Genomic DNA, 198,592 nt, shown 5'->3' with positions numbered 1-198,592 from the left:
AAAAACTTTATGAATCGTCGGTTGACACTCTTAACGAGTGCCCACACAGATTGTCTTGTTATAAATTGTTAAAGAACATTTTGCTTCGTTTCTCCCCGAAGCGGGACGCGCATTCTACGCGCTTGGTTTTCGTTGTCAACACCTTTTTGAAACTTAATTTCGAAGGTCTTGGAAAACCGCTTTTCATGTCGGCTTGCGCCTGTCTGATAAAGCCCTTCGACTGTCCTGCCTGTTGGCCTGTCCCGTCGAAGTGGTGCGCATTCTAGAGATCTGAGCCGCGCCGTCAACACTTAATTTCAAAAAACTGTCATATTGCGTTTGTTTGCTTATTTTTAGTTCAATTTCCAGTATCCGAGGCGTTTTCTAAGCTTAAACTTGCGCAGTAAGTTCATCGGTTTGGCTTTTAGCCTGCCCTTATAGTTAGTAATGAAGTCATCTACTGCCTCCAAAATCCTTTCACAATTATTACCGTCTCTGTGCGCTTCATGCTTTTCGGCAAAGTGTTTCACCTTATTCATTAAGGCATCAGGTCTTGTCATGGCTGTTTCAAGTGCGCTTCGTATTTCATCAGGTGAATCGACATTTATAAGGTGCGAACCAGGCGTGGTATTCCTTAATGTTACTACTGGCTTGTCCATCAGCATGAATTCAAGAATGATGGATGAGCTATCGCTTAACATGACATCAGCATTTTGAAAATCTTTGAGTCTTACATTATCAACAAACTTAACATTCTCATGCTCCTGAGCCAGAGCCCTATATTTGTTTAATAATGACTGGTCTTTAATTTTTGGATGGAAAGTGAGAATCCAGTTCCAGTCCTTTTCCTCAACTAATGCTCCTATCGTATCAACAAGTACAGGAGCAGATGAAATACCTTTGGTGAAGGTCGTTCCATACAATACGGTCGGCTTGTGGTTCTTCTCAAGTTCGTAGTGTTCGAAGTAAGGATCTACTTTGCTCCAGCCTGTTTCATAAACTTTAAAGAAACCATGTTTTTTTGACAGTTCCTTAAAGTACTCAGTACTGCTAGAGCCTTGGGTACAATACATATCAAACCATCCCCTAACAGCAAAGTGATCATCGGTTGACCTGCTCTTCTCTCCACGTTTACTTATAGGGTAACCATGAAATAGCTGAACATGAATTCCCGGAAACCAGGGATATATAACATTACCGGGCGTAAAGGTTGCACATGCATCAAATTCAGCAACCTGTTCAAATGTCGTAAGCCTGAGTTCGTCTTCCGTCAATAAGTCGGGACATCCGGGTTCCAGATACCATGCAACATTATCGCCCCGCTTTCTAATCTCCTCCTGAAGAGGTCTCATTATTGAATATCCATATGACAACGAAGCAAAGAGAAGATAATTTTTTGTCATTACGTTATTTTAGCCTTATAGAAAGCGCGCGAAGATGTACCGATTATATGGCAGTTGTTGTTATTTTTAATACCCGTCGATGTTATCACTATTGTCGTCGGCTTATAGAGAGGATCTTATGTCACAGATATTAAGCGCATTTAAAGGAATTACCCCTGTTGTAGATGCTAGCAGTTACATTGCAGATTCTGTTCGTCTTGTCGGAGACATCGCCATCGGAAAAGACAGTAGCGTCTGGCATATGGTTGCCGGACGCGGTGATGTAAATTACATTCGAATTGGTGAGCGCACCAATATACAGGATGGGACCATTTTGCATGTAACCCGCCGCTCGTCAAACCTTCCTGAGGGCTTACCACTTATTATTGGCGATGATGTCACCGTCGGTCATAAATGTATGCTGCACGGTTGTACACTGGGAAACCGTATTTTAGTCGGGATGGGTGCAATCATAATGGATGGCGCGGTGGTAGAAGATGATGTCTTTATTGGTGCAGGTACACTCGTCCCCCCCAACAAGACGCTTGAAAGCGGCTATTTATATGTTGGCAATCCGATGCAAAAGAAGCGACCGCTTAAAGAAGAAGAAATTGCGTTTCTTAAGCGGTCAGCCATTAATTACGTTGAACTGAAGAACGATTATCTGGCTGAGTAGCTCAGCGCTTTCTTAATGATTCGATAACCGGTCTGGTTTGGGGCAGTTTTCCTGTCCATATAGTGAAAGCCGCGGCAGCCTGCTCCACCAGCATGCCCAATCCATCGGCGCTTTGTGTAGCGCCCTGTTTCTTAGCATGTTGCATAAATAGTGTCGGATCTTTGCTATATGCCATATCGTACGCCAGTTCACAGTGAATAAAGGAAATATGTTGTAAGTCAGGCAATTGATTGTGCAGACTGGCTGATGTTGAATTGATAATGATATCTGCGTCAAAAGACATTAATCCTGGTTTATCCAGCGCAATGCAGTGAGAAACATTCACCTCGTCACAAATTTGACTGGCGCGCGCCATTGTTCGGTTGGTGATAGCCAGTGTTTCAACACCGGCCTCCAGAAGCGGATGTATGGCCCCTCGCGCGGCGCCACCGGCACCAATGATTAACACCTTTTTGTCAGCCAGTTCAACGCCCTGATTCTGAATATCAGCCACCAACCCGATACCGTCAGTATTAAACCCCTGAAGTTGGCTGTCCTTTTTGTATAAGGTATTTACCGCGCCGGCCAGTTCAGCCGCTTTATTTAATGTGTCGGCCTGCTGCAGCGCCCTGCCCTTAAACGGCGCGGTAACATTACAGCCCACCGCATCAGCGTCATTAAAAAAAGTCGCGAAGGCATTTTCAAAGTCATTATCATCAGGCCCGATTTTTTCATAACTGATAGACAAGTTATGTTGTTCGGCAAACATCTGGTGGATGGTTGGTGATAAACTGTGTGCTATTGGATTTCCAAATACGGCAAATTTATTCATGGGGTTATTCAGCTTTTTGAAAAAAGATAAGCAGCCGGCAGCTGCATCAAACAGTGTTTATGAGGCTATCGGAGGAGAGCCCACTGTCAAGGCTATTGCGAATACTTTCTACGATATTATGGAAACGGACCCGATGGCGTCAGAATTACTGGCGATACATCCGCAACCGCTGAACCGAATCCGGCACGTATTTTTTCTGTATCTGCAAATGTGGATGGGCGGCCCGAATGATTTTGAAAAGCAATTCGGACATCCTCGTCTGCGAGCCCGCCATCTGCCTTTTACGGTTACCCCTTCGCTAAAGGCACAGTGGATGTATTGCATGCGAAAATCAATGATGACTCACGTATCTGACTTAACCCTGGCTAATCGTTTACTGGAGGCATTAGATAGCCTGGCAGAGCATATGATAAATCAACCCGATGATGCTAAAAAAGCGCCCTGAAGATTCAGAGCGCAAACTGGCGATGCCAGGACAAGCAAAGCGTCAGAATGTGTAGCCAATCGCAATCGTATATACCCAGGGATCGATTTCGATATCATTTACGTGGCCGCTTGCACCACTCACGTTAAAGGATGCTTCAGTATCAATATCAATCCATCTGACCGAGGTATTGATATGCCAGTTGTTGGCCAGCATGACATCTAACCCAAGTTGGGCAGAAAGCCCTACGCTGTCATCCAGTGACAAATCAGACAAACCTGCCTGACGATTAGCGCCCGTAAACTCTTCATCGTAAATAAAGGTGTAGTTTACGCCCGCCCCCACATATGGCTGCAGGACAGAGGCACTGTCATTGAAGTAATAATTCACTGTAAGTGTGGGCGGTAAATGCGTGACTTCTCCCAACTGGTTGCCAGTCCCCAGCGGATCTGCGATGTCAAAATCTACATCATGTTTGAAAGGCGTGGCTGCCAACAACTCAAGATTAAGATGGTCGGTAAAAAAGTACGCAATATTAAGGCCCAACTGCGTATTGCTGTCGATAGTCAGGCCTACGCCCAAATCAGTATCACCTGCAATGATCGTGGAGGAAGACTCGTCCGGCGCGACGGTGGTTGCGCCACCGCGAATGACGATATCGCCTTGCTCATAAGCAGCGGCGAAGCCAGAAGCAACGACGGAGAGGGCGAACAATGATGAAAGTAGTGCAAATTTCATGATGATTCTCTTGTTTAGAAGTCTGAGAACACCCTAAAAAATTTGCTGGTTGAGCGTGTTGATCTGGAACAAGTTTCAACAGATCCAACGGGTATGGCAGGAAAATTCATTGATATAGATCAACCTGCCACTTCCATTACCAGTCGGCAGGTTTGAGCCAGTCAGTGAGTTTTGCCTCCGGGCTTCCTGCCGCCGGCTGATAGCAGTATTCCCAGCGCGCAAGCGGTGGCATAGACATCAGGATAGATTCTGTGCGCCCTCCGGTTTGCAAACCGAACAATGTCCCTCTATCCCAAACCAAATTAAATTCAACATACCGGCCGCGCCGGTATAACTGAAATTCGCGTTCGCGCTGACCATATGCTGTAGACTTTCGACGCTCCACGATGGGCACGTAGGCATCCAGAAACGCGTTACCAATAGCCTGCATAAAGCCAAAACAGGAATCAAACTGCCAGTCATTCAGATCATCGAAGAATAATCCGCCCACCCCACGGGTTTCACCGCGATGTTTAAGATAGAAATATTCGTCGCACCATTTCTTGTAAGTAGGATAGACTTCTTCACCATAAGGAGCACACGCTTTTTTAGCAACATTGTGCCAGTGCTGAACATCCTCTTTGAACGGGTAGAAGGGTGTTAAATCAAATCCACCACCAAACCACCAGATAGGTTCTTCATCAGGCTTTTCGGCAATAAAAAATCGCACATTGGCATGAGAGGTAGGCACATAAGGATTATGCGGATGAATCACCAGCGAAACGCCCATTGCCTGAAAACTACGCCCCGCCAATTCAGGCCGTGACGCGGTCGCCGAGGCCGGGAGTTGCTCACCATTTACATGAGAAAAGTTGACGCCGCCCTGCTCTATTACAGCACCGTTTTTGAGCACCCGTGAGCGACCGCCGCCGCCCTCTTCCCGTTGCCAGGTATCTTCTTCGAAGTGGCCTTTGCCATCCACCAGCTCCAGGGTCTGGCAAATATTATCCTGCAGGGCTAACAGGTAAGCCTTTACCTGTTCAACCTGTTCTGATGTTACATCACTGGTCATATTAATCTCTGATTACGTGTCCGGTCTGTCCATCCCGAATAGTACTAGGGCGATTATGTCCACCAACACTACCCTCAACATAAGTAACATTGTTACCGAAATACTGCCTGGCTTGCGCTATATCCTTCGCTGGCGCTTCGCCTGACGGATTGGCACTTGTGGATACCAGCGGCTTGCCCAGTTTTTCGCAGAGCTCCCTGACCACAGGATGGTCAGTTACCCGAACCGCAATAGTGTCATGCTCACCGGTAATCCAAGCCGGGGCACTGCTTGACTTAGGCAGAAGCCATGTCACGGGACCTGGCCAACTGGAAAATATCTCCGTACGCTTATCCAGCCTGACGGCATTGTCGTTGACGTAGGGCAATAGCCGCGAATACGTATCGGCAATGAGTATCATGCCTTTTTCTGCAGGCCGGTTTTTAAGCGCCAGCAGCGCGTCTACCGCTGCTTTATTATCAGGATCACAACCAATTCCCATCACAGCTTCGGTGGGATAGACAAGTAATTTGCCAGCAGCAAATGCGGCAACAATGGGATCTTCGCTGGTCGACTCACTTTGCATCGATATTTCTCTGTTTCACTATTCAGCTTGTTTGTAATCACATAATGGCTGCGGACAGCACACCTGGCCTTTCTTTTTGATCAGCAGTTGCCAGCCGCAGTCTGGGCACGAGCCCGCCACCGGCGCGAAATTTACCACATATCGGCAGGTAGGATAATTATCACAGGCAAAAAAACGCTTTCCATATTTGTTTGTACGCTCGATGATGTGCCCTTTCTGGCACTTCGGACAGGAAAGCTGAGTATCTTCCTGCGTTTTAATCGGCTCTATATGATGACATTCCGGAAAGTTAGTACAGCCGATAAACATACCGTAACGACCATTTTTAATTGCCATGACTGCACCACAATCCGGACAAGCAGTTTGAGGAATTTCTTTTAAAACTGACGTCGGGTTATCATGTAATGGCTTACTAAAGGTGCAGGTTGGATAGGCTGAGCAGCCTAGGAAAGGACCGGTTTTACCGTTTCGAATATGAAGTGGATTTTCACATTCTGGGCATGTCCCAAAGTCATGCGCCGGTCCGTCAAACAGGGAATGATCAATTTTTGACATTACGTGGTCAGAAGACCCTCCGCATTAGTGCAGTACGCCGTCTGATTCTTCAAATAACAAATCTTCCATCTGAGCGTACGCGTTTTCTTTACCGGGTACGTTAAACAATACCATCAGCACAACCCATTTCAGATCTTCGAGACAGAATTCTGCTGAGTCGATTTCCATCACCCGATCGATAACCATTTCGCGGGTGCTGGCATCAATGACACCAACCTGCTCAAGGAATAGCAAAAATCCGCGGCACTCAACATCCAGACGCATCTGTTCTTCATGCGTGTAGATACGGCTCAGGCTAGAAGAGATCCCTTTGCAAAAATAGGGCTTTATATCCGTTTCCTGTAACGCAGCAAGCTTTTCAAGCCACGCTAACGCTTTATAGATTTCATCGTGATGAAAACCCGCACGCACAAGTTCATCGGTGAGTTCGTCCTGATCGACCCGAATTTCCGTTTCACTGTGAATGAAGTTTTCAAAAAGATACATGAGGATGTCGAACATGTTATTTCCCCCTCAACTTAACGTAGCCACCAGGAACAGTGGTTACCAGGCCACGCAGCTCGTATTGTAATAATGTTGCCAGCACTTGTGATACCGGCAGGTTGCTGCGCTCACAGATGATGTCCACACTCGTGACATCATGATTCACACTAGCTAATATTTTATCGGTTGCCAAGCTTTCCCCATGAGTTTTTTGTTCGCTCATCATTGTAACACCTTCCTCTGGCAGCACTTTTTGTACAGGAAAGTCGAGTTCCATCAGAATATCCTGAACATTTGTGACCAGTATAGCACCTTGTTTGAGCAAGTGATGACAGCCCTGTGTAAGCGGGTTATCAATGCTTCCGGGGATTGCAAAAACATCACGCCCTAGATTTGCGGCCATATTTGCAGTTATCAAGGTGCCGCTCTTAATCGTTGCCTCAACCACCAGCGTTCCGTGACTCATGGCAGCAATGATGCGATTACGTCTGGGAAAGTGCTGTGCCCGTGGCGGCGTACCGGGCCAGAACTCTGAAACAATGGCACCGTTACTCTGCAATATCTGTTCGTACAAATGCTGATTGCGGCGAGGATAAACGCTATCAGGCCCCGTCCCCACTACCGCTACTGTTACCCCTTCACCGTTTAACGCGCCGCGATGCGCAGCGGCATCAATACCGGCAGCCAGTCCGCTGATTATACCAACGCCTGCCTGACTGAGCTGACGTGCCATTCTGTCAGCCAGCGCCAGGCCATGGGGGGAAGCTCTGCGACTGCCCACAATGGCAAGGTAATGATTCAGCAATGCATTTATGTTCCCGCTAATGAATAAGACAAGCGGCGGCGAGCTAAGTTGCCTGAGCATTGCCGGAAACCACTCACTGTCATAGCTGATAATGTGATGTGCCGGGCTTTGTTGTTGCCACGCCATGGCGCTTTCAATTTTGCGATGGTCGATATTATCCAATAACGTGTTGAGCGTTGAGCGAAGTGATTCATCAATGTCCCCGAAGTTACGGGCAACAAGGTCATCTGCGCTGATTTTCAGCGTATTAAGAATGTTAAGCCAACGGGCAGGAGACATTTTTGGCACTGAGGCCAAAGCAAGATAGCTGTAAAGTTGCGAGGATGAATCAGACGTAAGCATCGTATCTCATATCGGCAAGATACGATGCTTAGCCCGGTATTACCTTCATAGATTCAGAAGGTATCAGTGGGTGTTAAGGGTTAGCCACGATATCGCCGTTTTTAACCATCTCCCTGGCACGGGTAATAATGCCGTAACTTGCTTTTTCAAAGGTTTTGAAAATAACCAGTTCTCCGACTTTGAGAGCTGGCTGTATAACGGTAGAGCCATCATTAAATGTACTTTTCACCGCATTTGACTCACTGGCATAGCGCGGCTCATCACCATCAATGATGTCAGGGCCCTGCGCATAAATGCCCATCACCGTACCTGGCTGAATCTCTTCCTGGCCCAGGTCGACCACAACGACATCATTTTTGCCCAGTAACTCATGTTGATGCAGGTTGCCCACAACATGCGCCCGATGCGAGGTCGCCGGCTGCAGGATCATATCCTGAGGTTCTGGCGTTTTACCTGAGAAAAGGCGATCGCCGCGACGCGCTTCCAGGTTTGAGTTATCGACTTTTACCAGCCATTGGCTTGGAATGTTGCTCTCTACCATTTTGGCATTGGCAATGTGGTGTATCTGAATGCCTAATACATTGCCGTCCATGTCTTCGATAGTAGACTGCTTTCTTACCACACGATACTGATCCTCAGGACGGCCATAACTGCGGCTTAGTACCAAATCATCACTGGTAAAACGAATGCCGCCACGCTGGTTACCCAGCAAATGCGGCAGTATTTCGTATTTATCTTTAGCGATAATTTCATTCTGGTTCACATAAGGGGCAATCGCAGACCAGGGTAAGGTGTTGATAGGCGCTGGCTTGGTTTGCTTCTGGGTGCTGGGGGTCAGTGTCAGACGTTTTTTCTCACGGGCAACTTCCAGGACCGGCTGTCCATCCACCATACGAATTCGTAATACATCGCCCGGATAAATCAAATGCGGGTTAACAATCTGCGTATTGGTTCGCCACAACTGAGGCCATAACCAGGGCTTGTCTAAAAACAGGTTAGCAATATCCCAAAGAGTATCGTCTTTTTTCACCGTATAGGTCTTGGGCGCATCGTCTTTGAGCGTTACCGCGGCCTGTACGACTGAGAGGGGCAATAGCACCAACGCCACCAGCCAGTGACGCCATGCGCGTTTCCCTTTTACGTTTTGCGGGCGACCAGTCATGCTTGTTTACCTTTCCTATTGTTGATTTTTCACGCAGCGCCTCTATATCGGCTATATAATGAGATAATTCAGTTGCCGGATAAAAAACTGCACGTATAGCTGTTATACGGTAGAATAGTACTCATTATTCCGGTGTAAATAATGCTGGCAGTTGGATCGTATATTAATTCATAAGCGAGAGTGTAATAACGACAGATGGCGATATTAGACGTATTACGTTTCCCCGACGAGCGGTTGCGCAATGTTGCAAAACCGGTTGAAACGGTAAACGATGAAATAAAACAGTTAGTCTCAGACATGTTCGAAACCATGCGCGATGAAAAAGGCATTGGTCTTGCGGCAACGCAGGTCGATCGGCATGTGCAGGTAGTCGTGATGGATGTGTCTGAAAATCAGGATGAGCCACGGGTCTTTATTAACCCGGAGATTACTGAAAAGCAAGGCAGCACTATCAGCGAGGAAGGCTGTCTTTCTGTACCCGGTAACTACGCTAAGGTAGAGCGTGCTGAGGCTGTTAAGATAACCGCGCTGAATGAACACGGCGAGTCTTTCGAGCTTGAGGCAGATGGCTTACTGGCAATCTGTATTCAACACGAACTGGACCATTTGAAAGGTAAGCTTTTTGTCGACTATCTGTCGCCACTAAAGCGCCAGCGTATTCGTAAAAAGCTTGAGAAAGAAGCCCGTCTGGCAGCGAAAGCATAAGGAGTTCTGTGGCAAATTCTCTTCGCATTATTTTTGCCGGCACCCCGGATTTTGCCGCTGATCATCTGCGGGCGTTGCTGGATACAGAGCACCAGGTTTTAGCGGTATACACACAACCTGACCGCCCTGCAGGCAGAGGCAAAAAACTCACCGCCAGTCCGGTAAAGCAATTAGCGACTTCCCGCGATATCCCTGTCTATCAGCCGTCATCGTTGAAAAACGAACAGGCGCAGTCTGAGCTTCAAAATATCCAGGCAGATATTATGGTGGTGGTGGCCTATGGTCTGATTCTTCCCAAAGCGGTGCTCACTACACCGCCGCTGGGCTGTATCAATGTTCACGGCTCTATTTTGCCCAAATGGCGTGGTGCAGCACCAATACAACGTGCTCTGTGGGCCGGTGATACGCAAACCGGTGTCACCATCATGCAGATGGATGAAGGGCTGGATACCGGTGACATGCTGCATATTGATACCCTGCCAATAACATCCGATGACACCAGTGCAACCCTTTATGACAAGCTGGCGGTTCTTGGTCCCGAAGCACTCGTTCATGTACTGAATAGTCTTGACGCTTTGACCCCGGAAAAACAGGATGAAGCACAAGCCACCTATGCCAAAAAGCTGTCTAAAGAAGAAGCTAAAATTGACTGGACGCAACCTGCTGTGCAGTTAGAACGGAATATTCGGGCGTTTAACCCCTGGCCTGTCGCCTGGGCAGATATTGCCGGAAACAAGGTAAAGATCTGGGCGGCAGATGTAGAGCCTACTTCTGTGAACCTGCCCCCGGGTACCATTTCGCATGCAGATAAACACGGTATTGTCGTGGCATGTGGTGAACAACAACTGAAGATCACCAGCCTGCAAATTCCCGGTAAAAAACCACTGAATGCAGCCGAAGTACTCAACGCCAGAAAAGAGTGGTTTACAGTAAACCAGATAATAGGTGGAAAAACTCAGGCATGAACGCCCCACTACCTCGTAAGAAAAACCTGCGCGGCGACGCCGCCTGGGTTATTTTTCAGATCTTAGAAAACGGCAAATCGTCCCGGGATTGTCTGGCTAAAGTTCAGCAGCGCCACAGTAGCAAAGATAGCGCCTGGTTGCAGGAAATGACCATGGGCACCATGCGTCAGCTTCCTCAGTTACAAATTTGGTTACGCCACTTGCTGGATAAACCGTTAAAAGGCAACAAAAAAATCCTTGAGCATTTGATGATGCTGGGATTTTATCAACTGGCATTTTCCCGCGTATCACCTCACGCCGCCGTCGCTGAAACAGTAAACGCGGCGCCAGCACTGGGCGGTGATAGCCTCAAAGGACTGGTAAATGCGGTGTTACGCAATTTTCAGCGTCAGGAAATGCACACACAGTTAAGTGACGATCCGATTGTAAAAAGCGGCTTGCCTAAATGGCTCTATCAGGCGCTATCCAAGCAGTATGGAGATAATGCTGATGGATTGCGGGCACAGGCTAATGCTATTGCCCCCCTCTGGTTGCGCATTAATGCGCGAAAGATTTCACGTCAGGCGTATTCGGATATGCTCACAGAGGCTGGGGTTGAGCATTCGTTGAGCGGTGATCACCCCCAGGCCATTATCGTACAAAGTCGCACTGATGTTGTCAGCTTGCCTGGCTTCACTGACGGCCTGTTCGCGGTTCAGGATGGTGCAGCGCAACTGGCAGCATATTATCTTGGCGCACAGGACGGCGACCGAATACTGGACTGCTGCGCAGCCCCGGGCGGTAAAACCGGCCATATTATTGAAACAACAACGCATTTGCAGTCGATAATTGCGCTAGATTCTGACGGTAAGCGCCTAACCAGAGTTAAAGAGAACATGCGCCGGCTGGGGCACACTGCCACCATTGTAGAAGGTGATGCAGCCAAGCCTGCTGACTGGTGGGATGGCAAACACTTTGACCGAATTCTGCTGGATGCTCCCTGCTCTGCTACCGGTGTGATACGCCGACATCCGGATATCCGCTGGTTAAGAAAAAAGAGCGACATTGACGCTCTGATAGATTTGCAGGCATCCATTCTTGATGCACTGTGGCCTCTTGTAAAACCAAGCGGCACATTGCTCTATGCGACCTGCTCAGTGTTACAGGTTGAAAACAGCGAGCAGATGAGGCGCTTCTTAGCACGCTATGAAGATGCATCATTACAGCCTTTAACAGCAACAGACACCATGGAAATGCCAGGCAGACAAATTCTACCCGGCGAGCAACAAATGGATGGTTTCTATTATTGCAGACTGTTAAAGTCTTCCAATTAAATCAATCAGTAGAGCGATAACAGAGTCTAATGAAAATTATCATCCTTGGAGCCGGACAGGTTGGCGGTACACTGGCGGAAAACCTGGTTGGTGAAAAAAATGAAATTACTGTTATCGACTCAGATCCCAACCGACTTCGCTCACTGCAGGATCGCCTGGATTTACAGGTCGTCGTGGGCGTTGGTTCGCACCCTGATATTTTAAAAAAGGCCGGCGCCGAAGACGCTGATATGCTTATTGCTGTGACCAACAGCGATGAAAGTAATATGCTGGCATGTCAGGTCGCCTATAGCTTATTCAAAACACCGACCAAAATCGCCCGGGTGCGTTCTGAGCAATACATTATCTATCAGGAACAGCTATATAAGCAGCAGGATATCCCTGTTGATCACATCATCGCACCTGAACAACTGGTGACAAAGGCTATTAAGCGTCTTATCGATTACCCGGGTGCGCTGCAAGTTGTAGAGTTTGCTGAAGGCAAAGCCAGTCTCGTAGCCGTTAAAGCCTATTATGGCGGTCTGCTGGTGGGCCATGCGTTATCAGCATTAAAAGAACACATGCCCAATGTTGAAACCCGCGTAGCCGCCATTTATCGTCGTGGCCGCCCTATCCGTCCCCTGGGCACCACGGTCATAGAAGCCGATGATGAAGTCTTTTTCATCGCCGCAACCAAGCATATCCGCGCAGTAATGAGTGAGCTGCAAAAGCTGGAGTCCAGCTACAAGCGTATTATGATCGCCGGCGGGGGATTGATTGGTGCCGGGCTGGCAAAGCGGCTTGAGCATAATCACAACGTTAAACTTATCGAGTTTGATCGCGAGCGCGCTCAGTATCTTTCAGCGCATCTGGACAAGACCATTGTGTTTTGCGGTGATGCCTCAGATCCGGAACTGCTTACCGAAGAAAGTATTGAAGATGTGGATGCGTTCATCGCGGTGACCAATGACGATGAAGCGAACATTATGTCTGCGATGCTGGCCAAACGTATGGGCGCCCAAAAAGCGATGGTGCTGATTCAACGCAGTGCTTATGTTGATCTGGTGCAGGGCGGTGAAATTGATATTGCGTTTTCACCTCAACAGGCAACCATCTCAGCATTGCTGACACATATTCGTCGCGGCGATATAGTTAATGTGTACTCACTTCGCCGCGGTGCCGCGGAAGCTATAGAAGCCATTGCGCATGGCGATGAAAATACCTCGCGTGTAGTTGGCCGCGAGATTGGCGATATTAAGCTTCCACCTGGTACCACCATCGGTGCGGTCGTGCGCGATGATCAGGTGATTATTGCTCACAGTGATACCGTCATTGAAGCCAATGACCATGTGATCCTGTTTCTGGTAGATAAGAAATACATTAATGATGTGGAAAAAATCTTCCAGCCCAGCGCGTTTTTCTTTGGTTAAAAAGCCAGGGTGGCGCAGCGGGATTTAGCTGCGCCAGAATGTGGGCGAGAATAGCACCAGAAGCGAAAATACTTCCAGCCGCCCGAATAACATCGCACTGACCAGAATCCACTTCCCTGAATCTGATACTTCAGAATAGTTTGCCGCCACACTGCCCAGTCCGGGGCCCAGGTTATTAAGCGTCGCCGCGGTTGCTGTAAAAGCAGAGATATTGTCCAGCCCGCTGGCTATCATCCCCAGCATGATGATGACAAATACGATGGCATAAGCTGAGAAGAACCCCCATACCGCTTCCACCACTCTGTCTGGCATGGCCCGCTCGCCCAGCTTTACGGAGTACACTGCTTTAGGATGGATAAGACGGTCTATTTCGCGCTTGCCCTGAAGATAAAGCAGAAACACACGAATCACTTTTAACCCGCCACCGGTTGAACCGGCACACCCACCAATAAAGCTGGCAAAGATAAGCAGGATGGGCAGAAATGTCGGCCAGGAAGCAAAATCTGTGGTGGCAAAGCCAGCGGTGGTCCCAATTGAGACCGCCTGAATCATCGCCTGATCCAGCGCTTCTTCTGCTGAAGTGTAATAGCCTGTCAGTACCAGTGTTAAAAAGCAGACCAGAATCAGCGTCGCCTGAATAGTGAAAAACGCCTTAAACTCTGGGTCCTGAAAGTAGTTTTTGAAGGAACGCGCGGTTGCCGCGGTGTAATGCAGTGAAAAGTTTAGTGCAGCAATCAGCAGAAATACCGAACAAATGACGTTGATCGTCGGGCTTTGAAAGTAGCCCAGGCTGGCATCGTGGGTGGAAAACCCGCCGATGGCAACGGTCGAAAATGCATGGCATATAGCATCAAACCAGCTCATGCCGGCCAGCCAGTACGACACCGTACAGGCGATAGTCAGTGACAGATAGATATACCAAAGATGCTTAGCAGTATCTGCGATACGCGGCGTCATTTTAGAATCTTTCACCGGGCCAGGCATCTCGGCACGGTATAACTGCATTCCCCCCACACCCAGAATCGGCAGAATAGCGACGGCCAATACGATGATACCCATCCCGCCGAACCATTGAAGCTGTTGGCGATAAAACTGGATAGAGTGTGGGAGAAACTCTATGCCCTGAATCACCGTGGCACCGGTGGTGGTTAGTCCTGAAAACGATTCAAAAAATGCATCCGTCACCGTCATGCTTGGTTGTTCAAGCAATATGAAAGGAATGGCACCAAAGCTTGCCAGTACCGCCCAGAATAAAGCGACAATTAAAAAGCCTTCTTTGGCACGCAGATCCTGACGGTGTTCGCGGTTGGGATACCACATGGCCGTGCCAGTGAGCACACACAAAATAAACGCCATAATAAAAGGCACACCGCTGCCATCCTGATAAAGCAGCGACACCAGGGCGGGCGGTATCATGGTGACACTAAACAGTGCGACCAACAGTCCAAGTATGCGTACAATCGCACGATAGTGCATGTTTTCTCAAAAGCCTTGTTATTATTAGTAAAAAATCACCATCTTGTGTTTTTTAAAGACAGCGGTTTTTATTATGCGAAGAACCGGGCGAAAGGAAAAGCGTATTTCGCCCAGAAAAAGGCTTTATTGCATCGACAGAACGGTTTCAACCATCTTGTTCAGGCCTGCTTCTGCCTCTAAAATGTCCTCTGCGAGCATATACGCCGGTGTCGTTACCAGCTTTCGGTCCGAGTCTACCACGATCTCATCAACAGCACACTCGACATGCTGCGCCCCCAATTCCTCAATTGTCTGCGCTGTCGATGTATCATTGCCGATGGTTAATTTTACCTTATTACCATAGACAGAAGCTGCCAGAGCAGGCGCAATACAGGCATAGCCGGCAGGCTTACCGCTTTGCGCGAAGGCTTTGCATACTTTAAGTACGTCCTCATCTGGCTGACTGTCCGCGCCATCTACGGCAAACGTACACAGGTTTTTAGCGGCACCAAAACCACCGGGAATAATTAGCGCATCAAAGGCTTCAGGATCACACTCGGTGACTGGCTTGATTTCACCGCGTGCAAGTCGTGCTGACTCAACCAGAACGTTTCGTTTCTCGCCCTCTGCCACCTCACCGCTCAGGTGATTAATAACATGAAGCTGCTCTTTGTCCGGTGCAAAACATTGATATTGTGCGCCAGCCCGGCGAATGGCGAGTAACGAAATGACCGTTTCATACAATTCAGAGCCATCAAAAACACCACTTCCGCTTAATATGACTGCTACATTTTTCATTATTGCCTCCTAGCCGTTTGTACCGTTGCCTTATACCGTTTCAGTAAAAAAAACGAACAAAGCGGTTAAAAAAAGATCTTAGATATCGCTTAGCCTGACAAAATCAGTATGCTACATTACTTCACCGTTTCGGCAACTTACGAAACCTGAGAATAAGAATAATCACTAAGTTATCCACATTTTAAAGGAATAAATTTTACGCAGGGCAGCGGATCACAAAATCCTCTACAAACCAAGAGATTTCTGATCTTCCCTTCTTTACCACTTGCCTGAATCAAGGCTTGTGTGGATCGCGCTTGTCTGTTAGATCACAAACTTATCCACAGGCGATCATAAGTTATTCATGCTCTTTGTAGCGATCCCACACCGCCTATGGCATGCTTGCGTCTATTCTCGTCCCTATAACGAAGGCTTATGGCAACTATTCAAAGACCTCCATTTATTCTGGTGGACGGATCGTCCTATCTGTTCAGAGCATTTCATGGGTTACCGCCCCTGACGAATTCTAAAGGTCAGGATACGGGTGCGATCTATGGTGTGATCAATATGCTTCGCAGTCTGATAAAGCAGTACAATCCTTCTAATATCGCTGTCGTTTTTGATGCTAAAGGTAAAACCTTTCGCGATGATATTTATAAAGAGTATAAAGCTAATCGCCCTCCTATGCCGGAGGAGCTTGGTTCTCAGATCAAACCTTTGCACGAAATAATTCGCGCCATGGGGCTGCCGATTATTGTTGAGGAAGGTGTTGAAGCCGATGATGTCATTGGTACCCTCGCCCGGATCGCCACAGAAAAAGGCATTGATACGGTGATCAGTACCGGCGATAAAGATATGGCGCAGCTGGTGAACAAACACATTACCCTGATCAACACGATGACCAACCAGGTGATGGATGTTGATGGCGTTAAAGAAAAGTTTGGTATTCCTCCTGAACTGGTTATCGATTTTCTGGCACTCAAGGGAGATAAAGTCGACAACATTCCAGGGGTTCCCGGTGTAGGCGATAAGAGTGCTCAGGCGCTTCTAAATGGTATTGGCGGAATTGATGAGATTTATAAGAATCTGGATAAAATTGCCGAGCTGAACTTTCGGGGCAGCAAATCCATGGCGGCCAAAATGCAGGAGCACGAGGAACAAGCCCGCCTGTCCTATGAGTTAGCGACGATAAAGTGCGATGTCGAGATGGAGTTCTGCCCGGAAACACTCATTCCCACCGAGCAGGACAATCACAAGCTGGAAATCTTATTCACTGAATATGAGTTTAAACGCTGGTTGAATGAAGTGTCTTCTGAGGCTGCGGCAGAAGCGTCCGAAGAAACGACGACGAGCACGCCCGCACAAAAAATTGATAACAGTGAATACGAAACCATTTTTGACAAAGACACACTTTCAACGTGGATTGAAACACTGAAAAAAGCACCGCTTTTTGCCTTTGATACAGAAACCACCAGCCTTAATTATATGGAAGCAGAACTGGTCGGTATCAGTGTCTGCGCCGAGCCGGGCAAAGCGGCGTATATCCCGGTTGCACACGATTATCCCGGCGCGCCGGATCAACTGGACAGGGACTGGGTGTTGGAACAATTCAAGCCCCTGCTGGAGGATCCGGACATTAAGAAAGTCGGACAGCACATCAAATATGATAAAAATGTGCTGGCCAATTACGATATTAATCTACAGGGCATCGCATTTGATACGATGCTTGAGTCGTATGTGCTCAACAGCACAGCAAGTCGTCATGATATGGATACACTGGCGCTCGCTCACCTTGACCATAAAACGATTCATTTTGAAGATATTGCCGGTAAAGGCGCTAAGCAACTTACCTTTAATCAGATTGATTTAGAGCAGGCTGCGCCGTATGCCGCCGAAGATGCTGATATTACGCTTCGTCTTCATCAGGTTTTGTGGGAAAAACTGAGCAAAGAAGACAAGCTTAAAGCGATTTTGCTGGATGTTGAGGTACCACTTGCCAGTGTGCTGTCCCGAATGGAACAGCTTGGTGTTTATATTGACAGCCAGCAGCTTGGTCAGCACAGCCAGGATCTCGCCAAGCGCATTGATGAACTTGAAAAGACTGTCCATGAAGAAGCTGGCGAACCGTTTAACCTTGGTTCAACCAAACAGCTGCAACAGATTTTGTTTGAGAAGCTGGAGCTACCGGTTATCAAGAAAACCCCAAAAGGTGCCCCGTCTACATCTGAAGAAGTACTGCAGGAACTGGCACTGGAATACCCTATTCCTAAGATGATCATGGAATATCGGGGTTTAACGAAATTGAAGAACACCTACACCGATAAGCTTCCCAAGATGATTTGTCATCGTACCGGTCGTGTTCATACCTCTTATCATCAGGCCGTTACAGCTACCGGGCGGTTGTCCTCTACAGAGCCCAACCTTCAGAACATTCCCATTCGTAATGAAGAAGGACGGCGTGTTCGTCAGGCATTCGTTCCGCGGGAGGGCTACAAGATTGTGGCGGCGGACTATTCACAGATAGAACTACGCATTATGGCGCATTTATCCCAGGATAAAGGATTACTGGATGCCTTTTCTCAGGGCAAAGATATTCACCGGGCGACGGCAGCTGAGGTATTTGCTCAAAAGCTTGATGATGTCACCGCTGAGCAGCGTCGAAGTGCTAAGGCAATTAATTTTGGGTTAATTTACGGCATGTCGGCATTTGGGCTGTCGAAACAACTGAATATTCCGCGTAATGAAGCGCAAGAATATATGGACCTTTATTTTGAACGCTATCCGGGCGTATTGAAATACATGGACGATACCCGCGCGCTGGCCAAAGAGAAAGGCTATGTAGAGACCGTATTTGGTCGCAGACTGTATCTGCCGGATATCAAGGCCAGTAACGGTGCAAGACGCAAGGGCGCAGAGCGTGCCGCCATTAATGCGCCAATGCAGGGAACGGCAGCGGATATCATCAAGATGGCCATGATTAAAGTGGATGAGTGGATCCAGTCAAACAATACCGATGATATCTACATGATGATGCAGGTGCATGATGAACTGGTATTTGAAATCAAAGATGACCAGGTAGACGCAGCATCTGAGAAAATTGTCTCTTTGATGGAGAATGCTGCCACCCTTTCTGTACCGCTAGAGGTCGAGGCAGGTCAAGGTAAAAACTGGGACGAAGCGCATTAAATGGTAATAATATTACACATTTAACGTTTCACGTGGAACAAGCCGTACCTTTTTGGTAATAAAATTACACAAAATCCTTGCGTTTTAGAGTGTGTATTGTAACCTTATTACCGTAGGGTACAGAGGTGAGAAAGCTGTTTTCAAACCTTTGCTTTAACCCCGGCCTATGTTGCCGGGGTTTTTTTATGCCTGAAGAAAAGTAACGACCTAACTCTATGATTTATCAATCATTTAAAAATTTTTATCACTTTTCTTCATTTTTATGGAACTAATTGCCAGACACGCCACTCTTACTTGTGGTTTTTATGTGTTTTCTCTCATTATTTTGGCCCCATCTTTTGATGGGGCTTTCTTTTATCCACAACACGTTATTCGCTTTTATCCAGTGAAAACCACTTCATTATCATACGCTCAAGTTCTGGCAGCCCCTGCTTGGACAGGGCAGAAAATGTTTGAACGGTGACATCACCCATAAATGCCAACGCGGCCTCTTCTGCCATCATTAACTGTTCTTTGCGTTTGCCCGACTTCAACTTGTCAGATTTGGTCAATACGGCCAGTACCGGAATGCCCGCATCAACAGCCCAATAGATAAGATCCTGGTCTAAATCTTTAAACGGGTGACGGATATCCATCAATACCACCAAACCTTTAAGGCTTTTGCGCTTTTGCAGATATTCACCTAAAGACTGCTGCCATTTTTTCTTCATCGCCAAAGGGACCTGAGCAAACCCATACCCTGGCAAGTCAATCAGGCGCCGCTCTTCATCCAGTTCAAACACATTTATCATTTGTGTACGTCCTGGCGTTTTACTGGTCCTGGCCAGGTTTTTCTGGCGTGTTAAGGCATTAAGCGCACTGGATTTACCCGCATTTGAGCGGCCTGCAAACGCAACTTCGACACCTTCATCATGTTTTAGATGACGAATGTCAGGCGCGCTGGTAGAAAAAGTGGCTTTGGTAAAATACGTCATCGTTGTCTCCAACCGGACTACTTAAATTATTTGTTAATTTTGTCACCAGAATTGTACATTTTTGCACCTACCCTTTAGTATGGAAAAGGTTTTTCTGGCATAGTAAATGTGCTAAATAACTATAATACCACGTATATCCGCTGAACCGCTGGATCCTTTACGGAAGATTACTTATGAAAAAACTGTGTTTGTTAGCGTGTTTAACTTTTAGTCTGACAACAGAAGCACAAACGCCTGGTGATGCTGAAGCAGGAAAGCAAAAGGCTACCACGTGCGCGGCCTGTCACGGGCCTGATGGTAACAGTGCAATTCCGATGAATCCAAAGCTGGCAGGTCAGCACGCCAACTATCTGGTTAAGCAGCTAAAAGAGTTCAAGCTGGCTTCACAAACCGGTGGTGAAGAAGGCAGAAATAATGCTGTTATGAATGGCATGGCAGCCCCCCTTTCTGAACAGGACATGCAGGATATTGCAGCTTATTATTCTGAACAGACCTTAAAAGAAGGGACTACCCCAGAAGACGTTATCGAACCGGGTGAGGCTCTTTATCGGGGTGGAGATTTGGAGCGTGGTATTACCGCGTGCATGGCCTGTCACGGACCACGGGGTAATGGTATGCAATTAGCCGGTTTCCCGGACATCAGCGGACAGCATACTGATTATCTGGCCGCTCAGCTTAAAGCCTTCAGAAATGGCACCCGCCATAATGATATGAATGGCATGATGCGTGATATTGCGATGAAGTTATCCGACAAAGATATCGATATTCTGTCGAAATATCTGGCTGGATTACATTAAAAAAACCTTTTACAACAGCAACATGTTAATTATCTGTTAACGCAGGTGTTGTAATCGCTCGCAGATCGTGTAAGCTATTTTGCGAGTTTTGAGGGATTCACACAGTGTTGACCGCAAAATGAATAATAATAAGAAATCCATGGATGAACGGAAAAAGCGTCAGGAAGGCCCTAAACAACAAATGCCGCTCTGTAAAAAAGAATAAAAAGGGGAGCACTTCTAGCATTGGAAGCAACAAAAAGCACATGAGGTGCAAACGGGAGAAGTGTCATCTGACACTAAAATATAGAGGTGATGGCCGTTGGTCATCACCTTTTTTCTTATCTGAAATTTGATATGTCATTAAACTGCCCTCTTTGTCTTCACCACGAACCCGTTTTTTACCATCAGGATAAACAGCGCGATTATTATCAGTGCACGGTATGCTCGCTGGTATTTGTTCCTCCTGCGCACCACCCTTCGCAAAAGCGTGAACTTAGTGAATATCAGTTACATGAAAATGATAACGATGACCCGGGTTATCGGCGGTTCTTATCAAAAGCGGCGTTACCTTTACTGCAGCGAGTAACCTCGCTGTCCCGCGGACTGGACTTCGGGTGCGGACCGGCGCCGGTGCTGGCACAGATGCTCTTAGAAGAGGGACATACCATGTCAGTCTATGATCCTTTTTTTCATCCGGATGACAGTGTCCTTGCACCTTCCTATGATTTCATAACCTGTACAGAGGCGATCGAGCACTTTCACACGCCGTATCAGGAACTGATGCTACTCGATTCGTTGCTCAAGCAGGGAGGCTGGTTATGCATTATGACCAAGCGGGTACTAGACAAAACCCGGTTTGCCAGCTGGCATTATAAAAATGATCCCACCCACGTAAGCTTCTTTAGTGATGAAACCTTTCGTTATCTGGGCGAAAAGTATCATTATACTGTGCACCTGGTGGCATCGGATGTCGTATTAATGCACAAGCAAAGTTATAATAGCCATTCTTAATTTCACCAAACAGACAGAGGAATTATGCCTCGCAGCAAAAAATCCAGAAAAGTCGGGCAGATAGGCGTTCGTAAAGATCCAGATTGGAAGCCTGCACGCCCTAGTGTTCCCACAGGTAAAAAGCCAGGTAAAGGTAAACAGCCCGGTAACCGGAATGCTGTAGAACAAGCCAAATCAAAAGGCGGTGGCAGCAAAGCAAAACGGGACCCGCGGTTAGGCAGCAAACGCCCTGTCCCATTGGTCAAGTCTCAGGCAAAAAAATACGCCACGCCAGCCGAGGAACTTGCTGCGTTAGAGGCAGACAACAAACTGGCATTGTTACTGGATAAGCTGGATAACGGTGACACGATTTCTGCGCAAGAACAGCAATATGTCGATGAGCGGCTGGACCGTCATGCTGTGCTTTGTGACCTGATGGGTATTGATCTGAACGCTGATGATGATGAAGAGTCAGACGATGACGATCCGCTTGATAAGCTCGATGCTATCAATCCTGACGATTTCAAAAAATAAGGAACAACGATATGGTATGGGCGATTGCTGCAGCAGTAGGCGTGTTGATAATACTGGCATTGGGGATTTATGCCGGTCGCCTGTTGTTTATGGTAAAACAGCAGAACACCCGTCAGGCCGCTGCACGGGAAAAGCGCACGGTAACCATCACCGATAGCATTATCCTGATAGCAAAAGCCATGGAGCAGCAGCAGTGTGAGTTATCCGAAGGCGCCATCCGTATCTGTAATCTTCTGGAAGCCCTGCCGCTCAGTTCCCCCCCGGAATTTAAAACAAAATTTCCTCACATTTACGCACTGTTCATTGATGTCAGCGGTTTTGCCATTTTGGAAGAGCGCCAGAAACTTTCACCTAAGGAAAAAATGAAACAGGATAAAGCGCGAGAACAAATTGAGTCTGAACATGAGACCAAGGTTCTTGCCGAACTTCCCCATATTCGCCAATATTGTGAAACGCTGACAGTTTAATTAGCGGATCGCCTGTTCACAGGCTGCTTCATAGCAGTGGCAGCCTGTTTCATGATCGTTCACCATACCTACCGCCTGCATAAATGCATAACATATTGTTTCACCCACAAACGTAAACCCATGCTTTTTCAATGCTTTGGTCATCGCTTTTGATTCAGGTGTACTAACAGGTACTTGTGATTGATCTGTCCATGCGTTTACGATGGTTTTTCCGTCCGTAAATTGCCAGATAAATTCACTGAACGGCTGTGACTTTTCTATCTCCAGAAACCCTCTTGCATTTTTTACCACGGACTGGATTTTCAGCTTATTACGAATAATTCCTTTATCCTGCTGCAGTGCTGTCAGCTCCTGTTCTGACATACTTACGATTTTCTCTGGGTCAAACTGATGAAATGCCTGTTCGTAATTGGCTTGTTTTTTTAAAATTGTGAGCCACGAAAGCCCCGCCTGCTGGCCATCCAGGCACAGTTTTTCAAAGAGACGCTGGCTGTCTTCTTCAGGCCTACCCCACACCGTATCGTGATAATCCAGATAAACAGGGTCATCGGTAACCCAGCCACAGCGCGTTTGGTGCGATTTCATGTGTATTCTCCTCCACAGAGGCTTAATTAATAAGCTTTTAGCCTCTTAGCCCTACATACAGTGCCTGACAAATTGTATACTATGCCACCTTTAAATCATGAATAACAAAGCAGCGACTGTATGCACAATTACGATATTAAAACCTTTCAGGGGTTAATCCTGGCGCTACAGGAATATTGGGCCCGTCAGGGTTGCGTCATCATCCAGCCTTTGGATATGGAAGTCGGCGCAGGCACCTTCCACCCGATGACATTCCTACGCTCGTTAGGCCCGGAGCCGATTAACAGCGCCTATGTTCAGCCCTGCCGACGACCCACTGACGGCCGTTACGGTGAAAACCCTAACCGTCTGCAGCACTATTATCAGTTTCAGGTCATGATGAAACCTTCTCCTGACAATATCCAGGAGCTTTATCTGGGCTCATTACAGGAGCTGGGGTTTGATCCGCTGGTGCATGATATTCGCTTTGTTGAAGATAACTGGGAATCACCCACACTTGGTGCATGGGGCCTGGGTTGGGAAGTCTGGTTAAACGGGATGGAAGTCACACAGTTCACCTATTTTCAGCAGGTCGGCGGACTTGAGTGTAAGCCGGTGACCGGAGAAATCACCTATGGCCTGGAGCGTCTGGCCATGTATATTCAGGGTGTAGACAGCATTTATGATTTGGTATGGACAGATGGCCCGATGGGTAAAGTCACCTACCGTGATGTCTTTCATCAAAACGAAGTCGAGCAGTCGAAATATAATTTCGAACATGCCAACGTGGACTTTTTGTTCAAAACCTTTGATGAGTGTGAAGCCACCTCACAGAAACTGATAGACAACAACCTGCCCCTGCCTGCCTATGAGCAGGTCATGAAAGCCTCGCACGCGTTTAATATGCTGGACGCGCGCCATGCAATATCGGTGACTGAACGCCAGCGTTATATATTGCGGGTGAGAGCCCTGGCCAAGGGGTGTGCGCAAACGTATTACGAGTCGCGCGAAGAATTAGGCTTCCCACTTTGTCAGAAGGAGCAGTAAGGTGCGCACTGAGAATTTACTTATAGAACTGGGAACCGAAGAGCTCCCGCCAAAAGCACTAAAGCAACTAGCTGAGAGCTTTGCCGCTAATTTTCGCCTGGCGCTTGAAGGCGCTGAACTGCAGTTTGATTCGGTAAGCTGGTTTGCAGCACCGCGCCGTCTGGCAGTTTATGTCAGTGCACTGGCAGAGTCACAACATGATAAGGTCGTTGAGAAGCGCGGCCCTGCAGTCAGCGCGGCTTTTGATGCCGACGGAAATCCTACCAAAGCGGCGTTAGGCTGGGCTCGGGGCAATGGCATCGACGTCAGCGACGCTGAGCGCATGGTTACCGATAAGGGAGAATGGCTGCTTCATAAAGCTAATACACCTGGCCAGCCGGTAGGCACCCTGCTTGAGAATCTTCTGAATCAGACTATCAGCAAACTGCCGATTCCAAAGCCAATGCGCTGGGGAAATTACTCTACACAATTTATTCGTCCGGTTCACACGCTGACTGTTCTGTATGGCTCTGAAGTGCTTCCGGTGTCCGTGTTGGGACTCACCAGTGACCGCGTCGTTCAGGGTCACCGTTTTCACGGTGAGAAGCGCTTTGATCTGGCCCATGCTGACTCCTACGCACAAGCGCTAAAAGAGCAATATGTTATTGCCGATTTCAACGAGCGCGCAGATGCGATTCGTGACGGTCTTGAGCAAACCGCTCAGCAACTGTCACTGACTCCGGATTACGATACCGCCTTGCTAGAAGAGATCGCGGCGTTAGTAGAATGGCCGGTTGTACTTACTGCATCATTTGATGCGGCGTTTCTTGATGTCCCCAAAGAAGCGTTGATTTATACCATGAAGGATGACCAGAAGTATGTGCCTTTGCTACACGCAGACGGCTCTCTGGCCAATACTTTCCTGTTCGTGACCAATATCGAAAGCCGTGATGAAACGGCCATCATTTCAGGCAACGAGAAGGTGATCCGCCCTCGCCTTGCCGACGCTGAGTTTTTCTTCGAGACAGATAAGAAAACGACACTGGAAAGTCGTTTAGACAGCTTAGCATCCGTCTTATTTCAAAAGCAGCTGGGCACACTGAAAGACAAGTCTGATCGAATTTCTGAGCTTTCCGGTTTTATCGCCGGACAAATTGGCGCAGATGCAAAGCAGGCATCGCGCGCCGGTCTGCTCAGTAAGACAGATTTAATGTCTGAAATGGTCATGGAGTTCCCTGAAGTTCAAGGTGTCATGGGTAAATACTATGCCCTGAACGATGGTGAAGATGCGGCCGTGGCTGAGGCGCTTCACGAACAATATATGCCACGCTTTGCTGGTGATATTCTGCCAGCATCGGATGTCAGCGCCGCAGTGTCGCTTGCCGATAAACTGGACACGCTGGTGGGTATTTTTGGTATCGGTCAGCTGCCTAAAGGTGATAAAGATCCGTTTGCGTTGCGTCGTGCCGCCATCGGGGTACTGCGGATCATCTCAGAAAAAGGCCTCGACCTTGATCTGGAAGAATTAGTCAGTAAAGCCGTGGATGTTTATGGTAGCAAGCTGACAAATGCTGAAACGCAAACTCAGGTTGTTGATTTTGTACTGGGACGTTTTGTTTCTTTGTTCCAGGAACAGGGTATTTCCATGGACGTCATACAGGCAGTGTCTGCACGCCGTCCCACCCGACCTGCTGATTATGCCGCCCGGGTTTCAGCGGTAGCTGAATTTAAGCAACGCGAAGAAGCTGAGGCACTCGCAGCCGCTAATAAGCGTGTGGCTAATATTCTGACTAAGCAAGGTGTCAGCGGCGAACTCCCTGTTGATGAGTCATTGCTGCATGACGAGGCGGAAAAAGCTCTGTACAGCTCGCTACGCGCCGTAAGTGATGAAGTCGAGCAATCTGCTCGCTCACAGGAATACAGCGCTGTATTGTCTACTCTGGCCACATTAAGAAATGACATTGATGACTTTTTTGATAATGTTATGGTGATGGCAGATGATGAGGGTGTTCGTCAAAATCGACTGGCTATTTTGCTAATGTTGCGCAGTATGTTTCTTAAAACAGCTGATATCTCTCTGTTAGCAAAATCCTGATAGCAATAAACGCTGTAATAAGTATTAACTATGCCCAGCAGTTCGTTGGGCATTTTTTTATAAGGTGAGTGTGTTGAAAAAAGCGCTTGTAGTATTCGCCGTCGCATTACTGAGTGGCTGTTCAAGTAACAGCATCGTGAATAGTTTGCCCGGCACGAATATGTCATCCGACATTTCTTTTGATGAAATGTACTTACGAGGGGTTTTTAATTGGTGGGAGGCAACGCCAGCCTATCAACTTAAGGAAGGTCGTGCTGACTGGTATGTCGATGTTGAGCTTATTGCAGATGGCCAGCCTTACGATTTTAAATTGGCCGATAAAGTCTGGACAGCGTCGCAAACCTGCGGTGGAAAATATAAAGGCCAGCCGGCAATAACAAATAAAACAACTTATCTGGTATGTGGAAGCGACGCGGAAAATATTCAGTTTGTTCCCTCATCCACAGGTACCTATCGGTTTTCATTTGCGCGCGCCAGCGGTGACGAGATTAGGCTGGAGATTACGCCGGTTTCCTGAGCTCTTCCCTGCCATAGCTGCCCGGTTTTCTCGTCTTTTAATTACTGAACACTCGCAGAGTCTGACTGTGTTAATTTTGAAATATACTCACTAACACAGTCCGATTTCCTGGAGAAGTCATATACCGACACTTTGCTCAGGCTCTCGCTTTCGCCAATTTGAGAGGCAAAGTTCGCATATAGAATAGCAACTGATATATCGAATTCTCTTTGTGCTATTTTTGGTATATGAGAGTTACCAACAGGCTCAAGATGTATTTGAAGTCTCTCTGCGTTGATATAATCGATGAGATGATTTTTCCTGTCGGTGATGTTTGCGCTACTTATCTCATCAAGCGCTTCATCAGGGTTAAAATCGCGGTTCAGGTTTTTTGGTTGGGTGCCAATGACATAGGCGCGTAGTGCGGATGCATCGAGCCTTTCTATTCCATAACTGACATAAGCCAGACTATTCAACAGGTGTGATTTCACCGCGTCACTAACAGTGCCCTCTTTGGCAAATTCATATTTCGCCAGATACAGCTCTTTCATCACTAAATGACTAAGCGCCAGTGATGTATTGCCGAGAACCATCAGTCGGTGCGCTGACCGGTCTTTAGCCTTTTTCGGCGCATCTTTGCGTTGGAGCAATGTCAGCAGCGCAAATTCATCATCGTTTTGTGCATGTCTGATTACTTTATCAAGTTGCATACCCACATATGGAGCAATTAAATTGCTATTCTTGGACTCAAATGCCGAGCGGTAATCCGGTATGAGGATGTTTCCTCTGCTAGCGTCCCACTCAAGCGCAGCCTTCCGATGAGTAATGCGTTGCTGCTCTGTAAGGTTACGCTCCGCCTTGCACCATTGCTTGCTGTTCACAGTGTCATTAAGAGACACTGTATTATTATTTTGTTCCGCAAGGTTCAGCGGGTTTATTGTGATGACCGTATCATTTGCAGCAGTTGCCGCCTGCACTTTTGTGGCCGCCCTACTTAGCCTTTCAGGAGCATCTTTTGGTTCGGCCAGAAAGAAATGGCCAGTCAGCAGCGCCGCTACGATAGTTGTTAATATCTGAACCGCTTTCTTATTTGTCACATCCGTGTCCTTAGATTAGCTGAACTATATTCCTTTAGCAGATGTAGTGGCTTGAATCACCACGTACATGGTTGAGTATACATTGGCTATATGCAGGATAACGTATTGCGTTATTATTTAATAACGAACACCTTGTAACGTTAATCAGAGTAATAAAAGCAATTGAAAGGACCCCCTCCTTTCACGAGCAAAAAAAACCACGCAGTAGAAGCGTGGCTTTTTGGCTTAATTAATTATTAAGTGACTACACGTCTAGGTTTTCAACCTTCAGGGCATTGGCCTCAATAAATTCACGGCGAGGTTCAACCTGATCGCCCATCAAAGTTGTAAACAGCTGATCGCAACCGATTGCATCTTCAATGGTCACCTGCAGCATCCGGCGGCTTTCCGGATCCATCGTCGTTTCCCACAACTGATCCGGGTTCATCTCACCCAGTCCTTTATAGCGCTGAATGTACTGACCTTTTTTCGCTTCGTTCATTAGCCATTCTATAGCTGATTTAAACGAGTCGATGGGCTGTTTGCGTTCGCCACGTTGGATGTATGCTGTATCACCCATCATGCCGTTGATAGACTCGTTCAGGGCTTTGATGCGACCGTACTCGCTGGACTCGATAAAGTCATGACCAATCTTATACTCGTAATCAATACCGTGCATTCGCATGATTATCGCGATATAAAATTCGCTTAACTCTTCGTCACGTCTGATTTCATAGCGATACGTTGCACCATCGTTCTCTTTATCATTCATACTTTGAATGAATTTATCTGCAACGCTGTTGAGCGTAGACTCGTTTTTCAGGTCTTCCAGATTCAAAGTCGGCGAGTAAATCAGACGGTAAAGAATGGCCGGAGGCATCAGGCGATACAGTCGCTCAATCATTTTCTCGACGCCCTGATACTGCTTCACCAGCGCTTCAAGTCCCGCACCACTGATTCCTGGCGCATCTTCGCTGGTATGCAGCGACGTACCGGTTAATGCGATGTTGGTCAAATAGCTTACCAATGCATCGTCGTCCTTAAGGTACTGCTCCTGCTTACCCTTTTTCACCTTATAAAGTGGAGGCTGAGCAATGTAAACGTACCCACGCTCAATAATCTCTGGCATTTGACGGTAGAAGAATGTCAGTAGCAGTGTACGGATATGTGAGCCATCAACATCCGCATCGGTCATGATGATAATGCTGTGATAACGCAATTTGTCCGGATTGTACTCATCTCTTCCGATACCGCATCCTAACGCTGTGATAAGCGTTGCGACTTCCTGAGACGACAGCATTTTATCAAACCGCGCCTTTTCAACGTTCAGGATTTTACCTTTCAATGGAAGAATTGCCTGATTTTTACGGTTGCGCCCCTGCTTAGCAGAACCACCCGCCGAGTCACCCTCCACGATATATAGTTCGCTTAGCGCAGGATCTTTTTCCTGGCAGTCGGCCAACTTGCCCGGCAAACCAGCCAGGTCCAGTGCGCCTTTACGGCGGGTCATGTCGCGCGCTTTACGCGCTGCTTCACGCGCTCGCGCAGCGTCAAGAATCTTACCAGCGATGATTTTACTTTCGGTGGGGTTTTCTAACAGGAAGTCGGCCAGCTTTTCATTCATCGATGACTCTACCGCAGGACGCACTTCTGAAGACACTAACTTATCTTTTGTCTGAGAAGAGAACTTAGGATCCGGAACCTTCACAGAGACGACTGCCGTTAACCCTTCACGGGCGTCATCACCTGTCGCATTCATTTTGGCTTTTTTGTTCAGCCCTTCCTGCTCCATGTAGTTGTTCAGCGTACGAGTGAGCGCGCCGCGAAATCCTGCCAAGTGGGTACCGCCGTCGCGCTGAGGAATATTGTTAGTAAAACAGAATATGTTTTCCTGAAAACTATCATTCCACTGCATGGCAACTTCAACAGAAATGCCATCGTCGCGCTCTGTAGAAAAGTGAAACACTTTGTCGTGCATTGGTGTCTTTTTCTGATTCAGATATTCAACGAACGCCCGAATACCACCCTCATATTTGAAGTGGTCCTCTTTTCCGTCACGCTCATCAGTCAGCCGGATAGAGACACCGGAGTTAAGGAACGATAGTTCCCGAAGTCGTTTAGCCAGAATATCGTAGTGAAATTCCAGATTAGTGAACGTCTGATCACTGGGCCAGAAACGTACTGCTGTTCCTGACTTATCCGTTTCGCCCTTTGCTTCTAGCGGCGCTTGCGGCACACCATGCTGATATTCTTGTTCGTAGGTTTTTCCACCACGTCTTATACGTAGCTTTAATTTACTGGAAAGTGCGTTAACTACCGAGACACCAACACCGTGAAGACCACCGGATACTTTGTAGGAGTTATCATCAAATTTACCGCCAGCATGAAGAACGGTCATAATGACTTCGGCGGCAGATACGCCCTCTTCCGGGTGTAATTCTGTAGGAATTCCGCGCCCGTCATCTGATACTGATACTGAGCCATCAACATGAATTTGAACATTGATTTCTGAACAGTGTCCTGCCAGGGCCTCATCGATGGAGTTATCAACCACCTCAAAAACCATGTGGTGTAAGCCGGTGCCGTCATCAGTGTCACCGATATACATTCCGGGACGTTTTCTCACAGCATCAAGTCCTTTTAGCACTTTGATGCTGGATGAATCGTAATTGTTCTGCTCTGACATAATTAGCTTCTACTCCTCTTTCACGTGACCATGTTCCACGTGAAACATCTTTTTATCATTGTATTTATCTACAAATTCAAGTTGCTGCTTTTCTATCGCGGTCACAAATATCTGCGTATCCATAGTTAGCAGCCCATCAATAAATCGCTCTCGCTTATCGAGGTCCAGTTCAGCACCCACATCATCCAGTAAGAAAATGCTTTTACGCGATGTCTGTTCGGAAAAAAGTGCGGTTTGTGACAGTTGCAACGCAGCAACAGCCATCCTCAATTGTCCGCGGGATAGAATTTCCTGAGCGTTTATTCCATTAACTTTAAATCTTACATCCGCTTTATGGGGACCAACGGAGGTATGACCGACCTTGCTGTCATAATCTAATTTTTTATCCAGAGACTCAGATAATGAAGCCTCTTTTTCCCACCCCTTATAATACGAGATTTCTAAGGAAAACTCAGGTAAAAAATCACTACAAATGCGATTAAATATCGGTTTTAACGCGCTTATATAGCCCTCTCGCATTAAATTTAGCTTATCCCCAGTAGCTACTAAGTGTTGCTGCCAATATGCGTGCTCTGGCGCGTTGAGATTTGAATTCTGTTTTAGCAGTGCATTGCGTTGCTTAAGCAATTTTGTATAGGTTTGAAAGAGTGAATTAAAGGAATGTTCCACGTGAAACAATCCCCAATCACAAAACCTGCGACGTTCAGAAGGAGACCCCAGGATCAAATCTGTACTTTGAGGCGTAAACAACTGAACGGGCAGCAAACTCACCAAATCAGACAACCGATGAGAATGTTCACCATTCACTGAACATCTAAAATTATCTTCGCGGCTACGTTCTAATCCAAGTTTAAAGATATTCCCCTGCTCATCCTCGCCGGACGCAAAGACATTAAATGACGAGGCCTCATGCTGTATAACGGAATGATGTTTCTTGGTTCTGAACGAACGGCCGAACCCGAGATAATATATCGCTTCCAAGAGAGAGGATTTGCCACTCCCGTTTTTACCAGTAACAACGGTAAGCTGATGCGAGGGAGAAATATGAGCAGCATCAATATTGCGAAACTGTGTGAGCTGCAAATTGCTCAGCTTCATAAATAGATAAACTCTGTAAATAGAAGGAAGTGGCGGGGAGACGAGCAAACCAACATTTCATTGGTCTGCTCAACATCATAACTATAGACGCATCGGCATGATGACATACAGTGCAGCATCGTCCTCCGAATCTTCAATGAGCGCACTTGAATTAGAATCAGACAATGTAATTTTAACTTTATCTCTTGGAAGCGCGTTAAGCACATCGATGAGATAAGCAACATTAAAACCGATTTCCAGGTCATCGCCTTGATAATCTACATCGACGATCTCTTCAGCTTCTTCCTGCTCTGGATTGTTCGCCGTGATTTTCAGCTCACCACTTGAAAGATTCAGGCGTACGCCACGAAATTTTTCATTAGATAAAATCGCGGCGCGAGAGAATGCTTCTTTAAGCGTGCTTTTCTCCGCGATGATAGTTTTGTCCCCATCTCGGGGTAACACGCGTCGATAATCAGGAAAACGCCCATCGACTAACTTACTGGTAAAGATAAATGCGCTGGCATGCAGACGAATATGATTTGCACCAATTTGCACTTTGATTAGACTTTCATCGTCGCCGATAAGACGGGAAATTTCCATAACGCCTTTGCGAGGAATAATGACCTGACGCGCTGATAACGAAGCATTATCATAAGACTGACGACAAAGCGCTAACCGGTGACCGTCGGTGGCAACCGTTCTTACCAGATTTTCTTCGGTTTCCAGTGACATACCATTGAGGTAATAGCGTACATCCTGCTGTGCCATAGAAAAGCTCGTGCTATCAATCAAACGCTTTATATCTAAGCACGATAAATCCAGCTCGACCTCTGATTCCCAATCTTCAAGATTCGGATAGTCGTTAGCCGATAAGGTAGACAGGGTGTATCGCCCTCTTCCGGCTCGAATCAAAGCTTTGTTTTCATCAACCGAAAAATGAATTTGTGTACCGTCACTCAGCCCTCGAATAATATCGAAAAGCTTTTTTGCTGGCACAGTGATTTCACCTTCGGTGTAGTCACCTTCCAGTGCAGCACTGGAGACCAGCTCTACTTCCAGGTCTGTGCCGGTTAACCACACTGCTCCATCCCTTACTTTAATAAGTACATTGGAAAGAATGGGAAGCGTATGACGGCGCTCTACTGCTCCAGATACCATTTGTAATGGCTGTAGAAAGTTTTCTCGGCTGATAGTAAATTTCATCGATTTATTCTTCTCGCGTCGTGATGCTGTCCGGTTAAGAAGACAATGTCCGTATTAGATTTTTATAGTCTTCCTTTATATCATGACTTTCTTCTCTAAGCTGCTCTATTTTTCGACAGGCATGAAGAACGGTTGTATGGTCTCGTCCGCCAAAAGCATTACCCAATTCAGGTAAGCTGTGGTTCGTTAACTCTTTGGCCAATGCCATCGCAACCTGACGAGGACGAGCAACACTTCGGCTTCTGCGCTTTGATAAAATATCAGACACTTTTATCTTGTAATAGTCAGCGACTGTTTTTTGAATATTATCTACCGTAACCAGTTTTTCCTGCAGGGCCAATAGGTCCCTTAGCGCTTCACGGACAAAATCAATGGTAATAGGTCTGCCAGTAAAATTCGCATTTGCGATAACGCGATTTAAGGCTCCTTCCAACTCACGAACATTTGAGCGTAAACGTTTAGCTATGAAAAACGCCACTTCGTTGGGCAGGTGAATACGATTCTCTGCTGCTTTACGCATTAAAATGGCAACCCGTGTTTCAAGCTCAGGGGGTTCGATAGCAATTGTCAGGCCCCAGCCGAAGCGGGACTTCAATCTGTCTTCTACCCCGTCAATTTCTTTTGGGTAGCGGTCAGACGTCAGGATGATCTGCTGATTGCCCTCAAGCAATGCGTTGAAAGTGTGGAAAAATTCTTCCTGAGAGCGCTCTTTATTCGCAAAAAACTGAATATCATCAATCAGCAACGCATCAACTGAGCGGTAAAACTTCTTAAAATCTTCGATGGCATTATTCTGCAACGCCTTGACCATGTCCTGCACAAACCGCTCTGAATGCATATATACAATTTTGGCGTTTTCACGGTTTGCAACAATGCCATTTCCCACTGCGTGAAGCAGGTGCGTTTTACCTAAGCCAGTGCCACCATAAATAAACAGTGGGTTATAAGACCCCCCGGGATTATTTGCAACCTGAGTCGCTGCAGCGCGTGCCAACTGGTTAGATTTACCCTCAACAAAATTATCAAACTGATAATTAGGATTAATATTACTTTTATGCTTCATTCCCTCTGGTATAGGAATGACATTAGGTGAACGCGATGGCGCCGGACGTGACGTCGTCTGCGAGGCAGGTGTCTCATCGTGCGGTGGAACATCCTGTCTTACCGATCGTGCTTCATAATTTCCAGATGGACTCTGTTGCGCATACGTATGCGGATTGGATGAGTAAGCAGGCTGCGGTGGTGCTACAGACTCGCGGAATTCAGCAGGCTGGCTTTGCGATGCCGGTTGTGACGGCGCTCTCTCAACGCTGTCAGCGCGTTGTGTTTGCGGCGGCCGCACATCTCTGGAAACGACTTCAAGACGCAACTGCGGCGCTTCAGGCCCACAAAATTCAGCAAAGAGTTCGGTGATTTTATCGCGGTATTTATCTCGTACCCAATCGAGCACGAACCGGTTCGGCGCATAAAGTGTTACAGCTTCTACCTCTTCATGGGCGCTAAGTGGCCTTATCCACATGCTGAATTGCTGCGTCGGCAATTCCTGACGCAAACGGTCAAGACAATGATTCCATAAGGACATGTATAAATAGCTCCGATAGTCGCTACGACACCAACAATGCTATATATGTCACAGAAAAAAGCCCGGGGAAGACGTGCAGGCGAGAATCGACATAATCATTAGATGATGAGCAGGAAAATTTATTATTTGATCTTATCGCTGTGGATTATCTGATCTTACTAACAGAAAGTAAACGATCATCAGTAAGGATCTTTTTGATCAAAAGCTCAAGCCACTGAAAAGTAATATCTATTTTATTTATCTATACGAATGGCGATCTCAATAAAACAAACCCCTGTACAGGCGATCAGCAGCGATCAAAGCGTCAATATCACAATGTTTTACCCGTGTTTATAACAGGCAACTGTGGATAAAACTCAGTGAAAAATTGTTTTATTCACAGAAATTAGAGGCTGAAATGCACCGCTGAGCAGGTTTTGAAAAAAACTGAACAAAAAATAGCTAAAACTAAGTGGGCATTCGTGCATTATGCATTGACAGGAGGCCGCGAGATCTCTAGAATTCGGCATCCTTTTGGGTAGGCAGTGTTCGTTACCTAACAGCATCAATAGAAAGTTGGTCTTTAAACTTTTGAGAATGCGTTATTTCAATACCGCCTGTGTTTAACTAGATAAGTGAGACTTTGGTCATGAAAAGAACATTTCAACCGAGCAACTTAAAGCGCAAGCGTTCACACGGTTTTCGTGCTCGTATGGCGACTAAAAATGGTCGTAAAGTACTAGCAGCTCGCCGTGCTAAAGGTCGCGCTCGCCTTTCTGCTTAATTAAAGTAGTAATCTCCAAAGTGGGTGAAAATCAATTTTCCAGGGAGTTACGCCTGTTAACTCCCTCCCACTTTACCTATGTGTTTAACGACGCTACACCAGCTGTATCTCCTGCCTTTACACTTTTAGCACGCCATAATGAGTTAGGCCATCCGCGCCTGGGTATCACGTTGGCTAAAAAACGTATTCGTAAAGCCCATGACCGAAACCGGTTAAAAAGACTTATTCGCGAAAGTTTTCGTCATCGTGCTGGCACGCTTCCGGACATTGATATTGTCATTGTGGGAAAGTCAGGCGCTGATAAGCTGACAAATGATGAAGTGTTTGCCATGTTAGACAAGCAATGGAAAAAATTAGTAAAGCGCTGCGCAAAGTAAGTATTTTGCTTCCCCTGCTACTGATAAAGTTTTATCAGTGGTGTATCTCACCGATGTTGGGACAACGCTGTCGATTTCATCCTACTTGTTCGTTTTATGCCATAGAAGCATTAAAAACGCATGGTTTAGTAATTGGTGGTTGGTTATCGATTAAACGCATTATAAAATGCCACCCTTTGCATCCGGGTGGATACGATCCAGTACCCAGTAAACACGATACTAAACACTCAAAATAAAGAGACCTATATGGAATCGCAACGTAGTTTTCTGTTAATTGGCTTGGCTTTGGTCAGTTTTCTGCTGTGGCAACAATGGCAGGAAGAGTATGGTCCAAAGCCCGTGGAGCCAGTTCAGTCTGAACAATCCTCGCAAATGCAGGATGATGGTGTGCCTTCGGCGCAAAATGCACAACTTGACGATATGCCTTCAAGTGATGCCGATGTACCTGGCGCCGTAGCGCAGGATAATACCAATAACGAACGTGTTATACGGGTACGTACCGACGCTCTGGATGTAAAAATCGATCTGCGCGGTGGTGATGTCATCTCCGCAGACCTTCCGGATTTTCCGGTAAAACAGGGCTCAGACGAACCCTATAGTTTGCTGCGCGCTTCTAACGGTCTTTATATCGCACAAAGTGGCCTGGTCGGTCGCAATGGTCCGGATAGCAGCCGTGATGGCCGCCCCCGCTATTCTGCGCCACAGTCTGACTATGTGATGGAAGCTGACACGCTCGAAATTCCGTTAACATGGCAAAGCAAAGACGGTGTAACCATCACCAAAACCTTTGTTTTTACCCAGGATTCGCATACTGTTGATATTAACTACACCATCAACAACCAATCAGATAATGCGGTTAGTCTGCAACAATTTGCGCAGCTTAAACAAACTACGCAAGCCCCTGAAGGTGGCAACATGTTTATGCCTACCTATCGCGGCGCGGCTTACGGCTCTGAAGAAGATCGCTACGAAAAATACGACTTTGATGATATTGAAGATGAAAATCTGAATCTAACCAGCAAAGGCGGTTGGGTCGGCATGCTGGAACACTATTTTGTGTCAGCCTGGGTTCCTCAGCAAGACGATAATATTGCGCTCTATTCAAAGCTCTCTGCTAACCAATATGCCATTATTGGTTTTAAAGGCCAGCCTGTATCGGTCAATGCCGGTGATAGTGCTACCATCAGTGCAAAGCTTTATATGGGCCCTAAAGATCAGGAAACACTGCTGGATTTGGCGAAAGGGCTGGATCTGACCGTCGACTACGGCTTTTTATGGTGGATATCACAGCCGTTATTCGGCCTGCTTAACCTGCTACACAGCCTGGTCGGGAACTGGGGTGTCGCCATCATTCTGATTACTGTCATTGTTAAGGGGATTATGTACCCGCTGACGAAGAAACAGTATGAATCCATGGCTCGCCTGCGTAATCTGGCGCCTAAAATGCAGCAGTTAAAAGACCGTTATGGTGAAGACAGACAGAAAATGTCTCAGGCCATGATGGAGCTGTATAAGAAAGAAAAGGTCAATCCAATGGGTGGCTGTCTGCCGCTGTTATTGCAAATGCCTATCTTCCTTGCGCTGTACTGGGTACTACTGGAAAGTGTTGAGTTGCGTCATGCTGACTTCTTCCTGTGGATCACTGATTTGTCAGTTAAAGACCCGTACTTCGTACTGCCTATTCTTACTGGTGCCAGCATGTGGCTACTGCAAAAACTGCAACCCACTACGGTCACAGACCCTATGCAGCAGAAGATTATGCAGTTTATGCCGGTGGCAATGAGTGTGTTCTTCCTCTGGTTCCCGGCCGGTCTGGTACTGTACTGGTTTATCAGTAACGTAATCACACTTATCCAGGCCAAGCTAATTTACGCTTCAATGGAAAAAAGAGGCATCAAAACCCGTTAAATATTCTATCAGCCCGCCTTATGCGGGCTGATTTGTCATTAAGGAGATTTTACTGTGCCATCATTTGATGTTGTTTCAGAAATCAATATGGAAGAGGTGCGTAATGCCACCGAAAATGCCAATCGGGAACTATCTACCCGTTTTGATTTTCGTGGTGTTGAGGCCAGCTTCGAATACAAAGATGAAACCGTTCTGATGGTCGCTCAGGCCGAGTTTCAGCTCCAGCAGATGGAGTCGATGTTTCGTGGGTCCTGTGCCAAACGTAATATCGATACCTCGGCGATGGATGTTAAGCCCATGGACCAGCATGGCAAAACCTGCCGTCAGACCATTGCCTTTAAACAGGGCATAGAGCAGCCAGTGGCAAAGAAAATTGTCAAGGTCATCAAAGATTCTAAAATTAAAGTACAGGCGGCCATTCAGGGAGACCAGTTGCGTGTCACAGGTAAAAAACGTGATGATCTGCAGCAGGCGATGGCATTGATAAAAGCCGAAGATTTCGGGCAACCTTTTCAGTTTAATAATTTTCGCGATTAATTATGCAATCAGCACACAGTCCATCCAATACTGAAACTATCGTTGCCCAGGCCACAGCGGCCGGCCGTGGCGGTGTGGGCATTGTCCGCGTTTCTGGCCCAAAAGCAGAAGATGTGGCTAAACTGATGGTGCCTACAGCCCTTACGCCACGCACAGCCACTTACACCACATTTAACGATGAAAAGGGTGAGGTTATTGATCAGGGTATTGCAATCCTGTTTCGCGGGCCAAACTCATTTACCGGTGAAGATGTGCTGGAGTTGCAGGGCCATGGTGGTCAGGTTGTGATGGATATGCTGATAGACGCAGTGCTTAAAGTAGAGGGCACCCGACTGGCGCGTCCCGGCGAGTTCAGTGAACAGGCATTTATGAATGATAAGCTGGACTTAGCCCAGGCTGAGGCAATTGCCGATTTGATTGATGCCAGTTCCAAACAAGCTGCCCGTGGAGCACTGCGCTCGTTGCAGGGCGAATTTTCTGCCGCGATTACACAACTGTCAGATCAGATTATTCATCTGCGTATGTACGTCGAGGCCGCGATAGACTTTCCCGATGAAGAAATCGACTTTCTGTCAGATGGCAAAGTCGCCGGTGATCTATCAGCCATTATTGCTTCACTGGCCAGGGTAAAAGCGGACGCCCGTCAGGGTTCATTGCTTCGTGAAGGCATGCAGGTGGTTATTGCAGGTCGCCCCAATGCCGGTAAGTCCAGTTTGCTTAATTCACTGGCTGGTCGCGACAGCGCGATTGTCACCGATGTTGCCGGCACAACCCGGGATATTCTTAAAGAGCATATTCATATTGATGGTATGCCGGTGCACATTATCGACACTGCCGGTTTAAGAGAAAGTACCGATAAGGTTGAGCAAATTGGAATAGACCGGGCATGGCAAGCTATTGAGCAGGCTGATCGGGTGCTTTTTGTTGTTGATAGCACCCGTACCGCTGTGATTGATCCCTACGAAATCTGGCCGGATTTTATGGCGCGGCTGCCAGCGGGTATTCCTACCACAGTGGTTCGCAATAAAGCTGACTTATCCGACGAACAGATTGCGACCAAAACTGTCAAAACGGCGCATGGCGATATCACCGTGATCGGCTTATCCGCGCAAACCGGCGAAGGCATCACACTGCTGCGTGAACATCTGGCCCAGACGATGGGGCTGGACACCACCACAGAAGGGCAGTTTATCGCGCGTCGTCGTCACCTGGATGCCTTGAATAAGGCACAGCAGCATGTTGATAATGGTCAGTACCAGTTAGAAGAGAACATGGCCGGTGAGCTTCTGGCCGAAGAGCTTCGTCTTGCCCATCAGGCCTTAACTGAGATAACCGGTGAATTCACATCAGATGACCTTCTGGGCCGGATATTTTCATCATTTTGTATCGGCAAGTAGCCTGCTCGCCGCGCGTCGTTTTACCAGTGATTCGCTTTTGCAGGAACCAGGGGTCGTGATATTTTATAATCTGAGCAATCGTGAATAAACGCTCGCTATCAGCCCCTTTCTAATTTATATGAGTAAATTCGTGTATGTCTAAACACCTTTCAATTATCGTTGGCTCCATGCTGGGTGCGGCGGAATATGTCGCAGATGCACTTGATGAAGTCGCCAAACGCGCCGGGTACACGACCAGCATCCATCTTGAGCCGAATTTGAACGATATTTCAGTCGATAGCACCTGGCTGGTCTGCACTTCAACTCATGGTGCCGGCGATCTTCCTGATAACATCCAGCCGTTTGCCAAACAGTTGAAAGAGACCGAGCTTGATCAGGTGAAAACTTATATTATCGGTCTGGGTGACAGCAGCTATGACACCTATTGCTACGGCGCAATAGAAATGGAAAAAATTCTTTTGCAATCCGGTGCATCGCTAATCCATCCACCACTGCACATTGATGTTCTCAACCACCCTATTCCTGAGGATAAGGCGGTAGAATGGTTTGAAGACGTTCTGGCGGACCAGTAATTCATGTTCACACAGGCAGAGTATCATGCACTTTGCAACGGGCTGAGTAATGATGCCCGCGTGCTGTATTGTCTGGGTGTAAGGCCGACCGCTAATCTGGCGACAACTACCAGTGATCCTCTTAATTACAAGTTCTTACTAGCATTGCTAAATGCTGATCAGCACGACGATAAACCTTTTACCCGGGGCAGACAGATAAACAGTTTATTGCGTCAGCTTGAGCAGGCCGGGCTCATTGCCCTGCCCCAGCATTTAAGTTTTGACCAGACCCTGAATGGCCAGACCGTGGTGTTACCCCTGTGTAACGAAGCACAGGACGACTTCGCGCATCTTCATCGACAGCACCAGCCTATGAAACCGTCGTGGCAACCCGATAAGGCGCTGTTTGAGCAAATGGCAAGTTTGTTAGGACTGATTGATAAGTCCTTTGATGCTGATGATGTCGGTGAGTTTATTGCCTATTGGCTGGGCCGCCCGTCCGCTGTGTTCAGTCATTTTCAGTGGACGCAAAAGTTTGCTTATGCGATGCGCTACAAGCGACTGGCTGCTGGTGGTACACCAAAAAGTCGCGTCGGTAATCAACAGGTGCCGGTTGCAGCGGGCATTGAAGCAGACGATAATGCCCGTAAATTGGTTGAAAAATATCACGCCCACAAGAAGTCCTGAATATGGAATCGATAAAAGATCGTATTAACAATCTCGCCCGCGCTATGGGTAAGCCCAATGTGCAGGAAAATGAGTATGTGGATTACAAAACACTGCGTAAGCAGTATGAACAGCAGGCCAATGATGAGATCAGACAGCTTCAGATGCGATCGAAAAAAGATCGGATTGCTGCTATCCACGGTCGCTCTGATCTGAATCCTAACTGGACATTCGCAAACCTGGTGGAAGATAGTGATGATGTGATCGAGGCCGTCAGCATTGCCCAGTCGTTTATTGCTGCGCATGATGATCCCTCATGGCGTGAGTCAGGTTCACACATGATGTTGTTTTACGGTGATTACGGCCGTGGTAAATCACACATTGCCGGCGCAATGGCCCATCAGCTTATTGAACAATATGAGATAAGCGTGCTCTACCGACAATTATCAACGCTCCTGGAAATGCGCTATTTTTCTTACGATTACAGCGCCAAAGATAATATCGGACAAAAATTTCGTGAGGCTCACCAGGAACTGCTGGATGTTGATTTGCTGATTCTCGATGAAGTGTGTGTCAACGAGACCGTTTTGAAAAAAAATACACAAAGCTGGTTGGGCAATCTGCTTCGACAACGACTGGTTAATAAGAAAAACTGCATTCTAATCACTAATCACAATCTGGCTGAGCTGGAGCACGCTATCGGACGTTATTGCTTTGAAAGTATCCGTGAATATGACACTTACCGGGTCCGGTTTTCAGGCCCAAGCCGACGTAAAGGCTTAGCTGCCGAAGAAGCTGAGCCATCAAGTGCTTCGACGGCGCGCTATCAACCTAATCAGGTACGATAAATTTTTTAAACCTTTTCGTTTGTTTTTGCGACATAGTGTTTATCCCCCCAAAAACCGGAAAAACACTATGTTAAAACGCTTATCTTTCTGTACTGCTCTGGGACTTTCTTTACTTAGCACACAGGTCCTGGCTGAAAAAATCACAAAATCTTTCACCGTTTCACCAGACGGCACCCTCACCTTGCGCACTGACGCAGGTGCAATTGAAATAACCACGCATTCAGCAAATACCATTGACGTTGATGTCGATATTGACCAGCGAAACGACGGTGATTTTACCGTTGAGTTCGAACAGGACGATGATGGTGTAACCATTGACGGCGAGCGCGAAGGACAGTGGTATGGTGGCTCTCTGCGGGTACGTTATGCCATTACCTTACCCGAGCAGTACAACATTGATGTGGATACAGCGGGTGGCGCAATATCGGTTGAGGCGCTTACCGGTGACGTTGAAGCCCGTACCTCTGGCGGACGCATCACGATTAGTGACGTAACAGGCGACATCGATATCAAAACCTCAGGTGGTGCGTTAGATATCACCAATGTAAAAGGCAATATTGATGGCCACACCTCGGGAGGCGGGATTGATCTTAAGCTGACAGAGCAACCTGAAGAGGATGTGAGTCTGCATACTTCTGGCGGATCAATTAACGCAATGTTTCCCGAAACCGTAAAAATTGATCTTGAAGCAAATACCAGCGGAGGTCGGGTCAAGAGTGAATGGCCGGTCCAGGGCTCAGTGTCTAAGCGAGAAATAGAAGGAAAAATTAACGGCGGCGGTCCGCAGGTCGATCTGAAAACATCAGGCGGTTCGATCCATGTGGAAAAGATCTAAGGAAATAGCGTGATCACTCTGTAGCCCGTTAATAGCGGGCTTTTTTTGATCATTATCCCGATCTATTCGACAACTTATCCCCACCTCGATCACAATTTGATCACGGCTGTGGATATGATCCCCCAGACCTCTGTGTATAAGCTTTGATCACAGTAGGAATAAAAATTTCAAAGATTGGCTATGTGGATAACTAGGGGGTTTATACACAAGATCAGACCCCGGTTATGATCGATCCCATACAACACTTATTCATCGCGTAAGATCCTGTGATCTAAAGAGAATGATCGCTTATCAACAGATCAGGGCGATCCTAATAATAGTAAAAATAAATAAGATCTTAAAAGATCATATAATATATAAGCCTCGTCCTTTCTGACTTTACACGTATTCGTGTGGAAAATTTAACCGTTTTCATTAGGCGTTAAGTCAGCTAAAATACGCGCCCTTTTTCTGAAAGGCCAAGATCATTCGAATCTTCTGCATCTGTGAGGTTTATCATGTTTTATCAGCAAGAATTTGACGTCATTGTGGTAGGTGGCGGTCACGCAGGCACTGAAGCTGCAATGGCCTCAGCCCGCATGGGAGCCAATACGCTATTGCTGACTCACAATATTGAAACCATCGGACAAATGTCCTGTAACCCTGCGATCGGTGGTATCGGCAAGGGGCACCTGGTTAAAGAGATCGATGCATTAGGCGGTGCCATGGGCCTTGCCACTGATCAGGCTGGTATTCAGTTCAGAACCTTAAATTCCAGCAAAGGCCCGGCTGTACGCGCAACGCGGGCGCAGGCCGATCGCACCCTGTATCGTCAGGCGATCAGAAAAATGGTTGAAGCGCAGCCTAACCTGACATTATTTCAGCAAAGCTGTGATGATCTGATTGTTGAAAATGATCAGGTAACCGGTGTGGTTACCCAGATGGGTCTTAAGTTTCGGGCCAAGTCTGTCGTGTTGACGGTAGGCACGTTCCTGGGCGGCACCATCCACATTGGCCTTGAGAACTATCGTGGCGGAAGAGCGGGCGATCCCCCTTCTGTGGCACTGGCTGAACGACTTCGTGCGTTACCATTTAGAGTCGATCGGTTAAAAACCGGTACGCCAGCCCGTCTTGATGCACGCAGTCTGGATTTTTCCAAAATGCAGGCGCAGCCCGGCGATGATCCGGTGCCAGTGGTTTCGTTTATGGGCAGCCGGGATATGCATCCTCAACAGATCCCTTGCTATATCACGCATACAAACGAGCGTACGCATGAGATTATCCGGGGCGGCCTGGACCGTTCACCGATGTTCACCGGTGTTATCGAGGGCGTAGGTCCGCGTTACTGCCCCAGTATTGAAGACAAGATCACCCGCTTTGCAGACAAAACGTCTCATCAGATCTTCGTTGAGCCTGAGGGGCTTAACAGCATGGAAGTGTATCCTAACGGTATCTCTACCAGTTTACCCTTCGATGTCCAGATGGCGCTGGTTCGATCAATTAACGGGTTTGAAAATGCCCACATTGTCAGACCGGGCTACGCCATTGAATATGACTTTTTTGATCCGCGCGATTTGAAACAAACGCTGGAAACAAAATATATCAGGGGTCTGTTTTTTGCCGGCCAGATCAATGGGACGACCGGTTACGAAGAGGCTGGTGCACAAGGCCTGGTAGCCGGTGCCAATGCTGCATTGCAGGTGCAGCAGAAAGATCCGATGGTCCTGCGTCGCGATCAGGCGTACATGGGTGTATTGATCGATGATCTTGCGACGATGGGCACCAAAGAGCCCTACCGTATGTTTACAAGCCGTGCGGAATACCGGTTGTTGCTGCGTGAAGATAATGCGGATATGCGTCTGACTGCACTGGGACGGGAAATTGGCTTAGTCGATGATGCACGCTGGGCATCGTTCAATCGGAAAATGGAAGCGGTGGAGACAGAACAACAGCGTCTACGTGGCCAGTGGATCCACCCAGAGCACAGCGCAGCCGCATCGCTTAATGAAATTCTGAAAAATCCGGTGAGTCGCGAGCACTCGCTGGAAGAGCTGATCCGTCGTCCTGAGATGACTTACCGTAAGCTTATGGAAATTGAAGCATTCGGTCCGGGCATTGACGATCCGATTGCCGCTGAGCAAGTGGAAATACAGATCAAGTATGCCGGATACATTGCCCGTCAGATGGATGAAATAGCCAAAGCACAGCGTCACGAAAATACGTTGTTGCCAGATGACTTCGATTACAGCAAAATCTCCGGCCTTTCTAATGAGGTTGTGGCCAAGCTGACCGAAGCACGGCCCGAAACCATTGGTAAAGCCTCCAGAATTTCGGGGATTACCCCTGCGGCAATTTCGTTATTGCTGGTTTACCTGAAAAAACATGGGTTATTACGTAAGCAGGAGCGTATCAGCGCGTGAGCAGTCAAGTAGATACAGGCAAATTGGCAGACATACTGTCAGCTGGCATTCAGTCCATGGGGATGATGGTCACGCAACAGCAGCAGCAAAAACTGATTGCGTACGTGGCATTGATGCACAAATGGAATAAAGCCTACAACCTGACATCAGTTCGCGATCCTGAGCAAATGGTGATCAAGCATCTGCTTGACTCACTCAGTGTGATGCCGCATATCTCTGCGCGCAATGTTATTGATGTGGGTACCGGCCCGGGATTACCCGGCATGCCACTGGCTATTGTTTTGCCTGAAACCCGTTTTACCCTGCTTGACAGTTTGGGTAAACGGGTACGGTTTATGAAACAGTGCGTGCACGAGCTGAAACTTGATAATGTTGAATGCATTCACGATCGGGTAGAAGCGCACACAGAGAAAGCGCCTTATGATATTGTATTAAGCCGCGCGTTTGCCTCATTAAAAGATATGTTGCACTGGTGCGAACATCTGGTAGATTCAAATGGCAAATACCTTGCGCTGAAAGGTCAGTTCCCACAAAGCGAGATTGATGAAGTAAGTAATCACTTTTGTGTTGAGTCTGTACTGACACTAGAAGTGCCGGATCTTGTCGGCGAGCGCCATTTGGTGACAATTCATAAAGCATAACAGGATTAAGTGTGGCTAAGGTTATCGCAATTGCGAATCAGAAAGGCGGCGTGGGTAAAACAACCACCGCTGTAAATGTGGCGGCCTCTATGGCAGCGACTAAGCGAAAGGTGCTGCTTATTGATTTGGATCCGCAAGGTAACGCCACAATGGGTAGTGGCCTGGACAAATATGACGTCCCTGCAACGTGCTTTGAGCTGCTGATTGAAGAACGGCCGATTGAAGAGGTCGTGGTAAAAGACACCTCGGGCAAATATGACATTATTCCCGCCAATGGCGATGTGACCGCTGCAGAAATTAAGCTGATGGAAATGTTTGCCCGCGAGGTCCGTCTGCGCAATTCTCTCAAACCGGTCATGGATTATTACGATTTCATTTTTATTGATTGCCCGCCATCTCTTAACCAGTTGACGGTGAACGCATTAGCGGCGGCTGATTCTGTGCTGGTGCCTATGCAATGCGAATATTATGCTTTGGAAGGCTTAACGGCATTAATGGACACCATTTCCAAGCTGGCATCGGTGGTCAATCCGGACCTTAAAATCGAGGGCGTACTGCGCACGATGTATGATCCGCGTAATCGGCTGGCTAATGATGTCTCTGAGCAATTGAAACGGCATTTTGGAGAGCAGGTTTACCGCACCGTTATTCCCCGGAATGTTCGCCTTGCAGAAGCGCCAAGCTTTGGCACACCAGCGATGTATTACGACAAGTCATCGACGGGCGCAAAGGCGTACCTGGCATTAGCCGGAGAAATCTTGCGCAGACGCGATAAAGCTGGCATGCAGGCAGCAAAAGCCAGTTGATTTACCGTTGCTAAGCAACACGCCGTATTTTGTGAGTTATTGAGGAAACTATGTCAGCGAAAAAAAGAGGACTTGGGCGAGGACTGGATGCCCTGTTGGCGACGAGTCAGTCTTCGGCACAAAAACAACAGCAACACGCATCATCAGACCTGACACCTGTTGAATCTGAATTAAGCAAATTACCTATTGAATATCTCAAGCCCGGAAAATATCAGCCGCGTAAGGATATGTCGCCCGATGCGCTGGAAGAGCTGGCCTCCTCAATCCGCTCTCAGGGTGTTATTCAGCCAATTGTTGTTCGCCAGACTGATAAGAACAGCTACGAAATTATCGCCGGTGAGCGAAGATGGCGTGCCGCGCAAATGGCACAGCTGGATAACGTGCCATGTCTGATAAAAGACGTACCCGATGAAGCCGCTGTTGCAATCGCACTGATTGAGAATATTCAACGTGAAGATCTCAATGCAATGGAAGAGGCGCAGGCGCTTAACCGGCTGATGAAAGAATTTGAACTGACCCATGCCGAGGTGGCTGAAGCTGTCGGTAAATCGCGTACATCGGTAACCAACCTGCTACGCCTGAATAATCTTAACGATGATGTAAAACTGCTCCTTGAGCATGGTGACATTGAAATGGGCCATGCCCGTGCGTTACTGGCGCTTGAGGGGGAACAGCAAACCGAGGCAGCTCAGGTTGTTTCGGGTAAAGCGCTAACTGTCCGTGATACCGAAAAGCTGGTACGCAAATACCTTGAACCCGCCACACCGAAGCCAGAAAAGAAAGTTGACCCGGATGTACAGAATCTGATGAACCGACTTTCTGAAAACCTGGGCACCGCGGTCAATATTGACCACAACGCAAAAGGTAAAGGGAAAATTACAATAAGTTTCAGTGACCTGGAGCAATTGGACGGAATATTGTCAAAAATCCACTAGTCACAGATGACGAAGAATGTTTAATTATCTGTTCGGAAAATGTACAGAAACGTTTGTGACCGAAAAGTCCCGTAACGAAATACAGACAGAAAATTTTCATTATCACTTACAAAACGCGATGTGCTGTTGAAAAATATCGTTAAAACAGTATACTTCTGACGCTTTTTGGTTGAGCAGAAGTAAAAGAGAAACGCCGTGCGAAGCGACCTGGCCCGAGAGGGCAAAAACCTGGCCAGAAAAGCGTTTACTGCACAGCTTCTGGTATCAACAGTTTCGGTGATTGTGGTCTGGCTGATGAATGATTTACATCAGGCTGTCTCAGTGGCGATGGGGTCACTAATAAGCATTCTCCCAAACAGCATATTCGCCGTATTTGCGTTTAGATACGCCGGGGCCCGGCAAAATCAGCTGGTAGCCCGGAGTTTTAGCCAGGGTGCAAAGATCAAACTGGCGATGAGTTTTATTTTATTTGTTATTGCATTTAAAGGGCTGCACGTTGACCCACTCGCTCTAATCGGCGGATTTGCAATAGCAACGGTCAGCTACTGGCTGGCTTTGCTTCAGCAGCATAAACAATAAATAAAAAGTTGCCGGCCCGACGACAGAGGCCATGAAGCGTTAAAAACAGATTTTACACTTTCAACTTTGGGTTAAAACATGGCATCTGAGCAAACAACACAAGAGTATATTCTCCACCACTTGACCAATGCCACCATGTGTATGACAGACGATGGTCTGCAGACAAACTATGGTAAGGGACTGGAAGAGGCGTCAGCGGCGTGTCAGGAAGCGGGGTTTTGGGTATGGAATATTGATACCCTGGCCTGGTCTATTCTGTTAGGCGTGCTGTTTTTATGGCTATTTCGTCGGGTAGCAAAAACCGCGACCACAGGCGTACCTGGCAAAACACAGGCATTCGTCGAAATGGTTGTGGAATTTGTTAATGACAACGTGCGTGATTCATTTCATGGTAAAAATAATCTGATTGCACCGCTGGGTCTGACTATTTTCGTCTGGGTGTTCCTGATGAACCTGATGGACCTTGTCCCTGTTGACTTACTGCCGTGGGCAGCAGGACAAATCGGCGCTGCAGCGACCGGTGTTGATCCTCACCATGTTTACATGAAAGTGGTACCAACAACTGACCTGAACCTGCCTCTGGCACTGGGTCTGGGTGTATTTGTACTGATTCTGTTCTATTCCATTAAGGTGAAAGGTTTCGCTGGCTTCGCTAAAGAGTTGACCATGCAGCCATTCAATCACTGGTCGATGATTCCGGTTAACTTCATACTGGAAAGCGTTACCCTGCTGGCGCGCCCATTTTCACTGGCGCTGCGGTTATTCGGTAACTTATATGCTGGTGAGCTTATCTTTATTCTTATCGCGACCCTGGGCTTATGGCAGCTGCCATTGCACTTCCCATGGGCGGTGTTCCATATTCTGGTAATCGTTCTTCAGGCCTTTATTTTCATGATGCTGACTATTGTGTATCTGAGCCTGGCGCACGAAGACCACTAACGAAGTACCGGTGCCTGCAGACAAATATCTGTGGGCACCATCAAGTTTAACTTTCAACTTTAAAATTAACTTAAATCGGAGACGTAAATGTTATACATCGCTGTTGCACTATTAATCGGTCTGGGTGCCCTGGGTACTGCTATTGGTTTCGGTCTGCTAGGTGGTAAATTCCTTGAATCTGCTGCTCGTCAACCTGAACTGGCTCCTCAACTGCAAGTTAAGATGTTCATCGTAGCGGGTCTAATCGACGCCATCGCGATGATCGGTGTTGGTATCGCTCTTTACCTTCTGTTCGCTGTTGGTGCTTAATTTTTTAAACTTACAGTCTATTAGCGAACATTATGAGGAGGAGCGGTTGTGAATATTAACGCCACTCTAATAGGTCAATTAATCGCGTTCATCGTCTTTGTGTGGTTCTGCATGAAGTACGTTTGGCCACCGTTGCTAAACGCGATTGAAGAACGTCAGAAGAAGATTGCCGATGGTCTTGAAGCTTCTGATCGTGCTGAGAAAGACCTTGAACTTGCTCAGGAAAAAGCCACCGAGCAATTGAAAGAGGCGAAAGCGCAAGCAGCTGAAATTATCGAACAGGCCAAGAAGCGTGCTAATCAACTTGTTGATGAAGAAACGCAGAAAGGCCAGGCCGAACGCGAAAAAATTATCGCTTCCGGTTATGCCGAAATTGAAGCTGAACGCAATCGTGCCAAAGAAGAATTACGCAAGCAGGTTGCTGCCCTGGCAGTTATCGGTGCTGAGCGCATTCTTCAACGCGAAATTGATGCACAAGCACATAACGACATTGTTGAAAAACTTGTCGCTGAGCTTTAACGAGGGAGATGAGCCATGTCTGAATTGACAACCGTTGCTCGTCCTTATGCTAAAGCTGCTTTCGATTTTGCGGTCGAGCACAACGCCGTGCCTAAATGGCACGAGATGTTGAGTTTTGCCGGCCAGGTCGCTAACAACGCTGAAATGCACCAGTATCTGACTGGCGCGGTGGCAGCGGAGACCCTGGCTGACATGTTTATCAACATCTGTGGTGAACAACTCGATGAACACGGTCAGAACTTTGTAAAGGTTCTGGCAGAAAATGAACGTTTGCTTGCCTTACCAGAAATCAGTGAACTGTTTACTGCATTTAAAGCGGAATATGACAAAGAGGTGGAAGTAGAACTGACTTCTGCCACTGAGTTAGACGCTCAGCAGCAGTCTAAGATTAAGGCAACATTAGAAGAACGTTTGGCACGTAAAGTGAAGCTTAATTGTAATGTGAATCCAGCCCTGCTCGCCGGTTTTGTAGTCCAAGCCGGTGATACAGTTATCGACGGCTCAGTGAAAGCAAAACTGGAACGTCTGGCGGACACGTTGCAAGCATAACGGGGATAAGAGCATGCAACTTAATTCCACTGAAATTGCAGAACTGATCAAAAAAAGAATTGAACAGTTCAATGTAACCAGTGAAGCACGCAACGAAGGTACAATCGTTGCTGTAACAGACGGTATTATCCGTATCCATGGCCTTGCAGATGTCATGCAAGGTGAAATGATTGAGCTTCCTGGTAGTCGTTACGCGATTGCACTAAACCTTGAGCGAGACTCTGTTGGTGCGGTTGTTATGGGTCCTTATGCGGACCTGACAGAAGGCACAAAAGTACAATCATCTGGTCGTATTCTTGAAGTACCGGTTGGTAATGGTCTGCTGGGTCGTGTTGTAAACACGCTGGGTGAGCCTATCGACGGTAAAGGCGCAATTGATGCAGCAGGCTTCGAGCCAGTTGAAAAGATTGCACCAGGTGTAATTGATCGTCAGTCAGTAGACCAGCCTGTACAAACAGGTTACAAGTCTGTCGATTCAATGATTCCGGTTGGTCGTGGTCAGCGTGAGCTTATCATCGGCGACCGTCAGACTGGTAAAACAGCGATGGCTGTTGATGCCATTATCAATCAGAAAGGCACAGGCATTAAGTGTGTGTATGTTGCAGTTGGTCAGAAAGCATCGACCATCTCAAACGTTGTACGCAAACTTGAAGAGCACGGCGCAATGGAACACACCATTGTAGTAGCGGCCTCTGCGTCAGAATCTGCAGCATTGCAGTATTTGGCACCTTACTCTGGTTGTACCATGGGTGAATACTTCCGTGATCGTGGTGAAGACGCACTAATCGTATATGATGATTTGTCAAAGCAGGCTGTAGCCTACCGTCAAATTTCATTGCTACTTAAGCGTCCTCCTGGTCGTGAAGCTTACCCGGGTGACGTTTTCTATCTTCACTCTCGCCTGCTAGAACGTGCAGCACGTGTAAATGAGCACTATGTTGAGCGTTTCACAAACGGTGAAGTGAAAGGCAAAACCGGTTCTTTGACCGCATTGCCTATCATTGAAACCCAGGCTGGTGACGTTTCTGCGTTCGTACCAACTAACGTAATCTCAATTACTGATGGTCAGATTTTCTTAGAAACTGACTTGTTTAACGCGGGTATCCGTCCTGCTGTTAACGCCGGTATTTCAGTATCGCGGGTTGGTGGTTCAGCGCAAACGAAAATCATCAAGAAGCTGGGTGGCGGTATTCGTCTTGCCCTTGCACAGTATCGTGAACTGGCGGCGTTCTCTCAGTTTGCCTCAGACCTCGACGATGCAACACGTGAGCAGCTTGAACACGGCGAGCGCGTTACTGAGCTGATGAAACAGAAGCAATACTCTCCACTGTCGATTGCTGACATGGGTGTTTCATTGTTTGCTGTTGAAAAGGGCTTCCTGAAGGGCGTTGAGCAAAACAAGATTCTGGACTTCGAAGCATCACTGCATTCTTACATGAACAGTGAGCACGCTGACCTGATGAAGACTATCAATGAATCTGGTAACTACAACGACGAGATTGCTGCCAAGTTAGATGAAGCTTTGAAGAAATTCAAAGAGACACAAACGTGGTAATCACGGGTGCTGACCGTATGGTTGGCACATTGTTGGGTTAACGGGAGATAGTCATGGCTAGCGGTAAAGAGATAAAAGGTAAGATTGGGAGTATCAAGAATACTCAAAAGATTACCAGTGCTATGGAAATGGTTGCGGCGTCTAAAATGAAAAAGGCGCAGGAACGTATGGCTACCGGCCGTCCATATGCACACAACATGCTTAAAGTGATTGGTCATATCGCAAATGGTAACCTGGAATACCGCCATCCTTACCTTGAGGAGCGCGAAGTAAAACGGGTTGGTTATATTGTGATCTCCACAGACCGCGGACTATGTGGTGGCTTAAACTCAAATGAATTTAAGCGTGTTACCCAGGACGTCAAAGAATGGCGTGAAAAAGGGGTAGAGGTGGATTTTGCAGCCTTAGGCTCTAAGGCGTGTGCCTTTTTCAATCGGTTTGGGGGTAAGTTACTTGCTGCTGAATCCGGATTGGGCGACAAACCATCTGTGAGCGATGTTGTTGGTGTTGTTCGTGTCATGCTTAAAGCATTTGACGAAGGAAAACTGGATAAGGTTTATCTGGTTTTCAATGACTTCGTTAATACGATGACACAAACACCAGTGGTCAATCAGCTACTGCCTTTGCCAAAGTCGGAAGACAAAGAATATAAGCACCGTTGGGATTACATTTACGAGCCGGATCCAAAAGAAATATTGGAATCACTGATGGTTCGCTATGTTGAGTCTCAGGTATATCAGGGCGTTGTAGAAAACGCTGCGTCAGAACAAGCTGCCCGAATGGTAGCGATGAAAGCCGCCACAGATAATGCCGGCAATCTTATTGACGATCTGCAACTGGTATACAACAAAGCACGTCAGGCCGCAATCACACAAGAAATCAGTGAGATTGTAAGCGGCGCGGCAGCGGTGTAGGCAAAGGTTTATAAGAGATAACGAGGACAAATTATGAGTCAAGGTAAGGTCGTCCAAATCATCGGTGCCGTTGTGGATATTGAATTTCCACAAGATGCGGTTCCTGGTGTATACGACGCACTACGAGTTACCGAAGGTGACTTATCCGGGCTGACCCTGGAAGTGCAACAGCAATTAGGTGGTGGCATTGTTCGAGCAATCGCAATGGGTACTACTGATGGTCTTAAGCGTGGTCTTGCGGTAGAGAATACCAATGGTCCAATCATGGTACCAGTAGGTACTAAAACGCTTGGCCGTATCATGGATGTTTTGGGTAATCCAATTGATGAAGCGGGCCCTATCGGTGAAGAAGAGCGTATGTCTATTCACCGCGCGGCGCCAAGCTACGAAGAGCAGTCTAACAGTCTGGAAATTCTTGAAACGGGTATCAAGGTAATCGATCTTGTTTGTCCGTTTGCCAAGGGTGGTAAAGTTGGTCTGTTCGGTGGTGCCGGTGTTGGTAAAACCGTAAACATGATGGAGCTTATCCGTAACATCGCTATCGAGCACAGTGGTTACTCTGTATTTGCTGGTGTTGGTGAGCGTACGCGTGAAGGTAACGATTTCTATCACGAAATGAACGATTCTAACGTACTGGATAAAGTATCTCTGGTATACGGTCAGATGAACGAGCCACCGGGTAACCGTCTGCGTGTTGCTCTGACAGGTCTGACGATGGCAGAGAAGTTCCGTGACGAAGGTCGTGACGTTCTGTTTTTCGTAGATAACATCTACCGTTACACACTGGCAGGTACTGAGGTATCAGCACTGTTGGGTCGTATGCCTTCAGCGGTAGGTTATCAGCCTACACTGGCTGAAGAGATGGGTGTTCTGCAGGAACGTATTACGTCTACTAAGACTGGTTCAATCACGTCTATCCAGGCGGTATATGTACCAGCCGATGACTTGACTGACCCGTCACCAGCAACAACGTTTGCTCACTTGGATGCAACGGTAGTATTGTCTCGTGATATCGCATCACTGGGTATTTACCCTGCGGTTGATCCACTGGATTCTACATCACGTCAGCTTGACCCTCTGGTTATTGGTCAGGACCATTATGATGTGGCACGTCGTGTTCAGACTGTATTGCAGCGTTATAAAGAGCTGAAAGACATTATCGCGATCCTGGGTATGGACGAGCTGTCTGAAGAAGATAAGCTGGTTGTTACTCGTGCACGTAAGATTCAGCGCTTCTTGTCGCAGCCATTCTTCGTAGCAGAAGTATTCACTGGCGCACCAGGTAAATATGTACCGCTTAAAGACACTATCAGTGGCTTTAAAGCTATCCTGGACGGTGAATATGACGATCTGCCAGAGCAAGCCTTCTACATGGTTGGCTCAATTGAAGAAGCTGCAGAGAAAGCCAAGAAAGCGTAATTTTACTGGCGGCTGCACGTAGCCGCCTGTTCGATTACGTTGACTACCGACTTTGGAGGTTTAAATGGCAGCTATGACAGTTCATCTGGATGTTGTAAGCGCAGAAGAGCAGATTTTTTCTGGTCGCGTAGAAACCATACAGGTGACCGGCAGCGAAGGTGAGCTGGGTATCCACCCGGGTCACGCGCCACTGATCACTGCAATTAAACCTGGTATGGTGCGTTTGGTTAAACAACACGGTGAAGAAGAAGTAATCTATGTTGCTGGTGGCGTACTTGAAGTACAGCCAGGTAACGTAACTGTGTTGGCAGACACGGCAGTTCGTGCAGAAGATCTGGATGAACAGGCCGCAGAAGAAGCAAAACGTCGTGCAGAAGAGCACATCGCCAATCCAGGCGCTGATTTTAACTACGCAGAGGCTGCGCAGGAACTGGCAGAAGCCATTGCGCAATTACGCTTAATTCAAAAGCTGCGTAAATAGTTTTCAGCATGTTTAGAGAGTAAAAACCCGGTATTGACCGGGTTTTTTTATGTCTGGTCATAAATAATTCATGGAAAAAGAATAATTTAGCTATCAGTAAAAGTGTTTACGACGTAAAATTACAATCGTTAGAATATAAAAATAATAAGCTATCTGCTGGATGACAGTTAGCAAGACAACAGTGTTAGGGACTTTATCGTAGTATGAAAAAAGCCCTTTATGAATATTACAATCTCTTACCCTCTGCCGTCTAAAAGTCGTATATGGCTTCCCCCTGCGTGCTATTTACTGAGCGCGTTAATCATTCAGATGTTGATAGTGGTATTTCATAACCAGATATTCAGAGATAGCAGCATGAATCTCGGCAGACTTCGCGATCCTGTTGTTATTGTGCTTGCGACAAGCCTTCTATGGATATCAATGCGCTTTATTCTGCGTAAACAACATCGATTTCTAATGCAACATCTCCTACAGCAAAATAAGCTGTGCGAGTTACGTTATTTCCAGCGAAAATCCGTAAACCGACTTCGCAATCAGCTTCTGCTATCAGCGCTTATAAGCGGTACTACGCTTTTCATAATCAGTGAAAATACGATGTTGGCGCCCTACCCTGACGAAACTATTTTCGGGATTATTCTGTTCGTTTTTCTTCTGGTAACAGGTGTGTTCATTTGCCAAAGTGCAGCCTTGCCGTACTTTCTTCTCAAACAGTTTTTACCAGTGAGGATAAGTACCACCGGCGAATTAACAACAAGTCGTGAGTTGCACCACATTAACCAGCTGGTCCTTTTACAGCTAACATTTTCATTGTCCCTCTGGCCTGTTATCAGTGCAGTATTCCCTGCACTCAGCGCGGTGACTGTATTTCTCAGCATACTGACATGTGTGATCATAGCCGCACTGTTGTATCAAACAGCGATTCAGACCAAGCGAGCACACTTTTATCGCGATGCGGCATTAAAAAGTATTAGTCGCAAGTTGCACTTTCTGCGCAATAAAGGGCAGTATCCTCAACAGCCGTTGCAATTGGCCATCAAGAAACTGCAACTGCACCGCAATGAAGTCAAAGCCAGCTCGTTTACGCTGGTAACAGAGCGAAACCTGTATCTCTTTTCAAGCGCTTTGCTGTCTTCAGTACTGATGTGGTCTTTATTTGGCTGAGTTTCAGCGTCTGTGATGCGCCGGTCCCTGCCAGCTGTTTTGTAAGGCTGATTGTAAGGCCAACAATGGCGCTGTATTAAAGGCATAGCCCGTTTTCAGTGTGTAAGCGACCGCTTCCAGTGTGGACAGGCTGTTCGGCTGTGTGGTGTGCCGGATAGTATAGTCACTTTCTGGTGCATGATTAAAACACCACTGTGGCAGTGCAGAAAGCCATGGCAGTTGTGAATATAAGGCATAAGCCTGACGCCATGAGCCGTCAAGAAATATCAGGGTCCGGGGCACGTGTGCAGTAAATGCGGCGCTTTCAATTGACCGGCTTTTGTCGCCCGGATAAATCAACGCGCTGGTTTTTAAATCAATTTCACTCGCAATTTGCGAGAAATCTTCCGCGGTTCTGCCAGAGACCAAGATCGTATTACGCAGTCCCAGTGAAACCAAACGGGCAGTATTTTTTGCATGGCTGACTTCACGATGGTGCTGTAATATTACAATTTTTGCAGGTGCATCACTGGTAATTACATAAGGGCACAAGCACGTTGTTTTAGGATACCCACATGCACTGCAATAAATTCGCATTACTTATCGACCTGTTGAAGCTACAGTTACTTTAATTATGCCCCAGCGTTCTGGCCACCAGCAAATTTATCACGTTGTTTCGCTTATCCCATCTGGTTGTGTGGCGACCTATGGGCAGGTGGCCGACCTGGCAGGATTGCCCGGTCGTGCCAGACTAGTGGGCCGATTGCTAAGAACAGCGCCCTCGCATCTTAATTTACCATGGCATCGGGTGGTGAGGGCCAATGGTCAGATAGCCGTAGATGGTAACAGCGCTGTAACGCAGCAAAATAAGTTATTGGCAGAAGGTGTCGTGGTCACCGCAAAAAGGGTAAATATTAAACGTTTTTTGTGGCAGCCAACATTATATTTATTGCTCCATGAATTGTCGGGGTAATGAAGATAAGCTACCCTCAACTAACTTACTTTTTTAGTCTTAAGTAATCGATGAGTCAGTCAGTTGTAAAGAATATTTCCATCAACCAGCTTCGACCCGGCATGATAGTCAAAAAGATTATCGAGCAAAACGGGTCCGTTAAAGTGACCTCCAGTGGCCGGGTGTCTTCAGAAGATGTTATTCAGGCGCTCAAGAAAAAAGGTGTTAAAAAGCTTCAGGTTGAATTGCCCCGGCAAGACGGGCCTGCTTCTGCAAACGTGTCATCAAAAAAGCAAAGTACGGCCAAAACAACCTTTGCTGCGGAAATTGTTACCGCAGAAAAATTACATCGTAAAGGGAAGTATATTCAGAAAGTATTGCTGAATGCGGTGAGTAAGGGGTTAGCCTTTGACGAGCAAATTCCCCGGGAGTTTTCTCAGCAGCTAGTGGCATCGATGGATCGAAACCCTGATGCGTTGCTTTGTCTTACTAAGATAAAAGAAAAAGATGACTATCTGTTAGAACACTCATTAAATGTGGCCATTATTCTGGCTAATTTCGCACGGCATATTGGAATGGATAATGAAGCGATCCAGGAACTGGCTTACGCTGGATTTTTACATGATTTAGGAAAAATCCAGATTGACGATGCAATTTTGCATAAGCCGGGCCGGCTGACCGATGTTGAAATGGAAGAGATGAAAAAGCATGTCACATATGGTGTTGAGGCTCTGAAATCAGCGACTATCGCACCTCATCTTATTCGTGTTGTCAGCGAACATCATGAGCGTCTGGATGGGCGTGGCTATCCATTGGGTAAGCAAGCAGAAGATATCTCACAGGATGGTCGCATGCTGGCTATCGCTGATATGTTTGATGCACTAACGGCCGATCGTTGCTACAAGGCGGGCATGTCCTCGCAAAAGGCGATCAAAATTCTGCTCAGCGAGGCTCCTGAGCGCCTTGATAAGGCGCTATTGGACCAGTTTATCAAATGCATGGGCGTCTTTCCTGTAGGCAGTCTTGTAAAGCTCAGTAACCAAAAGCTCGCGATGGTGCTAAAGCAAAACGCATCCCTGGCTAAACCCGTAGTGAAAGTATTTTATTCTCTGGGCGGAAACCATTTTCTTGAACCCAAAGATATTGACCTTTCAACAGATGATCGCATCCACATTGAACAGGCAGTTGTTGCCAGCGATTACAATATTGATTTCAATACTTTTTTCCACCGGATGGTACAGGTGTAGCCATATTCCTACGCCACTTTTCGATAGAAAGTATTTTTCGTTCAAACTTCGTTCATCTTCGCATGGTATGGTTGGTGATACGCATGTTTGAGGGGTGGAACAGCTCTTGCAAACCGTAATCATTACAATGTATTACATTGTCAGTAATGTAACTAATATACCATGATTAACGAGGATGTTATGAAGAAAACACTTATTGCCGGCGTAGTCGCTGCTGCTGTTAGCCTGGCTGGATGTGCCAGTAATCCTTCAAATACTCAGAAAGGCGCAGCGATAGGTGCTGTGGCAGGCGCTCTGTTGGGTAAAGCAACGGGTGATAATGATAAAAGCCGATATGCCTGGGGGGCCGCTGTAGGCGCAATTGCTGGTGGTGCTATCGGTAACTACATGGATCGTCAAGAAGAAGAGCTTCGTAATGAGTTATCTGATACGGGCGTTCAGGTTGTGCGCGAAGGCGATAATTTAAACCTGATCATGCCGGGTGACATCACGTTTGCTACGGACAGTGCCGCAATCAATGGGCAGTTTAATCCTGTTCTTAGCGATGTTGCGAAAGTTATCAATGAGTACGAAAAAACGGTACTGATGATTAAAGGGCACACCGATGATACGGGGTCTGAGCAGTATAATCAGTCTTTATCAGAGCGTCGCGCAATGTCAGTTAAGAACCTGCTGACATCGTTTAATGTCAATCCAAAGCGGATTACCACGGTGGGTATGGGCGAATATCAGCCCAAAGTGGCCAATACCAGCGCATCCAATCGTCAGCAGAATCGGCGCGTCGAGCTGCAGATTCAGCCTCTCACGCAAAATAATACCTGATGAGACCAGGGCGCTATGGCGCCCTTTTAATTGTTCAATGACCAGGATTTTTTCATTATCACTCTTAACAGCGCTGTCAGTTTTCCATCGCTTTAATTTTTGATGTAACGTCCTTTGCGATAGCATTAGGAATTGGAATGGTCAGATGATACTGCGCGATTTTCCACCTGCCATCGGACTTCACTAATACACCTGTCCCTCGCGTTGTGCCATAAGTCTCACTGTGTAGCATTTCCACAAACCATGCGGTTTGTGCTGAGTCTGAGACTGTAATGTGTCGTTTAGCAGGCATGTACGTCCAACCCTTGCCTGATGAAAACACTGGCTCAGCGTAGGCTTTAAAAGCGTCTAGTGACCATATTTCAGAAGCATCGGTGCCAATAAATACCGCGTCATCAGCGTAAAGGGAAAAATAAGTATTCATATCGGCGTTAGCGGCACTGTCGTGCAATTCATTTAACACGTTATCAATCTGAGTTTTGTCATCGGCGTAGGCGTATCCAATCTGTAAAAGTAGCAAGACCATTGCGATTCGTTTTAGCACGTTTGTTTCCTTATGATCGTATTACAGGTAGCTTTCGTTATTCGTACCATAGCAGACAAATGCCATCGCCACCTGAACGGAGTACCTGAATGAAAAATTTTGTTGGAATGCTAAGTGTCTTTTTAATGCTGTCAGGTTGTGCGGCTATTAATGACTTATCAAGCTACAGCATCAGCGAGAATGAACTGAAATCGTCATTGAACGACCAGGTCTCAGAGCTCAAAAGGGAAGTTTCTCTGGCTGGTATTCCGCTGGAGCTGAATGTTTCTGAAATGGATATTCAGGTGGGGCCGGACAACAGACAAGTAGTGATGCTTCAAACCAAAGCAACGGCGACCGTTAAAGCATTCGGATTTACGTATCCTGCTGATGTGAATTTGCAGATAGAAGGACAGCCCTTTTACGATGCAGATAAAAAAGCCATTTTTGTACGCTCATTGCGATTACTGGACAGCACGATTGAGGCAAATGGATACCGGGGAAATCTGGCACCGGTAAGTGATAAATTTATGACGCTATTTAACGGATATCTGGCAACACATCCTGTTTATGAACTTGATACCCGAAGCACACTAATGAATATGGCCGCCAGTATGCCGCTGACGCTCGCAATCGAACCCGGCAGACTGGTTATCAGGCAGCAACAGTAAAAACGCAGCAGGCGGCTAATAAGCCTTATATGGCACTGAGTATATTAGGTAATCGGATATGCAGTTACTCAAGCAGCCATTAAAGGCGTGATTAAGCTTCGGCTAGACGTCTGGATTAGCGGTCGACCACCGGACGCCTCTGCCGAAATCGCGCCTCAGGCAATTTGCTGAATCGTATTTGCAGTCACGGCTAAAGTAATTAATGCAACGTTCAAAATGTGCGCATCAATCCCCTTTTTACTTTTATCATTCATCCGCTACAGTGATCTGAGTTAGCCCCATCACTAACATTTATCTACCTGAAAAACTGTCTAAAACAGACCTGGATTAATCCGTTATGTCTATTCTGGCCTTACCAACCGGCAGCACATATGGACAGCCTGAAAATAAGTCTGAGAAAGAGCGCACCTGTTGATTCACTTGATAACGATTATCATTTGCAAATGATAATCATTGCCAGTAGCATTATCTATAGCAAGAAATTGCCTCTGTCATTTTCTTGCTTGAAGACAGTTTAATTACTCGCAGTACTTTTATTCATCACTCTTTATTATGTTCATGGTGGAGCCGAACGTTTTATGCTTTTTAACCCCCCTTTGAAGCTTATTCTTACTGTATCGCTTATCATCGGCGCTACGCCGTTTTCTTTTGCCAGTGACACCAGCGATATTGAGCATGTCAGAGTAACCAGCGTTCGTCTGCCTTTTCGCGCAGATGTACCCTTAAAGTCGCAACCTCAGGCGGTCGACACAGTTTTATCTGAGCAGCTGGAAAACCTGGCAATAACCGATTTTTCTTCAGCGTTAACCCTCGCAGCATCGGTGAGCAAGCAAAACAATTTCGGTGGTATGTGGAATGCCTTTGCGATACGCGGTTTTACCGGAGATGAAAACGTTCCTTCCGGCTATCTGGTTAATGGCTTCAATGCGGGGCGCGGGTTTGGTGGCACCCGGGACATGACAAACGTTGAACGCATTGAAGTGCTAAAAGGGCCAGGTTCAGCATTATACGGTCGCTCCGAACCAGGAGGCACTATCAATATTATCACCAAGAAACCGCAGTTTGACCGGGCGGGCTACTTACAGGCATCGGTCGGACGCTGGGACCAGTATCGCCTCGAAGGCGACTACACGTCTGCACTGAGCGACAATGTTGCTGTACGAATGAACGGTGCTTATGAGGACAACGGCAGTTTCAGAGTGCCTGTGGATTCTAAAAAGATTGCACTGACGCCATCGTTGTTGTGGCTGGTAAATGCGAAAACACGGCTGCGTTACGAAGCTGAATATTTAGATCAACAAGTGCCTTTTGACAGAGGTATTGTTGCATTGGAAGGCAATCCTGAGTTACTACCGGCTGAACGGTTTCTGGGAGAGCCGTCGGATGGGCCCAACCAGGTAGATGTTCTGGGCCATCAGTTGACTCTTGAGCATGATTTAAATGACTGGAGCCTGCTGGCAGGACTAAGTTATCGTGATACGCAGCTAACGGGATTTTCCAGTGATGCTGAACTGGTAAAGGGGCGACAGCAACTATTTACTGATGGAGAGACCTTAAGTCGTCAGCACAGCTATCGAAACTTCGATACATCTGATTTTTCAGGTCGCCTTGAACTCAGCGGTAGTGTAGATACCGGCATTATCACTCATCATCTACTGATAGGTGCAGATTACTATCACTTCAATTTTGATAAGTACTGGACACGCTACCGTCCCGCTGCAGGGACTACCGACTATGCGATCAACATTTTTAATCCTGTTTACGGACAACAAGCGCCAGCAAGGTCATTACTGTATGACCAGAGCGAAAAACAGGAAAATTACGGTTTTTATGTGCAAAACCAGATAGATCTTTCTCAGAGAGTGAAGCTACAGGTCGGCGGCCGATTCGACGATTTTAAGCAAACCATTGAAAATCATAAAGCACAGACCGTTGTTAATCAGCAGCAAAGTGTTTTTAGTCCCCGTGCCGGTATTGTGTATCTATGGGACGAAGCTGTGAGTCTGTACGCAAGCTACTCTGAAGGTTTTCAGCCTAATACAGGAGCGAATGCGCAAGGTAATGCTTTCGTGCCGGAAGAAAGCGAATCCTTTGAAGTTGGCAGCAAGTTTGAATCGGCGATGTTTGAGGGCACAGTAGCGCTTTTTCGCGCAGAAAAAAGTAATATTCTTACAGCAGATCCACTCAATTCCGGTTTTTCCGCCGCACTCGGAAAAGCAGACAGTCAGGGTGTAGAAATTGATCTTAAGGCGTATTTTACTGAGAATATTCGGACCTCTTTGTCTTACGCCTATACTGATGCAAAAACTGCAAATCAGATTACAAACGCTGACTGGGGAGTGAATATCCCTAAAGGAAGTCGCTTAATAAACATTCCAAAGCATAACGCTACTCTGTCTCTGATTCACGATACGGTATTAATGGGAAAATCAACCTCATGGGGCGGCAACGTGCAATATGTGGGGAAACGATTAGGAGAAACCATCGATCCCAGCTACATTCTGCCTGATTACACGCTGGTAAATGTTTTTTCGCGATTTGAGATCACAGCCGATACGACACTGCAGTTAAACGTCACTAATCTATTTGACGAAAAATACTATCCAAGCTCCTATTCGGCAATCTGGACGATGCCCGGGGAGCCACGAAGCTACCGCGTAAGCGTCAATTATCGTTTCTGATAATATAGAAGTATCGCCAAGCATGCACTGGCTGCAAGATTATAAATGCAGCCAGTATCAAGAATTATCTAACGCCCAGACGAAAGCAAAATCTGACTAAAAGACGGTTTCAGTAGTGTGCCGCTATCGGTGTGATTACGCTACTCAATATTCTGGATCTGCTCGCGCATTTGCTCTATCAAAACTTTTAGCTCAACGGCTGATTGCGTGATCGCTGTGCTGATTGATTTGGAACCCAGTGTATTCGCTTCACGGTTGAACTCCTGCATCATGAAGTCCAGCCTGCGACCACACGCACCACCTTTTTTAAGAATGTTACGTGTTTCATTAACGTGTGAATTTAGACGATCAATTTCCTCGGCCACATCGACCTTCTGCGCGAGCATGATCATTTCCTGCTCAAAACGCCCTTCATCTAATTCTATTTTTGCCTCTTCAAAACGTGTCTGAATGCGTTCGCGCTGCCACTGCATGATTTCAGGCATTTTTTCTTTTACGGTAGCGACTTCGGTTTCAATACTATCCAGACGTTGCTCTATAAGCGATCTCAGTGTTTTACCTTCGGCTTCTCTTGCCTCAATAAACTGATCCAGTGCGGTATCAAAGCCACTCATTGTGTCGCTGTGAATGGTATCCATATCGGTTTCCTCAGCCGCAATGACGCCGGGCCAACGCAATACATCCATCGGATTCACGCCGGTGGACTGACCGTGAGATTGCACCCAGTCCGCGGCATGCAAAACCTGTTTTGCCAGGTCCTCGTTGAGTGTAAGTGTGGACTGCGCATTCTCTGAGGGTGCAAAGCGCAAACTGCATTCTACTTTGCCGCGATGCAAGCGTTTGCGAAAGCGCTCGCGGAGCATCGGTTCAAACGATCGAAATTGTTCAGGTAAACGAAAATAAGTTTCAAGAAAACGCTGGTTCACAGAGCGGATTTCCCACACTACCGAACCCCAGTCTTGTTTGATTTCGTTACGGGCGAATGCGGTCATACTGTAAATCATAGGAATAGCCTTTTTTGATCAGCGAATTAGATGCTATTGCTTGATGATACGTGAAGTCGATAGATAATGACTAGCAATCATTGTTTTTACTGCCATCCACGCGCTTTATTAAATTTGGTACAGGGGATATTGAATCGCAAATCACCTTTTCGTATGCTTTGCTCGATATATAATAATAAACTCGCAAAAAACATGCACACGGACGTCAACATGAAGTATCTACACCTGCTTATCATAATTTCACTTACTTTTTTTTCAGTTTCCAGTGAAGCAACATTTACCGTTAAGGATATAGCCAAAAACTATACCTATCAAAGTGCGAAGCTTTCCCCCGACGGTACCAAACTTGCCGTTAGCTTTGACGATAAAGGAGCCAGAAACCTTGCTGTGTTCAATCTTAAAGACTTTTCTGTTCTTGGAGGAGCTAGTCTGGGTACCCGCGGTGATGTCGGAAACTTCTATTGGGGAAATAACGAAAGAATTGTATTGGAGATATGGCGGCGTAAACCCTGGCAGACGGAATCGTCAAACTATGGAGAGCTGTACGCTGTTAACTACGATGGTACGCAAGGTGAGATGATTTACGGATTCACTGTGCAAGAGCGCATGGATACTAAAATTCGTCGTAAACAGGCAACCGAGGGCTGGGCTGAAATAATCAGTATTTTGCCAGATGATAAACGGCACATTCTTATCTCTTCCACCCCTATGTCGGAAGGTAATTATCGCTACGCATCAATTCACAAGTTGGATATTTATACAGGGCGTCTGCTCAAACCGGTGACTCTTGCGCCGGCTCAGCAAGCCAGTTTCTTTGCTGATAAGCAGGGTAATCTGAAAATGGCGATAGGTACCGACGAAAGTGGCGACAAGAAAATTTACCGTTTCATCGACGACGAGTGGCGTGAGGTCTCAGATAATTTTGGCGAAGCTTTTCAGCCAATAGCACTGAGTAATAATGCTAAAGATGCCATCTATCTGGATAACTTCGAACAGGACAAAGTTGGCTTGTTCAGAATGTCTCTGGAAACAGGTAAACGGGAAGAGATTTATACTGATAAAAAAGTCTCACTTTCACCTGGTAGTATTAACGTTACGGTTGATAATACTGACGCTTATGCAATCAGAGTTGACGACGGCCGTCCTGCTTACGTGATGTTTGAAGATGCGGGGGAAGAAGCCGCACTGTTTAAAGGGTTGCTTGGCGCTTTGCCGGGATATTCGCTTACGCTGACCAGCCGCTCCAGAGACGGTCAGTATTGGGTTTTATATGCTAGTAATGATATCGACGCGGGCACATTTTATCTGTTTGATAAGTCTTCCGGACAACTGACGCAACTGCTTGCTAATATGAATCATATCAGCATTGATGACTTTTCTGAGACCCAGCCTGTCACCTTTCCGGCGACTGATGGCACGCCTATTCATGGCTATCTGACTTATCCTGTAGGGATGGCGAAAGATGAAAAGGTGCCACTGGTAACCCTGGTACACGGAGGCCCGCACGGCGTTCGTGATTATTGGGGATTTGATCGCGATGTCCAGATGCTGGCCGGTCAGGGCTATGCGGTACTGCAGGTTAATTACCGCGGTTCGGGGAGCTATGGTGCTGATTATCAGCAAGCAGGCTACCACCACTGGGGTGACCTGGTACAACAGGATATTATTGATGGTACCCGCTGGGCTGCCGAGCAGGGTAAGATAGATAAATCAAATATCTGCATCATGGGCGCAAGTTTCGGCGGCTACTCCGCGCTGATGTCTGCCTCGATGGCACCTGAACTATTTAAATGCGCTATCTCAATGGCTGGCGTGTATGACCTGAACCTGATGTATGAAGAAGGCGATACACCCACTGAGCTTTGGGGCAAAAGCTTCTTAAAGCGGGTTATTGGTACTGACCAGAAGCAGCTGGCTGACTTTTCTCCGGTGAACCATGTTCAGTCATTGGATGGTCCTGTTCTTATCGCGCACGGAAAAAGAGATCGCCGCGTACCGTTTGAGCATGCTGAGCGATTGAAGAGTGCATTGGATGATGCACAGAAGCCCTATGAATGGTTTGTTCGGGATGAAGAAACCCATGGATTTTATGATGAGAATAATCGCGCCGAATTTTACGGTGAGGTGACAAAGTTTCTTCAAACAAACTTCAACTAGTTTCTTTCCGGCGGGCCATCCGGCCCGCTTGTATCACGCTATAAATCTTACATTCGGTGCTCAACTTGATTCGGCAAGTGCGTTATACTTAGCGCACTTAATTATTTTAAATAAAATGTGCCTAATCAGGAGAAACCTATGCGTCCAAGTGGCAGAACTGCCAGTCAAATCCGTCCGGTCACCATTACCCGTAACTTTACCTGCCATGCAGAAGGCTCTGTGCTGATTGAGTTTGGCAATACCAAAGTACTTTGTAATGCAACGGTGGAAGAAGGTGTGCCACGGTTCATGAAAGGACAGGGCAAAGGCTGGGTAACGGCTGAGTACAGCATGTTGCCGCGTTCAACCCATACCCGTAGCCAGCGTGAAGCGGCGCGCGGTAAACAAGGTGGTCGCACATTAGAAATTCAACGGTTGATTGCGCGTTCGTTGCGTGCGGCTATCGATTTGAAACTGCTGGGTGAAAATACCATCACTTTAGATTGCGATGTTATTCAGGCTGATGGCGGAACTCGCACAGCATCTATCACAGGGGCATGTGTAGCATTGGTTGATGCACTGACCTACATGCGAGCTAAAGGAATTATCAAGGCCAACCCGTTAAAACATATGATTGCTGCACTGTCGGTGGGAATTCATGACGGTGGTGCTATTGCTGATCTTGAATATACAGAAGATTCTACGGCTGAAACTGACATGAATATCGTCATGACAGAGACAGGTAAGCTGATCGAAGTTCAGGGGACTGCTGAAGGCGAGCCGTTCTCATTTGATGAAATGAATGAGATGCTGGAGATCGCAAAACACGGTCTGCGTGAATTATTCGATGCACAAAAAGCTGCGCTGGCATAAGGAGAAGGGCAATGAAACCGTTCCAGAAAGAATTTATTGAATTTGCGATTGCCCGTGGGGTACTGAAATTCGGTGAATTTACCTTAAAATCTGGTCGAACGAGCCCTTATTTTTTTAATGCCGGGCTGTTTAATCGTGGCGGTGATCTGGCCAAGCTTGGCCGGTTTTATGCCGCTGCAGTGATGGATGCCGGAATTAAGTTTGATGTCTTATTCGGGCCGGCTTATAAAGGCATCCCAATTGCTACAACCACGGCGGTAGCGTTAGCTGATCAGTATGATGTTGATACGCCTTATTGTTTCAACCGCAAAGAAGCAAAAACGCATGGCGAAGGCGGAAATCTGGTAGGGAGTCCACTGGAAGGTAAAGTGATGCTGGTGGACGATGTCATTACCGCCGGTACTGCGATTCGCGAATCTATGCAGCTTATTGAGCAGAATAATGCGTCGTTGGCGGGGGTCTTGATCGCTTTGGACCGTCAGGAACGTGGTCAAGGCGAATTATCCGCAATTCAGGAAGTCGAGCGTGATTTTAATACCCAGGTGGTGTCTATCGTCACATTGGCTGACGTGGTTACTTATCTGAGTGAGCAGCCTGCTCAACAGGATCGTATAAACACGATTAATGCTTATCGCGATGAATACGGAATCTGACAGTGAGTGACCTTATGGATTTTCATGACGCGGATTTTCAATTGGATGCCAAAGGACTTCGCTGTCCGGAACCCGTGATGATGATTCGGCTTAAAGTCAGGAAAATGGCAGAGGGGGAGACGGTTTATATTACGGCTGACGACCCGTCGACGGCCCGCGACGTGCCCAGCTTTTGTCGTTTCATGCAGCATGCTTTGCTCAGAGCGCAAACTGATGAGATACCGTACGAATACCTGATAAAAAAAGGGGGCTAAGCCCCCTTTTTTTCTACGTCAGTGCCTGAAGCGAAATGTATCAGTTAGCCTGATGTCTTGTGATAACGACTCTCAATCGCGCAGAAAATACCAAATAAGAAGATCCCAGCGCCCACGACCATCAGAGCATATTGTCCGTAACTTTGTTGAATAATCGTATCCAGCGCCTCTTTGAGCCCTCCAGCTTCCTCAGGGTTGGCTTTATACGCTGCCTGAATAAAGAAACCACCAACCAGAATATAGACGATTCCCCGGGCGAAGAAGCCCATGCGACCCACCACCTGGCTTATTTTTTTGATTTTGGCCGACATTCTGTGAACATCGAACTTATCCATGAAGTCTGCTTTAAAGGCATGCTTAAACTGTATAAAAGAAAATATAACGATGATGATGCCTACAGCAGCCACCAAATAGATGCCCCATTGCTGCTGCATTAAGGTTGATGACATCTCCTCGCTATTACTTTGGCCGCCACTGGAAGAGCCGCTTGACCCGTGAAAAACCTTAATCGCCAGATAAGTACCAAAGGCGTAAATAATGCCGGAAACGAAATAAAATACCCGTTTAACCACGTCTTTTGCCGAGCTCATATCCAGGTTATCAATGTTCATGCTCGCCTGAACGAAACGCCAAACCACATAACATGCCATTCCCACGATGACACAACCCAGCATAATTCTGCCAAACGGTTGCTCAATAATAGAAAGAAACACATTTTTTTGTGACGGAGAGTCTGATCCATACACACCAATCGCCATTTTCAGAATCAGCACGCCTAACAGACAATAAACAACTGTCTTAGCGGCATACCCACCAAAGACCAGCATGGACTTCCAGTTATCAGTCAAGATCTTGCTCCGTAAAAAAGATTATTATTTGCTTACGGCTTATGGACCTTTCATGATTACTTTATATTCAAGAAATATAAATTAAGACTGTAATGATTTAAGCAGAGCTTCATGGATTAGGGATTTGGTACGATCACTGTTACAGCTAAAATCGCTGACATGAAGTGCCTGCAGACGCAAAAGCCTTTGGATCGTGTCAAGGCGCAAGGTAATGTGCACCTTGGTGTCGGGATGAGAAGAGTGATTGGCTGATTTCATTGTGGCTTAATGAAGCATATGTCCGTCAGGACCGGTTTTGGGTGCCGGACGATCATCGCTCAGTGATTGAACAATGGCCTGTATGAGCTGTGCAACCTGCGGTTCACTGGCATAAAGTGGTGTTAGTGCCATGAGCTGCTGTTGCGCATCATGGATGATTTCCTGCGCCGCATCCTTTTCTCCGGCAGCTCGGTAATGATTAGCCAGATAAATTGCCAGTGCACCGTAAGCAATAAAATCCTGCGAGATGAGCGTAGTACCTTCCTCAGGACAACGTAGAGACTGAATAATCGCCTGGGCGATTTCCAGTGCCTGTGCGCTGCAGTGGATAGCGCTGGCCTCGTCACCCTCTTCTAAAAAACGGTTAGCCGTCTCCTGCATTTGCATGCGTTGAAGTCTTGCATCCTCAGGATTAGCCTGTAGCCACTGCTTATATTTGTTACTTAAGAAACTCGACCGCACCTGAATCTCCTTAAACATATTTAATGTAAATGAGAATTATTATCAATAATAAAGTGCTTTATTTCATTCGTCAATACGGTTGATGCGTGTAGTTAAAACAGCGTACTTAAATACCACAACAATAAAACGAGGAGTGTCAGCCCAACGACTGCACTGGCTTTGTACTGTCGAATTAACGCTTCAGCCTGATTGCCGGCAATCAACACCACGACGGCCAATCCAAAATAACGGATTGAGCGGGCAATGACGGTCGCCAGCACGAAGAAAAACAGTGAGTATTTGGCGGCGCCTGCCGCCAGCATCGCAATTTGAAAAGGAATGGGGGCAATGCCAAGTGTCAGAACAAACCAGAAGCCCTGGCGCTGCATTTGTTGCTTAACGCTATCGAACTGTGACTGACTTGAAAATGTGTCGATGACCCAATCACCTACAAGATCAAACAGGAAATAGCCAAGGCCATAGCCAATGATAGCACCGACCAGGCACCCTAGCGTTGCCATAAAAGCAATCATCCAGAGTTTATCGCGCCTGGCTTGCATTAAAGGCACGAGCACCGCTTCTAAAGGAATAGGTACAATGGTTGATTCGAGCATTGAAGCAATTGCAACACCCGAAAGCATGTTTTTGGAGTTTTTTAACCGTCGGGTTCTTTCCTTTACCTGTGCGCGTATGCCCATGGCGTCCTACTGTTGTTTGATGACCTTTCCATCCTTCATTACGAAGGTAACAGATTCCATTACGCTGATATCTTCGATCGGGTTCCCGTTTACAGCGATAATATCGGCAAATTTACCACTTTCTACGCTACCTAACTGATCATCCACTTTAAGCATTGCCGCTGCATGTTTTGTCGCACTGAGCAGTGCATCCGCTTCAGACATACCAGCCTCCACCATAAAGCCTAGCTCCTGCGCATTGTCACCGTGAGCTGACACCCCTGAATCTGTGCCAAAGGCGATATTCACACCTGCGTTGTGGGCTCTTTTAAACGTTTCCTGTATCAGCGGACCAATCTCTCTGGCCTTGGGGCGAACAAGATCCGGAAAATAACCGTCAATTTTGGCTTTTTCGGCAACAAATTTGCCAGCCATTATCGTAGGCACATAATAGGTATTGTGTTCTTTCATCAGATTCATGGCTTCTTCATCCATGTAGGTGCCATGTTCAATCGAGGTGACTCCTGCTTTAATAGCGCGCTTCATGCCTTCCTTGCCATGGGCATGGACTGCAACAGTCATATCGTAATCGTTGGCTGTGTCGACGATGGCCTGAAGTTCGTCATCCATAAATTGTGGGTTTTGCCCACTCTTTGCCACACTCAGTACGCCGCCGGTGGCGGTGATTTTAATAACGTCAGCACCGTCCTGATAGCGTTGTCTGACGGCCTCACGGGCTTCAGCAGTACCATTAACTACACCGCTCGCCGGTCCTGTGTCGGGTCGGATAACGCGGGCCATACCATTGCTGGGATCGGCATGGCCCCCTGTGGTAGCGATTGATTTAGCGGCTGTATAAATACGCGGCCCTTCCAGTAACCCTTTGTCGATGGCTTTTCTCAACGCGACCGTCTCATTGTAGCTATCACCAAGGTTTCGGACGGTGGTGAAGCCAGCGTGCAGGGTTTTCTTTGCATAATTGGCGGCGGTAAGCGCGTAATCGGCTTCATTCTTTGTATATCTTTCCAGATAGGCGCCAGGTCCGCTTTGAGAGGATAAGTGTACATGCATATCCATCAGGCCCGGAAGCACAGTGCTATCTTTCAAATCGATCACTTCATCATCGTTACCGGCTTTGGTGAAACCGTCTTTGACTTCCACAATTTTGTTGTCATCAATCACAATAGTGACATTGTTGCGCAGCGAAGAGCCGGTCCCGTCAAACAGTTTTCCTGCGTGAATCAGGGTATCAGCAGCAGCGCTGGCGGTCAGCAAGCCACCAAGGCACAGGCAAAGGCAAGACAGTTTATTATTCATAAAGCGGTTTTCCGTTTATTAGGTGGAAGGTAACAATAGGGCAGAGCGGACGGATATGTAAAGTGATTGTAAAGAATGGCCCGGGTGGGCCACTTCTGAAATTTATTCCGCAAGCTCACCAATAACAAAAGGTTCGTACTCGCTGGTTACATAAAGCTGCTGTCGGCCATTTTTATGCCGGCGCTGAGCGTGCTCAACCAGCTGATAGTATACATTTTGATTGATACGCGCCCAGAGGTTTGTTCTGACGCATACGTAGGGAATGGGCGTACTGTCCGGTGCGCCTAACGCTTTTGGGGGATTACGCAACTCTATAGGATGATTGGATGATAACGTAAACCGATCACCGACGTTGGTAGTAAACACGATACTGTCATCATCCTCTTCCCACTGCGTAACCAGAAACGGGACATCCTCAACAACAATACCAAGTTTTTCTACCGGCGTTACCAGAAAGTAGTTGTCATCCTCTTTTTTGATAACAGATGAAAACAACCGTACTAAAGATTGGCGACCCACAGGGCTGTCTTCATAATGCCAGCTACCATCAAGTTTGATCGTCATATTCATGTTGCCGCAAAATTCCGGATCCCATTTATCAACGGGAGGAATACTGCGGGTGGTATCTCCCGCAGCATCCGATATTTGCTGACTGAATCTATTGAGATCCATCTTGTTCCTCAAGCATGGCTTTTATTTCGCGTAACTTGGCTTTAATTCGACGCATGTTGTCAGGTCCTGTGCGCAATAACTGCTTTTGCGGTGCACTAAGATTTTCCAGTTGTGGATCTGCATATTTATACGCTACAGAATCACTATAAACTTCTACTGGTACCGGTACTTCCGGTGTATTCAGTAGTTCGTTGATGGCTTTAACAGCGACTGCATCAAACGATTCGTCGGGGTTGCCGATCTCAGCATACTTTTCCTGAATCTGAGGGCGATAGTTTTTATACAGATCTACCAGTTCCTCGTTATCCATCGACTCCATCATATCAACATAAGGGGTATACCGCTTATAGCTGGCGGCGTCGATCCATTCTTTGCCGGCCTGACTGTAAACGCGGAAAGTCTGCTCAGGTGTTTTAAGTGGCTGTTGATTAGCCATCTCTTCGTTGGCAACGTTTGTCACTGAAACAACGAAGCGTTGCAATAACCCTTCATCCACCAGGAATGTATTGGTATCTTGTTGTTCGCTCAATCCGGAAAGCGACTTCTTAATCCCTTCATCGCTGCTATCCAGCGGCTCTGGCTCGGGTTCTTCCTGTTCAGGCATCGGCTCAGGCTCAGTTTCAGGATCTATCTCTACCGGTTCAGGTTCCGGCGTTCCTTCGAATTCTTCTGTATCGCCCTGGTCGGAGGGTAGGTTGTCTTGAGGTTCAACCGTCGGCTCGGCTTCCTCTACCTGTTCAGACGAATCATCAGACGGCCAGAACACAACGGCCAAAATAATAATGATGATAATGGCTATTAGTACAATGTGCGGGGCTACCTTGCGTTTTTCTGACGGGTCACTCATAACATATCCACCATATAAAAATTAATCCTCAGAACAATGTCTTACAAGAATCATACTTGCTATGCGTTTATGACGAAAGGGCGTTGGACGCACAAACGCAAATTTCCATGATTGGTTCATTTTCCTACATTAAAAAGACAGAATTTGATCGTTTTAACGCCAAAAATCTTTATTGTCGTGACCATTCACACTCAATGTTTAATGACCTTATCAGAGAAATCTTTGCGAAGATTTAATGAACACCAGTGTGACAGAGTTAGTATAGTAGTAATTCAAACCTCTCGCGGGAATCCATGATGCATAAGTTTTTAATGAAAGATTTGATGCAACGAAATCCTGATATTGATTATCTGGAGGTTCAGTCATTTGAGATGAACGTCTATCTGGTGCAGATAACCATCGGGGAGAAGACCGGATTTGTCTACGATGAAAAGGACCGGCCTATGCGCTTTTTCAGTGCCGGACATATTCGAGAGGCATTCGAATCCTGCCAGGTTACCCAGGCCGTGATGATCCATGACACGCCATATGAAGAGATGATTGGCAATCCGCCCAAGTCAGATACGCAGACCGCACTGCCATTCACTATGCAATTGCCTTATTAGCGTGTCACACCACTTGTGAAGCGATTTGAATCATCATGCCGATAGCGCTGCCTGCGGCAAATCCTGCCCAGGTATTTTTAAGCAGGTATCTGAACAGCGCCGCGCCGAATAATCCGCACCACAACATGGTTGAATATAATGATAAGGTCGCGCCGCCGGTACCTGAATCAGGTAAGAAAAGCAGAACGATAAATGTAAGCGCCATCGCGCCGGAAAGGTAGACCCAGATAATATTCTTGCGGTTCGAAAAGCTCTCTGATGCGCTCATAAAAAATCAGCCCGTTAACCATCATCTGTTTATAATGGGTAAAGCGGGCTGATGTTGCAATGATGTGAATGTAAGACTTTAGTGGTGATGACCCTCAAACTCTACTTTGAGCAACGTGGCGTTACCTTCAAATCGTAGTGTTTTGATGTCACCTTTGCCTTCAACGTTAAGTGTGTTGACCTGTGATGGCCACAGGTCGCGCAATGCATCGTGCTTGATTTGAAGGCCTTCGAGCTTGGGCGGCTGATCGGTTTCCTGATAAACCCAGAAGAACTTACCTTCCGTTTCAAACCCTACTGTATTTAGAGTTAGCGTCTTGCCTTCAGCATTACGAACTGAAAAACGCTCTGTAACGTAATCGGCAAAAGCCTGCTGCGTTTTTTCATCGTCCAGTATGTCAGCATGTTTATCAAACAATCGCTTAACAGCGTGCTCGGCATCATGCAAATTGAAGCGATGCATAACCTCAATATTTTCAGTGCGCGGATTAAACAACACTGTCGTGATGGCGGCTTTAATCTGATGCGCCTGAGCCTGGGCGCACGACACCAACAGTAAGGCCATAAGGCCCCACTGCAAGGTGCGTTGCATCACATACTTAATCGTCATCACTGTCGCTGTCGTCATCGTCTGTCTTAAGCTCGGTCTTACTTTCCTGCATCAGGTCTTTGTAGACACGCTTGCTGCTTTTTTCTGACTTGTACGCCTCGATACGTGAAGGAATAATACGGCGTGGATAGTAGTTGTTTTCCACATCGACATCTGCCGTTTCCCAGCGAGGATCGACCGCGACGCTAACCAGCTCTTTATCCTTTTCCGTAACGATAAGCTTAGACACCGCTTTAGGAGTACGACGCCAGATTTCAGCCGGAATACGCTTCATTTCTTTAGTGCCGTCAGCAAACTCTAACTCCAGAATGATTGGCATGACCAGACCACCCTTGTTAGAGAATTCCATCACATAATAATTTTTATCTTCACGAACCGCGCGCTCAAATGCTTTACGTTCCCACGGCTCCAGATCTTTAAGGAAGTCGCGATACTTGTTGCGGTCTTTGTTATTCGGCGTGTATTGATCGTTATCGTCGTAGAAATCTTTGATATCGTCAAAACGCTCAACCCACAGCTGGCGACCTTCCTGTTCATTACGCTCGACCGTTAACGACATCGGTTTTTCCATTTCAGCTTCACGCTGGCGCTTCAAATCAATGTCCGGATCTTCAGTATCTAAGCGTAGTTTATACACACGGTCGATGGCGATATCGACATGATCAGTGCTGTAGAACCAGCCGCGCCAGAACCAATCCAGGTCTACCCCTGACGCTTCTTCCATAGTGCGGAAGAAATCAGCTGGTGTAGGGCGCTTGAACATCCAACGCTGAGCATATTCACGAAATGCAAAGTCAAACAACTCACGGCCCAGAATTGTTTCACGCAAAATGTTCAGCGCGACAGCTGGCTTGGTGTATGCGTTAGGGCCAAGGTGCAGTACCGAATCAGACTGAGTCATAATAGGCACCTGGGATGATGATTTCATATACCACACTACATCACGCGGCTCTACGCCCCATGGGATATTCGGATCCCACTCGCGCCCGGCAACGCCATCAAGAAAGCTGTTCAGGCCTTCATCCATCCAGGTCCACTGACGCTCGTCAGAGTTTACGATCATAGGGAAGTAGTTGTGGCCTACCTCGTGGATTACCACGCCAATCAGAAAGCGCTTTTCGGCCAGCGAATAGGTACGTGAACCATCATCCTGCAACTCAGTACGTGGGCCGTTAAAGGAAATCATCGGATATTCCATGCCACCTACCGGACCATTCACCGACTGTGCTGTTGGATATGGATAGTCAAAGGTAAAGCGGTTATAAACATCCAGTGTGTGGATCACTGATTCAGTGGAGTACTTCTTCCACAGGTCGCCGCCTTCTTTAGGATAAAAAGACATTGCCATAACCAGTGGATTGTCTTCATTTTCCTGCTTGAAGCCGCGTGCATCCCACATAAACTTACGTGATGACGCCCAGGCGAAGTCACGAATGTTCTTCGCTTTAAAGCGCCATGTCTTGGTTTTTGATGTGCCGGCTTTTTCGTTTTCCAAAGCTTCTTCTGCCGTCACGACAAAAACGGCCCGATCAGCATTTTCTGCTTTTTTCAGACGGTCACGCTGCGTTTTCGTCAGCACGTCTTTAGGGTTTTGCAATGTACCGGTAGACGACACGATATGGTCAGCAGGAACGGTAATATTCACATCGTAATCACCGAATTCCAGAGTGAACTCACCGCGACCAATAAATTCTTTATTTGTCCAGGCCTCATAGTCAGTATATGCCGCAAGGCGAGGGAACCACTGGGCCAGCAAAAAGATATCGTTGCCGCCTTCGCGCTCATCATCAGGGAAGTGCTCGTAACCTGCCCGGGCACTAACCGCATCCTCTTCTACAATATTGAAGGCAAAATCAATGTTAAGACTGGTCTGCTGACCCGCTTTGAGCGGCTTATCCAGATCAACACGCATTAATGTACCAACAATGACATGGTGCAGCTTTTTACCGTTACCGGTCGCTACTTTCTTAATGTCGTAACCTAGTTCCGTGTCTTCTACGAATTGCTGGCGACGCAACGCGCCCATGCTCAGCCGGGCCGGCGCGTCTGATGACGCAGACTGCGTTGCCGGTCCGCGATTGCCAATACCACCAAAGGTCGTCGTCAACGCCGACATGGAGTCTTCGCGGTATTTGTTCTGATCCAGCTGAATCCACAAATATTTCAGTGTGTCAGGCGAATTATTTTTGTAAGTGATTTGCTCAGAGGCTTCGATGCGACGCTTTTCTTCATTCAGCTTCACGTCGATCTTGTAATCTACTTCCTGCTGCCAGTACTGATGACCTGGTGCACCCGCTGCGTTGCGGTAGACATTTGGTGTGGGCAGGGTTTCTTCCAGCTGTCGGAATTTATCTTCAAAGTCGCCTTTTGTTTGTTTTATCGCTGAACTGGCGGCAACCGGTACATGCAGCATCACTGATACTGCAGACACCAGCCAGAACAGGCGGTTTTGTCGTTTACTCATGCAGATTCCTTGCTAGATATTGCTAAGTTAAGGGCATCGAAACTGTCATTCTATCGTTAGTTGACTCACTTTTGGAGGTCTTAGCCGCAATAAGTCAAAAATTCACCGCAAAGGCAGACTGTGAAAATTAATTAGAATAAGCACTTTTTCCGTTGCAGTATTCTGTCGTATGCTTAAATTTCTTCCCTTTTTAGGCATAACGTTTATGAACAGGCTGAGCTGGCAGCGTGCCGTGATCAAGGTGGGTAGCGCTCTGATTGCACCTGAAGGCAGAGGCTGTAATCCGAAGCTTTTACAACCTCTGGCGCAATTTGTTATGCGTTCACAACAGGCCGGTAAAGATGTGATTATCGTTTCATCAGGCAGCGTGGCGGCAGGCCGTCAGCAGGTACCCGTCACACATCGGCCTACCATTGCTGAAAAGCAGGCAATGGCTGCGATTGGTCAGACTCAGATGATGGCGTGCTGGCAGCAACTATTTGACCGCCCCTGTGCCCAGCTTCTGCTTACCGCGGGCGACCTGCACGACCGAACCCGGTATGTAAATATCAAAAATACAATTAATCAGCTGCTCAAACACGGCGCTGTCCCGATTATTAACGAGAATGACACTGTTGCGGTGGATGAACTGAAAGTCGGCGATAATGATAATCTGGCTGCCTACACTGCGCTTGTTGCTCAGGCTGATACACTGATAATCTGTTCGGATGTTGATGGTCTGTATACTGCCGATCCCCGCAAAAATCCTGCAGCCACCCGCCTTGATAAAATTTTCAGGATAGACGAAAAAATTATGCGCCTGGCTGGCGGTGCCGGTTCGGCGGTGGGAACAGGCGGCATGCTGACTAAGTTGCAGGCCGCTCAAACCTGTATGGGGAGCGGAATACAGACCTGCATCATCAACGGACATCACAAATCAGCCTTTGATGCCCTTATCAAAGGGAAGCTGGACGGGTCGCTGTTTTGTCCCTCGCAGGCGCCTGTTCATGCACGCAAATTGTGGTTGCAACATACCTTAAAATCCCGTGGTTCACTGGTTGTTGATGCTGGCGCGATGGCAGCAGTAAAGGGACGGGGCGCATCATTGCTGGCAAAAGGTATTGTCGGTGTTGAGGGCAAGTTTCGGGTCGGTGATGCAGTGACCATTGCCTGTGACAATACGTTCTTCGCTAAAGGATTGGTTAATTATAGTAGTGATGACTTACTTACCTTGAAAGGTTCGAAAAGCAGTGATTTTGAACAGCTTTTAGGGTTCACACGTGGACCGGAAATTGTTCATCGTGATGATTTGATTCTGCTTGCATCGCCATCAGACTAATCCGTTGAAAATGGCTCTCGGGGTGGGAATTCTGCATCAGGCAACGTATGCTGTTATTTTTGACAGAGCCTGACTATGACTGATTTTGCCCCTTCTCTGGCCGATTATCCCTACCATATTGAGCTCACCACCCGCGCGCAGGATTGCGAAGCCCTGGGTCACATCAGCAATGTTGTGTTCTACAGTTTTTTTGATTCAGTGGTAAATCAGTTTTTAAGTGAGCGCTGCGAGCTGAATGTCGCAACAAGTAAGATTGTGCCATTTGTCACCAGCTCTCAATGTCAGTACATGTCCAAAGTGAGCTATCCGGAACCGGTTGCCGTTGGACTACGTGTGATAAAGCTAGCCCGAAGCGCAGTAACATACGGCGTATCGGTCTACGCAGGAGAAACAGGGCGGCGCGCGGCCCATGGTCAGTTTATGCAGGTGTTTGTTGAGCGAGCGACAGATAAGGTCGTTCCTATACCCAGTCATATCAAATTGCAGCTTGATGCACTAAGTGAGGAGTTGGAATGAAAGGTGTAATACTCGATATGGCTTCGCTGAAGCCAGATGATCTTGATTTGACGTCACTGGAGGCCTTACCGGTCAGCTGGACCTATTTTGATAACACCCCGGCTGAGAAGGTAAACGCACGCATTGACGGGGCGCAGATCATCCTGACCAACAAAGTTGTGTTGAAAGCCGACAATCTTAAAGATAGTCAGTGTCGTTATATTGGTGTACTGGCCACGGGCATGAACAATGTAGATACCGATTACTGCCAAGATAACGGGATCAGTGTGGCTAATGTAGAAGGCTATGGGACGGGTTCTGTTGTTCAGCACGCGCTGATGCTATTGCTTAACCTGACCACCTCATTTTTGCGCTACAATCAGGCGGTAAAAGCATCGGACTGGCAACATGCTGAGCATTTTTGTCTGCTTGATTATCCGATTTCCGAGCTTCGCGATAAGCATCTGGTGATTGTTGGCAGCGGTCAGCTAGGTAGCGGCCTTGCGCGGGTATGTCAGGCGCTGGGGATGCGGGTAAGCTTTAGCGCGCGCCCTGGCAGCAATGACGATCCTCGCCCGCCGTTGAACGATCTGCTCAGTGACGCGGATGTGGTGAGTTTGCACTGCCCGGCGACCCCGGACACCGAAAATCTTATTGATAAAGCCGCACTGGACAAGATGAAATCCAGTGCGTTTCTTATCAATACTGCTCGTGGCACGCTGGTGGATGAACATGCATTAGCAGAAGCGCTGCGCAGCGGCAGTATCGCCGGTGCAGGGCTGGATGTGCTTAGCACAGAGCCGCCATCATCAGAGAATCCGCTACTGGCCGAGCCGTTGGATAATCTGATTATCACACCGCACTCAGCATGGGGCGCCACCGAATCCAGGCAACGGCTTTTAGATAAAGCGGTAACCAATATCAAGCAGTTTTTGCAGCACACCACATAGCGAAGTCTACAAACGATTGAGCTTCTGGTTAAGCTCAAAGGTGGTGTCAGTAACGATCGCCTCCAGCGTTTCTATTCTTTCTCTGAGAGCCTTGATTTCTTTATCTTTATCGGCGTGCTGCTGTTTTTCTGCAGAACGAGCGAAAGCATTCTTTCGTGGTTTAGAAACAAACGGGTTGTCCGTGGTGCCGTTCATCCAGGCAACAAACTGCCAGCCGTATCGGGCATCAAGATAATAAGCCAGCCCCAACAGGACAAAAATAAGTGTAAACGTGATTATTGCGGTCATGGTGTTGTTCCTTCTACTGGTTTGACTATACAGTCACCACTCTTCGCACTTTATTACGCTAAGCATGTAATATTTATTGATTCCGGTGGACTACATCAATAGCCAGACATTTCACACCAAAAGGGACTCGTTTTAAAAGTGGATTTTGAGCAGGTGTTTTCTCAATACGGGCCATTGCTAAGCCGGGTTGCTGCTTCATATGAAGCCCAGCCGGCTCTTCGTGATGAACTGGCGCAGGATATCAGCCTGGCGGTGTGGCAAAGTCTGCAACGTTATGAAGGACGAAGCAATATTAAAACGTATATTCTGAAAGTGGCACATAATCGTGCAGTCAGCCATGTCTCACGTCAGGTGAAACACCCCGCAACAGATACATTTGAAGATAACAATACAATGTTTTGTGAACAGAAACAGGGCGGACCGGGCGCGCATGCTGAACAGGCACAGGCACGACAACGATTGCTTGATGCCATTCGTTTACTGCCTATTCAGAGTCGTCAGGTGATCACCCTGTCGCTGGAAGGGCTGAGCTACGACGAGATTGCAGATGTGTGTGGCCTGCAGCGTACACATGTAGGGGTGCTACTCAATCGTGCCAAGACTGCGATACAAAGGCGTCTGAAAGATGAATGAATTCGATAAAGATTTAGGTGAACTGTGGCAGTCTCAGCCCGTTTCCGCCATTGATATCAAAAAGGTAAAGCAGCGTTGGCGGACATTTCAGCTCAGGCACAGGCTGTACCTGGCGCTGGATTGCTTTTGTCTGGTACCGCTCATCTATTTACTTTTCTGGTCGCCCATTAAGACAAATTCACCGCAATGGTATTTTCTGATTGCTATTGGTTTTGCGGCTGTTACTTATACTGGTTATCTGACCTGGCTGCGGCGCTTATCGTTATTCAGCGGAAAATCCACCCGCGACCATCTTGACCTTCTGCGCAGGCAGCTAGCGAACAATGTTCGGATAGCACAGGTATCCAAACACTCTGCGTGGGTGACACAACTTGCACTCACCGCGTTTTTTGCGACCCTATACCTCTCTGGAGGGCTGCCCGCGTCCAAACTGAGTTCGGTTTCTCTGGCAATCGGCGGAGCTGGCATTGCTAACCTGCTTTTCTACCTGTGGGCGGCCCGTCGTCAGCGTCGATTTGCCCGTGAATATGCGCAGCTCGTCACCCAGCTGGAAGCCAGCGAGCCGGCGCAATAAGTACTACCGGCTGCTAATCACCTTCTTCCTGTGCCGCCTGTGAACTGTTGGCATCATCGTCCTGTTTCTTGCCAATGCGGGATTCAGGCTCTTTGCCCAGAAAGAACTGATAGTAGAAGTCGATGGCAAACTCCGTTTGTTCCTCAATGGTAGTCTGTATCGCCTCTGCATAGAACTGGGGCAGCCAGCGATAACGTAGTGCCAGATCGGGCGGCGCAGAACGTCTGCGAACCGTTTCAGCCGTGCTATCACCGCTTCCCAGGCCAACATCAAAATTGTACTTAACGCTCAGCCTGTCATTAATGCGACCAGTCAGTGACAGCTTAGGATCGCCCGCTGACCCGGAAGTTGTGCCTATACTGAAATCTTCAATACCCAGCGCATTACCCAGTTGCCCCTGAATGCCTTCTGTATTTGAGAGTCCCAGACCCACCAGCAGGGCACCATAATTGGTTTCCCCGCCATCGCCACCCAGTTTGCCGCTGCCGGTCAGTAAATACAGTAACGATTGGCTTTGGTCCATTGAGGGAGTACTGAAAACGCTGATGTTTGGGCTATCGGCTAAGCCCTCAACCCGGATCCCGGCGATGACACCATCATCGGTTTTGGCCGGTGAGCGTATTGCCTCTACCAACAACTGCGGCTGATCAAGGGGCCCGTTAAATTGCACCTCTCCGGTACGAATAAGTAAGTCCTGCCCGTAAGCCTGAAATCTGCCATCCATTATCTGAAGCGCACCAAAGCCCACCAGCGCAGGTTGTGTTTTTACCTGTAAGTGACCCGTGAGATTGGCAGTAAGACCAAAGGCTTCCAGTTTTACCTCGCCGGTTTCGTCATCATCGATCAGCACATCGATATTCGCGTTTACAATGCTAAGCGGATCTTCTTTAGGTGGCTCGCCGCGCAAATAGACATCCTTTGAAGGTGCTACCGCGCTTTCCGGCAGTTCTTCAATTATCGCGCGCGCCCAGGGGATGTTGATCTCACCGCTCACCTCGACTGCCTCCGGCGATACTGTCGCTTTGAGATCAGGCGAGACACGCACCGTGATATCACGCTGCTGAACTTCCAGTCTATCGCCGGTAAGGGTGAATGACAGTTTAGGCATTTCCGGTGTGGACCAGTCAATATCGCCCTGTAACTGCCCCTGCCCCGGACCAAGTGAAAACTGGCCGTCAAATTCAGCGCTGGTGCCATTGAACCGAATATCCTGCGTCCAGTCACTTATCGCCGCAGGGGTATCTTCAATATCAATATTTCCGTTGGCCAGCTTTACCTCGCCGTTTAATTGAGGTGCGCCAAGCTGACCGCTGACTTTGATATCACCATTGATAGCCCCGGTAAGCTCGCGTATCGCGGGCGAAATCGGTTTAAGAGGCGCTACTTTAATATCGTCTACAGAAATATTGCCCTCGACGGTGGGATTATCTGAAAACGGTCGTGTTTTTACCTGCGCGTTGATATTGCCCAACTGCTCGCTTTCCAGCGAGGCTGAGGCCATCAGTTCATCTTCGGTCAACTCGCCACTGGCATTGACTGCATCGACATCAATAGCCACCTTGCCGTCTTTACCAAGTGCCCAGGTGGCCGGTGTCACGTTTAGTGTAAATGTACCCTGAGGACGCTCGCCTAATGGCATCTTTCCTTTGGTAGTGATCGATGCAGTTGCCTCTGGCGGCTCAGGAACAAGTTCACCTAAAAACTCACTGGCCCATAAACCCACCGGCAGACGGTTAGCGTCTATATTCCAGCGGGCGACATCGTTCTTATACAATAAGTCTCTCATGCACAGCTCGCCGTCGTTTCGTGAGTCCCAGCAATGTGCAGTAATTTTTGTGCTAAAAGGTGACGGTCGCACAGCGACGGTAAAGGGGGATTCAAGCTCCCAGCGGGTGGAAAAGACGCCTATCTGGCTATCGGTAATGGTGCCTTTCCAGCGCTCGCCCTGCCAAGAGCCATCCACAACCAGTGATAACAAGTGCTCGGGCATATTTATCCGGGTCTCAACATGATGATCAGACAGCTTTCCGCTAACCGATAAATCACCATTTACCGCCCCTTGCTGCGCCACAGACGGGTTGAGCGATGCCGGTACCTGCAAATCGGTAATTGTGACTGAACCTTCAGCAGCAGGATCTTTCCAGTCACCAGATACATCGATATCCGCCGTAACCGAGCCATCAAGTCCCGGATACAGTGCATCCAACTGGGTTAACTGCGCCTGCACGGTGCCTTTTAAAAGCCGGTTTTTTATAAGCTGTCCAGCCACCTCAGCCTGATTCTCCCCCTGCGTCAGCCGGATAGATGTCACTAACAATTCATTCGGCCCTGAATAAACAGCAGAGCCTTTAACGTTAAGGTCAAATCCACCCTGAATGCCGCTGATGTCCAAATCTGTCAGACTTGCCTGAATGCCTTTTTGGTCATACTGCATCAAACTGGTGAATTCGCCCGATACATCTGTCGGCCCACTACTGGCCAGCGGCAACGTTGAAATATTTTTCAGCCTGGTTTTACCTGACCAGCTTACAGACTCATTCAGATACAAGGTGCCGGTATTACTGACAGTGCCTTCCAGCAGCTCAGCGTTCAGACTGTTAACCGTTATGTTTTTATTGTTCAGCACGATGTCGAGGTCTACCGGCACCCTGCCTACCTGAGGAGCATCTGCGGCGGTGTTTCCCTTCACCTGATAGTTTCCCATCTGACCACGTGCGGTAAGCTGGCCTTTATATAGTTTGCTATCCGGCATGCCCGGCAGCGCCTGCTCAGGCCAGGTAATATTCAATTTAGCCGGAAGGTTATCGTTAAGAAGATCTGCCGTGGCCTGCACATTTGCCTGATACTGGCCGGCGGCTTGCACATTTAGCTCAAGCGCGCTCAGTGACCCGTCAATATTAAGTTTTACCTGTTGAGATTTGCCGTCAGGCAATGTGAATTTGGCGATAAGGTCGCTGTTTACCGGATAATTTTCGTTTAAGGTGCCAGCAAATGATAGATCTGCCTGCCCCATTTCATGTTCCACGTGTAACCCGTCGAGGTCCATGTCGTATTCAGAAAATGTATAAGTATCAAAAGATACAATAGCTATTTTTTGAGTTTGTTCGCCTGTAATAATCCGGGTATCTTTTAAGCTAAATGCAGTAATACTCAGCGGAACAGGTGTTTTTATTTCCGGCAACTGAGGCGCGGTATAACTGAGCGCGTAATTTACCGGCATATCACTAGCCTGAGGGGACGGTTCGGTAGTTTGCGGCAGGGTGACGCGCAGTCCTTCAAGCTCTACAGGATTCAGCGTTAGCGCATCCGCCATGCGGCCCTTTAAAAACAACGATGCCAGTTCAATTTTCTGACCGGCCATTTTAAATTGTGTGTCCGTCAGTTTAGCCTGATGAATGACGACGGTGATCGGCATTGAGAAAGGCTCTTCCGAAGCCGGCGGCTCTTCTTCGGGCGCTTCGCCAATTTGACTGACCGCAACGCCATCAGTAGTGACAAAGTCTATACAGACTTTATTGGAAAACAGGCATCCTAATACCAGGTTAATTGACGCGCTGTTCACCTCAACCTGCCACTGTTCATTTTTCCATGATACGCCCTCTACAGAAAACGTACCCAGGGGTGATCCTGAGACCTCTTCAATTTCGAGGTTGGGCACGACAGCAGAAGCCAGCGGACCCAGCAGCGGACTACCCAGTGGGCTTATCAAAATTCCGATAAGTAGAATAAGCAGTAAAATGGGTGATACAACCCACAGAGCCACCTTACGTTTTTTCATAACTCAGGCCCTAACATAAAGTGGATTCGCCAGGTGTTTTCTTTTTCTGAAAACCCGCGGGCAATGTAAAAGCGTACCGGGCCGATAGGCGATAACCAGTGTACACCGGGGCCTATACCAAACGCCGGATCTTCTTCAAACTCATTAGTGGCGGTACCCACATCTAAAAAGGCGGCAGCGCGCCAGTTTTCCGCTACTTGATAGGCGTATTCAGTGCCGACGGTAGCAAGGTATTTTGCTCCGGCTGACTCCTGCACCGCACCCAGTACAGGATTAAAGATTTCACCTTCAGGCGAAATATCCCGGTACCCGAATCCGCGAACGCTCTGGTCACCACCAGCATAAAAGCGCACCGATGCCGGCACCTCGGCAAAACTGTTGGTTTCTATTGCGCCGATTTCTGAGCGCACCATAAACCGGTGTTTTCCGATGGTGCGGATAACCCTGGCCTCGGCCGTGCCTTTGACAATATCAATATCTGATCCGATACCTTCACGACCTACCTGAATACCGGTTCTGAAATAGGTGCCATGGGTGATATTGAGGGTGTCGTCTTTGACCAGATACTGCAGGGCGTAGCCAGGCATCAGCAACTGAGTCGTCTGACTGGGATCGTCATCGACTTTATATTTTTCACGTAGAAAGGTAACCGAGTAATCATTTTGCCACGGCGACTCAATCTCTTGTGTAACACGGTGAACAGACAAGGAGAGGGTCTCACTTTCTGTGTTGGTGTTGTCGTAATCTAAAAACTGGTATCCCGCTTCGTATTTCAGATAATCATTTTTCAGATCGCCCATCGGTACCAGATAATCAGCTGTAATTGATTGTTCCGGTGCAGAGATAAACAGTTCAGCATTAGCCGAGTGGCCTTTATCATTGACCCACGGCCGCTCCCACTTCAACCGTAGGCGGGGGCCGGTATCGGTAGCAACACCGATGCCCACATTAAAGTTATCTCTGGGTTTATGGGCCAGCGTGATTTCAATCGGCACACGTGTTCCCTGCGCCTGGCTGACCACCGGACGGGCAATTACACGGGAAAAATAACCGGTTGCGTTGAGCCGGCGGTTAAACTCAGCAAGCTGATCGGCGGTATAGGGTTCGCCCAGTGTGAAAGGCTGAAGCCGGCGAACAATATCCTCTGCTTTGTCCTCCCCATTGATTGTCACCTTGCCAAATTCATAGCGCGGTCCGCTCTGCGCAATTAACAAAATATTGGCTGCACGTTCCTCGCGAACTAAATCTAACCGTGTTGCCTGCCAGTGAAAATCAAAGTACCCATGATTCAGAGCATAGTTGAACATCCTGGATTTGAAACGTTCGTATTCCTGCTGAAGCAGAACGTCGCCTTTTTCTAACGGGAAGCTATTAAACGTGGTGCGAAATTTTTTATCAGCACGCCCTGCACCAATAATTTCGCGGGTTACATTAGTAACCTTTAATGGCGAGTCCAGGGATACATCAAGGACTACCTCGCCTTCCTCATCGGTATTGATAAGCGTGGTGCTGTTGTAATACCCGAATGGCTGCACCGCAGTGGCTACCGTCTTGCTGACTTCTTCCTGCCAGAATGGATCGCTAAGTGCGTCCTGACCGATATCCAGACTTTTCAGGTGCAAGCGAATGTTGTCTTCAAGCGTATCATCGTCAACCCCCTGAATCGTAAACTCCAACTCAGCCAGCGCCTGCATTGGTAAGAAAACCAATAGCATTAAAAGACAGCGCTTTTTCAAAAAAATAACGATTGGCATGGATTTACTTATTTGTCCTTTTAAAAAGGTGAGATACGTTGATGCCGAACCAGAAGCGTAGCTTGCATGAATCAACTGCGATGGGCAGCGGCATGTCAGAAAACCGGCTACAATACGATGTTTATCTGCTCGACTCTAGTATATTATCGCTTTACGCAGTGCGAAGATCAGCTGCGACAGGTTGTAACTTATTTAAGATATATCCGTCCTACCTAGTATTAAAAGGATAAGTACGTGAAAGGATTCAGTTTAGCCGGAACTATCGGCGTTATTCTTACACTTTTTATAAGTTTTAGCGTAACCGCTGAAAACACCGGGCAGCTACCCGTAAGCGCCTACAGTCAGCTTCCGAAAATTCAGAAAGTTCGTCTCTCTCCTGATGGGGGACGCATTGCTTATACCCACAATCTGACCATGGATGGCGAAGATCTATCCATCCTGCAGGTTTACGACTTTGAAAAAGGATCGACTGCTTATTTGTTACGTTCAGATAATGAAAAAGTAAAAATCAGCTGGTATCGCTGGGTCAATAACAAACAGTTGGCTGTTAGTGCACTATATGAAGTCAAACAGAGGCATGTCAGGTTTCATAAGACCCGAATGTATATTATGAATTACACAAAGCCTGACGAGAAACTCAGAACAATCGTTGACGTCGATCGGTTGAGAGAAGCCAGCCGATTAAAAGTCGACCCTCAATATTTGGACAGTGTTGTTGACTGGCTGGATCATGACCCAGAGCATATTTTGATGCAAGTCGATACCAATACTGTAGCAATGCCTTCAGTCTTCAAGATTAATGTAAACACGTTTCATCGTACTCGTATTGAGCGTGCCAAGCGTAAAGTCCGCGACTGGATGACTGACCAGCAATCTGCTTTGCGACTTGGCATCGCCAGAGATTACGACAACGGCGAAACAGAAGTCATTGTGCGTAAAAACGAAGAGGCAGAATGGGAAACACTTTTTGCCTATAACGCCATGAATGAAAAAGGCATATATCCTAAAGGATTTGGGCTGGACCCCAATATTCTGTATTACACCGCGTACAAGGGAAACTTTCTGGCGCTGTATAAAATGACGCTGGATGACCGCAAAAGTGAACTAGTCTACGCGGATGACAATTATGATGTTGATGGCAGCCTGATTTACTCACCAAAAACCGGCGAGGCGATTGGTGTTAATCATCCTCAGGCTGAAAATGGAGAATATTATTGGAAGCCGCGCTGGGCCAAGCTACAGGCCATGCTGGATAAGGCATTACCGGAGTTCAGTAATACGATTTTAAGTTTTAATGCTGACGAAACGTACTACATTCTGCATTCAGAAATGGACGGCACGCCCCCTTATATAAGCCTGGGTAATACCAAGACCAATAAAATAGACGGGCTGTTTAATCTCTACCCGCAGCTGGCCGAACAGACTATTCCCGCCAATGAGAAAGTCATTTATAAAGCGCGTGACGGTCTGGAAATCGAAGCTTATCTTACTCTGCCTGCTATCGGCGAACCGCCGTACCCTACGGTCATTCATCCTCATGGCGGACCGGGCGCCCGGGATTTTGATGGTTTTAACTATTGGATTGCTTATTTCACCAGCCGCGGATATGCCGTGCTTCGTCCGAATTTCAGGGGCTCAACAGGGTATGGCTATGAATTTGCTAATGCGCAGATGAAAAGCTGGGGACTGCAGATGCAGGATGATATTACGGATGCTACGCACTGGATGATAGAAAAAGGTCATGCAGATAAGGAAAAAATTTGTATTGTCGGTGGCAGTTATGGTGGATATGCCGCATTGATGGCGACAGTGAAAACGCCCGATTTGTTTGCATGTGCTATCAGCGTTAACGGTGTCAGCGACCTGAAATATCTGGAGCGAAATGCCCGGAATTTTGTTAATCATGAATTTGTAAAAAACCAGATAGGTGATGACAGTGATGATTTAGAGGCCCGTTCGCCGCTGTATCATGCTAAGAAAATTACCACGCCTATTTTACTGGTACACGGTGAAGAAGATCGCAGTGTGTCGGTCAGGCACAGCAGAACCATGGCTGAAGAGTTAGAGGATCATGATCATCCCGCCTTCAAATATGTAGAGCTTGAAGCCGGCGATCATTACTTATCCATTCAACGAAACCGCCATCGATTCTTCGCAGAAATGGATGCATTTTTGAATCAGTATCTGCATTAATGATCATAGCCGGCCTTGATGCCGGCTTTTTTTACGGTCTAATCGCATCAATACGGCTACGCATAGCAAACCGCTATGTTTACAGCCGTTTTACTGTACACTGACGCCTTTACAGTTTACCAGCCTGCCTGCGTCTGCATTATAAGGATCTGCTCTGCGTGAAACCCGCCACCAATACTAAAGCAAAGCCTACTCTGGCGTTACAGGAATTTGTTGCCCTTATGGCGTTGATGACATCGCTGGTGGCGCTGAGTATTGATGCGATGCTACCCGCGCTTTCTCAAATTGGTGAAGCGCTTAATGCTAAAGACGAGCACGATGCGCATTTGATCGTGTCGGTGTTTTTCGGTGGTATGGCATTCGGGCAACTTTTCTTTGGCCCATACTCGGATAGCCGCGGTCGGCGTGAAACCATTTTGCTTGGTTTATGTATTTTTGCAGTAGGGTCGCTGGTCTGTATGCAAGCCGATGATATGAATACGATGCTCGCCGGACGACTGATTCAGGCATTTGGTGTCTCCGGACCTCGTATCGCGGCAATGGCCATTATTCGTGACCTGTACGTCGGCGACGGTATGGCGCGGGTTATGTCGTTTATCATGATGGTATTTATTATCGTTCCGATGCTGGCCCCTATGGTCGGGCAGGCCGTGCTGCTTTTTTTCACCTGGCGTCATATTTTCAGTCTGTTTCTGATTTTTGCGGTGATTGCCGGTAGCTGGTATTTTTGGCGTCAGCCCGAAACCCTGGTTAAGGCGCGGCGCCAACCTTTTTCATGGAATCAGTTTGGTCGCTCATCTTCATTTATCCTGACGCACATGTCAGTAATGGGCTATACGCTGGCCATGGGATGTATCTTCGGGTCTTTTCTGGCTTACCTGAGCGCTTCCCAGACTATTTTTCAGGAATTTTACGATACCGGTGAGATGTTTCCCTACATCTTTGCCACACTGGCGTTCTCAATTGGTCTGGCATCGTTTTTTAACGGCACTATGGTAATGCGCTTTGGCATGAGTAAGCTGGTACGCATTGCGCTTGTGGGCGTTATTGTTTTTGCCTGTTTGCTAAACGTTATCTTATTGAGCTTCGATGGCCTACCACCACTGGTCGTCACCATTACAACACTGTTCTGTGGCTTTTTCTTTGTAGGGATCTTATTCGGGAATCTGAATGCCATGGCGATGCAGCCATTAGGCGATATGGCTGGCTTAGGCGCAGCCATTATTGGCTCCCTGTCGAGTCTGATTGCAGTGCCGGTGGCATTGGCTATAGACAGCTTTCTGACAACCAATCTGTATCCCATCGGTTTGGGGTTTCTGGCCTTTTTCGTATTAGCAGCGTTATCGGTATATTTTGCCGAGCGTGAACGGCATGAAATTCTGGCTGAGGAATAAAGACAAACGCCGCAGCCATTCATTCAGGCTGCGGCACACTTGGTTTAGTGGTTTAGTTGCCCTGAGGCATTAACTGGCCACGAATAGCGCCACCAGGATAATCCGGATTATGCACATTGATATAATAGTCTTCCGGATGCTCAAGAATTTCCTGAACCACCGGGCCCATTGGAAACTTCTCTGATTCCACGCCCTCGGTCAGACAGTCTGCCGCGTTCCCATCTTCAGGACCGGCCAAGGCTGCAACGACAGGGCCGTTAGTACCCGCTGCACCCTTATGGATATGTGCGGCCATCCCTTCACCTACAGGCACCAGTTGTATTTTATCGACAGTTAACACATAGCATAGTGTATTCGGATCGCCGTCGATGCCAAACACATAGGCTTCACCCCGCCCGTTTGGGTCGCCGGAAATACGCTTATTACCTGAACTATTCACTTCCTGACGCCCATCCAGTGACGCTTCCAGAACATTATTTGTATGACCTGCATATACCTGACCGGAAGCACCGATAAGCGCAATCGACATCGCAATTTTCTTCAACATAGTCTTGTCTCCGTGATTGATTGGATATTGATATTTCCTGGACAGGAATCCACCATCAATACTGACCAAACGCGCAGGACCCGTTATCAGATGTGAAAATTTATAGTTCATCTGAAAATTAAGTGAAAACGCACCTTCTCTAAGACTGGTTTTTCATCGCCAGTCCACGTCGCACCAGCGATGTACGTCATGAGCGAACAAAACACGGCGTATATTAATTTAAGTTAATGTTTCACGGGTGCCAGATTGTATTCAAGTCAGAAGGCTTAATCGGATAAGTAAAAACCTGAACGCAGAGACGCTGATAAGTCCGTAGCAGCGGACCCTTTTATCAATCGATGAAAAATTTTTGTAAGGGGAAGGTGTTAATGACAATTCGGCCAAAGGTAACACATCGGTTTATCGTTGCGGTCTCTTTGAAATGCACATAAAAAAGCCCGGCCAAACTGGCCGGGCAAGAGGGCTTCTTTAAGCACCTAACGACAGAAATTGTTACTCAAAAACGGTGGCTTTCATGTCTTTCATATAACCACGAAGTACGTCTCCAACCTGTTCTACACCGTGTTGACGAATCGCGCGATTTACTTCCACCAGCTGGCGGTTATCCACCTGATTACTTTCCTGACTCAGTCCTTTGCCGATGATTTCAGTGGTTACTGAAGGCATGAAGCTTTCTTTGAGCAAAGGAATTGCAGCATTGGCAAACAGATAGTTGCCGTATTCTGCGGTATCAGAAATCACCACGTTCATCTCATAAAGACGTTTGCGCGCGATAGTATTGGAGATCAGCGGTGTTTCATGCAATGACTCATAGTACGCTGACTCAGGCAAAATACCGGCTTCAACCATCACATCAAAGGCCAGCTCTACCCCTGCTTTGATCATAGCAACCAGCAGAATGCCTTTATCAAAGTAAGTCTGTTCTGCAATTTTGCCTTCATAAACCGGCGCATTTTCAAAGGCGGACTGACCGGTTTCTTCGCGCCATTTGTGCAGGTTCGCATCGCCGTTAGCCCAATCCTGCATCATGGTTTTAGAAAATTCACCGCTGATAATATCATCCTGGTGTTTTTCAAATAGCGGACGCAGGGTGGTTTTTAGTGTTTCAGACAACTGATGGGCTTTGAGCTTGGCCGGATTCGACAGGCGGTCCATCATGTTAGTGACACCACCGATTTTCAGCGCTTCAGTAATCGTTTCCAAACCCTGCTGAATAAGTTCACCGGCGTAGGCTTCATCAATGCCTTCTTCCACCATTTTCTCATAGCACAGAATAGCCGCGACCTGCTGCATACCACACAGAATTGTTTGCTCGCCCATCAAATCAGATTTCACTTCTGCAACAAAGGACGATTCCAGCACACCGGCCCGATCACCCCCAGTGGCACTGGCCAGCGCTTTAGCGATGTCCCAGCCTTCCTTTTGAGGATCATTTTCAGGATGCACTGCAATGAGTGTGGGAACACCGAACCCGCGCTTGTATTCTTCACGCACTTCTGTGCCCGGACATTTGGGCGCGCACATAACTACGGTAATATCTTTGCGGATCTGCTGACCCTCTTCAACAATATTAAACCCGTGGGAATATCCCAGCGCCGCGCCTTCTTTCATTAACGGCATAACAGCTTCAACCACGCTGGCATGCTGTTTATCCGGCGTCAGGTTGTAAACCAGATCTGCTTCCGGAATAAGTTGTTGATAGGTACCCACAGTAAAGCCATTATCTGTGGCACGCTGGTATGAATCACGCTTTTCATCGATTGCAGCCTGACGCAATGCATACGCTACATCCAATCCCGAATCACGCATATTCAGGCCTTGATTAAGTCCCTGCGCGCCGCAGCCGACAATAACAATGCGTTTACCTTTTAAATACTGGCAACCGTCAGCGAATTCGCTACGGTTCATAAAGCGGCAGCGACCCAGTTGGTCCAGCTGCTGTCGTAACGATAATGTATTGAAATAATTAGCCATAAGATTTCCGAACATCTTTTTTATTTCATCAATCCCGGTTGTTGCCGCTACCGGAGACCTCGTCTGTGACGACTTGTAATGAAGACTAGCCTATCGCTTTTGTTTTGCAAAATGATATATTTGCAAGACAGTATTTCATTTTTTGCAACGTTATGGATATTAAAAGCCTGCAGCTGTTTAATCATCTGGCAGACAGTCTGCATTTCGGGGCGACTGCCAGAGCGATGTTTGTATCGGCATCGACCCTGAGCCGGATTGTGCAGCGTTTAGAGGAAGAGTGCGGTGCACCGTTATTTGAACGGGACAACCGACAGGTCTCGCTGACCCCGGCGGGACAAAAATTACTGGTTTTCAGCCGGCAGGTGGTCAGGGATTGGCGCGAACTGCAGGCACAGTTGCATCAGGACGGGCAGACTTTGCAGGGGCAACTCAGTATCTTCTGTTCAGTTACTGCCAGCCAGAGCCACCTGCCAGGCCTGTTGCGCGCCTTTCGAAATCTTCACCCGGCCGTGGATATCCGCCTTGTTACCGGCGATCCGGCACTGGCCATCGAACGGGTGAAGCAAAAAAGCTGTGATGTCAGCATTGCTATTCACACACCGGATTTTCCCAAAGATTTGAACTTCGCGCCGCTGGATAATATTCCCCTTGATTTGATTGTGCCCAAAAGCTGGGGCATAACACAGTTGTCACAAATAGACTGGCGTCACCATCAGGTGGTTATGCCGGAACATGGGCCGACTCGCCGAATTGTCTACCACTGGTTTGCTGAGGCGGGGATTCGGCCTAATGTTTATGCATCTGTCGGGGGCAATGAGGCTATCGTCAGCATGGTGGCGTTTGAATGCGGTATGGGATTTGTGCCCCAGGTAGTGCTGGATCATTCCAGTATGGCTGCAAAAGTCACCCGCATTAAAGTGGATAATATCGAGCCTTATCAATTGGGCCTTTGCTGTTTGAACAGTCGTCGTAGCGAGCCGCTTATTGATGCGTTGTTTCAGTTAGAGCTTAGCTGAGAAATGATGGTATCCAGTGCGCGATAGCCCAGGGCCTCGCTGATATGATGTTGCTTAACGCTGTCGCTCGACTCAAGATCAGCGATGGTTCGGGCCACTTTAAGGGTTCGGTGAAAAACACGCATCGATAATTTAAGCTGTCGGGCGGCCTGCTGCAAAAATGCCAAATCTTTTGCACACAGTCTGCACGCTTCAGTCAGCTCTGCACTGTGCAGTGCACTGTTAAGCTTACCCTGCCGGTCACGTTGACGCTCCCGGGCGACAGTAACTTGCGCTTTAGCGCGCTGAGCAGAGTCTGTTTGGCCAGCGCCTGGTTGGCTTAGGGTGTACTCGTCAAGACGCGGTACATTCACCTGTAAGTCGATACGGTCCAGGAACGGACCGGAAATACGGTTGATATAGCGCAGGATGTTGTCCGGTGAGGTACGTCCGTCGTGGATGTCGCCGGTTGGGCTGGGATTCATGGCAGCGACCAGTTGAAACCGTGCCGGATAAACCGCCTGGGCTTGCGCCCGACTGATACAGATATCGCCGGTTTCAAGGGGCTCTCGCAACACGTCCAACGCCCGACGGCCAAATTCAGGCAATTCATCTAAAAACAACACACCCAGATGCGCCAGTGAGATTTCACCGGGCATGGGATGCGTGCCACCGCCGGTCAGTGCAATGGCTGAACTGGTATGGTGCGGCGCGCGAAATGGCCGGCTAAACAGTGATGTGGCATCAATTCCCATGCCCTTGACAGATGCAATAGAGGCGACCTGTAGTGCCTGTTCAATATCCAGCGGCGGCAATAATGAGAGCAGGCGATTGGCCAGCAAACTTTTACCCGTTCCCGGCGGACCTACAAACAAAATATGGTGCTCGGCCGCTGCTGCAATAACCAGTGCCCGCTTAGCCTGACTCTGACCGATGATATCATCCCACTCGGGGGCGGCAGTATCCGGTGCGCCTGACAAGGCATCAGTAATAGCGGGTAGCGATGCAGTGTTATTCAGGTGATTGAAAACGCCGGTAAGGTCAGGTGCTGCGCGGCGTATTATGCCGCTTACAAGTGCTGCTTCATGCCGGTTTTCGGCAGGAAAAATAATCTGCGCGGCGCTCTGCCGGGCTGCTAAAAGCGCGGGTATTAGTCCTCTCACCGCCTTAATTTTTCCATTTAGCCCTAATTCGCCGATAAACTCATAGTTATCGGCGCAGGTCGCAGGAAGAATGCCAGCCGCAATGAGAATTCCAACCGCGATGGGCAGGTCGTAGCGCCCGCCATGTTTGGGAATTGTGGCAGGGGCAAGATTTACCGTGATACGTTTGGCAGGAAACTCAAAACCGCTGTTGATTAACGCGCTTCTGACTCTGTCGCGCGCTTCTTTGACGCAGGTTTCAGCCATACCGACCAGATGGAAGGCGGGTAACCCGTTTGCCAGATGCACTTCTACCTGCACGGAGGGAGCGCCGATTCCCTCACCGGCGCGGGTGTTTACCACTGCATAGCCCATAGTATCGTCCTGACGAAAAGGGCTCAGTGTATGGCATGTTGAAAGGGTAACGTACTGGCCGCCAGTGCAGATTTACTCTGTTCTGAACACGGGCAACTCCCAATGCCAGCGCATTGCGCCCAGACGTAAACATACGGTAGTTACCAGTGCTGCTACAACACACCAGATATCAGGCAGTTGCAGTGTATAAAACAATGCGTAGGCGCCACCCCCGACAATACAGGTGATGGCGTATAACTCGCCGGATAAGACCAGCGGCACCTCACGGCAGATAACATCTCGCAGTAACCCACCAAACACGCCGGTGATAGTACCCATGGCAATGGCTACAGCCATACCCGCACCAGTACCTAAGGCTTTTTCTATTCCTACCACATTAAATAACGCCAGGCCGAAGGCATCAGCAACCAGAAGATAATGGTAGGGGAACAAAGATGTCAGTCTTAACCAGATAATGGTGATAAGCGCTGCAATACAGGTAACGTACAGGTAATCGGTATCTTCAATCCAGAATACGGGTAAGTCGAGCATCATGTCGCGAAGTGTGCCACCGCCTACTGCGGTTGCCGAAGCCAGGACCACCACGCCGAATCCATCCATTCTTTTCTGAAACGCCATCAACGTTCCTGATATTGCGCACACCGCAACACCAGCGAGGTTAAGCACATGGATCCAGCTTTCTATCATCAACGTTACCTTTGAACTGAGGAATACCAAAGACAAATAGTCTGGCTAAATTGGTTGAAAAAGACCACCGTTTCATGCTAATTCTTTGTCTTAGGCATTTCACAACGGGTCAGCCAGCCGGTTGTGAAGGTTAAAAAGTGCCGATAATTCTTTTTTCCGAACATCTTTGTCCTGCTGTTATATAGCAGGTCTCATCAATTTTCTCCCTGTATTTTCAGGGGGCCACGCCTTGTTTGCGTCTTAAAAGTCAGTCAGATGTAAAAAATGCTGTCCATTCAGGTGGCTTAAAACGGTCTGTCATTGGGCGTTTTGAATCTCCTGCTGTATGATTTGCGCTGAACTTTTAATTTTCTGCTTTTGGGCAGTACCCGGGCCACATGCCCCGTAAATAAGGAATAAACATGGCTAAGCAACCTGCTGAATATATTTGGTTTAACGGCGAGATCAAACCTTGGAAAGACGCCACCGTTCACGTAATGACCCATGCTATTCATTACGGCTCTTCAGTATTTGAAGGGATCCGCGCATATAAAACGCCGGATAAAGGCACCTGTGTTTTCCGTTTGCAGGAGCATAACCGTCGTCTTTTTGATTCAGCAAAAGTTTACCGTATGACCATTCCTTACACGTTGGATCAGGTTAACGAAGCAACGCTGGATATTATCCGCAAAAACGATTTGCAGTCTGCTTATATCCGCCCCATCGCATTTTATGGTGATATCGGGATGGGTCTGCAGGTGCCTTTTGGTCAGGAAACGGAACTGACCATTGCCGCGTTTGAATGGGGCGCCTACCTGGGTGAAGAGGCAATTAAAAATGGTGTCGACGCCGGTATTTCTTCCTGGAATCGTCTGGCAGCGAACACCATGCCTACTGGTGCAAAAGCGGGAGGTAATTACCTGTCGTCGCAGCTGATTTCAATGGAAGCCCGTCGTCATGGCTACGGTGAAGGTATCGCACTTGACCGTAATGGCTATATCAGTGAAGGCGCGGGCGAAAACATTTTTGTTATCCGCGATGGTGTTGTGACCACCACGCCTAAAACGGCAGCAATTCTGCCGGGTATTACCCGCGACACAGTAATGACATTGCTTCGCGATATGGGCTATGAAGTTCGTGAGGAAAATATTGCCCGTGAAGCGATGTATCTGGCGGATGAAATCTTAATGTGCGGGACTGCCGCCGAAGTCACACCGGTGCGCAGTGTCGATGGTATTGCTGTGGGTAATGGTGGCCGTGGCCCGATTACCGAAGCGGTACAGGAAAAATTCTTTGGCCTGTTTAACGGTACAACAGAAGATAAGTGGAACTGGCTGACGCCCGTTTATGAATAAACCCTAACTTTCAGGAGCAATTATGCCCAAACTACGATCTGCAACGACAACGCAGGGACGAAACATGGCAGGGGCACGCGCACTGTGGCGTGCCACCGGTATGAAAGATACCGACTTTGGAAAGCCGATTATTGCCATCGCCAACTCCTTTACGCAGTTCGTACCCGGGCATGTGCACCTCAAAGATATGGGGCAGCTGGTCGCCCGCAGCGTAGAAGCCGCGGGTGGCGTTGCCAAAGAATTTAATACCATCGCAGTGGACGATGGTATCGCGATGGGCCATAGCGGCATGCTTTACAGCCTGCCGTCCCGGGAAATTATCGCCGACTCGGTAGAATATATGGCCAATGCGCACTGTGCTGATGCGCTGGTCTGTATTTCCAACTGCGACAAGATCACTCCGGGCATGCTGATGGCAGCCATGCGCCTGAACATTCCCGTTGTATTTGTATCCGGCGGGCCAATGGAAGCGGGCAAAACACAATTGTCTGATCAGCTCATCAAGCTGGATTTGGTCGATGCGATGGTCGCAGCTGCGGATGACAGTGTCAGTGATAAAGACAGCGGTGAGATTGAGCGCTCTGCCTGTCCGACCTGCGGCTCTTGCTCGGGCATGTTTACCGCCAACTCAATGAACTGTCTGACAGAAGCCCTTGGTCTGGCGCTACCCGGCAATGGTTCTATGCTGGCCACCCATGCAGACCGCGAGGGATTGTTTCAACGTGCCGGTGAGCTGATTGTAGAGCTTTGCCAGCGCTGGTATGGCAATGATGATACCTCTGCGTTACCCCGTAATATCGCTAATTTCGAGGCATTTGAAAATGCGATGAGTCTTGATATTGCGATGGGCGGATCGACCAATACCATATTGCACTTGCTGGCGGCAGCCATGGAAGGAGAGATTCCTTTCAGCATGGCAGATATCGATCGGCTTTCTCGTAAAGTCCCCCATTTGTGTAAGGTCGCGCCAGCGACTCCGAAATACCATATGGAAGACGTGCATCGGGCCGGTGGCGTGCTGGGCATCTTGTCAGAACTGAATAAAGCCGGTTTATTGCATCCTGATTCGCATCATGTACTGGGCGGCACCATCAGCGATGTCATCAGTCAGTGGGATATTACTGACTCTCAGAACGAAATAGCTGATAAATTTTATCGTGCCGGTCCGGCGGGAATACGGACGACAAAAGCATTCAGCCAGTCGTGCCGCTGGGATGAGGCAGACAGAGACCGGGAATCAGGCTGTATCCGTGCGCTTGAGCACGCCTACAGTCAGGAAGGTGGTCTGGCAGTGTTATACGGTAATCTGGCTAAAAATGGCTGTATTGTCAAAACCGCCGGTGTGGATGAATCGATACTTACCTTTACCGGTACAGCAAAAATTTACGAAAGTCAGGAAGACGCGGTTGCGGGGATCCTTAATGATGAGGTCAAAGCCGGCGACGCCGTTATTATTCGCTACGAAGGCCCCCGTGGCGGACCGGGTATGCAGGAAATGCTGTATCCCACCTCTTACCTGAAATCAAAAGGCCTGGGCAAATCCTGTGCGCTGATCACCGATGGTCGCTTTTCTGGTGGCACCAGTGGGTTGTCAATCGGACACTGTTCGCCGGAGGCAGCCAGCGGTGGTGGTATCGCGCTGGTGGAAGACGGCGATACCATTGTTATTGATATTCCTAACCGCACCATCAACGTGGATGTCACCGATGCCGAGCTGGCGCATCGGCGCGAGGCAATGCAACAACGGCCTCGTCCGTTCAAGCCGCTTAATCGCGAGCGTGTGGTTTCTGCGTCGCTTAAAAACTTTGCCATGCTGGCAACCAGTGCAGATAAGGGCGCCGTGCGCGACGCGGCTAAGTTGGAAGACATATGACTATCAGCAGCCACGAGTATTTAAAAAAAATACTGTTAGCGCCGGTTTACGATGTCGCGGTAGCCAGTGATTTGGTCATGATGGCTGGTCTGTCACACCAGATTGGTAACTCGGTCTTTTTAAAGCGCGAAGATCAGCAGCCGGTAAAGTCGTTTAAGTTGCGCGGTGCCTATAATCGTATTTGCACGCTGACAAAGGCACAACAGCAGGCCGGAGTGATTGCCGCTTCGGCCGGAAATCATGCGCAGGGTCTGGCATACGGTGCGCACGTAAAGGGTATTAAGGCCACGATTGTCATGCCAGAGACAACGCCCGATATCAAAGTGGATGCGGTGCGGCGCTTTGGTGGTCAGCAGGTCACGGTTATTCAGCATGGGACCAGTTTCGACCAGGCCAGTGCCCATGCAAAGCTTCTGGCAGAGCAGCATGGCTATACCTTCGTGCCTCCGTTTGATGACCCTGATGTTATTGCTGGTCAGGGCACAGTGGCCCGTGAGTTACTGGAACAAAATCCTAACCTGGACATGATTTTCGTGGCCGTTGGGGGAGGCGGTCTGGCGGCGGGAATATCGGTTTACCTTAAACAGTTGAAACCGGACATCAGAATTATTGCTGTTGAATCTGAAGAGTCAGCCTGTTTTGCCGCCGCCCGTAAAGCCGGAGAGCCGGTGGCTTTACCATCAGTAGGCATATTTGCTGATGGTGTGGCTGTTAAAACCATGGGCCAGGAGACGTTTCGGCTCTGTAATGAATACGTTGATGAAATAGTTACCGTTTCAAATGATGAGATTTGCGGTGCTATCAAGGATATTTTCGATGACACCCGGGTAATAGCGGAGCCGGCTGGTGCGTTATCCGTTGCGGCCATTCGCAAATACGCCAAAACGCATAATCTTACCGGCAAAAACATCGGCGGCATTCTGTGCGGTGCGAACATCAACTTTCATACACTTCGCTATGTGTCAGAACGCTGCGAATTAGCCGAGCAGAAAGAAGCCGTTTTTGCTGCCAAATTAGCCGAACGTCCGGGCGCATTTAAACAATTTTGTGAGGCGTTGGGCGGTAAAAATATCACCGAATTCAACTACCGCTACGGCAGCGATGCCGAAGCTCATGTATTTGTAGGCGTAAAGCTGAAAGGCGGGCAGCCAGAGTTCTCATTATTGCAGGAAAGCCTGACTGATAAAGGCTTCGCGTGTTTTGATCTCAGTAGCAATGAGCTGGCAAAACTGCACGTCAGGCACATGGTTGGAGGCCGGCCCCCGGCAATTCTGAATGAGACCGTATTTGCCTTTGAATTTCCTGAGTACCCCGGTGCCTTACTGAAATTTTTGAATACGCTGGGCGAGCGCTGGAATATCACGCTATTTCATTATCGCAATCACGGTGCTGCAAAGGGACTGGTGCTGGCCGGGTTTGATATACCGCCGGAAAGCCGGGCTGCATTTGATGAGCACTTACAGGATCTGAATTATAGCTTTACCGATGTGACGGATGATCCGGCGTATCAGTTTTTTCTGTCCGGTGCTGCACAGTAAATAGTTGAAAATAGCGGCCTACTGGGCCGCTTTTTCCAGCTGTGCCTCGTCAAATACCTGGATGGCATCCAATACTTTAACGGCTGGCTCAAGCCCGCCAATCACGTAAACCTTATCATTGATGGTGGTTGCCTGATTATGGCGACTGGCAGCGACCGGCAAGTCTGCCTCCTGCCATTGCTGTGTCTTAAAATCATAAACCAGTGTCGCGGTCAGGTTGGTATAGTGACCGAACGTGAAAAGCTTATCGTGCCATACCGTAGCAGAATGTGCGCTCAGTGGATGTGGCAAGTCAGGCAGACTGGTCCAGGTATTAGTTTGTGGGTCGTATTGCTCGAACGATGTTACCGCCTTATCGCCATCATAGCCGCCCACTACATAAATCTTGTCATCGTATGTTACCGCTGTGGTTTCCTTTGCCGATGGCATCGGGGGAGCCAAAGACCAGGCATTGGCAGCAATATCGTAAACAGCCATTAATGAAGAACGCTTCATCTGTTTGGTCTTCCAGTCGCGATGTCCGCCACCAATAACGTAGATTTTACCGTTCAGATATGCCGCAGCGTTAATGCGGGTGGGATAAGGTAAAGGCGCCACCTCAGAAATAGTTCGGCTACGGGTATCAAACACCTCGACACGGCTCTCATAAGCATAATCATCACCCTCATGTGAGATCCCACCAATTAGATAAATGTGATGGTTACCGTCATAAACTGCGGAAAAATACCGCCGCGGCAGTATATGATCATGTAGCACCTGGATATTTTCTGTCTGCGGGTCAATGATTTCTACATCGCCCAGCCACTCGTCTTCACTGGAACCGCCAAACACATAGATAGCATCACCGTCATTAGCGACGCCTGCGCCAAAACGAGCAGTGTCGAGCTTGAAGGGCATATCGGCCGTGTAGTCAGTGGGTTGTGGCGCGGTTTCTGGTGTCTGGGTATCTGCACAGGCACCTAGAAAAAGTGTGGCAGCCAGAATAAGACTGGTTAATGCGTGTTTGACCATGGGTGTCCTGTATTCTTCTAATTTCCGTTTTTATTATTCAAGGTGGTGTAAATGCACCACCTGCCTTATACGCACTAATGTAACTCTACGTTTTCAAGGTGTTGAATAATTTCCGGCCATACCAGCACCATTACGTCCTTACGCAGAGCGGCGCTCTCTTCAGAGTACTTCAGGCTGCCATCTGATGTTGAATCCAGCCAGTGGTTTTCGCGCAATGCATTAATAAAACTGGAGAGAACGTTTTTATCGTAAAACTCAGGTGAGCTCATGCCATATAGGGTTGATAACCGTTCTGCTACCTTCCGGCTGGTTCGCTCCAGCTCGCTGCGGGAAATCACACGCTCTTTTTCAATAATGGTTAGTACAACCGCATAGCGCTGAAAGGTTTCCTGCATGCAGCGGCTCAGTAGCCATGCAGAGTGATAATCTTTTTTATTGGGCTCAGGAGGATTCAGGCAGTTATCCGTTTGCCGCAATAGCCCTTGCTCAAGCATCTGGGTGATGAGTTTGTCCGTATAGGCCAGCGCCTGATCCTGACTCATGTGGATAAACAGCTCCCGTTGCAGCAACGGGTATAGCGCTGCCACCAGCTGTAATATGTCATCGCGACGGCAAGCTCGATGGGTGAATACTGCTGACATAATAACGCCAGGCAGCGCGAACAAATGCAGAATATTATTGCGGTAATAGGTCAGCAGTACAGCAGAATCAGGTTTGGGCTGTATAAGTTTGCCATAACCATCGTTACTGATTGAAAAGCGGTTCAGTCGGAGGACGTGAGAGAGTATTTGCTCATCGGACTCCTCAGGCACTGTGGCATCTTTTGAAAACGGTGCTTCGCGCAACATTGTCATGAACGCGCTCAAAGAGTGTCTGAGCTCTTCCTGACTCATGGTTTTATTCTTGGAAGACAGTAAACACAGTGCTGACAATGCCATCCCATTAATCGCCGCAGCGCGGTTTATACGCAACATCACCTCGTTGGCAAGATCATTAACCATGGGCGTCAGCCAGCCCGGCTTTTTATCCGGATCCGTCGGCAGCTTTTCACGCCAGTCTGGCATCTGTTTTTCAAGAAAGTGATTCAGTTGCAACGGCTCGCCAAAGTTAACGTAGCCATACCCGTAATTTTTGAGTTTTCTGAGTGCTGAGAATACCTGCCAGTTAGACTCTTTTTTCTTGCCACTGCCTTTGAGCTCTTTCAGATAACTTTTTACTTCCATGACGTTTTCATAACCGATATAGACCGGCACTATACTCACCGGCCGGTTGACGCCTTTCAGAATCGCCTGCAATGTCATGGCTAACATACCCGTTTTCGGTGGGATCAGGCGGCCGGTCCGACTCCGTCCGCCCTCTGGGTAATATTTAACCGAATAACCTTTGTTGAACAACAACTCAAGATATTCGCGGAAAACGGCAGTGTAGAGTTTATTGCCGGCAAAGCTGCGCCGCAGAAAAAAGGCACCACCGCGGCGAAAAATCTTTCCGACTGGCCAGAAATTCAGATTAATGCCAGCTGCAATATGCGGTGTGACCATACCTTCGTGGTAAATAACGTATGTCAGGAGCAGGTAATCCATGTGGCTGCGATGACAGGGAACATAAATGATTTCGTGACCATTTCTGGCCAACTCGCGAACCCGTTCACTGTGCGCTACCCCGATTCCGTTGTAGATTTTATTCCAGATACGGGTGAGCAACCGGTCGCCAAAGCGGATGAGGCCTTCTCGATAATCGGCGGCGATTTCATCAATATAGTCACGAGCGTTCTGACGCGCTTTTTCAGGTGAACTCTTCTTGCTCTGGCCTTCTTCAGCAATGGCACGCTTTACAGATTCCGAGCCTAACACGGCGTTATACAGCTCCTCACGCACCAGTAAAGTGGGGCCCGTCATGTTTTGCCGTTTACGATAAAAGTGAGTACTTGCTACCCTTACCAGCTTATGAGCTATCTGTGCATCACTGCCATGTAACGATGACATTGCGTTGGCCGAAACCGCTTTGCTGAAGCTGATGAAATTATCGCGACCTAAGAAACAGACGATGAAGAACTTTCGCAACCAACTCGGCGTCGCAACATCAGCAATCAGATCACTGAAACCCGGCTTACCTTTACCCGGCGCCCGGCCCCATGAAATGAAAACAGGGAGAACCTGAACATCCAGCTCGGGATTATCGCGATGTAAATGGAAAAGGTCGGTAAACACCGCTTCGATATCAGTCGGGTTGCTACCACCTGTGAGTACTGGCTGCGTGCGTCGCAAAAATAAAGAGGTAGGGTAAGTGTGACCCGCCAGCGTGACCTCTTCTGTCGGGCTGGGCAACCCCATCTTCCTGGTCGCCTGACGTAACGCTAACTGGTCAGTCATTGAATTACTGGGAAGCAAATAGATAATTGGCTTATTACTGTCTATGCCCAGTTCTGATTCCAGATTGGTGGGGATAGTGTGTGGCTTGACCAACCATTTAACGGGATAATGAAACACTGACAGAAGCGTTTTGCGTATCCACGACATGAAAAGTGTCCTGTATAGAAAAATCCGGCGCAGTGTACCATAAGTTTTAAATAATACTTAAAAGGACACTTGCGCCAGTCTGATGAGCAAAAAGCTATATGCGTAAGCGAGCCACGGCACTGCCTGTTGCGGCCAGAATGCAGGTTGCTACAGAACCCCATAGCCAGTCGATTAATGTCATATTGAGCGGCCAGTCAGCGACAATTGAATACGCTGTAAGGTTGTATGTACCGTAAGCCGTTGCACCCAGAATGAAGCCGTTTATTGCCGCCGCGCCAACCGATTTGTGCAGTGCTGGTTTTACCGCCAGGATCACTACCGACAGGCAATACAGCAGATAGAACACTATCCAAGGCCAGCTTATAAACTGGTCACGCAAAATTCCGTCAAAGTGCTCAACGTACATGGGCATGGCAATAACGCCCAGCCAAATACCATCAAGCACACCAAATGCAATGAGCACGGCCAGATAAGCCAATGCAAGTGTTGAAAATTTAGTCTTCATAAGAGTTAAGAACGCAGAGAGCCGGCGTTTGGTTCAGAAGAGGCGCGATCTGTAAGCCTATCAGCGTCTTTAAAGACGTTGGTATCAGCAGACTGAAACAATGATTGATTGCGGTACGGCAGGTTATTAAGTCATACGTGCAATGATCAGTGCTTGCCAAATCTATCTGTATGTATATACTCAGTAAGATAACTGTATGAAAAACCAGGCTGTGTATGCGTCCACTTACTCCCCGACAAACAGAAGTGCTTGAACTTATTAAAGCGAACATGCGTGAAACCGGTATGCCACCGACCCGTGCTGAAATCGCCAGTCGCCTTGGTTTTCGGTCTGCTAACGCAGCAGAAGAGCATCTGAAGGCACTTGCCAGAAAGGGCGTTATTGAAATTCTGCCCGGCACGTCGCGCGGTATACGACTGACCACACCGCTGGAAGAAGAAGCAACCAATGATGAGGTGGGGTTACCGCTGATTGGTCGGGTTGCTGCGGGTGAGCCAATCCTTGCACAGGAACATATCGAGAGTCACTATCAGGTGGATCCCAGTTTGTTTAAGCCCCATGCTGATTTTCTGCTACGTGTAGACGGGATGAGTATGAAAGATATCGGCATTCTGGACGGCGATCTGCTGGCGGTACACCGTACAACTGATATCCACAATGGTCAGGTTGTTGTGGCCCGCGTTGAAGACGATGTGACGGTGAAACGTTTTGAAAAACGTGGTCATGAAGTCCTGCTGCATGCAGAAAATGATGAGTTTGCTCCCATCAAGGTGGATTTGACCTCTCAGTCACTTGCCATAGAAGGCCTGGCTGTGGGCGTAATTCGTAACGCAGACTGGATGTAAAAAATCATCACTCTCACTGCTGCCCCTATTTGGCAGTGAGAGCACTGCTTTCACCCCTTCCCTCACAATCGCGTGTTCTGGCGCGAAGGGTTTGTGTTACAACCCGCACTCTCCATGTGAACCCCTACCTTTTTACTGTAATTCCTGACAAGCAATCCGCTATTTCAAAGACTACCCGCATATCAAGTGCTTGGTAACTTTTTGCACAATTTTTTACTAAATAACTAGACTCCGACTTAAATTTGTTTAATTCTTATACTGTTATTAACATAAAGATAACAAGTAGATAAACAATCCCAGAATAAGAGATTGCAAAATAATTCGGGTCTATGGTCGATTGAGTCGCCTTCCATGATTCGTCCATCACGGAGGTGTTGAGTGAAAAAGCTCGTGAGTATCGCAATGATGGTTTGGGGAACACTATCGGTAGCTTCTGTCGGTCTGGCAGATACACAGGCAGTTTCTGACATAAACCTGCGAAAAGGAGTGACGGATATCAGTGGACAGGTTTACGACCTGCATATGCTGATGTTTCTTATTTGCGTAATCATCGCAGTGGTTGTTTTTGGTGTGATGTTTGTATCGATGTATCTGCACCGTAAATCCCGCGGCGTCAAACCTGCAAAATTTCACGAAAGCGTGAAAGTAGAGGTCGCCTGGACCATCGTTCCCTTCCTCATTCTGATTTTTATGGCTGTTCCTGCCGCAAACACTCTCATTGCCATGGAAGACACATCCGAGCCTGATCTCACGGTATTAGTCACTGGTTCTCAGTGGAAGTGGCACTACCGCTATATGGATTCCGATGTCTCTTATTATTCCCTGCTGGCGACACAGCGCGAGCAAATCAGTAACCGCTATGAAAAAGGCGAAAACTATCTGCTGGAAGTTGACCGGCCACTGGTCATTCCCACCGATCAGAAAGTCCGCTTTCTGATTACCTCTGACGACGTTATCCACTCCTGGTGGGTACCCGATTTCGCTGTCAAAAAAGACGCCAACCCCGGCTTTATTAACGAAGCCTGGACCAAGGTTAACGAGCCCGGTCTCTATCGCGGTCAATGTGCAGAATTGTGCGGAAAAGACCACGGCTTCATGCCGATTGTTGTGGTGGCCAAAGAGCCTGCTGAATTTGATGCCTGGATGAGTGAGCAGGAAGAAGCGCAGCGCAAGGCTAAAGAAGCTGAACAGCGCTTGTTAGCGATGAACATGAGCATGGATGAACTGATGGCGGAAGGCAAAAAAGTCTACAACGCGACGTGTGCAGCCTGCCATATGCCCAACGGTGAAGGCCTGCCAGGCACTTTTCCGGCACTAAAAGGCAGCAAAATCGCATTGGAGGATATGCAGGGTCACCTTGATATTGTGGTTAACGGCAAAACCGGTACGGCCATGCAGGCGTTTGGCAAAATGCTCTCACTTAAAGAGTTGGCTGCGGTGATCACTTATGAGCGCAACGCCTGGGGCAATGATACCGGCGAGATTGTGCAACCTAAAGATGTTGACGCGTTCAATAAAGGGCAATAGGAGAGCATCATGACTAAAGCAACTGATTTACCTTCTCATGGTGCCGATGTGACAGCGGATCATGAAAATCATCACGATGAACATGAGCATCATATACCTAAAGGCGTAATGCGCTGGATTCTTACCACCAATCATAAAGATATCGGCACGCTGTATCTTTGGTTTTCCTTCATTATGTTTTTAACCGGCGGTGCGATGGCGATGGTCATTCGCGCTGAGCTTTTCCAGCCTGGGTTGCAAATTGTTGAGCCTGATTTCTTTAACCAGATGACGACGGTACATGGCCTTATCATGGTATTTGGTGCCGTTATGCCTGCCTTTGTTGGCCTGGCCAACTGGCTGGTGCCTATGATGATAGGCGCACCGGATATGGCGTTACCCAGGATGAATAACTGGAGTTTCTGGATCCTGCCATTTGCCTTCACTATTTTGCTTGCGTCATTGTTCACCGAAGGTGGCGGTCCTAATTTTGGCTGGACATTTTACGCGCCGCTCTCCACCACCTACAGCAACGACAGCACCGCGCTGTTCGTGTTCTCTGTTCATATTATGGGTATCTCATCCATCATGGGGGCAATCAACGTTATTGTCACCATTTTCAACATGCGTGCACCGGGCATGACCTGGATGAAGATGCCGTTATTCGTGTGGACCTGGTTGATTACCGCCTTCCTGCTGATTGCGGTTATGCCGGTATTGGCCGGTGCGGTAACCATGGTTCTCACCGATAAGTTCTTCGGTACCAGCTTTTTTGATGCCGCGGGCGGCGGCGACCCCGTTATGTTCCAGCATATTTTCTGGTTCTTCGGGCATCCTGAGGTGTACATCATGATTCTGCCAGCCTTTGGCATTATCTCCCACATTGTACCTACCTTTGCCCGAAAACCGCTATTTGGCTATGCATCAATGGTTTATGCCACTGCCTCAATTGCGCTGTTGTCATTCGTGGTCTGGGCGCACCATATGTTCACCACTGGTATGCCGGTGTACATGGAAATGTTCTTTATGTTCGCCACCATGCTAATTTCGGTGCCTACGGGCGTCAAAGTTTTCAACTGGGTGGCAACCATGTGGCGCGGTTCTATGACCTTTGAGGTGCCGATGCTATTCGCGCTGGCATTTATTGTGTTGTTTACCATTGGCGGGCTGTCCGGCCTGATGCTGGCGATCACGCCGGTGGACTTTCAGTATCACGACACCTATTTTGTGGTCGCACATTTTCACTACGTACTGGTGACCGGGGCAATATTTTCCATTATGGCAGCGGTTTACTATTGGCTGCCGAAGTGGACCGGAAAGATGTTCAACGTGGGGTTGGCGAAAGCGCACTTCTGGTGTTCGCTCATTTCAGTAAACGTGCTGTTTTTCCCCATGCATTTTGTCGGGCTGGCGGGTATGCCTCGGCGGATCCCTGACTATTCCCTGCAATTTGCTGACTATAACCAATGGATCAGTATCGGTGGTTTTGCCTTTGGACTGTCACAGCTTATTTTCCTAGTGGTTGTGATTCAGGCATGTCGCAAGCAGGGCGAACCGGTAAGTGACAGAGTGTGGGAAGGCGCAAATGGTCTGGAGTGGGAAATACCGTCTCCGGCGCCCTATCATACGTTTGAAACGCCTCCGGTGGTGAAATAAGTATGGCTTCGCCTTCCGGCCACCGCTCAATGGTCATCCGACTGGTGGTGATCGTGATTGGAATGTTTGGGTTTGGTTTTGCCTTGGTGCCGCTATATGACGTGTTCTGCGATATTACCGGCATCAATGGTAAAACTAATGCCAGCGCGGCGGTTTATACCGCACCTGAGGTGGATGAAAGCCGGCAAATTACCGTGGAGTTTCTGACCCGGACCCACACGGGAATGCCCTGGGAGTTTCGGGCAAACACCAAGCGGATAAAAGTGCACCCTGGCGAGCTGACTACTGTCGACTTTTACGTGCGAAATCCCATGCGAAAAAACTTTGTCGCACAGGCTATACCATCAGTATCACCGGGTGAGGCTGCACTATTTTTAAATAAAACAGAGTGCTTTTGCTTTAATCAGCAACCGCTGGATGGCGGCGGTGAAGCCACGATGCCGATGTCGTTCTATGTCGATCCACAGATCCCCGACGATATTTCCTATTTTACTGTTCAGTACACCCTTTTTGACGTTACGGCTCGCGCCGACGAATTACCAAATGCAGATAATCCATACCTTAACCGCGCCGGACGTAGCGATTAAGACCACCTAATTACGATGTGAGAGGGAAAAAGTCATGCAGCAGTCTCAGTCTTATGAAAAGTACTATGTACCGGCACAGAGCCCCTGGCCCATAGTGGGCGCTGTCGCGCTATTCTTAATCGCAGTAGGCGCTGCCAATGTCGTTATTGAGTCTACCCGTGACGCCTCAGGATATGGCATGCATATTCTGCTGCTTGGTCTGGCGGTATTGTTAGTGATGATCGTGGGCTGGTTTAAAAACCAGATTGATGAATCCATGGCTGGCTTGTACAGCGCGCAACTGGGCCGCTCCTACCGACAGGGCATGAGCTGGTTTATCTTCTCAGAAGTCATGTTTTTTGCTGCCTTTTTCGGTGCGCTGCTATATGCACGAACAATCTCGGTTCCCTGGCTGGGCGGCGCGTCTAATAACGCGATGACCAATGAAGTCCTCTGGCCACAATTTCAGGCGCTATGGCCATTAGTGACAACACCTGACGGTACCCAGACACAAGCGATGGGGCCGGCAGGCTTGCCAACCATTAACACCGTTATCCTGTTAATTTCCTCAGTGACACTTCACTTTGCCCATGTTGGTCTGGAAAAAGGTAAGCGCAAGCAACTTACCTGGATGCTGGGGGCAACTATTTTGCTTGGCTGCATCTTTTTATATTGTCAGGTTCAGGAATATATCCACGCCTACAATGATCTAGGGCTTACGCTGCAATCAGGGGTCTACGGGAACACCTTCTTCCTGTTAACAGGCTTCCATGGCATGCATGTCACATTGGGAACCATCATTTTGCTGGTGCTGTTCTTTCGCGTCCTAAAAGGTCACTTTACGCCAGATAACCATTTCGCTTTTCAGGCTGGTAGCTGGTACTGGCATTTTGTCGATGTGGTTTGGGTGATGTTGTTCCTGTTTGTATACGTGCTTTAAAAGCATGACTAATAAGGCCGGGGATTAAGATGAATCAGATCCAGGGCAACCGCCAACAATATTATGAGCACTATACATACCGAAGTGAGTACACGCCGGCCAATGTATTTGCTCATCGGTTGCCCGTTGGGGTCATTCTTCATCATTACTCGCATCGCCATGAAGAGGTTAACGATCATGAAAATGAGCAAACCAACCAAAATTATTTTTACAATCATCCTGTGTCCCTGAATAACGGCCAGCCTCAGCACCCTCGGATTAACGTAACACGCTGGATCGCGATAGTGGTGACATTGCTTGCCATAGCGTTAATGTTTCGACTGGGCTTCTGGCAGCTGGATCGAATGCATCAAAAAGAAGCGCGTCTGGCTAGCATAGCGCAAAAACAGACCAATGGACCAATTTCGCTTTTTGACCTTCCCGCTTCACTCAGTGACAGTCGGGATCTGCCGGTGACATTCAATGCACAGCGTTTCGGCAACACGATATTTTATCTGGACAATCAAATTGTTGAGGGGCGCGTGGGTTATCACGTACTGGCTCCGGTCCGTACCGAGTCAGGCAACGTTTTGCTCAACTTTGGCTGGGTGCCAGCCGGTGCTTATCGCGATGTCTTGCCACACGTAGAACTGCCGGTCGGGCAGATAAAATACAGCGGTATTTTATCCGTACCAGGCGACAACCCGGTTGTTCGAGAAACTGCCTTAGCATTTACCGGTCGCGAAGTGGTCCTGCAAAAAATTGATATCGATGTGCTAAACGCTCACACCGACTTACAACTTCAGCCTTACATCATCCAATTAGAAGCACCTGTTGACGATAAATTTGTTCGTAACTGGCAGCCAGTGGTTATGCCACCCAAGAAGCATCTGGCCTATGCGGTTCAGTGGTTCGGTCTGGCACTGGCCGCATCCATCATCGCGTTAATTGTTTTCTTTCCCAGAGGTAATCGCAATGACAAAAACCAATCATTCTAAACGTCTGACGTTTTTTGGCGTCCTGGCGGCGTTCGTCATTCCAGTTCTGGTCGCCAAAGTCGCGCTGGATAACAACTGGTTTAGCCGCGGTTCCACTAATAAAGGGGAGCTTATACAGCCGGTGGTGGATTTCAGTGCGGCGCTGGATACCCAACCACCTAAGTGGCGACTGGTCTATCGGGTGCCCGCGCGCTGCGATAAAGGCTGTGAAAATGCGATTTACAGTATTCAACAGGTGTGGTTAGCACTTGGTCGTGAAACAGACAGAGCGCAGGCTACGCTGATAGTGACCGAAAACAGTGATCGCAGTGTCATCAGTAAATTGGAAAAGAGCCGACCACTAAACATTGTAAATGCGCAGGCGGTTTCCAAAGATAAACGCTTGCAGACGTTCGGTGAAAATACCGTTTATCTGGTGGATACCCTGAATCAGGCCATGCTCAGGTATGCGGTCAGCGCAGACAGAGAAACTGCAATTATGAACAGCCGGGACATGCTGGCTGATGTGAAAAAACTTTTGAAGTTATCCCGCATAGGCTGACACGGAGGCTGGCGCCATGAGAAAACTTATTTTTTGCAGTCTGATGCTGGCGATAGTCGTCATTGTATTGGGTGCGTATACCCGTCTGACTGATGCTGGCCTGGGCTGTCCTGACTGGCCAGGATGCTACGGCGAACTGTTCGTTCCATCAACTGCTGAAAAGGTTGATGCAGCGAACAGCGCCTTTCCTCACCGTCCGGTCGAAGCCAGCAAAGCATGGAGCGAAATGATTCATCGTTACTTCGCCGGCGCGCTGGGACTGATGATTTTTATTATCGCTGGCTGGGCAGCCGTCAAACGCGACCCCAGGATGCCGCTGGGATTACCACTATTTCTGTGCGCGCTGGTGCTTTTTCAGGCTGCACTGGGCATGTGGACGGTGACGCTGAACTTGCTGCCGGTGGTGGTCATGGGACATCTTCTTGGTGGGTTTGGCGTGCTGACCTGTCTGTTTGTTTTATATCTGCGGCTAAGCCCCAATATGTGTCGGGATAAACTTAAGTCTGCTAAACGTATGCTGGGATTTGCGTTTGTCGGTATGATTATTCTGGGTTGTCAGATTGCGCTGGGCGGATGGACATCCGCTAATTATGCAGCGCTGGCATGCACCAATTTTCCGGTATGTGAGGGGCAGTGGTGGACGCAAATTGATATGCCTTCAGCTTACAGTGTTCCTCATGCTGAAAACTATGAATTTGGTGTGCATGATTACCCTGCGCGCATGACGATGCATATCATTCACCGGGCCGGCGCGTTGGTGACGTTTGCCTATTTGCTTACACTGGGTATCTGGCTGCTTCGGGTACAGTCAAAACTGATGAATACTGCTGGCGTTGCCCTGATTACCGTGCTTAGTGCACAGGTCGGGCTGGGGATAAGCAATGTAGTCATGAGCCTGCCGTTAACTATCGCCGTTGCGCATAATTTTGTTGCTGCCATGCTACTGCTTGTCATGGTGTGGATTACATTTAACCTGTCACTGATGCAGCGGAGGGCAAATGGCTAAATCCATTGATGCGCGGGACTACACTGATTCTGTCGGCAAGATCCCGCGCTGGCGCGAATACTACGAGCTTACCAAGCCTCGGGTGGTCATGTTGCTATTGCTTACTGCGCTGGTAGGAATGTGTCTGGCGTCGAATAACTGGATTCCGGCCAGCGTTCTTATCGGCGGTCTCACGGGAATCGGTTTGCTAGCAAGTAGTGCAGCAGTGATAAATCATGTGGTGGATCATCGTATCGACAGCATTATGGCACGCACCTTCAACCGGCCGGTGGCTAAAGGCAGAGTACCGGTGGCTAACGCACTCTACTTTGCTGCTGCGCTTGGCACCATCGGATTTGGCATTTTATATTTCTGGATTAACGCGCTGACTGCCTGGCTGACACTGGCATCACTGGTTGGCTATGCGGTGGTTTATACCATGTTTTTAAAACGCGCTACCTCCCAGAATATTGTTATCGGCGGTCTGGCCGGTGCCGCACCACCACTGCTGGGTTGGACGGCTGTGACTGGCAGCATTCACGCCCATGCCCTGTTGCTGGTACTCATTATTTATACCTGGACGCCCCCGCATTTCTGGGCGCTGGCAATTCACAGAGAGCGTGATTATGCCAAAGCAAATGTGCCTATGTTGCCCGTAACACACGGCATTGCCTTTACCAAAACCTGGATACTGGGGTATACATTTTTATTGCTGTTGGTCAGCTTTTTACCTTATCTGGTAGGAATGTCGGCACTTATTTATCTGATAGGCGCAACGATACTTAATGTTGCGTTCTTATATTATGCCTGGAAGCTGAAATTTAACGATGAACCGGGTTGGTCGATGAAAACATTTCGCTTTTCAATCCTCCATCTCATGATATTGTTTGTTGTATTATTGCTCGATCATTATGTTCCCGTTAGTTTATGAAGCAGAAAACCCTTGTTGGTATCGTATTGGCGATAGCATTTATCGCAGGTATTTGGGCGGCAATTAATGTCGCGCCCCCTGAAAGCAATATTGGTGCTCAGGCTGAGCAGACATCTTACTTTCAGCAATATCCGAAGCGCCGGGATGTGCCAGCTTTTACGCTTTATCGGGCCGGAGAGGGCCAGCTAACAACACAGGATTTAAAAGAACAGTGGACGTTGGTTTTTTTAGGGTATACATTTTGTCCAGATGTTTGCCCAACAACGCTGGCGTCTTTAAATCAAATCTATCCTCAGATACAGGAGATAGACAGCGATTATCCGGTTAAAGTCATGTTTTTGTCGGTAGATCCAAAGCGTGACACGGCCAGGCGTCTGGCAAGTTATAAGTCTCATTTTAATGAGGACTTCATCGCCGTGAGCGGTGGACATGACCAGCTTTTTCCTCTGGTCAGAAGTTTTGGTCTGATGTATTCAATGCCAGAAAGCACAGATCAGGAAAGTTATCTTGTTGACCACAGTGCATCGATTATTCTAGTGGGACCGGATGCGAAGGTGGTCGGGCGGTTCAAGCCTCAGGCCACGCCGGGAAAGCTCGCTGTAGCAGATCCTAAGCATATCCTAAGCGACTTGCCCGCCATAATCGCGAAGAAGTAGATATGAAGATACAAGTGCGCCGGGCTGTCAGTGAAGATGGCGGGCAAGCGGTGCCTTTATTGCTGTCAGCCGGTGAAGCATTGCTGGTGCCAATATTCGGCCTTGAAAATAAAGAACAGGCAGAGCGCTTTTTAATGACGGCCTGGACGGGTGGCGAAGGTCAGTACGGATATGCTAATCACTGGGTAGCACAGTGCGATGATCGGGTAGTAGGATTAATCACCTGCTGGCACGATAGCCTTCCAGAGGATTTTGACCGGCAGACCATGTCATCTATCACGCACTTCTATGGGTTGGATGGTGCGATGGAAGTGATTATTCGCAGCCAGGAAGTCACAGCGGCATTGCACCCGCCGCTGATAAAAGAACTGGCGGTGGGCCATCTGGCTGTTGACCCGACATTTCGCCGGGTTGGCGTCGCCACGGCATTGCTGCGTTTTATCGAAAGCCATGCCAGAGAATTACAAAAATTTTCTATTGTACTGGATGTACATAAATCAAATATTCAGGCGATGGCATTTTATGCTGCGCAGGGCTTTGAAGTGCGCCAGGCAGTGGCCACCTTTCTGCAAATGGCTAAAGGTGTCTCACCCTGATAAAAAAAATAAATAACAATAATAAATCGGTGATGGAAGCGTGAACATTGACAAAATATCAACTTACTTACTAAACAATGATGCTGTAGACACTAAAAAGCGCTCTCTGTGGTTACTTATCTGGCATACCGCAACGCTTTTTTATCTCACCTGGCTGCTTTTTTCCGGTGCTGGTTTTGATATCAATAGCATGGTGATCACTCTTGGCCTGGTGGTGGTGCCACTTGCTATCAATTATTTATCCTGCCGACACTACATCTCTGATCCGGTTTCCCACGTCTCTTTTGCCGGCGACTACATGTACATCGGTCGCAATAAAATCAGGATAGACAGTGTGAGAAAAGTCACGCTGAACTTGAGCGACGGTGAGGGGCGTTTCTCGCTTCCGCTAAACTTCACTCCGTTCGGTAAAGTGCGGGATTTTCGCTTTCCACCTTCTCATTATGTCAGCTTCTGTCGCCATCTAAATACGCACCTGCCTTCTGCAATCACTCAATTTGAGTAAGAAAAAGCAGCTGTAGATCAGGCAGATACTTTTCTGCCTGATTTAGTCCGGGTAGTTGCCGTCTTTGCCGGCTACAAAGAATGGTTGCGAATACCAGTAGTATTTGCCTGAATGTGCTTTTGATGGCGCAGTGCAATTAACGCGTGAGCGTCCGGTCGGAATGGCGGATTGGAGCGTGAAGGTGAGTGTTTTTTTCTCTACCCGGGTATCAATAGCGCTGCCCCGGTAATAGCAGCTCGCCTGGCTTAGGCGTACATCATCACCTTCGATCGTTAACGACACTGTTTCAGGCTGCTGATCGCGGCTAAATTCCGGATTTGCCACTGTCGATGAGGATACCGGCATGGCAAGGCTGTTCATTTTGGTTTTGAGGCTTTTCAGTGTGGCGTACGGTCCTGCTGAGGGAAAGCGTGGAAGTGCAGCAAAATCAGAGTGAGGCCCGATGGCCCCGGAGTGCTGACCAAACCCGACATAACCGGCCTGCTTAACTTTTTGGGCCAGGCGCTGGTTATATTCACCAAACGGATATGCCAGATACTTCTTGGGTTCATTGATATGCGAGGCCAGTTTCTGCTGAGCCTGCTCCACATTTTGCCAGACACGACGTAACCAGTCTTTTTCATTCTCATCCGGCTTACGATCAAGCATATGTAAATGGTCAGCGGTATGATTGGCAAAGGTCACACCTTCTTCTGACATTGTCTCTACCTGCTGCCAGGTGAGCTGGTCTGCTCTTGAGTCAATGGTTTGAGGGTTAATAAAGATCGTATAGGGAAACCCATGTTGTTGAAGTACGGGATGCGCATTTTTCAGAATATTGGCGTACCCATCATCAAAAGTAATGGCTAACGCATTGTCAGGCAGCGATTCACCGTTGCGGGCGGCATCGACTATCTCACTCAGGGGTAAAACAGTGTGGTTTTCTGCGATATATGCCATGTGCTCTGAGAATGTCTCAGGCGAGACGCTGGTGCTGGCAGGGGTGTCTTTAGAAACATGATGGTAAAGCAATACCGGTGCACTGTTTTGCCCAGCCTGTGCGTTTAGCGTCGATAACAGCAACAATGCACTTGTCACTACCGTAAACAGACTTTTTATCGTGATACACTTCACATCAGTTTCCTCTACTAACGAATAAACAGGGATCCGGAAATTGCAAAAACAGCTCCAAGGCTGGCCCGCCCACTGGCAAATGCTCACCCTGGCAACGCCAATGATTCTGGCCAATGTTACCACACCGCTTTTGGGTCTCGTTGATACGGCAGTGATGGGGCATATGGATTCACCGGCCATGCTGGCTGGCGCATCTATCGGCGCGTTGATACTGACCCAAATCTACTGGGTGTGCGGCTTTTTAAGAATGTCAGCCACAGGACTGAGCGCGCAGGCAAGGGGCCAGGACGATAATGTAACGGCCTCAGCAAAAGTATTTTATCAAAGCAGTGCGATGGCGCTGATTTTAGGTGTGCTGGTGTTTGCCCTGCAATATCCGGTTTTAAATGCGGGTATTTACCTTGCGGGCGCCAGCGAACAGGTCAGTCAGTATATCGACGCATATTTTTCGGTAAGGGTCTGGGGAGCGCCCGCAGCCATGCTAAATCTGGCGCTTATAGGCTGGCTCGTAGGGCAACAGAAAACCCGCGCCGTCATGGCTATCCAGATAATTGGTAACCTGCTCAACGCAGGATTAGATTTTTTCTTTGTACTTGGATTGGATATGTCGGTACAGGGCGTGGCACTGGCCAGTGTATTTGCTGAATACACTATGGCGCTGCTGGCCGCCGGGGTTGCGCTGAAAATGTGCGGGGAAGTGCATCCGCATGCACAGTGGTTTAATAAAGCCGCCCGCCGTATTTTGTTCAAACTCAATGGCGATATGCTGCTTCGTAACCTTGCACTGCAATTGTGTCTGGCATTTTTAACACTGCAGGGAGCACGTTACGGCGAAACCGCGGCCGCAGTGAATGCAATACTGATGCAGTTTTTTGTGCTTATTGCTCTTGGCCTTGACGGTATTGCATATGCGGTAGAAGCCCTGGTGGGAGAAGCTGCGGGTAAAAAACAACGCGCTCAGGTAATCCGGCAAACCTGGCGGGGATTACTCTGGTCATCGGTTTTTGCCGTGCTGTATGCCATCGGCTTTTGGTTGTTCGGCAGCAATATCATTGGGTTGCTGACTGATTTGCCAGCGCTATTTAATGCGGCCTTGCCCTATCTGCCCTTGATGATCTGGCTGCCTTTGGTCGGCCACTGGTGCTTTTTGTTTGACGGTGTTTTTGTTGGTCTGACACGTTCTGCCGCTATGCGCGACACAATGATATTCAGTGCTGCAGTGGTATTTTTCCCACTTTGGTGGGTATTAAAAGATAATGGAAATGAGGCGCTATGGTATGCGTTACTGGGCTTTCTGCTGGCCCGGGGGGTTACGCTGGGCGGTTTACTGATATGGCTTAATCGCCGTCGTCACGTGATCGCTTCTTAATTTGATTTAGCCCGGTAAAACGCTGAATGAAGATACCCAGATAGCCTGACATCGCCAGTGCAAAGCCGGTCAGTAACACGGCGGCTGAAAACCAGTATAATACAGGATGGTAGAGTAACGCCGGGGAAAGGTGTGCTGTGCCGAACAAGAGTCCGGCACCCACAATAAAAATTACCAGGCCTGCGATAAAGCGGCGCCAGCACCGCTGAGGATCGGTAAAATGCTCGCGAAGCGATGCCATTACGATATAGCGCTAGTAGTAAGAATGCTCACCGGCCTGGTGCTCAGTGGCATCTTTAACACCTTTGAGCTCGCCCGCGAACTCTTCAAGCATTTGTTTCTCAATGCCTTCTTTAAGCGTTACATCAACCATCGCACAACCATTACAGCCGCCGCCAAACTGCAACACGGCAAAGCCTTCTTCGGTGATCTCAGTCAATACGACCTGTCCGCCGTGACTGGCCAGCTGCGGATTAATTTCAGATTCAATCATGTAGTTAACACGTTCGACCAATGGCGCATCATCAGCGACTTTGCGAGCTTTGGCATTAGGCGCTTTCAGGGTCAGTTGTGAACCCATCTGGTCAGTAACATAATCAATCTCTGCTTCTTCAAGATAGGGAGCGCTCTCGTCATCCACTACCGCGTTGAAGCCGTTGAATTCAAATTTGTGGTCACTGTCTTCTACTGCATTAGGCGGGCAATAGGACACGCCGCACTCAGCGGAAGACGTGCCGGGATTGATAACAAAAACCCGAATATTCGTCCCGGATTCTTGTTTTTCCAGCAATTTTGCAAAATGTGCCTGTGCTTCTTCTGATATAGTGATCATGAGCAAGTCCTGCGTTGTAACGTATTTGGACGACATAATAACAAATTTACCTGAGTAAAACAGTCAAGTATTGATGCATTTTACCTATCAGGTCATTCGCCTTACGACGACTCAATAACGGAATTTATTTATGCAAAAAGTATTTGCGTTACTAAGTAACACGGCGCTTAGAGCAACATTAGCACTGCTTGCGCTACTGGTGTGCAGCTCAGCAAATGCAGTCATCGACAAAATTTCGGCTGACGACGGCCAGGGCAGACCTGCCGCCGACTATTTGCCAGAAAACACCCAATATAACCCGCGTATCCCTACCCCTGAATCTTATCTGGGCGCCAATGTCGGCACGTGGCACGTCCGCCACGACCAACTGGTTGGCTATATGCGCCTGCTGGCAGAAAAATCAGACCGGGTGACATTAACTGAAACCGGGCGCACTCATGAAAACCGCCCCCTGGTATTGCTGACAATCACCGCACCGTCGAACCATAAAAATATAGATACACTGCGTCAGCAGCATTTAACCAACCTGAAAAAAGGCCAGGCTGACAACAAAGATGCACCGCTTATTCTGTACATGGGCTACAGTATTCACGGTAACGAGCCTTCTGGCGCTAATGCTTCAATGTTGATAGCCTATTACCTGAGTGCCGGTCAGGGAGAGACCGTTGACGCGTTGTTGCAGGATAATATTGTGTTGCTGGACCCATCTTTCAACCCTGATGGTCTGGCTCGTTTTGCGCAATGGGCAAATATGCACAAAGGCAAGCAATTAGTGGCTGATCCAGAGCATCGCGAGCACGAGGAAGGCTGGCCATCTGGCCGGACAAACCATTACTGGTTCGATTTGAATCGTGACTGGTTGCTGCTGACACATCCTGAATCGCGGGCGCGCATTACGCAAATGCAGCGCTGGCGTCCGCATGTACTGACCGATTTTCACGAGATGGGGTCAAACAGCTCCTATTTCTTTCAGCCTGGCGTTCCCTCCCGCAAAAACCCGAACACACCGGAAGGTAATGTACGCCTGACCGAAGCTCTGGCGGCGTTTCATATCGAAGCGTTTGATAAACAGGGTCAGTTGTATTTTTCAGAAGAAGGCTTTGACGATTTCTATTACGGCAAGGGGTCATCCTATCCGGACTCGCTGGGAAGCATTGGTATCCTGTTTGAACAGGCCAGCAGTCGGGGTCATGTACAGGACACCATTAATGGCAATCTAACGTTTGCTGACACCATTGCCAATCAGGTCACCACGTCGTTGAGCACCTTTAAAGGCTCGCTGGCGAATAAGCCAGCCATTCTTAATTATCAGAGAGAGTTTGCGCAGAGTACCCAAAAACTAATCAAAAACGACGATACAGCAGGTTACGTCATCGCACGACCTGACGATGTAGGTCGCTTTGATGCACTGCTAAGCCTGTTAGATCAACATAACATTGACTACTCATGGCTGGCAGAAGATATCAAAATTGATAAAGCACGATACAAGGCGGGTAACAGCATTTATGTGCCAATGGACCAGCAGGCATATCGCCTGGTCAAATCGTTGTTTTCCACGCGCACTGATTTTGCGGACAACACATTTTATGATGTGTCTAACTGGAACTTGCCTCTGGCATTTAATGTCGATTATGCGCCGGTAACAAAACGCAATGTCGGGCAGGTTGAAGCCGGTGATGCCCCTGAGAAAAAGACACTTAATCCGGTTGCTGGTGATGCATACGCTTATGCGCTGGACTGGCAGCATTATTATACGCCGGCCGCCTTGCAGCGCTTACTCGAATCAGGGGTAAAAGTGCGTTCTGCAGCAGAATCTTTCACCGCCTCGCTGGCAGGGGGAAAACGTCACGACTTTGCCGCCGGCACGGTAATTATCCCGACTGGGCTTGAGCAGCCTGATTCATTACACGATCTTCTGTCAGGCATTCAGTCAGATCTGGAGGTGCCGGTTTATGCCATCGGCTCAGGGCACACTACCGCTGGCATCGATTTAGGCAGCCGTTCTATGATGCCCGTCAATGCCCCTTCAGTGCTCTTGGTGGGGGGCCGTGCATCCAGTGAATACGAAGTGGGTGAAATCTGGCATTATCTGGACACTCGTGTTGGTATTGCAGCAACGCTGGTGGAAGACCATCGTCTTGCAGGCGTAAACCTGAATGATTACAGCCACATCATTTTCGCCAGCGGAAATTATAACTCACTGGGCAAAAAAACGCGTAAGTCAGTCCGTCAGTGGGTAAAAGGTGGCGGGACACTCATTGGTGTGCGTACCGCTTTACACTTATTTGCTGAGGAGAAATGGTTGCCGTTAAGCATCATGGAAGACGAAAAGATTGATGAGGCGTTTCCAACTGACGACCTTACTTTTGCTGACAAAGGTGCCCGCTACGCGAAAAAGCTGATTGCAGGCTCAGTATATAAAACTGATATTGATCCGACGCACCCCATCTTTTTCGGCTATGCGCAGTCACAGTTACCGATGTTTAAAACAACGAACATGATTGTAGAAACTGATAATTCTCCTTTCACTACACCGGCAACTTATACCAAGTCGCCATTGATGGCAGGCTACAGCGCCTCTCAGCTGACCAAAATGATCGGTCAGACTGCTGCAGTGGTGGCGGATGAATTGGGGCAGGGTGTTGTCATCGGATTCGTTGATGATATCCACTTCAGAGGCTACTGGCGTGGCACGGATAAATTGATGAGTAACGCAATTTATCAATCCGTTCATCTTAATTAGCCGGGCGTATGCGCGGTGCGGGTGTTACGGCAATGGTCCATAGCTGTATCTGCATGTGAGGTGCCTGGCGATGGATAAGAGTTGCCAGCGCATCCGCCGTACATCCGGTGGTAAGCACATCATCCACAATAGCGACGCGCTCAACCGGCGGCAGTGCATTTATCTTAAACGCGTGCCTGAGATTAATTAACCGCTGAGCCCGGTTTTGGGTGTGCTGCGCGGCACCGCGGTGGCGTTGCGCCCAGGATGCGTAAGTGGGAATTCCGCTCAATCTACTGATTTGGCGACTCAGCTCCCCGGCCTGATTGAACTGCCTTGTCCAATATCGGTTAGCCGGTAAGGGAACAGGCAGCAAAACCTGGGGAAGTGATGTGGCATTTTCGCAACAATGTTCATAAAACCATCTGGCCAGCTCACTGGCGTAACGTAAATCATGGTTAAACTTAAGTGCGCGTATCATCCTGTCAAATGGCCACTCATAGTAACCGCAGGCATACAATGCCGAGTAATGCGTATGTCTGATGTGACGGGCGATGGCCGGATTTAACAACAGGTTCGTGCCGCTGTGCGGTGAGATAAATCGGGTATCGTTTTTGCAATAGATACATATTTTCTGACGGCTGAACTGCTTGCACAGTAAACAGGAATAGTTGAGCAGATGCATAGTCTTTCGCAAATTCACCTTGATATGCCAGCATTCGCATGGCTGCAAAGAGGACAACATAGTGCAACATCGTACTCATCATAACGGGCTGGTCACCCGTACACAGGGCACAGGAAAAGATCTGGTTTTCCTTCACGGCTGGGGTATGAACAGCGGTGTGTTTACCGAATTCGGGCCTTTATTGTCTGAAGAATTTACCGTTACCGTGGTCGACTTACCTGGCTTTGGTAATAATCACAATGTTATTCCTGACCAATACTCTATAACCAGTCTGGCCGAGATGATACGTCCTGCGCTACCCGATGATTGTGTCGTTGCTGGCTGGTCTCTGGGTGGACTCGTGGCGCAGCAACTGGCGCTCAGTGCCGCCGAGAAGGTTATCGGTCTGGTGACTATCGCATCATCACCGAGGTTTGTTTCAGATAAGGGCTGGCCGGGTATCGATCCGGCAGTATTAAACCAGTTTCAAAAAGATCTGGGTGAAGATTTTCAGAAAACACTCGACCGCTTTTTATCCATTCAGGCCATGGGCAGTGAAACAGCAAGGCAGGATGTAAAGAAAATCAAACGCAGTGTTACCGCCTTCCCCGATCCTTCACTCGATGCGCTGGCAGCTGCACTGCAACTGTTGTCTGATGAGGATTTGCGCGCGGTGATTGGTCAGATAAGACAACCCACACTGCGTATTTTCGGCAGACTGGACAGTCTGGTACCAACGACAGCAATTGATAATATTTGCCAATTACAGCCACAGTCTGATGCCGTGGTGCTCTCAAAAGCATCTCATGCCCCCTTTATTTCTCACCCACAACAAACGGCCGATATCATCAAACGCTTTATGGCAACGCGAATTCAAAGCTAGTACTTTTTTACTTTCTTTTCGAAATGATTAATAATTAAGCATGAGAAAGGGCTGAGAACAGACGGGTAGGCAAAACAGTGATAAATGGGATCAGTAACAGCGGAATGTCAGCGATGTACAATGCGCGGGCTGGCATGCAACAAGCCTCTGACAATGTGGCTCAGGCATCAGCCGCAGTCGCCCAGCCTGACAGTCAGCCCGAACAAAGCACGACAGACAGCCTCATAGCGCTGCAGACCAATACGACCTATCATCAGGCATCGGCCAATGTGCTTCGGGTGACTGATGATACCGTGGGTTATCTTATCGATACGCTCGCCTGAGCATGAATATCACCACACCTCCATTATCCTCGCTGGCGACTCCTGTCAGTAATATGAATACTGAGGCGGCGCGGCGAGATAATGTGTTGCGTGAAACTATCCCCCAATCAGCCGAATCGGACAAAGGCAGAGGCGGACAAGGTCTGGGTGCCGATTCAGATCGGGCTAGACAGACGGCAAATAATAGTGCCGCAGCTACCTACGAGCGACCAGCCACCGCCGATCCTACCGCCACTGAAACAGAAGCAGGCTCTGATAAATCCGGTAAGGAACAGCAGGAAAGTGCAGGTCGTGAGCACGCCGAACAAGAGCAGCAGGCTCAGAAAAAAGAAAGTGAAGCGCTGGAAAAGCGGGATAGAGAAGTTCGGACGCATGAGCAAGCACATAGCGCAGCGGGTGGGCAATACGCTTCGTCGCCCAGTTATGAATACACCACCGGCCCTGATAACAAGCGTTATGTGACCCATGGTGAAGTGAGCATCGATACCAGTGAGGCCACCACGCCGGCTAAAACTGTCCAGAAAATGGAGCAGGTCAGACAGGCGGCATTAGCGCCTGTCCAGCCATCAGCGCAGGATATGAAGGTAGCCAGTGATGCTGGCCAGGCCATTAGTCGTGCTAACAGCGAAATGGCGGCAGAAAAGGCTGATGATCGACAACGTCGTGAGCAGGGCCCGCTGACATCACATATTGAGCGAATACAATATGTTTACCATCAGGCCTATACCCCAAAAAGCGCCGGCTTTCAGACCAGCGCCTAACCACCTGTTTATTTTTGCTTGGCCTTAGCAAACGCATCGGCAAAGGCATTTCCCATTGCCAGATTACCCGGTTGCGAGGACTTTTCAGATCGCGGCTTTTTACCGCCGGATTTGTTAGCCGCACCCTTCCCTTTTGGTCCTGAGGTATTCCCTTTGGCCGGCGCCCCTGGCGTGTCATCAAGGCGCATTGAGAAGGAAATACGCTTACGTGCCGTATCCACTTCCATAACTTTCACCTTAACAATATCGCCCGCCTTCACCACATCACGGGGATCAGAGATAAACTTATCGGTCAGCGCAGAGATATGAACCAGTCCATCCTGATGGACACCCACATCAACGAAAGCGCCAAAATTAGCAACATTGCTGACCACACCCTCTAAAATCATGCCCGGCTTCAAGTCACTGATGGTTTCTACGCCTTCTTTAAACGACGCGGTTTTAAACTCGGGACGCGGGTCACGACCCGGCTTATCCAGCTCTTTGAGGATATCTTTAACGGTAGGTAGCCCGAATTCGTCACTGATAAACTCTTCCGGTGACAGCGCTTTGAGCAGCGTGGTGTTACCGATGAGATCATTCACCGCCACATCGGTCTTTGTCACAATGGCATCAACAACAGCATAGGATTCAGGATGCACCGCTGACTGATCCAGCGCGTTATTGCCCTGATAAATGCGCAGGAATCCGGCGGCCTGTTCAAAGGCTTTAGGGCCCAGACGCTCAACCTGTAAAAGTGCTTTGCGGTTATCAAAAGCGCCGTTTGTGTCACGATACTGAACAATATTGTGCGCCAGTGTCTTGTTTAAACCGGATACGTAGCTTAACAGTGCCGGAGAAGCAGTATTCAGATCTACACCCACCGCGTTAACACAGTCTTCAATCACCCTGTCCAGCGACTTGCCTAACTGGCTCTGGCTGACATCATGCTGATACTGACCCACGCCAATCGCCTTGGGCTCAATTTTAACCAGCTCTGCCAACGGATCCTGCAACCGGCGAGCAATGGAGACTGCCCCTCTTAAGGAAACATCCATGCCCGGCAGCTCTTTTGAAGCCAGCTCCGATGCTGAGTAAACCGACGCGCCGGCTTCGCTGACCATAATCTTCTGCGCGCCGATATCGGTGTTAGCCTTAAGCATTTCTCCAACCAGCTTATCGGTTTCACGAGAGCCGGTCCCATTACCAATACTGATAAGCTGAACCTTGTGCTGCTTGCATAAGGTTGCCAGCGTACGGGCGGCTTTATCCCATTGGTTTTGCGGGGCATGAGGAAAGATAGTATTGGTAGCGACCACTTTGCCTGTGCTATCAACAATGGCTACTTTTACGCCGGTACGCAGGCCAGGGTCCAGACCCATCGTTGTTTTGGCGCCAGCAGGCGCAGCCATCAGCAAATCGTTGAGGTTTTTAGCAAAAACGGTAATGGCTTCTTCTTCAGCACGATCCCGCAGCGCGCTGAAAAGCTCTGTTTCCATGTGCAACCCGATTTTTATTTTCCAGGTCCACTGAACAACCTGCTGCATAAAGGCATCAGCAGGACGACCACGGTTCGCAATATTGTAATGCTCGGCGATAATGTGCTCACAGTGCGACGGCGCTTTAGGATCTTCGTTTTTGGGATCCGCATTAAGCTGTATCTGAAGTACGCCTTCATTACGACCACGAAACATCGCCAGTGCGCGGTGTGAGGGGACATTTTTCAGCTTTTCTGAATGGGAAAAGTAATCTTTATACTTTTGCGCATCCTTTTCTTTACCTTTTACGACCGTACTGTCGATAAACGCCTGCTCAGACAAATAACTACGGATTTTTCCTAACAGCGCTGCATCTTCGGCAAAACGTTCCATCAAAATATAGCGCGCGCCTTCCAGCGCCGCTTTTGTATCTGCAATACCATTATCCGGTGCAACAAATGCTTCAGCGGCTTGTTCCGGAGAAAGCGACGGGTCTTCAAATAACTTGTCTGCCAGCGGCAACAGACCGGCTTCGATAGCAATTTGCCCTTTAGTACGACGGCGAGGCTTATAAGGCAGGTAGAGATCTTCCAGCGTGGTTTTACTGTCTGCGCCGGTAATCTGCTGTTTCAATTCATCGGTCAGCTTACCCTGCTCGTCAATAGACTTTAAGATGACGTTGCGGCGCTCATCCAGCTCGCGAAGATAAGTGAGACGCTGCTCCAGCATGCGCAGCTGGGTATCGTCCAGCCCCTGCGTAGCCTCTTTACGGTAGCGGGCAATAAAGGGAACTGTAGCACCGCTGTCCAGTAATGAAACAGCGGCTTCAATCTGGGCGGGATTTACCGCCAGTTCATTTGCGATAGTCTTTGTAATCATAATATCAGTGCGGTACTCAGAAGATTGCCAGCAAAAAACGTAATTAAACGTTGCTGCAAAAAGAAAAGATTAAATGAAAAAATTGGCCGTTAGTATAGCATTGTTATGCCTGTGAAACAGAGGCTTTGTCTCATAATGCTGCAGCGTCAGGGCGGTCTTTCAGAGTAATTGAAAAGCGTTTTTGTAAATGCTCACGAAAGTTTTCAAAAATAGTTTCAACATAAGCCTGTAATGCTTTCGAATTATCTGACGGGGTCTCTGTCAGTTTCGCCCCAAGCACCGATAACTGAACTTCAAGATCGCTGGCACTGATCGCCTTGGCAACTTCTTCCAGCATCGTTATCTGCGACCTGGCGCGTGAGACATCGTTACTTTTGATAGCCAGGGATAAACGTACAATCAAAATAGGCAGGTTGGCAGAAAAGCGGCTGAGTAACTTTCTGACCAACATAGTGTCACCCCCGAGGCGTCGGGATAACTCACAATCTGGTACTTTCGATGTATCAACCATGCACCCCCCTGTAACCATGCTGAAACAAAGAACTCCCACTCCGTGGGGATAAGAAAATACTTATTAATGATAATATAGGTATGTTTATATTTTGTGGATACGTAAAGTTACCTACAAAACGATAATACGGGTGCATTGCTGTAGTGTAAAATAGAAACTGCTATAAATAGTCAGCAAATGCATCTGAAACCGCATGGATGATCGTATGCAGAGCCTGATTTTCCTTTATACAAAGGTCAAAAGGCTGACTTTCATCAAATAAAGTAAGAGTGTGACAAAACATATGATAAACATTTCATCATCGGTGCAAATTGATGAGGATGAGATAGAAATGACCGCAATTCGCGCCCAGGGTTCAGGAGGCCAGAATGTAAATAAAGTGAATTCTGCCATTCACTTACGGTTTGATATTGCAGCATCCTCACTGCCGGACGAGATTAAAGAAAAGCTACTGAGCAAGCCTGACAGCCGGGTTAACACAGACGGTGTGTTTGTATTAAAAGCGCAGAATTACCGAACGCAGGAGCAAAATCGCTTTGATGCACAGGAACGACTGGTGGCCTGGATAGCACAGGCGCTTGTGGTGAAAAAAACACGCAAACCCACCAAAGTCAGTAAAGGTGCAAAAGAAAAGCGTATCAAGGCGAAAAAGCAGCAGGGCGAGCGCAAGCAGCTAAGGAAAAAGATTCTTTAGAACTTCTCAGTCGTCAGTTATCGGGCTATCTTTTCATTTAACGCTTTGTGAAAAGGAGTTTCCGATGAAAAAGCCAGGTAGCCTGCTACTTTATATTTTCATTTTAATTTTCAGTGCCACAGCTCAGGGCGTTGAAAATGCCAAGCTTGACAGCTATGTAGAAGCACTTGCTAAACATGATAAAGCGATGCTCAGTCTTGCAATAGTTGAAAATGGTACTCTCATTTACCATAAATCGACTGGCGTTAAAGATTTAGAAACAAAACAACCAGCTAACGAAGCTACACAATACCGAATTGGATCGATTACAAAAATGTTCACTTCGGTAATGATTTTTCAGCTTATTGAAGAAAGTAAGCTTTCGTTAGATACGACGTTGGACCAATTTTACCCAAATATTGAAAACGCCGATAAAATTACAGTTTCAATGCTGTTGAGTCACAGAAGCGGTATTCCTAACTTTACAGATAGTCCCCAGTACAGCCAGTACATGACTCAGTCTCATACCGAAGCTGAGATGATAAATAAGATTAAGAAATTGGATAGCGAGTTTTTGCCAGGTAGTAAGGCAAAATACTCTAACAGTGGCTACGTGTTGTTAGGTTTCATTTTAGAAAATGTCACCAATGATAGTTACGCTTCACAACTAGAAAAGCGCATCAGCAATAAATTAGGTCTCAAAAGAACGGCTTATGGTGGCCCCATAAATGTGCAGGACAATCAGGCGAATTCTTATGTTAGAGCCGGCTTTGACTGGTCGCCCGCGAGCCAAACTGATATGAGTATTCCGCATGGTGCCGGCGCAATAATATCTACGCCTGCTGATGTTTCAATGTTTCTCTCTGGCTTGTTTTCGGGAAAGCTGATTTCGGCGCCCTCTCTTAGCAAAATGAAGGAGATTAATCAGGGGTTTGGTCGAGGTCTCTTTCAATATCGTTTTAATGATAGAACAGCCTATGGCCATGACGGAGGAATCGACGGATTTTCGTCACAGGCTGCTTATTTTGAAGCTGATAAAGTTGCAATATCTCTCACCTCAAACGCAATGAACTATTCGATAAATGAAATAGGCATTGCTATTTTAAGTATTTATTTTGATCTCCCTTACGACATTCCGGACTTCAACGATAAGCCTGTCTCGCTGCCACAAGAGAAGCTGGTTAACTATGAGGGAGTATATTCCTCACCACAAATACCACTTAAAATATCACTAAAAGTAAATGATGGAAGGTTGATGGCACAGGCCAGTGGTCAGGGTGCTTTTCCCCTTACTCCATACTCCGATTCAAAATTTCATTTTGATGCAGCTGGTATCGTACTGATATTTAAAACAAATGACGGAGAGGTCGACCACTCGGTTTTTGAGTTAAATCAGGCTGGTGGTAAGTACATCTTTTCCAGAGAATAGGCTGTTAATATGGCATCCGTCATGTCGCGGGAAATAAATAAGGCAGTGTCGGACGGCAGCGGGCATTTTATCTTACACGATCTGTCTATGAAGGCAGGTGTGGTGAAGCCGCGCCTTGTATTAAGGTAATCCTGTTGACACACGGTTAAAGGTGTCACAAGCAAAGAAACACAAGTTTCATATCTTAAATCGTAATAAAAAGGATTTTTTATGTTGAAGGATTACGGCAAAACCTATCATTCTTCCAAAGATTACAGAAACAGCACTTCAATCAAAGTATTGAATAGTGATGAGATAACTGCCGTTAGTGGTGGTATTAGCCAGTCAACTCAAATTGGAGCACAAATGGGGTTAATTGGTAGCGGTGTCGGGCTTTACGCTGCTGGGATCGCGCTAGCTCCTTTCGGTGCGGCATTGTTCATCGGTACCAGCCTGGCCCTTACAGGTTCATACCTTTATCACAATTGGCCTTAATACTTGCCAGTCTTGATGCTAAATACCCGCTTCATAAGAAGCGGGGTCATAAGGAGTTGAAAGTGCTTTTCAAAAAAGAAAAGGATTGTGCCGATTTTTCAAATCGCGACATAAGACGCGTCTTTGTATCCGGGCTGATGATTGGCGTGTCGGTGGTTTTTATTTTAAACGGTTTAAAAGCGATGATTGTTTTGGCGCTAAGCTAACAATTTAGCGATCTATTGCAGTGATTGCCCCCTGGTTGTTAAACACAAACGCTAAAAGGGAATACAAGTGTCTACGTCGTCAGCTTTTCCAAAAGAGGCCGATGGCTGAATTTTACCGAACCCGACATGTGCGCCGCCTGGCGGATTTATGATCAAGACATGCCAGCCCTTTATTTTTTTAAAAGGAGTGACAGAGAACGTCAGGCTTAAGAAATAGCTTTCAACCTCGGCATGAGGGTTGCCCGACAGCGGCCCATTCAAAACCACTCTTAATTCAATCGAGTCTTACCAACCCTGATAATTACCTACCTACCTACCTGCCTATATCGCCTGCTCGGGGGCATTTGGCGCTTATAATGACTGGTTGAATTTCGTCCGCGTACGGGCAGAGAAAGGATTTCATTTTCGACCATCAGGATGCTCAAGGGGCCATTACATCAAAAAGCAAACAAATAGTTGTCTGGTTGAAAAATGTACACTATTTTTTAAAGTACTCGTGCTGTAAAAACTTATTCAACCTGAACGGGATTTCCTATGAATCGCCTCTTTGGACGTATTTTACTGCGTAGTTTTCTTATTCCTCTCGTTATCCTCCTGTCAATCTCGCAGACTGTCGCACAGGATGACAACCAACCTAATATTCTTGTTATTTGGGGTGATGATGTTGGCATGTGGAATATTAGTGCTTATCACCGTGGCATGATGGGCGGGTCTACGCCTAATATTGATAGCATTGCACAGGAAGGCATGATTTTCATGGACCATTATGCGCAAGCATCATGTACGGCAGGGCGCGCTGCGTTTTTGACCGGGCAGTATCCTATTCGCATCGGGCTGAGTACGGTCGGGCTACCAGGTGCAAAACAGGGGCTACAGGAAAGCGTTCCCACCCTTGCAGAGTTGCTTAAAGACAAGGGGTATATTACCGGACAGTTCGGCAAGAATCATTTGGGCGACAGAGACGAGCATTTGCCAACCAACCATGGCTTTGATGAGTTTTACGGGATCCTCTACCACCTCAATGCGGGGGAGTACGCCGAACAATATGACTATCCCAAAGACAGTGAAAAACAGGATGAACTGAATTTAAAAATGCGTGGCATTATTCACGCTAAAGCTATGCCTGATGGCACGCAGAAAATAGAAGATTTAGGACCCTTTGGTCAGGATGTCCAGCGTAACCTCGATCAGGATGTCCTGGAGCAATCTAAGCGTTTTATTCGTGAGGCAGCCAAAAAGGATGCGCCCTTCTTTGTATGGCATAACACCACGCGGATGCATTATCGCACCAATCTGAATGAAGAATATCAAGGCAAGAGCGGTTATGGAATCTACGCTGACGGCATGATGGAGTTGGATGATGACGTCGGGGAGTTACTTGATCTGCTCGATGAGCTGAAAATAGCAGACGAAACTATTGTGATGTTTTCTACCGACAACGGTGCTGCGTCGAATTCCTGGCCAGACGGTGGCAATCAGCCATTTCATGGTGAAAAAGGTGTCGGCGGCTGGGAGGGCGGATTTCGGGTGCCTATGCTGGTCAAATGGCCCGGCAATATTCCAGCCGGTACCCACACCGGAGAGTTTATGACAATGGAAGACTGGTTACCCACGTTAATGGCTATAGTGGGTGATAAAGACGTCAAAGCGTCGCTGCTTACAGGAATGAAGGTCGATGGCAAAACGCAAACAGCGCATATTGATGGCTATGATCAAACAGATATTCTTTTAAAACAGGGACCGTCCAACCGAAAAGAGTTTTATTATTTTACAGAAACAACTTTCCACGGTATGCGCTACGGAGACTGGAAGTTTTTATTCATTGATCAGGAAGAGTGGTTTCGCGCCTCGCAACAGGAGATGACCACACCTTACATTATTAATCTCAAACTGGACCCTTTCGAACGATTTATCGAAGCAAGAGGCTATGATGAGTGGGCAGAAAACCGCTCCTGGACCCTTGGCCCTGCTGGCAATCAGATAGCAGAATTCGTTAAAAGCTTTGAAAAATTTCCACCGACGCAGAAGAGCTTTTCAGCCCAGGTATCCAATGTCAGCGAATTTATAAACTCTCAGAATATTAACCGATGAGTGTTTTTCTGGAAGCTAACGACGTCCGGCGTCGAGCTGCACTGGGGATAGCATGAATGGAAATGTCTTGTAAAAAATGGGCTGTGGAACAAATCGTCAAAGTTGGCCGTTGATATTGACAGGCTGGGTCAGTGTATTGCTTACCAGCCTGTCTGAGTATTCAAGTTCGATACGAAAGGAACACTAATTTGCGGATTTGTTTACCGAAAAGGTCAGGCTGGAGAAGTAGGTTTCAAAGTCGGCGCGAGGATTGCCCGATAACGGCTCACCCCAAACCACACTGAGTTTGACCGGTCCTTCTTCGCTAAATGAAACTGTCGCGCGGCCCTCGGCATCGGTTTTCACCGACTGCGCTTTATGATTAGCACCTTTAAGCGCGCTGGTTTTTACCAGGGCACCTTCCAGTGGACGTCCTTTGAAAAGAACCTGAAGCGGCAGTGCGGCTTGCTCATTTAAGTCGTAAGGATGAGATACGGGGATAATTTCAAGCGTATGACCAATCGGGTGGGTGGCGTTTTCCGTCAGTTTATCGCCAACCTGAATGATGGTTTTGGCCTTACGTGAGTAAAGTTCAGTGCCGGCTCTGCCGGTCAGACCTTTTTGCTGACGGTAGTCGTGAATCTCAGTAAGCCCCTCTTCCTCAATATAACTGTTGAAAGGATCGGCGCTGAGCTCGCTGACGCTGTGATAGCTTTCCAGCCCGATAACATAGGTGCCGGATTCAAGGGACTGTGTTTTGGCAGCGCCGGGCAGCAAGTCAGATTTCTGAATGATACTGGCCGACAAATCGGCCACACCCACAGGCGTGTAATTACGCAGCGCTACAATTTTATCCCAGCGCAAATTCCAGTCATCTGCGCTGTCGTTGTGCCCTACCTTGAACTGTATTGGAACGGTGCTGGAGGGGGCCACCTGATACTTGCCCGGGGCCAGCCAAAAATCATGGGCTGAGGCTGTAAACGAGGTGCTCATCAATAAACCTGCATACATCAACGTGCTACGAAACTGCATCATCTTTCCTTATATCGGTACAGGCCTGTCCGTAGTATCGACATCTGCACGCTCGCTGGCGCAGCCTGAAAAATTATAGTTTATCTGTTTTATCGTACCAGATACGGTTTATCCACCACTCAAATACTCCTGCTTCGGTGCGAACTACCACATCATCATCAGGGTACTTGCCCAACAGGGCTCGCGCCATCGGTGAGTCCACTGAGATATAATCTTTGCGACCGAATATCTCATCGTAACCGGCGATGCGCAGGGTTAGCGTCTTTCCTTCGTCATTTTCTATCTCGACCCAGGCGCCGAAAAATACGCGACCTTCCTGCTCCGGGTTGTAGTCAATTGCTTTTAAGCGTTCTAAGCACTTACGCAGATAGCGTACACGACGATCTATCTCGCGTAAGCGTTTTTTGTTGTATTGATATTATAACCCCACTCAAAAGCATACTATTTTAGAACCTAAAGTACTTCAAATAGAATCAATATGTGTATACTGGATTGGTAAACACTACTTAATATGTACTATTTCGCAAATGCCCTACGTTCATAAAGTCAAAGTAAGCTATCACAGTTCTGAGGTTGGAAAGGAGTTACTGCTTCCTGCTTTGTTGACAGACAAAGGGCTTGTGATCTCACATCTGAGATATCTGGCAGAAAATTATTTTAAGAGTGAATCTTGGAAAGAAAGATCGCTTTTTTCCGTCAGACTTCTCATTAGCTTTATCAACGCAAATGAATCTGCTTATGAACAATCTACAAAACTGTTAAGGGAATTCTCGAAGGTGCTGGTAACAGGCACCATTGATTACGACAGTGTTGACGATAAGTCGGGCCTATTTTGGCAAGCTCGAAAAATACCAGATGCCAATAATATTTTGCACCACATAACTCATTACACTGATTACTTAGCACTACAAGATGGTTATGAAGCTTCGCGAATAAATCCGTTCAGGAAAGCAACTTCGGTTGAAGTCAGGCTTAACTGGTGTGCTTACTATAATAAGCAGGCTAACGTCTTTCTCAATCATTTATCTTCTAAAAGTGAAGCGTACATAAAAAATCAGCAAGTACGGCAAATCAACAGTTTGTTGGAGCCCGTCATCAGACAAGAAAAGGTTGTACAGTTTCCAAAAGACAAAATTGATTCACTTTTAGAATCAGGGTTTAGTAAAAGGGGTAAGCAAGATTTTAAATCGCAGGCAATAACGATGTTACTGCACTATGGGGGCTTGAGGAAAAGCGAAGTATTCCACCTTTTTGTTGGTGATATCACTTTGCATCCAATTCATAAAAATGAAGCATTGGTGCGAGTATATCATCCGGAGTATGGTGCCTCTCCTGATCCGAGTTTTGCTAACAGAAGCGAGTATCTTCTTAAAACGACCAGGTACAAACCCAGAACTCAATATAGAAATACTGAACGACTTTTTGCTGGATGGAAGGCTCCATTGTTAACAAGTAAGCAGTATTTCTTTGAAGTCATTTTTAGCCCAGCTGAGAAGGCTTCGGAATTTCTCTTGGTTTGGGCAAATTATCTGAAATATCAACGTGTGGAGCCACCTAAAAGCGACCCGCATCCCTTCGCGTTCACTAATAGTTCAGGCCAGCCTGAAACTATCAAAAATTACCAAAGACTTCACAAAAATGCTGTTGAACGTATTGGTCTTGTTTGTAAAAAGGAGTACGGGACAACAGAACATGGACATCGCCATGCTTATGGTTACAGGCTGCGCAAACAGGGTCTGACACAAGTAGAAATTCAAAAAGCGATGCATCATAAAAGTCCTTTTTCATGTTTGGTATATATTCAACCGACTTCAGATGACGTCAGAGACTACTTAAAGAAGGCACATGATGCTTAAAAAAGATATTCAAACCTTTGAAAATCCAGGTGCCGTAAATATCCCGACCAGATGCTCTTGTCTCGCTGATGTGAAGATGATTTGTAAACATTATGGGATTCGGAACTCCGTTGAATATAGGCAGAAATATAAGCAGATCACCGGATTGCCAGCACATCCTGAGAGAATGTTTCCCTCAGAGTGGATAAGCTACTACGACTTACTGGATATGCCCATTCCCTACACCTATGCTGAGCTGACAAGATTAATTCAGCCTCTAAAGTTAAGCTCCAAAGCTGCTTACAGTCGTTACGTAAAAGAATCAGGTGATGAAAGAATACCTCTAGATCCTCAAGGCGTTTATGAGACGGAGTGGAAAAATTGGTATGTTTTCCTTGGGAAAGATGAGCCTTTCAAACCGGATTTTATTCAAGCAGAGTATTATTTATGGGCAGATAGAATCAGAGAGTTCATGAAAATTGCTCTTGGTGGTGAGTCGAAAATAAACTATCTCTGTCGGTTTGTGCGTTACTACATTGAAAAATATGACAATAGCCCATCTCCCGAAGCATTTCTTACCAAAGAAAAGCCCAACATCAAGCCATTCAAACTAGAGCTCGAAAAACTGAAAACCGACAACATGCGAAGAAGTGTCATTATCGCTGTAAATGAGTTTCTCGAGTACGTGATAACCCATCACTTAACGGAAGAAGATCCGGAGACCGGCGAAATTGTAAGGGTGATGGAGGCTAGAAATCCCTTTGCGTTGATGATGAACATTCAAACGGTTACCTCTCCAAAGCGTTCAGAATCGACAAAGCCTTGTCTTCAATATCACTTCGTAAAGAAAGCCCAATCCTGGATAATCCCGGAAAGCGCGAAATCGTTCAGAGATTTAAAGCATCTGCACAGCTTTGATGCCGATTGGATAAAGGTTAAAAAATCTCAGATTGATTTCTTAGATGCGGACTGCGTGTATAAGCAAGTCCATAATCAATATTTCTTGTGGCAGCCAATAAGCTGGATACACACCTACGCACTTACGAAAGTGCCGTTAAGAGGACGGCAAATCGCATATAACGATTCAGGTGAAGCCGATCAATTTATTGCTGAGGTGAGTGATACTGGAAAAATCATTTGGGAAAAAAATAAGTCCGACATAGCAGGGTTTACCTCGCAGCAATCATTCATCCGACGAATGAAAGATGATCAACTTGGAATGTTCATCACCACGAATAAAACAAGTAATCGCGGAGAAGGATATATTATTCCGTGGATTCCAGAAGATCTTGCCTATTGGCTTGTAAAGCTCCGAAAATGGCAGCAAAAATACAATCCACTTTCCTCACCTACACCATGGATGAAATGCATTCGCACAAACCTCAATGAGACCCAGCGCAAACAAAAAGGCGTAAACTGTTTTCTCTTTCGGGCATTTGGAGATATTGAACCATCCAATGTTGGAAACGCCCTGACGCCTCGTCTTGCTGCAGCTCTTTATCATATTCAGCCAAAGTCACTGAAATTGGCTACTTTGGCCTCTGGTAGTAAAGGCTTCACGCTCAATCATTATAAGTCGCAGTACACTCCCCACTCCATGCGAGTTAGCTTGATCACTGCGTACGTCATGGAAATGGGAATGCCAGTTGAAGTAGTTATGAAGATAGTCGGGCATTCATCAATAGTGATGTCGATTTACTACTGTAAGGTCACTCAGCAAGGTATACGTGAAAGGTTGGAGAAGGGAGAAAAGTTAGCATTAAAAGAAAAGGCCCGGGCAACCCAAATCCAAATAGAGTCAAATAAGATCGAAGAAGTAAAAAATCAGTTAGTGGCTAACAATGATGAGTTACTTAGCTCTCTATCTAACGATATCCCCGCTGGCAATTTCATGTTCCGCGATTATGGCATTTGTCCTTACGGGGCGAGTCGCTGTGAAGATGGAGGCGAAGAAATCGGTTCCTCTCAACTGCGCGCGCATGTAACAAGTGGGTACTTAGGCCAGCAGAATTGTGTCAGGTGTCGTCACTTTATGACTGGACCTGCATTTCTCGGAGGACTTACCTCCCTGGCGAATGAGATCCTGCTTCAAGCCAACTTGCAGTCTGACATTTGCGCCGAACTGGCTCACAAAATTGATGTGCTAGAAAGAAAAATCAATAAACTAGACCAAGAAGAGTATTTTCACGAAATCCAAAATAAAGCATTTGATACCGAACTTCGCGAGCAACTTGAAATTGATCAGAGGAAACTTGAATCAGAATATGAAAGTGCGGCGAAGAAAATGGACATGTTTCTCTGTGATCTGCAGGCAACATACAAGTTAGTAAAGCAGACACAAGCTCTCACGCACGCAAGTATTGAATCAGACACAAATGAATTCGCGTTGCTCAGACAGCCTGAGGCTGAATTACAGATAGAGATTGATGAAGTATCGCCACTCCAGCAGCTCCATGAAGTATGCGAGAACGCAACGATATTCGAATCTGCAAACGCGTCATTAGCAATTGTCCCGAGGTCTCAGCTTTTAGATAGAATGGCTCATATCAACAATCTAGCGCCTTCTCTTTTCATGTTAACTGAAAACATGCAGTTAGAAGCTGGGAATCAAATGGTTCAATTGTTAAAGTCCCGTTTAAAAACCTGGCAGCGTGTTAACGAGGTTGTATCCGGAGCTATCAAGTTTTCTGAACTGGGCGAGGATGAACGCATTACCCAAACTGATATTAACCTGCTGACGCACAAACCCTCTCAAGCTTTGAATTAATATGAAACCAGAAGAGCTATTAGACCAACTAAAAATTAACTCAAGTCAAAAGGTACAAGTAACACTTGAGGCGATTTATGAGGTATGCGGTGAACAGGTCAAACAGGGGATAAATGATTTCTCAGTTTCAACTATTGCTCGTATCGGTGCTCATAGAGGTGTTCCAAAAGCACAAAGTATACGGAATAAGTCTGGTGAAAAGTATCGGGCTTTGATTGAGTGTTTCGCACAGAACAATGCCAAGGCAGCTAAAGCAAAAGTTACTGAAAATTGGATTGATGAAATCAAAAGCCCGAAGCATCGACTATTAGTGCAAATGATGGCTGCTGAGCTGGCTGAGACGAAACAAAAAGTGAATGAGATTGTGCCACCCAACAAAGTTGTTCACGTTTATGACCACGGTGAACCAATCAGCGAATTTGAGAGGTTGAATCCCATCGAGAGGCGAGCACTCGATTATATATTGTCAGATTCTTTCATGAAAAAATGGTATCTCACAACCACAGAGTTTGGGGAGATGACTGATGACAGTGGGAAAGTAGTTTTTAAGCCTGGAACTGTGGATGCGTTAAAAAAAGCTCTGCGGTATTTATAGTATAAAAAGCATTAAAATTCAAAGATTAAAGAGTCTTTTAGATACGGAGAAAAACTATATAATGTTTTTATGGATTATTTGAAAACCAATATTGAGATTAAAAGGATTGTAGTTTGAGTAAAAATGCTATCGACGATTGGATTAAGACAATTTCGAAAATGATTGAAGTATCTTTTGAAGTTGGTGCGTCTGTTTCAGACCATTCGACTATACTCGGAGATGCAAGAGAGAGTTTCATAAGAGACATTTTAGAGCAGTTTCTTCCTAGCTCAATATCAATTGGAAGCGGTCAAATAATTGACCAGCATGGCAGAAGATCAAAACAAGTCGACATCATTATTTATAGAAGAGAATTCCCTATTCTCAAAACATTTGGGGCTGCAGACGTTTATCTAATTGAGGGAGTAATTGCAACAATAGAGGTTAAGTCTAAATTAGATAAAGATAATTTAATAAAAGCGTTGGAAAACTCGAAGTCTGTTAAGGAACTTGAACCAACGTTTGTGGACGATTCAGTAATTCATACTTACGAGTCATATTTTTTTAAAACCAGAAAGTCAGAACTAAACGCATCCGAATATTTTTCTTTCAAACAAATGGTTGCACCAGAAACATATATATTTGCGTATTTTGGGCAAGAGTTGAATACAACGAAAGAGCACCTACAAAATTGGTATGCCTCTAAGGAAGGAGCAAACTCCAATAGTTATTACTTACCTGAAGCAATAAGTACTAATAAAATTGCAGTAGTAAAAGACTTAGATGGGGTTTCTATACCGAAAGAAAATTGTAATGCAGTTGCTATTAAAGAGGATATACACTCTATACGGTTCATAATAAACCAACTGCTAGAACAGGTAATGAGAAGAATAGGTTCACCTCAGTACGCTAGCACTATGCTGCAATACAACATTTCAGGATACTCTCTTAAAGCTGATGGAATTGATAGTGGTTGGGTCGGATTTTTACACAATAGGCTAAAATTACGTGACCTAACGTTATCCCCACCTGCATTTCTCCACCATGTAATTCAAAGAGATCTACTTTCATCAAAGGGTACAGATTTAAGCACCCAACTCAGTAATCGACCAGAATTTGAATACAATACAGAGGAACAGGAAGATAGTGAATCAATCGGTGATGAAAATGCTGAAGAAATATTTACTGAACTTATCCTTAACGCAGAACCTATCCTTTATTTAACAATTTTAATGATCTACTGTACCGACATCAAAGGAATTGAGTATAGAGCTATGAAATCGGAATTGTTAGATGCTTCTCTAATTTGTTTTTACGAAGATAAAATTACAGATGCAGAATATGAATTTCATAGAGAAAAAGTGCTTTACACCATTGATAAATTAAATGAAAAAGGATTTATTGAGATAGCTGACGATTGCACACCGATAAGAATATCTAAAAGTTATCGCGAACTTTTTAAGTATTTTAGTGATCACATGAGATCAAGGGAAGAGACACAGTTTGAAAATTTGTTAAGTTTTCTTTGGAATGAAAAAGATGGCATTAATTAAATCTTATTTGATAAGTAACGCTGTCGCTAGTGCAGGGTTAGAGTTTCAATTGAAACTAAAATATAAACTTCCAATGGAATCGAGAACTGTTTATCAAGTTTATAAAACTTATATTGATAAGAAAGTTGTTTATGTTGGGTGGGCCGGAGGAGAGTTTAAGAACGGGAAGGTTTCTTTATCGTTGATTGGGAATGTTGTTTTAGATGTTTTAAATTCTCTTCCCGTTGAATCAGATAACAGCATTCTTAAAATTCAAGAAGTAGTAGCAGGTCCAACACCAACGAAAGTAAAAGTGAAAAAAGCCCTAAAGAGCGCTCCAAGAAATTCAAAAATTTTATTTGTTGGAGAACTAAGTGATGAGCTTAAAGGAGAAATCGAAAGCTTGAACGTGAAAGGAATTATAGAAATCTGATCGTTACGTAACGAACTAAGGTGTACTAGCTCAGACTCGAGCTGACAGTTATCCAGTTTTTTTGGTGCGAGTGCCAGTTTAGATTTAATCTGTATTTTTTGTAATCCCTAATAACTCATTGTGCAAGTAGCCGAGTTCAATTATAGTATATTGAACTCACCCGTAGACTATGCAGGCAAAGCGACTTGCAAGTTGAGGGAGGAAAAGCCACCTACAGGTGGTTTTTTCATTTATATGCATTTGCAAGTAAGCACAGTCTCTTATTGAATCGTCTATGCAGTTATAATGTAGAATTGGAATAAGAGTAGGCTTACTTCGGTTCAAGAGACACTAAGCCAAATAATCAATTCGTAAAATAACCCACTCAACAGGCCCAGATGGTGTTGAGACTAAAACATCATCGCCTTCTTCCTTCTTGATAAGAGCACGAGCCATGGGAGAGTCTATCGAAATGCAGTTTTTCGCTCCCTTATAGATTTCGTCTGGACCGACAATCTTAAAAGACATCTTCTGACCATCTTCGTTTTCTATTTCAACCCATGCACCAAAAAAAACTCTGCCCTCTTGCTCAGGGCTGTAATCTACAACTTTAAGCACTTCCAGACGTTTTCTGAGGTACCTTACTCGTGAGTCGATCTGTCTCAACAAACGCTTGTTTTCCTTATAGTCAGCATTCTCAGACCTATCGCCAAGGCTGGCAGCCCAAGTGACTTTCTTGGTGATTTCTGGGCGATATTCTCTCCAAAGATAATCCAGTTCTTCTTTTAGTTTGTTATAACCATCTCTGGTAATTAAGTTGGTTTTCACTGTGTTCTCTTAAACAAATTCTTATTTTGGGTTTGCTAGATTATTCATTCAGGTAGGCTTCAGCCATTTCGTCTAGCTTCGCTTTTACTTCTTTCCAGTCAGGCATCACCTGGGTAAGTAAGCGCCAGAATCGTTCGCTGTGATTGTGCTCAGCAATATGGCAAAGCTCATGGAGTATTACGTAATCAATGCACTCCTTGGGGGCTTTTACTAAATGTGGGTTTAGCATCAGATTGCCTTTGTTTGAACAGCTACCCCATTGCTTTTTCATGGCCATAACGCGAAATGAAGGTATCCCGGTTACCCAAGATGTTTTCGGCAGCAATTCAGCCAGTCTTTCATGAAAAATACCCTTGGCTTTTGTCTGATACCACGAATCAATTAGAGGTTTTACCTTTTTTAGCCTGTGATCAGTACCGCTAACGGTCTCTTGCTTCAGTGTCACATTTAACTTGCCACGACTTAGTTTTACGCTGGGTACTTGGTTGCTATCAACAATAACTTTCAAGACATAGCGTTTTCCTAAGTAGAACTGAGTCTCACCACTTACATAGCGTTTGGGAAAGACTGAATCGGTCTGCTTCGAGAAGTCGTCAATACTTTGCCAAATCCATCTTGCACGCTTAAGCATCGCTTTTTGGATAGCATCTTCTTTCGCATCGTGGGGTACAACAGCAACAACTCTCTGATCGGGATGTACCTTAATAATGACTTTCCGAACCGCCTTTCCTGAGTTATCAGAAGATTTTAATTTGCGAATGACATCATAATGAATGACGTCATTACCATAGATAAAAACTCCACGTTCATCGGTTTCTGCCACCATCTCAGGAGTGACGTCTTGGTGATTCACATTCATCAGCCTCTCGCTAAACCTAAACGAGTGATTTTTAGTATTTCCTCAATCAGCTTTTGAGCATTATCGAGGCCAAGTTCAGCAAACAACGATGGCAAGAGTTTCATATGTATCGCATTTTCGATTTCCGACGGGTTTATTGAATACTCGGCGACGGCATCCTTTACGACAGAATCGATATCAAATGCTAGCGATACCAGCTTTTCATCATATAGTGCTTTTTCAGTTAAAAACTCAGAGTCAAATAAGAGCTTGAACAAACCATAGTAGGCCTGGGCGTGCTTATTCAATTTGCCAGTTTCATCTACGAAGTCTTTAGGAAGGTCAGCAACTTTACGTTCTTTAACTTCCTGTTCAAAGTCAGCGAATAAGATGTATTGCTTAACCGGAGCATCAAACATGGCTCTGGCATCTTCAATAGCCTTCTTCAGCATCTTCGAAAAATATTCCTGAGCATATGGATCATCCGCCAGATCCTGCTCAATCATTTTCGTGATTCGACCAGTAATCTTGTCAGTTTGGTTACGGGCCTCAACATCGCTCATCTCGTGTGGTTTGACGTCTTTGCCTAGATTCCCGACTAAATACGCCCCACCTGGCTCTTTAACTTCTATACCAGCTATATGCTTGTCTAGCAGGCTTCTGATGTCTTCCGCGTACTCATCGTAATTAATCGTTTCGTCTGCATCTTCACGAACTTGTTTGCGCAAACCGATAAACATTTTCAGATCACGTTTATATACGTCACGTTTATTATCAAATGACTTGTCTTCAAAATAGGTAGCTGATTGCAGGGCTACTTTCATGCAATTTGAATATGAAATCAGCACAGAATAAAAGTCATCACGCTTTTTCAGGTTGGTATCAACAAGCTTGCCGTCGATTTCCTGCACCTTCGGCGCTAGCGCCTGGCGAAGTGCCGGGCCATCTTGCTTGTTTTTTACGCCATCGAAAATTGCCCACAAATCACCGTGTAACCCCGGTAGCTTCTTGTACTCAGTATCCATTCGGTTATACAAACCTTTAAGATCCTCAATATCAAATCCGCCTTGAGTACGTTCAGCAAGGTCTTGATACCTTTCAATAGTGGTATCAAGTTCTTTCAAAATGCCCCGGTAATCTATTAAGTAACCAAACTGCTTTTTACTGTGCAGACGGTTTACACGGGCGATTGCTTGGATGAGGTTGTGCTCTTTGAGTGGTTTATCGATATACAATACTGTGTTTTTGGGTTCATCAAAGCCCGTCAGTAACTTATCGACCACTATCATGATGTCTGGGCCGTCGTCCCTTTCATATTCTTCGATAATTGCCTTGGTATAGGCCTTCTCGTCCATTTTATTGACGTTAGCCTTCCACCAGTTCTGGACGATGTCTTTACTTTCCTGGTCTACAGTTTCATGCCCCTCGCGAGTATCTGGAGCCGACATCGTCACAACTGAAGTTACCGTACCTATTTTATCTAAAGCTTTCTTATAGCGTATTGCAGAGGCCTTAGAGTCACATGCTAACTGACCCTTTAGGCCTTGTTGCTTGAAGTTCTGAAAATGATCGGCGATATCATAGGCGATTAACTCGATGCGACCTTCAGTTTGATAAATCTGACCTTTCTGTGAAAACTTCTTTTTTAAATCAGACTTTTGGTCGTCAGTCAGCTTACTGGTGCTGCGTTCGAACCAGGCATCAATGGCTTTGTCGTTAACGTTCAGCTCAGGGATGCGCTCTTCGTACAGCAAAGGTGTGACGGTCTTATCTTCAACAGCTTGCTGCATAGTGTAGGAGTGAATGATCTTTCCGAACTTGTTCTCGGTCTTATCTTCTTTTAACAGCGGCGTGCCTGTGAAAGCGATGTAGGCTGCTTTTGGCAGAGTCTGTTGCATCCGGATATTATTTTCACCATTTTGACTACGGTGACCCTCGTCAACCAGGACAATAATATTCGGGCTGTCATTGAAGCATTCTTTGTACTTAATCGCGGAGCCAAACTTGTTGATTATCGAAAAGATAACCCTTTCATTTCCTTTACCTATCTGTTCGGCTAAACGCTTCCCAGTAGTTGCCATTGCATCTTTTTTATCCCGGTCAGTTAATACTCCACCAGATGCAAAAGTGCGGCTTAGCTGATCTTCCAAGTCCACTCGGTCAGTCACGATAATCACGCGGCATTGCGCTAATTCTTCCAGCCAAATGAGCGCTTTTGATAAGAACACCATGGTAAAAGACTTTCCGCTGCCCGTGGTATGCCAGATAACACCACCTTCTCGAGCGCCTGAGTTATCGAATGTATTAATTCGCTCGATCAGCGCCTTGATACCGAACACCTGCTGATACCGAGCAACAATTTTGCCTGCTTTTTTATCGAATAAGGTAAAAAAGCGAGTGATATCTAATAGCCGTTCTGGGCTCAACAAACTGATAATGAGACGGTCTTGATCGGTTACGGCCAAGTCCCCGGCAGCCACAAGTGACAGGTAGTCATCTTTTGCTTTAATAGGACGATACTGAAAGAGACCTTCCAATTGTTCATCGCTCAGTTTGAGGTTTTTTAACCTGGCAAATTCGGCTTCAGGTATTTGCTCTTCCTTCCACTTCGCCCAGAACTTAACTTTTGTTCCACAAGTTGCATACAGGCCATCATGTCCATTAATTGCAAGCAACAACTGGCTGAATGCATATAAATGAGGGATTTCAGCCTGGCCTTGATTTCGGATATGCTGAGAGACCGCTTCTGCGTTGGTTGATTTACCCTCTTTATTAGAGTCCGGGCGCTTCGCCTCGATGACTACAAGAGGTAAACCATTCACAAAACATACAATATCCGGGATTCGATTACCTGTAGCTTCTGCATTTTGAACGACAAATTCCTCAGTAAAGTGGAACTGGTTGTTATTAATGTTTTGCCAGTCGATAAGCTTAATGGTGGGTGAGGCTTTTTTACCATCGATGAATTCAGTAACACTAATACCATAAATTAATGCGTTGTAGATCCTCTCGTTAGCGGCCTTTAAACCTAAGTTCATTGCAGGGCTTAGTTCATGGATAATCTTATTGATGCCTGCCTCTGATAGCTTATGCTGCTTCCCTGCCAACGAAAAGGTTTGCTTTGCTAAATAGGCTCGCATCACAGATAGCAAAATAACCTGATGGGTACTTTTTTTTTCGTTCGCCAAAGTGTTGCCGCGTAACGCTTCACACTGGCTTGGTGGCAGGTATGTGTAACCCAAATTAGCTAGCAGTGCTAGAGCCGGAATTTTGGCGCTGAATTCTTCTTGGAAAGTTACATTAGAGACGTTCATTAGTTACCACAATTATTATTCAAATGGTGACAAAAGACTCCCAGCAAACTGGTGTAATGAAATGTGGTTAAAATCACTAAAACGATAAGTGAAAACCAAAGAGTTAACGGAACCTTGTCTCTGAAAAAACCAAATGAACGGTGTTTTTCAATCCATGAAGTTTGTTGTTCCCAAAAAAACTTATAGTGTGCGAACCAAGATGCGAACATCACATGATGAGAAGCGCAACTCGTGTTGTACCGAGACTCAATGTCCTGGAGTTTGCTTGTTATAAGACTCGAATCAGACGATGTTTTCTCCGCTTCGGACAAGAGATGCTTCAGTTCATTGAACAAGTTAGTTAGAAGGATACCTTTCTCTTCATAATTGGCTTTTTCACCATTTTTCATCGTAATGTATAAACCGATAAGACCAAGTACTAATAGTGTGCATGACATGAATTTGGTGGATAATTGAGAAAATGCCAACGCATATATACCGAAAGCGGTCGAGACAAAACTAATCAAGCCTGGAAGCTTTTCTATCATTTCAAAACTGGCAAAGTGGAGTTTTGCGCTGTAACCAACGTTATAGCCAGTTTCTGCAATATGTTTTAGTAAATTGTTTTTTTCCATAAATACCTCACTGGATTGGTACGTGAATCCTATCCTTCGCCACTACAACGCCATTTTGTATTGCGTAACATTCAACTATATGTTCACCAGCGAAGCTCGTCCTCTCACGCAACTTCCTGTAGCCTGCATCAGCAACAATATTTCCTCTGATACAGTCTCTGCGCTCAGCTTCAGCCCCGCGATTTAAAACTTTCCACTTCAAGGTAAATTCACCAGGAACATCTATCTCGGTGACGTAAAAATCGAGTCTCTTGGAAGGTGCAAGTTTTAGCCGTCTGGAGAGCATGTTACGAAGTAATTCGACTCTAAAGCCATTCTGTGATACCTCACATTCAAGCTTTAGGTTGAATCGAACATCTACTGGGTAAAGGTCTTCGATAAACTGTTCGGTATCACGATAAGCCTTAGCTGCTTTAGTTTCAGTTTGGGCTGCAGGAAATGGGCGGCCAAACACTTTTTTCCATTTCTTGTTTGCTGAATTAGTTTCTTCAGCAGCAATAGCATCACAACACTGCTGATACGCTTCTTTTGCTTTGCGTTGAAACTTACTTTTAACGCTTACTCGTTGATTACTGCCTAGAGCGAGGTAGTAATCTTTATTTGGCTCTTCTGAGAGGTAAAGAAAGAAGTCTCGGCACATCCAGTCATAATACGCCGTTGAACGATTATCGTAATCGGTTCTGGATTTCAAAAAGTTATATGCCAAGGTATCAATTAGTAGTCCTCCCATGCCGACCCCATGCTTGTTTTTCCAAGCTCTGGCCATTTTGCATAGTTTTCGAAGATTTTTGTTTTTCTGAGCAACAAATTCTTTCATTGCTCTTATTTCGTCTCGAGGTTTGGTGATCTTCCAACTGCCGCCATTGTATGTGTCTGGATATTTAAAACTACCATCGCTTTGTTCAAATACAGGCTGAACCTCTACCATGAAATTGTTGTAAACAACTTGAACAACCAATCGGTCTTTTTTTACCGTAGTTGCGGGGTACCTGGCTTTGATTGCTTCTCGAGTATCGTCTAGCAACTTGGATTGCTTTCCATTCTCGTAAAGGGCCCATTTAGATGCGGGCATGACAAAGAGCATATCTAAATCGGAAATACCTTTAATCCCAGTCCAGCGTCCATATGAACCGACTTGTAAACTGTTGGCAGTCTTAGATTCGGTCTCCCTAAATTTTTTATTAAGCGCTGATGTGATTTCTTCATACCTAGAAGTAATTGCCCCAGCATTATTTATAGCTAGATTGCTTAGAAAGCTGGAGAACATTTCCGAAGTTGTCATGAAAGTCCTTACTTTTTATCTTTAGGCGGATGCGGATCATTACCGTAGCTATTACCAGCCCTGATTTTGCCGTCTCTTCCATGTATTTTTGTATCTGATCGTTGATTCCTGGCTATATCTTCAGCTCTATCTATAGCCTCTCGCTGAGTATTGGTAACCTTCGTGGCTTTGCTATTTCCCGCACCTTTCACTGCCCAGCCATCAGGGTGCTTCACTACGTGTTGATTTTTGCCTTTTGACATTGTGCGACTTCCTTATCATCAATTTTCACTCTGCGCTTGCCTGTTAATAGTTGTTGCATCAGCGCTTTTTTCTCTTGCTTTAGGTCAGCAAGCTGTCGCTCTAATAGCTCTATTTCTTTGCCGGCATTGATGAGAACTTTGGTGATTTTTTGTTGTTCTTTAAGAGGTGGTAATAAAACTTTTACTTGTTTTAACTCAGTTTTATTGATTTTTGGATGACCGCTTCCCGCAATTACCTTAGAAATACGGTTTTGACCAAAATCACTTGCCAGAAAAAAAAATACATAACCACTATCGATGTAACTTTTGAATTTGGTCATGAGCATATTTGGTGCTAGGGTGGCTGGTAGATCAACGTTAGGCATCTGCCAGACCTCCCCAACATTTGCACCTATGTTTGCCATCAGGAGTTCGCCTCCCTGTAGACAGGATTTTTTCAGGAAATTGAAGCTTTCTTTATCTACGTATTTTTGCTCTGAATGTCCGAGTCCAGCACGAAGATCAACCAGCCTCACATACAATGCATAATCTTTACTCTCTGTAACATTTACATTTTCTCTCAATGATTGAAAACTTCCATTAGCCACGTAATCGGTCATCAAAGAAGAAATGTCCTCAAGCTTCCTATCTTCCCACTCTCCCTCAAACGGCATACCTGAATCATCAAGTAGGCGTTTTTTGCCTGTGAGCAGCTGCTGCATCAGAGCTTTTTTCTGCTGCTTGCTGTTGTCGATTAGGCGCTCGATAGCGCTAATCGCTTTATCCCAAGTGGATAAGATTTTGGCGACTTTACGTTGCTCTAAAAGCTCTGGTAACTGTAGTTTCAATTTCTTTAAACTAGTGCCTGTAAGATTCTTTTGTACCCCCCCGGATGCCATTTTTGAAATGTGATGCTGTGTCACATCATATTTTAATAGCGAGTGTAGATAAGAAGGATCGACATCACCCTTAAGTTTGAATCTTATTAGGAATGCTCCTGCAACTATCGGCTTTTCTTGTTTCTCAAAAATACATGGGATGCCACACGAACCAGAGCGGGTAATTAGTAAATCACCACTTTCAAGAATATGTGAGCTGAATTCGTTAACATCTAAATTAGCGTAAGGAATTGTTTGATAATTTATTGTTCCTTCATCACAAAGGTCAGTGGTACGTATAGTTCCAATAGCCCCTTTTTCTGAATACAAATCGGATGAAAATCAAGGCCCGAAAGCGCTATTGATGATTAGGTCACCAAGCGTTAACGTTTTCCAGTCACTAGGCACCATAACCCAATTCCTTTAAGTAGCCTTCCATTTCTGCTTCAAGGGTTTGCAGCTCGCCTTTAAGCTGTACACGCTCATTACGCACTGCGACCAAATCGATATCGGCTTCTTTTTCAAAAGTATCCACATAGCGAGGAATATTAAGGTTAAAATCGTTCTCTTTAATCTCATCGAAACTTGCAAGATAAGCATACTTATCAACGCTTTCTCGCGCTTTGTAGGTATCGATAATCTTTTGAATATTCTCAGGTGTTAACTGGTTTTGGTTTTTACCTGCTTTGAACTCACGGCTTGCATCAATAAACAGGACGTTGTTATCGGTTTTCTGTTTCTTGAAAACCAGGATGGCAGCAGGAATACCTGTTCCAAAGAAGAGCTTTTCTGGCAGGCCGATAACGGTATCCAGTAGATTTTCTTCAATCAGTTGCTGGCGAATTTTCCCTTCTGAAGATGCGCGGAAAAGAACGCCATGAGGCACAACTACACCCATTCTGCCTGTTTCAGGTTTAAGGGTTTCGATCATGTGGCTTATGAAGGCGTAGTCACCTTTGGTTTTCGGCGGTATTCCCCTTCTGAATCGGCCAAAATGATCATTACTTGCGTCTTCAAAACCCCATTTGTCCAGACTAAAGGGAGGGTTTGCGGTTACCACATCAAAATGAATTAAGCGCGAGCCGCCTTTTTCTTTTAATAATGGATTGCGGATTGTGTCTCCCCATTCAATACGATGATTGTCCTCTCCGTGAAGAAACATATTCATTTTTGCCAGGGCCCATGTTGAACCTATCGCTTCCTGACCGAACAGCGCATATTTCTTCGAGCCTGAATTCTTGCGAACCATAGCGCCACATTTTAGAAGCAATGAGCCACTGCCTGTACATGGGTCACATATTTGGTCACCTTCGACAGGCTCTAACACTGTTGCTAATAGCGTCGATACCTCTGGGGGGGTGTAATATTCACCTGCGGTGGCACCGCTACCCGCCGCGAAATGTTTGATGAGGTATTCATAGGCATTACCGATGATGTCTAAACTACCCACTCGCTCGGAGCTCAAATCTAAAATGTCTTTACCGAAGTCATCCAGTAAATGACGAAGCAAGTCGTTCTTTTGCTTTTCCTGCCCAAGTCGGTCAGTATTAAAACTGATATCCTGGAATACATTTTTAAGCTTACTGCCGTTCGCTTCTTCAATAGCATGAAGGGCTTTATCAATACGTTCACCATTGCCTGCTTCATAGCGCTTCTCATAGAGGTCCCAGAAGCTTGCACCTTCTGGTAACACGAAACGCTGTTTCGACATCATGGCGCGGATGAGCTCAGGATTCTCTCCATATTGTGCGACCAACTTGTTGTATTCGTCTTTGTATAAATCAGAGATGTATTTTAGAAACAACATCGTCAGAATGAAGTCTTTGTAAGTGTCAGCACTGATCACGCCACGGAACGTATCGCAGGCAGCCCATACTGCTTTGTTAATGTCACTTTGGTCTATAGCTTTTGTGGACATCTCTCTACCCCTTACAAGTTTGACTTGGTTCCAGTATATGTTTAGCTATACAGTCTAAATGCGTGGCTCTATTTTGAAGCAACTCAGTATATATCTCCTTTTCTCTCTGAGCCGCAGCATAGATATTTATGATGCTTTGTTGTTCAGCGATGCTTGGAATAACTATTTCAATATCTTCAACAATACTTTTTCTTAAGCTCAGTTGACGTGAGCCCTCGGCGGTTTTCTCAAAATAGCGCTGTGTGGGCTTTTGGTTGATTTGCCAAGTTAAAAACAAAGGATCTATGCATGGATCGCAAACCCTTATGTTATAAAAATGTGGTGTCGTAACTGTGTTGTCAGGAAGGTTGAGAAGGCAAGTGGCCCTGATCCTCGCTCCTCTATTTGGAAGTATTATATCGCCCAGCTGAAGCCAGTTTACCTCAAGCCTGCTCTTCACTTGGGTGCGTTGTACATCATGCCAAAGCAGCCCCCCATCCTCAGCAATATTCTTAAACTGTATGACGTTACCGTTACCATATTTGTCAGGTTCTATTTTTCCTCGAAACGGGTGACCTAGCGACACGTTCGCGACGGCTTTTAAAGTCGTTCTCATAGCTGCACCATTTTGAATGATGCATTTAAATTACTCTTGTTTTAGACTGAATTCAAGACATCATTTCAAATGATGCAGTTGAATGGGTCTTAATCACTAATCTTACAAGAGGCAAATATAATGTTATCTACAACTAACCGAGGGTACGTATGTTTTGAGCAGACAGTCACGACGGCGGAGGCTGAAGCTCTGATGATGTATTGGGACGTTGAATTTGAAGAAATGAGCTTCAAATACAAAGTGACTGATATCAATAATGAATTTGTACCCGCAATTACTAGTATCGCATCGCTGGCACGTTCAAAATCAAGTTACTGCTGCGATTTGTCAAATTTCCGATGTAAGAGTTGTGGGAGAGGTGAGACGATAAGGATCCGTTCTAATTTCAAAGAACAGGCTAATTCTTATGGTTATACGTGCGAAGGCTGTCTTGAAGAGCAAGAGAAAAACGTACTCGCCAGGTTTACTGAGGTTTTAGACAGTTGTACAGAAGACTTATACAACTCAACTTTTGACTGTAACGAATTAAGCTACATGGAAAAGTTAGCTTTGTTTCTCTTACTGTCTGAATATCACAGAGAAGATGGTGGACCTTTATACTGCGATGCAAATCGATTTAGTTTAACTGGTTGCCAACAAACAGATAGAGCCTTTATTGCAAAGTTTGTTGAAAAAGGTGCCATTCTGGTTATTGAAGAAAGAAGCGAAGAGATCAAAGCATTGAAGAAAGAATTTCATCTCATTCGCGAGAAAAAGTTCAAGTTTCATGAAAGTAAGCAAAGCATTTGCCTGCGCGTCAATTACAACAGTCCAGTAATGGAGACATACGCTTCCGGCATGTACCTCCGGTTTTCGAACTACAACAATGCAATGGAACTGCAAACCGCTTTATACGCAGATATTTGTGAACGAAAACTTACAAAATCGGACATTGAAGACTTTCAGCATATTGTCGAAAGATCAAGAATATCTCTACTATACGATGTCGCAAGAGCATACGCGGATGAGTTTAACTTTACCTTTGAGAGATCGATGAAACTCGACAATCTCCTTAAATATCTTGCCAAAAACTTTAAGCTTCCTGTTATCAGCAACTATTTGCACCAAAGAGCGCTAAATGTTTCTTCACAGATTAATCAAAATCCCGTTCCCGGATACATCAAAAATAAACTGTTTGCCAAAGAGATAGATGTTCATCTGACAAAAGCAAAAAGTCGTGGTTGGAATATTGTCTATGAAAAATTCTTACCGGTGAGTGTGGATACACCATTGCTTGAATCGTTTACCTGTAATCATTTCTTCGAGAATGAGTTTAATTGGTTTGATTTAACAATGTCAGAAATCATCGAAAAATGGGCGGCTGGTGTAGATCTTAATTTTCAGTCAGATACTTTATCCGTTCGCAGTATCGATTGAAGCATTTCTTAAATAGTATATTTTTTAGTATGCATACTAAAAATAAGTTTATGTAAAACAGTCTTGGGGATCGTAGTAGTATGGATAATGAGGTTCTTATACAAAGTCTGCATTTTCACTTCTGTCACCAAGGCTAGCCGCCCAGGTAACTTTGCGCGTTACCTCAGGCCGCTCCTCGCGCCATAAATAATCCAGCTCGTCTTTCAGTTTGTGGTATCCGCCACGGGTTATCAGAGGAGTTTTCAACGTTTATTTGCCAAAGTTATGATTTTAAACTATTTGTTAAGCAACTCAGCGTGACTTACGGCGCGGCCGTCATCATGGAAATCTGTGTTGCCAAAGGGTAAAAATGAACCAACCTGTATAAGAAATGGTCTCATTATTATCCATATCAATGGATATGATTTAAAGAGAGCAACGTTATGGTCAGTGAGAGTGTAAAAGTGGTTAATTATCATAAGTCGTCAGTACCCAGCAAGTTTGGGCTGACTATTATGGGATTATTGCTGTTTATGACCGGGGCGATGCTTTTAGCAGTCGGTGTCATTGAGGTTTTGAAAGTAATTGAACATCTTTCAACAGCGTTATACCTGATAGGCGGACTCTTTCTGTATAAGGCGGGCGGTATTGTATTACGCCAATGTGCCACCAACCGTGTAAAGCGTGAGCGCCGAAATCATTTAAAGCTATAACCCATTTGTTTTTTGTTCCAAATTGGTTTGAGCAGACAGTGGCAGGATGAGAGCCGCTGTCTATACTTAAAGAGTCGATTAGACAACCAATTGAAAAGCCCGTATTACTATCCGGGCACGCGCTTATAAACCACGTCCAATGTTTATGCACGATGGAACAAAGGCAGGCACGGATTTGCCGTTACAAACAAAAAAGCCGATGTAAGTACATCGGCTTTTTTACGTCTGAATAAAAGTCTTACTCAGTCTCTTCCTGCGCTTCTTCTTCAACCACATCCAGCAGCTCAACTTCGAAGATCAGCGTTGAATTTGGTGTAATTGCGCCAGTTGCACGTTCGCCATAAGCCAGTTCTGGTGGAATAACAAAACGGTATTTTGCACCTTCCTGCATTAACTGAACACCTTCAGTCCAGCCTGGAATAACGCGATTAAGAGGGAACGTTGCCGGCTCATCACGCTTATACGATGAATCAAACTCAGTACCGTCAATCAGTGTACCGCGATAATGAACCTGAACGGTATCTTCGGCAGACGGGCTCTCGCCGTCACCTTCTTCAAGTACTTCGTACTGAATGCCTGACTCGGTCGTCTTTACACCGTCTTTTTTGGCATTTTCAGCCATGTAGTCTTTGCCTTTCTGAACATTTTCTTCTGCTTGCTCCTGGGCCTGGGCTTGCTGTTTCTCGCGCAGCACCTGTTCGCCTTCCTGGGCCAGCTTCTGAATTTCTTCTTGGCTATACTTCAGTGAGTCATTTAACCCGTCTTCGAAGCCTTGTTTAAGCGCTTCCTGATCCATAGGCACACCCAGCTGCTCCTGTTGTTCAGCACGGTTGCTGACAAACAACCCCATGCTTGCGCCCATGGCATAAGCATGTTTTTGAGTATCGGTCATATCATCATTCGATTTAGACACATCAGATGACGCGGTTTCTTCATTATTGTTGGTAGTGTTCTTCTCTGCTGTGTCCGGCTGGCAGGCAAACAAGCCAAGCGCGGCAACTGTCGACAAAGCGACAAGTGACTTACGCATAATATTCTCCATCTTAAGTAAATTGAATAGCGAGTCACTGTTCGTTAACGCCTTACGAACACGTAACCGCATGTTAATTATGTATACTGTGTAGGCGCATTGTGTCGATTACAAGACTTTTACGCGATTTACTTTACGCCATGTTATGGTATTTCAGGCTGTTAAAAGGAAAAACTCTTCGACATGAGCTTGTTAAAATCGTTCCATCGCCTATCGATTCTGCTGGTTAGTATTTGTTGTGCTACCGCCTGTACCGGCCCTGATCTTGATCCTGAAAAACAATGGATTCATGCCGACAAAGGGGCTTTTGCCGCAGATATTTCACCCGATGGGCAGTTATCGGTTGTCTCGGGCGCGAACAATGGCATCAATGTATGGGAAGCAAAGGCCGGTGAGCCACTGTATCATTGGTCTCATCAGGGGGAAGCGGCCAATTTGGTCAATGCAGTGCATATCTCAGCGGATAAAAAGGCTGTCGTTACCAGCGATCGCGAAGCCTTTGCGTTGTGGAATCTGCAGACCGGTGAGCCAGTCGGATTCTGGCGGATTGATGAATCAACCATTCGGGGCATTGCAGTCGCAAACGGTGGCAAAGGTATTCTGGTCGGTCGTTCCAATGGCCAGGCGATGTATTTTGAGCCTGAAACCGGCCGGCGGCTGGAGTTTTTCGGCCACCAGGAAAAGATCAATAGCGTTGATATCTCGCCTAATGGCAAATATGCGCTGACAGGATCAAACGATTATGTTGCTTATCTGTGGAGCACAGACAATGGACAGATTATTCATACGTTCAACCATCCCAGCCGCGTGACGCTGGTGGCACTGGATGATGAAGGCCGCTACGTGTTTACTGCCGATAGCCAGCAAAAATCGCAAATTTGGAATGCACAAACGGGTGCGCCGGTGTCTAACTTGCAGTATATTGCGCGCCAGAAAATTTTCACAGACGCTGTGTTTTCAAAAGATGGTGAGTACCTACTCACTGGCTCGCCGACCCGAAGTGTAGACCTGTGGCGTGTGGCGACCGGAGAGCCGGTGCAGGAATGGAAGGTGACGCCGAAAGAAGGCGCATCGCCGCCCAGCGCGGTCGTTTATGCTGTCGGGTTTACCGGACCAGCACACATTCTTTCTGAAAGCAGTAGCGGCTTAGCCGAATTATGGGATGTTGACCATGAGTGAACAAAGCGAAATACATTCACTGTCTGATGCGCTTCAGGCCATTGCTGAATTGCAGACAAAAGTTGCCTTTCAGGACCATACAATTGAAGAGCTTAACGATGCGCTGACAGGTCAGCAGTATCAAATTGAAAAGCTGCAGGTTCAAACCCGGCATTTACTGGATAAGCTGAAAGCTATGGAACCTTCAAATGTCGCAAGGCTCAGTGAAGAGACGCCGCCACCGCATTATTGATAAGAAGATTCATCAGAGGTTGTAGCGCGCTTTTCAGCCTCATTTTGCTCTGCGGCCTCTTGTTCTGCTTCCTGCTTTTGCTCAGTGGCATCTTTAAGTTCAATACTCTTTTCAACGTCGCCTTTCATGGCAGAGATAAATGCGTTTTTCAGTACCGCGCCAATGGCTGGCAGCAAGGCGGTATCCGGTTCGCTGAGCTGGCCCTCAATAGGAATTCGTGTTGCGATTTGGTCTTTTGACTGATTTTCGAATAACTCGGTAATAAATGCCGATGCCATTTCAACCATGCCTTTAAAAAATCCGTCGTTATCTTCTTCTATGTCACCTTTCCAGGAAAAGACAGTTACATCTCTTAAAATCGGTTTTATATAGCCTTCGACATAGCCATCATCACTGGCTATTTCCAGTGCCAGTTCAAGAGTCCCGGCTTCCAAATCAAAAGGCGCATAGGTGTTTAACAGGTTGTCAAAGTTTACCAAAGCGACATCTTTGGCCTGAATATCCATATCAAATGTCGGTTTTTTAGTACTGGGGTTCAGCGATGAGGCAATAGTCAGCGTGCCTTGTTCGGCTGTCTGGGCTGATGCATCAAATGTTGCTACGAGGTTTTTGTTAAGATCGCGACTATTGACCAGGTTGCGAGCCTCGCCATTAATGTCATGAATCGCCAAATCAATAGGCGGTGCTGAGTCCGGGTTATAAAACGCAATTTTGCCGCGCTGAATACGCAGATGGTCAACTTTGAGCGGGAATAGCTGATCTGCCAGACTTAGCCAGTTTTCAGACTCACCGGTTTGATCCTTTGAATCGTCTTTTTGCGAGTCAATAAAATTAATTTCAGGCTCAGTCAGGATAATATCACCTACCAGGGCGCCATCTGCCAGTGCTGACCACAGTAAGCTAAATTCAATTTCACGTGCTTCAAACAGGGGTCTTTCAACGGAACCACCGTCCTGGACAATCGTAATGTCTTCTATGCTGTAAGCGCCGCGCCATAACATGATATCAACATCACCGACGTGGCCGGAATAACCGCCGGGCTGCGTTTCAAGAGTCCGGTTAATATACCACTGGGCACCATAAGGAAGAGAAAAGCGAATAAGCAGTAATACTGCCAGTACACTGATGATGCACCACGTTGTTCGTTTGGTTCGCTTTCCCATAGCTTTTCTCTTTATTTAGGCGAGTTGAATACATTGAAAGTTTTGTGCCATAAAAAATAAAAAGAAAGTTATTTTATATCAGAGATGTACGTAGATACTTGAAGTGAGTGGCAGCGATACGCGGTCTAAATTTACAAAGGCAGATTACAACAGCGTAATTTTTACTCAGGCTTAAATACCCCGATAATATTGTCGCTGCCCTTGCTTTGTTCTTTTACTGAATCATCGGTTTGTGATTCCTGATAGTCACACGCCACACACTTTAACTTCTCAACGTTGTTTTCGAAGTACAGCATAATGGTATCCATGGTGTTACATTTTGGGCAGATAGCGCCGGCAATAAAGCGGCGGCGTTCCCGGTTGGTCATAGGTGCCTCGTAATCGATGAATTGAGTTCTGCCTGATAGTGTACCGTATTCGCCGCCGTGCTGTTTAGTCTGTTGAGTTAAAGGCGCGTAATACAAGCGACCGTCGTGCTTTTTTGCTACCATATTGCGCGCAATTATTAAGGGTAAAAGCGGCAGCTATGATCAAGCTTTCAGATGTTACGTTGATGCGGGGCAGTAAAATACTGCTTGAAACGGCGTCAGCGCAAATTTTTCCGGGCCATAAAGTGGCACTTATCGGCAGCAACGGTTGTGGAAAGTCCAGCCTGTTTGCGCTGCTACGTGGCGAAATATCACTGGATGCCGGGGATTGTGTCGTACCCGGACACTGGCGAATTGTCAGTGTTGCGCAGGAAACACCCGCTGTGTCGCGCAGCGCCATTGAATATGTCATCGATGGCGATAAACACTTACGGAAATTGCAACATGAGCTGGCTGACGCTGAGGCGCAGCATGAGGGGGAGCGCATTGCCGCGCTGCATGACGCGCTTGATCAGGCCGGGGCTTACGATGTAGAAGCGCGTGCAGCGACGATTCTGGCTGGGCTTGGATTCAGCAACGCGCAGCTCCAGGCACCGGTTACTGACTTTTCAGGTGGCTGGCGAATGCGACTGAACCTGGCGCAGGCGCTGTTGTGTCCCTCTGACCTGCTATTGCTGGACGAGCCGACTAACCACCTTGATTTAGATGCCGTTATCTGGCTTGAAAAATGGTTGCAACGCTATTCCGGTACATTGATGCTGATATCCCACGACAAAGCATTTATCGATGCCACGGTGTCACAGATTATCAGTGTGGAGCATCAGCAGCTTATTGCCTATACCGGTAATTACAGCGCCTATGAAACACAGCGCGCTGAGCGTATTCGACTGCAAAATATTGAATATGAAAAGCAGCAGGATAAGATTGCTCATCTGGAATCTTTTATCACTCGCTTTAAGGCTAAAGCCAGCAAGGCAAAACAGGCCCAAAGCCGGATTAAACAGCTTGAGCGAATGGAAACAATCTTACCGGCGCATTCGGCCAGCGCCTTCAGCTTTTCGTTTGCCAAGCCAGACGATCTGCCGAATCCGCTTATCCGGATGGAACATGTTCAGCTGGGTTACGGTGAGACTGTTATTTTAAATGAAGTGAAGCTCAACCTTGTGCCCGGTAGCCGGATTGGTTTGCTGGGACGAAATGGCCAGGGGAAATCAACGTTAATTAAATTGCTGGCAGGGGTGCTCAATCCTTTGAAAGGTGAGTTTACTACTGCCCACGGGTTAAAAGTCGGTTATTTTGCCCAGCATCAGCTTGAGTACCTTGATCCTCAGGCATCACCATTATTACACCTTCAGCGGCTGGATAAACGCGCTACCGAGCAGCAGCTGCGTGACTTTCTGGGCGGCTTCGGCTTTTTCGGTGATGCTGCGCTGGCTTCTGTTGCACCGATGTCCGGCGGAGAAAAGGCGCGCCTGGTATTGGCGATTATTGTTTATCAAAAACCGAATTTGCTGTTATTGGATGAACCGACTAACCACCTCGATTTGGAAATGCGCCATGCGCTGAATATGGCGCTGCAAGGGTTTGACGGGGCCATGGTTCTGGTATCCCATGACCGCTTCTTGCTGGCGTCAGTCTGTGAGGATTTTTATCTGGTTGATAGTGGCCATGCTGCGCCCTTTGACGGCGATCTGGATGATTATCGTGAGTGGATTCTAAGTCAGCAGGGCGACCAGAAGCCGACGAAAGAGGCGCGCGCTAAAGATGATCGCAAAGCCCAAAAACGAAAAGATGCTGAGTTTCGTCAAACAATTGCACCCTATACCAAGGCGCTACAGAAACACGAGAAACAGCTGGAAAAGTTGTCAGCTGAACTTTCCGGCCTCGAAGAGCGTTTATCAGATACACAGCTTTATAATGATGAAAACAAAGCAAAACTGCTGGCGTTGCTGGATGAGCAAAAACAGCTGACCGCCGCGCAGGAAGACACCGAAATGGCCTGGATGGAAGCCCAGGAGGCAATTGAGCAGGCAAGGCAGGATTATGACAGCAACCCATGATTTAACCCCGTCCGATTTCTGGGCGTTCTCTACCCAGCTATACAGCGACCCGGCAATTGCCGCGCTGTGCTTACGTTTGCAGGATAACGCAGGGGTAAACGTCAATATGCTGCTGTTTTTATGCTGGTGCCTGAAGCATCAGCAGCTGGTGGTGCTAAAACAATGGCACACATTGAAAGCGGCCATCGCCCATAGTGAACATCAGCTCCAACAGCACCGACAACGCCGCCGCGCCGCGCGTGATGAAGCCAGCGAAGAACATGGGCAGTACGCGCAGCTCAAAGCGTCTGAACTGGAACTGGAAGCGCAGCAACAGGCAGATTTAGTCAGTGCCTACAACAACATGACAGTCGATACGACCGATATGCCGGGCATCAATGCCAGCGTGGTTGCCTTTATTCATGCTTTTAATCTGCGGGACAACGCAATGGCAATTGCAGATATACGTCAAATCATCAAGGATAGTGTTTAACCGTACTATGTCGCACAGAAAGAACCTGCTCCATGGCAAAATAGTCAAAAGCGCCTTTACCGCGCCCTGGTGGGCGAAGAACCGACACATGCAAACCATATGGCCGCGTTTTATTCAAAAACGCCTGCCGCTGGACTACACATGGGAGCGTGTAACGCTACCTGATACTGATTTTCTGGATTTGGCGTGGGGGCCGAAACCGGCTAAAACCACCGGTATCGTTGCGATGTTCCATGGGCTGGAAGGCAGTATTCGCTCGCACTACGCCAATGACATGATGGCAGCGCTGAGTCACCAGGGCTGGCAGGTGGTGATGATGCATTTCAGATCCTGTTCGGGCGAACCGAACCGGCTACCACGCGCTTATCACTCCGGGGAAACAGAAGATCCGGCATTTTTCCTGGATCTTCTGAATAAACGGTTTCCTGAGTTACCCAAAGTAGCCGTGGGATTCTCACTCGGGGCCAATATGCTGTTGAAACTGTTAGGTGAAAACCCGGCTCAAAAATGGCTGAACGCCGCAGTAGCGATCTCTGCACCACTGAAACTTAGCGAATGTGCGCGAAGCATTAATCAGGGGTTCTCCAAGGTTTATCAGAAATATTTACTGGGAAGCATGAAGGCGACGCTTAAAAAGAAAATGGCGTTTATTGATTACAGAAAGCTGATTCAGCTCAATCCTGACGATGTCGATAAAATTCAGGATTTCAGACAATTTGATGAGCTGGTGACTGCGCCGCTACATGATTTTTCTGATGCTGAAGACTATTATCAAAAATGTAGTGCGTTTCATTATTTAAGCGCTATTCATTGTCCAACGCTGGTGCTGCACAGTATTGATGACCCCTTTATGAATCATCTGATTGTGCCACAGCAAGAGGAACTGGCCGAAGCGGTAACGGTTGAATTAAGCGACCGCGGAGGTCATGTAGGGTTTATGCAAGGCAATATTTTAAGGCCCCAGGTCTGGCTGCAAACCCGGGTCAGACATTTTCTGGAACAATTCATGCCTGGTAGTGACCAGGGGCATAGTGCCAGTCAGCACGCAGTGAGGAAAACCCATGATAGTACCGTTATCTGAACTGGAAAATGAGACCATCAAAAGCATTGCAGAAGCATTTGTGTTGCGTGAGGGCACGGATTACGGTGAGGTTGAGGTCAGCTTTGAAGAAAAAGTCGACCATGTGATCGAGCGGCTTAACAGCGGTGAGGCGGTGCTGGTTTACTCTCAGTTACATGAAACCGTCGATATCCGCCCTGCTGAAAGTTATGACCCCAGTGCAGAGGAGCCTACGGAGTAACCACCTCAATTGACACCGGCACCACGCCCTGATCGGTGTCGGCAATAGCAGAGAACGCCGAACGGGTTAGGTCGATAATACGCTCCTTTATAAACGGGCCCCGGTCGTTAATTTTCACGAGAACACTTTGCCCGGTATCACGATTGGTCACTTTGACGATTGTGCCGAATGGTAAAGTTCGGTGGGCCGCTGTATTCGACAGATTATTCAGTGCTTCGCCACTCGCGGTGGTCTGAAACTGATATTTCATCGCATAATAACTGGCCTGGCCATGCTGCGTATAACCGACCAGGTGCTCTGGCGTACGTGCAGGAATTGATGTGCATGCACAAACGAAGAGTGCGATAACTATCAGGCTGGCGGTTCTGAACATGTTTCGCCTGTGAAAAAAAGCAGGCACGCGGCCTGCTCGAAGTAGTCCCAACAGAAAAGTTACGGGAGAAGTGGGAGCTATCAGAACGTGTAGCGCGCAGTCAGTTGTGTAATGTCTGCGTTGTCGAGCTCTTCGTGGCTCAGACCAACCGCCCAGCGTGGCGCGAAATAATAATTAGCGCTGACTTTTAGCGTGATATCGCCATTGTTGACATCGTAATAGCCAATCTGACCGGCCAATTCCAGTTCACGCAGTACCATGGAACGTACGCCGGCATTCAGGCTGAACCCGTTATCATCATAGCCATCAGCATCAATACGCTCGAAGTTGGCACCAAAGTAGGCGTCGGTCTGGCTACTTAAAGGCATGCGATACCCACCGCCCAGTGTCAGCATGCTGAAGTCAGCATTAGAATCATCAAAATGCTTATAATCACCATTAAGATAGATGTTGTTATCCATCAAATACTTGCTTGCAATAGTAAAGCCATCTGCATCAGAATTTCCGGCATCCAGATCGCTGTAGCCACCTTCTACAAATTGCCAGTTCACGGCAGCCAGAGTGGTAGGAGCGAACGCACTGAACATCAGTGCTGCGATGACAGGTAAACGTTTTTGCATAACTAATCCTTTTTTTACTACTTTTTTGCTTCAGATGCTGAGCATTGCAACATACTTGCCAACAACGGAAAGTATGTGTCTGGCGTCTGTGGTATAGGGGGGACAGAGAGATGTTGCTAAAACGGCAGCGGCAAAATGTGCTTAATAACCTGGTATCTGTCTGAATTATCAGACAGTTGGCATACATAACTTTGTGAAAGAGATGTTTTTCTGACTGTGGGTGAACTGATCTGACTGACCGAAAATTGCATATCTTCTTGTTGTTCTACAGCACTTTTCTTATTTCCCAGCTGACTTTTTCGGAGACTTATCATGCTGCCACGCCGCTCTTCCCCGTTTTCCCATGTTGTGGGGATAGTTTTTTCGACGTCGGCGAGTCTCAGGCGGCTAGGTAATGGCGCTAAAACAGTGACAGCGCTGCTGTATGCAGGTCTGCTTTTAGGTAGTGCGCCTGTACTGGCGCAGAAAGTAGATGAAACAAATTTGCCAAAGAATAAACCTATTCTTGAGTCAGTAATTGCAGAGGCCAGAGAGTCAGCAAAAAGTGATTTTCAGGCCAATGATCACGGGCTGGACGACAAGCTCAAAAATATGGATTACCAGGCTTATAAAGCAATTCACTTTAAACCCAAAGAAGCCTTGTGGAAAAACAAAAGCCCTTACGAAATTCAGTTCTTCCATCCGGGCTTTTTATATGATGAACCTGTCTCTGTCACCATTGTAGAACGTGATAATAGTACTGCCGCATTCCCCTTCGACGCCAATATGTTCCGGTACGAGAAAAAAGCCAAAAAGGTAAAAGGGCTAACCAATAAGAACAGCGGGTTTGCTGGTTTTCGCATCCACTATCCACTCAATGACAGCGAATATAAAGATGAGTTTGCGGTGTTTCAGGGCGCCTCGTACTTTCGACTGATTGGCAAAAATCAGGTCTATGGTATTTCTGCACGAGGTTTGGCGATTGATACTGCCCTGCCTGAAGGTGAAGAATTTCCTCGCTTTACCAAATTCTGGCTGATAAAGCCCGGTAGTGGCGAATCCATAACCATTTACGCCCGACTGGAAAGCCAGTCCGTGGCAGGGGCATTTGCATTCACCCTTTATCCGGGTGAGTCTACGAAGGCCGATGTTCAGGCGTGGCTGTTTGCTCGTGCTGACATCAATAAGCTGGGCGTTGCGCCATTTACCAGCATGTTTTTGTATGGTGAAAATACTGAAAAACGCCATGATGATTATCGCCCCGAAGTGCACGACAGCGATGGCGTACTGATGATTACCGAAAAGGGTGAGCAAATCTGGCGGCCACTGACCAACCCGTCACGACTACAGATTACCGCGTTAAGTGATACTGCACCACAGGCGTTTGGCATGTTGCAGCGCGATGGCAGTTTCAACAGTTATCTTGATGCAGAGGCCAATTATCATGCCCGCCCGGGACTGTGGGTAGTACCTAAAAAGGGATTTGGTAAAGGAAAGCTGGAGGTCGTGGAGATCCCTACCGACGCTGAAATCCACGACAATATTGTAGCCTACTGGGTCCCCGAGCAATCAATGGAAGAAGGCCAGAGCCGCTATTTTTCTTACCGGGTCCGCACCGTCAATCAGGAACCCAAGCTTTATGATAAAGCCGTCGTGGTCCGAACCCGTCAGGGCGTCAGTCATTTGCCAGGGTTTGAATCCTCTGATGAACAGACCGTCAGACGCTTCGTGGTTGACTTTACGCTACCCAGTGGTTTCAGCCTGGATACCGATGAAATCGATCTGATACTGGATGTAAACCGCGGCTCAGTGAAACAGGCGCGAATTTTCAAGGTCAATGGTAACAGTGAAATACGCGCGACATTTCTTCTTATGCCGGACTCTCAGAAGCCTGTGGATATGCGGTTATTCCTGAATCATCAGGATAAGCAAATCAGCGAGGTATGGAACTATGTCTACCAGCCACAATAAGGCGGCAGACAGGAAAAATCCTAATCGACTGTTTACCCGTGCACGGCGCTTTCGGCTAATTATAATGCTGCTGCTGGTATTACCGACCGCAGCACTGGCCACTTACAGCTTATTTGAGATATTCCGCCCCAATCAATTAACAGCGCTGGAAGCCGGTCAGCTGATTCTTGCGGTAACGCTGTTCGTCTGGTTATCCATGGCTTTCTGGACTGCGATAATCGGTTTCGTGCTCAAACTATTGCGCATTGATCCGCTGAGTTTACGTCGTGAACTGAAACCTGTCGCAACGGATGCTCCGCTCAAAAAACGTCACGCCATCATTATGCCGGTGTATAACGAAGATACGCGAAGGATCATGGTGGGCTTCGAGGCCTGTGTGAGGGAAATGCTTGCGACCCCGGATGCTGATAAATTTGATTTCTACATGCTGTCTGACACTCGGGACGCCGAGCTGGCTAAAGCAGAGCGGGAAAGCTGGCAGGCGCTGGAAAAACGGATAACCGAAGCCCGCGGTAGACTGTTTTACCGCCGCAGAGAAAAAAATATCGGTCGCAAAGTGGGTAATGTGACCGACTTCTGTGAGCGTTGGGGCGCCCAGTACGAGGGAATGATTGTGCTGGATGCCGATAGCGTAATGTCTGGCACCCGTATGCGTGATTTAGCACGGCGTCTGGAATTTAATGACGATGTTGCGCTGATACAGACGATACCGATGCCGGTGCGCCAACATTCCTTTTTTGGTCGTTTTGTGCAGTTTGCAGCGCACCTGTACAGTCCTATGCTCGCCACAGGCTTATCGTTTTGGCAAACCGACAGTGCCAACTATTGGGGTCACAATGCAATTATCCGCATCGAACCGTTTATGGCTCATTGTGGGTTGCCGCAAGTGCCGGGACGCGCGCCCTTTGGCGGAGACATTCTTAGTCACGATTTCGTAGAAGCCGCCTTACTGCGACGCGCAGGCTGGCAATGCTATCTGATAACTGACACCGACGGCAGTTATGAAGAGGTGCCGGCGAATATGATTGATTACGCTATCCGTGATCGCCGCTGGGTGCAGGGTAATATTCAGCATCTTGGCTTGCTGTCTATTCGTGGGCTGAAAACCACCAACCGCCTTCATTTTCTGTTTGGCGCATTTGCCTATATCTCATCGATTATTCTTTTTGCAGTACTGATGCTGGGCACCGCCGACGCTATCATTCGTGCGACAACCCTGCCCGACTTTTTTGCCTCCCGGTATCAGTTGTTTCCGGACTGGCCTATTGCAAAAGAAAAAATGATGCTGTGGACATTATGGGGCACCATCGCCTTATTATTTCTGCCTAAAATACTGGGCATCCTGCTGGCGATGATACAGCGCAGAAAGGACTTCGGTGGCCTGTTTGCCCTGTTTAAAGGTGGTACGGTTGAGCTTTGCATGGCGGTACTGATAGCGCCTGTCATGATGTTCTATCACAGTTACTTCGTATTAAGCGTACTGATTGGTCACAAAGTCAGGTGGGATGCGCAAGCCCGTGAGGGGCGTATGGTGCCCTGGAAAGATGCGTTTGCTTACACACGGTGGATGACACTGCTGGCCATCATCTGGGGTGCGGTGACGGCCTGGTATACGCCAACCTTGTTTTTATGGTTACTGCCTGTGTTAACCGGGATGTTTTTTGGCGCACCGATAATTCGCCTTACCAGTAGCGAAACATTTGGGCTGACCTGTCGCCGCCTCGGCATTTTTGTGATTGCCGAGGAACATAACGAGAACAGCAGCCTGGTCAGAGTAAGACAAGATATGCCGTCGTTTTCACTTTCCGGAATTGATGCGCCAGTACCTGCTTTACCGGCCGAACGGCATCAGCCAATGCCTGTGCAGGATTTTAAAAAGAAACCGTTACCCATGCGAAGCGCGCTGCCTGTAGCGCGATAACCGGCTACAGGCATCCAGCCAGCTGACTACTGCTTATCGAATACCACTGAGAAAGTCACCGGTACTGTCATCGAAATACTCTTTAGTCCGGCAATGGCCTGCAAGGTTTTAACACCCTCGGCCAGACCAAAATCGCCCGCACTAAGCAGAGTAGGTGCTACAGTGGTCACCCGAAAGGTCGCGTCATCTAAGCGCGAAACCGCGACATTGAAAGTAGTAGCCACATTTTTATCATGTAAATCAATGGCACCTTCAACGATGAAGGTGTCAGAATCACCGGCCTTCATTGCCAGAATGTCTTCATTTAAGGAAGCCGAGAATACGGCTTTGGGAAACTGGCTGATTTCAAACAGCTTTTCCTTCATGCGGGTGTCACGAATTTCGATATTCGTATTTACGGAGGAAAGCGGAATCGTGACGGTCAGTTCACCACTGTCACTGATGGTGCCGGAAAGTGATTCGAATGTATGCAATTCTGTAATTTGGGCATTTTTTGTCGATAGAAAGTGCATTGTCGATTCGGTTTCATCCAGCTGCCAGGCCGCGGTGGCTGGCAGTGAAAGCATCAGGCCAAGGCTGGCCAGAATAGTATTGCGCATGGTGTTACTCCTTTTCATACTGAACAATTTCCTGCCACGGAACGCGCTGGTCGCCCATCACTACAAAGTCAGGATTTTCCAGTGATTTTCGCTGGTTATACGTAAGAGGCTCAAAATTCGCCGCCAAAATACGTCCGCCCGCTTCTTCTACAATGCATTGTGATGCACCGGTATCCCATTCGCCGGTAATACCGATGCGCATGAATACATCCGCTTTGCCTTCGGCAATGAAGCAGGATTTTAGTGAACAGCTTCCCAGCGGTAAGGTTTGATAAACCCGTTTAGCGGTCATGCGAGACATGATTTTATCGCGGGACTGACGACGACTGATGGCTATCATCACTACGCTATTGTGCGGATCATCAAGCTTGCGTACCTGAATCCTGCGGTGCTCTCCGGGAGCCTCTTTGTACGCACCGTCGCCTTTACTTGCATAATAAAGCGACTGACCCGGCGGCCAGAATATAACGCCGATTGTGGGTGTATTGTTTTCAACCAACGCAATATTGATGGCAAAGTCACCGCTACGGGCAATAAACTCCTGCGTGCCGTCAATCGGGTCAATCAGCCAGTAGCGTGGCCACGTTTCACGCTCAGCCAGACTGGCGTGTTTGTTTTCTTCGGATAAAATCGGGATATCGGGCGTGGCAGCTTTAAGGCGTTTGTTGATAATATCATTGGCAAGATAATCAGCACTGGTGACCGGCGAGTCATCGTCTTTCTGGTAAGCATCAAATTCGCCCGTATCATAGATAGAAAGCACTTCTCTGCCTGCTTCTATCGCGACCTCTTTGGCCAGTTCTAAAAGTTTCTTTCTGTCATCTTCAGGCATAGTGTTACCGCTCCTTTAACCACTGTTGCGCTAAAAATAAGGCGGCAATACACCGCGCTTCAATAAAGTCATCCCGGGTAAGTAATGAGGCGGCATCGCTCATTTTCCACTTCACGACTTCTAACGGCTCAGGCTCGTCGCCTTCAAGCTGTTGTGGATACAAATCTCTGGCAACCACGATACGCATTTCAGAATTGAAAAAATTGGGTGCCATATTCACTTTGTGAATTTCCTGCAAATCATTCGCTGCATAGCCTGCTTCTTCCTGCAATTCGCGGTTGGCAGCTTGTACAGCGTTTTCGCCGGGATCAATAAGACCTTTTGGAAAGCCCAGCTGATAAGAGTGATTTCCCGCAGCGTACTCTCGTACCAGAATCATGGTGTCATCATCTAACATGGGCACAATCATTACTGCACCGTGGGAGGTGCCGGCCATCCGCTCAAACTGCCGGGTTGCGCCATTGGAAAACTCTAAATCAAGACGCTCCACTTTAAACAAGCGGCTTCTGGCCACTATTTCGCGATGATGGATCTGCGGTAATACTTTGGCTGGATCTATTTTACTCATGTTTATCGTGGCTATTCTTCGCTATTATGTTGTTAGTCTAAAGCTTATCGCAATAGAAGGAAACGCGCTTGCCGAACCTGCCCTGGCACGAAATTGATACCGTTCTGCTTGATATGGACGGCACCTTGCTTGACCTGCACTACGATAATCATTTCTGGCTTCATCACCTGCCACAACTGGTTGCGCAGGCCACCGGCCAGGATCTGTCACAGTGCAAAGCGCAAATGATGAATCATTATGAACGGGTCAGTGGCCAAATCCAGTGGTACTGTCTTGATTACTGGGCCGAACAACTCAATCTCGATATCATGGCTGCAAAGCGTGAGATTGCACATCTCATTGCGCTTCGTCCGGATACCATTGCATTTCTGGATGCACTGAAACGCTCTGGTCGCGACGTCATTCTGGTCACTAACTCTCATCCGCAAGGCCTGGCGCTTAAAGTAGAGCGCACAAACCTTGATGCCCACATAGATACGCTTATTTCCACCCATGAGTTCGGTGTGACCAAAGAATCACAGTCATTATGGCAACAATTGCATGCCCGGCTAGCTTTCGATCCGGCGCGTACACTTTTTGTCGACGACAGTTTGCCAATACTTCGTGCTGCCGAAGAATTTGGTATTGCCCATCTGCTTGCGGTAGCCAATCCAGACAGTAAACAGCCCGCTAAAACGATTCATGCGTTCCCGGCCGTTACAGATTACACGCAGTTGTTAAATGCGATACTGGCGACGCCGGTCAGTTCAGATACGCAGAGGAGCCCGGAATGATTTATTGCGTGGTGGGGTCTGAAAATCCCGTCAAAATAAATGCCGCCCGACATGCGTTGGAGCGGACGCGAAACGAGACAGTGACCATCATTCCACGTTCCGTACCCAGTGGTGTTGCCGACCAGCCTATGACCGAAAAGGAAACGCGGCAGGGGGCGATTAATCGTGTACAGGCCTGCGTGGATGTTGCCAGCGAGCAAGAGAGAAAAACCTATTGGTTTATTGCCATTGAGGGTGGCGTCGATGATTTTTCTGATGGCCCGGCAACGTTTGCCTATGTTGCTATTTACCATAATGGTTTTTGGGCGGTTAATCGCAGTGCTAATTTACCCCTGCCCGGCATCATTTTCGATGCATTGCAGGCAGGCCGCGAACTCGGTGATGTGATGGATGAGGTATTTGAGACCGATAATATCAAGCAAAAAGGAGGCGCAATAAGCTTGCTTACCAATGACCTGGCTACCCGCCAGTCGGTTTATGAGCTGGCACTAATTCTTGGGTTAGCAAAATTTAATCATCCTGAGTTGTACGGCGGCATATAACGTCTGACCAAAAAAGTGCTATGAAATTCTGCCTCACCCGCGTGCAATTTGTGCTTTATATAAATGTAAACAAACCACCGTTCCCTACCTATTCGATGCAGATAACGCCATGATCAATCAGCAAATATGCTAAATCCATCGTGTTGGCGTCGTTGTTGCACTCCTTAGAACACATGTTCAAATCAGGAGACTATAATGTCAGACACTGTAGAAACTATTAACCCCGCAACTGAACAAACACTTAAGAAATACTCACTATTAAGTACCGACGAAGCCAAAAAGGCCGTTGATGCCTCTCATGAAGCCTATACAAGCTGGCGTAAAACCTCCTTAGCCGAACGCAGCAAATTATTTAATGCGTTGGCAGATAAAATTGATGAGCGCGCAGATGAAATTGTAGAGCTGATGATTGAAGAAATGGGCAAGGTCAAAGCGCAGGGCTATCAGGAAGTTGAATTATGCGCTGGCATTTGCCGCTACACTGCAGAAAACGCAGAAAGTCAGTTAGCTGACGAAAAGCGCGAATATGACGGTGGCAACGCCATCATTACTTACCAGCCTATCGGTGTAATATTGGGCATTCAGCCTTGGAACTTCCCACTTTATCAGGTTATTCGCTACAGCGTCCCTAACATTATGGCAGGGAATACGACCGTGCTTAAGCATGCCGACAATGTTTTTGGTATGGCTGAAATGATTCAGGAACTGTACGAACAGGCTGGTTTTCCGAAAAATGTTTATCAATCACTGCTAATCAGTGGTGAAACAGCCAGTGAATTAATCCAGCACGACAAAGTACGCGGCGTGACCTTTACAGGCTCTGACAAGATTGGCAAAAAAGTCGGTGAAAATGCCGGCAGTCAGTCCAAGAAAAGTGTGTTGGAGCTTGGCAGTAACGATGCATTTGTTGTGCTCGAGGATGCTGATATTGAGACAGCAGTGGAAGCCTGCGTTCAGGGGCGCGTAATTAATAACGGCGAAACCTGTGTGTCTGCAAAGCGGTTTATTATCACAGACAAAGTTTATGATAAATTCCGTGATGCTTATGTTCAGCAGTTTAAGAACCTGAAGGTGGGCGATCCACGCGCAGAAGATACCGATGTCGGTCCAATGGCGCGTAAAGACTTACGCGACAAACTGAACGATCAGGTTCAGGAGTCCATTAAAAAAGGCGCAACCTGTACCTTAGGCGGAGATATGAGCAGCGATACCGGCTATTACTATCCTCTGACCATTCTTGAAGATGTGAAACCCGGCATGCCGGCTTACGATGATGAACTATTTGGTCCCGTAGCTTCATTTATAAGAGCCAAGGACGATGGTGATGCGATGCGTATCGCGAACGATTCACGTTACGGCTTAGGGGGCGGCATATTCTCGTCAGATAAAGAACGTGCTATAGAGCTTGCCCGCACCGAATTCGACACGGGTATGGTTAATATCAATGGTTATTCTCTTGCTCAGCCTAACCTGCCATTTGGTGGTGTTAAAGAAAGTGGCTACGGGCGTGAGCACGGTGGCTTTGGTATAAAGGAGTTTGTAAACGCTAAGACTATTTTCATTGCCGACTAAGTTTTAGCTAGTGTCTATGAAAAACGCGCGGTCAGATTAGACCGCGCGTTTTTTTGTACTCAATATTCCATCTATCAATGAATATTACATTTTTCGACGTAAGTGCTGTGTGGCCAAACTCACGCTTCGGCTACTCTTCCTTATAAGCGTTATTTGCTTTAAACGCTTCGACCTCTAGTGGTGCATTATCATAGCCATACGTGGCAAGGTCAGAGATGTGCTGTCTGATAATACTATCCAGGCTAGACCTTTCGATTTGCAATACGTGAACCAGTTCATGGGCAAGTTTGGGCGTATCCAGGGGATACCCATTTCGGATATAAATTGAATAACCGAAAGCCTGCGCATTATTAACAATCCCCTCACCAATAAACCCGAGCGCCTCACCGAGGACTTTCAGCGCATAGTTATCCCGGGGAAAGGGAATTTCATCTATATAAACAAGCCTGACTTTTTCCGGATGCTTGATGCCGATCTCTGTTGCCAGTATTAGTTGGTCAGCAGAAAGCGCAGTGCCTTCTTGCTGTCCTTTTTTATCTATTTTATACGCCCAGTCAATATATTGCGGAAGCAAGACATCAGAAACAATTTTCTCGTAAGACAAAAATAAGACAATGCCACTGACAAACAGTAAAAGTAGAAGTAATTTAATGGCTCGCATAGACTTTTTTGAAATCCTTTTCAGTAATCCTACTGTGTACTGACAGCCGCTATTCCCTAACGCTATTGCTTTTCGAGCAAGCGATTTTTCATCTTAAGCATCAAACGTCGCAAAAGACAGCATACTCTGCGCACTATCAACCGGCATTACATTACAACTTAAACTGCGTATAGCCGTTGCTGTCTGGCTGACCAAAAAATCTGGCGGCCTGATGCACTTCTTTGGGCAAATCCTGATCAGGCTTAAAGCGGCCCTCAACAGTAATATCAGTAAACTGTGCATCGGCCTGCGCCTGCATGGACAAGCCCAGTTTATTTGGCTCTTCCACATTCACGACAAAGTTGCCGTCGGCACAGCTCAACGAGGCGTTGTAAGTGCCAAAATCAATAGGGCCTTGCGTCCCGGCAACTGCCGCATTCAGCCAGCTACCCTGACCATTGAGTTCATTACACTGGCCATCGTAATCCAATGTTTTAAGCGTTAATTTAAAGCGACCCGACGCATTGACCGGCAGTGGCAGCGAGACCTGGGCTAACACCCGGTCCACCGGTACGTAAGCGGTAAAATTGCTTGCGCTGATACGCTCGGTGGAAAGCACGCCTGTTGTAAGGGGGCCGGCGAAGGATATCGCGTCTGCTGAGCGCATATTGCCGCCTTTTACAGTGACATGCAGATCACCTATCAACAGCCATAGCGGGTGCACATCCCATTGCACATTATCAACAGGCAAACCATTAATTATTACCTGCTCGGCTTCACCATCCCATAAGGTTCCGGAGACCCCATACAATGCGATGTTGTCCGGCAACGAAAGCCGTGTGGTGATTTGACTGGCTGGCATATACGCAATCAGGAAAAACAGGAAAACCAGTATGCCACCGATTATCCATCCAATTTTTGCTCTCATGATACTCCTAGCTGTAGCCGGCGAATCTTTATCAGGCCGGGTTCATCGGTTTCACTGATATCGACCTGAAGAATTGAAATGCCACGCTCTTCAAGCTGATTTAGCCAGGCCAATACAGCGTTAAATGGTGCCTGTTCGACCCAGACCTGTAATTCATCATTAATAGGCTGCATGCGCGATACCGGAATATCAAACCGCGCAGCGGACTGACTGACGGCTTGCGCCAAAGAACCTGAAAACTGAGACGTCCCCCCACCGGCGCGGCGTAACTGCCGGGCTTTGGCGGCATTTTGCTTGATCCATACGAGCAATTCCTGCTGGCTGTCCTTTTTTGCCTGCGCCTGAGTAATGCCCTGATTCAGCGGATTCCAGACTGCAAAATAGAAAATGCCTACGATAAGAACGATACCGCACAGTAAAACCAGCTTCTGCTCACGATCGGATAAGCCTTTAAACTTTTCAGTGATGATATTCACGATTCGCTCCTGATTGTCACGTTACCAATCACCGCATTATCCCGGTTATTGATAGCCCCCTGTTCGACGGTAAAGCCCGCCTGTTCAGCCTGTCTGCGAAATGTTTCCAGCGCTTCAAAATTACCCGCCAGGGCCTGCATACGAATTTCTGTCCGGGTCGCATCGAAACGTAATGTCTGGGGCCGCACACTTGAACCATTGAAGGCAGGCTGAAGCTGTTCCAGCATCACCAGCATCGAGGCGCCGCCGCCACCTTGTTGCAGTCGCGCCAGTTCGCTGCGGATTTTACGCCGTACATCCCGATATGCGCCCATATTGGGAAATGCCTGATTGACCAGCTCATCAATTTGCGTATCCAGCGCGGCAGTGTCCTGTTCAAGCTGATACAGGGTGGCTGCTTTGTCGACCAGCGCAGTCACCAATACCGCTATAGCCAGTACCGCGACCACCGCCCATTGTCTGAGTGCGCCTGAGCGCTGTCTTTTGACTTTAAACTCACCCTGTAGCAGGTTCATATCAGATTGCGTTGCCTCAAGGGCAAGCACCTGCATCGGTAATTCCAGCTGAGCCTGATGGGCATGCACGTTGGGCAGATTCTCCAGCGACATATCGCTGTAAGTGGTTAGTTGTACCGGCGTTTCCTGTTGTTTGGCCATGTGGCTGAATGCCGGCAAAATCCAGGTCCCTTCGCCCTGCATTCCCTTCCAGCGATCTTCGCGCAGTATAAGTTGATCGCCAATTGCGACCAGCGTCCAGCCATCTTCGTTGTGTGGCACGGCCAACACATCCGGTAGCATATGGTGACATCGTAAACCCGCATCACTGAGCCACTGCAGCCACTCTTTGAGCAGATTACGACTGACCACAGCGACTGCTTGTTCATCGCCCACTTTGGGCCCAAGCGCGAAGAACTGCTCATTAATATCTGATGCCAGCTCATCTTCGAGCATATAGGGAATAGCACTGAGCACTTTTCTGCCAGCCCGGGGCGGTAGTGTGACCCAGGTCAGCAATATTTCACTGCTGGGGGCCAGCGCGATGACTGTCTGATGGCCGGTCCGCTCTGTTAGCGTGTCCAGAGCACCGGCTGAATCCAGTTCACCTGACGACAACACCTCTTTGCTGGTGGTATCAAGTACCAGCCACTGTACCGGCTCTTCATACCGGGCGCCCAGGCGCACTACCAATTGTTCCATTAGTCTACTCCTAAAAACTCACGTCGCAGGACCTTTGCCGGCGCAGCCTCAGAGGCTTTAAGTACCGATGTCATCGAAAACGATGCTGCATTGTAGCGGGCTTTTGTATGTAAAAGAAAATGTTCCGTCGTTACGGTAAACCAACCTCGTTGTGCCTCAGTCAGATCGAGCGCAGAGATGGCCGGGTCCTGCAGGAAATCCTCGGCGGAATCCCATCCATCGGCCGGCCGCGAGCTGATGATGTTCTGCGCCTGCGCCAATGACAGGCCGGTTACACCAGCCAGAACCGCCGCTTTGCTTTCATCCAGTGTATTCACATTGATGCTTAGCTCGGTCACATCCGGTACCACACACACCAGCGGTAATAATGTTCTTATCCAGCCCGGTTTCATCCCGTTAACCAGACGAATTTCAGACTGGGCGGTCATCGGGCTGTTGGCTGCCAGATAGGGTGAGGGTCTTGACTCATACTCACTGTCCTCAGCGCCATAGGGGCGCATCTGGCTATCTTCATCAATCCAGTCAGCCAGGCTGTCTCTGAGCGTATCGGCATCATAGCTTGTCATGTCCTGGATCTCAGCCATTAACAACATCCTGTGAAATGCATCCATGGCATCACTGGTAGGCGACTGGCCGTTATCCTGCGCAGATCCCGGCAGGGCATTCAAATTAAAGCAGCTGGACATATCTTCTAACCTGGCTTCTATCGTACCGCCGTCTACCGGATAGGCAAACGCTTGTGTCCATGGCTGATTCAGCGTTATTTTATCGGCCGTTTCTTCCATCAGCTTTTTCAGCGACTGGCGCGCGAACGCCTCTGCGCCCATGGCATACCAATACGCCTGATTATTCTCTTTGAGGTTGGCGGTGCGCTGAATCTGTAACTGCAGGCGAGTCCCCATCTGGGTCGCAATGATGGTGACCAGCGCCACTATCATCATCACGATAAGAAGGGCCACACCTCGCTGTTGCTCAGAACGCTTCATGAGCCGTTTCCTGTCAGAGCAAACTCTCGACGCAATATGCCAAAGTCCCGGGTTTCAATTTCAAAAGCAACTGCGCGGGGAAGTTTGGCGCCGGTAAAACTTTCGTTCCAGCTTAGCTCGTCATCACCGAAGCCTGAACCATCTTCAGCCTGAACATAAAACTCAATATTCAGATCGATCACATTGTCCAATAACACCCGCACTTTAGGTTCAAAGCCAATGACATTATCAACGTAATTGGAATAGACCCGTTCTAACTTCTCATCATTAAGCCGATAGGCGACAAACTGCTGCGTGCTTCGTGGCAGCATTAGTTGCGGATTCTGCCAGCCTCCCCGTACAAACCCGATACCGTCAGCATCACTATCCTCAGTCATTCCGCCTTTCATCACAACGTCGGTACGCTCGCCATTGAGCCTTACGGGTCTGGGGATAGCCTGTAACACGTCACGTTCGATGATGAGCATCGCGCGCTGCAATGATTGTAACTTCTGAAACCGCTCCTGTGAGATTTCGTCGCTATCAATAACAGCGGTAAGAACGCCTGTGGACGCCAGGCCTATCAGCGAAAAGATTGCCATGGCGACCAGAATTTCAATCAGCGTGAAACCGCGCGACACCTTAGCCATCGTTGCCACCGCGTTGTGCCGGTTTGGTCACAAAGGTCTTAACGCTGGTTACTGAGTCGGTATACAGCTCATCCAGGCCGACAATAATTTCGACCTGGCGCAATGTGTCGTCATTGGTTTTCTCAACTTTTTGCCGCCAGTACCAGGTGCGCTCAGACATATCCATTGTGCCTTTTTGATCGTTTTTGGGCGGCCAGGTGTCATTAAGTTTTAACTGATTAAGTCGGTTAGACGCCACCCAGGTGGCGAAGGTGATATCTTCAATTTCAGAGATACTGTTAAGATGTGAGGAGGCGGCTTTCATCACCGCCGTGCCTGCTAATGCAAACACGAACAACGCAATCATAACCTCAAGCAGGGTCATGCCCCGACTGGATGCCAGCGATCTCATTCGGGCACCTGATCCAGCGGGCCGGCCAGCTCTAGTGGCGGTAAATCTTCATTTTTAAGCTGGAAGTAGACGGGCAGATCGCTGCCAAATCCCGGCTCAAAGTGAAAGGTCAGAACGAAGGGGGTGATGTCACCGCTGGGCATGATTAAAACCTGAGGGGGGGGCAGGCGCTTATCTTCTTCGTTACCAATCTCAGTTTGTGCATTACCCAGTGCAAAATCTTCGTCAAAGATTTCCCGGTCAGCCATTAGTGAGTCCTGTTCCCAGGGTAAATCGTCCAGATTTAAGGTGAAATAAAACGGCTCGGGTAGCTGGCGCTCAGCATAAATATCGTTGTCTTCAAGGCGCTGCCACTCATTTTCTTCATTCAGAAAAACAAAGTAATACACCGCTTCATCAGGTTCAAAGCGGATCCCCATCTGCTTTTGATTCATCACCGCATAATCTGAGGCCATATCAGTGACGACCTGTATGCGCCGAACCTGCTCTTCAAGCTCATCGGCAGGCTCTGTGCCGACCGCGTTAAATACGACGTAGCTTGCCGCCAGCCCCATCAGTAGCAACACGATCATGACTTCCAGCAGGGTAAACCCGCGCACCCGCAGGGGGTGCCGAAACTGCGTTGCTACTGCCATCATCAGCCGGCGTTGTTACCCAGATACTCATGCATGTTCCAGTTACCAATATCATCATCGGTACCTGGCTGTAGGTCCGGGCCATTAGAGTAGATATCAATGGTGCCCATTTCACCCGGGCTCATCAGTTCGTAGGGGTTGCCCCATGGATCGTTTGGAATGCGATCAATAAAACCATCTGACGGGTAGTTACGTGGAATAGGCTCGATGGTGGGTGCGGTTACCAGCGCATCAAGCCCCTGTTCGGTGGTGGGATAACGGCTATTTTTCAGCTTGTACATCTGCAGTGTATTCTCCAACTGACGGATATCCAGCGCCGCTTTTTGCAAACGCGCATTATCGGATTCACCCAGAATCTGCGGTGCAACGATTGCTGCCATAATACCAATAATAAACAGTACAACCATGACCTCAATAAGCGTGAAGCCTGAAGAACGAGACATGTATTTCATTATTAACTCACCATTTGATTTAAGCCCAGAATGGGCTGCAAGATTGCCAATACAATAAACAGTACCACGCCTGCCATTGTCACAATAAGAAGCGGTTCAAAGGTCTTCAATGACACATTGACCAGCGACTCAAATTCCCTGTCCTGATTGTCCGCTGCCCGGCTAAGCATATTTTGCAGTTCTCCGGATTTTTCTCCCGATGAAATCATATGCATCATCATGGGCGGAAACATCTTGGTATGATCCAACGCGGCCCGCAGGCTGCTTCCTTCTTTTACATTAATGGTTGCCGCTTCAATCTGCTGTTTCATGTAGCGGTTCTCCAGCACATCGCCGGATATACGCATTGCTTCAAGCAAGGGCACGGCGCTGGATGTCAGTATACTGAGCGTACGTGCAAAACGTGATGTATTCAGGCCTTTTGAGATTTTTCCCAGCAATGGCGTTTTCAATATCATTTTGTGATACTTGAGCCTCAACGCCGGGTTTTTCAGCGCCTGACGTATGCCGACAATCAGCAATACAATAAAAACAGCCAGATACAGGCCATAATTTTGTAACCACTCACTGGTACTGATTAGTACCTGCGTAATCGCCGGAAGTTCCTGCCCCATGTTATCAAACTGACCAACAATTTCGGGCACAACAATGGTTAGCAGCAGCACAACGATGGCAACAGCGAAAAACATCATCAGGGAGGGATAAACCATTGCCTGAATAATCTGGCTGCGGGTTTGCTGGCGCCGCTCGGTATAGTCGGCCAGACGGTTTAAAACGGTATCCAGATGGCCTGACTTTTCGCCCGCCGCCACCATGGCACGATAAAGCTCGTCAAACACACTGGGAAACTCGCCCATGGCATCTGCCAGGCCGTGGCCTTCAACAACCTTACTGCGCACTGCCATCATCATATTGCGTTGTGTGGGCTTGTTGCTTTGATCGGCAACTGCCAGAAGTGCTTCTTCAATGGGAAGCGCTGATTCTACTAACGTGGCCATCTGGCGGGTAATCAAAGCCAGCTCTGAGGCTGATACCCGGGGGCCAAACAGACTGAAGCCGGATTTCTGCCGCTTATTTTTTTCAGCGACCTGCTCGACCTGCACAGGGATCAGGCCTTTTTCCCGTAACTGTTGCCGTACCTGACGTGCGTTGTCGGCTTCAATAACACCGCTGCTGTTGCGGCCCTTGTGATTGACCGCTTTATAGGAAAATGCTGCCATAATTAATCTTCCCGCGTGACCCGCAGCACTTCTTCCAGAGAGGTCATTCCCGCCAACACTTTACGACAGCCATCTTCGCGTATGCTTGGGGTCGAACGTCGAACATACCGTTCAATAGCCTGCTCACCTTTACCTTCATGCATCAGTTCGCGAATGGTTTCATCAATCGTCAGCAATTCGTGGATTCCGGTCCGGCCGCGATAGCCGGTTTGATTGCAGGCAGCGCATCCCTTGGGAATATAAATATCCGGGTAGGAGGACAGGTCGCTAACACCCAGCACCTCGGCTTGCTGGGCGCTTGGCTGATGCGGCTCCTTACACTCAGGGCAAAGCGTTCTGACCAATCGCTGGGATAAGACCGCCAGTAAGCTTGAAGACAATAAAAAGGGTTCAATACCCATATCTTCCAGGCGCGTAATGGCGCCTGCAGCCGTGTTGGTATGCAGAGTGGATAAAACCAGGTGGCCAGTCAAACTGGCCTGCACACCGATTTGCGCGGTTTCTGCGTCACGTATCTCACCGACCATGACCACATCTGGGTCCTGACGCAAGATGGCGCGCAGACCACGAGCAAAGGTCATATCAACCCGCGGATTGACCTGGGTCTGACCGATACCGGCCAAATCAAACTCAATCGGGTCTTCAACGGTCAGAATATTACGGTCTTTGCTGTTTATTTCAGAAAGACCCGCATATAGCGTGGTACTTTTACCCGAGCCGGTAGGACCCGTTACCAGAATGATGCCGTGGGGCTTGCGGATCAGATCGTCAAATTTATCGCGATTGGCTTTGGTCATACCCAGACCAGCCAGGTTCAACCGTGCATTATTCTTGTCCAGCAGACGTAACACCACACGTTCGCCGTGGCTGGATGGCATGGTTGAAACCCGCACATCAACTGCCCGTCCGGCAATACGCAATGTAATGCGTCCATCCTGTGGGACACGTTTTTCGGCTATATCCAGTTTTGCCATAACTTTGATACGTGACACCAGCATAGAGGACAGTTTGCGGTTTGGACGCAGGATTTCTCGCAATACCCCGTCCACGCGAAAACGCACAATCAGCTGATTTTCAAACGTTTCAATGTGGATATCAGACGCCCCTTCCTTAATCGCTTCACCCAACATGGCATTGATGAGCTTGATAATGGGGGCATCGTCTTCGCTGTCGAGCAAATCTTCGGTATCCGGTAATTCATCAGCCAGCGCGAACAAATCACTTTCGTTACCCAAATCTTCCATTAACTGCTTGGCTGCCGACGAATCACGCTGAAACGCCTGGGTTAACAGGTTATCGAATTTTTCGTCATCAATTTCTGTTAGCGTAAAAGGCTCACCGAAAAAGCGGCGTACTTCAGCAAAGACGGTGAAGGGCGTAGCCGCGGTGTAGTAGAGCACCGCCGGCTCGCTGTTCGTTTCAAGCAGCACTCTGTTTCGCTTGGCAAAGCCAAAACTCAGCTGGCGTGGATCAGCCTGCTGTTCTTCAGGTTCTGCATCCAGTGCATCTTCCTGAGCCAGCATGGCGGCCTGTTGAAGTTGCTCTTCATGCTCTGCCATCAGTCGTTATCTTCCTTTCTATTCTGCTCCAGAATATATTCTTCAAAGGTTGGTGGCAGGGCCAGCGCATCATCCCACTCTGGCATAGAAGGCTGCTCATTTGCGTCCAGGAAGGTTTCGCCTTTCTGCTGGTGGCGAATTTGCTGGGCACGAATAAAGTTATATTTGCGATGACTGATTTCGTTCATCGTCACGCCATCACGTACAATTTTAGGACGCAGGAACACCATCAGATTGCGTTTACGCTTACTGGTGGATGTTGTTTTGAACAAGTGCCCCAAGATTGGAATATCCCCCAGCAGTGGCACCTTGGACACGCTTTCCTGAACGTCTTCATCGATCAGACCGCCTAATACAATCGTGCCGCCATCATCAACAATTACCGTCGTTTTAATCTGTCTTTTATTAATAGAAATATCGACAGAGGTGGCACCACTGACACTGGACACTTCCTGCTCAATAGTCAGCTGTACTGCATCGCCCTCGTTGATTTGCGGCGTGACTTTCAGCTTGATACCCACTTCCTGACGCTCAACGGTCTGGAAAGGGTTAGAGTTGTTATCACCGGTGGTCGTACCGGTGATAATCGGCACTTCCTGACCCACGATGAAAAAGGCTTCTTCATTATCCATGGTAGTCAGGTGCGGGGTAGCCAGAACATTTGAATTGGTATCGGTACTCACCGCTTGCACCACGGCGCCCCAGCCGTTTTCAATGACACCGGCAATCAAACCATTTGCGCCGCCCAGCAGATTTGCCAGGGGAGTCAGGTTTCCTTCGACGGTACGCTCACGCTGTACCACGTTGCCTTCTTCGGTCACGTAGGATTCATCAACTGTACGATCTTCTGCCTGTCTTAACGCGACACCCAGTGCGCCAACCGGCACAACGCCGTTGTTAAACTGTGTGCCGCCGCCTTCTTCTGACACCCACTGCACACCTAAGGTTGTGCCGTCACCTTCAAAGACCTCTACAATAATGGCTTCAACCTGCACCTGTGCGCGGCGCACGTCCAGCTGACGAATCACTTCTTCTAAGGATTGCATCATGTCAGGCTCGGCGGTAATCACAACCGCATTTGAATCTTTGTGAGAATCAATGGAAATGTCGCGATTAGCGCTGCTTTGACGGCGCGCGGCATTGTTACCCGCACTGCTTTCCTCAGCCTGAATACTGGCCGACACACCCTGAAGCACTTTTACCAAATCTTCTGCTTTGGCGTAGTTCAGGAATATGACGCGGGTATTGCCGTTGGACTCCAGCTCCTGGTCCATGCGCTTAATCAAGTTAACAATGCGCTGACGGGCTTTCTCTTCACCACTGACAATCACCGAGTTGGTTCTGTCATCGGCTACTGCGCGCGGCGCTGACTTGCCGTTTGCCGCATTTTTGCCCTGGGAGTTATTGATACTATCAACAATGCGCACCATTTCAGATGCCGAGGCATAACGCAGCTTAACGATTTCAACCTCTTCATCGCCGGCCTTATCCACCCGCTCAATAATCTCTACCAGCCGGTTTACCACTGCCGCACGCCCGGTCAGCATCATTACGTTTGACGGATCGTGACTCACTACGTTGCCGCCACCGGCCTGGTCATTAAGCTGGCGCAGAATTGGTGCCAGCTCGCGTACCGGCACGTTGTACACCGGAACAACCCGGGTAATCATCTCATCGCCGTCTCTAAGCGACCCTTCCACAACCGGAATATTCGATGTTTTGGCGTCTTTCGAGCGGACGACCTTCAATACCCCGTTGGGCATTTCGACCACAGCAAAATCGTACACTTGCAGAACGTTCAGGAAGAACTGGTAATATTGTTCCTCATTCAGCATGTCGTAGCTTCGAACGCTGATTTTGCCCCGCACATTGGGGTCGACAATGATTGTTTTTTGCAGGTTTTTGCCGACGATATTGATAAATTCATTGATATCAGTGTCTTTGAAGTTCGGCATATACTCTGCAGCGGTAACAGAAACGCTGATACTTAACAGCGCGGCGCAGGCTGCGGCGGTAAGTTTTGATACCAAAGTACGACTGGCTCGCCTCATAATTCTTATATTCCTGTATTATTCTGCACCGGCTTCTGGCATATCCAGATAAACCGTAAGATATTCGCCACCTCTGTCCAGGGTCAGCTCGATAGATTGTGCACTGCGTAATTCATTCATTGCTGTCATGGTCTGCTGCGAATCGGTCAAATCATAACCGTTGATTTGAACAATCACATCGCCGCTTTGTAACCCGGCAGACTGAAAAAGTGAAGGGTTCTTACCTGGCTGGACCTGGTATCCCACTAATTGACCATCCGCACTTTTAGGCGAGATGGATATAAAATCGGTAAAGCTTGCAGGTTCTTCACGAAGCGCTGCGGTTGCTTCGATCGCCTCTCTGCTTAATGTCGCAGACTCCTGGGTGGGGGGAGGATTGCTGGGCGTCATGTTGCGTTGTCGATTCGTGCTGCGCTGACGCTGCTTATTGGCCTTTTCATAATCAAGGCCATCCAGCATCAGGGTTTCATTGCGTGAACCATTTTTAATGATGACCCGATCATTTTGCACCTGATGCAGGGTTACATTTGTACCCTCTATTTTCTCGCCTAACCCGTATACCATTTGGGTGCCTTTATTTTCGATAATTGCGGCAGCGTCTTCTACAATAGAGCTGGCAACAACACCGGTTAACGTCAGATTCAGCGATGTTTGAGGCGCATCAGTCACCTGCTCTGCGGGTGCCTCAGGGGCTTCTGATTGCACGCCAAATAAATTCAGCTGTTGTAATCGGGCAATATTGACCCCATTTTGCGCCGAAGACGTTGTCGACGTTCCCGTTGTATTGGTTATTGAAGGGGGCGCAGGCTGGTCAGGTTGTGGCCACAACTGCCAGAACAGGCGGGCAGCAAATGCGATAAGGTAAAGACTTAACAGCACAACGACCGCAAGGCGCAACACTTTCTGGTGTCGCACAAGCTGAGAGGTCAGGGCGTTATAATTGAATTTATTAAATGTCATGCTGTCAACGAGGTACTGCTTTTATTAGTTAAAATTTGGTAAACCGAGCGTTAGCTGAACCATCATAGCTTAGTCAGCGTGGGGGCCACAACACTAAAACGAAAGAGTGACAAAAATATTACATGAGCGAATCCAAACAAGCCAAATCATCAGAAAATGTCAGACTGGACAAGTGGCTATGGGCAGCGCGCTTTTTTAAAACCCGCGCAATAGCCAGAGACATGGTCCAATCTGGTAAAGTTCAATATAACGGTCAGCGTGCTAAGCCCAGCCGACAGGTGGAAGTGGGCGCTCTGATAAAAATCCCGGCCGGCTGGGATCTTAAAGAGGTGGAAGTACTTAAACTCAGCGAAAAACGGCTGGGAGCTCCGCTGGCACAGGAACTTTACAGCGAAACGCAGGCAAGTGTGGACAAGCGCGAGGAGAACCAGCTCGCACGCAAGCTCAGTACCTTTCATAGCCCGAAACCTGACGGTCGCCCCGACAAAAAACAGCGCCGGGAAATTATTAAACTTAAACACAGTTAATGTGTGGCCAGGAAAACTATATGACGCATTTTGATCAGTTACATCGATTCTTAATCAACAAAGCCAATGTTCGTGGCGAAATCGCGCGGCTTGACGATAGCCTGCAGCATATCGTTCATAGCTATGAATATCCCGTACAGGTTCAAAGATTGCTGGGGGAAATGGCCGCGGCAACCTGCCTGCTGACCGCCATCCTTAAATTCAATGGTGAAATAGGCTTACAAATTCAGGGCCAGGGCGCAGTAAAATATGCTGTTGTGAATGCAACCCATGATTATACGCTGCGCGGTGTGGCCCGATGGGACGAAGAAGCTGCATCGTTGCCAGAGCGCTTTGAAGACCTGATTGAAAAAGGCGTGCTGGTGATTACGATAACACCTAAAGACGGAGAGCGTTACCAGGGGGTTGTAGCGTTAGATAAGCCCACGCTGGCGGAGTGTATTGAGAGTTATTTCGCGCAGTCTGAGCAATTGGCGACGCAGGTCCGTTTGTATACTGACTTAAGCGATCCTGAGCGAGTAAAAGCAGCGGGCATGCTGCTTCAGGTGATGCCAACCCAGGCAGAGAATACCAATGTGTCGCAGGATACTGAATTTGAGCATCTGAGTAAGCTTGCTGAAACCTTACGCGCCGAAGAGATATTCGGCTTGCCTGTAGAAGATATTCTTTACCGGCTGTATCACGAAGAGGAAGTAGAGCTTTTTGAGCCTCAGTCAGTCAGTTTTGCCTGTACCTGCTCACGTAGCAGAAGTGCTGAAGCATTACGCAATGTTGAAAAAGCAGAGCTGCTTCAGGTTATCGAAGAGGAAGGCGCCGTTAAAATGAACTGCCAGTACTGCCACACCGAGTACCGGTTCGATACTATTGATATTGAAGCGATTCATGCCGGGCACTTCGAGCAGGCGCCGGATAATCATCAGTAATAAAGATACTTGCAGGGTGTAAAGTCGGGAGAGCGTTCTCCCGACTTATTGTTTCAAAAAAGTGGTTAAAATCTGTAACGCAAATTGATGGTGGTGAGCATTTCATTTTCATCTGCCAGCAGCTTGCTTAACCTCGCGTTCACTGACCAGGTATTATCCAGATAGTGCGTAATATGCGCATCGATCCGGCCCACATTGCTACCCGCATATTTATTCAGGCTCCAGATGCCTTCAAAACGAACCTTGGTATTGTGGCGTAAATAGAAGAATCCGCCGATACGCGGCTCCAGATATACCTGTACTCTATCTTCATCGGCGGTTACCCCGAGCCCGCTTTCAGCGAACACCCCGCCGGATGTTGAAAGCGGCAATGTAATTCCACCGGAAAGCTCAGTCTGCAGCACCAGGTTTCGTTTCAAGTGATCATCAAATACGCGATCAAGACCGACTTTCAACCCGGTTGACATGTTCCCGAAGACATCATGGTAAGGCACTCTTGAGGTCATGTTGTATAACAAAAGCCGGTCCAGATGCAGCGCATTGTTTTGGGGCGTATAGCGCAGGCTGATATCAGCCAGAGACAGCGCGGTCTCTCCTGAATAATTACGGTTGTCCGAATCAATATCACTGGCAACAGGGAAAAAGCGGAAGAGTAATGACTGTGCACCATCATAATTTTCTACGCCCGCAGCAAGAAGCGCTTCTTTACTGGTGTTAACCGGGTTTTTATAATCACTGACATCCAGTGCCATGTGCCTGAATTTTGCGCCTTCAGATTGCAGATGGCGGATATTTGCCTGGTATCTGATGTTATCAATATGCTTACGCTGGCGAAGTAAGCGGTTCAGGCTGGTCGCAAATTCGTACTGCATGAAGCTGTCAGAGCTTGCGCTGAAGGTTAAGTCGTTGCTGTTACCAGCTTCCAGATGTTGGCGAATATTCTGCGCTGAGTTCTCGCCGATTATTTCGTTGAGTGATTGTGCTTTCCACTTGTGAGAAGGCAGTAGTCGGGTCTTAGCCACTAAATCTTGCGTGAGAGCAAACCGAACCACGTCGGCCGGTGTCACAATTACATCCATCTCACTGAGATGTGATGGCCGGGCCAGCGTCAAGAGTAATTGCGTTACAGTTGCGCAGTTATAGGTGTGAAAAAAATAGTCGGGGCTGAATTGGCCCAACTCCCAAATCATACCCGCAATAAGCGATTTATCGGACTTGTTTAAGTCCAAGGTGTATTCCCACACATTGCGCTGTTCAGTCTGCCGGTAATGCTGTTGAAATGGTGCATAGGGCGCGACCTGAAAAATACCAGGCTTGCCTTTAATCAGTGTGTCATAAAGCAATAAAGGGATATTCAGCGAATTTAACTCTGTAAAAAAGGTTACCCCATGCTGCACGTTGATGTTCTCGTCATTGCGCCCGTCGAAACGTAACATGATGTGACCCATCATTGAGCTTGCCGACGTGACATTTTCGGCGGCGAATACAAGATAAGCTTCATCAGTGGGTACGCTGCGTCTGAATTCTTCATATTCAGCGCAACGTTCTGGCGATAACGAGCCGGGAGGCAGGTTCAAAAAGGATTCAATAAATTGCTTGCGGGCCGGATAGTGACAAGCACGTTGCGCAGATGAGTAAATCAAATCGACCGTGGCGATAAGTTCGGCTTCTGCTGAGACGGGCTGGGATAAATATCCCCGATAATTAGGGTTTAATGGCGCTTTATCTTTTAACTGCAGCAATGTCTGCCAAACTACTGATTCTGCTGCCTGTCCGGCATCAAGCTGGCGTATTAGCTGGCTTTTTTCAGGCATTGATGCCAGTGACGCAGTAGGGAAAATAACAACAATGCAATATAAAAAGGAAGCCAGAAGGCTTCCTTTATGACTCACAGTTTTCATGTAGGTATTAGCTACAAGGTACTGTCACAGATTCCTGATAACGCCACATTTTATCTGTGCCGTAATCGGTAGACGAGCCGAATACACCGCCGCTTAATAAGTTGATGAAGAATGCGCCTTCAACTTCTTTATTAAGTGCTACGTCCGAACAATTAGCATCCTGCGCTACCAGTACTTTATCTTTGTTTTCTTTTTTGACTGTCACTACACCCGGTACGGTTTGATTCTGACCGTCTACCGCCACAGTGGTTTGTTGACCGTTAGATGTTGTAACGTTCATTTTGTAGTTATCTTCGGTGAGAATAGTGGCACATCCAGAGGTCAGTGCCGCAGTAGCGAGTGCTAGTCCGATTAGTTTTGCTTTCATTGAAGTCCCTTAATAATCAATCTGCCAGAAAAAAGGCGGCCTCAATATATAGTTTTTAAGAGGAATTGCAAATTCTAATTTTTTATTATGATCTTTTAGGTACGTTTATCGTAGGGCTGAATTTTAATGATATTTTTTAAGTTTTAATTAAACTTTTTTGAATGCTCTTGCCGTATTGAATTTAGACAGTGAATAGTCGGGCGTATCACGATACGCATCGATTCTTATTGTTATTCCTTCGTTTATCACTTTCTCATGGTGATGAGTTTGGCCCGCCACTGGACGGCGGGCTTTTTTGTTTTCTATGAATACGCACCGGCGGAGTACGTTAATTCATAGCTGTGACTATAAATTTCAAGAATGTTACCGAACGGGTCTTCCATGTAGATCATGCGAAATGGTTTTTCGCCAGGATAGTAATAACGTGGCTTCGGCATACGGCGTCTGCCTCCTGCTGCTTCAATCTTCTCTGCCAGACCTTCGACATCAGGATCCTGCACGCAGAAGTGGAAAATACCGGTTTTCCAGTACTCAAAGTTATTTTTCGGATTTTCCTGATTTTTAAATTCAAAAATCTCAACACCGATGCGATCACCGGTCGACAGGTGAGCAATACGGAATTCTCCCCATCCTGCACCAAAGACATCCGTACACATTTCACCAATGGCACTGTCGTCTTCTTCAATTTTTGTCGGTTCCATAATCAGGTACCAGCCAAGCACTTCTGTATAGAACTTTACAGCAGCATCTAAGTCAGGCACTGACAGACCGATGTGCGAAAACGTTCTGGGGAAGGGGGCTTGTTCACTCATAATATTGCTCCGGTATGTTGTAAATTCAGGAGCAAGGTTACGCCGATAAAGACAAAATGATAAATTATGGTTTTTTCTTATTTTGATAAATTTAAATTATGAAAATGAATCCGGTCTGGTTACATACATTTCGTGTGCTGGTGGAAACAGGTCACTTTACCCGTACCGCTGAAAAGCTGTTTATGACTCAGCCCGGGGTGAGTCAGCACATTCAAAAACTCGAGTCTGCCTGTGGTTTTCCGTTGATAAAACGCAACGGTAAAGCCTTTACGCTGACTATGCAGGGCGAGAAACTGTATACCTACGCTCAGGATATCGAAGATAGAGAGCAGCAAATGTTGATGCAGCTTGGCGCAGATGATCCGTACAGTGGCACCTGTCGAATCGCCTGTTCCGGCTCCAGCGCTATTCGCTTATATGCCAGATTATTGGAGGAGCAACAGACGTATCCGGGGCTGCGTATTCATCTGCAGGCCGCACCCTATCAAAGCATCCTTACAGCTATTAAAGATAATCAGATTGATCTGGGAATCGTGACAGAAAAACCGGACACATTAGGCTTTGAAGCCAGAAATATCGGCCGCGAAGCCATCGCTATTATTGTACCGGCAAGCCGACCGCAGGGTGCGCAGGCGCTGGCAGATTATTTGTTTGAACTGGGAATAGTTCGCCACCCCGACAGCGACTATTACACCAATTTATATTTAAGGCACAGTGAGTCGGATGATCTGCAAGCGGTGCCATTCAATAACATTCCCACACAGAGTTTTGTGAATCAGATTCATGAAATTCTGTTACCGGTATCAATGGGACTGGGCTTTACTGTATTACCGCGCAGCGTGTTGGATGCCAGCGTTTACAACGCCGCACTCAGTGTGATGGGAAACATTCCGCTCATTGAAGAGCCGTTGTATCTGGTTTACCGCAGTGACCGCGATTTACCGGCCCGGATACACACCCTTATTCCTGTGCTACAGGCGCAGCTGGGTAACGTGTAGGCACAAAAAAACGCTACCCGAAGGTAGCGTTGTGCTTACTTTCTGTTATATCACCGGTTCAGGGTGTCATGCCTGTGACCTGTCGATTAGCGCTCATCAGATGGCGCATAGCGTTGCAGCCAGTGCGCATAAGGCGCAGGCATTACCCATGAAGGTTGTTCAACGCCAAGTGTTTTGGCCGCAAAGTATGTCCAGTGTGGGTTGGTCAGATGCATCCGGCCTACCATGACCAAATCCAGCTGCTCTTTTTCAACGGTTTCATTGGCCAGTTCCGGTGTGTCCACACCCCAGGCAGTGGCGACCGGAATCTCTGCTTCGCGACGTACCCGCTCAGCGACAGGGGCGAGAAAAGCAGGCCCCCACGGGATATTGGCATCTGGGGTATTAAAACCTACACTCACACTGACAAAATCAGCGCCCCTGGCTTTAAACTGTTTAACCAGCTCAATAGATTCCGCCTGTGTCCGTTCATCCTCGCCATCATATTCAATCACACCAAAGCGGATGGTCAGCGGCAGATTTTCCGGCCAAACCTCACGCACTGCCTCTAAGGTTTCCAGCAGAAAACGACCACGGCCTTGCGCATCGCCACCGTACTCATCGGTACGGGTATTGGCATGCCTGGAGAAAAAGCTTTGCGCCAGATAACCGTGGGCGAAGTGCAGCTCCAGCCACTCAAACCCTGCGTCCAGCGCGCGTTTCGCCCCGGCGACAAAATCTGCTTTTACCCGCTCAATATCGGCTTTAGTCATCGCTTCAGGGGTACGGGGTAAGTTAGCACCAAAAGGCTCGGCTGAGGGACCAATAATCGGCCAGCCTTTGGGATCGTCTTCTGCCAGATGATCATCGCCATTCCACGGGCTGTTTGCAGAAGCTTTACGGCCTGCATGAGCAATCTGAATCCCGGCGACAGCGCCTTGGTCTTTGATGCGCTGAGCGATGTTGGTCAGGCCGGCGACATGTTCATCTTTCCAGATACCCAAATCTTCCGGAGAAATACGGCCTTCGGGTGAAACGGCTGTGGCCTCCACAATTACCAGTCCTGCGCCACCACGGGCGAATGACTGGTAGTTTGCTTCATGCCACTGGTTCACAAATCCATCCTCTGCGCTGTACTGGCACATGGGGGGAACAGCGATACGGTTGCGCAGGGTCACATCTTTTAGCGTAAATGTGTCGAACAATGCTGACATAAACAGGTATTCCTTCTTTATATTAATGAAGGCACTAAGCGCGGTTATTACTGGCGCTGTAGCCCGGTGATTTAAGGGGGCAAGAGATAACTTGCGATACGTACTGTAAATAAGGATGATTGTTCATATAAAAAATGAATGTTTTAAATAAAGCTATTCCAAATTATGAATATCGCGTCGAAAGACTTTAATCTGTTAATGTTGTTTACCGTGCTTTACGAGGAACGGAGCCTGAGCCGAGCGTCAGTGCGGATGAATCTGAGTCAGCCGGCGTTAAGCCATAAGCTAAAGAAGCTGCGAAATGAGTTTGATGATCCACTCTTTGTAAGAACAGGGCGCGGTCTGACACCTACGCCCAAAGCGGACATACTGGCTGAAGATGTATGCAGACTGGTGAAGTCTTTAGAGCGCTTTTATGTACGAAGCAGCGAAGACGATTTTGCGTCGCGCACCGACACGATTCGGCTATACTCCACGGATTTCATGGAGTTGATGCTACTACCACGGTTGATAAGGCGGGTCCAGGAGGTCGCGCCGAAGGTACGAATTGTGGTGCGTAATACCACTGGTGAGCTGCCGGCAAAAGCATTGGAAAACGGCGATTGTGATATCGCTATAGCCGGCTTCTTTACGCACCTGCCCAGCCACCTTTTCAGACAGGCACTGTCGCAATTCAGGTTTGTCGTGCTTAGCGATCGTCAGAATCAGTATTGGGGCCATGCCCGGACACTGACCAATTTTTTGCGTTGCAAACATGTGGTGACGACGCTGACCGGCGATCTTTTGGGTGTTATGGACAAAGCGCTGGAAAAGCAGGGGCTGAGCCGGCAGGTCGTAGCCGGTGCTTCAAGCTTTCTGACCTTGCCCTATGTTGTTAAAGACTCAGATATGTTGCTGACCTGTCTGGAACCAGTTGCCGTGCATATATGTGCTGCCGACCCGGCTTTTGAGATGCACGCAGCGCCGCTCGACATTCAACCCGCCCGTATTGAACAGGTCTGGCATCCCCGTACCCATGAAGATCCATTAAGAAAATGGATACGCAGTGAAATAAGTACCATCCTGGCAGAACATGCCCAAACCTGCGCACGTGCTGCCGACTAATAGTAAGGGGCTAGCGGCGGAGCTTATCTTTAATCGCCGTTAACTTTGCCTTGGAGTTATCACACCAGTAACACCGGGTGTCAGGCGCCATAACCAACGCGTTGACAAAGCAACGTTTTGCATCATCGAGCTGATTGGCTGCCAGGTAGGCTTCACCCAGACTGTCCCACAGGTTGCCATCATTCTCGAACAACTCAACGTTTAACGACAGCAATGCAATGGCCCGCGCCGGCTGGTTGACTTCCAGCAAAGCAAGACCGGCGCGATTTAAAACATAACGTTCCTGTGTCTGCGCCTCAAACTGCGCCTTGACCCGCTGTTTTAGACTGGCCGGCGTGCCCGTGAAGGAAACCGCATAGCGCAGAATCTCGGTGACCGGACCGGCAGCAAACGAGGGCGGATTAAACACATTATCGAACAGCATCAGTTCAATATTTTCACTAATGCTTGGTGTGCCCTGAACCATCGCATTTGAGGCGTAAATAATGGCCAGATCTTCTTCCTGTAACCATCTCAGGTCAAAATAGTAAATGCCGTTTGAACCATTATGACCGACCATCTTGGTGTCTTTGGGTGAGGCAAATACGCTCCAGCCGTAACCATATTTGATGTCTTTGTTATCGACATTCTGGCTGATATAGCCGGTCGTCAATCGTCCGACCTGTTCTTTATCCAGAATGACATGGTTACGCAGCGCCAGATACCAGTTATACATATCGTCCAACGAAGAAATCAGGCCGCCATTACCTTTCAGGCTCCAGGCAATTTTCTGATCAGTTCGATAGCGTGACAGGGTAGTGGGTACCTCAACGACACCAGCGCGATACCCCAGTGCCGCCTCGCCATCTTTGCTTTTACTTTGCAGGTAACCTGTGTGCTGCATGTCCGCCGGCTGAAATAAGCGCTCCTGAAGAAATGTTTCGTAGGATTGGCTGGTACTTAACTCAATAATACGGGCCAGCAGACTATAACCAACATTGGAATAGTGATACGTCTCACCAGGTTGACTAAGTAACTCCATGTTCATGACACGGGTAAAAAATTTATCTGTATCAATATGCGTGAAATCATCGATGCCTACTCCGCCCGGCAGTCCGGAAGAGTGTGTGAGTAGCTGGTGCACCGTAATTCGCTGCTTATCTTCAGGCACAGTGGGAAAATAGCGCGCCAGCGTATCATCCACACTCAGCTTGCCGTCTTTTTCCAGCAACAGGATGGCGGCAGCCGTAAACTGTTTGGTCACTGAGCCAATATCGAACAGGGTGGCTGTGGTAATCGGCGTTTCCGCCAGCCGATCTGCGTCACCATAGCCTTTTTTCAGGATGATTTTATTACCATCGGCAATGAGTACCGCGCCGGAAAAGCCGTTTTCAACACTGCGCGTCAAATGATTATCAATGCGCTCGATGGCCCATTCAGGAGGCGCTTCTGCAGCGGCGGTATGCATAAAACCGCCAAGACATAAGAGATAAATAAAGACATGAAAAATCCGTCTCATAAAAACATCCTAATAATGCGAATACAGAATAAGTATACCATAGCGCTGGTGATCAGCGTTGGCTAGACGGGCAACCAGAATTCGGCAATAAGCCCCTGCTCGGGATGATTACGTAACTCAATATCTCCATGGTGCCCGGAAATAATCCGGCGGGAGATCGCCAGTCCCAGCCCTGATCCAATGCTGCCCCGCGCTTTATCACCCTGAATAAAAGGTGAAAACACGTTCGCTAGGTTTTTCGCCGGTATACCCGGCCCGAAGTCCCTGACTTTACAATAAATCCGGCGCGACTTTTTATCAAAATAGCTGGTGATTGTAATTTTGTCGCTTCCGTAGCGAAATGCATTCTCAATCAGATTATCGAGCACCCGTTTAATGCCGATACGACTTAAGGTACTGGTGGGTAACTCACCCAGTTTGAGTGTGATCTGATGAGTTTCTTCAACATGTCTGGCCTGGGTCAGTTCATTGATCAAATCGTTTAAATCTGTAGGTTCGTAACGTGCTGATGAGTCTACGCGTGCATAATCAATAAACTGGTCAATGATGGCATTCATATCTTCGATATCATTGACAATGCCCTCCCGGATCCATTCGTTTTCCTGCGAAAGCATTTCAGTCGCCAGCCGAATCCGGGTCAGTGGTGTGCGTAAATCATGAGAAATACCTGCCGTCATCAGGGTGCGGTCGTTTTCCAGCTGTTTAATGCCCTGATTCATACGGTTAAAAGCGCGGGTCACTTCGATAATTTCCGCGCTACCCTGCTCTTCTAAGGGCGGCGGGAAGCGGCCTTTACCCACCTCCAATGCCGCTTTTTGCAAGGCATGCAAGGGCCGGTTTAATCGCCTTACAAACAACCAGCCGCCGACCACACTTAAAATACCTATTACCATCAGATATATCGTCAGTGGTGAGATGTCTGCATTTGCCCAGCCGGATAACGGGATCAGGATCCAGGTATCCGGCTGCGCTTTTAATGAAATCCACACCTGATATGGCTCGCCTTCTGCCGCATCATCAGCAGGTGTACTAATACGCACATCAGCACGCTGCAGCAACTGTTCAGACACCTGATTAGACATAAAGCGGTAAGGGGTCGCGCCGTCCAGACCCTGTTCGACGGCGGCATTCGTCGGAAGGATCTTAATTCCTGTCTGACGACTGAATTCAATCTGTTTACTTCGACTGGCATCAAGAATGTCCTGCGCCAGCATGCTTTGGACCTGCGTGGCCAGCAGACTGTTGATTTGGGCAGAGGTCGGCCGGATAAAGTAGTAGGTCACCGACAGGTAACTGACAACCTGATTAATCAGTAACAGCATACCAATCAGCAATACTGTCTGACCAAACGCACTTTTAGGTAAAAACCGCATTAATGGGTACCCGCTGGATTACTGTGCCTCACCATCGGGAACAAAAACATAGCCTAACCCCCATACGGTCTGAATATAGCGCGGATTGGCCGGGTCGGTTTCCAGCATACGGCGTAAACGTGACACCTGCACATCAATGCTTCGTTCAAGTGCACTGTAATCGCGGCCACGGGCCAGGTTCATCAGCTTATCCCGTGACAGCGGTTCCCGGGGATGCGTGACAAGGGATTTAAGTACGGCAAATTCACCGCTGGTCAGTGACAGCGGTTTGCCATTGTCGGTCATCTCCCGGGTGGCCAGATTCAGTTTGTAGCTGGCGAATTCGATCACCTGCTCACCGCGCGAGGGTGCGCCGGGCGCATCCTGTACTTTACGACGTAACACCGCTTTCGCTCGCGCCAGCAGTTCGCGTGGATTGAATGGTTTGGGCAGATAATCATCGGCGCCCATCTCAAGGCCGATGATACGGTCTACCTCATCGCCTTTGGCCGTCAGCATAATAATGGGAAGGTCACTTTCGCTTTGGCGCAAACGACGGCATATTGATAAGCCGTCTTCACCGGGCAACATCAGATCTAACACCATCAAATGAAAATTCTCGCGCTCCAGCAGGCGATTCATTTGTTCCGCATCCGCAGCGGTGCGCACCTGAAAACCCTGTTCAATGAGGTAGCGCTCCAGCAATCCGCGCAAGCGCATATCATCATCCACCACAAGAATTTTTGATGTTTCCTGACCCATTGTCGTTATCCTGATTTTTTCTTCACTATAACCAAAAACAGAGTCGGGACAAATGCCTGCCAGCACGTGATTGCTATTTTGAATGTTACAAATGTTTTCAGTGGTCTATAACAACAATGGTGATGTTAACAAAACCATCCCATAGCCGGCGCAGTAGGCCAGCAGTAAAAGGAGGCTGTATTTGCCATAGGTTGCAAATGTCAGGCCTTTCACTTTGCTCATGGTCACAATGCCAGCTGCCGATCCGATGATCAACAATGAGCCACCTACGCCCACGGCGTAGGTCAGTGCCAGCCACTGTGGTGTCGACATAACAATATCGGCTTTAAGCAGCGCGGCGGTGAGCGGCACGTTATCAATGGCTGCCGATACCATTCCCATCAGCATGTTGGCAAGCGCAGGCGGGAACCATTGATAAACCAGTAACAGCGCATCCAGCGCTTCAATATGCTGAAGCATGCCAACCAGCAGTAACACGCCCAGAAAGAACAGCAGCGTATCAAACTCGATCAGACGAATGTAATCAAGAATGGGGTCCTCATATTTTTCCTCGCCCATAAACGTCGCCACCAAAAACATGACTGCCATGCCCGCCAAAAACGACAGCATGGGCGGAATGCCAAAAAAAACATTACCCAGCAGCGTTAGCACAATGGTCGACAGGAAAATGCCCGCGATAACATAATCGACGGGGCGCGATGCATGTCGGGTTTGTTTGATTTTAACCGTGCCGTTAAGGCCGATACTCAGCAGCGATGCCAGCAGAAGCACCGCCGCAAAAGACGGTGCGATTAATGTCAGAAGCTCGGTGATTGTGACTTTACCCTGCAAAAAAATCATCAGCGTGGTGACATCGCCGGTGATCAGCGAGACGCCACCAGAGTTAACCGCAAACACGACCAGCACCGCAAAGCGCAGTGTTTGATGAAGCGGTAATCCTAAGGAGAGAACCAACGCAACCGAGACAAGGGTTGCGGTAATATTGTCGGCCAGCGATGAGAAGCAAAAACTGAACAGAGCAGTGCTGAAAAGCAGCTTTTTAAGCGAGATTTTCGCCGGCATCAGCAGATTGAGCATATTCTCAATCAATCCTTTGCGATTCAGATAAGCCACAAACGTCATGGCCGCCACCAGAAATAACCACAAGGTCGATATTTCGGTAATATTATGTTCCAGTGCCTCATGAACGGTATGTCGCTGTGCTGCCGGAGTCTGAATAAATAATAAAATCCAGGCCAGCGTGCCCAGAAACAATGTCGTTTTTGCTTTATTGACGTGGATAAGTTCTTCAAACACCACACCTGCCAGAGCAAGCAGTGCAATACCAATCAGAAGAAGATCGAACATAGATAGGTGGTCCGGTAGGTTGAACGCATGCAGTTTACGCGCGACACCGGGTAAAGACTATTCGCGCGCGATTAAATCGGGAATTTACAGGCTATAACGGGGCTAGCCCTTGATTTACATCAAGAATTTGTTAATCAACTGTGAGTTTTTATCTGAAATACCGAGTGGTTCAGTCGTCACTTATCCAGTCCATCTGATGACCGGCCCGGCGCTTTTTATCCAGAATATCTTCAATCAGTGGCGTAAGGATCAATTCCATGGCCAGTCCCATTTTTCCGCCGGGCACAACCAGCGTATTGATGCGGGACATAAACGCACCATCAATCATTTGCAGAAGATAAGGGAAGTCGACATTTTTCATCTCCCGGCGAAAGCGAACCACGACAAAGCTTTCATCCTGAGAGGGAATTTCGCGGGCACTGAACGGGTTGGACGTATCCACCGTGGGTACGCGCTGAAAGTTTACATGGGTGCGCGAAAACTGTGGTGTTATGTAATGAAAATAATCGTCGAGGCCTCTGACGATACTGCTCATCACCGCTTCACGGGAGTGACCGCGATCGGTCGTGTCCCTGACAATCTTCTGGATCCATTCAAGGTTCACAATGGGCACCATGCCAACCAGTAGGTCCACATGCTGGGAAACATCATTTTCTTCGGTTTTTACACCGCCATGAAGCCCTTCGTAAAACAGTAGATCTGTTTTTTCTGGCAGCGCCTGCCAGGGCGTAAATGTGCCGGGCATTTGGTTAAAGGGCACCGCATCATCAAAGGTATGCAGGTATTGTCTGAATTGTCCCTGACCTGACTGGCTATATTCATGAAACAGTGATTCAAGCAAATCAAAATCGTTGGCTTTAGGGCCAAAGTAGCTGATATGCCGGCCTTGTTCCTGGGCTTTGCGGATCTCAACTTCCATCTCTGGCCGGGTAAACCGGTGAAAACTGTCACCGCCTACAACAGCCGCATTCACCTTCAGATTTCTGAAGATGTGACGGATGGCATTTGTGGTAGTGGTCGTTCCTGCACCAGATGAACCGGTGATAGCAATTATTGGGTGTTTGACGGACATAACGTTGATTCTGCGTAGAGCCGGACTCTAGTTATAAGCTGGCAAGTCGTATTAATCAAGAGGGGGCAGAGCAACTAAGTATTTATACGATAAGTAAAAGACGTGCAAATTATGCGCAATGAAAGGCCAGCAAAGCGGGTGCGAAGAAAAGGCCGGCCACAATAGCCGGCGGCATAAATTTATTATTTTTCTGGCTGGCTCTCACGTGAAATAGCGCGATGGGCAATATCTGTCCGGTAGTACATGTCCTGCCAGTTGATCTTGCTTACCAGGTTATAGGCATTTTGCTGTGCCGCGGTAACGTTACTGCCTAAAGCCGTGGCGCACAGCACCCGCCCGCCGCTGGTCACTGCATTGCCATCTTTTAAAGCAGTGCCGGCATGAAAGACTTTACCGTCGAGCTTTGCGGCATCATCCAGGCCGCCAATGACATCGCCCTTATTATAGCTGTCAGGGTATCCGCCCGCTGCCAGAACCACGCCCACCGCGGCCTGATCATCAAAGCTGATTGACTGGCCGGATAGCTGTTCATCACAGGCCGCAATACATAAGGAAACCAGGTCCGATTGCAAACGCATCATGATAGGCTGGGTTTCCGGATCACCGAAACGACAATTGTACTCGATGACCTTAGGCGTACCGTCGGCCATAATCATTAATCCGGCGTACAAAAAGCCTTTGTAAGGATGCCCTTCTGATGCCATACCCTCAACAGTAGGGATAATCACCTCATTCATAATACGCTGGTGGATGTCCGGAGTGACCACTGGCGCCGGAGAATAAGCGCCCATACCACCGGTATTCGGCCCTTTATCGCCATCAGCAGCGCGTTTATGGTCCTGGCTGGTAGCAAAAGGCAAGATATTCTTACCATCTACCATGACGATAAAAGAGGCTTCTTCACCATCAAGAAACTCTTCAATCACCACACGACTGCCTGCCTCGCCAAATGCGTTTCCTGCCAGCATGTCACGAATAGCGGCCTCAGCATCTTCAACTGTCTCAGCAACAATTACGCCCTTGCCCGCAGCCAGACCATCGGCCTTAACCACAATTGGCGCGCCTTTTTCTTTCACATATGCCACTGCCGGCTCAATCTCTGTGAAATTCGCATAATCGGCAGTGGGAATGGCATGGCGTGCCAGAAAATCTTTGGTAAATGCCTTTGAACCCTCAAGCTGCGCTGCAGCCTGAGTAGGTCCAAAGATCTTTTGTCCAGCTTTTTCGAACGCATCGACAACACCTGCTACCAGCGGCGCTTCGGGGCCTACAATGGTTAGCGCGACACTGTTTTGCTCTGCAAATTTAAGCAGTGCGTCAGTGTCAGTTACACCAATATCAACATTTTTGAGCTTGGGCTCGGTTGCGGTACCGGCATTGCCAGGCGCGACAAACACAGTGTCCACGGTTGATGATTGGGCAGCCTTCCAGGCCAGAGCATGTTCGCGGCCACCGCCGCCAATAACAAGTACGTTCATTAAAGCGTTCCGTTATTTATTTAGGTTTAACAAATTTGAGGGTCATACGATTGCTTTCGCCAATCGCCAGATACTTCTGTTGGTCTTCTTCACCCATCGCCAGTGTCGGAGGTAAGGTCCACACACCTTTAGGATGCTGCGCATTGTCCATTGGATTGGCATTAATGTCACTTTCTGCGTCCAGTTCAAAACCTGCCGCTTCTGCTGCCTCTACCACAAAAGACTGCTTCACATAGCCGCTTTTTTCCATCATGGCATCATCAGCAGATTCAGGCATTTTGTGATCAACCACACCTAACACACCACCTGGTTTAAGCGCTTTGTAGAAGGTTTTAAATGCCTGCTCAACGCCTTCCTGACCACTGTTCATGTACCAGTTGTGGACGTTGCGAAAGGTCAGAACCGCATCGGCACTGCCTGCTTCTGCGATATACATGGATTTGCCGGGGTGAAACGCCGTCAGTTCAACGTCGCTGTATACACCGCCATCTTTCATCTTACTTTTGAAGTTCTCAAGGGATTTTTTATAGTAATCGCGGGTATCTTCGTCGACATGAAAATGTGCTGCAATCAGTTTGCCGTTCTCGCCCACTACACCAGTCAGAATATCGGTATACCAACCGCCACCTGGCCAGATCTCAACCACTGTCATATCAGGCTCAATGCCAAAGAAGCGCAGTGTTTGCTGGGGGTTACGGTATTCATCCCGCACTGTCGCGTCAGCAGTACGATGGTCAGCTTTAATTGCGTCAGTAATTTCGTCTGCCAAAACAGGCTGAGTACTGAGCGCGAGCAAAGACGCGGCTACGAGTCGCAGTGTTGTTTTCATGGTTTTTCCTTAAATACATTTATGGTTAGGTGCCATGCCCGCAATTACTGCCTGTAGCGGACCATTAGGTAGAGTAACTTACTCTGGTAACGGAAAAAAGACAGTAGTGGGCCTTAAACCCACTACGCGTGCAAGACCAAAAATGTTTTAAAGGTTAGTGTTTAAAGTGACGCATGCCTGTAAACACCATGGCAATATCATGCTCGTCGGCGGCGGCGATGACTTCCTCATCACGCATTGAGCCGCCAGGCTGGATGACTGCCTTAATGCCTGCGCTGGCTGCCGCATCAATACCGTCTCTGAACGGGAAGAACGCATCTGAGGCCATTACAGAGCCAGCAACTTCCAGATTTTCATCTGCGGCTTTTATGCCGGCGATCTTGGCAGAGTACACGCGGCTCATCTGACCGGCGCCAACACCAATTGTCATACCATCCTTGCAATAAACGATAGCATTGGATTTTACGTATTTTGCCACTTTCCAGCAGAATAACAGGTCGCGTAACTCATCTTGTGTAGGTTGGCGTTTGGTAACAACGGTCAAATCGTCCATCTCCACCATACCAAAGTCGCGCTCCTGGACTAACAGGCCACCATTCACACGCTTAAAATCATACCCTTCGGTCAGCGTGCCATGCCAGTCACCGCAGGCAAGCAGACGCACGTTTTTCTTGGCAGCCACGATTTCCAGCGCCGCATCGTCTACCTCTGGGGCGATAATTACCTCAACAAACTGGCGGTCAATAATAGCTTTGGCCGTCGCTGCATCCAGGGTGCGGTTAAAGGCAATGATGCCACCAAATGCTGACGTAGGATCAGTCTTGAAGGCGCG

Annotated in this window: 193 protein-coding genes and 2 pseudogenes (1 of these 195 running past the window's edge); 103 read left to right on the top strand and 92 right to left on the bottom strand. The window is 47.5% G+C overall.

Going from position 1 to position 198,592, the window contains the following annotated elements:
* Positions 1–332: 332 nt before the first annotated feature.
* Positions 333–1,382 (bottom strand): CDP-glycerol glycerophosphotransferase family protein, encoded by a 1,050-nt coding sequence (locus HHX48_RS08870; protein WP_191024251.1) that lies wholly within the window; start codon positions 1,380–1,382, stop codon positions 333–335.
* Positions 1,383–1,500: 118 nt separating this feature from the next.
* On the opposite strand from HHX48_RS08870, the gene HHX48_RS08865 reads away from it, so the two are divergent.
* A complete protein-coding gene (locus HHX48_RS08865) occupies positions 1,501–2,037 on the top strand; it encodes a gamma carbonic anhydrase family protein (RefSeq protein WP_191024249.1) in 537 nt (178 codons plus the stop codon).
* A gap of 1 nt (position 2,038) precedes the next feature.
* Here the strand turns inward: HHX48_RS08865 and aroE are convergent, their stop codons facing one another.
* Positions 2,039–2,848, bottom strand: coding sequence for a shikimate dehydrogenase (aroE, locus tag HHX48_RS08860; RefSeq protein ID WP_191024248.1), 810 nt, complete (start codon positions 2,846–2,848; stop codon positions 2,039–2,041).
* Here aroE and HHX48_RS08855 point away from each other — a divergent pair.
* Positions 2,847–3,293 (top strand): group II truncated hemoglobin, encoded by a 447-nt coding sequence (locus HHX48_RS08855; protein ID WP_191024246.1) that lies wholly within the window; start codon positions 2,847–2,849, stop codon positions 3,291–3,293. The two genes, aroE and HHX48_RS08855, sit on opposite strands and share 2 nt — an antisense overlap.
* Before the next feature lie 42 nt (positions 3,294–3,335).
* Here HHX48_RS08855 and HHX48_RS08850 read toward each other — a convergent pair whose 3' ends face one another.
* From HHX48_RS08850 to HHX48_RS08820, 7 genes are all read right to left on the bottom strand, one after another.
* Positions 3,336–4,010, bottom strand: a complete 675-nt coding sequence (locus tag HHX48_RS08850; RefSeq protein ID WP_191024244.1) for an OmpW/AlkL family protein — start codon at positions 4,008–4,010, stop codon at positions 3,336–3,338.
* Positions 4,011–4,146: 136 nt separating this feature from the next.
* Positions 4,147–5,061: an oxygen-dependent coproporphyrinogen oxidase gene (hemF, locus tag HHX48_RS08845; protein ID WP_191024242.1), complete on the bottom strand. Its 915-nt coding sequence runs from the start codon at positions 5,059–5,061 to the stop codon at positions 4,147–4,149.
* 1 nt (position 5,062) lies between these two features.
* Positions 5,063–5,626: a Sua5/YciO/YrdC/YwlC family protein gene (locus HHX48_RS08840; RefSeq protein WP_191024240.1), complete on the bottom strand. Its 564-nt coding sequence runs from the start codon at positions 5,624–5,626 to the stop codon at positions 5,063–5,065.
* An 18-nt stretch (positions 5,627–5,644) separates the two neighbouring features.
* Positions 5,645–6,181, bottom strand: coding sequence for a DNA topoisomerase family protein (locus tag HHX48_RS08835; protein ID WP_191024238.1), 537 nt, complete (start codon positions 6,179–6,181; stop codon positions 5,645–5,647).
* A 24-nt stretch (positions 6,182–6,205) separates the two neighbouring features.
* Positions 6,206–6,682 (bottom strand): DUF494 family protein, encoded by a 477-nt coding sequence (locus HHX48_RS08830; RefSeq protein WP_191024235.1) that lies wholly within the window; start codon positions 6,680–6,682, stop codon positions 6,206–6,208.
* Between the two features lies 1 nt (position 6,683).
* Positions 6,684–7,811 (bottom strand): DNA-processing protein DprA, encoded by a 1,128-nt coding sequence (dprA, locus tag HHX48_RS08825; RefSeq protein ID WP_191024233.1) that lies wholly within the window; start codon positions 7,809–7,811, stop codon positions 6,684–6,686.
* Between the two features lie 73 nt (positions 7,812–7,884).
* Positions 7,885–8,973 (bottom strand): LysM peptidoglycan-binding domain-containing protein, encoded by a 1,089-nt coding sequence (locus tag HHX48_RS08820; protein ID WP_191024231.1) that lies wholly within the window; start codon positions 8,971–8,973, stop codon positions 7,885–7,887.
* Positions 8,974–9,168: 195 nt separating this feature from the next.
* On the opposite strand from HHX48_RS08820, the gene def reads away from it, so the two are divergent.
* The 4 genes from def to trkA are packed head-to-tail and all read left to right on the top strand — an operon-like array spanning position 9,169 to position 13,365.
* Complete coding sequence (gene def / locus HHX48_RS08815) at positions 9,169–9,678, top strand: peptide deformylase (RefSeq protein ID WP_191024229.1); 510 nt, start codon at positions 9,169–9,171, stop codon at positions 9,676–9,678.
* Between the two features lie 8 nt (positions 9,679–9,686).
* Positions 9,687–10,643, top strand: a complete 957-nt coding sequence (gene fmt / locus HHX48_RS08810) for a methionyl-tRNA formyltransferase (protein ID WP_191024227.1) — start codon at positions 9,687–9,689, stop codon at positions 10,641–10,643.
* The gene (rsmB, locus tag HHX48_RS08805) at positions 10,640–11,956 is read left to right on the top strand and encodes a 16S rRNA (cytosine(967)-C(5))-methyltransferase RsmB (protein ID WP_191024225.1); all 1,317 of its coding nucleotides are present in this window, start codon (positions 10,640–10,642) and stop codon (positions 11,954–11,956) included. Before fmt ends, rsmB begins: the two co-directional genes overlap by 4 nt.
* Positions 11,957–11,985: 29 nt before the next feature.
* Positions 11,986–13,365 carry a Trk system potassium transporter TrkA gene (gene trkA / locus HHX48_RS08800; protein WP_191024223.1) on the top strand — a complete coding sequence of 460 codons (1,380 nt, stop codon included), beginning with the start codon at positions 11,986–11,988 and terminating at the stop codon, positions 13,363–13,365.
* A gap of 24 nt (positions 13,366–13,389) precedes the next feature.
* On the opposite strand, the gene HHX48_RS08795 is transcribed toward trkA, so the two are convergent.
* On the bottom strand, positions 13,390–14,841 hold the full coding sequence (locus HHX48_RS08795; RefSeq protein WP_139754736.1) for a TrkH family potassium uptake protein: 1,452 nt from the start codon (positions 14,839–14,841) through the stop codon (positions 13,390–13,392).
* A gap of 123 nt (positions 14,842–14,964) precedes the next feature.
* Positions 14,965–15,618 (bottom strand): isoprenoid biosynthesis glyoxalase ElbB, encoded by a 654-nt coding sequence (gene elbB / locus HHX48_RS08790; protein WP_191024221.1) that lies wholly within the window; start codon positions 15,616–15,618, stop codon positions 14,965–14,967.
* 414 nt (positions 15,619–16,032) lie between these two features.
* On the opposite strand from elbB, the gene polA reads away from it, so the two are divergent.
* The gene (polA, locus tag HHX48_RS08785) at positions 16,033–18,783 is read left to right on the top strand and encodes a DNA polymerase I (protein ID WP_191024219.1); all 2,751 of its coding nucleotides are present in this window, start codon (positions 16,033–16,035) and stop codon (positions 18,781–18,783) included.
* Positions 18,784–19,151: 368 nt separating this feature from the next.
* Here the strand turns inward: polA and yihA are convergent, their stop codons facing one another.
* Positions 19,152–19,757 (bottom strand): ribosome biogenesis GTP-binding protein YihA/YsxC, encoded by a 606-nt coding sequence (yihA, locus tag HHX48_RS08780; RefSeq protein WP_191024217.1) that lies wholly within the window; start codon positions 19,755–19,757, stop codon positions 19,152–19,154.
* Positions 19,758–19,930: 173 nt separating this feature from the next.
* Between yihA and HHX48_RS08775 the strand changes: the two genes are divergently transcribed.
* The 4 genes from HHX48_RS08775 to HHX48_RS08760 all read left to right on the top strand — a co-directional run bounded on the left by HHX48_RS08775 (position 19,931) and on the right by HHX48_RS08760 (position 22,527).
* Positions 19,931–20,554, top strand: a complete 624-nt coding sequence (locus HHX48_RS08775; protein WP_191024215.1) for a c-type cytochrome — start codon at positions 19,931–19,933, stop codon at positions 20,552–20,554.
* 336 nt (positions 20,555–20,890) lie between these two features.
* The gene (locus HHX48_RS08770; RefSeq protein WP_191024213.1) at positions 20,891–21,547 is read left to right on the top strand and encodes a class I SAM-dependent methyltransferase; all 657 of its coding nucleotides are present in this window, start codon (positions 20,891–20,893) and stop codon (positions 21,545–21,547) included.
* 24 nt (positions 21,548–21,571) lie between these two features.
* Positions 21,572–22,060: a Der GTPase-activating protein YihI gene (gene yihI / locus HHX48_RS08765; RefSeq protein WP_191024211.1), complete on the top strand. Its 489-nt coding sequence runs from the start codon at positions 21,572–21,574 to the stop codon at positions 22,058–22,060.
* An 11-nt stretch (positions 22,061–22,071) separates the two neighbouring features.
* On the top strand, positions 22,072–22,527 hold the full coding sequence (locus HHX48_RS08760; RefSeq protein WP_191024209.1) for a DUF2489 domain-containing protein: 456 nt from the start codon (positions 22,072–22,074) through the stop codon (positions 22,525–22,527).
* Here HHX48_RS08760 and HHX48_RS08755 read toward each other — a convergent pair whose 3' ends face one another.
* The gene (locus HHX48_RS08755) at positions 22,528–23,112 is read right to left on the bottom strand and encodes a DNA-3-methyladenine glycosylase I (protein WP_191024207.1); all 585 of its coding nucleotides are present in this window, start codon (positions 23,110–23,112) and stop codon (positions 22,528–22,530) included. It lies immediately after the preceding gene.
* 120 nt (positions 23,113–23,232) lie between these two features.
* Between HHX48_RS08755 and glyQ the strand changes: the two genes are divergently transcribed.
* From glyQ to HHX48_RS08740, 3 genes are all read left to right on the top strand, one after another.
* Complete coding sequence (glyQ, locus tag HHX48_RS08750; protein ID WP_139754728.1) at positions 23,233–24,138, top strand: glycine--tRNA ligase subunit alpha; 906 nt, start codon at positions 23,233–23,235, stop codon at positions 24,136–24,138.
* Between the two features lies 1 nt (position 24,139).
* Positions 24,140–26,212 (top strand): glycine--tRNA ligase subunit beta, encoded by a 2,073-nt coding sequence (glyS, locus tag HHX48_RS08745; RefSeq protein WP_191024205.1) that lies wholly within the window; start codon positions 24,140–24,142, stop codon positions 26,210–26,212.
* 70 nt (positions 26,213–26,282) lie between these two features.
* Positions 26,283–26,729, top strand: a complete 447-nt coding sequence (locus tag HHX48_RS08740; protein ID WP_397541073.1) for a hypothetical protein — start codon at positions 26,283–26,285, stop codon at positions 26,727–26,729.
* Between the two features lie 41 nt (positions 26,730–26,770).
* Here the strand turns inward: HHX48_RS08740 and HHX48_RS08735 are convergent, their stop codons facing one another.
* The 5 genes from HHX48_RS08735 to dnaA all read right to left on the bottom strand — a co-directional run bounded on the left by HHX48_RS08735 (position 26,771) and on the right by dnaA (position 34,335).
* Positions 26,771–27,805, bottom strand: a complete 1,035-nt coding sequence (locus HHX48_RS08735) for a hypothetical protein (protein WP_191024201.1) — start codon at positions 27,803–27,805, stop codon at positions 26,771–26,773.
* Positions 27,806–28,049: 244 nt separating this feature from the next.
* Positions 28,050–30,470: a DNA topoisomerase (ATP-hydrolyzing) subunit B gene (gene gyrB, locus HHX48_RS08730; protein ID WP_191024199.1), complete on the bottom strand. Its 2,421-nt coding sequence runs from the start codon at positions 30,468–30,470 to the stop codon at positions 28,050–28,052.
* A 9-nt stretch (positions 30,471–30,479) separates the two neighbouring features.
* Entirely contained in the window at positions 30,480–31,568 is a 1,089-nt protein-coding gene (gene recF / locus HHX48_RS08725; RefSeq protein ID WP_191024198.1) for a DNA replication/repair protein RecF, read from the bottom strand.
* An 81-nt stretch (positions 31,569–31,649) separates the two neighbouring features.
* Positions 31,650–32,753, bottom strand: a complete 1,104-nt coding sequence (gene dnaN, locus HHX48_RS08720) for a DNA polymerase III subunit beta (protein ID WP_191024196.1) — start codon at positions 32,751–32,753, stop codon at positions 31,650–31,652.
* A 34-nt stretch (positions 32,754–32,787) separates the two neighbouring features.
* Complete coding sequence (gene dnaA, locus HHX48_RS08715; protein ID WP_191024194.1) at positions 32,788–34,335, bottom strand: chromosomal replication initiator protein DnaA; 1,548 nt, start codon at positions 34,333–34,335, stop codon at positions 32,788–32,790.
* A gap of 628 nt (positions 34,336–34,963) precedes the next feature.
* On the opposite strand from dnaA, the gene rpmH reads away from it, so the two are divergent.
* The 24 genes from rpmH to HHX48_RS08595 all read left to right on the top strand — a co-directional run bounded on the left by rpmH (position 34,964) and on the right by HHX48_RS08595 (position 55,423).
* Complete coding sequence (gene rpmH / locus HHX48_RS08710; protein ID WP_014290886.1) at positions 34,964–35,098, top strand: 50S ribosomal protein L34; 135 nt, start codon at positions 34,964–34,966, stop codon at positions 35,096–35,098.
* A gap of 20 nt (positions 35,099–35,118) precedes the next feature.
* Complete coding sequence (gene rnpA / locus HHX48_RS08705) at positions 35,119–35,475, top strand: ribonuclease P protein component (protein WP_191024192.1); 357 nt, start codon at positions 35,119–35,121, stop codon at positions 35,473–35,475.
* A complete protein-coding gene (yidD, locus tag HHX48_RS08700; protein ID WP_191024190.1) occupies positions 35,442–35,711 on the top strand; it encodes a membrane protein insertion efficiency factor YidD in 270 nt (89 codons plus the stop codon). The genes rnpA and yidD overlap by 34 nt, the downstream gene beginning before the upstream one ends.
* A gap of 10 nt (positions 35,712–35,721) precedes the next feature.
* Entirely contained in the window at positions 35,722–37,383 is a 1,662-nt protein-coding gene (gene yidC, locus HHX48_RS08695) for a membrane protein insertase YidC (RefSeq protein WP_191024188.1), read from the top strand.
* A 54-nt stretch (positions 37,384–37,437) separates the two neighbouring features.
* Positions 37,438–37,920, top strand: coding sequence for a YajQ family cyclic di-GMP-binding protein (locus tag HHX48_RS08690; RefSeq protein WP_191024186.1), 483 nt, complete (start codon positions 37,438–37,440; stop codon positions 37,918–37,920).
* A 2-nt stretch (positions 37,921–37,922) separates the two neighbouring features.
* On the top strand, positions 37,923–39,317 hold the full coding sequence (gene mnmE / locus HHX48_RS08685) for a tRNA uridine-5-carboxymethylaminomethyl(34) synthesis GTPase MnmE (protein WP_191024184.1): 1,395 nt from the start codon (positions 37,923–37,925) through the stop codon (positions 39,315–39,317).
* A gap of 134 nt (positions 39,318–39,451) precedes the next feature.
* On the top strand, positions 39,452–39,889 hold the full coding sequence (gene mioC / locus HHX48_RS08680) for an FMN-binding protein MioC (protein ID WP_191024182.1): 438 nt from the start codon (positions 39,452–39,454) through the stop codon (positions 39,887–39,889).
* A gap of 3 nt (positions 39,890–39,892) precedes the next feature.
* Positions 39,893–40,555: a DnaT-like ssDNA-binding domain-containing protein gene (locus HHX48_RS08675; protein ID WP_191024180.1), complete on the top strand. Its 663-nt coding sequence runs from the start codon at positions 39,893–39,895 to the stop codon at positions 40,553–40,555.
* Between the two features lie 2 nt (positions 40,556–40,557).
* Positions 40,558–41,382, top strand: a complete 825-nt coding sequence (locus HHX48_RS08670; RefSeq protein ID WP_191024178.1) for an ATP-binding protein — start codon at positions 40,558–40,560, stop codon at positions 41,380–41,382.
* Positions 41,383–41,449: 67 nt separating this feature from the next.
* Positions 41,450–42,217 (top strand): DUF4097 family beta strand repeat-containing protein, encoded by a 768-nt coding sequence (locus tag HHX48_RS08665; protein WP_191024176.1) that lies wholly within the window; start codon positions 41,450–41,452, stop codon positions 42,215–42,217.
* Between the two features lie 497 nt (positions 42,218–42,714).
* The gene (gene mnmG / locus HHX48_RS08660; RefSeq protein ID WP_191024174.1) at positions 42,715–44,616 is read left to right on the top strand and encodes a tRNA uridine-5-carboxymethylaminomethyl(34) synthesis enzyme MnmG; all 1,902 of its coding nucleotides are present in this window, start codon (positions 42,715–42,717) and stop codon (positions 44,614–44,616) included.
* A 56-nt stretch (positions 44,617–44,672) separates the two neighbouring features.
* On the top strand, positions 44,673–45,257 hold the full coding sequence (gene rsmG / locus HHX48_RS08655) for a 16S rRNA (guanine(527)-N(7))-methyltransferase RsmG (protein ID WP_223858211.1): 585 nt from the start codon (positions 44,673–44,675) through the stop codon (positions 45,255–45,257).
* A gap of 11 nt (positions 45,258–45,268) precedes the next feature.
* Positions 45,269–46,063 carry a ParA family protein gene (locus tag HHX48_RS08650; RefSeq protein WP_191024170.1) on the top strand — a complete coding sequence of 265 codons (795 nt, stop codon included), beginning with the start codon at positions 45,269–45,271 and terminating at the stop codon, positions 46,061–46,063.
* 50 nt (positions 46,064–46,113) lie between these two features.
* A complete protein-coding gene (locus HHX48_RS08645) occupies positions 46,114–46,998 on the top strand; it encodes a ParB/RepB/Spo0J family partition protein (protein ID WP_191024168.1) in 885 nt (294 codons plus the stop codon).
* Between the two features lie 195 nt (positions 46,999–47,193).
* Positions 47,194–47,577, top strand: coding sequence for an ATP synthase subunit I (locus tag HHX48_RS08640; RefSeq protein ID WP_191024166.1), 384 nt, complete (start codon positions 47,194–47,196; stop codon positions 47,575–47,577).
* A 78-nt stretch (positions 47,578–47,655) separates the two neighbouring features.
* Complete coding sequence (gene atpB, locus HHX48_RS08635; protein WP_191024164.1) at positions 47,656–48,516, top strand: F0F1 ATP synthase subunit A; 861 nt, start codon at positions 47,656–47,658, stop codon at positions 48,514–48,516.
* An 87-nt stretch (positions 48,517–48,603) separates the two neighbouring features.
* Complete coding sequence (gene atpE, locus HHX48_RS08630) at positions 48,604–48,825, top strand: F0F1 ATP synthase subunit C (RefSeq protein ID WP_012520222.1); 222 nt, start codon at positions 48,604–48,606, stop codon at positions 48,823–48,825.
* A 48-nt stretch (positions 48,826–48,873) separates the two neighbouring features.
* Positions 48,874–49,344 carry a F0F1 ATP synthase subunit B gene (gene atpF, locus HHX48_RS08625; RefSeq protein ID WP_191024162.1) on the top strand — a complete coding sequence of 157 codons (471 nt, stop codon included), beginning with the start codon at positions 48,874–48,876 and terminating at the stop codon, positions 49,342–49,344.
* Positions 49,345–49,359: 15 nt separating this feature from the next.
* A complete protein-coding gene (atpH, locus tag HHX48_RS08620) occupies positions 49,360–49,893 on the top strand; it encodes a F0F1 ATP synthase subunit delta (RefSeq protein ID WP_191024160.1) in 534 nt (177 codons plus the stop codon).
* A gap of 13 nt (positions 49,894–49,906) precedes the next feature.
* Positions 49,907–51,448: a F0F1 ATP synthase subunit alpha gene (gene atpA, locus HHX48_RS08615; RefSeq protein WP_191024158.1), complete on the top strand. Its 1,542-nt coding sequence runs from the start codon at positions 49,907–49,909 to the stop codon at positions 51,446–51,448.
* A gap of 53 nt (positions 51,449–51,501) precedes the next feature.
* A complete protein-coding gene (gene atpG, locus HHX48_RS08610) occupies positions 51,502–52,362 on the top strand; it encodes a F0F1 ATP synthase subunit gamma (protein ID WP_191024156.1) in 861 nt (286 codons plus the stop codon).
* 33 nt (positions 52,363–52,395) lie between these two features.
* Entirely contained in the window at positions 52,396–53,781 is a 1,386-nt protein-coding gene (gene atpD, locus HHX48_RS08605; protein WP_191024154.1) for a F0F1 ATP synthase subunit beta, read from the top strand.
* Between the two features lie 64 nt (positions 53,782–53,845).
* Positions 53,846–54,262 (top strand): F0F1 ATP synthase subunit epsilon, encoded by a 417-nt coding sequence (locus HHX48_RS08600; RefSeq protein ID WP_139757811.1) that lies wholly within the window; start codon positions 53,846–53,848, stop codon positions 54,260–54,262.
* A gap of 219 nt (positions 54,263–54,481) precedes the next feature.
* Positions 54,482–55,423, top strand: a complete 942-nt coding sequence (locus tag HHX48_RS08595) for a hypothetical protein (RefSeq protein ID WP_191024152.1) — start codon at positions 54,482–54,484, stop codon at positions 55,421–55,423.
* 3 nt (positions 55,424–55,426) lie between these two features.
* Here HHX48_RS08595 and HHX48_RS08590 read toward each other — a convergent pair whose 3' ends face one another.
* Complete coding sequence (locus HHX48_RS08590; protein ID WP_191024150.1) at positions 55,427–55,999, bottom strand: tRNA-uridine aminocarboxypropyltransferase; 573 nt, start codon at positions 55,997–55,999, stop codon at positions 55,427–55,429.
* Between the two features lie 37 nt (positions 56,000–56,036).
* Between HHX48_RS08590 and HHX48_RS08585 the strand changes: the two genes are divergently transcribed.
* From HHX48_RS08585 to HHX48_RS08575, 3 genes are all read left to right on the top strand, one after another.
* Entirely contained in the window at positions 56,037–56,375 is a 339-nt protein-coding gene (locus HHX48_RS08585; protein ID WP_191024148.1) for an MGMT family protein, read from the top strand.
* A gap of 50 nt (positions 56,376–56,425) precedes the next feature.
* A complete protein-coding gene (locus HHX48_RS08580; RefSeq protein WP_191024146.1) occupies positions 56,426–57,601 on the top strand; it encodes an HD-GYP domain-containing protein in 1,176 nt (391 codons plus the stop codon).
* 180 nt (positions 57,602–57,781) lie between these two features.
* Complete coding sequence (locus tag HHX48_RS08575; protein WP_191024144.1) at positions 57,782–58,423, top strand: OmpA family protein; 642 nt, start codon at positions 57,782–57,784, stop codon at positions 58,421–58,423.
* A gap of 76 nt (positions 58,424–58,499) precedes the next feature.
* Here HHX48_RS08575 and HHX48_RS08570 read toward each other — a convergent pair whose 3' ends face one another.
* A complete protein-coding gene (locus HHX48_RS08570) occupies positions 58,500–58,967 on the bottom strand; it encodes a nuclear transport factor 2 family protein (protein ID WP_317983492.1) in 468 nt (155 codons plus the stop codon).
* Positions 58,968–59,056: 89 nt separating this feature from the next.
* On the opposite strand from HHX48_RS08570, the gene HHX48_RS08565 reads away from it, so the two are divergent.
* Positions 59,057–59,617 carry a DUF1439 domain-containing protein gene (locus HHX48_RS08565; protein WP_223858182.1) on the top strand — a complete coding sequence of 187 codons (561 nt, stop codon included), beginning with the start codon at positions 59,057–59,059 and terminating at the stop codon, positions 59,615–59,617.
* 578 nt (positions 59,618–60,195) lie between these two features.
* Positions 60,196–62,298 carry a TonB-dependent siderophore receptor gene (locus tag HHX48_RS08560; RefSeq protein WP_191024142.1) on the top strand — a complete coding sequence of 701 codons (2,103 nt, stop codon included), beginning with the start codon at positions 60,196–60,198 and terminating at the stop codon, positions 62,296–62,298.
* 140 nt (positions 62,299–62,438) lie between these two features.
* On the opposite strand, the gene HHX48_RS08555 is transcribed toward HHX48_RS08560, so the two are convergent.
* On the bottom strand, positions 62,439–63,302 hold the full coding sequence (locus HHX48_RS08555) for a YicC/YloC family endoribonuclease (protein ID WP_191024140.1): 864 nt from the start codon (positions 63,300–63,302) through the stop codon (positions 62,439–62,441).
* A 210-nt stretch (positions 63,303–63,512) separates the two neighbouring features.
* On the opposite strand from HHX48_RS08555, the gene HHX48_RS08550 reads away from it, so the two are divergent.
* The 4 genes from HHX48_RS08550 (at position 63,513) to tusA (ending at position 67,218) form a co-directional block, all read left to right on the top strand.
* On the top strand, positions 63,513–65,459 hold the full coding sequence (locus tag HHX48_RS08550) for an alpha/beta hydrolase family protein (protein ID WP_191024139.1): 1,947 nt from the start codon (positions 63,513–63,515) through the stop codon (positions 65,457–65,459).
* A 138-nt stretch (positions 65,460–65,597) separates the two neighbouring features.
* The gene (rph, locus tag HHX48_RS08545) at positions 65,598–66,311 is read left to right on the top strand and encodes a ribonuclease PH (protein WP_191024137.1); all 714 of its coding nucleotides are present in this window, start codon (positions 65,598–65,600) and stop codon (positions 66,309–66,311) included.
* A gap of 11 nt (positions 66,312–66,322) precedes the next feature.
* Complete coding sequence (gene pyrE, locus HHX48_RS08540) at positions 66,323–66,964, top strand: orotate phosphoribosyltransferase (protein ID WP_191024135.1); 642 nt, start codon at positions 66,323–66,325, stop codon at positions 66,962–66,964.
* Between the two features lie 14 nt (positions 66,965–66,978).
* Complete coding sequence (gene tusA / locus HHX48_RS08535) at positions 66,979–67,218, top strand: sulfurtransferase TusA (protein ID WP_191024289.1); 240 nt, start codon at positions 66,979–66,981, stop codon at positions 67,216–67,218.
* A gap of 44 nt (positions 67,219–67,262) precedes the next feature.
* Here tusA and HHX48_RS08530 read toward each other — a convergent pair whose 3' ends face one another.
* The 6 genes from HHX48_RS08530 to HHX48_RS08505 all read right to left on the bottom strand — a co-directional run bounded on the left by HHX48_RS08530 (position 67,263) and on the right by HHX48_RS08505 (position 72,278).
* Positions 67,263–68,066, bottom strand: a complete 804-nt coding sequence (locus tag HHX48_RS08530) for a DUF1206 domain-containing protein (RefSeq protein ID WP_223858180.1) — start codon at positions 68,064–68,066, stop codon at positions 67,263–67,265.
* A 264-nt stretch (positions 68,067–68,330) separates the two neighbouring features.
* Positions 68,331–68,786 carry a hypothetical protein gene (locus tag HHX48_RS08525; RefSeq protein ID WP_191024133.1) on the bottom strand — a complete coding sequence of 152 codons (456 nt, stop codon included), beginning with the start codon at positions 68,784–68,786 and terminating at the stop codon, positions 68,331–68,333.
* A 92-nt stretch (positions 68,787–68,878) separates the two neighbouring features.
* A complete protein-coding gene (locus HHX48_RS08520) occupies positions 68,879–69,463 on the bottom strand; it encodes a YqaA family protein (protein WP_191024131.1) in 585 nt (194 codons plus the stop codon).
* 6 nt (positions 69,464–69,469) lie between these two features.
* Positions 69,470–70,759 (bottom strand): metal-dependent hydrolase family protein, encoded by a 1,290-nt coding sequence (locus HHX48_RS08515; protein WP_191024129.1) that lies wholly within the window; start codon positions 70,757–70,759, stop codon positions 69,470–69,472.
* A 102-nt stretch (positions 70,760–70,861) separates the two neighbouring features.
* Positions 70,862–71,431 (bottom strand): DUF1285 domain-containing protein, encoded by a 570-nt coding sequence (locus HHX48_RS08510; protein ID WP_191024127.1) that lies wholly within the window; start codon positions 71,429–71,431, stop codon positions 70,862–70,864.
* Positions 71,418–72,278 (bottom strand): DUF3014 domain-containing protein, encoded by an 861-nt coding sequence (locus HHX48_RS08505; protein WP_191024125.1) that lies wholly within the window; start codon positions 72,276–72,278, stop codon positions 71,418–71,420. The genes HHX48_RS08510 and HHX48_RS08505 overlap by 14 nt, the downstream gene beginning before the upstream one ends.
* Before the next feature lie 296 nt (positions 72,279–72,574).
* Between HHX48_RS08505 and HHX48_RS08500 the strand changes: the two genes are divergently transcribed.
* Complete coding sequence (locus HHX48_RS08500) at positions 72,575–72,883, top strand: DUF6482 family protein (RefSeq protein ID WP_191024285.1); 309 nt, start codon at positions 72,575–72,577, stop codon at positions 72,881–72,883.
* Positions 72,884–72,887: 4 nt separating this feature from the next.
* Here HHX48_RS08500 and HHX48_RS08495 read toward each other — a convergent pair whose 3' ends face one another.
* The 3 genes from HHX48_RS08495 to HHX48_RS08485 all read right to left on the bottom strand — a co-directional run bounded on the left by HHX48_RS08495 (position 72,888) and on the right by HHX48_RS08485 (position 76,173).
* On the bottom strand, positions 72,888–73,151 hold the full coding sequence (locus HHX48_RS08495) for a hypothetical protein (protein WP_191024123.1): 264 nt from the start codon (positions 73,149–73,151) through the stop codon (positions 72,888–72,890).
* Positions 73,152–73,229: 78 nt separating this feature from the next.
* Positions 73,230–73,742: a DUF6702 family protein gene (locus HHX48_RS08490; RefSeq protein ID WP_191024283.1), complete on the bottom strand. Its 513-nt coding sequence runs from the start codon at positions 73,740–73,742 to the stop codon at positions 73,230–73,232.
* Between the two features lie 7 nt (positions 73,743–73,749).
* A complete protein-coding gene (locus HHX48_RS08485; protein WP_191024281.1) occupies positions 73,750–76,173 on the bottom strand; it encodes a M1 family metallopeptidase in 2,424 nt (807 codons plus the stop codon).
* A gap of 256 nt (positions 76,174–76,429) precedes the next feature.
* Between HHX48_RS08485 and proB the strand changes: the two genes are divergently transcribed.
* The 3 genes from proB to HHX48_RS08470 all read left to right on the top strand — a co-directional run bounded on the left by proB (position 76,430) and on the right by HHX48_RS08470 (position 78,987).
* On the top strand, positions 76,430–77,542 hold the full coding sequence (proB, locus tag HHX48_RS08480; protein ID WP_191024279.1) for a glutamate 5-kinase: 1,113 nt from the start codon (positions 76,430–76,432) through the stop codon (positions 77,540–77,542).
* Positions 77,543–77,617: 75 nt separating this feature from the next.
* Positions 77,618–78,058, top strand: coding sequence for an acyl-CoA thioesterase (locus HHX48_RS08475; RefSeq protein ID WP_191024121.1), 441 nt, complete (start codon positions 77,618–77,620; stop codon positions 78,056–78,058).
* Entirely contained in the window at positions 78,055–78,987 is a 933-nt protein-coding gene (locus HHX48_RS08470; RefSeq protein ID WP_191024119.1) for a D-2-hydroxyacid dehydrogenase, read from the top strand. The genes HHX48_RS08475 and HHX48_RS08470 overlap by 4 nt, the downstream gene beginning before the upstream one ends.
* Positions 78,988–78,993: 6 nt before the next feature.
* Here the strand turns inward: HHX48_RS08470 and HHX48_RS08465 are convergent, their stop codons facing one another.
* Positions 78,994–79,275, bottom strand: coding sequence for a hypothetical protein (locus HHX48_RS08465; RefSeq protein WP_191024117.1), 282 nt, complete (start codon positions 79,273–79,275; stop codon positions 78,994–78,996).
* Between the two features lie 138 nt (positions 79,276–79,413).
* Between HHX48_RS08465 and HHX48_RS08460 the strand changes: the two genes are divergently transcribed.
* Both HHX48_RS08460 and HHX48_RS08455 read left to right on the top strand, forming a co-directional pair.
* Positions 79,414–79,908, top strand: a complete 495-nt coding sequence (locus HHX48_RS08460) for an RNA polymerase sigma factor (RefSeq protein ID WP_191024115.1) — start codon at positions 79,414–79,416, stop codon at positions 79,906–79,908.
* Positions 79,901–80,482: a hypothetical protein gene (locus HHX48_RS08455; RefSeq protein ID WP_191024113.1), complete on the top strand. Its 582-nt coding sequence runs from the start codon at positions 79,901–79,903 to the stop codon at positions 80,480–80,482. The genes HHX48_RS08460 and HHX48_RS08455 overlap by 8 nt, the downstream gene beginning before the upstream one ends.
* Before the next feature lie 13 nt (positions 80,483–80,495).
* On the opposite strand, the gene HHX48_RS08450 is transcribed toward HHX48_RS08455, so the two are convergent.
* Both HHX48_RS08450 and HHX48_RS08445 read right to left on the bottom strand, forming a co-directional pair.
* Complete coding sequence (locus HHX48_RS08450; protein ID WP_191024111.1) at positions 80,496–84,260, bottom strand: translocation/assembly module TamB domain-containing protein; 3,765 nt, start codon at positions 84,258–84,260, stop codon at positions 80,496–80,498.
* Complete coding sequence (locus HHX48_RS08445; RefSeq protein WP_191024109.1) at positions 84,257–86,014, bottom strand: autotransporter assembly complex protein TamA; 1,758 nt, start codon at positions 86,012–86,014, stop codon at positions 84,257–84,259. Before HHX48_RS08445 ends, HHX48_RS08450 begins: the two co-directional genes overlap by 4 nt.
* A gap of 234 nt (positions 86,015–86,248) precedes the next feature.
* Between HHX48_RS08445 and HHX48_RS19055 the strand changes: the two genes are divergently transcribed.
* Entirely contained in the window at positions 86,249–88,207 is a 1,959-nt protein-coding gene (locus tag HHX48_RS19055; protein ID WP_191024107.1) for an alpha/beta hydrolase family protein, read from the top strand.
* Between the two features lie 158 nt (positions 88,208–88,365).
* On the top strand, positions 88,366–89,601 hold the full coding sequence (locus tag HHX48_RS08435; RefSeq protein ID WP_191024105.1) for a multidrug effflux MFS transporter: 1,236 nt from the start codon (positions 88,366–88,368) through the stop codon (positions 89,599–89,601).
* A 52-nt stretch (positions 89,602–89,653) separates the two neighbouring features.
* Here the strand turns inward: HHX48_RS08435 and HHX48_RS08430 are convergent, their stop codons facing one another.
* Both HHX48_RS08430 and ilvC read right to left on the bottom strand, forming a co-directional pair.
* Positions 89,654–90,148, bottom strand: coding sequence for a CHRD domain-containing protein (locus HHX48_RS08430; protein ID WP_191024103.1), 495 nt, complete (start codon positions 90,146–90,148; stop codon positions 89,654–89,656).
* Between the two features lie 492 nt (positions 90,149–90,640).
* Positions 90,641–92,122, bottom strand: a complete 1,482-nt coding sequence (gene ilvC, locus HHX48_RS08425; protein WP_191024101.1) for a ketol-acid reductoisomerase — start codon at positions 92,120–92,122, stop codon at positions 90,641–90,643.
* Positions 92,123–92,274: 152 nt separating this feature from the next.
* On the opposite strand from ilvC, the gene ilvY reads away from it, so the two are divergent.
* Positions 92,275–93,138: an HTH-type transcriptional activator IlvY gene (ilvY, locus tag HHX48_RS08420; RefSeq protein ID WP_191024099.1), complete on the top strand. Its 864-nt coding sequence runs from the start codon at positions 92,275–92,277 to the stop codon at positions 93,136–93,138.
* Here the strand turns inward: ilvY and HHX48_RS08415 are convergent.
* Both HHX48_RS08415 and HHX48_RS08410 read right to left on the bottom strand, forming a co-directional pair.
* On the bottom strand, positions 93,120–94,634 hold the full coding sequence (locus tag HHX48_RS08415) for a YifB family Mg chelatase-like AAA ATPase (RefSeq protein ID WP_191024097.1): 1,515 nt from the start codon (positions 94,632–94,634) through the stop codon (positions 93,120–93,122). The two genes, ilvY and HHX48_RS08415, sit on opposite strands and share 19 nt — an antisense overlap.
* Before the next feature lie 72 nt (positions 94,635–94,706).
* Positions 94,707–95,321 (bottom strand): trimeric intracellular cation channel family protein, encoded by a 615-nt coding sequence (locus tag HHX48_RS08410; RefSeq protein WP_191024095.1) that lies wholly within the window; start codon positions 95,319–95,321, stop codon positions 94,707–94,709.
* A gap of 401 nt (positions 95,322–95,722) precedes the next feature.
* Here HHX48_RS08410 and HHX48_RS08405 point away from each other — a divergent pair, with 401 nt between their 5' ends.
* The 3 genes from HHX48_RS08405 to ilvA are packed head-to-tail and all read left to right on the top strand — an operon-like array spanning position 95,723 to position 100,066.
* Complete coding sequence (locus HHX48_RS08405; protein ID WP_191024093.1) at positions 95,723–96,655, top strand: branched-chain amino acid transaminase; 933 nt, start codon at positions 95,723–95,725, stop codon at positions 96,653–96,655.
* A gap of 22 nt (positions 96,656–96,677) precedes the next feature.
* Positions 96,678–98,528 (top strand): dihydroxy-acid dehydratase, encoded by a 1,851-nt coding sequence (gene ilvD / locus HHX48_RS08400; protein ID WP_191024091.1) that lies wholly within the window; start codon positions 96,678–96,680, stop codon positions 98,526–98,528.
* Entirely contained in the window at positions 98,525–100,066 is a 1,542-nt protein-coding gene (gene ilvA, locus HHX48_RS08395; protein ID WP_191024089.1) for a threonine ammonia-lyase, biosynthetic, read from the top strand. Before ilvD ends, ilvA begins: the two co-directional genes overlap by 4 nt.
* An 18-nt stretch (positions 100,067–100,084) precedes the next feature.
* Here the strand turns inward: ilvA and HHX48_RS08390 are convergent, their stop codons facing one another.
* The 3 genes from HHX48_RS08390 to HHX48_RS08380 all read right to left on the bottom strand — a co-directional run bounded on the left by HHX48_RS08390 (position 100,085) and on the right by HHX48_RS08380 (position 104,101).
* Positions 100,085–101,077 (bottom strand): Kelch repeat-containing protein, encoded by a 993-nt coding sequence (locus HHX48_RS08390; protein ID WP_191024087.1) that lies wholly within the window; start codon positions 101,075–101,077, stop codon positions 100,085–100,087.
* Positions 101,078–101,151: 74 nt separating this feature from the next.
* Positions 101,152–103,596 (bottom strand): glycerol-3-phosphate 1-O-acyltransferase PlsB, encoded by a 2,445-nt coding sequence (gene plsB / locus HHX48_RS08385; RefSeq protein WP_191024085.1) that lies wholly within the window; start codon positions 103,594–103,596, stop codon positions 101,152–101,154.
* A 94-nt stretch (positions 103,597–103,690) separates the two neighbouring features.
* Positions 103,691–104,101, bottom strand: a complete 411-nt coding sequence (locus tag HHX48_RS08380) for a DUF2177 family protein (RefSeq protein WP_191024083.1) — start codon at positions 104,099–104,101, stop codon at positions 103,691–103,693.
* A 215-nt stretch (positions 104,102–104,316) separates the two neighbouring features.
* Here HHX48_RS08380 and lexA point away from each other — a divergent pair, with 215 nt between their 5' ends.
* From lexA to HHX48_RS08355, 5 genes are all read left to right on the top strand, one after another.
* Positions 104,317–104,946 (top strand): transcriptional repressor LexA, encoded by a 630-nt coding sequence (lexA, locus tag HHX48_RS08375; RefSeq protein ID WP_191024081.1) that lies wholly within the window; start codon positions 104,317–104,319, stop codon positions 104,944–104,946.
* A 402-nt stretch (positions 104,947–105,348) separates the two neighbouring features.
* On the top strand, positions 105,349–106,473 hold the full coding sequence (gene coxB, locus HHX48_RS08370; RefSeq protein ID WP_223858203.1) for a cytochrome c oxidase subunit II: 1,125 nt from the start codon (positions 105,349–105,351) through the stop codon (positions 106,471–106,473).
* Between the two features lie 9 nt (positions 106,474–106,482).
* Positions 106,483–108,108, top strand: a complete 1,626-nt coding sequence (ctaD, locus tag HHX48_RS08365) for a cytochrome c oxidase subunit I (protein ID WP_191024077.1) — start codon at positions 106,483–106,485, stop codon at positions 108,106–108,108.
* 2 nt (positions 108,109–108,110) lie between these two features.
* Entirely contained in the window at positions 108,111–108,695 is a 585-nt protein-coding gene (locus tag HHX48_RS08360) for a cytochrome c oxidase assembly protein (protein ID WP_191024075.1), read from the top strand.
* A 34-nt stretch (positions 108,696–108,729) separates the two neighbouring features.
* A complete protein-coding gene (locus HHX48_RS08355; RefSeq protein WP_191024073.1) occupies positions 108,730–109,614 on the top strand; it encodes a cytochrome c oxidase subunit 3 in 885 nt (294 codons plus the stop codon).
* 8 nt (positions 109,615–109,622) lie between these two features.
* On the opposite strand, the gene HHX48_RS08350 is transcribed toward HHX48_RS08355, so the two are convergent.
* Complete coding sequence (locus tag HHX48_RS08350; RefSeq protein ID WP_191024071.1) at positions 109,623–109,832, bottom strand: DUF2909 domain-containing protein; 210 nt, start codon at positions 109,830–109,832, stop codon at positions 109,623–109,625.
* A 3-nt stretch (positions 109,833–109,835) separates the two neighbouring features.
* On the opposite strand from HHX48_RS08350, the gene HHX48_RS08345 reads away from it, so the two are divergent.
* The 7 genes from HHX48_RS08345 to HHX48_RS08315 are packed head-to-tail and all read left to right on the top strand — an operon-like array spanning position 109,836 to position 114,805.
* Positions 109,836–110,591 carry an SURF1 family protein gene (locus tag HHX48_RS08345; RefSeq protein WP_317983491.1) on the top strand — a complete coding sequence of 252 codons (756 nt, stop codon included), beginning with the start codon at positions 109,836–109,838 and terminating at the stop codon, positions 110,589–110,591.
* Positions 110,569–111,132, top strand: a complete 564-nt coding sequence (locus HHX48_RS08340; protein WP_191024067.1) for a hypothetical protein — start codon at positions 110,569–110,571, stop codon at positions 111,130–111,132. The genes HHX48_RS08345 and HHX48_RS08340 overlap by 23 nt, the downstream gene beginning before the upstream one ends.
* Before the next feature lie 16 nt (positions 111,133–111,148).
* A complete protein-coding gene (locus HHX48_RS08335) occupies positions 111,149–112,138 on the top strand; it encodes a COX15/CtaA family protein (protein ID WP_191024065.1) in 990 nt (329 codons plus the stop codon).
* On the top strand, positions 112,131–113,048 hold the full coding sequence (gene cyoE / locus HHX48_RS08330) for a heme o synthase (RefSeq protein WP_191024063.1): 918 nt from the start codon (positions 112,131–112,133) through the stop codon (positions 113,046–113,048). The genes HHX48_RS08335 and cyoE overlap by 8 nt, the downstream gene beginning before the upstream one ends.
* Positions 113,045–113,704, top strand: a complete 660-nt coding sequence (locus tag HHX48_RS08325; protein ID WP_191024061.1) for an SCO family protein — start codon at positions 113,045–113,047, stop codon at positions 113,702–113,704. The genes cyoE and HHX48_RS08325 overlap by 4 nt, the downstream gene beginning before the upstream one ends.
* A 2-nt stretch (positions 113,705–113,706) precedes the next feature.
* Positions 113,707–114,300: a GNAT family N-acetyltransferase gene (locus tag HHX48_RS08320; RefSeq protein ID WP_191024059.1), complete on the top strand. Its 594-nt coding sequence runs from the start codon at positions 113,707–113,709 to the stop codon at positions 114,298–114,300.
* 40 nt (positions 114,301–114,340) lie between these two features.
* Positions 114,341–114,805: a hypothetical protein gene (locus HHX48_RS08315; RefSeq protein ID WP_191024057.1), complete on the top strand. Its 465-nt coding sequence runs from the start codon at positions 114,341–114,343 to the stop codon at positions 114,803–114,805.
* Positions 114,806–114,847: 42 nt separating this feature from the next.
* Here HHX48_RS08315 and HHX48_RS08310 read toward each other — a convergent pair whose 3' ends face one another.
* Positions 114,848–115,918: a polysaccharide deacetylase family protein gene (locus HHX48_RS08310; RefSeq protein ID WP_317983490.1), complete on the bottom strand. Its 1,071-nt coding sequence runs from the start codon at positions 115,916–115,918 to the stop codon at positions 114,848–114,850.
* 100 nt (positions 115,919–116,018) lie between these two features.
* On the opposite strand from HHX48_RS08310, the gene HHX48_RS08305 reads away from it, so the two are divergent.
* Positions 116,019–117,287, top strand: a complete 1,269-nt coding sequence (locus HHX48_RS08305; protein ID WP_191024053.1) for an MATE family efflux transporter — start codon at positions 116,019–116,021, stop codon at positions 117,285–117,287.
* Here the strand turns inward: HHX48_RS08305 and HHX48_RS08300 are convergent.
* Entirely contained in the window at positions 117,256–117,528 is a 273-nt protein-coding gene (locus HHX48_RS08300; RefSeq protein ID WP_191024051.1) for a VIT1/CCC1 transporter family protein, read from the bottom strand. The two genes, HHX48_RS08305 and HHX48_RS08300, sit on opposite strands and share 32 nt — an antisense overlap.
* 12 nt (positions 117,529–117,540) lie before the next feature.
* Complete coding sequence (gene nfuA / locus HHX48_RS08295) at positions 117,541–118,119, bottom strand: Fe-S biogenesis protein NfuA (protein ID WP_191024049.1); 579 nt, start codon at positions 118,117–118,119, stop codon at positions 117,541–117,543.
* A gap of 130 nt (positions 118,120–118,249) precedes the next feature.
* Here nfuA and HHX48_RS08290 point away from each other — a divergent pair, with 130 nt between their 5' ends.
* Positions 118,250–120,862, top strand: a complete 2,613-nt coding sequence (locus tag HHX48_RS08290) for a M14 metallopeptidase family protein (protein WP_191024047.1) — start codon at positions 118,250–118,252, stop codon at positions 120,860–120,862.
* Here HHX48_RS08290 and HHX48_RS08285 read toward each other — a convergent pair.
* Positions 120,855–121,538: a ComF family protein gene (locus tag HHX48_RS08285; RefSeq protein ID WP_191024045.1), complete on the bottom strand. Its 684-nt coding sequence runs from the start codon at positions 121,536–121,538 to the stop codon at positions 120,855–120,857. The genes HHX48_RS08290 and HHX48_RS08285 overlap by 8 nt on opposite strands.
* A 49-nt stretch (positions 121,539–121,587) precedes the next feature.
* Here HHX48_RS08285 and bioH point away from each other — a divergent pair, with 49 nt between their 5' ends.
* The 3 genes from bioH (at position 121,588) to HHX48_RS08270 (ending at position 123,472) form a co-directional block, all read left to right on the top strand.
* Positions 121,588–122,388 (top strand): pimeloyl-ACP methyl ester esterase BioH, encoded by an 801-nt coding sequence (gene bioH, locus HHX48_RS08280; RefSeq protein ID WP_317983489.1) that lies wholly within the window; start codon positions 121,588–121,590, stop codon positions 122,386–122,388.
* Between the two features lie 104 nt (positions 122,389–122,492).
* Positions 122,493–122,711 (top strand): hypothetical protein, encoded by a 219-nt coding sequence (locus HHX48_RS08275; RefSeq protein ID WP_191024043.1) that lies wholly within the window; start codon positions 122,493–122,495, stop codon positions 122,709–122,711.
* A 2-nt stretch (positions 122,712–122,713) separates the two neighbouring features.
* Positions 122,714–123,472, top strand: coding sequence for a putative metalloprotease CJM1_0395 family protein (locus tag HHX48_RS08270; RefSeq protein ID WP_191024042.1), 759 nt, complete (start codon positions 122,714–122,716; stop codon positions 123,470–123,472).
* 8 nt (positions 123,473–123,480) lie between these two features.
* On the opposite strand, the gene HHX48_RS08265 is transcribed toward HHX48_RS08270, so the two are convergent.
* Both HHX48_RS08265 and HHX48_RS08260 read right to left on the bottom strand, forming a co-directional pair.
* Positions 123,481–125,808, bottom strand: a complete 2,328-nt coding sequence (locus HHX48_RS08265) for a Tex family protein (protein WP_191024040.1) — start codon at positions 125,806–125,808, stop codon at positions 123,481–123,483.
* 130 nt (positions 125,809–125,938) lie between these two features.
* The gene (locus HHX48_RS08260) at positions 125,939–126,319 is read right to left on the bottom strand and encodes a hypothetical protein (RefSeq protein ID WP_191024038.1); all 381 of its coding nucleotides are present in this window, start codon (positions 126,317–126,319) and stop codon (positions 125,939–125,941) included.
* Between the two features lie 283 nt (positions 126,320–126,602).
* On the opposite strand from HHX48_RS08260, the gene arfB reads away from it, so the two are divergent.
* From arfB to HHX48_RS08235, 5 genes are all read left to right on the top strand, one after another.
* Positions 126,603–127,013, top strand: coding sequence for an alternative ribosome rescue aminoacyl-tRNA hydrolase ArfB (gene arfB / locus HHX48_RS08255; protein ID WP_191024275.1), 411 nt, complete (start codon positions 126,603–126,605; stop codon positions 127,011–127,013).
* A 64-nt stretch (positions 127,014–127,077) separates the two neighbouring features.
* Positions 127,078–128,421 (top strand): serine hydrolase domain-containing protein, encoded by a 1,344-nt coding sequence (locus HHX48_RS08250; RefSeq protein ID WP_191024036.1) that lies wholly within the window; start codon positions 127,078–127,080, stop codon positions 128,419–128,421.
* A 210-nt stretch (positions 128,422–128,631) separates the two neighbouring features.
* Entirely contained in the window at positions 128,632–128,895 is a 264-nt protein-coding gene (locus HHX48_RS08245) for a hypothetical protein (protein WP_191024033.1), read from the top strand.
* A 62-nt stretch (positions 128,896–128,957) separates the two neighbouring features.
* Complete coding sequence (locus tag HHX48_RS08240) at positions 128,958–129,101, top strand: hypothetical protein (protein WP_191024031.1); 144 nt, start codon at positions 128,958–128,960, stop codon at positions 129,099–129,101.
* Positions 129,102–129,635: 534 nt separating this feature from the next.
* Complete coding sequence (locus tag HHX48_RS08235; RefSeq protein ID WP_191024029.1) at positions 129,636–131,192, top strand: arylsulfatase; 1,557 nt, start codon at positions 129,636–129,638, stop codon at positions 131,190–131,192.
* 183 nt (positions 131,193–131,375) lie between these two features.
* Here HHX48_RS08235 and HHX48_RS08230 read toward each other — a convergent pair whose 3' ends face one another.
* Together HHX48_RS08230 and HHX48_RS08225 are read right to left on the bottom strand one after the other, a co-directional pair.
* Entirely contained in the window at positions 131,376–132,206 is an 831-nt protein-coding gene (locus HHX48_RS08230) for a DUF4198 domain-containing protein (protein ID WP_223858178.1), read from the bottom strand.
* A 70-nt stretch (positions 132,207–132,276) separates the two neighbouring features.
* Positions 132,277–132,621, bottom strand: a pseudogene (locus HHX48_RS08225) (GreA/GreB family elongation factor); the annotation flags it as partial.
* A 109-nt stretch (positions 132,622–132,730) separates the two neighbouring features.
* Here HHX48_RS08225 and gmtY point away from each other — a divergent pair.
* From gmtY to HHX48_RS08200, 5 genes are all read left to right on the top strand, one after another.
* Entirely contained in the window at positions 132,731–134,059 is a 1,329-nt protein-coding gene (gene gmtY, locus HHX48_RS08220; RefSeq protein WP_191024027.1) for a gamma-mobile-trio recombinase GmtY, read from the top strand.
* The gene (gene gmtZ, locus HHX48_RS08215; RefSeq protein ID WP_191024025.1) at positions 134,049–136,805 is read left to right on the top strand and encodes a gamma-mobile-trio integrase GmtZ; all 2,757 of its coding nucleotides are present in this window, start codon (positions 134,049–134,051) and stop codon (positions 136,803–136,805) included. The genes gmtY and gmtZ overlap by 11 nt, the downstream gene beginning before the upstream one ends.
* Position 136,806: 1 nt before the next feature.
* The gene (gene gmtX, locus HHX48_RS08210) at positions 136,807–137,400 is read left to right on the top strand and encodes a gamma-mobile-trio protein GmtX (protein ID WP_191024024.1); all 594 of its coding nucleotides are present in this window, start codon (positions 136,807–136,809) and stop codon (positions 137,398–137,400) included.
* Between the two features lie 113 nt (positions 137,401–137,513).
* The gene (locus tag HHX48_RS08205) at positions 137,514–138,932 is read left to right on the top strand and encodes a DUF6602 domain-containing protein (protein WP_191024022.1); all 1,419 of its coding nucleotides are present in this window, start codon (positions 137,514–137,516) and stop codon (positions 138,930–138,932) included.
* Positions 138,919–139,344 (top strand): hypothetical protein, encoded by a 426-nt coding sequence (locus HHX48_RS08200; protein WP_191024020.1) that lies wholly within the window; start codon positions 138,919–138,921, stop codon positions 139,342–139,344. Before HHX48_RS08205 ends, HHX48_RS08200 begins: the two co-directional genes overlap by 14 nt.
* A gap of 330 nt (positions 139,345–139,674) precedes the next feature.
* Here the strand turns inward: HHX48_RS08200 and greB (HHX48_RS08195) are convergent, their stop codons facing one another.
* From greB (HHX48_RS08195) to HHX48_RS08155, 9 genes are all read right to left on the bottom strand, one after another.
* Positions 139,675–140,151 (bottom strand): transcription elongation factor GreB, encoded by a 477-nt coding sequence (greB, locus tag HHX48_RS08195; protein WP_191024018.1) that lies wholly within the window; start codon positions 140,149–140,151, stop codon positions 139,675–139,677.
* A gap of 40 nt (positions 140,152–140,191) precedes the next feature.
* The gene (locus HHX48_RS08190) at positions 140,192–141,010 is read right to left on the bottom strand and encodes a M48 family metallopeptidase (RefSeq protein WP_397541072.1); all 819 of its coding nucleotides are present in this window, start codon (positions 141,008–141,010) and stop codon (positions 140,192–140,194) included.
* Complete coding sequence (locus HHX48_RS08185; protein WP_191024016.1) at positions 141,010–144,303, bottom strand: type I restriction endonuclease subunit R; 3,294 nt, start codon at positions 144,301–144,303, stop codon at positions 141,010–141,012. Before HHX48_RS08185 ends, HHX48_RS08190 begins: the two co-directional genes overlap by 1 nt.
* Positions 144,303–144,917, bottom strand: a complete 615-nt coding sequence (locus HHX48_RS08180; RefSeq protein ID WP_191024014.1) for an SLATT domain-containing protein — start codon at positions 144,915–144,917, stop codon at positions 144,303–144,305. The genes HHX48_RS08185 and HHX48_RS08180 overlap by 1 nt, the downstream gene beginning before the upstream one ends.
* 7 nt (positions 144,918–144,924) lie before the next feature.
* Positions 144,925–146,199, bottom strand: a complete 1,275-nt coding sequence (locus HHX48_RS08175) for an SMODS domain-containing nucleotidyltransferase (RefSeq protein ID WP_191024012.1) — start codon at positions 146,197–146,199, stop codon at positions 144,925–144,927.
* 8 nt (positions 146,200–146,207) lie between these two features.
* Positions 146,208–146,441: a DUF2188 domain-containing protein gene (locus HHX48_RS08170; RefSeq protein WP_191024010.1), complete on the bottom strand. Its 234-nt coding sequence runs from the start codon at positions 146,439–146,441 to the stop codon at positions 146,208–146,210.
* The gene (locus tag HHX48_RS08165; protein WP_191024008.1) at positions 146,414–147,628 is read right to left on the bottom strand and encodes a restriction endonuclease subunit S; all 1,215 of its coding nucleotides are present in this window, start codon (positions 147,626–147,628) and stop codon (positions 146,414–146,416) included. Before HHX48_RS08165 ends, HHX48_RS08170 begins: the two co-directional genes overlap by 28 nt.
* 70 nt (positions 147,629–147,698) lie before the next feature.
* Entirely contained in the window at positions 147,699–149,216 is a 1,518-nt protein-coding gene (locus HHX48_RS08160) for a type I restriction-modification system subunit M (RefSeq protein WP_191024006.1), read from the bottom strand.
* A gap of 4 nt (positions 149,217–149,220) precedes the next feature.
* On the bottom strand, positions 149,221–149,811 hold the full coding sequence (locus HHX48_RS08155; RefSeq protein ID WP_191024004.1) for a restriction endonuclease subunit S: 591 nt from the start codon (positions 149,809–149,811) through the stop codon (positions 149,221–149,223).
* Between the two features lie 120 nt (positions 149,812–149,931).
* Between HHX48_RS08155 and HHX48_RS08150 the strand changes: the two genes are divergently transcribed.
* Positions 149,932–151,227, top strand: a complete 1,296-nt coding sequence (locus HHX48_RS08150) for a hypothetical protein (RefSeq protein ID WP_191024002.1) — start codon at positions 149,932–149,934, stop codon at positions 151,225–151,227.
* A gap of 102 nt (positions 151,228–151,329) precedes the next feature.
* On the opposite strand, the pseudogene greB (HHX48_RS08145) reads toward HHX48_RS08150, so the two are convergent.
* Positions 151,330–151,473 (bottom strand): annotated as a pseudogene (gene greB, locus HHX48_RS08145) (transcription elongation factor GreB); the annotation flags it as partial.
* A gap of 176 nt (positions 151,474–151,649) precedes the next feature.
* Here greB (HHX48_RS08145) and HHX48_RS08140 point away from each other — a divergent pair.
* Entirely contained in the window at positions 151,650–151,919 is a 270-nt protein-coding gene (locus HHX48_RS08140; protein ID WP_191024000.1) for a hypothetical protein, read from the top strand.
* 238 nt (positions 151,920–152,157) lie between these two features.
* Here the strand turns inward: HHX48_RS08140 and fkpA are convergent, their stop codons facing one another.
* Complete coding sequence (gene fkpA, locus HHX48_RS08135; RefSeq protein WP_191023998.1) at positions 152,158–152,949, bottom strand: FKBP-type peptidyl-prolyl cis-trans isomerase; 792 nt, start codon at positions 152,947–152,949, stop codon at positions 152,158–152,160.
* A 183-nt stretch (positions 152,950–153,132) separates the two neighbouring features.
* Here fkpA and HHX48_RS08130 point away from each other — a divergent pair, with 183 nt between their 5' ends.
* Together HHX48_RS08130 and HHX48_RS08125 are read left to right on the top strand one after the other, a co-directional pair.
* Positions 153,133–154,128 carry a WD40 repeat domain-containing protein gene (locus tag HHX48_RS08130; RefSeq protein WP_191023997.1) on the top strand — a complete coding sequence of 332 codons (996 nt, stop codon included), beginning with the start codon at positions 153,133–153,135 and terminating at the stop codon, positions 154,126–154,128.
* Complete coding sequence (locus HHX48_RS08125; protein ID WP_191023996.1) at positions 154,121–154,360, top strand: SlyX family protein; 240 nt, start codon at positions 154,121–154,123, stop codon at positions 154,358–154,360. The genes HHX48_RS08130 and HHX48_RS08125 overlap by 8 nt, the downstream gene beginning before the upstream one ends.
* On the opposite strand, the gene HHX48_RS08120 is transcribed toward HHX48_RS08125, so the two are convergent.
* Together HHX48_RS08120 and HHX48_RS08115 are read right to left on the bottom strand one after the other, a co-directional pair.
* Entirely contained in the window at positions 154,354–155,523 is a 1,170-nt protein-coding gene (locus HHX48_RS08120; protein ID WP_191023994.1) for a DUF748 domain-containing protein, read from the bottom strand. The genes HHX48_RS08125 and HHX48_RS08120 overlap by 7 nt on opposite strands.
* Positions 155,524–155,684: 161 nt before the next feature.
* Positions 155,685–155,891, bottom strand: a complete 207-nt coding sequence (locus tag HHX48_RS08115) for a YheV family putative zinc ribbon protein (protein WP_191024267.1) — start codon at positions 155,889–155,891, stop codon at positions 155,685–155,687.
* 158 nt (positions 155,892–156,049) lie between these two features.
* Here HHX48_RS08115 and HHX48_RS08110 point away from each other — a divergent pair, with 158 nt between their 5' ends.
* The 4 genes from HHX48_RS08110 to HHX48_RS08095 are packed head-to-tail and all read left to right on the top strand — an operon-like array spanning position 156,050 to position 159,724.
* Positions 156,050–157,951: an ATP-binding cassette domain-containing protein gene (locus HHX48_RS08110; protein ID WP_191023992.1), complete on the top strand. Its 1,902-nt coding sequence runs from the start codon at positions 156,050–156,052 to the stop codon at positions 157,949–157,951.
* Entirely contained in the window at positions 157,935–158,423 is a 489-nt protein-coding gene (locus HHX48_RS08105; protein ID WP_191023990.1) for a TIGR02444 family protein, read from the top strand. The genes HHX48_RS08110 and HHX48_RS08105 overlap by 17 nt, the downstream gene beginning before the upstream one ends.
* Positions 158,424–158,430: 7 nt before the next feature.
* Positions 158,431–159,504: a hydrolase gene (locus HHX48_RS08100; RefSeq protein ID WP_191023988.1), complete on the top strand. Its 1,074-nt coding sequence runs from the start codon at positions 158,431–158,433 to the stop codon at positions 159,502–159,504.
* Positions 159,485–159,724, top strand: a complete 240-nt coding sequence (locus HHX48_RS08095) for a YheU family protein (RefSeq protein WP_191023986.1) — start codon at positions 159,485–159,487, stop codon at positions 159,722–159,724. The genes HHX48_RS08100 and HHX48_RS08095 overlap by 20 nt, the downstream gene beginning before the upstream one ends.
* Here the strand turns inward: HHX48_RS08095 and HHX48_RS08090 are convergent.
* Together HHX48_RS08090 and HHX48_RS08085 are read right to left on the bottom strand one after the other, a co-directional pair.
* The gene (locus tag HHX48_RS08090; protein WP_191023984.1) at positions 159,714–160,097 is read right to left on the bottom strand and encodes a septal ring lytic transglycosylase RlpA family protein; all 384 of its coding nucleotides are present in this window, start codon (positions 160,095–160,097) and stop codon (positions 159,714–159,716) included. The genes HHX48_RS08095 and HHX48_RS08090 overlap by 11 nt on opposite strands.
* 80 nt (positions 160,098–160,177) lie before the next feature.
* On the bottom strand, positions 160,178–160,717 hold the full coding sequence (locus tag HHX48_RS08085) for a porin family protein (RefSeq protein WP_191023983.1): 540 nt from the start codon (positions 160,715–160,717) through the stop codon (positions 160,178–160,180).
* A 312-nt stretch (positions 160,718–161,029) separates the two neighbouring features.
* Here HHX48_RS08085 and HHX48_RS08080 point away from each other — a divergent pair, with 312 nt between their 5' ends.
* Together HHX48_RS08080 and mdoH are read left to right on the top strand one after the other, a co-directional pair.
* Positions 161,030–162,667 carry a glucan biosynthesis protein gene (locus tag HHX48_RS08080; protein WP_191023981.1) on the top strand — a complete coding sequence of 546 codons (1,638 nt, stop codon included), beginning with the start codon at positions 161,030–161,032 and terminating at the stop codon, positions 162,665–162,667.
* A complete protein-coding gene (mdoH, locus tag HHX48_RS08075; RefSeq protein WP_191023979.1) occupies positions 162,648–164,588 on the top strand; it encodes a glucans biosynthesis glucosyltransferase MdoH in 1,941 nt (646 codons plus the stop codon). The genes HHX48_RS08080 and mdoH overlap by 20 nt, the downstream gene beginning before the upstream one ends.
* Before the next feature lie 26 nt (positions 164,589–164,614).
* Here mdoH and HHX48_RS08070 read toward each other — a convergent pair whose 3' ends face one another.
* Genes HHX48_RS08070 through nudE form a run of 3 tightly spaced genes read right to left on the bottom strand, consistent with a single transcriptional unit; the run spans position 164,615 to position 166,587 of the window.
* Positions 164,615–165,187 carry a YceI family protein gene (locus HHX48_RS08070; RefSeq protein ID WP_191023977.1) on the bottom strand — a complete coding sequence of 191 codons (573 nt, stop codon included), beginning with the start codon at positions 165,185–165,187 and terminating at the stop codon, positions 164,615–164,617.
* 4 nt (positions 165,188–165,191) lie between these two features.
* On the bottom strand, positions 165,192–166,019 hold the full coding sequence (cysQ, locus tag HHX48_RS08065; protein WP_191023976.1) for a 3'(2'),5'-bisphosphate nucleotidase CysQ: 828 nt from the start codon (positions 166,017–166,019) through the stop codon (positions 165,192–165,194).
* 4 nt (positions 166,020–166,023) lie between these two features.
* The gene (gene nudE, locus HHX48_RS08060; RefSeq protein WP_191023973.1) at positions 166,024–166,587 is read right to left on the bottom strand and encodes an ADP compounds hydrolase NudE; all 564 of its coding nucleotides are present in this window, start codon (positions 166,585–166,587) and stop codon (positions 166,024–166,026) included.
* Positions 166,588–166,655: 68 nt separating this feature from the next.
* On the opposite strand from nudE, the gene yrfG reads away from it, so the two are divergent.
* The 3 genes from yrfG (at position 166,656) to HHX48_RS08045 (ending at position 169,474) form a co-directional block, all read left to right on the top strand.
* Entirely contained in the window at positions 166,656–167,360 is a 705-nt protein-coding gene (gene yrfG / locus HHX48_RS08055) for a GMP/IMP nucleotidase (RefSeq protein ID WP_191023971.1), read from the top strand.
* Complete coding sequence (gene yjjX, locus HHX48_RS08050) at positions 167,357–167,902, top strand: inosine/xanthosine triphosphatase (RefSeq protein WP_191023969.1); 546 nt, start codon at positions 167,357–167,359, stop codon at positions 167,900–167,902. The genes yrfG and yjjX overlap by 4 nt, the downstream gene beginning before the upstream one ends.
* 195 nt (positions 167,903–168,097) lie before the next feature.
* Positions 168,098–169,474: an NAD-dependent succinate-semialdehyde dehydrogenase gene (locus HHX48_RS08045; RefSeq protein WP_191023967.1), complete on the top strand. Its 1,377-nt coding sequence runs from the start codon at positions 168,098–168,100 to the stop codon at positions 169,472–169,474.
* Positions 169,475–169,604: 130 nt separating this feature from the next.
* Here the strand turns inward: HHX48_RS08045 and HHX48_RS08040 are convergent, their stop codons facing one another.
* The 13 genes from HHX48_RS08040 to gspC form a co-directional block, all read right to left on the bottom strand.
* Complete coding sequence (locus tag HHX48_RS08040) at positions 169,605–170,135, bottom strand: hypothetical protein (protein ID WP_191023966.1); 531 nt, start codon at positions 170,133–170,135, stop codon at positions 169,605–169,607.
* A gap of 151 nt (positions 170,136–170,286) precedes the next feature.
* Positions 170,287–171,042, bottom strand: a complete 756-nt coding sequence (locus HHX48_RS08035; protein ID WP_191023964.1) for a type II secretion system protein N — start codon at positions 171,040–171,042, stop codon at positions 170,287–170,289.
* A complete protein-coding gene (gene gspM / locus HHX48_RS08030) occupies positions 171,039–171,518 on the bottom strand; it encodes a type II secretion system protein GspM (RefSeq protein WP_191023962.1) in 480 nt (159 codons plus the stop codon). The genes HHX48_RS08035 and gspM overlap by 4 nt, the downstream gene beginning before the upstream one ends.
* Positions 171,515–172,714 carry a type II secretion system protein GspL gene (gspL, locus tag HHX48_RS08025; protein WP_191023960.1) on the bottom strand — a complete coding sequence of 400 codons (1,200 nt, stop codon included), beginning with the start codon at positions 172,712–172,714 and terminating at the stop codon, positions 171,515–171,517. The genes gspM and gspL overlap by 4 nt, the downstream gene beginning before the upstream one ends.
* Entirely contained in the window at positions 172,714–173,700 is a 987-nt protein-coding gene (gene gspK / locus HHX48_RS08020; RefSeq protein WP_191023958.1) for a type II secretion system minor pseudopilin GspK, read from the bottom strand. The genes gspL and gspK overlap by 1 nt, the downstream gene beginning before the upstream one ends.
* Complete coding sequence (gene gspJ / locus HHX48_RS08015) at positions 173,697–174,320, bottom strand: type II secretion system minor pseudopilin GspJ (protein WP_397541076.1); 624 nt, start codon at positions 174,318–174,320, stop codon at positions 173,697–173,699. Before gspJ ends, gspK begins: the two co-directional genes overlap by 4 nt.
* 1 nt (position 174,321) lies before the next feature.
* The gene (gene gspI, locus HHX48_RS08010) at positions 174,322–174,720 is read right to left on the bottom strand and encodes a type II secretion system minor pseudopilin GspI (protein ID WP_191023954.1); all 399 of its coding nucleotides are present in this window, start codon (positions 174,718–174,720) and stop codon (positions 174,322–174,324) included.
* Positions 174,717–175,358: a type II secretion system minor pseudopilin GspH gene (gene gspH / locus HHX48_RS08005; protein ID WP_191023952.1), complete on the bottom strand. Its 642-nt coding sequence runs from the start codon at positions 175,356–175,358 to the stop codon at positions 174,717–174,719. Before gspH ends, gspI begins: the two co-directional genes overlap by 4 nt.
* On the bottom strand, positions 175,358–175,807 hold the full coding sequence (gene gspG, locus HHX48_RS08000; protein WP_191023950.1) for a type II secretion system major pseudopilin GspG: 450 nt from the start codon (positions 175,805–175,807) through the stop codon (positions 175,358–175,360). Before gspG ends, gspH begins: the two co-directional genes overlap by 1 nt.
* A 2-nt stretch (positions 175,808–175,809) precedes the next feature.
* Complete coding sequence (gspF, locus tag HHX48_RS07995; RefSeq protein WP_191023948.1) at positions 175,810–177,027, bottom strand: type II secretion system inner membrane protein GspF; 1,218 nt, start codon at positions 177,025–177,027, stop codon at positions 175,810–175,812.
* A gap of 2 nt (positions 177,028–177,029) precedes the next feature.
* Positions 177,030–178,586: a type II secretion system ATPase GspE gene (gene gspE, locus HHX48_RS07990; RefSeq protein WP_397541071.1), complete on the bottom strand. Its 1,557-nt coding sequence runs from the start codon at positions 178,584–178,586 to the stop codon at positions 177,030–177,032.
* Positions 178,586–180,640, bottom strand: a complete 2,055-nt coding sequence (gspD, locus tag HHX48_RS07985) for a type II secretion system secretin GspD (protein ID WP_317983494.1) — start codon at positions 180,638–180,640, stop codon at positions 178,586–178,588. The genes gspE and gspD overlap by 1 nt, the downstream gene beginning before the upstream one ends.
* Positions 180,641–180,655: 15 nt before the next feature.
* Positions 180,656–181,597 carry a type II secretion system protein GspC gene (gspC, locus tag HHX48_RS07980; RefSeq protein WP_191023944.1) on the bottom strand — a complete coding sequence of 314 codons (942 nt, stop codon included), beginning with the start codon at positions 181,595–181,597 and terminating at the stop codon, positions 180,656–180,658.
* Positions 181,598–181,719: 122 nt separating this feature from the next.
* Between gspC and hslR the strand changes: the two genes are divergently transcribed.
* The gene (hslR, locus tag HHX48_RS07975) at positions 181,720–182,124 is read left to right on the top strand and encodes a ribosome-associated heat shock protein Hsp15 (protein ID WP_191023942.1); all 405 of its coding nucleotides are present in this window, start codon (positions 181,720–181,722) and stop codon (positions 182,122–182,124) included.
* A 20-nt stretch (positions 182,125–182,144) separates the two neighbouring features.
* Positions 182,145–183,047, top strand: a complete 903-nt coding sequence (gene hslO / locus HHX48_RS07970; protein ID WP_191023940.1) for an Hsp33 family molecular chaperone HslO — start codon at positions 182,145–182,147, stop codon at positions 183,045–183,047.
* A gap of 65 nt (positions 183,048–183,112) precedes the next feature.
* On the opposite strand, the gene HHX48_RS07965 is transcribed toward hslO, so the two are convergent.
* The 3 genes from HHX48_RS07965 to HHX48_RS07955 all read right to left on the bottom strand — a co-directional run bounded on the left by HHX48_RS07965 (position 183,113) and on the right by HHX48_RS07955 (position 186,127).
* Positions 183,113–184,939, bottom strand: a complete 1,827-nt coding sequence (locus HHX48_RS07965; protein ID WP_191023938.1) for a lipoprotein N-acyltransferase Lnb domain-containing protein — start codon at positions 184,937–184,939, stop codon at positions 183,113–183,115.
* A 16-nt stretch (positions 184,940–184,955) separates the two neighbouring features.
* Positions 184,956–185,315 carry an adenosine deaminase gene (locus HHX48_RS07960; RefSeq protein WP_191023936.1) on the bottom strand — a complete coding sequence of 120 codons (360 nt, stop codon included), beginning with the start codon at positions 185,313–185,315 and terminating at the stop codon, positions 184,956–184,958.
* A 302-nt stretch (positions 185,316–185,617) separates the two neighbouring features.
* Positions 185,618–186,127, bottom strand: coding sequence for a lactoylglutathione lyase family protein (locus HHX48_RS07955; protein WP_191023934.1), 510 nt, complete (start codon positions 186,125–186,127; stop codon positions 185,618–185,620).
* Positions 186,128–186,225: 98 nt separating this feature from the next.
* On the opposite strand from HHX48_RS07955, the gene HHX48_RS07950 reads away from it, so the two are divergent.
* A complete protein-coding gene (locus HHX48_RS07950) occupies positions 186,226–187,125 on the top strand; it encodes a LysR family transcriptional regulator (RefSeq protein WP_191023932.1) in 900 nt (299 codons plus the stop codon).
* Positions 187,126–187,211: 86 nt separating this feature from the next.
* Here the strand turns inward: HHX48_RS07950 and HHX48_RS07945 are convergent, their stop codons facing one another.
* Positions 187,212–188,318 (bottom strand): NADH:flavin oxidoreductase/NADH oxidase, encoded by a 1,107-nt coding sequence (locus HHX48_RS07945; protein WP_191023930.1) that lies wholly within the window; start codon positions 188,316–188,318, stop codon positions 187,212–187,214.
* Between the two features lie 165 nt (positions 188,319–188,483).
* On the opposite strand from HHX48_RS07945, the gene HHX48_RS07940 reads away from it, so the two are divergent.
* On the top strand, positions 188,484–189,422 hold the full coding sequence (locus tag HHX48_RS07940; RefSeq protein WP_191023928.1) for a LysR family transcriptional regulator: 939 nt from the start codon (positions 188,484–188,486) through the stop codon (positions 189,420–189,422).
* A gap of 10 nt (positions 189,423–189,432) precedes the next feature.
* On the opposite strand, the gene HHX48_RS07935 is transcribed toward HHX48_RS07940, so the two are convergent.
* The 8 genes from HHX48_RS07935 to purH form a co-directional block, all read right to left on the bottom strand.
* Positions 189,433–190,920, bottom strand: coding sequence for a serine hydrolase (locus HHX48_RS07935; RefSeq protein ID WP_191023926.1), 1,488 nt, complete (start codon positions 190,918–190,920; stop codon positions 189,433–189,435).
* Positions 190,921–190,982: 62 nt separating this feature from the next.
* Positions 190,983–192,293 (bottom strand): two-component system sensor histidine kinase EnvZ, encoded by a 1,311-nt coding sequence (envZ, locus tag HHX48_RS07930; protein WP_191023924.1) that lies wholly within the window; start codon positions 192,291–192,293, stop codon positions 190,983–190,985.
* Between the two features lie 18 nt (positions 192,294–192,311).
* A complete protein-coding gene (gene ompR / locus HHX48_RS07925) occupies positions 192,312–193,034 on the bottom strand; it encodes an osmolarity response regulator transcription factor OmpR (RefSeq protein WP_139757702.1) in 723 nt (240 codons plus the stop codon).
* Positions 193,035–193,139: 105 nt separating this feature from the next.
* The gene (gene nhaD / locus HHX48_RS07920) at positions 193,140–194,381 is read right to left on the bottom strand and encodes a sodium:proton antiporter NhaD (RefSeq protein ID WP_191023922.1); all 1,242 of its coding nucleotides are present in this window, start codon (positions 194,379–194,381) and stop codon (positions 193,140–193,142) included.
* Positions 194,382–194,550: 169 nt separating this feature from the next.
* On the bottom strand, positions 194,551–195,453 hold the full coding sequence (locus tag HHX48_RS07915) for a phosphoribulokinase (RefSeq protein WP_191023920.1): 903 nt from the start codon (positions 195,451–195,453) through the stop codon (positions 194,551–194,553).
* Between the two features lie 182 nt (positions 195,454–195,635).
* Positions 195,636–196,931 carry a phosphoribosylamine--glycine ligase gene (gene purD / locus HHX48_RS07910; RefSeq protein ID WP_191023918.1) on the bottom strand — a complete coding sequence of 432 codons (1,296 nt, stop codon included), beginning with the start codon at positions 196,929–196,931 and terminating at the stop codon, positions 195,636–195,638.
* Positions 196,932–196,947: 16 nt separating this feature from the next.
* Positions 196,948–197,760, bottom strand: a complete 813-nt coding sequence (locus HHX48_RS07905) for a class I SAM-dependent methyltransferase (protein ID WP_191023916.1) — start codon at positions 197,758–197,760, stop codon at positions 196,948–196,950.
* A gap of 154 nt (positions 197,761–197,914) precedes the next feature.
* On the bottom strand, positions 197,915–198,592 hold the 3' end of the coding sequence (gene purH, locus HHX48_RS07900) for a bifunctional phosphoribosylaminoimidazolecarboxamide formyltransferase/IMP cyclohydrolase (protein WP_191023914.1). Its footprint extends 921 nt past the window's final position; only the last 678 of its 1,599 coding nucleotides appear in the window; its start codon lies beyond the right edge, outside the window; it ends in the stop codon at positions 197,915–197,917.

Origin of the sequence: Salinimonas profundi, from assembly GCF_014750655.1 — a bacterium.
Lineage (GTDB): Bacteria > Pseudomonadota > Gammaproteobacteria > Enterobacterales > Alteromonadaceae > Alteromonas > Alteromonas profundi_A.
The sequence above is the reverse complement of the archived record's forward strand: the minus strand, read 5'-3'. Positions and strand labels throughout refer to the sequence as shown.

What these genes read in the sequence shown, in the direction of transcription:
- HHX48_RS08870 (WP_191024251.1), bottom strand. Translation starts at nt 1,382, where the DNA reads ATGACAAAAAATTATCTTCTCTTTGCTTCGTTGTCATATGGATATTCA.
- HHX48_RS08865 (WP_191024249.1), top strand. Translation starts at nt 1,501, where the DNA reads ATGTCACAGATATTAAGCGCATTTAAAGGAATTACCCCTGTTGTAGAT.
- HHX48_RS08855 (WP_191024246.1), top strand. Translation starts at nt 2,847, where the DNA reads ATGGGGTTATTCAGCTTTTTGAAAAAAGATAAGCAGCCGGCAGCTGCA.
- aroE (WP_191024248.1), bottom strand. Translation starts at nt 2,848, where the DNA reads ATGAATAAATTTGCCGTATTTGGAAATCCAATAGCACACAGTTTATCA.
- HHX48_RS08850 (WP_191024244.1), bottom strand. Translation starts at nt 4,010, where the DNA reads ATGAAATTTGCACTACTTTCATCATTGTTCGCCCTCTCCGTCGTTGCT.
- hemF (WP_191024242.1), bottom strand. Translation starts at nt 5,061, where the DNA reads ATGACCAGTGATGTAACATCAGAACAGGTTGAACAGGTAAAGGCTTAC.
- HHX48_RS08840 (WP_191024240.1), bottom strand. Translation starts at nt 5,626, where the DNA reads ATGCAAAGTGAGTCGACCAGCGAAGATCCCATTGTTGCCGCATTTGCT.
- HHX48_RS08835 (WP_191024238.1), bottom strand. Translation starts at nt 6,181, where the DNA reads ATGTCAAAAATTGATCATTCCCTGTTTGACGGACCGGCGCATGACTTT.
- HHX48_RS08830 (WP_191024235.1), bottom strand. Translation starts at nt 6,682, where the DNA reads ATGTTCGACATCCTCATGTATCTTTTTGAAAACTTCATTCACAGTGAA.
- dprA (WP_191024233.1), bottom strand. Translation starts at nt 7,811, where the DNA reads ATGCTTACGTCTGATTCATCCTCGCAACTTTACAGCTATCTTGCTTTG.
- HHX48_RS08820 (WP_191024231.1), bottom strand. Translation starts at nt 8,973, where the DNA reads ATGACTGGTCGCCCGCAAAACGTAAAAGGGAAACGCGCATGGCGTCAC.
- def (WP_191024229.1), top strand. Translation starts at nt 9,169, where the DNA reads ATGGCGATATTAGACGTATTACGTTTCCCCGACGAGCGGTTGCGCAAT.
- rsmB (WP_191024225.1), top strand. Translation starts at nt 10,640, where the DNA reads ATGAACGCCCCACTACCTCGTAAGAAAAACCTGCGCGGCGACGCCGCC.
- trkA (WP_191024223.1), top strand. Translation starts at nt 11,986, where the DNA reads ATGAAAATTATCATCCTTGGAGCCGGACAGGTTGGCGGTACACTGGCG.
- HHX48_RS08795 (WP_139754736.1), bottom strand. Translation starts at nt 14,841, where the DNA reads ATGCACTATCGTGCGATTGTACGCATACTTGGACTGTTGGTCGCACTG.
- elbB (WP_191024221.1), bottom strand. Translation starts at nt 15,618, where the DNA reads ATGAAAAATGTAGCAGTCATATTAAGCGGAAGTGGTGTTTTTGATGGC.
- polA (WP_191024219.1), top strand. Translation starts at nt 16,033, where the DNA reads ATGGCAACTATTCAAAGACCTCCATTTATTCTGGTGGACGGATCGTCC.
- yihA (WP_191024217.1), bottom strand. Translation starts at nt 19,757, where the DNA reads ATGACGTATTTTACCAAAGCCACTTTTTCTACCAGCGCGCCTGACATT.
- HHX48_RS08775 (WP_191024215.1), top strand. Translation starts at nt 19,931, where the DNA reads ATGAAAAAACTGTGTTTGTTAGCGTGTTTAACTTTTAGTCTGACAACA.
- HHX48_RS08770 (WP_191024213.1), top strand. Translation starts at nt 20,891, where the DNA reads ATGTCATTAAACTGCCCTCTTTGTCTTCACCACGAACCCGTTTTTTAC.
- yihI (WP_191024211.1), top strand. Translation starts at nt 21,572, where the DNA reads ATGCCTCGCAGCAAAAAATCCAGAAAAGTCGGGCAGATAGGCGTTCGT.
- HHX48_RS08760 (WP_191024209.1), top strand. Translation starts at nt 22,072, where the DNA reads ATGGTATGGGCGATTGCTGCAGCAGTAGGCGTGTTGATAATACTGGCA.
- HHX48_RS08755 (WP_191024207.1), bottom strand. Translation starts at nt 23,112, where the DNA reads ATGAAATCGCACCAAACGCGCTGTGGCTGGGTTACCGATGACCCTGTT.
- glyQ (WP_139754728.1), top strand. Translation starts at nt 23,233, where the DNA reads ATGCACAATTACGATATTAAAACCTTTCAGGGGTTAATCCTGGCGCTA.
- gyrB (WP_191024199.1), bottom strand. Translation starts at nt 30,470, where the DNA reads ATGTCAGAGCAGAACAATTACGATTCATCCAGCATCAAAGTGCTAAAA.
- recF (WP_191024198.1), bottom strand. Translation starts at nt 31,568, where the DNA reads ATGAAGCTGAGCAATTTGCAGCTCACACAGTTTCGCAATATTGATGCT.
- dnaN (WP_191024196.1), bottom strand. Translation starts at nt 32,753, where the DNA reads ATGAAATTTACTATCAGCCGAGAAAACTTTCTACAGCCATTACAAATG.
- dnaA (WP_191024194.1), bottom strand. Translation starts at nt 34,335, where the DNA reads ATGTCCTTATGGAATCATTGTCTTGACCGTTTGCGTCAGGAATTGCCG.
- rpmH (WP_014290886.1), top strand. Translation starts at nt 34,964, where the DNA reads ATGAAAAGAACATTTCAACCGAGCAACTTAAAGCGCAAGCGTTCACAC.
- yidD (WP_191024190.1), top strand. Translation starts at nt 35,442, where the DNA reads ATGGAAAAAATTAGTAAAGCGCTGCGCAAAGTAAGTATTTTGCTTCCC.
- yidC (WP_191024188.1), top strand. Translation starts at nt 35,722, where the DNA reads ATGGAATCGCAACGTAGTTTTCTGTTAATTGGCTTGGCTTTGGTCAGT.
- mnmE (WP_191024184.1), top strand. Translation starts at nt 37,923, where the DNA reads ATGCAATCAGCACACAGTCCATCCAATACTGAAACTATCGTTGCCCAG.
- mioC (WP_191024182.1), top strand. Translation starts at nt 39,452, where the DNA reads ATGTCTAAACACCTTTCAATTATCGTTGGCTCCATGCTGGGTGCGGCG.
- HHX48_RS08675 (WP_191024180.1), top strand. Translation starts at nt 39,893, where the DNA reads ATGTTCACACAGGCAGAGTATCATGCACTTTGCAACGGGCTGAGTAAT.
- HHX48_RS08670 (WP_191024178.1), top strand. Translation starts at nt 40,558, where the DNA reads ATGGAATCGATAAAAGATCGTATTAACAATCTCGCCCGCGCTATGGGT.
- HHX48_RS08665 (WP_191024176.1), top strand. Translation starts at nt 41,450, where the DNA reads ATGTTAAAACGCTTATCTTTCTGTACTGCTCTGGGACTTTCTTTACTT.
- mnmG (WP_191024174.1), top strand. Translation starts at nt 42,715, where the DNA reads ATGTTTTATCAGCAAGAATTTGACGTCATTGTGGTAGGTGGCGGTCAC.
- rsmG (WP_223858211.1), top strand. Translation starts at nt 44,673, where the DNA reads ATGGGGATGATGGTCACGCAACAGCAGCAGCAAAAACTGATTGCGTAC.
- HHX48_RS08645 (WP_191024168.1), top strand. Translation starts at nt 46,114, where the DNA reads ATGTCAGCGAAAAAAAGAGGACTTGGGCGAGGACTGGATGCCCTGTTG.
- atpB (WP_191024164.1), top strand. Translation starts at nt 47,656, where the DNA reads ATGGCATCTGAGCAAACAACACAAGAGTATATTCTCCACCACTTGACC.
- atpE (WP_012520222.1), top strand. Translation starts at nt 48,604, where the DNA reads ATGTTATACATCGCTGTTGCACTATTAATCGGTCTGGGTGCCCTGGGT.
- atpH (WP_191024160.1), top strand. Translation starts at nt 49,360, where the DNA reads ATGTCTGAATTGACAACCGTTGCTCGTCCTTATGCTAAAGCTGCTTTC.
- atpA (WP_191024158.1), top strand. Translation starts at nt 49,907, where the DNA reads ATGCAACTTAATTCCACTGAAATTGCAGAACTGATCAAAAAAAGAATT.
- atpG (WP_191024156.1), top strand. Translation starts at nt 51,502, where the DNA reads ATGGCTAGCGGTAAAGAGATAAAAGGTAAGATTGGGAGTATCAAGAAT.
- atpD (WP_191024154.1), top strand. Translation starts at nt 52,396, where the DNA reads ATGAGTCAAGGTAAGGTCGTCCAAATCATCGGTGCCGTTGTGGATATT.
- HHX48_RS08600 (WP_139757811.1), top strand. Translation starts at nt 53,846, where the DNA reads ATGGCAGCTATGACAGTTCATCTGGATGTTGTAAGCGCAGAAGAGCAG.
- HHX48_RS08595 (WP_191024152.1), top strand. Translation starts at nt 54,482, where the DNA reads ATGAATATTACAATCTCTTACCCTCTGCCGTCTAAAAGTCGTATATGG.
- HHX48_RS08590 (WP_191024150.1), bottom strand. Translation starts at nt 55,999, where the DNA reads ATGCGAATTTATTGCAGTGCATGTGGGTATCCTAAAACAACGTGCTTG.
- HHX48_RS08585 (WP_191024148.1), top strand. Translation starts at nt 56,037, where the DNA reads ATGCCCCAGCGTTCTGGCCACCAGCAAATTTATCACGTTGTTTCGCTT.
- HHX48_RS08580 (WP_191024146.1), top strand. Translation starts at nt 56,426, where the DNA reads ATGAGTCAGTCAGTTGTAAAGAATATTTCCATCAACCAGCTTCGACCC.
- HHX48_RS08575 (WP_191024144.1), top strand. Translation starts at nt 57,782, where the DNA reads ATGAAGAAAACACTTATTGCCGGCGTAGTCGCTGCTGCTGTTAGCCTG.
- HHX48_RS08565 (WP_223858182.1), top strand. Translation starts at nt 59,057, where the DNA reads ATGAAAAATTTTGTTGGAATGCTAAGTGTCTTTTTAATGCTGTCAGGT.
- HHX48_RS08560 (WP_191024142.1), top strand. Translation starts at nt 60,196, where the DNA reads ATGCTTTTTAACCCCCCTTTGAAGCTTATTCTTACTGTATCGCTTATC.
- HHX48_RS08555 (WP_191024140.1), bottom strand. Translation starts at nt 63,302, where the DNA reads ATGATTTACAGTATGACCGCATTCGCCCGTAACGAAATCAAACAAGAC.
- HHX48_RS08550 (WP_191024139.1), top strand. Translation starts at nt 63,513, where the DNA reads ATGAAGTATCTACACCTGCTTATCATAATTTCACTTACTTTTTTTTCA.
- rph (WP_191024137.1), top strand. Translation starts at nt 65,598, where the DNA reads ATGCGTCCAAGTGGCAGAACTGCCAGTCAAATCCGTCCGGTCACCATT.
- pyrE (WP_191024135.1), top strand. Translation starts at nt 66,323, where the DNA reads ATGAAACCGTTCCAGAAAGAATTTATTGAATTTGCGATTGCCCGTGGG.
- tusA (WP_191024289.1), top strand. Translation starts at nt 66,979, where the DNA reads ATGGATTTTCATGACGCGGATTTTCAATTGGATGCCAAAGGACTTCGC.
- HHX48_RS08520 (WP_191024131.1), bottom strand. Translation starts at nt 69,463, where the DNA reads ATGGGCATACGCGCACAGGTAAAGGAAAGAACCCGACGGTTAAAAAAC.
- HHX48_RS08515 (WP_191024129.1), bottom strand. Translation starts at nt 70,759, where the DNA reads ATGAATAATAAACTGTCTTGCCTTTGCCTGTGCCTTGGTGGCTTGCTG.
- HHX48_RS08510 (WP_191024127.1), bottom strand. Translation starts at nt 71,431, where the DNA reads ATGGATCTCAATAGATTCAGTCAGCAAATATCGGATGCTGCGGGAGAT.
- HHX48_RS08505 (WP_191024125.1), bottom strand. Translation starts at nt 72,278, where the DNA reads ATGAGTGACCCGTCAGAAAAACGCAAGGTAGCCCCGCACATTGTACTA.
- HHX48_RS08500 (WP_191024285.1), top strand. Translation starts at nt 72,575, where the DNA reads ATGCATAAGTTTTTAATGAAAGATTTGATGCAACGAAATCCTGATATT.
- HHX48_RS08495 (WP_191024123.1), bottom strand. Translation starts at nt 73,151, where the DNA reads ATGAGCGCATCAGAGAGCTTTTCGAACCGCAAGAATATTATCTGGGTC.
- HHX48_RS08490 (WP_191024283.1), bottom strand. Translation starts at nt 73,742, where the DNA reads ATGCAACGCACCTTGCAGTGGGGCCTTATGGCCTTACTGTTGGTGTCG.
- HHX48_RS08485 (WP_191024281.1), bottom strand. Translation starts at nt 76,173, where the DNA reads ATGCTGCATGTACCGGTTGCCGCCAGTTCAGCGATAAAACAAACAAAA.
- proB (WP_191024279.1), top strand. Translation starts at nt 76,430, where the DNA reads ATGAACAGGCTGAGCTGGCAGCGTGCCGTGATCAAGGTGGGTAGCGCT.
- HHX48_RS08475 (WP_191024121.1), top strand. Translation starts at nt 77,618, where the DNA reads ATGACTGATTTTGCCCCTTCTCTGGCCGATTATCCCTACCATATTGAG.
- HHX48_RS08470 (WP_191024119.1), top strand. Translation starts at nt 78,055, where the DNA reads ATGAAAGGTGTAATACTCGATATGGCTTCGCTGAAGCCAGATGATCTT.
- HHX48_RS08465 (WP_191024117.1), bottom strand. Translation starts at nt 79,275, where the DNA reads ATGACCGCAATAATCACGTTTACACTTATTTTTGTCCTGTTGGGGCTG.
- HHX48_RS08455 (WP_191024113.1), top strand. Translation starts at nt 79,901, where the DNA reads ATGAATGAATTCGATAAAGATTTAGGTGAACTGTGGCAGTCTCAGCCC.
- HHX48_RS08450 (WP_191024111.1), bottom strand. Translation starts at nt 84,260, where the DNA reads ATGAAAAAACGTAAGGTGGCTCTGTGGGTTGTATCACCCATTTTACTG.
- HHX48_RS08445 (WP_191024109.1), bottom strand. Translation starts at nt 86,014, where the DNA reads ATGCCAATCGTTATTTTTTTGAAAAAGCGCTGTCTTTTAATGCTATTG.
- HHX48_RS08430 (WP_191024103.1), bottom strand. Translation starts at nt 90,148, where the DNA reads ATGTTGAAGAAAATTGCGATGTCGATTGCGCTTATCGGTGCTTCCGGT.
- ilvC (WP_191024101.1), bottom strand. Translation starts at nt 92,122, where the DNA reads ATGGCTAATTATTTCAATACATTATCGTTACGACAGCAGCTGGACCAA.
- ilvY (WP_191024099.1), top strand. Translation starts at nt 92,275, where the DNA reads ATGGATATTAAAAGCCTGCAGCTGTTTAATCATCTGGCAGACAGTCTG.
- HHX48_RS08415 (WP_191024097.1), bottom strand. Translation starts at nt 94,634, where the DNA reads ATGGGCTATGCAGTGGTAAACACCCGCGCCGGTGAGGGAATCGGCGCT.
- HHX48_RS08410 (WP_191024095.1), bottom strand. Translation starts at nt 95,321, where the DNA reads ATGATAGAAAGCTGGATCCATGTGCTTAACCTCGCTGGTGTTGCGGTG.
- HHX48_RS08405 (WP_191024093.1), top strand. Translation starts at nt 95,723, where the DNA reads ATGGCTAAGCAACCTGCTGAATATATTTGGTTTAACGGCGAGATCAAA.
- ilvD (WP_191024091.1), top strand. Translation starts at nt 96,678, where the DNA reads ATGCCCAAACTACGATCTGCAACGACAACGCAGGGACGAAACATGGCA.
- ilvA (WP_191024089.1), top strand. Translation starts at nt 98,525, where the DNA reads ATGACTATCAGCAGCCACGAGTATTTAAAAAAAATACTGTTAGCGCCG.
- HHX48_RS08390 (WP_191024087.1), bottom strand. Translation starts at nt 101,077, where the DNA reads ATGGTCAAACACGCATTAACCAGTCTTATTCTGGCTGCCACACTTTTT.
- plsB (WP_191024085.1), bottom strand. Translation starts at nt 103,596, where the DNA reads ATGTCGTGGATACGCAAAACGCTTCTGTCAGTGTTTCATTATCCCGTT.
- HHX48_RS08380 (WP_191024083.1), bottom strand. Translation starts at nt 104,101, where the DNA reads ATGAAGACTAAATTTTCAACACTTGCATTGGCTTATCTGGCCGTGCTC.
- lexA (WP_191024081.1), top strand. Translation starts at nt 104,317, where the DNA reads ATGCGTCCACTTACTCCCCGACAAACAGAAGTGCTTGAACTTATTAAA.
- coxB (WP_223858203.1), top strand. Translation starts at nt 105,349, where the DNA reads ATGATGGTTTGGGGAACACTATCGGTAGCTTCTGTCGGTCTGGCAGAT.
- ctaD (WP_191024077.1), top strand. Translation starts at nt 106,483, where the DNA reads ATGACTAAAGCAACTGATTTACCTTCTCATGGTGCCGATGTGACAGCG.
- HHX48_RS08360 (WP_191024075.1), top strand. Translation starts at nt 108,111, where the DNA reads ATGGCTTCGCCTTCCGGCCACCGCTCAATGGTCATCCGACTGGTGGTG.
- HHX48_RS08355 (WP_191024073.1), top strand. Translation starts at nt 108,730, where the DNA reads ATGCAGCAGTCTCAGTCTTATGAAAAGTACTATGTACCGGCACAGAGC.
- HHX48_RS08350 (WP_191024071.1), bottom strand. Translation starts at nt 109,832, where the DNA reads ATGATTGTAAAAATAATTTTGGTTGGTTTGCTCATTTTCATGATCGTT.
- HHX48_RS08340 (WP_191024067.1), top strand. Translation starts at nt 110,569, where the DNA reads ATGACAAAAACCAATCATTCTAAACGTCTGACGTTTTTTGGCGTCCTG.
- HHX48_RS08335 (WP_191024065.1), top strand. Translation starts at nt 111,149, where the DNA reads ATGAGAAAACTTATTTTTTGCAGTCTGATGCTGGCGATAGTCGTCATT.
- cyoE (WP_191024063.1), top strand. Translation starts at nt 112,131, where the DNA reads ATGGCTAAATCCATTGATGCGCGGGACTACACTGATTCTGTCGGCAAG.
- HHX48_RS08325 (WP_191024061.1), top strand. Translation starts at nt 113,045, where the DNA reads ATGAAGCAGAAAACCCTTGTTGGTATCGTATTGGCGATAGCATTTATC.
- HHX48_RS08320 (WP_191024059.1), top strand. Translation starts at nt 113,707, where the DNA reads ATGAAGATACAAGTGCGCCGGGCTGTCAGTGAAGATGGCGGGCAAGCG.
- HHX48_RS08305 (WP_191024053.1), top strand. Translation starts at nt 116,019, where the DNA reads ATGATTCTGGCCAATGTTACCACACCGCTTTTGGGTCTCGTTGATACG.
- HHX48_RS08300 (WP_191024051.1), bottom strand. Translation starts at nt 117,528, where the DNA reads ATGGCATCGCTTCGCGAGCATTTTACCGATCCTCAGCGGTGCTGGCGC.
- nfuA (WP_191024049.1), bottom strand. Translation starts at nt 118,119, where the DNA reads ATGATCACTATATCAGAAGAAGCACAGGCACATTTTGCAAAATTGCTG.
- HHX48_RS08290 (WP_191024047.1), top strand. Translation starts at nt 118,250, where the DNA reads ATGCAAAAAGTATTTGCGTTACTAAGTAACACGGCGCTTAGAGCAACA.
- HHX48_RS08275 (WP_191024043.1), top strand. Translation starts at nt 122,493, where the DNA reads ATGTCAGCGATGTACAATGCGCGGGCTGGCATGCAACAAGCCTCTGAC.
- HHX48_RS08270 (WP_191024042.1), top strand. Translation starts at nt 122,714, where the DNA reads ATGAATATCACCACACCTCCATTATCCTCGCTGGCGACTCCTGTCAGT.
- HHX48_RS08265 (WP_191024040.1), bottom strand. Translation starts at nt 125,808, where the DNA reads ATGATTACAAAGACTATCGCAAATGAACTGGCGGTAAATCCCGCCCAG.
- HHX48_RS08260 (WP_191024038.1), bottom strand. Translation starts at nt 126,319, where the DNA reads ATGGTTGATACATCGAAAGTACCAGATTGTGAGTTATCCCGACGCCTC.
- arfB (WP_191024275.1), top strand. Translation starts at nt 126,603, where the DNA reads ATGATAAACATTTCATCATCGGTGCAAATTGATGAGGATGAGATAGAA.
- HHX48_RS08250 (WP_191024036.1), top strand. Translation starts at nt 127,078, where the DNA reads ATGAAAAAGCCAGGTAGCCTGCTACTTTATATTTTCATTTTAATTTTC.
- HHX48_RS08245 (WP_191024033.1), top strand. Translation starts at nt 128,632, where the DNA reads ATGTTGAAGGATTACGGCAAAACCTATCATTCTTCCAAAGATTACAGA.
- HHX48_RS08235 (WP_191024029.1), top strand. Translation starts at nt 129,636, where the DNA reads ATGAATCGCCTCTTTGGACGTATTTTACTGCGTAGTTTTCTTATTCCT.
- HHX48_RS08230 (WP_223858178.1), bottom strand. Translation starts at nt 132,206, where the DNA reads ATGATGCAGTTTCGTAGCACGTTGATGTATGCAGGTTTATTGATGAGC.
- gmtY (WP_191024027.1), top strand. Translation starts at nt 132,731, where the DNA reads ATGCCCTACGTTCATAAAGTCAAAGTAAGCTATCACAGTTCTGAGGTT.
- gmtZ (WP_191024025.1), top strand. Translation starts at nt 134,049, where the DNA reads ATGATGCTTAAAAAAGATATTCAAACCTTTGAAAATCCAGGTGCCGTA.
- gmtX (WP_191024024.1), top strand. Translation starts at nt 136,807, where the DNA reads ATGAAACCAGAAGAGCTATTAGACCAACTAAAAATTAACTCAAGTCAA.
- HHX48_RS08200 (WP_191024020.1), top strand. Translation starts at nt 138,919, where the DNA reads ATGGCATTAATTAAATCTTATTTGATAAGTAACGCTGTCGCTAGTGCA.
- HHX48_RS08190 (WP_397541072.1), bottom strand. Translation starts at nt 141,010, where the DNA reads ATGAATGTGAATCACCAAGACGTCACTCCTGAGATGGTGGCAGAAACC.
- HHX48_RS08185 (WP_191024016.1), bottom strand. Translation starts at nt 144,303, where the DNA reads ATGAACGTCTCTAATGTAACTTTCCAAGAAGAATTCAGCGCCAAAATT.
- HHX48_RS08180 (WP_191024014.1), bottom strand. Translation starts at nt 144,917, where the DNA reads ATGGAAAAAAACAATTTACTAAAACATATTGCAGAAACTGGCTATAAC.
- HHX48_RS08175 (WP_191024012.1), bottom strand. Translation starts at nt 146,199, where the DNA reads ATGACAACTTCGGAAATGTTCTCCAGCTTTCTAAGCAATCTAGCTATA.
- HHX48_RS08170 (WP_191024010.1), bottom strand. Translation starts at nt 146,441, where the DNA reads ATGTCAAAAGGCAAAAATCAACACGTAGTGAAGCACCCTGATGGCTGG.
- HHX48_RS08160 (WP_191024006.1), bottom strand. Translation starts at nt 149,216, where the DNA reads ATGTCCACAAAAGCTATAGACCAAAGTGACATTAACAAAGCAGTATGG.
- HHX48_RS08155 (WP_191024004.1), bottom strand. Translation starts at nt 149,811, where the DNA reads ATGAGAACGACTTTAAAAGCCGTCGCGAACGTGTCGCTAGGTCACCCG.
- HHX48_RS08150 (WP_191024002.1), top strand. Translation starts at nt 149,932, where the DNA reads ATGTTATCTACAACTAACCGAGGGTACGTATGTTTTGAGCAGACAGTC.
- HHX48_RS08140 (WP_191024000.1), top strand. Translation starts at nt 151,650, where the DNA reads ATGGTCAGTGAGAGTGTAAAAGTGGTTAATTATCATAAGTCGTCAGTA.
- fkpA (WP_191023998.1), bottom strand. Translation starts at nt 152,949, where the DNA reads ATGCGTAAGTCACTTGTCGCTTTGTCGACAGTTGCCGCGCTTGGCTTG.
- HHX48_RS08130 (WP_191023997.1), top strand. Translation starts at nt 153,133, where the DNA reads ATGAGCTTGTTAAAATCGTTCCATCGCCTATCGATTCTGCTGGTTAGT.
- HHX48_RS08125 (WP_191023996.1), top strand. Translation starts at nt 154,121, where the DNA reads ATGAGTGAACAAAGCGAAATACATTCACTGTCTGATGCGCTTCAGGCC.
- HHX48_RS08120 (WP_191023994.1), bottom strand. Translation starts at nt 155,523, where the DNA reads ATGGGAAAGCGAACCAAACGAACAACGTGGTGCATCATCAGTGTACTG.
- HHX48_RS08115 (WP_191024267.1), bottom strand. Translation starts at nt 155,891, where the DNA reads ATGACCAACCGGGAACGCCGCCGCTTTATTGCCGGCGCTATCTGCCCA.
- HHX48_RS08110 (WP_191023992.1), top strand. Translation starts at nt 156,050, where the DNA reads ATGATCAAGCTTTCAGATGTTACGTTGATGCGGGGCAGTAAAATACTG.
- HHX48_RS08105 (WP_191023990.1), top strand. Translation starts at nt 157,935, where the DNA reads ATGACAGCAACCCATGATTTAACCCCGTCCGATTTCTGGGCGTTCTCT.
- HHX48_RS08100 (WP_191023988.1), top strand. Translation starts at nt 158,431, where the DNA reads ATGTCGCACAGAAAGAACCTGCTCCATGGCAAAATAGTCAAAAGCGCC.
- HHX48_RS08095 (WP_191023986.1), top strand. Translation starts at nt 159,485, where the DNA reads ATGATAGTACCGTTATCTGAACTGGAAAATGAGACCATCAAAAGCATT.
- HHX48_RS08090 (WP_191023984.1), bottom strand. Translation starts at nt 160,097, where the DNA reads ATGTTCAGAACCGCCAGCCTGATAGTTATCGCACTCTTCGTTTGTGCA.
- HHX48_RS08085 (WP_191023983.1), bottom strand. Translation starts at nt 160,717, where the DNA reads ATGCAAAAACGTTTACCTGTCATCGCAGCACTGATGTTCAGTGCGTTC.
- HHX48_RS08080 (WP_191023981.1), top strand. Translation starts at nt 161,030, where the DNA reads ATGCTGCCACGCCGCTCTTCCCCGTTTTCCCATGTTGTGGGGATAGTT.
- mdoH (WP_191023979.1), top strand. Translation starts at nt 162,648, where the DNA reads ATGTCTACCAGCCACAATAAGGCGGCAGACAGGAAAAATCCTAATCGA.
- HHX48_RS08070 (WP_191023977.1), bottom strand. Translation starts at nt 165,187, where the DNA reads ATGCGCAATACTATTCTGGCCAGCCTTGGCCTGATGCTTTCACTGCCA.
- cysQ (WP_191023976.1), bottom strand. Translation starts at nt 166,019, where the DNA reads ATGCCTGAAGATGACAGAAAGAAACTTTTAGAACTGGCCAAAGAGGTC.
- nudE (WP_191023973.1), bottom strand. Translation starts at nt 166,587, where the DNA reads ATGAGTAAAATAGATCCAGCCAAAGTATTACCGCAGATCCATCATCGC.
- yjjX (WP_191023969.1), top strand. Translation starts at nt 167,357, where the DNA reads ATGATTTATTGCGTGGTGGGGTCTGAAAATCCCGTCAAAATAAATGCC.
- HHX48_RS08045 (WP_191023967.1), top strand. Translation starts at nt 168,098, where the DNA reads ATGTCAGACACTGTAGAAACTATTAACCCCGCAACTGAACAAACACTT.
- HHX48_RS08040 (WP_191023966.1), bottom strand. Translation starts at nt 170,135, where the DNA reads ATGCGAGCCATTAAATTACTTCTACTTTTACTGTTTGTCAGTGGCATT.
- HHX48_RS08035 (WP_191023964.1), bottom strand. Translation starts at nt 171,042, where the DNA reads ATGAGAGCAAAAATTGGATGGATAATCGGTGGCATACTGGTTTTCCTG.
- gspL (WP_191023960.1), bottom strand. Translation starts at nt 172,714, where the DNA reads ATGGAACAATTGGTAGTGCGCCTGGGCGCCCGGTATGAAGAGCCGGTA.
- gspK (WP_191023958.1), bottom strand. Translation starts at nt 173,700, where the DNA reads ATGAAGCGTTCTGAGCAACAGCGAGGTGTGGCCCTTCTTATCGTGATG.
- gspI (WP_191023954.1), bottom strand. Translation starts at nt 174,720, where the DNA reads ATGAGATCGCTGGCATCCAGTCGGGGCATGACCCTGCTTGAGGTTATG.
- gspH (WP_191023952.1), bottom strand. Translation starts at nt 175,358, where the DNA reads ATGATGGCAGTAGCAACGCAGTTTCGGCACCCCCTGCGGGTGCGCGGG.
- gspG (WP_191023950.1), bottom strand. Translation starts at nt 175,807, where the DNA reads ATGAAATACATGTCTCGTTCTTCAGGCTTCACGCTTATTGAGGTCATG.
- gspF (WP_191023948.1), bottom strand. Translation starts at nt 177,027, where the DNA reads ATGGCAGCATTTTCCTATAAAGCGGTCAATCACAAGGGCCGCAACAGC.
- gspE (WP_397541071.1), bottom strand. Translation starts at nt 178,586, where the DNA reads ATGGCAGAGCATGAAGAGCAACTTCAACAGGCCGCCATGCTGGCTCAG.
- gspC (WP_191023944.1), bottom strand. Translation starts at nt 181,597, where the DNA reads ATGACATTTAATAAATTCAATTATAACGCCCTGACCTCTCAGCTTGTG.
- hslR (WP_191023942.1), top strand. Translation starts at nt 181,720, where the DNA reads ATGAGCGAATCCAAACAAGCCAAATCATCAGAAAATGTCAGACTGGAC.
- hslO (WP_191023940.1), top strand. Translation starts at nt 182,145, where the DNA reads ATGACGCATTTTGATCAGTTACATCGATTCTTAATCAACAAAGCCAAT.
- HHX48_RS07960 (WP_191023936.1), bottom strand. Translation starts at nt 185,315, where the DNA reads ATGAAAGCAAAACTAATCGGACTAGCACTCGCTACTGCGGCACTGACC.
- HHX48_RS07955 (WP_191023934.1), bottom strand. Translation starts at nt 186,127, where the DNA reads ATGAGTGAACAAGCCCCCTTCCCCAGAACGTTTTCGCACATCGGTCTG.
- HHX48_RS07950 (WP_191023932.1), top strand. Translation starts at nt 186,226, where the DNA reads ATGAAAATGAATCCGGTCTGGTTACATACATTTCGTGTGCTGGTGGAA.
- HHX48_RS07945 (WP_191023930.1), bottom strand. Translation starts at nt 188,318, where the DNA reads ATGTCAGCATTGTTCGACACATTTACGCTAAAAGATGTGACCCTGCGC.
- HHX48_RS07940 (WP_191023928.1), top strand. Translation starts at nt 188,484, where the DNA reads ATGAATATCGCGTCGAAAGACTTTAATCTGTTAATGTTGTTTACCGTG.
- HHX48_RS07935 (WP_191023926.1), bottom strand. Translation starts at nt 190,920, where the DNA reads ATGAGACGGATTTTTCATGTCTTTATTTATCTCTTATGTCTTGGCGGT.
- envZ (WP_191023924.1), bottom strand. Translation starts at nt 192,293, where the DNA reads ATGCGGTTTTTACCTAAAAGTGCGTTTGGTCAGACAGTATTGCTGATT.
- ompR (WP_139757702.1), bottom strand. Translation starts at nt 193,034, where the DNA reads ATGGGTCAGGAAACATCAAAAATTCTTGTGGTGGATGATGATATGCGC.
- nhaD (WP_191023922.1), bottom strand. Translation starts at nt 194,381, where the DNA reads ATGTTCGATCTTCTTCTGATTGGTATTGCACTGCTTGCTCTGGCAGGT.
- HHX48_RS07915 (WP_191023920.1), bottom strand. Translation starts at nt 195,453, where the DNA reads ATGTCCGTCAAACACCCAATAATTGCTATCACCGGTTCATCTGGTGCA.
- purD (WP_191023918.1), bottom strand. Translation starts at nt 196,931, where the DNA reads ATGAACGTACTTGTTATTGGCGGCGGTGGCCGCGAACATGCTCTGGCC.
- HHX48_RS07905 (WP_191023916.1), bottom strand. Translation starts at nt 197,760, where the DNA reads ATGAAAACAACACTGCGACTCGTAGCCGCGTCTTTGCTCGCGCTCAGT.